The organism is Streptomyces sp. GSL17-111, assembly GCF_037911585.1.
In the GTDB taxonomy this organism is placed as follows: Bacteria; Actinomycetota; Actinomycetes; order Streptomycetales; family Streptomycetaceae; genus Streptomyces.
In genome coordinates this window covers 2,371,370-2,599,247 of sequence record NZ_JBAJNS010000001.1, presented here as the reverse complement: position 1 = coordinate 2,599,247, position 227,878 = coordinate 2,371,370, and the positions used below count along the sequence as shown (strand labels likewise).

Annotated in this window: 208 protein-coding genes, 3 rRNA genes and 1 riboswitch (2 of these 212 cut by a window edge); of the genes, 113 read left to right on the top strand and 98 right to left on the bottom strand. The window is 72.5% G+C overall.

Going from position 1 to position 227,878, the window contains the following annotated elements; translation table 11 throughout:
- From V6D49_RS11405 to V6D49_RS11375, 7 genes are all read right to left on the bottom strand, one after another.
- Positions 1-521: the beginning of an amino acid adenylation domain-containing protein gene (locus V6D49_RS11405; RefSeq protein WP_340559283.1), read on the bottom strand. 6,904 nt of this gene lie to the left of the window's left edge; 521 of the gene's 7,425 nt are visible here — the first part of the coding sequence; the start codon lies at positions 519-521; its stop codon lies beyond the left edge, outside the window.
- A gap of 23 nt (positions 522-544) precedes the next feature.
- Positions 545-6,802 carry an amino acid adenylation domain-containing protein gene (locus tag V6D49_RS11400; RefSeq protein ID WP_340559282.1) on the bottom strand — a complete coding sequence of 2,086 codons (6,258 nt, stop codon included), beginning with the start codon at positions 6,800-6,802 and terminating at the stop codon, positions 545-547.
- Positions 6,803-7,051: 249 nt separating this feature from the next.
- Positions 7,052-9,418, bottom strand: a complete 2,367-nt coding sequence (locus tag V6D49_RS11395) for a lantibiotic dehydratase (protein WP_340559281.1) — start codon at positions 9,416-9,418, stop codon at positions 7,052-7,054.
- Positions 9,419-9,428: 10 nt separating this feature from the next.
- Positions 9,429-9,725 (bottom strand): acyl carrier protein, encoded by a 297-nt coding sequence (locus V6D49_RS11390; RefSeq protein WP_340559280.1) that lies wholly within the window; start codon positions 9,723-9,725, stop codon positions 9,429-9,431.
- The gene (locus tag V6D49_RS11385; RefSeq protein ID WP_340559279.1) at positions 9,722-10,690 is read right to left on the bottom strand and encodes a threonine ammonia-lyase; all 969 of its coding nucleotides are present in this window, start codon (positions 10,688-10,690) and stop codon (positions 9,722-9,724) included. The genes V6D49_RS11390 and V6D49_RS11385 overlap by 4 nt, the downstream gene beginning before the upstream one ends.
- Entirely contained in the window at positions 10,687-12,249 is a 1,563-nt protein-coding gene (locus V6D49_RS11380; protein ID WP_340559278.1) for an amino acid adenylation domain-containing protein, read from the bottom strand. The genes V6D49_RS11385 and V6D49_RS11380 overlap by 4 nt, the downstream gene beginning before the upstream one ends.
- Entirely contained in the window at positions 12,249-14,582 is a 2,334-nt protein-coding gene (locus tag V6D49_RS11375; RefSeq protein WP_340559277.1) for a lantibiotic dehydratase, read from the bottom strand. The genes V6D49_RS11380 and V6D49_RS11375 overlap by 1 nt, the downstream gene beginning before the upstream one ends.
- Before the next feature lie 172 nt (positions 14,583-14,754).
- Here V6D49_RS11375 and V6D49_RS11370 point away from each other — a divergent pair, with 172 nt between their 5' ends.
- From V6D49_RS11370 to V6D49_RS11360, 3 genes are all read left to right on the top strand, one after another.
- Positions 14,755-14,964: an MbtH family protein gene (locus tag V6D49_RS11370; RefSeq protein ID WP_191212000.1), complete on the top strand. Its 210-nt coding sequence runs from the start codon at positions 14,755-14,757 to the stop codon at positions 14,962-14,964.
- Positions 14,965-15,351: 387 nt separating this feature from the next.
- On the top strand, positions 15,352-15,681 hold the full coding sequence (locus tag V6D49_RS11365; protein WP_340559276.1) for an alpha-amylase: 330 nt from the start codon (positions 15,352-15,354) through the stop codon (positions 15,679-15,681).
- Positions 15,682-15,984: 303 nt separating this feature from the next.
- On the top strand, positions 15,985-18,957 hold the full coding sequence (locus tag V6D49_RS11360; RefSeq protein WP_340563882.1) for an alpha-N-acetylglucosaminidase: 2,973 nt from the start codon (positions 15,985-15,987) through the stop codon (positions 18,955-18,957).
- An 18-nt stretch (positions 18,958-18,975) separates the two neighbouring features.
- On the opposite strand, the gene V6D49_RS11355 is transcribed toward V6D49_RS11360, so the two are convergent.
- A complete protein-coding gene (locus tag V6D49_RS11355; protein ID WP_340559274.1) occupies positions 18,976-19,506 on the bottom strand; it encodes an SRPBCC family protein in 531 nt (176 codons plus the stop codon).
- 170 nt (positions 19,507-19,676) lie between these two features.
- Here V6D49_RS11355 and V6D49_RS11350 point away from each other — a divergent pair, with 170 nt between their 5' ends.
- Complete coding sequence (locus tag V6D49_RS11350) at positions 19,677-21,326, top strand: MFS transporter (RefSeq protein WP_340559272.1); 1,650 nt, start codon at positions 19,677-19,679, stop codon at positions 21,324-21,326.
- Between the two features lies 1 nt (position 21,327).
- Here V6D49_RS11350 and V6D49_RS11345 read toward each other — a convergent pair whose 3' ends face one another.
- From V6D49_RS11345 to V6D49_RS11335, 3 genes are all read right to left on the bottom strand, one after another.
- The gene (locus V6D49_RS11345) at positions 21,328-21,726 is read right to left on the bottom strand and encodes an ankyrin repeat domain-containing protein (RefSeq protein WP_340559271.1); all 399 of its coding nucleotides are present in this window, start codon (positions 21,724-21,726) and stop codon (positions 21,328-21,330) included.
- Positions 21,727-21,830: 104 nt separating this feature from the next.
- Positions 21,831-22,823 carry an asparaginase gene (locus tag V6D49_RS11340; RefSeq protein ID WP_340559269.1) on the bottom strand — a complete coding sequence of 331 codons (993 nt, stop codon included), beginning with the start codon at positions 22,821-22,823 and terminating at the stop codon, positions 21,831-21,833.
- Positions 22,824-22,869: 46 nt separating this feature from the next.
- Entirely contained in the window at positions 22,870-23,505 is a 636-nt protein-coding gene (locus V6D49_RS11335) for an RsiG family protein (protein ID WP_340559267.1), read from the bottom strand.
- 118 nt (positions 23,506-23,623) lie between these two features.
- Between V6D49_RS11335 and dtd the strand changes: the two genes are divergently transcribed.
- Positions 23,624-24,049 carry a D-aminoacyl-tRNA deacylase gene (dtd, locus tag V6D49_RS11330; protein WP_340559266.1) on the top strand — a complete coding sequence of 142 codons (426 nt, stop codon included), beginning with the start codon at positions 23,624-23,626 and terminating at the stop codon, positions 24,047-24,049.
- A 25-nt stretch (positions 24,050-24,074) separates the two neighbouring features.
- Here dtd and V6D49_RS11325 read toward each other — a convergent pair whose 3' ends face one another.
- The 5 genes from V6D49_RS11325 to V6D49_RS11305 all read right to left on the bottom strand — a co-directional run bounded on the left by V6D49_RS11325 (position 24,075) and on the right by V6D49_RS11305 (position 31,062).
- The gene (locus tag V6D49_RS11325) at positions 24,075-25,013 is read right to left on the bottom strand and encodes a carbohydrate ABC transporter permease (RefSeq protein ID WP_340559265.1); all 939 of its coding nucleotides are present in this window, start codon (positions 25,011-25,013) and stop codon (positions 24,075-24,077) included.
- Positions 25,010-26,353 (bottom strand): ABC transporter permease, encoded by a 1,344-nt coding sequence (locus tag V6D49_RS11320; protein ID WP_340559263.1) that lies wholly within the window; start codon positions 26,351-26,353, stop codon positions 25,010-25,012. Before V6D49_RS11320 ends, V6D49_RS11325 begins: the two co-directional genes overlap by 4 nt.
- 13 nt (positions 26,354-26,366) lie before the next feature.
- Positions 26,367-27,734: an ABC transporter substrate-binding protein gene (locus V6D49_RS11315; protein WP_340559262.1), complete on the bottom strand. Its 1,368-nt coding sequence runs from the start codon at positions 27,732-27,734 to the stop codon at positions 26,367-26,369.
- A gap of 31 nt (positions 27,735-27,765) precedes the next feature.
- The gene (locus tag V6D49_RS11310) at positions 27,766-29,526 is read right to left on the bottom strand and encodes a glycoside hydrolase family 13 protein (RefSeq protein ID WP_340559261.1); all 1,761 of its coding nucleotides are present in this window, start codon (positions 29,524-29,526) and stop codon (positions 27,766-27,768) included.
- A 267-nt stretch (positions 29,527-29,793) separates the two neighbouring features.
- Positions 29,794-31,062 (bottom strand): ABC transporter substrate-binding protein, encoded by a 1,269-nt coding sequence (locus V6D49_RS11305; protein ID WP_340559260.1) that lies wholly within the window; start codon positions 31,060-31,062, stop codon positions 29,794-29,796.
- Positions 31,063-31,247: 185 nt separating this feature from the next.
- Between V6D49_RS11305 and V6D49_RS11300 the strand changes: the two genes are divergently transcribed.
- Genes V6D49_RS11300 through ygfZ form a run of 5 tightly spaced genes read left to right on the top strand, consistent with a single transcriptional unit; the run spans position 31,248 to position 36,442 of the window.
- Positions 31,248-31,754: a PadR family transcriptional regulator gene (locus V6D49_RS11300; RefSeq protein ID WP_340559258.1), complete on the top strand. Its 507-nt coding sequence runs from the start codon at positions 31,248-31,250 to the stop codon at positions 31,752-31,754.
- The gene (locus V6D49_RS11295) at positions 31,751-32,548 is read left to right on the top strand and encodes an ABC transporter ATP-binding protein (RefSeq protein WP_340559256.1); all 798 of its coding nucleotides are present in this window, start codon (positions 31,751-31,753) and stop codon (positions 32,546-32,548) included. The genes V6D49_RS11300 and V6D49_RS11295 overlap by 4 nt, the downstream gene beginning before the upstream one ends.
- 6 nt (positions 32,549-32,554) lie before the next feature.
- The gene (locus V6D49_RS11290; RefSeq protein ID WP_340559254.1) at positions 32,555-34,966 is read left to right on the top strand and encodes an ABC transporter permease; all 2,412 of its coding nucleotides are present in this window, start codon (positions 32,555-32,557) and stop codon (positions 34,964-34,966) included.
- A 53-nt stretch (positions 34,967-35,019) separates the two neighbouring features.
- The gene (locus tag V6D49_RS11285) at positions 35,020-35,457 is read left to right on the top strand and encodes a Fur family transcriptional regulator (protein ID WP_340559252.1); all 438 of its coding nucleotides are present in this window, start codon (positions 35,020-35,022) and stop codon (positions 35,455-35,457) included.
- 10 nt (positions 35,458-35,467) lie between these two features.
- A complete protein-coding gene (ygfZ, locus tag V6D49_RS11280; RefSeq protein ID WP_340559251.1) occupies positions 35,468-36,442 on the top strand; it encodes a CAF17-like 4Fe-4S cluster assembly/insertion protein YgfZ in 975 nt (324 codons plus the stop codon).
- Positions 36,443-36,500: 58 nt separating this feature from the next.
- Here the strand turns inward: ygfZ and V6D49_RS11275 are convergent, their stop codons facing one another.
- The 3 genes from V6D49_RS11275 to V6D49_RS11265 form a co-directional block, all read right to left on the bottom strand.
- Positions 36,501-37,520 carry an ABC transporter substrate-binding protein gene (locus V6D49_RS11275; protein ID WP_340559250.1) on the bottom strand — a complete coding sequence of 340 codons (1,020 nt, stop codon included), beginning with the start codon at positions 37,518-37,520 and terminating at the stop codon, positions 36,501-36,503.
- Between the two features lie 69 nt (positions 37,521-37,589).
- Positions 37,590-38,378, bottom strand: a complete 789-nt coding sequence (locus V6D49_RS11270; protein ID WP_340559248.1) for an ABC transporter ATP-binding protein — start codon at positions 38,376-38,378, stop codon at positions 37,590-37,592.
- A complete protein-coding gene (locus tag V6D49_RS11265) occupies positions 38,378-39,493 on the bottom strand; it encodes a FecCD family ABC transporter permease (RefSeq protein ID WP_445330504.1) in 1,116 nt (371 codons plus the stop codon). The genes V6D49_RS11270 and V6D49_RS11265 overlap by 1 nt, the downstream gene beginning before the upstream one ends.
- Positions 39,494-39,642: 149 nt before the next feature.
- A riboswitch (cobalamin riboswitch) is annotated at positions 39,643-39,717 on the bottom strand.
- A 69-nt stretch (positions 39,718-39,786) separates the two neighbouring features.
- On the opposite strand from V6D49_RS11265, the gene V6D49_RS11260 reads away from it, so the two are divergent.
- From V6D49_RS11260 to V6D49_RS11200, 13 genes are all read left to right on the top strand, one after another.
- A complete protein-coding gene (locus V6D49_RS11260; RefSeq protein WP_340559246.1) occupies positions 39,787-40,350 on the top strand; it encodes a hypothetical protein in 564 nt (187 codons plus the stop codon).
- A gap of 69 nt (positions 40,351-40,419) precedes the next feature.
- Entirely contained in the window at positions 40,420-41,166 is a 747-nt protein-coding gene (locus tag V6D49_RS11255; RefSeq protein WP_340559245.1) for an ABC transporter ATP-binding protein, read from the top strand.
- Positions 41,163-41,915 (top strand): ABC transporter permease, encoded by a 753-nt coding sequence (locus tag V6D49_RS11250; RefSeq protein WP_340559243.1) that lies wholly within the window; start codon positions 41,163-41,165, stop codon positions 41,913-41,915. Before V6D49_RS11255 ends, V6D49_RS11250 begins: the two co-directional genes overlap by 4 nt.
- Positions 41,916-41,973: 58 nt before the next feature.
- The gene (proC, locus tag V6D49_RS11245; protein ID WP_340559241.1) at positions 41,974-42,783 is read left to right on the top strand and encodes a pyrroline-5-carboxylate reductase; all 810 of its coding nucleotides are present in this window, start codon (positions 41,974-41,976) and stop codon (positions 42,781-42,783) included.
- 537 nt (positions 42,784-43,320) lie between these two features.
- Positions 43,321-44,851 (top strand): 16S ribosomal RNA (locus V6D49_RS11240).
- A 321-nt stretch (positions 44,852-45,172) separates the two neighbouring features.
- A 23S ribosomal RNA gene (locus V6D49_RS11235) occupies positions 45,173-48,298 on the top strand.
- Between the two features lie 102 nt (positions 48,299-48,400).
- Positions 48,401-48,517 (top strand): 5S ribosomal RNA (gene rrf, locus V6D49_RS11230).
- Together the 16S, 23S and 5S rRNA genes form the textbook arrangement of a ribosomal RNA operon.
- A gap of 113 nt (positions 48,518-48,630) precedes the next feature.
- On the top strand, positions 48,631-49,803 hold the full coding sequence (locus tag V6D49_RS11225) for an acetoin utilization protein AcuC (protein ID WP_340559239.1): 1,173 nt from the start codon (positions 48,631-48,633) through the stop codon (positions 49,801-49,803).
- Positions 49,804-49,896: 93 nt separating this feature from the next.
- Positions 49,897-50,721: a phosphatase gene (locus V6D49_RS11220; protein ID WP_445330636.1), complete on the top strand. Its 825-nt coding sequence runs from the start codon at positions 49,897-49,899 to the stop codon at positions 50,719-50,721.
- A gap of 127 nt (positions 50,722-50,848) precedes the next feature.
- Complete coding sequence (locus V6D49_RS11215) at positions 50,849-51,058, top strand: helix-turn-helix domain-containing protein (RefSeq protein WP_191211255.1); 210 nt, start codon at positions 50,849-50,851, stop codon at positions 51,056-51,058.
- A gap of 119 nt (positions 51,059-51,177) precedes the next feature.
- Positions 51,178-51,276 (top strand): 30S ribosomal protein bS22, encoded by a 99-nt coding sequence (locus V6D49_RS11210; protein WP_003948845.1) that lies wholly within the window; start codon positions 51,178-51,180, stop codon positions 51,274-51,276.
- Between the two features lie 172 nt (positions 51,277-51,448).
- A complete protein-coding gene (locus V6D49_RS11205; protein ID WP_340559235.1) occupies positions 51,449-52,483 on the top strand; it encodes an NAD-dependent epimerase/dehydratase family protein in 1,035 nt (344 codons plus the stop codon).
- A complete protein-coding gene (locus tag V6D49_RS11200; protein WP_340559233.1) occupies positions 52,476-53,540 on the top strand; it encodes a lysophospholipid acyltransferase family protein in 1,065 nt (354 codons plus the stop codon). Before V6D49_RS11205 ends, V6D49_RS11200 begins: the two co-directional genes overlap by 8 nt.
- A 134-nt stretch (positions 53,541-53,674) precedes the next feature.
- On the opposite strand, the gene V6D49_RS11195 is transcribed toward V6D49_RS11200, so the two are convergent.
- The 3 genes from V6D49_RS11195 to V6D49_RS11185 all read right to left on the bottom strand — a co-directional run bounded on the left by V6D49_RS11195 (position 53,675) and on the right by V6D49_RS11185 (position 57,384).
- The gene (locus tag V6D49_RS11195) at positions 53,675-54,955 is read right to left on the bottom strand and encodes a DUF5667 domain-containing protein (RefSeq protein ID WP_340559231.1); all 1,281 of its coding nucleotides are present in this window, start codon (positions 54,953-54,955) and stop codon (positions 53,675-53,677) included.
- Positions 54,956-55,275: 320 nt separating this feature from the next.
- Positions 55,276-56,070, bottom strand: a complete 795-nt coding sequence (locus V6D49_RS11190; RefSeq protein ID WP_340559229.1) for an ECF subfamily RNA polymerase sigma factor, BldN family — start codon at positions 56,068-56,070, stop codon at positions 55,276-55,278.
- Positions 56,071-56,484: 414 nt separating this feature from the next.
- Positions 56,485-57,384 carry an HAD family hydrolase gene (locus V6D49_RS11185; protein WP_340559228.1) on the bottom strand — a complete coding sequence of 300 codons (900 nt, stop codon included), beginning with the start codon at positions 57,382-57,384 and terminating at the stop codon, positions 56,485-56,487.
- An 80-nt stretch (positions 57,385-57,464) separates the two neighbouring features.
- Between V6D49_RS11185 and V6D49_RS11180 the strand changes: the two genes are divergently transcribed.
- The 6 genes from V6D49_RS11180 to hemB all read left to right on the top strand — a co-directional run bounded on the left by V6D49_RS11180 (position 57,465) and on the right by hemB (position 64,028).
- The gene (locus V6D49_RS11180) at positions 57,465-57,728 is read left to right on the top strand and encodes a glutaredoxin family protein (protein WP_340559226.1); all 264 of its coding nucleotides are present in this window, start codon (positions 57,465-57,467) and stop codon (positions 57,726-57,728) included.
- Between the two features lie 344 nt (positions 57,729-58,072).
- Entirely contained in the window at positions 58,073-58,873 is an 801-nt protein-coding gene (locus V6D49_RS11175) for a redox-sensing transcriptional repressor Rex (protein ID WP_340559224.1), read from the top strand.
- Positions 58,870-60,195 (top strand): glutamyl-tRNA reductase, encoded by a 1,326-nt coding sequence (locus V6D49_RS11170; RefSeq protein ID WP_340559222.1) that lies wholly within the window; start codon positions 58,870-58,872, stop codon positions 60,193-60,195. The genes V6D49_RS11175 and V6D49_RS11170 overlap by 4 nt, the downstream gene beginning before the upstream one ends.
- Positions 60,185-61,177: a hydroxymethylbilane synthase gene (gene hemC, locus V6D49_RS11165; RefSeq protein ID WP_340559221.1), complete on the top strand. Its 993-nt coding sequence runs from the start codon at positions 60,185-60,187 to the stop codon at positions 61,175-61,177. Before V6D49_RS11170 ends, hemC begins: the two co-directional genes overlap by 11 nt.
- A gap of 149 nt (positions 61,178-61,326) precedes the next feature.
- A complete protein-coding gene (locus tag V6D49_RS11160; protein WP_340563877.1) occupies positions 61,327-62,979 on the top strand; it encodes a bifunctional uroporphyrinogen-III C-methyltransferase/uroporphyrinogen-III synthase in 1,653 nt (550 codons plus the stop codon).
- On the top strand, positions 62,976-64,028 hold the full coding sequence (hemB, locus tag V6D49_RS11155; protein WP_340559219.1) for a porphobilinogen synthase: 1,053 nt from the start codon (positions 62,976-62,978) through the stop codon (positions 64,026-64,028). Before V6D49_RS11160 ends, hemB begins: the two co-directional genes overlap by 4 nt.
- Before the next feature lie 31 nt (positions 64,029-64,059).
- Here hemB and V6D49_RS11150 read toward each other — a convergent pair whose 3' ends face one another.
- Both V6D49_RS11150 and V6D49_RS11145 read right to left on the bottom strand, forming a co-directional pair.
- Positions 64,060-65,427: a CoA transferase gene (locus V6D49_RS11150; protein ID WP_340559217.1), complete on the bottom strand. Its 1,368-nt coding sequence runs from the start codon at positions 65,425-65,427 to the stop codon at positions 64,060-64,062.
- A 60-nt stretch (positions 65,428-65,487) separates the two neighbouring features.
- Positions 65,488-66,114, bottom strand: coding sequence for a carboxylesterase family protein (locus V6D49_RS11145; RefSeq protein WP_340559215.1), 627 nt, complete (start codon positions 66,112-66,114; stop codon positions 65,488-65,490).
- 203 nt (positions 66,115-66,317) lie between these two features.
- Here V6D49_RS11145 and lysS point away from each other — a divergent pair, with 203 nt between their 5' ends.
- The gene (gene lysS / locus V6D49_RS11140; protein ID WP_340559213.1) at positions 66,318-68,051 is read left to right on the top strand and encodes a lysine--tRNA ligase; all 1,734 of its coding nucleotides are present in this window, start codon (positions 66,318-66,320) and stop codon (positions 68,049-68,051) included.
- 39 nt (positions 68,052-68,090) lie between these two features.
- Here the strand turns inward: lysS and V6D49_RS11135 are convergent, their stop codons facing one another.
- From V6D49_RS11135 to V6D49_RS11090, 10 genes are all read right to left on the bottom strand, one after another.
- Entirely contained in the window at positions 68,091-69,326 is a 1,236-nt protein-coding gene (locus V6D49_RS11135) for a DUF2637 domain-containing protein (protein ID WP_340559211.1), read from the bottom strand.
- 96 nt (positions 69,327-69,422) lie between these two features.
- Positions 69,423-70,109: a DUF3558 domain-containing protein gene (locus V6D49_RS11130; protein WP_340559209.1), complete on the bottom strand. Its 687-nt coding sequence runs from the start codon at positions 70,107-70,109 to the stop codon at positions 69,423-69,425.
- A gap of 25 nt (positions 70,110-70,134) precedes the next feature.
- Positions 70,135-71,061, bottom strand: coding sequence for a hypothetical protein (locus V6D49_RS11125; protein WP_340559207.1), 927 nt, complete (start codon positions 71,059-71,061; stop codon positions 70,135-70,137).
- Between the two features lie 156 nt (positions 71,062-71,217).
- The gene (locus V6D49_RS11120) at positions 71,218-72,090 is read right to left on the bottom strand and encodes a hypothetical protein (protein ID WP_340559205.1); all 873 of its coding nucleotides are present in this window, start codon (positions 72,088-72,090) and stop codon (positions 71,218-71,220) included.
- Positions 72,091-72,258: 168 nt separating this feature from the next.
- On the bottom strand, positions 72,259-73,017 hold the full coding sequence (locus V6D49_RS11115) for an SDR family oxidoreductase (protein ID WP_340559203.1): 759 nt from the start codon (positions 73,015-73,017) through the stop codon (positions 72,259-72,261).
- A 110-nt stretch (positions 73,018-73,127) separates the two neighbouring features.
- Positions 73,128-75,017 (bottom strand): ABC transporter permease, encoded by a 1,890-nt coding sequence (locus tag V6D49_RS11110; RefSeq protein ID WP_340563874.1) that lies wholly within the window; start codon positions 75,015-75,017, stop codon positions 73,128-73,130.
- Between the two features lie 121 nt (positions 75,018-75,138).
- The gene (modA, locus tag V6D49_RS11105; protein ID WP_340559201.1) at positions 75,139-75,921 is read right to left on the bottom strand and encodes a molybdate ABC transporter substrate-binding protein; all 783 of its coding nucleotides are present in this window, start codon (positions 75,919-75,921) and stop codon (positions 75,139-75,141) included.
- Positions 75,922-75,953: 32 nt separating this feature from the next.
- Positions 75,954-76,349, bottom strand: a complete 396-nt coding sequence (locus V6D49_RS11100) for a TOBE domain-containing protein (protein ID WP_340559199.1) — start codon at positions 76,347-76,349, stop codon at positions 75,954-75,956.
- A 95-nt stretch (positions 76,350-76,444) separates the two neighbouring features.
- A complete protein-coding gene (locus V6D49_RS11095; protein ID WP_340559198.1) occupies positions 76,445-76,759 on the bottom strand; it encodes a MazG-like family protein in 315 nt (104 codons plus the stop codon).
- Entirely contained in the window at positions 76,756-77,586 is an 831-nt protein-coding gene (locus V6D49_RS11090; protein WP_340559196.1) for a helix-turn-helix domain-containing protein, read from the bottom strand. Before V6D49_RS11090 ends, V6D49_RS11095 begins: the two co-directional genes overlap by 4 nt.
- A 158-nt stretch (positions 77,587-77,744) precedes the next feature.
- On the opposite strand from V6D49_RS11090, the gene V6D49_RS11085 reads away from it, so the two are divergent.
- Positions 77,745-78,140, top strand: a complete 396-nt coding sequence (locus V6D49_RS11085) for a hypothetical protein (RefSeq protein WP_340559195.1) — start codon at positions 77,745-77,747, stop codon at positions 78,138-78,140.
- A gap of 77 nt (positions 78,141-78,217) precedes the next feature.
- Here the strand turns inward: V6D49_RS11085 and V6D49_RS11080 are convergent, their stop codons facing one another.
- Together V6D49_RS11080 and V6D49_RS11075 are read right to left on the bottom strand one after the other, a co-directional pair.
- Positions 78,218-79,114 (bottom strand): helix-turn-helix domain-containing protein, encoded by an 897-nt coding sequence (locus V6D49_RS11080; protein WP_340559194.1) that lies wholly within the window; start codon positions 79,112-79,114, stop codon positions 78,218-78,220.
- Positions 79,115-79,405: 291 nt separating this feature from the next.
- The gene (locus tag V6D49_RS11075; RefSeq protein ID WP_340559193.1) at positions 79,406-79,834 is read right to left on the bottom strand and encodes an ATP-binding protein; all 429 of its coding nucleotides are present in this window, start codon (positions 79,832-79,834) and stop codon (positions 79,406-79,408) included.
- 156 nt (positions 79,835-79,990) lie between these two features.
- Here V6D49_RS11075 and V6D49_RS11070 point away from each other — a divergent pair, with 156 nt between their 5' ends.
- From V6D49_RS11070 to V6D49_RS11045, 6 genes are all read left to right on the top strand, one after another.
- The gene (locus V6D49_RS11070) at positions 79,991-80,833 is read left to right on the top strand and encodes a helix-turn-helix domain-containing protein (RefSeq protein ID WP_340559192.1); all 843 of its coding nucleotides are present in this window, start codon (positions 79,991-79,993) and stop codon (positions 80,831-80,833) included.
- On the top strand, positions 80,830-81,039 hold the full coding sequence (locus tag V6D49_RS11065) for a DUF397 domain-containing protein (RefSeq protein ID WP_340559190.1): 210 nt from the start codon (positions 80,830-80,832) through the stop codon (positions 81,037-81,039). Before V6D49_RS11070 ends, V6D49_RS11065 begins: the two co-directional genes overlap by 4 nt.
- A 6-nt stretch (positions 81,040-81,045) precedes the next feature.
- Positions 81,046-81,231 (top strand): DUF397 domain-containing protein, encoded by a 186-nt coding sequence (locus V6D49_RS11060; protein ID WP_340559189.1) that lies wholly within the window; start codon positions 81,046-81,048, stop codon positions 81,229-81,231.
- A 642-nt stretch (positions 81,232-81,873) separates the two neighbouring features.
- Positions 81,874-82,551, top strand: coding sequence for a transposase family protein (locus V6D49_RS26215; protein WP_445330503.1), 678 nt, complete (start codon positions 81,874-81,876; stop codon positions 82,549-82,551).
- Positions 82,552-83,455: 904 nt separating this feature from the next.
- Entirely contained in the window at positions 83,456-84,034 is a 579-nt protein-coding gene (locus tag V6D49_RS11050) for a hypothetical protein (RefSeq protein ID WP_340559187.1), read from the top strand.
- A 92-nt stretch (positions 84,035-84,126) separates the two neighbouring features.
- Positions 84,127-84,480 carry a hypothetical protein gene (locus tag V6D49_RS11045; RefSeq protein WP_340559185.1) on the top strand — a complete coding sequence of 118 codons (354 nt, stop codon included), beginning with the start codon at positions 84,127-84,129 and terminating at the stop codon, positions 84,478-84,480.
- Here the strand turns inward: V6D49_RS11045 and V6D49_RS11040 are convergent.
- Positions 84,459-85,013 (bottom strand): hypothetical protein, encoded by a 555-nt coding sequence (locus V6D49_RS11040; protein ID WP_340559183.1) that lies wholly within the window; start codon positions 85,011-85,013, stop codon positions 84,459-84,461. The genes V6D49_RS11045 and V6D49_RS11040 overlap by 22 nt on opposite strands.
- Before the next feature lie 163 nt (positions 85,014-85,176).
- Between V6D49_RS11040 and hemL the strand changes: the two genes are divergently transcribed.
- The 6 genes from hemL (at position 85,177) to ccsB (ending at position 91,656) form a co-directional block, all read left to right on the top strand.
- Positions 85,177-86,496, top strand: a complete 1,320-nt coding sequence (gene hemL, locus V6D49_RS11035) for a glutamate-1-semialdehyde 2,1-aminomutase (protein ID WP_340559182.1) — start codon at positions 85,177-85,179, stop codon at positions 86,494-86,496.
- Positions 86,493-87,239, top strand: a complete 747-nt coding sequence (locus tag V6D49_RS11030) for a histidine phosphatase family protein (RefSeq protein WP_340559181.1) — start codon at positions 86,493-86,495, stop codon at positions 87,237-87,239. Before hemL ends, V6D49_RS11030 begins: the two co-directional genes overlap by 4 nt.
- A gap of 97 nt (positions 87,240-87,336) precedes the next feature.
- Positions 87,337-87,951: a TlpA family protein disulfide reductase gene (locus V6D49_RS11025; protein WP_340559179.1), complete on the top strand. Its 615-nt coding sequence runs from the start codon at positions 87,337-87,339 to the stop codon at positions 87,949-87,951.
- 18 nt (positions 87,952-87,969) lie between these two features.
- Complete coding sequence (locus V6D49_RS11020; RefSeq protein ID WP_340559177.1) at positions 87,970-88,734, top strand: cytochrome c biogenesis CcdA family protein; 765 nt, start codon at positions 87,970-87,972, stop codon at positions 88,732-88,734.
- Positions 88,735-88,738: 4 nt separating this feature from the next.
- Positions 88,739-90,523 (top strand): cytochrome c biogenesis protein ResB, encoded by a 1,785-nt coding sequence (gene resB / locus V6D49_RS11015; RefSeq protein ID WP_340559175.1) that lies wholly within the window; start codon positions 88,739-88,741, stop codon positions 90,521-90,523.
- Between the two features lie 5 nt (positions 90,524-90,528).
- Positions 90,529-91,656: a c-type cytochrome biogenesis protein CcsB gene (gene ccsB, locus V6D49_RS11010; protein WP_340559173.1), complete on the top strand. Its 1,128-nt coding sequence runs from the start codon at positions 90,529-90,531 to the stop codon at positions 91,654-91,656.
- A gap of 11 nt (positions 91,657-91,667) precedes the next feature.
- On the opposite strand, the gene V6D49_RS11005 is transcribed toward ccsB, so the two are convergent.
- Complete coding sequence (locus tag V6D49_RS11005) at positions 91,668-92,912, bottom strand: hypothetical protein (protein WP_340559171.1); 1,245 nt, start codon at positions 92,910-92,912, stop codon at positions 91,668-91,670.
- Positions 92,913-93,075: 163 nt separating this feature from the next.
- A complete protein-coding gene (locus V6D49_RS11000; protein WP_340559169.1) occupies positions 93,076-93,420 on the bottom strand; it encodes a PLD nuclease N-terminal domain-containing protein in 345 nt (114 codons plus the stop codon).
- Between the two features lie 141 nt (positions 93,421-93,561).
- On the opposite strand from V6D49_RS11000, the gene V6D49_RS10995 reads away from it, so the two are divergent.
- The 3 genes from V6D49_RS10995 to V6D49_RS10985 all read left to right on the top strand — a co-directional run bounded on the left by V6D49_RS10995 (position 93,562) and on the right by V6D49_RS10985 (position 96,472).
- Positions 93,562-95,007, top strand: a complete 1,446-nt coding sequence (locus tag V6D49_RS10995; RefSeq protein WP_340559167.1) for a menaquinone biosynthesis decarboxylase — start codon at positions 93,562-93,564, stop codon at positions 95,005-95,007.
- Positions 95,004-95,924, top strand: coding sequence for a menaquinone biosynthesis prenyltransferase MqnP (gene mqnP / locus V6D49_RS10990; RefSeq protein ID WP_340559165.1), 921 nt, complete (start codon positions 95,004-95,006; stop codon positions 95,922-95,924). Before V6D49_RS10995 ends, mqnP begins: the two co-directional genes overlap by 4 nt.
- Before the next feature lie 149 nt (positions 95,925-96,073).
- The gene (locus tag V6D49_RS10985; RefSeq protein ID WP_340559163.1) at positions 96,074-96,472 is read left to right on the top strand and encodes a Uma2 family endonuclease; all 399 of its coding nucleotides are present in this window, start codon (positions 96,074-96,076) and stop codon (positions 96,470-96,472) included.
- Between the two features lie 96 nt (positions 96,473-96,568).
- On the opposite strand, the gene tnpA is transcribed toward V6D49_RS10985, so the two are convergent.
- Positions 96,569-96,997, bottom strand: a complete 429-nt coding sequence (tnpA, locus tag V6D49_RS10980; protein ID WP_340559161.1) for an IS200/IS605 family transposase — start codon at positions 96,995-96,997, stop codon at positions 96,569-96,571.
- A gap of 24 nt (positions 96,998-97,021) precedes the next feature.
- Between tnpA and V6D49_RS10975 the strand changes: the two genes are divergently transcribed.
- Together V6D49_RS10975 and V6D49_RS10970 are read left to right on the top strand one after the other, a co-directional pair.
- Positions 97,022-98,266, top strand: coding sequence for an RNA-guided endonuclease InsQ/TnpB family protein (locus V6D49_RS10975; RefSeq protein ID WP_340559159.1), 1,245 nt, complete (start codon positions 97,022-97,024; stop codon positions 98,264-98,266).
- A 32-nt stretch (positions 98,267-98,298) separates the two neighbouring features.
- Positions 98,299-98,439, top strand: coding sequence for a hypothetical protein (locus V6D49_RS10970; RefSeq protein ID WP_340559157.1), 141 nt, complete (start codon positions 98,299-98,301; stop codon positions 98,437-98,439).
- Between the two features lie 28 nt (positions 98,440-98,467).
- On the opposite strand, the gene V6D49_RS10965 is transcribed toward V6D49_RS10970, so the two are convergent.
- The 11 genes from V6D49_RS10965 to V6D49_RS10915 form a co-directional block, all read right to left on the bottom strand.
- Positions 98,468-99,280, bottom strand: coding sequence for an ABC transporter ATP-binding protein (locus tag V6D49_RS10965; protein ID WP_340559155.1), 813 nt, complete (start codon positions 99,278-99,280; stop codon positions 98,468-98,470).
- Positions 99,277-100,239 (bottom strand): FecCD family ABC transporter permease, encoded by a 963-nt coding sequence (locus V6D49_RS10960; RefSeq protein ID WP_340563870.1) that lies wholly within the window; start codon positions 100,237-100,239, stop codon positions 99,277-99,279. Before V6D49_RS10960 ends, V6D49_RS10965 begins: the two co-directional genes overlap by 4 nt.
- A gap of 119 nt (positions 100,240-100,358) precedes the next feature.
- Positions 100,359-101,459: an ABC transporter substrate-binding protein gene (locus tag V6D49_RS10955; protein WP_340559153.1), complete on the bottom strand. Its 1,101-nt coding sequence runs from the start codon at positions 101,457-101,459 to the stop codon at positions 100,359-100,361.
- A 96-nt stretch (positions 101,460-101,555) separates the two neighbouring features.
- Positions 101,556-106,043 carry an amino acid adenylation domain-containing protein gene (locus V6D49_RS10950; RefSeq protein ID WP_340559151.1) on the bottom strand — a complete coding sequence of 1,496 codons (4,488 nt, stop codon included), beginning with the start codon at positions 106,041-106,043 and terminating at the stop codon, positions 101,556-101,558.
- Entirely contained in the window at positions 106,033-106,299 is a 267-nt protein-coding gene (locus V6D49_RS10945; protein WP_340559149.1) for a phosphopantetheine attachment domain protein, read from the bottom strand. Before V6D49_RS10945 ends, V6D49_RS10950 begins: the two co-directional genes overlap by 11 nt.
- A gap of 94 nt (positions 106,300-106,393) precedes the next feature.
- Entirely contained in the window at positions 106,394-107,995 is a 1,602-nt protein-coding gene (locus V6D49_RS10940; protein WP_340559146.1) for a long-chain-fatty-acid--CoA ligase, read from the bottom strand.
- Positions 107,992-108,561, bottom strand: a complete 570-nt coding sequence (gene scoD / locus V6D49_RS10935; RefSeq protein ID WP_340559144.1) for a (2E)-enoyl-ACP glycyltransferase — start codon at positions 108,559-108,561, stop codon at positions 107,992-107,994. Before scoD ends, V6D49_RS10940 begins: the two co-directional genes overlap by 4 nt.
- Positions 108,558-109,481: a (3R)-3-[(carboxymethyl)amino]fatty acid oxygenase/decarboxylase gene (gene scoE, locus V6D49_RS10930; protein WP_340559142.1), complete on the bottom strand. Its 924-nt coding sequence runs from the start codon at positions 109,479-109,481 to the stop codon at positions 108,558-108,560. Before scoE ends, scoD begins: the two co-directional genes overlap by 4 nt.
- Before the next feature lie 5 nt (positions 109,482-109,486).
- Positions 109,487-109,744 (bottom strand): acyl carrier protein, encoded by a 258-nt coding sequence (locus V6D49_RS10925; protein WP_340559141.1) that lies wholly within the window; start codon positions 109,742-109,744, stop codon positions 109,487-109,489.
- Complete coding sequence (locus V6D49_RS10920) at positions 109,741-110,859, bottom strand: beta-ketoacyl-ACP synthase III (RefSeq protein ID WP_340559139.1); 1,119 nt, start codon at positions 110,857-110,859, stop codon at positions 109,741-109,743. Before V6D49_RS10920 ends, V6D49_RS10925 begins: the two co-directional genes overlap by 4 nt.
- Before the next feature lie 134 nt (positions 110,860-110,993).
- The gene (locus V6D49_RS10915; protein WP_340559138.1) at positions 110,994-112,463 is read right to left on the bottom strand and encodes an MFS transporter; all 1,470 of its coding nucleotides are present in this window, start codon (positions 112,461-112,463) and stop codon (positions 110,994-110,996) included.
- Positions 112,464-112,968: 505 nt separating this feature from the next.
- Between V6D49_RS10915 and V6D49_RS10910 the strand changes: the two genes are divergently transcribed.
- Genes V6D49_RS10910 through V6D49_RS10900 form a run of 3 tightly spaced genes read left to right on the top strand, consistent with a single transcriptional unit; the run spans position 112,969 to position 116,116 of the window.
- Entirely contained in the window at positions 112,969-113,208 is a 240-nt protein-coding gene (locus V6D49_RS10910; RefSeq protein ID WP_340559137.1) for a hypothetical protein, read from the top strand.
- Positions 113,205-115,637, top strand: a complete 2,433-nt coding sequence (locus tag V6D49_RS10905) for a heavy metal translocating P-type ATPase (protein WP_340559135.1) — start codon at positions 113,205-113,207, stop codon at positions 115,635-115,637. Before V6D49_RS10910 ends, V6D49_RS10905 begins: the two co-directional genes overlap by 4 nt.
- On the top strand, positions 115,634-116,116 hold the full coding sequence (locus V6D49_RS10900; protein ID WP_340559133.1) for a copper chaperone PCu(A)C: 483 nt from the start codon (positions 115,634-115,636) through the stop codon (positions 116,114-116,116). The genes V6D49_RS10905 and V6D49_RS10900 overlap by 4 nt, the downstream gene beginning before the upstream one ends.
- Before the next feature lie 22 nt (positions 116,117-116,138).
- Here V6D49_RS10900 and V6D49_RS10895 read toward each other — a convergent pair whose 3' ends face one another.
- The 5 genes from V6D49_RS10895 to V6D49_RS10875 all read right to left on the bottom strand — a co-directional run bounded on the left by V6D49_RS10895 (position 116,139) and on the right by V6D49_RS10875 (position 120,500).
- Complete coding sequence (locus V6D49_RS10895; protein WP_340559131.1) at positions 116,139-116,894, bottom strand: aspartyl/asparaginyl beta-hydroxylase domain-containing protein; 756 nt, start codon at positions 116,892-116,894, stop codon at positions 116,139-116,141.
- A gap of 129 nt (positions 116,895-117,023) precedes the next feature.
- Complete coding sequence (locus tag V6D49_RS10890; protein WP_340559129.1) at positions 117,024-117,617, bottom strand: sigma-70 family RNA polymerase sigma factor; 594 nt, start codon at positions 117,615-117,617, stop codon at positions 117,024-117,026.
- Positions 117,618-117,780: 163 nt separating this feature from the next.
- Positions 117,781-118,620, bottom strand: a complete 840-nt coding sequence (locus tag V6D49_RS10885; RefSeq protein ID WP_340559127.1) for a hypothetical protein — start codon at positions 118,618-118,620, stop codon at positions 117,781-117,783.
- Positions 118,621-118,739: 119 nt separating this feature from the next.
- Entirely contained in the window at positions 118,740-119,378 is a 639-nt protein-coding gene (locus V6D49_RS10880; protein WP_340559125.1) for a rhomboid family intramembrane serine protease, read from the bottom strand.
- 27 nt (positions 119,379-119,405) lie between these two features.
- Positions 119,406-120,500: a hypothetical protein gene (locus tag V6D49_RS10875; protein WP_340559124.1), complete on the bottom strand. Its 1,095-nt coding sequence runs from the start codon at positions 120,498-120,500 to the stop codon at positions 119,406-119,408.
- 213 nt (positions 120,501-120,713) lie between these two features.
- On the opposite strand from V6D49_RS10875, the gene V6D49_RS10870 reads away from it, so the two are divergent.
- The 8 genes from V6D49_RS10870 to V6D49_RS10835 all read left to right on the top strand — a co-directional run bounded on the left by V6D49_RS10870 (position 120,714) and on the right by V6D49_RS10835 (position 126,788).
- Complete coding sequence (locus V6D49_RS10870; protein WP_340563868.1) at positions 120,714-121,409, top strand: UbiX family flavin prenyltransferase; 696 nt, start codon at positions 120,714-120,716, stop codon at positions 121,407-121,409.
- A 52-nt stretch (positions 121,410-121,461) separates the two neighbouring features.
- Positions 121,462-121,929: an Lrp/AsnC family transcriptional regulator gene (locus tag V6D49_RS10865; protein ID WP_340559123.1), complete on the top strand. Its 468-nt coding sequence runs from the start codon at positions 121,462-121,464 to the stop codon at positions 121,927-121,929.
- 155 nt (positions 121,930-122,084) lie between these two features.
- Entirely contained in the window at positions 122,085-123,251 is a 1,167-nt protein-coding gene (mqnE, locus tag V6D49_RS10860) for an aminofutalosine synthase MqnE (RefSeq protein WP_191211316.1), read from the top strand.
- 18 nt (positions 123,252-123,269) lie between these two features.
- Positions 123,270-123,788, top strand: coding sequence for a GNAT family N-acetyltransferase (locus tag V6D49_RS10855; protein ID WP_340559122.1), 519 nt, complete (start codon positions 123,270-123,272; stop codon positions 123,786-123,788).
- A gap of 98 nt (positions 123,789-123,886) precedes the next feature.
- Positions 123,887-124,201 carry a DUF4229 domain-containing protein gene (locus V6D49_RS10850; RefSeq protein ID WP_340559120.1) on the top strand — a complete coding sequence of 105 codons (315 nt, stop codon included), beginning with the start codon at positions 123,887-123,889 and terminating at the stop codon, positions 124,199-124,201.
- 336 nt (positions 124,202-124,537) lie between these two features.
- Entirely contained in the window at positions 124,538-125,908 is a 1,371-nt protein-coding gene (locus tag V6D49_RS10845) for a dicarboxylate/amino acid:cation symporter (RefSeq protein ID WP_445330502.1), read from the top strand.
- A gap of 155 nt (positions 125,909-126,063) precedes the next feature.
- The gene (locus V6D49_RS10840; RefSeq protein ID WP_340563865.1) at positions 126,064-126,450 is read left to right on the top strand and encodes a type II toxin-antitoxin system RelE/ParE family toxin; all 387 of its coding nucleotides are present in this window, start codon (positions 126,064-126,066) and stop codon (positions 126,448-126,450) included.
- Entirely contained in the window at positions 126,447-126,788 is a 342-nt protein-coding gene (locus V6D49_RS10835) for an XRE family transcriptional regulator (RefSeq protein ID WP_340559116.1), read from the top strand. The genes V6D49_RS10840 and V6D49_RS10835 overlap by 4 nt, the downstream gene beginning before the upstream one ends.
- A gap of 96 nt (positions 126,789-126,884) precedes the next feature.
- Here V6D49_RS10835 and V6D49_RS10830 read toward each other — a convergent pair whose 3' ends face one another.
- From V6D49_RS10830 to V6D49_RS10820, 3 genes are all read right to left on the bottom strand, one after another.
- Entirely contained in the window at positions 126,885-128,306 is a 1,422-nt protein-coding gene (locus tag V6D49_RS10830; protein ID WP_340559114.1) for an ATP-binding protein, read from the bottom strand.
- Positions 128,307-128,439: 133 nt separating this feature from the next.
- On the bottom strand, positions 128,440-129,618 hold the full coding sequence (locus V6D49_RS10825; protein ID WP_340559112.1) for a hypothetical protein: 1,179 nt from the start codon (positions 129,616-129,618) through the stop codon (positions 128,440-128,442).
- Positions 129,619-129,710: 92 nt separating this feature from the next.
- The gene (locus tag V6D49_RS10820) at positions 129,711-130,757 is read right to left on the bottom strand and encodes a saccharopine dehydrogenase family protein (protein ID WP_340559110.1); all 1,047 of its coding nucleotides are present in this window, start codon (positions 130,755-130,757) and stop codon (positions 129,711-129,713) included.
- 74 nt (positions 130,758-130,831) lie between these two features.
- Between V6D49_RS10820 and V6D49_RS10815 the strand changes: the two genes are divergently transcribed.
- From V6D49_RS10815 to V6D49_RS10800, 4 genes are all read left to right on the top strand, one after another.
- Entirely contained in the window at positions 130,832-131,482 is a 651-nt protein-coding gene (locus V6D49_RS10815) for a TetR/AcrR family transcriptional regulator (RefSeq protein ID WP_340559108.1), read from the top strand.
- A 49-nt stretch (positions 131,483-131,531) separates the two neighbouring features.
- On the top strand, positions 131,532-132,170 hold the full coding sequence (locus V6D49_RS10810; RefSeq protein ID WP_340559106.1) for a TetR/AcrR family transcriptional regulator: 639 nt from the start codon (positions 131,532-131,534) through the stop codon (positions 132,168-132,170).
- A gap of 201 nt (positions 132,171-132,371) precedes the next feature.
- Positions 132,372-134,363, top strand: a complete 1,992-nt coding sequence (locus tag V6D49_RS10805) for an AMP-dependent synthetase/ligase (RefSeq protein WP_340559104.1) — start codon at positions 132,372-132,374, stop codon at positions 134,361-134,363.
- A gap of 45 nt (positions 134,364-134,408) precedes the next feature.
- The gene (locus tag V6D49_RS10800) at positions 134,409-134,708 is read left to right on the top strand and encodes a hypothetical protein (protein ID WP_340559103.1); all 300 of its coding nucleotides are present in this window, start codon (positions 134,409-134,411) and stop codon (positions 134,706-134,708) included.
- 61 nt (positions 134,709-134,769) lie between these two features.
- On the opposite strand, the gene V6D49_RS10795 is transcribed toward V6D49_RS10800, so the two are convergent.
- Positions 134,770-135,186: a DUF3224 domain-containing protein gene (locus V6D49_RS10795; RefSeq protein WP_340559102.1), complete on the bottom strand. Its 417-nt coding sequence runs from the start codon at positions 135,184-135,186 to the stop codon at positions 134,770-134,772.
- Between the two features lie 109 nt (positions 135,187-135,295).
- Between V6D49_RS10795 and V6D49_RS10790 the strand changes: the two genes are divergently transcribed.
- Positions 135,296-136,309 carry a helix-turn-helix transcriptional regulator gene (locus V6D49_RS10790; RefSeq protein ID WP_340559101.1) on the top strand — a complete coding sequence of 338 codons (1,014 nt, stop codon included), beginning with the start codon at positions 135,296-135,298 and terminating at the stop codon, positions 136,307-136,309.
- Between the two features lie 10 nt (positions 136,310-136,319).
- Here the strand turns inward: V6D49_RS10790 and V6D49_RS10785 are convergent, their stop codons facing one another.
- Positions 136,320-137,144, bottom strand: a complete 825-nt coding sequence (locus V6D49_RS10785) for a hypothetical protein (protein ID WP_340559099.1) — start codon at positions 137,142-137,144, stop codon at positions 136,320-136,322.
- A 112-nt stretch (positions 137,145-137,256) separates the two neighbouring features.
- Between V6D49_RS10785 and V6D49_RS10780 the strand changes: the two genes are divergently transcribed.
- A complete protein-coding gene (locus tag V6D49_RS10780; RefSeq protein WP_340559097.1) occupies positions 137,257-137,775 on the top strand; it encodes a DinB family protein in 519 nt (172 codons plus the stop codon).
- A gap of 105 nt (positions 137,776-137,880) precedes the next feature.
- Here V6D49_RS10780 and V6D49_RS10775 read toward each other — a convergent pair whose 3' ends face one another.
- Complete coding sequence (locus V6D49_RS10775) at positions 137,881-138,435, bottom strand: peptidase inhibitor family I36 protein (RefSeq protein ID WP_340559096.1); 555 nt, start codon at positions 138,433-138,435, stop codon at positions 137,881-137,883.
- Positions 138,436-138,632: 197 nt separating this feature from the next.
- On the opposite strand from V6D49_RS10775, the gene V6D49_RS10770 reads away from it, so the two are divergent.
- Positions 138,633-139,127: a general stress protein gene (locus V6D49_RS10770; protein WP_340559094.1), complete on the top strand. Its 495-nt coding sequence runs from the start codon at positions 138,633-138,635 to the stop codon at positions 139,125-139,127.
- 70 nt (positions 139,128-139,197) lie between these two features.
- On the opposite strand, the gene V6D49_RS10765 is transcribed toward V6D49_RS10770, so the two are convergent.
- Positions 139,198-139,401: a cold-shock protein gene (locus V6D49_RS10765; RefSeq protein WP_191211329.1), complete on the bottom strand. Its 204-nt coding sequence runs from the start codon at positions 139,399-139,401 to the stop codon at positions 139,198-139,200.
- 258 nt (positions 139,402-139,659) lie between these two features.
- Between V6D49_RS10765 and V6D49_RS10760 the strand changes: the two genes are divergently transcribed.
- The 6 genes from V6D49_RS10760 (at position 139,660) to V6D49_RS10735 (ending at position 146,368) form a co-directional block, all read left to right on the top strand.
- Positions 139,660-140,541 (top strand): menaquinone biosynthetic enzyme MqnA/MqnD family protein, encoded by an 882-nt coding sequence (locus V6D49_RS10760; RefSeq protein WP_340559093.1) that lies wholly within the window; start codon positions 139,660-139,662, stop codon positions 140,539-140,541.
- Between the two features lie 58 nt (positions 140,542-140,599).
- A complete protein-coding gene (locus V6D49_RS10755) occupies positions 140,600-142,360 on the top strand; it encodes a serine/threonine-protein kinase (protein ID WP_340559091.1) in 1,761 nt (586 codons plus the stop codon).
- Between the two features lie 78 nt (positions 142,361-142,438).
- Positions 142,439-143,635, top strand: a complete 1,197-nt coding sequence (mqnC, locus tag V6D49_RS10750) for a cyclic dehypoxanthinyl futalosine synthase (protein ID WP_340559090.1) — start codon at positions 142,439-142,441, stop codon at positions 143,633-143,635.
- Positions 143,636-143,649: 14 nt separating this feature from the next.
- On the top strand, positions 143,650-144,168 hold the full coding sequence (locus V6D49_RS10745; protein WP_445330501.1) for an imidazolonepropionase-like domain-containing protein: 519 nt from the start codon (positions 143,650-143,652) through the stop codon (positions 144,166-144,168).
- 137 nt (positions 144,169-144,305) lie between these two features.
- Complete coding sequence (locus V6D49_RS10740; RefSeq protein WP_340559086.1) at positions 144,306-145,010, top strand: demethylmenaquinone methyltransferase; 705 nt, start codon at positions 144,306-144,308, stop codon at positions 145,008-145,010.
- Positions 145,011-145,075: 65 nt separating this feature from the next.
- Positions 145,076-146,368: a geranylgeranyl reductase family protein gene (locus V6D49_RS10735; RefSeq protein ID WP_340559084.1), complete on the top strand. Its 1,293-nt coding sequence runs from the start codon at positions 145,076-145,078 to the stop codon at positions 146,366-146,368.
- 74 nt (positions 146,369-146,442) lie between these two features.
- Here V6D49_RS10735 and V6D49_RS10730 read toward each other — a convergent pair whose 3' ends face one another.
- Positions 146,443-146,826, bottom strand: coding sequence for a winged helix-turn-helix transcriptional regulator (locus tag V6D49_RS10730; protein ID WP_340559082.1), 384 nt, complete (start codon positions 146,824-146,826; stop codon positions 146,443-146,445).
- Positions 146,827-146,927: 101 nt separating this feature from the next.
- Here V6D49_RS10730 and V6D49_RS10725 point away from each other — a divergent pair, with 101 nt between their 5' ends.
- Positions 146,928-147,332 carry a RidA family protein gene (locus tag V6D49_RS10725; RefSeq protein ID WP_340559081.1) on the top strand — a complete coding sequence of 135 codons (405 nt, stop codon included), beginning with the start codon at positions 146,928-146,930 and terminating at the stop codon, positions 147,330-147,332.
- A 92-nt stretch (positions 147,333-147,424) separates the two neighbouring features.
- Here V6D49_RS10725 and V6D49_RS10720 read toward each other — a convergent pair whose 3' ends face one another.
- The gene (locus V6D49_RS10720; RefSeq protein ID WP_340559079.1) at positions 147,425-148,288 is read right to left on the bottom strand and encodes a C40 family peptidase; all 864 of its coding nucleotides are present in this window, start codon (positions 148,286-148,288) and stop codon (positions 147,425-147,427) included.
- Between the two features lie 475 nt (positions 148,289-148,763).
- Between V6D49_RS10720 and V6D49_RS10715 the strand changes: the two genes are divergently transcribed.
- Entirely contained in the window at positions 148,764-148,964 is a 201-nt protein-coding gene (locus tag V6D49_RS10715) for a hypothetical protein (RefSeq protein ID WP_340559077.1), read from the top strand.
- A gap of 36 nt (positions 148,965-149,000) precedes the next feature.
- Here the strand turns inward: V6D49_RS10715 and V6D49_RS10710 are convergent, their stop codons facing one another.
- Positions 149,001-149,675: a type III effector protein gene (locus V6D49_RS10710; RefSeq protein WP_340559075.1), complete on the bottom strand. Its 675-nt coding sequence runs from the start codon at positions 149,673-149,675 to the stop codon at positions 149,001-149,003.
- 183 nt (positions 149,676-149,858) lie between these two features.
- Here V6D49_RS10710 and V6D49_RS10705 point away from each other — a divergent pair, with 183 nt between their 5' ends.
- The 3 genes from V6D49_RS10705 to V6D49_RS10695 all read left to right on the top strand — a co-directional run bounded on the left by V6D49_RS10705 (position 149,859) and on the right by V6D49_RS10695 (position 151,478).
- Positions 149,859-150,293 carry an Hsp20/alpha crystallin family protein gene (locus V6D49_RS10705; protein ID WP_340559073.1) on the top strand — a complete coding sequence of 145 codons (435 nt, stop codon included), beginning with the start codon at positions 149,859-149,861 and terminating at the stop codon, positions 150,291-150,293.
- A 103-nt stretch (positions 150,294-150,396) separates the two neighbouring features.
- Positions 150,397-150,783 (top strand): DUF2267 domain-containing protein, encoded by a 387-nt coding sequence (locus V6D49_RS10700; protein WP_340563864.1) that lies wholly within the window; start codon positions 150,397-150,399, stop codon positions 150,781-150,783.
- Positions 150,784-151,043: 260 nt separating this feature from the next.
- The gene (locus V6D49_RS10695) at positions 151,044-151,478 is read left to right on the top strand and encodes a DUF2267 domain-containing protein (RefSeq protein ID WP_340559071.1); all 435 of its coding nucleotides are present in this window, start codon (positions 151,044-151,046) and stop codon (positions 151,476-151,478) included.
- Positions 151,479-151,559: 81 nt separating this feature from the next.
- On the opposite strand, the gene V6D49_RS10690 is transcribed toward V6D49_RS10695, so the two are convergent.
- Together V6D49_RS10690 and V6D49_RS10685 are read right to left on the bottom strand one after the other, a co-directional pair.
- Entirely contained in the window at positions 151,560-152,279 is a 720-nt protein-coding gene (locus V6D49_RS10690; protein ID WP_340559069.1) for a cation transporter, read from the bottom strand.
- 2 nt (positions 152,280-152,281) lie between these two features.
- Positions 152,282-152,617: an ArsR/SmtB family transcription factor gene (locus V6D49_RS10685; RefSeq protein WP_340559067.1), complete on the bottom strand. Its 336-nt coding sequence runs from the start codon at positions 152,615-152,617 to the stop codon at positions 152,282-152,284.
- Between the two features lie 389 nt (positions 152,618-153,006).
- On the opposite strand from V6D49_RS10685, the gene V6D49_RS10680 reads away from it, so the two are divergent.
- On the top strand, positions 153,007-154,335 hold the full coding sequence (locus V6D49_RS10680) for an NADH-quinone oxidoreductase subunit D (protein WP_340559065.1): 1,329 nt from the start codon (positions 153,007-153,009) through the stop codon (positions 154,333-154,335).
- A gap of 33 nt (positions 154,336-154,368) precedes the next feature.
- Here the strand turns inward: V6D49_RS10680 and V6D49_RS10675 are convergent, their stop codons facing one another.
- Entirely contained in the window at positions 154,369-154,845 is a 477-nt protein-coding gene (locus tag V6D49_RS10675) for a VOC family protein (RefSeq protein WP_340559064.1), read from the bottom strand.
- A gap of 563 nt (positions 154,846-155,408) precedes the next feature.
- Between V6D49_RS10675 and V6D49_RS10670 the strand changes: the two genes are divergently transcribed.
- From V6D49_RS10670 to nuoN, 13 genes are all read left to right on the top strand, one after another.
- On the top strand, positions 155,409-155,768 hold the full coding sequence (locus V6D49_RS10670) for an NADH-quinone oxidoreductase subunit A (RefSeq protein WP_191211346.1): 360 nt from the start codon (positions 155,409-155,411) through the stop codon (positions 155,766-155,768).
- A gap of 44 nt (positions 155,769-155,812) precedes the next feature.
- Positions 155,813-156,367 carry a NuoB/complex I 20 kDa subunit family protein gene (locus V6D49_RS10665; RefSeq protein ID WP_191211347.1) on the top strand — a complete coding sequence of 185 codons (555 nt, stop codon included), beginning with the start codon at positions 155,813-155,815 and terminating at the stop codon, positions 156,365-156,367.
- Entirely contained in the window at positions 156,364-157,098 is a 735-nt protein-coding gene (locus V6D49_RS10660) for an NADH-quinone oxidoreductase subunit C (protein WP_340559063.1), read from the top strand. The genes V6D49_RS10665 and V6D49_RS10660 overlap by 4 nt, the downstream gene beginning before the upstream one ends.
- A 64-nt stretch (positions 157,099-157,162) precedes the next feature.
- Positions 157,163-158,032, top strand: coding sequence for an NADH-quinone oxidoreductase subunit NuoE (gene nuoE / locus V6D49_RS10655; protein ID WP_340563862.1), 870 nt, complete (start codon positions 157,163-157,165; stop codon positions 158,030-158,032).
- Positions 158,029-159,393, top strand: a complete 1,365-nt coding sequence (nuoF, locus tag V6D49_RS10650) for an NADH-quinone oxidoreductase subunit NuoF (RefSeq protein ID WP_340559062.1) — start codon at positions 158,029-158,031, stop codon at positions 159,391-159,393. Before nuoE ends, nuoF begins: the two co-directional genes overlap by 4 nt.
- Positions 159,390-161,903, top strand: a complete 2,514-nt coding sequence (locus V6D49_RS10645; protein ID WP_340559060.1) for an NADH-quinone oxidoreductase subunit G — start codon at positions 159,390-159,392, stop codon at positions 161,901-161,903. The genes nuoF and V6D49_RS10645 overlap by 4 nt, the downstream gene beginning before the upstream one ends.
- A 77-nt stretch (positions 161,904-161,980) precedes the next feature.
- A complete protein-coding gene (gene nuoH / locus V6D49_RS10640; RefSeq protein ID WP_340563859.1) occupies positions 161,981-163,333 on the top strand; it encodes an NADH-quinone oxidoreductase subunit NuoH in 1,353 nt (450 codons plus the stop codon).
- A complete protein-coding gene (nuoI, locus tag V6D49_RS10635; protein ID WP_340559059.1) occupies positions 163,326-163,985 on the top strand; it encodes an NADH-quinone oxidoreductase subunit NuoI in 660 nt (219 codons plus the stop codon). Before nuoH ends, nuoI begins: the two co-directional genes overlap by 8 nt.
- On the top strand, positions 163,982-164,821 hold the full coding sequence (locus V6D49_RS10630; RefSeq protein WP_340559058.1) for an NADH-quinone oxidoreductase subunit J: 840 nt from the start codon (positions 163,982-163,984) through the stop codon (positions 164,819-164,821). Before nuoI ends, V6D49_RS10630 begins: the two co-directional genes overlap by 4 nt.
- Positions 164,818-165,117 (top strand): NADH-quinone oxidoreductase subunit NuoK, encoded by a 300-nt coding sequence (gene nuoK / locus V6D49_RS10625; protein ID WP_191211352.1) that lies wholly within the window; start codon positions 164,818-164,820, stop codon positions 165,115-165,117. Before V6D49_RS10630 ends, nuoK begins: the two co-directional genes overlap by 4 nt.
- A 13-nt stretch (positions 165,118-165,130) precedes the next feature.
- Positions 165,131-167,077: an NADH-quinone oxidoreductase subunit L gene (gene nuoL / locus V6D49_RS10620; protein ID WP_340559056.1), complete on the top strand. Its 1,947-nt coding sequence runs from the start codon at positions 165,131-165,133 to the stop codon at positions 167,075-167,077.
- A gap of 12 nt (positions 167,078-167,089) precedes the next feature.
- Positions 167,090-168,718 (top strand): NADH-quinone oxidoreductase subunit M, encoded by a 1,629-nt coding sequence (locus tag V6D49_RS10615; RefSeq protein WP_340563856.1) that lies wholly within the window; start codon positions 167,090-167,092, stop codon positions 168,716-168,718.
- Positions 168,715-170,373, top strand: coding sequence for an NADH-quinone oxidoreductase subunit NuoN (gene nuoN / locus V6D49_RS10610; protein WP_340559054.1), 1,659 nt, complete (start codon positions 168,715-168,717; stop codon positions 170,371-170,373). The genes V6D49_RS10615 and nuoN overlap by 4 nt, the downstream gene beginning before the upstream one ends.
- Before the next feature lie 89 nt (positions 170,374-170,462).
- Here nuoN and V6D49_RS10605 read toward each other — a convergent pair whose 3' ends face one another.
- The 3 genes from V6D49_RS10605 to fahA all read right to left on the bottom strand — a co-directional run bounded on the left by V6D49_RS10605 (position 170,463) and on the right by fahA (position 172,889).
- On the bottom strand, positions 170,463-170,942 hold the full coding sequence (locus V6D49_RS10605; protein ID WP_340559053.1) for a hypothetical protein: 480 nt from the start codon (positions 170,940-170,942) through the stop codon (positions 170,463-170,465).
- A gap of 61 nt (positions 170,943-171,003) precedes the next feature.
- On the bottom strand, positions 171,004-171,525 hold the full coding sequence (locus V6D49_RS10600) for a hypothetical protein (protein WP_340559051.1): 522 nt from the start codon (positions 171,523-171,525) through the stop codon (positions 171,004-171,006).
- A 176-nt stretch (positions 171,526-171,701) separates the two neighbouring features.
- The gene (fahA, locus tag V6D49_RS10595; protein ID WP_340559049.1) at positions 171,702-172,889 is read right to left on the bottom strand and encodes a fumarylacetoacetase; all 1,188 of its coding nucleotides are present in this window, start codon (positions 172,887-172,889) and stop codon (positions 171,702-171,704) included.
- A 182-nt stretch (positions 172,890-173,071) separates the two neighbouring features.
- On the opposite strand from fahA, the gene V6D49_RS10590 reads away from it, so the two are divergent.
- Positions 173,072-174,082: a polyprenyl synthetase family protein gene (locus V6D49_RS10590; protein WP_340559048.1), complete on the top strand. Its 1,011-nt coding sequence runs from the start codon at positions 173,072-173,074 to the stop codon at positions 174,080-174,082.
- 42 nt (positions 174,083-174,124) lie between these two features.
- Here the strand turns inward: V6D49_RS10590 and V6D49_RS10585 are convergent, their stop codons facing one another.
- From V6D49_RS10585 to V6D49_RS10570, 4 genes are all read right to left on the bottom strand, one after another.
- Positions 174,125-175,162, bottom strand: a complete 1,038-nt coding sequence (locus V6D49_RS10585) for a questin oxidase family protein (protein WP_340559046.1) — start codon at positions 175,160-175,162, stop codon at positions 174,125-174,127.
- 140 nt (positions 175,163-175,302) lie between these two features.
- Entirely contained in the window at positions 175,303-176,196 is an 894-nt protein-coding gene (locus tag V6D49_RS10580; RefSeq protein WP_340559045.1) for a phosphotransferase family protein, read from the bottom strand.
- A 33-nt stretch (positions 176,197-176,229) separates the two neighbouring features.
- On the bottom strand, positions 176,230-177,471 hold the full coding sequence (locus V6D49_RS10575; RefSeq protein ID WP_340559043.1) for a helix-turn-helix transcriptional regulator: 1,242 nt from the start codon (positions 177,469-177,471) through the stop codon (positions 176,230-176,232).
- Between the two features lie 301 nt (positions 177,472-177,772).
- Positions 177,773-177,958 (bottom strand): hypothetical protein, encoded by a 186-nt coding sequence (locus tag V6D49_RS10570; RefSeq protein ID WP_340559042.1) that lies wholly within the window; start codon positions 177,956-177,958, stop codon positions 177,773-177,775.
- On the opposite strand from V6D49_RS10570, the gene V6D49_RS26210 reads away from it, so the two are divergent.
- The 6 genes from V6D49_RS26210 (at position 177,869) to V6D49_RS10545 (ending at position 186,393) form a co-directional block, all read left to right on the top strand.
- Positions 177,869-178,357, top strand: a complete 489-nt coding sequence (locus V6D49_RS26210; RefSeq protein ID WP_445330635.1) for an ATP-binding protein — start codon at positions 177,869-177,871, stop codon at positions 178,355-178,357. The genes V6D49_RS10570 and V6D49_RS26210 overlap by 90 nt on opposite strands.
- 218 nt (positions 178,358-178,575) lie before the next feature.
- Positions 178,576-178,752: an FxLD family lanthipeptide gene (locus tag V6D49_RS10565; protein WP_340559041.1), complete on the top strand. Its 177-nt coding sequence runs from the start codon at positions 178,576-178,578 to the stop codon at positions 178,750-178,752.
- Between the two features lie 247 nt (positions 178,753-178,999).
- Positions 179,000-181,933: a lantibiotic dehydratase gene (locus V6D49_RS10560; RefSeq protein WP_340559040.1), complete on the top strand. Its 2,934-nt coding sequence runs from the start codon at positions 179,000-179,002 to the stop codon at positions 181,931-181,933.
- Positions 181,930-183,150 (top strand): lanthionine synthetase C family protein, encoded by a 1,221-nt coding sequence (locus V6D49_RS10555; RefSeq protein WP_340559039.1) that lies wholly within the window; start codon positions 181,930-181,932, stop codon positions 183,148-183,150. Before V6D49_RS10560 ends, V6D49_RS10555 begins: the two co-directional genes overlap by 4 nt.
- Before the next feature lie 64 nt (positions 183,151-183,214).
- The gene (fxlM, locus tag V6D49_RS10550; protein ID WP_340559038.1) at positions 183,215-185,266 is read left to right on the top strand and encodes a methyltransferase, FxLD system; all 2,052 of its coding nucleotides are present in this window, start codon (positions 183,215-183,217) and stop codon (positions 185,264-185,266) included.
- Between the two features lie 86 nt (positions 185,267-185,352).
- Positions 185,353-186,393, top strand: coding sequence for a hypothetical protein (locus V6D49_RS10545; RefSeq protein ID WP_340559036.1), 1,041 nt, complete (start codon positions 185,353-185,355; stop codon positions 186,391-186,393).
- A 138-nt stretch (positions 186,394-186,531) separates the two neighbouring features.
- On the opposite strand, the gene V6D49_RS10540 is transcribed toward V6D49_RS10545, so the two are convergent.
- The 7 genes from V6D49_RS10540 to V6D49_RS10510 form a co-directional block, all read right to left on the bottom strand.
- The gene (locus V6D49_RS10540) at positions 186,532-190,155 is read right to left on the bottom strand and encodes an amino acid adenylation domain-containing protein (RefSeq protein WP_340559035.1); all 3,624 of its coding nucleotides are present in this window, start codon (positions 190,153-190,155) and stop codon (positions 186,532-186,534) included.
- 860 nt (positions 190,156-191,015) lie between these two features.
- Positions 191,016-191,690 (bottom strand): class I SAM-dependent DNA methyltransferase, encoded by a 675-nt coding sequence (locus V6D49_RS10535; protein ID WP_340559034.1) that lies wholly within the window; start codon positions 191,688-191,690, stop codon positions 191,016-191,018.
- 80 nt (positions 191,691-191,770) lie between these two features.
- Positions 191,771-192,253: a hypothetical protein gene (locus V6D49_RS10530; RefSeq protein WP_340559033.1), complete on the bottom strand. Its 483-nt coding sequence runs from the start codon at positions 192,251-192,253 to the stop codon at positions 191,771-191,773.
- Positions 192,254-192,382: 129 nt separating this feature from the next.
- The gene (locus tag V6D49_RS10525; RefSeq protein ID WP_340559032.1) at positions 192,383-193,213 is read right to left on the bottom strand and encodes a helix-turn-helix domain-containing protein; all 831 of its coding nucleotides are present in this window, start codon (positions 193,211-193,213) and stop codon (positions 192,383-192,385) included.
- The gene (locus V6D49_RS10520) at positions 193,210-193,734 is read right to left on the bottom strand and encodes a DUF6879 family protein (protein ID WP_340559031.1); all 525 of its coding nucleotides are present in this window, start codon (positions 193,732-193,734) and stop codon (positions 193,210-193,212) included. The genes V6D49_RS10525 and V6D49_RS10520 overlap by 4 nt, the downstream gene beginning before the upstream one ends.
- Positions 193,718-193,909, bottom strand: a complete 192-nt coding sequence (locus V6D49_RS10515; RefSeq protein WP_340559030.1) for a hypothetical protein — start codon at positions 193,907-193,909, stop codon at positions 193,718-193,720. The genes V6D49_RS10520 and V6D49_RS10515 overlap by 17 nt, the downstream gene beginning before the upstream one ends.
- 132 nt (positions 193,910-194,041) lie before the next feature.
- Complete coding sequence (locus tag V6D49_RS10510) at positions 194,042-195,076, bottom strand: 2-dehydropantoate 2-reductase (protein ID WP_340559029.1); 1,035 nt, start codon at positions 195,074-195,076, stop codon at positions 194,042-194,044.
- Positions 195,077-195,219: 143 nt separating this feature from the next.
- Here V6D49_RS10510 and V6D49_RS10505 point away from each other — a divergent pair, with 143 nt between their 5' ends.
- The 5 genes from V6D49_RS10505 to V6D49_RS10485 all read left to right on the top strand — a co-directional run bounded on the left by V6D49_RS10505 (position 195,220) and on the right by V6D49_RS10485 (position 199,670).
- Entirely contained in the window at positions 195,220-195,768 is a 549-nt protein-coding gene (locus tag V6D49_RS10505; protein ID WP_340559027.1) for a GNAT family N-acetyltransferase, read from the top strand.
- A gap of 207 nt (positions 195,769-195,975) precedes the next feature.
- Positions 195,976-197,235 (top strand): LolA family protein, encoded by a 1,260-nt coding sequence (locus tag V6D49_RS10500; RefSeq protein WP_340559025.1) that lies wholly within the window; start codon positions 195,976-195,978, stop codon positions 197,233-197,235.
- Positions 197,236-197,294: 59 nt separating this feature from the next.
- Positions 197,295-198,257: an ABC transporter ATP-binding protein gene (locus tag V6D49_RS10495; RefSeq protein ID WP_340559023.1), complete on the top strand. Its 963-nt coding sequence runs from the start codon at positions 197,295-197,297 to the stop codon at positions 198,255-198,257.
- A complete protein-coding gene (locus V6D49_RS10490; protein ID WP_340559022.1) occupies positions 198,244-199,170 on the top strand; it encodes an ABC transporter permease in 927 nt (308 codons plus the stop codon). Before V6D49_RS10495 ends, V6D49_RS10490 begins: the two co-directional genes overlap by 14 nt.
- Positions 199,171-199,310: 140 nt before the next feature.
- Entirely contained in the window at positions 199,311-199,670 is a 360-nt protein-coding gene (locus V6D49_RS10485; RefSeq protein WP_340559021.1) for an SRPBCC domain-containing protein, read from the top strand.
- Between the two features lie 126 nt (positions 199,671-199,796).
- Here the strand turns inward: V6D49_RS10485 and rarD are convergent, their stop codons facing one another.
- The 8 genes from rarD to V6D49_RS10445 form a co-directional block, all read right to left on the bottom strand.
- The gene (gene rarD, locus V6D49_RS10480) at positions 199,797-200,723 is read right to left on the bottom strand and encodes an EamA family transporter RarD (protein ID WP_445330634.1); all 927 of its coding nucleotides are present in this window, start codon (positions 200,721-200,723) and stop codon (positions 199,797-199,799) included.
- Positions 200,724-200,894: 171 nt separating this feature from the next.
- Complete coding sequence (locus V6D49_RS10475) at positions 200,895-202,556, bottom strand: cation:proton antiporter (protein WP_340559019.1); 1,662 nt, start codon at positions 202,554-202,556, stop codon at positions 200,895-200,897.
- Positions 202,547-203,494 carry a universal stress protein gene (locus V6D49_RS10470; protein WP_340559017.1) on the bottom strand — a complete coding sequence of 316 codons (948 nt, stop codon included), beginning with the start codon at positions 203,492-203,494 and terminating at the stop codon, positions 202,547-202,549. The genes V6D49_RS10475 and V6D49_RS10470 overlap by 10 nt, the downstream gene beginning before the upstream one ends.
- Before the next feature lie 168 nt (positions 203,495-203,662).
- Positions 203,663-204,760, bottom strand: coding sequence for a 2-oxoacid:ferredoxin oxidoreductase subunit beta (locus V6D49_RS10465; RefSeq protein ID WP_340559016.1), 1,098 nt, complete (start codon positions 204,758-204,760; stop codon positions 203,663-203,665).
- Positions 204,753-206,639 carry a 2-oxoacid:acceptor oxidoreductase subunit alpha gene (locus V6D49_RS10460; RefSeq protein WP_340559015.1) on the bottom strand — a complete coding sequence of 629 codons (1,887 nt, stop codon included), beginning with the start codon at positions 206,637-206,639 and terminating at the stop codon, positions 204,753-204,755. Before V6D49_RS10460 ends, V6D49_RS10465 begins: the two co-directional genes overlap by 8 nt.
- 213 nt (positions 206,640-206,852) lie before the next feature.
- Positions 206,853-207,524, bottom strand: a complete 672-nt coding sequence (locus V6D49_RS10455; RefSeq protein ID WP_340559014.1) for a response regulator transcription factor — start codon at positions 207,522-207,524, stop codon at positions 206,853-206,855.
- Between the two features lie 90 nt (positions 207,525-207,614).
- Positions 207,615-208,880: a sensor histidine kinase gene (locus V6D49_RS10450; RefSeq protein WP_340559012.1), complete on the bottom strand. Its 1,266-nt coding sequence runs from the start codon at positions 208,878-208,880 to the stop codon at positions 207,615-207,617.
- A 3-nt stretch (positions 208,881-208,883) separates the two neighbouring features.
- A complete protein-coding gene (locus V6D49_RS10445) occupies positions 208,884-210,125 on the bottom strand; it encodes a sensor histidine kinase (protein WP_340559011.1) in 1,242 nt (413 codons plus the stop codon).
- A 235-nt stretch (positions 210,126-210,360) separates the two neighbouring features.
- Here V6D49_RS10445 and V6D49_RS10440 point away from each other — a divergent pair, with 235 nt between their 5' ends.
- From V6D49_RS10440 to V6D49_RS10410, 7 genes are read left to right on the top strand one after another with little or no spacing between them, the layout of a single operon-like run.
- On the top strand, positions 210,361-210,693 hold the full coding sequence (locus V6D49_RS10440) for a hypothetical protein (RefSeq protein ID WP_340563852.1): 333 nt from the start codon (positions 210,361-210,363) through the stop codon (positions 210,691-210,693).
- A gap of 32 nt (positions 210,694-210,725) precedes the next feature.
- On the top strand, positions 210,726-211,040 hold the full coding sequence (locus V6D49_RS10435) for a pore-forming ESAT-6 family protein (RefSeq protein ID WP_445330500.1): 315 nt from the start codon (positions 210,726-210,728) through the stop codon (positions 211,038-211,040).
- A 23-nt stretch (positions 211,041-211,063) separates the two neighbouring features.
- Positions 211,064-211,441, top strand: a complete 378-nt coding sequence (locus tag V6D49_RS10430) for a DUF6507 family protein (RefSeq protein WP_340559010.1) — start codon at positions 211,064-211,066, stop codon at positions 211,439-211,441.
- A 28-nt stretch (positions 211,442-211,469) separates the two neighbouring features.
- Entirely contained in the window at positions 211,470-213,755 is a 2,286-nt protein-coding gene (locus tag V6D49_RS10425; protein ID WP_340559009.1) for a hypothetical protein, read from the top strand.
- 16 nt (positions 213,756-213,771) lie between these two features.
- Positions 213,772-214,155 carry a hypothetical protein gene (locus V6D49_RS10420; RefSeq protein ID WP_340559008.1) on the top strand — a complete coding sequence of 128 codons (384 nt, stop codon included), beginning with the start codon at positions 213,772-213,774 and terminating at the stop codon, positions 214,153-214,155.
- 37 nt (positions 214,156-214,192) lie between these two features.
- Entirely contained in the window at positions 214,193-215,470 is a 1,278-nt protein-coding gene (locus V6D49_RS10415) for an AAA family ATPase (protein WP_340563849.1), read from the top strand.
- The gene (locus V6D49_RS10410; RefSeq protein ID WP_340559007.1) at positions 215,467-216,579 is read left to right on the top strand and encodes a tetratricopeptide repeat protein; all 1,113 of its coding nucleotides are present in this window, start codon (positions 215,467-215,469) and stop codon (positions 216,577-216,579) included. Before V6D49_RS10415 ends, V6D49_RS10410 begins: the two co-directional genes overlap by 4 nt.
- A gap of 91 nt (positions 216,580-216,670) precedes the next feature.
- Here the strand turns inward: V6D49_RS10410 and V6D49_RS10405 are convergent, their stop codons facing one another.
- The 4 genes from V6D49_RS10405 to V6D49_RS10390 form a co-directional block, all read right to left on the bottom strand.
- A complete protein-coding gene (locus tag V6D49_RS10405; RefSeq protein ID WP_445330499.1) occupies positions 216,671-217,612 on the bottom strand; it encodes a carbohydrate ABC transporter permease in 942 nt (313 codons plus the stop codon).
- On the bottom strand, positions 217,609-218,772 hold the full coding sequence (locus tag V6D49_RS10400) for a carbohydrate ABC transporter permease (protein WP_445330633.1): 1,164 nt from the start codon (positions 218,770-218,772) through the stop codon (positions 217,609-217,611). Before V6D49_RS10400 ends, V6D49_RS10405 begins: the two co-directional genes overlap by 4 nt.
- Before the next feature lie 15 nt (positions 218,773-218,787).
- Positions 218,788-220,032: a sugar ABC transporter substrate-binding protein gene (locus V6D49_RS10395; protein ID WP_340559001.1), complete on the bottom strand. Its 1,245-nt coding sequence runs from the start codon at positions 220,030-220,032 to the stop codon at positions 218,788-218,790.
- A 168-nt stretch (positions 220,033-220,200) separates the two neighbouring features.
- Positions 220,201-221,277 carry a LacI family DNA-binding transcriptional regulator gene (locus V6D49_RS10390; protein WP_340558999.1) on the bottom strand — a complete coding sequence of 359 codons (1,077 nt, stop codon included), beginning with the start codon at positions 221,275-221,277 and terminating at the stop codon, positions 220,201-220,203.
- Between the two features lie 122 nt (positions 221,278-221,399).
- On the opposite strand from V6D49_RS10390, the gene V6D49_RS10385 reads away from it, so the two are divergent.
- A complete protein-coding gene (locus V6D49_RS10385) occupies positions 221,400-223,523 on the top strand; it encodes an amylo-alpha-1,6-glucosidase (RefSeq protein WP_340558998.1) in 2,124 nt (707 codons plus the stop codon).
- Between the two features lie 14 nt (positions 223,524-223,537).
- On the opposite strand, the gene V6D49_RS10380 is transcribed toward V6D49_RS10385, so the two are convergent.
- A complete protein-coding gene (locus V6D49_RS10380; RefSeq protein WP_445330498.1) occupies positions 223,538-224,296 on the bottom strand; it encodes a peptidyl-tRNA hydrolase in 759 nt (252 codons plus the stop codon).
- Here V6D49_RS10380 and V6D49_RS10375 point away from each other — a divergent pair.
- Positions 224,283-224,960 carry an AIM24 family protein gene (locus tag V6D49_RS10375; protein WP_340558996.1) on the top strand — a complete coding sequence of 226 codons (678 nt, stop codon included), beginning with the start codon at positions 224,283-224,285 and terminating at the stop codon, positions 224,958-224,960. The two genes, V6D49_RS10380 and V6D49_RS10375, sit on opposite strands and share 14 nt — an antisense overlap.
- Before the next feature lie 33 nt (positions 224,961-224,993).
- Here V6D49_RS10375 and V6D49_RS10370 read toward each other — a convergent pair whose 3' ends face one another.
- Entirely contained in the window at positions 224,994-225,974 is a 981-nt protein-coding gene (locus V6D49_RS10370; RefSeq protein ID WP_340558994.1) for a hypothetical protein, read from the bottom strand.
- 220 nt (positions 225,975-226,194) lie between these two features.
- On the opposite strand from V6D49_RS10370, the gene V6D49_RS10365 reads away from it, so the two are divergent.
- The gene (locus V6D49_RS10365) at positions 226,195-226,413 is read left to right on the top strand and encodes a DUF397 domain-containing protein (RefSeq protein ID WP_340558992.1); all 219 of its coding nucleotides are present in this window, start codon (positions 226,195-226,197) and stop codon (positions 226,411-226,413) included.
- Between the two features lie 56 nt (positions 226,414-226,469).
- On the opposite strand, the gene V6D49_RS10360 is transcribed toward V6D49_RS10365, so the two are convergent.
- On the bottom strand, positions 226,470-227,878 hold the 3' portion of the coding sequence (locus V6D49_RS10360) for an ATP-binding protein (RefSeq protein WP_340558991.1). It continues 28 nt past the right edge of the window; only the last 1,409 of its 1,437 coding nucleotides appear in the window; its start codon lies beyond the right edge, outside the window; it ends in the stop codon at positions 226,470-226,472.

Sequence of the window (227,878 nt, the reverse complement as noted above, 5' to 3'; positions counted from 1 at the left end):
TCGAAGGGGCGGACGGCCACCGCGTGGACGGCGGCGGACAGCTCCGCCTCGTCGACGGCCGCCGCCCCTCCCGCCGTCGCGGGGGCCAGGTCGACGACCTCCAGTGGCGACGGCGGCGGGGGCAGCACGCACTGGGTGGCGACGCCGTCCTCGTCGGGGAAGACGACGCGCAGCTGCTCGTGCCGGGTGACGAGGTCGGCGACGGCCGCCTCCAGTGCCGCGACGTCCAGCGGGCCGGTGAACCGCCAGGCGGCCGGCATGAGGTACTCGACGCCCTCCGGGTCGAGCCGGTGCAGGAAGTACAGCCGCTGCTGGGCCGCCGAGAGCGGGAACCGCGCCGGGCGCGGATCGAGCCGGGGGATGCCCGCCGGGGGGAGGTCGGCCGCGCCGCGCAGCCGCTGCTCCAGGAGCCGCCGGGCGGCAGGGGAGAGCGTGCGGCCCGAGGCGGCGGGCGCACCGGCGGGGGCGGCGGGTGAGGCCGGGGCGGCCGGGGACGCGGGGGAGACCGGGTACGTGGTCATGGGGGTTCCGTCCAATCCGGGGGTCAGTGGTCGGCGGTCAGGGACAGGTCGATCTCGTCGTCGCTCATCGCCGAGATGAGGTCGACGAGCTGCCGTTCGACCTCGGCGGCCAGCCGCTCGACGGTCGGGTGCTCGAACAGGTCCCGCACCTGGAGGGGGCAGTCGAAGGCGGTGCGCAGGCGGGAGGCGGCGGCGACGGCGCGCAGCGAGTGGCCGCCGAGGGCGAAGAAGTCGTCGTGCACGCCGACCTCCGGCACGCCCAGCACCTCCGCCCAGATCTGCGCGGTCACCACCTCGGTCGGGGTGCGCGGCGCCACGAACTCGGCGGCCGGGCGCGGTTCGGGCGCGGGCAGCGCGGCGGCGTCGAGCTTGCCCTGCACGGTGCGGGGCAGGGTGTCGAGCACCACGAAGGCGGCGGGCACCATGTAGCCGGGCAGCTGGGTGCGGCACCAGGCGGCCAGCTCCTCGGGGTCCCGGACCCGCCCGGCGGCGTAGCCGACCAGGGCCCGGTCGCCGCCGAGTTCGCGGACCAGGACGGCGGCGGCGTGCACGTCGGGGTGCTGCTCCAGGACGGCCTCCACCTCGCCGAGTTCGATGCGGAAGCCGCGGATCTTCACCTGGTCGTCGCGCCGCCCGAGGAAGTCCAGTTCCCCGGTGGGCAGTCGGCGGACGATGTCCCCGGTGCGGTAGAGCCGCCCGCCGCGTCCGCCGAAGGGGTCGGGGACGAAGCGCTGCGCCGTCAGCTCCGGGCGGCCCAGGTAGCCGCGCGCCAGCTCGGGCCCGCCGACGAGCAGTTCGCCGGGGACGCTGACCGGGACGAGCTCGTCGCGCTGGTCCACGACGTAGGCGCGCCGCGCGCCCCAGGGCCGTCCGATGGGCACGCGCCCGTCGACCGGGGCCGTGACGGGGTGGGAGCCGGTCGAGATGACGGTCTCGGTGGGCCCGTAGGTGTTCTGGATCGGCACCCCGGGCAGGTGGGCGAACCAGCGGTCGAGGATCGCGGCGGGCAGCGTCTCGCCGCCGGTGACGGCCAGCCGCAGGCTCGCCAGGTCGTCCGCGACGTGGTCGAGCCGGGCGACGATCTCCTCCCAGTAGGAGGGCGTGGCCTCCATGACGGTCACCCCGTGGACGCGCACCTGCTCGGCCAGCTCCTCCACCGACCACACCTCGTCCGGGCGGATGACGACGGCGGCCCCGGCGCTCAGGGCGGGCAGGATCTGCTCCAGGGAGGCGTCGAAGGAGAAGGAGGCGAGGTTCATCACCCGGTCCGCCGCCGTGATGCCGAACTCCGCGCGGGCGGTGCGGGTGTGGGCGGCGACGGCGTGGTGCTCGACGCCGACGGCCTTGGGCCGGCCGGTGGACCCGGAGGTGAAGATGGCGCAGGCCAGCTCCCTCGGGTGCGGGACGTGGCGCGGGGCGCCGGGCGCCGGGACGACGTCCTCGACGGCCAGCGGCGGCGGGCCCAGCGTGGCGGCCAGCCCGGCCGTCGGCGCGTCGGTCACCAGGTGCCGCACCCCGGCCTGCTCCACCATGTACCGCAGCCGCTCGGGCGGCAGCTGCGGGTCGAGCGGGACGTAGACGCCGCCCGCCCGCCACACGGCGGCCAGCGCCGTGACCGACCACACCCCGCGCCGCAGGCACACGCCCACCGGGGTCTCCGGGCGGACGCCGGCCTCGGTGAGGGCGAGGGCGAGCCCGCCGCTGAGGCCGTCCAGCTCGCCGTAGCTCAGGGCCTGCTCCCCGCAGACCAGCGCCACCGCGTCCGGCGCGCCCTGCGGCACGAACGGCGGCCCCTCGGCCACGTGCACCGGCCCCGCGCCCGGCTCCCCGGCCAGCTCCGCGTACTCCTCGGCCGAGAGCATCGTCAGCCGGGCGACGGGCGTGTCCGGGGCGGCGAGGGCCGAGGCCAGCACCTGGCCCACGTGCCCGGCGAAGCGGGTGACGGTGGCGGCGTCGAACAGGTCGGTGGCGTACTCGACGTTGAGGGCGAACCGGTCCGGGTAGAGCAGGAACGTGGCCGTCAGGTCGAACTTGGCGGAGCCCCACGGCAGGGCGAAGTGCGTCACGTCCAGCCCCGGCACGCGCGGGCCGCCCGTCGGGCTCTCCTGCACGTCGAACATGACCTGGAACAGCGGGTTGCGGGCCGGGTCGCGCTCCGGCCGCAGCTCCTCGACCAGCCGCTCGAAGGGGACGTCCTGGTGCTCGTGGGCCCCGAGCGCCGTCTCCTTCACCCGGCCCAGGAACTCCTCGAACGTCGGCTCCCCGGCGAGGTCGCCGCGCAGCACCACGGTGTTCACGAGCAGCCCCACCAGGCGCTCCAGCTCCACCTGCCCGCGTCCGGCCACCGGCGAGCCGACGGCCACGTCGTCCTGCCCGGACCAGCGGGCCAGCACGATCTGCACGGCGGCCAGCAGCACCACGAACCGCGTCACCCCGTGGCGGCGGGCCAGCGCCGCGACGCCGTCCGCCAGCGCGGCGGGCAGCTCCACCTCGACGGCGGCGCCCCGGCCGGACCAGCCCGCCGGACGCGGCCGGTCCGTGGGCAGCTCCAGCACCGGGACGTCGGCCAGCGTCCGCTCCCAGTACCGCAGGTGCGGCTCCAGCGCGCCGCCCGACGCCCGCTCGCGCTGCCAGAGCGCGAAGTCCCCGTACTGGACGGCGACCGGCGGCAGCCCGGCCGGCCGGCCCTCCCGGCGCGCGGCGTACAGGGCCGAGAGCTCCTCGATCAGGACGTCCTTGGACCAGCCGTCGGTCGCCACGTGGTGGAAGGCGATGACGGCGACGTGGTCGTCCCCGGCCAGCTCCCAGACACCCGCGCGCAGCATCGGCGGCGCGGCGAGGTCGAAGCGTTCGGTGGCGAACGCGACGGCCTCGGTCCGCACGGCGTCCAGCCGCTCGGCCTCGGTGCCGCCGCGCGGGCCCGGGTGCCAGGCGAGCGGCACGCCGACGCCGTCCACGACCTGCTGCACCGGGCGGCCGTCCACCTCCAGCAGGGCCGTCCGCAGCACCTCGTGCCGGGCCACGACGTCGTCGAGCGCGCCCTGCCAGGCGGCCCGGTCCAGGCCGCCGCGCAGCCGCCAGGAGAACCACAGGACGTACTCGTCGCCCACGTCCGACATCCGGTCGAGGAACCACATCCGCTCCTGCGCGAACGACAGGGGCAGCGGCCCCGAGCGGTCGACGGGCACGACGGTCGCGGTGCCCGCCTCGCGGGCGGCGGCGACCAGCGGGCCGAACGCCCGGATGCGCGGGTTCTCGAAGAGGGTGCGCAACTCCACCGCGCGGCCCAGCCGTTCGGCGATGCGTGAGACGGCCATGGTGGCCAGGAGCGAGTGACCGCCGAGGTCGAAGAACGAGTCGTCGATGCCGACCCGGTCGACGCCCAGCACCTCCTGCCAGATCTCCGCGACCACCCGCTCCGTCGCGTCGCGCGGGGCGACGAACTCGGTGCCGCCCAGCGCGCGCTCCCGGTCCGGTCGCAGCTCCGGCAGAGCGGCCCGGTCGAGCTTGCCGGACGCGCCCACCGGCAGCGTCTCCAGCGGGACGAAGTCCGAGGGCACGGCGTAGTGCGGCAGCCGTCCGGCGCAGTGGGCGCGCAGCTCCGTGGCCGGAACGGGCCCGTCGGGACCGGCCACGACGTACCCGGCCAGCACCGCGCCGCCGTGCCCGTCGGGGCGGACGGCCGCCGCCGCGGCCACGACGCCGGGGCAGGCCCGCAGCACCGCCTCCACCTCGCCCAGCTCGATGCGGAAGCCGCGCAGCTTGACCTGGTCGTCGGTGCGGCCCAGGAACTCCAGCTCCCCGGTGGGCAGTCGGCGCACGAGGTCGCCGGTGCGGTAGAGCCGTCCGCCGCCACCGGTGTACGGGTCGGGCACGAAGCGGTCCGCCGTCAGCTCCGGCCTGCCGAGGTAGCCCCGGGCCAGTTCCGGTCCGCCGATGAGGAGTTCGCCGGGCGCGCCCTCGGGGAGCAGCTCGCCGTGGGCGTCCACCACGTACGTCCGGCGGGCGCCCAGCGGGGTCCCGATGGGCGTGCGCTCCGGGTCGTCGTCGGCGGTGACGTCGTGCAGGGTCGCGGTGACCGTCGTCTCGGTGGGCCCGTAGGCGTTGCACACCCGCACCCGCGGCAGCGCGGCCCGCCAGGCGGTGAGCGCGGCGGCCGGGACCGTCTCGCCGCCGAGGACGAGCAGCCGCACCGGGGCCAGCGCGGCCGTCGTGGCGTCGTCCAGGGAGAAGGCCAGCTCGGCCCAGTAGGTGGGCGGCAGGTTCAGCACGGTCACGCCGTGCCGGGCGACGACGGCGGCCAGGGCGCCGGGCAGCCACTGCTCGTCGGGGCGCAGCACGACGGTGGCGCCGCAGCCGAGCGAGGTCAGCAGCTGGTCCAGGGAGGCGTCGAAGGAGAAGGACGAGAAGGCGAGGACGCGGTCCCGCGCGGTGATCCCGAACGCGGTGCGCACCGCGTCGACGTGCGCGGCGATGGCCCCGTGCGCCACGCCGACGGCCTTGGGCCGCCCGGTGGAGCCGGAGGTGAAGATGACGTAGGCGAGCGCGTCCGGGTCGGGGGTGTGGTGCGGGAACCCCGCGTCCGGCCGGACGGACTCGACGGTGACGAGCGGTCGCCCGAGCGCGGCGGCCCGCTCCCCGGTGGCCCCGTCCGTGACGACGTAACCGACGCCGGCCTCCTCGGCCATGAACCGCAGCCGCTCCTCGGGCAGCTGCGGGTCCAGCGGCACGTACACGCCGCCCGCCCGCCAGATCGCCGTCAGCGCGGCCACGGCGGCCGGGCCGCGCCGCAGGCACACCCCCACCGGGGTGCCCGGCGTCAGGCCCGCGTCGGTGAGCGCGCGGGCCAGGCCGCCGCCGAGCGCGTCCAGCTCGCCGTACGTCACCGTCTCCTCGCCGCAGGCCAGCGCGACGGCGTCGGGCTCGCCACGCACCGCGAAGGGCGGGGCGGGCGCCGCCGTCCGGTCCGCGCCGGCCAGGGCCACCAGCCGTGCGCGCTCGGCGCCCGGCAGCGGCGCGATCCGTCCGGCCGGTGCGCTCAGGGGCGCCTCCGGGGCGGCGACGACGGCGGTCAGCAGCTCGGTGAAGCCCTCGGTGAACCGCCGCATCGTGTCCGCGTCGAACAGGGCGGTGGCGTACTGCAGGCGCGCGGCGACGTCGCCGTTGGCGCGCAGGGACAGGTCGAGGAAGACGTCCAGCGGCGTGCCGGGCAGCGGCGTCCGGACGAGGGAGACGTCCAGGTCGGCCAGGCGCGCCGGTTCGGGCACGGTGTTGAGGAGGGTGAAGGACGCCTGGGCGAGCGGATGCCGCGAGAGGTCCCGCTCCCCGCCGACCGCCGTCACGACCCGGTCGAACGGCGCCTGGGCGTGGCTGAAGTCCTGAAGGGCGCCGGCGCGGACGCGGGCCAGCAGCTCGGCGAAGGTCGGGTCGCCGGTCAGGTCCGTGCGCAACACGACGGTGTTGACGAACGGCCCGATGACGCCCGCCGTCGCGGCCTGCCCCCGGTCGGCCAGCGTCGTGCAGACCGCGATGTCGGAGCGGCCCGAGTAGCGGGCCAGCAGCGCCTGGTAGACGGCGAGCAGCAGCATGTAGCGGGTCGCGCGGTGCTCGCGCGCCACCCGGTCGACGTCCGCCATGAGCGCGGCCGGCAACTCGAAGCGGACGACGTCGCCCGCGCCGTCCCAGAACCGCGGGCGCGGCCGGTCGGTGGGCAGCGCCAGCGGCGTCACCCCGGCGAGCCTCCCGCGCCAGTGGTCCAGCAGCCGCTCCATGCGCGGTCCCGTCAGCCGCTCCGCCTCGGCCCGGGCCACGTCGGCGTACTGGAGCTCCGGCGCCGCGACGGCCTCGCCCCGGTAGCCGGCGTCCAGTTCGCGCAGCAGCACGTCCCAGGACCAGCCGTCGACGGCGATGTGGTGGACGACGACGAGCAGCAGGTGCTCCTCGGGCCCGAGCCGGGTGAGCGTCGCCCGCAGCGGGTGCTCGGCGGCCAGGTCCAGCGGGCGGGCCAGCTCCTTGTCGAACAGCTCCTCCGCGCTGCCGGCCTCGACCCGCTCCAGCGCCACCGAGCCCGGCGGGTCCACGTGCGGCACCGGCTCCCCGTCCTCGGCGACGAACCGGGTGCGGAGCACCGCGTGCCGGTCCGCGACGCCGGTGAGCGCCCGTTCCAGCGCCGCCACGTCCAGGGCGCCGCGGATGCGCAGCGCCAGCGGGAGCAGGGAATCCGTCGAACCTCCGGCGAGCTGGTCGAGGAACCACAGCCTCCGCTGTGCGAACGACGCCACCCGGACGTCCCCGTCTCTCGTCCCGCCGTGCGCTGCGCGAACCTTCACTGTGGGCCTCCAAGCCGTGTTTTCCTCAACCCTGCTGGCGGCGGCGGTTCGTCAGTAGGGAAGAAGACGCAGCCGCACACGCAGCCCTGGGCGCAGTCCACGGGGCAGCGCACGCGACGGCGGCCCGTCCGGCCGGGTGGGCCGGAGGGCCGCCGTCTCGCGTCGCGGTGGGCGTGCGGGCGCGGGTGAGCCGCGCGGGGCTCAGGACGTGCCGCTCGCCCCCTCCCCGCCCGCAACGCTCGCCGCATCGGGTGGGGCCACGGTGTCCCCCGGGGCCCGACCGTGCTCGTCCACGGCGACGAAGCGCAGCTCGGAGGTGTACGCCCGCCCCTGGTCGTCGGTGAGCCAGCTCTGCTCCGGCGTCGGCAGCATCTCGGTGACGACGGCCCGGGCCGTCGGGTCCTTCCGGGCGGCCCGGCGCAGCGCCTTGGCCAGGATGGTGACGTAGACGGGGCTGTCGAAGTCGACGTAGAACGGCCGCGTCTCGGTGGGCAGCACGACGAACACATGGCGCGGAAGGTCCCGTTCGGCCCGCCACCGCCGGGCCCGCACGAAGCGGCGGGCCTCGTCCTTCTCCCCGGCGAAGTCCAGCTCCGCGACGGCCGGCCGCCACGTCTCGCGGGCCACCACGAGCCGGTCGACGGTGACGCGCGGGGAGTGCTCGGCCTCCTCGGGCAGCAGCCGGAACAGGTCCATGGCCAGGGTCGTCAGGACGTGCGCGAACACCTCGACGACCGGGAACCGCGCCCCGTCGGGCAGGACGGTCACCAGCGTGCCGTCGTCCTCCTCGGTGACCGCCACGTCCGCGCTGAGCACGGTCCGGGGGCGGGCCGGGTCGGCCGTGAAGTCCACCAGCGCCACGTAGTAGTCCTCGGGCCGGACCAGGGCGTTCCGGATCCGCGCCGAGAGCCGGGAGCGGTGCTCCTTGGGCAGCAGGGGCAGCAGCCGGGGGCCGGGGTGGTCGCGCCCGGTGAGGTCCAGCAACTCCTCGGCGTCCGGGTGCTGGTGGACGAAGAGGGAGGCCCCCAGGGTGTTGGCCGCGAGGTGCAACTCGCCCAGGACGAGCGTGAAGTCGCCGCGCGCCACGGCCTCCGGGCCCTCGGCCGCGACCATGACGTCCGGGCTGAGGTAGCGCGCCGCGCTCCAGCCGGGGCCGCCCGCGCCGCCGAACGCCTCGGCCGCCGGCCCGGCGACGTCCGCCAGGGAGAGCCGCACCCGGCGGGCGTCCGGCGGCGGGGCCAGGATCGCCTCCCACCGGCTGCGGAACTCCCGTCCCAGCTCCTCCGCCCGCTCCCGCGCGGCCCCGTGCAGGACCGGCATGCAGGCGAACCAGAAGGCCGCCAGGTCCACGGGCCCCTCGGCGGCCAGCCGCGCGTACACCTCGCGCGCCCGCTCCAGCACCCCGGAGGCCAGCTCGGAGGTGAGCCAGGCGGCGCTGGTGAGCAGCGGGTCGAGCGGCGCGAGCGCCGCCCGCACGGCCCGGCCCGCCGTGGCCGTCGCGGCCCGGCGGCAGTCGGAGTACACCAGGGCCCGGCACGGCGCCGTCCCGGCCGACTTCTCCCGGTGCGCCGCCGTCTCGGTCAGCGCCACGAAGCGTTCCTCCAGCTCCGTGAGCGCCGCCACCAGCGCGTCCGGCCCCTCCGCCGCGCGGACCCGGTCCCGGCCGCGCTCCAGGGCGTCCAGCGCGGCGAGCCCGCGCCGCCGGGGCCCCGGCGCACCGACGCCCTCCAGCCAGGCCCGCAGGGCGCGTTCCGGCCGGGCCCCGGCGGGCACCTCCAGCTTCCGCACCGCCAGCCGGCGCCGGACCAGGCCGTCCAGCACGGCGTGGACGTCGACGCCCGGCAGGCGCCGCCCGATCTCCGCCACCGGCCGCAGTCCGTCGCACAGCGCCAGCACGGCGGCGTCCTCGGCGGTGACGGGCTGCGCCGGGCGGCCCGGCACGGTGACCTCCGTGCCGGACAGCCGCACGAACGGCACCCGGCGCGGCGCCACCCAGGGCCACAGCTCCGGGTCGGCGGCGAGTGTCGCGGCGAGGGCGTCGATCGCCCAGCTGGCGAAGTAGACCTCCGTCGCGGCCACCAGCCCCGCGCCCGGCTCGACGGTGAGCCCGGGGGTTTCGTGGTCCCAGCGGCCCCAGCCGACGGGGCCGAAGAAGCCGATGGTGTCGTTCTTGACGCAGAAGCGCTGCCAGTAGTGGGCGACGAGCTCCTCCCGCTGCCGGGGCATCGAGCTGCGCCGGTCGACCCCCGGCGTCCAGGCGAGGAACGGCGCGACGCCCGAGGTCAGCACCGGCCGGTTCTGCCAGGCCACCGCCTCCCGGAAGGCGGGCGTGCGGGCGATGTCCTGGAGGGTGTGGGCCGTCTCGACGGCGGCGTCGGCGAACAGGGCGGCGAAGTCCGTCCAGCTCTGGCCGGACAGCTCGTCGCGCGGGCCGAACTTGTCGGCGGCGGCGGCCAGTCCGTCCGGGGCCAGCCGCAGCACGCCGTCGGCGGGGAAGCCGGGGCCGCGCAGCGCGAACTGCTCCCACAGCCGCCAGCGCCCGCCCCCGGGCACGTACGTCTCGGTCATGGCGTGCCCCTCACACCTGGGCCAGGTCGGCGTCGACGACGTCGGCGAGGTCGGCGGGCGTCGGGTAGGCGAAGACGAGCGCCACCGCCACCTCCACGCCGAGGGCGTCCTGGAGCGTCGCGGTGACGCGGAAGGCGGTCAGCGAGTCGCCGCCCCACGCGTAGAAGTCGCTGTCCTGGTCGATCTCGGGCGAGCCCAGCGCCTCGCGGTAGGCCTCGGTGACCAGGGCGGTGAGCGCCGCGCCGGTGGGACGCTCGGCCGCGTCGGTGGTGGCGGCGGCGGGGCTCAGGGGGGTGGTCGTGGTCATGGCAGGTCCTCCCGGTGGGGATAGGTGGTGGCGGCCCGCAGGGCCGTGGCGGTGTTGCCGCCGGAGACGACGGCGACGACGCGGCCGCCGTCGCGGCCCAGGCGCAGGGCCCCGGCCAGCGCGACGGCGCCGCTGGGTTCGGCCTCGACGCCGTGGCCGCGCAGCAGCCGGAGGGCGGCGAGGATGGCGCTGTCGGTCACCGCGACCAGGTCGTCGACCCGGTCGCGGATGAGGGGGTAGGTCACCGCGCCCGGTTCCTGGGCGCGCAGCCCGTCGGCGACGGTGTCGCTGGGCGCCAGCCGGACGGGTCGCCCGGCCGCCAGGGAACGGCCGTAGCGGGGCGCGGCCGTCGGCTCCACGCCGACGATCCGCACCGCGTGGTCGCGGGCGGCCAGGCAGGTGCCCGCCAGCAGCCCGCCGCCGCCGACCGGCACGCAGAGCGTGGTGGTCTCCGGCGCGTCCTCCAGGATCTCCCGGGCGACGGTGCCCTGGCCCGCGACGACGAGTTCGTGGTCCGAGGACGGCACCAGGCGGGCGTCCGTCAGCTCGGCCAGCTCCCGGGCCCGCGCCTCGCGCTCGGCCACACCGCCCGGCACCTGGACCGTCCGGCCGCCCAGCGCCCGGATCAGCGCCGCCTTGGCCGGGTCGGCCCCGGCGGCCAGCACGACGGTGACCTCGACGCCCAGCGGCGCCGCGAGCCGGGCCAGCGCGATCCCGTGGTTGCCGGAGGAGCCGGTGACGATCCGCCGGGCCCCGAGCGCCAGCACCGCGTTCGCGGCGCCTCGCAGCTTGAACGAGCCGCCGTACTGGAGGTGTTCGGCCTTCAGCCGCAACCGCCAGCCCGAGCGCCGCTTGCCGGGCACGGGCAGACCCGCCAGCAGCGGCGTGCGCAGGACCCGTCCGGCGATGCGTCCCGCGGCCTCCTCGACGGCGGCCGGGCCCGGGGAGACGAGGGTGGTGGTCATGACCGTCCCCCGCTTCCGGCCAGGGCGCGGCGGTCCGCCTTGCCGCTGCGGGTGGTGGGCAGCGCGGCCAGCCGCTCGAAGCGGCGCGGCATCAGATGCGGGGGCAGGGTGGTGGCCAGGTGGGCGCGGAGCGCGCCGTCCGTCGTGCCGGACAGGTCACCCGTCACGTGGGCGACGAGGAAGACCCGCCCGCGCTCGTCGTGCTCCGGGGTGACGACGGCGCCGGTGACGCCGGGGTGGCCCAGCAGCGCGCCCTCGACCTCGGCCGGGTCCACGCGGTGGCCGCGCAGCTTGACCTGCCGGTCGGTGCGGCCCAGGTACTCCAGCCCGTCCGGACCGGCCTGCGCCAGGTCGCCCGTGCGGTACAGCCGCGCGCCGGGCGGGCCCAGCGGGTCGGGCACGAACCGGTCGGCGGTGCGGGCGGGCAGCCCCCGGTAGCCGCGCGCGACCCCCACCCCGCCGATGAACACCTCGCCCACGGCGCCGTCCGGGACGGGGGCGAGGTCGGCGTCCAGCAGCCGCACCACCACCCCGTCGACCGGCGTGCCCACCACGTCAGCCGGGCGGTCCGGGCGGCCCGCGCCGTCCGGCCCCCCGGGCTGCTCGGCCCTTCGCGGCACGACGTGGCGGGTGGAGGTCATGGTGCACTCGGTGGGCCCGTACTGGTTGACCAGCCGGCCCTCGACGAGCTCCCGGCCGCCCGCCGCGAGGAACGGCCGCAGCGACTCCCCGCTGGAGACGACCAGCCGCACCCCGGCCAGCAGGTTCCGCGCGTCCGGCTGCCCGGCGAGGAAGGCCAGGAACGACGGCGTCACGCTGAGCAGCGTGTCGACGCCGTGGCGGCGCACGGCCGCCCCGAACGCGTCCGGCCGCATCAGCTCCGCGCGGGGCACCAGGACGAGCCGCCCGCCCGCCAGCAGCGGCGCGAACGTGTCCCGGACGGCCGCGTCGTAGCCCTGCGGCGCGGTCTGGAGCGCCACGGTGTGCGGGCCGAGGCCCTGGTCGCGGACGAGCTGGCGCAGGTAGGAGTCGGCCGACCGCCGCTCGATGAGGACGGGGCTCGGCGCGCCCGTCGAGCCGGAGGTGTGGCTGACGTAGGCGAGCGCCCGGCCGTCCACCGGCTCCGGCTCCGGTGCGTGCGTCGGCGTCGGCGTCGGGCCACCGGTGCCGGGGGCGTCCACGAGCACCGGCGCGCCGGACCCGTCCGGGTCGGGCAGCTGGCCGCGTGCGGCCAGCTCCGCCGTCGTCACCAGCAGCTCCGCGCCGCCGCTCGCCGCCAGCGCCGCCAGCCGCGCGGGCGGCTGCTCGACGTCGAGGCCGAGGAACGCCGCGCCCGCCCGGAGCACCGCCGCGGGCGCCACGACGGCGTCCACTCCGCGCGGCACCGCCACGGCGCACACCCGCTCCGGTCCCGCGCCCCGAGCGCGCAGCACGGCGGCCAGCCGCTCGATCCGCTCGGCGAGTTCGGCGTAGGTGACGTCACCGTCCGGGGTGGTGACGGCCGTCCGGCCCGGCGTGCGGGCCGCGTGGCCGAGGATGTCGTCGACGAACGTCCGCATCACGCACCCCCGTTCGCGGCGTCCGCCCGGTCCACGACCGTCTGGTCGACGGCGACGAAGCGCAGCTCGGAGGTGTACGTGCGGCCCTGGTCGTCCGGCAGCCAGGCCTGCTCCGGCGTGGGCAGCATCTCGCTGACCTTCAGCCGGGCCTCCGGGTCCTTCCGGACCAGCCTGCGCACCGCCTTGGCGAGGATGTTCAGGTACACCGGGCTGTCGAAGTCCACGTAGAACGGCCGGGGTTCGGTGGGAGAGACGACGAACACGAAACGCGGCAGGTCGTGCTCCTGCCGCCAGTGCCGGGCCCGCACGAAGCGCCGGGGCTCCGACTTCTCGTCGGCGAAGCCGAGTCCGCCCGCCCGGAAGGTCCACGTCTCCCGTGCGACGACCGTCCGGTCCAGCGTGATGCGCGGCGTGTGCTCCCCCTCGGGGCGCAGCGTGAAGCGGTCCATGACGCGCTGGGTGAGGGTGTTGGCGTAGACGTCGAGCAGATCGAAGCGGCTCCCGTCCGGCAGGACGGCGGTGAGCCGGCCCGCGTCGTCCTCCACCGCGACGTCCGCGCTGAGCACGGTGCGCGGGCGGTGCGGGTCGCCGGTGTCGTCGACCAGCGCCACGTAGTGGTCCTCCGGCCGGTCCAGCGAGGGCCGGCTGCGGGAGGACCACTTCAGCGGCAGCTCCTTGGGCAGCATCGGCAGCAGCCGGGGGCCGGGGAAGTCCCGGCTCGTCTCCGCGACGAGGGCCGCCGGCTCGGGGTGCTGGTGGACGAAGAGCGAGGCGCCCATCGTGTTGAGCGCGCAGTGCATCTCGCCCAGCACCAGATCGAACTCGCCCCGCTCGACCGCCTCCGGGCCCTCGGCCAGCACCAGCAGGTCCGGGCTGACGTAGCGCGCCAGGGACCAGCCCGCGCCGGGCTCCTCGAACTCCTCCCGCACCCGGTCCGCGAGGTCCGCCGTGGACAGCCGCACCCGGCGCACGCCCTCCGGCAGTTCCAGCACGCGCGCCCACTTCGCCCGCAGCTCGGCCTGGACGGCGTCCAGGTCCTGGTCCGCCCCCGGGTACGGCGAGGGCAGGCCGGACAGCCACAGCGTCGCCAGGTCCACCGGCCCGCGCGCCGCGAGCCGCTCGTACAGCGCGCGCAGCCGGGCGGTCGCCAGCTCCGCGAAGCGGTTGGTCATCCAGCGCGCCGAGGTCAGGCACAGCCCGAGCGGCGTGAGTTCGTCGAGCAGCGCCGTGCCGAGCGTGGCCGTCGCGGCCCGACGGCTGTCGGAGTAGACCAGGCCCCGGCAGGGCGCGGTCCGCGCCCCCTTGGCCCGCTGGCCGTCGGTGGCCGTCAGCGCGGCGAAGTCCGCCTCCAGGGCGCTGATCGCGGACGTCAGCGCCTCGGCGTCCACCCCGGCGGCCTGCACGGCGTCCCGGCCGCGCTCCAGCACGTCCAGCCGCTCCAGCGCCGCCTCCCGCACCCGGGCGTCACCGACGCGCTCCAGGATCTCCCGCAGCGCCCGCTCGGGGTGCGTGCTGCTGGGCACGTCCAGCCGCCAGTGCACCCACCGCTTGCCCTGCAACCAGCGCACGGTCTCGGCCACCTCGGCCTCGGGGCGGCCGAGTTCGGCCGCGAGGACGCCGATCGGCCGCGTCCCGTCGCAGAGCTCCAGCACGGCGTGCGCCGCGTCCGGCAGCGGCTGCGGGGCCCGTCCCGGCACCTGGACCGTGCCGTCCCCCAGCCGCGCGAACGACACGCGCCGGGGCGGTATCCACGCCAGCAGCTCCGGGTCGGCGGCGAGCGTCGCGGCGAGGGCGTCGATCGCCCAGCTGGCGAAGTACACCGTGGACGTCTCCAGGAAGCCCTCACCGGGGTCGACGGCCAGACCGCGCGTGCCCAGGTCCCAGCGGCCCCAGCCGACGGGGCCGAAGAAGCCGATCGTGTCGTTCTTGACGCAGAAGCGCTGCCAGTAGTGGGCGACGAGCTCCTCCCGCTGTCGGGGCATCGAGCTGCGGCCGGCGGCGGTCGGCGTCCAGGCGAGGAACGGCGCGATGCCGGTGCGCAGGACCGCCGGGTTCTGCCAGGCCACGGCGGCCCGGAAGCGGGGGTCGGCGGCGATCTCCTGGAGGAACCGCGCGGTGTGCACGGCACCGGCGTCGAACGCCTCGGTGAAGTGCTCCCACTCCGGGCCGTCCAGCCGGTCGCCGGGCGCGAACTTGTCCGCCGCCGGCGCCAGCCCGGGCGGTGCGGTGCGCAGGACCCCCTCGGCGGGGAAGCCGGGGCCGCGCAGCGCGAAGTGCTCCCACAGCCGCCAGCCACCGGTGGGCAGGTGCACGTGGTCCGGGACGTCCGTCATGGCGAACTCCTTCCAGGGGTTGCCCGGAACCCTGCCGCCGCCGCGCCCGCGCCACCAGGGAAGGACGGGCAGCGCCCGGCACCGTTCCTTCTGCGCGTTTGTCCCTATGTCCGCCCCGCCGGGCGGGGCACGCTGTGCCCCGACGACCGATCGAACGCGGGAGGACGAAGCCATGAGCCAGAGCGACGAGCCCGGCTACCGGGTGGTGCGGAACGACGAGGAGCAGTACTCGGTGTGGCGGCAGGACCGGGCCCTCCCGGACGGCTGGCACGCCGAGGGCACGACCGGCACCCGGCAGGAGTGCCTGGACCACATCGGCCGGGTGTGGACGGACATGCGCCCGCTGAGCCTGCGCCGCCGCATGGCGGAGAGCGGCGCATGACGTGACCGGGGCCGGGCCGGGGCGGGAGGGGGTGCCGCCCCGGCCCGCCCCCTCCCGCCGGCCGTCATCGTGAACGCGGGCGACGCGGTGACGGCGACGGGCCGCCGCCCGGCGTGGGCGCAGGTTCGACCAACGCGTTCCGGCCAATGTGTACCCGAGGGCTCCGAGCGGACCTGAGCCATGGCCGACGCCCCTCGACGGCGCCGAGGGAACGCGAGCGCGGGCTCCGTCCGGCTACGACACCCTCAGGGGATGCAATTCATTTCATTGCTTGAAGACGCCGTTTACCTGCAGGTTAACGTTGCGAACCAGCGAGTGGCTGAAATTTCTTGCAGAGATTTGCGCAAGCTTCCCAGGGTCTGGAACGTTCGGGCCATGGCACACCTCATGACGTACCTATCGCGCCCGATCGCCCTCACCGCCACGGCTGCGGCGGGCCTCATGATGACCCTGGCCGCTGCCCCGTCCGCGGCGGCCACCGAATCCCCGGCTCCCGAGTGCGTGCAGTACTACGAGAGCTGGCGCTACACCCACGTCCACAACGGCTGTGACGACACCGTCGCCGTCACGGTCGATTACACGAACGGCCAGTCCGCCCCGTGCCGCGTCCTGGAGCCCGACGCGTGGGCGACCTTCTCCGGTTACGGAACGGACGGCAACCACGTCACGGCGTTGCGGACCTGCGACCCCGACCCCGCCACCACCAGCGGCGCCTGAGCCCCGCCCGCCCTGTCCCGAAAGGCTGTGGGCGGCGGGGCGGGGGACGGCGATCGGGTGGTGCTGGGGGCGGTGCGTCGGGGTGGCGGGGTCGATGGCGGGGGGCCGGTCGTTAACGTCGCGTGCGCGGGGGCGTCACGTCGGGCGCCCAGCGTGGGGAGCGTGGTGAACGTACCGAGCGGCCCGGCCGGGCCGAGCAGACGGCTGCTGCTGGGGTCCGCCGGGGCCCTCGGCGCGGGGCTGGCCCTGACGGGCAGCAGCCCCGGCCGGGGCGAACCGTCCGGGGGTGGCGGGGGGAGCGGCATGGAGGCGGCCCGCGCGGCGCTGGAGCGGCTGCTGCCCGACCACGCCGACCAGTTCGCCCTCACTCTCCTCGACGGCCGGGAGCGGTTCACCGTCGGCGGGGGCCGGGGCGCGGTGGAGATCCGCGGGACGAGCCCGGCGGTCGCGCTCACCGGCGTCCACTGGTACCTGAAGTACACCTGCCGGGCGCACCTGAGCTGGGCCGGTTCGCAGACCGACCTGCCCGCGACGCTCCCCGCCCCGCGCCGGGCGGAGGAGCGCGCCGCCACCGTGCCGCACCGCTTCGCCCTCAACGACACGCACGACGGCTACACCGCCCCGTACGCCGACTGGCCGCGCTGGGAGCGGCTCATCGACGTCCTGGCGCTGCACGGCGTCAACGAGGTGCTCGTCACGCCGGGCACGGAGGCGGTGTACCACCGGCTGCTCCAGGAGTTCGGGTACACGGAGAGCGAGGCGCGGGCCTGGCTCCCCGCGCCGACGCACCAGCCGTGGTGGCTGCTGCAGAACATGTCCGCCTACGGAGGGCCCGTCAGCCCCGCGCTCCTGGCCGCCCGGACGGAGCTCGGCCGGCGCATCGCGGGACGGCTGCGGGAGCTGGGCATGGCGCCGGTGCTGCCCGGCTACTTCGGCACGGTGCCGCGCGGCTTCGCCACCCGGAACGCCGGGGCCCGCACCGTCCCGCAGGGCACCTGGGCGGGCCTGCCCCGCCCGGACTGGCTGGACCCGCGCACGGACGCCTTCGCCGCCGTGGCCGCCGCGTTCTACGCCCACCAGCGGGAGCTGTTCGGCGCGCCCGCGCACGTCAAGATGGACCTCCTGCACGAGGGCGGCGACGCCGGGGACGTGCCCGTCCCGGAGGCCGCGCGCGGCGTCGAGCGGGCGCTGCGCACGGCCCTGCCGGACGCGACGTGGGTGATCCTCGGCTGGCAGCACAACCCGCGCCGGGAGCTGCTGGACGGGCTGGCGCACCCGGAGCGGATGCTCGTGGTCGACGGGCTGTCCGACCTCGAACGCGTCACGGACCGGGAGGCGGACTGGGGCGGCGTCCCGTACGCCTTCGGCACGATCCCCAACTTCGGCGGCCGCACGACGCTCGGCGCGAAGACGCACCGGTGGGCGGAGCGGTTCACGCGGTGGCGGGACCGGGCGGGCAGCGCCCTGCTCGGCACCGCGTTCATGCCGGAGGCGGCCGAGCGCGACCCGGCGGCGTTCGAGCTGTTCAGCGAGCTGGCCTGGCGCGAGGAGCCGGTGGACCGGGCGGAGTGGTTCGCGGAGTACGCCGACTTCCGCTACGGCGGCCAGGACCCGGCGGCACGCGAGGCGTTCGCCGCACTGCGGGAGACGGCCTACCGGATCGACTCCCGCGACGGCCGTCCGCACGACAGCGTCTTCGCGGCCCGGCCGAGCCTCTCCGCCCGCTCCGGCACGTACTACGCCACCCACACCCCGGCCTTCGACCCGCCCGCCTTCGACGCCGCCTTCGCCGCCCTGCTGCGCGTCGCCGAGCCGCTGCGCGGGAGCGACGCCTACCGGTACGACCTGGTCGACGCCACCCGGCAGGCGGTCGCCAACCGCTCCTGGCTGCTGATCGGCCAGTTGGACCAGGCGTACGCGGCGAAGGACCGGCGGACGTTCGCCCGGCTGGCCACGCTCTGGCTGGAGCTGCTCCGGCTGGCGGACGACGTGGCCGGGGCGCACCGGAGCTTCCTCCTCGGGCCCTGGCTCGCCGACGCCCGCCGTAGCGCGGCCGATGCCGAGGAGCGGACGGAGTGGGAGCGCACCGCGCGCGTGCTGCTCACCACTTGGGCGGACCGGCCCACGGCCGACGGCGGCCGGCTCGCCGACTACGCCAACCGGGACTGGCACGGGCTCATCGCCGACGTCCACCTCGCCCGCTGGCGGCGCTACCTCGACGAGCTCCAGGACGCGCTCGCCGCCGACCGGCCGCCGAGGAGGTTCGACTGGTACGCCCACGAGGAGCCGTGGACCCGGCGGACCGACGACCACCCGCAGCGTCCCGTCCACGACGCCTACCGCACGGCCGTCCGCGCCCACGACGTGCTGGCCCGCGCGCCCTTCCAGGGCGGCGTCACCCTCGCCGCCGAGCCCCGCTCGCTGCCGCCGGGCGGGGCCGCCGAGGTGACGGCCACGTTCCGCAACGAGAACGGGCTGCGGCCCACCGGAGCCGTCGACCTGATGCTCGCCGGGCCCGCCGGTGCGGTGCCGCAGGGCGGCTCGTCCTGGCCCCGGGTCGCGCCCGGCGGGCGGGTCACGGCGCGCTGGCGGGTGCCCGCGCCGGACGGTGCGCCGCAGCGCCCCCTGGAGCCGCTGCCGTACGAGGTGACGGCCCGCTACGGGCCGCAGGGCGAGCCCCGGGCCCGCACGACCGGGCGCGGCACCCTCTTCGTCGCCGGGCCGGTGGGCGAGGGGTGGCGCACGCACACGACGAACGACGCCGTCTTCGGCCGCCTCGGCGACCGGTACGCCGTGCACGGCGGCGGCGCCGACCTGTGGCGCCGCACCGAGGAGTTCGGCACGCTGTTCCGGCCCGGCGCGCTGGGCGGGGAGGGGTCCGTACGGGTGGCCGTCACCGCGCAGCCGGACACCGGGCCGTGGGCGCGGGCGGGCGTGATCGTCCGCAACGACCTGGCCGAGGCGCGCGGCCGGGGCGGTGTGAACCTCGCCGTCACCCCCGGGCACGGCGTCGTCCTGGCCCACGACGCGGACGGCGACGGGACGTTCGACACCTACCGGCGCGTGACGGGTGTGCGGGCGCCGGTGCTGCTGCGCCTGACCCGCGTCGGGACGGTGTTCACCGGGGCGTACTCCACGGACGAGGGCGCGACGTGGCGGACGGTGGCCACGGTGGACGTCCCCGGCGCCGCGCCCCGCCAGGACGCCGGCCTGTTCATGACGGCCGCGTCCCGGACGAGGGCGACGGTGGAGTTCGCCGGCTGGTCGCTTCGCTGAGCCCCGGCCCGGGTGGCGTCAGCGCGCCTCGGCGAGCTCCTTGATGCCGGCCAGCGTCGCCTCGATGCCGCCCCGCAGGGAGGCGAGGCGGCCGGCGATGATCTCCTCCTCCTGCTCCGGCGCCTGGGCGATGAAGGAGCTCAGGCCGGAGGGGGCGGGGCCGACGCGCGCGGAGTGCCGCAGCAGGGTCCCGCCGTCGGCGGCGGACAGTTCGAAGCGCCAGTGGCACAGCGGTTCGGCGCTGGCGGCCGGGGCGGCGGGACCGAAGCGGCCGTCCGGGTCGACGACGTCCCAGGCGAAGGCGCGCTCCTCGCTCACCTCGGCGATGCGGCTGGTGGAGGTCCACTCGCCGATGTCGGGGTTCTTGTTGTGCCCGGCGAAGAGGGCGCCGGGCACGGGCGCCCGCGCTCCGTCCAGCCACTCGACCCGCTGGAGTTCGGGGCTGAACCGGGCCGGGATGCCGATGTCCGTCACGAGCGCCCACACCGTGGCGGGGGAGGCGTCGACGTGGATCTCGCTGCTCGTGGCGGGTCCGTCCGCGTACCGCATGCGTACTCCTCGTGTCGGTTCGGCCCGGCCTGTCGTGGCCGGGCAACAGGCAGAAACCACAAGGGAGTTGACGGCATTCCCACCCCCACTGCCCGGCTCCGTGAGGCGCGTCACAGGGGTGGCGAAAAACGTTTGACTTCATGTCGGGTTGAACTTCTAGGTTGACACCCATGACGCCTCACGCGACCACGGGGGAACGCGCCGGGCGGCGCGAGTGGACCGGTCTCGCCGTCCTCTCCCTGCCCACCCTGCTCCTCTCGCTCGACATGACCGTGCTCCACTTCGCGGTGCCCAAGCTCAGCGCGGACCTGGCCCCCAGCAGCACCCAGCTGCTGTGGATCGTCGACATCTACGGCTTCCTCATCGCCGGGTTCCTCATCATCATGGGCACGCTCGGCGACCGCATCGGACGGCGGCGGCTGCTCCTCACCGGGGCGGCGGCCTTCGGCGTCGCCTCGGTGCTCGCGGCGATGTCGGACAGCGCCGGCATGCTCATCGCGACGCGGGCCCTCCTGGGCCTGGCGGGGGCGACGCTGATGCCCTCGACCATGTCCCTCATCCGCAACATGTTCCACGACCCGCAGCAGCGCACGGTGGCGATCAGCGTGTGGATGTCCAGCTTCATGCTGGGTGCGGGCGCCGGGCCGCTGGTCGGCGGGGCGATGCTCGAACACTTCTGGTGGGGCTCGGTCTTCCTGCTGGGCGTGCCCGTGATGGTGCTGCTGCTGGTGGCCGGACCGTTCCTGCTGCCGGAGTTCCGCGACCCGACGGCCGGCCGGATCGACGTCGTCAGCGCCGCGCTCTCCCTCGGCACCGTGCTCTCCGTCGTGTACGGCATCAAGCAGACCGCCGAGCACGGCGTCGGCCTCGTCCCCGTCCTCGCCGCACTCGCGGGGCTGGCGCTCGGTGTGGTGTTCGTCCGTCGCCAGCGCACCCTGGCCACCCCGTTCCTGGACCTGAAGCTGTTCCACAGCCGGGGCTTCACCGTCTCGCTGACCACCGTGGCCCTGTCCATCTTCGCGATGGGCGGCGTGATCTTCTTCGTCGCCCAGTACCTCCAGATGGTGCTGGACATGTCCCCGTTCACGGCGGGTCTCTACTCGCTGCCGGGCGTGCTCGCCGGCATGGTCGGCATCCTCGCCGCCCCGGCCCTGGCGCAGCGGGTTCCGGCCGCGTACCTCATGGGCGGCGGGCTGCTGGTCGCCGCGCTGGGGGTCGGGACGCTGGCCACGATCACCCCGGAGTCCGGCGCGGGGACGGCGGTGACGGCGCTGGTCGTCCTGCACCTCGGCTTCGGTCCGATGATCGCCCTCGGCACGGACATGATCATCGCCGGGGCGCCGCCCGAGCGGGCGGGTGCGGCGTCGGCCATCTCCGAGACCGGCACCGAGATGGGCATGGCCCTGGGCATCGCGGTGCTCGGCAGCGTCGGGGCGGCCATCTACCGCGCCGAGGTCGGCGGCCTGCTCCCGGCGGGGCTGCCGCCGGAGGCGACGGACGTGGCGGGCGACACCATCGGCGGCGCGGCCGGCGCCGCCGAGCAGCTGCCGAGCGCCCTCGGTGCGGCGCTGATGGACGCCGCCGGGCAGGCGTTCGTCACCGGCCTGCGCACGACCGCGGCCGTCAGCGCCGTCATCGTGGCCGTCCTCGCCGTGGCCGCGACCGTCCTGCTGCGGGGCGTCACACCCGGTGACGGCGGCGGGCACGGCGAGCCGCCCGCCGGGGACGACGGGCCGCAGGCACGCGGGGACGGCCCGCAGGCGCACGGGGACGGCCCGCAGGTCGACCCCGCCCCGGAACCGGCGGAGGCCGGCCGGTAGGTCAGACGGCGCCGAAGAGCCGCAGCAGCTCCTCCTTGCCGAACATCCGGGCCGTCTCGACGGCACTGGGCGTCCCGGCCGTCGGGTCCGCGCCTCCGTCCAGGAGGGCGTGGACCACGTCGTCCTCCCCCTTGAAGACGGCCCCGGCCAGCGGCGTCTGCCCCCGGTCGTTCGGCTTGTCCGCGTCGGCGCCGCGCTCCAGCAGGGCCCGGACGGCCTCGGCGTGGCCGTGGTAGGCGGCCAGCATGACGAGGGAGTCGCCCTTGTCGTTGGTGAGGTTCGGCGGGACGCCCGCGTCGACGTAGGCGGCGACGGTGTCCGTCTCGCCGCGTCGCGCCAGGTCGAAGATCTTCGCGGCGAGTTGCAGGACCTCGGGGTCGTGAGCGGGCTCTTCCGTCATGGTGGACCTCCTGCGCGGGCGGTGGGCGTGATCGTTCTCCGTCACCCTATGCACGTGCCCGTCCGCCCGGCCGGTACGCCCGCCCGGCCCCGCCGCACGGTGGGTCAGAACGCCGCGCGGATCTCGCCCACGGGGACGCCGCCGCCGAGCAGCGGGTGTGCGGCGATGCGCGCCGTCACCGGCCCGGTCACGCCCATCCGCTCCAGCGCCCGGCCGAGCACCGGGCCGAGGGCGCGCACCCCGCCGTCGTCCAGCTTGAAGGCCAGCGCCCGCCCGTCCGGCAGGGCCACCGCCTGCACGGCCTCGGCGCCCATCTTGGACAGCGCCCCCGGCACCTCGCGCATCAGCCACGTGTCGTGCCGCCGCGTCCCCGCGACGTGTTCGGGGTGCGCCCGCATGGCGTCGGCGACGCGCCGTTCGGCCGTGCCGGGCGCGGCGGTGACGAGCGTGCGGAAGCCGCGCGCCAGGCCGGTGAGGGAGACGGCGAGCAGAGGGGCCCCGCAGCCGTCGACGCCGGTGGCGGCGACCGACTCGCCCGTGGCCCCCTCGACGACGTCGGCGACCAGCCGCTGCAGCGGGTGCGCCGGGTCGAGGTAGGAGTCGGCGGGCCACCCGGCGGCCCGGCAGGCCGCCAGCATCGCGGCGTGCTTGCCGGAGCAGTTCATGGTGAGCCGGGCCCGCCCCAGCCCGGCCCGCAGGTACGCCTCGGACTCGGTCGGGTCCAGCGGCAGGTCGGCCGGGCACCGCAGGTCGTCCTCACCGAACCCGTGCTCGGCGAGGACCTGCGCCGCCAGCTCCCGGTGGAAGGGCTCCCCGGAGTGGCTCGCGGCGGCCAGCGCGAGGCGCTCACCGCTCAGCGCGGCACCGGCGCGCAGGCACGCGACGGCCTGGAAGGGCTTGTTCGACGAGCGGGGGAACATGGGGGCGCTGACGTCGCCCAGCGACCACGCGACCGCACCGTCCGGGCCGAGGGCGACGAGCGCCCCCCGGTGCCGGCCCTCGGTGAAGCCGGAGCGGACGATCTCCGCGAGGACGGGCGGAACGGCCCCCGGGGCTATCGCACCGGTGGACGGGGACGGCGGCGTGGTGGACGGCATGGGGCCCCTCGGAGCTGCTGGGACGGCCCACCGCCCGGGGATCGTCTCAGGCCAGCAGGTCGTCGATGTGTGCTTCGCCCTCACGGTACCTGCGGGCGATCTCGGCGCTGCAATCGTCGGCCGTGCGCTGCACGCTCTGGCGGCGCCGCGAGACCTCGGCCTCGTAGCCGACGAGCCGGCCCATGGCCTCGCGCAGCTCGCCCTCGGTGCGGGCCGACAGGTCGGAGAGGGCCACCTCGCCGAGCATCGCCTCGGCCAGCGCCCGGTACGCCTCGCCGCGCGGCGCGCCGACCGTCACGTGCCGGGAGGAGCGCTGCCGGGAGGGGCCGTCGGCCAGGATCTGCGGCAGCCGGTCGACCAGGGGCACGGCGGCGTCCAGCCGCCCGGCCAGCTCGGCCCGGAGGATGTCGATGCGGCCCTGGAGGAGCCGGCGGACGTAGCTGAGGTCGGCCTCGTGGTGCTGCGCGGTGCGGCGCAGGGTCCGCAGCCGGGGCAGCCCCAGCCCGGCCAGGCCGTCGCCCGCACCGGGCTCCGGGGTGCCGGGCGGCACCGGCGTCTCCGGCCAGACGACTGTCTCGGGCCCGTCGAGCGGGACGCGTTGCTGCGGCGGACACGGCGGCGCTCCGCCGGCCCCGGTCCCACGGGTGGCGCCGGTGGTCCGGCCGGCTGCGGCTGTGCTCATCGTCGTCCCCTTGTCCCCGGTCCCACTCGTGCGTTGTGCACCGGTTCGTGCCCGCATCGTGTCACTTGGGAGGTACCGCGCGCAGCGCCTTGACACCCATCCGGCGCATGATGGACGCATGCGAGCAGTAGTTCAGAGGGTGAACGGCGCCCGGGTGGCGGTGGGTGGCGAGACGGTCGGGGAGATCGTCGGCGAGGGGTTGTGCGTCCTCGTCGGCGTCACACACGACGACACGTCGAAGCAGGCGGAGTGGCTGGCCCGCAAGCTGTGGGGGCTGCGCGTCCTCTCCGGGGAGAAGTCCTGCTCCGACGTGAACGCCCCGCTGCTGGTGGTGAGTCAGTTCACGTTGTACGGCGACGCGCGCAAGGGCCGCCGCCCGACGTGGCAGGCGGCGGCCCCGGGCCCGGTGGCCGAGCCGCTGGTCGACGAGGTCTGCGCCCGGCTGCGGGAGCTGGGCGCGACCGTCGCGGAGGGCCGGTTCGGCGCCGACATGAAGGTCGGACTGGTGAACGACGGCCCGTTCACGGTGCTGCTGGAGACGTGAGCCGGGCGGGCGGCGGCGCCCGTCCCTACTTCACCGAACCGGCCATCACCCCCTGCACGAAGTGGCGCTGGAAGGCGAAGAAGACGAGGACCGGCACGACGAGCGACAGGAAGGCCCCCGGCGCCAGGATGCCGATGTTGGAGCCGAACTGCCGCATCTCCGACTGGAGCGCCACCGTGAGCGGCTGGGAGGACGTGTTGGCGAACAGCAGGGCCACCAGCATGTCGTTCCACACCCACAGGAACTGGAAGATCGCCAGGCTCGCGATGGCCGGGCGGCCCAGGGGCAGCACGAGCCGGACGAAGATCCGCGCCTCGCCGCCCCCGTCGATCCGGGCGGCCTCCAGCATCTCCTTCGGGATCTCCGCGAAGTAGTTGCGCAGCAGGAAGACGGCGAACGGCAGCCCGTAGGCGACGTGGAACAGCACCACGCCCGGGATCGTGCCGTACAGCCCGAGCTGGCCGAAGAGTTCGGCGACCGGCAGGAGGCCGATCTGCACGGGCACCACCAGCAGGGCCACCACGAGCAGGAAGACGGCGTCCCGGCCGGGGAACTCCAGCCAGGCGAAGGCGTACCCGGCCAGCGCCGCCACCGCGACGACGAGGAACGTCGTCGGCACGGAGATCATCACCGTGTTCCAGAACGCCTGCACGATGCCCGAATCGGCGAGCAGTTCGCTGTAGTTGTCGAACGACAACTGGGCCGGCTCGGTCAGCGCCGTCCACCAGCCGCTGGTGGCGTTCGTCTCCTCGTCGCGCAGGGACGAGAAGAGGAGCCCGGCCAGCGGGGTGATCCACACGAGGGCGACGACGACGAGGAGCGTCTGCACCAGCCCGCCGCTGAGCCAGGACGTGAGCCGGGCCACCGGGCCCCTGCGGCGCGGGGCGCCGCCCGCCGACGCTCCGGCCAGGGCACGTGCGGGCGGGCCGGCGGGGCTCCGCTCCAGGGTGTCGTGGGCGCTCATGACTGGCTCCTGCGGAAGCGTCGGACGTTGAAGATCATGGCGGGCACCACCAGGAGCAGCAGCAGGACGGCGAGCGCGCTGCCGAGTCCCTGGTCGTTGCCGCCGCCGAAGGAGACGAGCCACATCTGCGTGGCCAGCACGTTCGCGTCTTCCTGCACGGGCCCCGGCGCGATGATGTAGACGAGGTCGAAGACCTTCATCACGTTGATCACCAGGGTCACGAAGACCACGGTGAGCACGGGGGCCAGCAGCGGGACGGTGATGCGGCGGAAGATCTGCCACTCGTTCGCGCCGTCCATCCGGGCCGCTTCCAGGGTCTCCCGGGGCAGGGCGGCGAGCCCCGCGCCGATGAGGACCATGGCGAAGCCCGTCCAGATCCACAGGTAGGCGCCGATGATGGCCGGGGTGACGAGGGCGGGGCCGAGCCAGGAGACGCCGCTCCAGGGCTCGGCGAAGTTCTCGCCGGGCAGCCGCACCGTGTAGGCGCCCGGGTCCAGCCCGGCGAAGGAGAAGGAGCCGTCGGCCGCCGTCGTCGTGCGGGCCGCGACGGCTCCGCCGCCGTCGAGGGCCTCCACGGCCATGCCCGGCAGCCCGCTCTCCCCGTCGTCGACCCGGCCCGCCTCGCCGCCGCCCCCGGGGACGAAGTCGAGGTGGACGACGCCGCGCAGCTCCTCGGCCGCGGCGGACGGTGCCCCGGCCGGTTCGGCGCCCTCGGGCAGGTCCTTCGGGGCGATGCCGACGAAGCCGAGCGTCACGGTGTCGCCGGGGCCCGCCGTCGAGCCCGTCACGTACGAGCCGCCCTCGCCCGGCTCGACGCCGTGGCCCTCGCGGGCCCGGGCCGTCGGGTAGGGGGACGGGTCGGCGAAGGCGTCGTGGACGCCGACGACGGCCGCGTTGAGGACGCCCTTGTCCGGGTCGTGCTCGTAGGCAAGGCGGAAGATGATGCCGGCGGCCAGGAACGAGACGGCCATCGGCAGGAACATCAGCAGCTTGAACGCGGTCGCCCAGCGGATCTTCTCGGTGAGGACGGCCAGCACCAGGCCGAGCCCGGTCAGCAGCGCCGGGGCGACGACGACCCAGATGGTGCTGTTCCGGATCGCCGTGAGCGTCGCGGGGTCGCGGAACATCTCGGTGTAGTTGCCGACGCCGACGAACTCGGTGCCGGAGGCGTCGAACAGGCTGCGGCCGACGGAGAAGATCACCGGATAGACGACGAGTGCGCCGAGCAGCAGCAGAGCGGGCAGCACGAACAGGCAGGCGATCATGCGCCTGCGCCGCTGGGCCCGGCGCCGCGGGGTGGCGGCGCCGGGGGCGGTCCTGCGGTGGGTCGTGGGGGACACGTCGCGGGGGTCCTCAGCTCTTGAAAGCGGCGGCTGCGGCCTTCTCCAGCTCGGCAGCCGTGGCCTCGGGGTCGGACGGGTCGCGCAGGAAGTCCTGGAGGATCTTCCACTCGCCCTTGCCGGCCGTGCCGCCGAACGCCGCGGGCGCCTGGTCGGACATGTCGAACCGGACGGTGTCACCGGCCTCCACGAGGGACTGGGCGGTCTGCCGCGTCAGGTCGTCCTGGTAGGAGGAGAGGTCCAGTTCCTTGTTCGGGGAGATGTAGCCGCCCGCCTCGGCCCAGACGGCCGCCGCCTCCGGGGAGGCCAGGAACTCCATGAGGGCCATGGCGGCCTCCTGGTTCTTGCCGTCCTTGAGGACCACGGCCGCGTCACCACCGCTGACCACGGGCGCCTCGCCGCCGTCGACGGCCGGGAACGGGAAGAAGTCCGCGTCCTCGCCGAGGGTGCGGCCGAAGTCGTTGGTCACGAGCGCGCCCACGAAGTCGCCCTCGTAGACCATGCCGGCCTCCGGCTCGGGGCCGAACACCTTCTGGACGGAGGTGGGGAAGTCGGTGCGCAGCGCGCCCGCCGCCCCGTCGGCGAGCAGGTCGTCCTCGGCGAACAGCTCGGCGAGGGTGGTCAGCGCGTCGACGACGCTCTGGTCCGTCCACGGCAGGCTGTGCTCGGCGAGCTCGTCGTACTTCTCCGGGCCCGCCTGGGACAGGTAGACGTTCTCGAACCAGTCCGTGAGGGTCCAGCCGTCCTGCCCGGCCACCGAGAAGGCGGGCAGCCCGGAGTCGGATATGGTCCCGGCCGTCTCCATCATGGCCTCGTAGGAGTCCGGCGCCTCGACGCCCGCCTGGGCGAACGCGTCGGGGCTGTACCAGACGAGCGACTTGTGCGCGGCCTTGAAGTACAGGCCGTAGTACTCCCCGTCGACCGTGCCGTAGTCCTTCCAGACGTTGGCGAAGTTCTGCGAGGCGTCCTGCTCGACGTCCGAGGACAGCGGCGTCAGCCAGCCGTTGTCGGCGAACTGGTTGAGCACGCCCACCTGCGGCACCATGACGACCTCGGGCGCGTCACCGCCCTGGATCTTGCTGCCGATGACCGTGGAGACGTTGTCGCCGGTGGACAGGAAGTCGGTCTTGGCGCCGGTCTTCTCGGAGAAGGCGTCCAGGACCTTCTGGAAGTTCTCCTGCTCGGTGCCGGTCCACACCCCGGCCACGGTGACCGTCTGGCCGCTGAACTCACCCTCGGACGCCGGGCCCGTCGTGTCGCCGTCGCCGCACGCGGCGGCGGTGAGGGCGAGGGCGAGGGCGGCGCCGGAGGCGGTCGCGGTACGGCGGACCTGACCGGCCCGTCCGGCGCGGTGGGCGGAGCGGTTCGTGGTGCGTCTCATCTCTGATGTCCCTTCGGGGGTTCAGCGGAATTCAGCGGGGTTCGGGGATGTCGGCCGCCGCCTCGGCCGGGGGACCGGCCGGGGTCTCGGTCGGGGCTTCGGCGGGCGGATCGCTCATGTACCAGGCCGCGGTCGAGCCCGGCAGGACGCCGTCCGGGCAGGCACCGCTGGCCAGCAGGGGCAGGCCGGTGACGGGCGACGGCACCGGCTCGGTGCCGAAGTTGACGGCGCACACGAGCCCGTCACCGCGGACGAAGGCCAGCACGTCCGGCGGCGTCTCCAGCCAGCGCAGCGACCCCTCGCCCAGCTGCGGCAGGCTGCGCCGCAGTTGGAGGCCGTCGCGGTAGAGGTGCCACGAGGAGCGGGTGTCGGCCAGCGCCCGGTCGGTGGCGTGCTCGGCGAAGTAGGCGGGCTGCGGCAGCCACGGGCGGGCCGTCGCCTGCCCGGGGGCGCCGGGGGTGAAGCCGAAGGGGGAGGCCTGTCCGCTCCACGGCAGCGGCACCCGGCAGCCGTCCCGGACCCGGGCGCGGCTGCCGGTGCGGCGGTAGATGGGGTCGGTGAGGACGTCGTCGGGCAGGTCCACGACCTCGGGCAGCCCCAGCTCCTCGCCCTGGTAGACGTAGGCGGCCCCCGGCAGCGCGAGCATGAGCAGGGCGGCGGCCCGGGCCCGGGCCGTGCCGAGACCCGCCGCGTCCGGATCCGCGTCCGCCGTGCCGCCGCCCGCGTACCGGGTCACGGTGCGCACCTGGTCGTGGTTGTTGAGCACCCAGGTGACGGTCGAGCCGGTGCCGGCGATGTCCCGCATGGCCTCGCCGATCGTGGCGCGGAACGCCTCGGCGTCCCAGGGCGCGCTCAGCAGGTCGAAGAAGAACGCCTGGTGCAGCTCGTCCGGCCGCACGTAGCGGGCGTGCTCCCGGGCGGTGGGCACCGACACCTCCCCGACCAGCAGCCGCTCGCGGCCGTCGCGGGCGGCGTACTCGTCGCACACCGCGCGCCACGCGCGCCACACCCGGTGCACCTCCTCCTGGTTCCAGGCCAGGGGGTTCACCGAGTCGCGGGCGCGCTCGTCGGCCGCCGGGTCGGGGGAGTCCGGCAGGTCGGGGTGCTTGTAGAGCCCGGCGGCGACGTCGATGCGGAACCCGTCGACGCCCCGGTCCAGCCAGAACCGCAGCACCGCGTCGAAGTCGTTCCCGACCTCGGGGTTGCGCCAGTTCCAGTCGGGCTGCTCGGGGGTGAACAGGTGCAGGTACCACTGGCCGGGGCTGCCGTCCGGCTCCGTGACGCGGCTCCAGGCGGGGCCGCCGAACATGGCGCGCCAGTTGTTGGGCGGCTCGTCGCCGCCCGGCCCCCGCCCGTCGGCGAAGTGGAACCGCGCGCGGGCCGCGCTGCCGGGCCCGGCGGCCAGGGCCGCACGGAAGTGCGGGTGCTCGACGGAGCAGTGGTTCGGGACGATGTCCAGCAGGACGCGGATGCCGAGCCGTCGGGCGTCGGCCACCAGCCGGTCGAACTCGCCGAGGTCCCCGTAGACCGGGTCGACGTCGCAGTAGTCGGCGACGTCGTAGCCGTGGTCGTGCTGGGGCGAGGGGTAGAAGGGGCTGAGCCAGATGCCGTCGACCCCGAGCTTCCTGAGGTAGGGCAGCCCGGAGCGGACGCCCGCGAGATCCCCGATGCCGTCGCCCGTGCTGTCCAGGAAGCTCCGGACGTAGACCTGGTAGATCACGGCGTCACGCCACCAGTGACGCTGCTGACCCAGATGGAGGAGAGGGCCGTCTCCGGCCGTTGCTGTGAGCATGTCTCCGCTGACCTCGACTTGTGCGCTGTGCGGTCCGTCGGCGCCCGCTATCGGTTATGCGCCTCGGTTATGCATGCATGTTAAGTAGCAGTGTCGAACGGGTGTCAACGCCCTACCCGCAGGTATCGTCGGAAAGTCCGCCTGGTGACGTGGAACGTGGCCTGTCCGAGACCCAGACATGCCTAACGCGTAACTAGCGCAGGGGTTGACCGCCCGGCCGGACGGGCCACCGCGGCGAGGACGTCCCTCCGGCGGAGGGGCGCCCGCTCAGCCCCGGTCGGCGATCCGGGCCAGCTCCCGGCCCAGCCGGGCGACGGCGTCCTGCGGCGACTGCCGCAGCGCCAGCGCGTCGTGCACGACGGCCTGCACGGCCAGGCTGACCTGGTCGTACCGGGCGCTCTTCGGTCGGGGCTCGGCGGCCAGCACGCTCTCGCGCAGCGCCGGCAGGTACGGGTGCTCGCGCACCAGCTCCGGATCCGCGTACAGGTCGGCGCGCACCGGCGGCAGCGACCCGTCCGTCAGCACCCGGCGCTGCACCGGCTCGCTCGTCAGGTACGCGATCAGGTCCGCCGCCGAGTCCGGATGGCGGGAGTGGCTGGAGACGGCGAGGTTGGAACCGCCCAGGACGCTCGTGCCCGGCCCGTCGGGCCCCGGCAGCGGCACGGTGCCGAACTTCCCGGCCACCTCCGAGCCCGGCGCACCGGCCAGCCCGTGCACGTACGGCCAGTTGCGCAGGAAGAGCAGCTCGCCGTTCTGGAACGCCAGCCGGGACTCCTCCTCCTTGTAGCTCAGGGCCTCCCGGGGGATCCAGCCGTCCCGCACACCGTCCGCCAGGAACGCCAGGCCCTTCGCGGCGGCGGCCGAGTCGACGGTCACCCGCGTGCCCTCGTCGTCCAGGAACGAGCCGCCCGCCGAGCGGACCACCTCCACCGCGTTCGCCGTCAGCCCCTCGTACGGCAGGAACTGCCCGGCGTAGCCGTCCAGCCCGTACTCCGGGGCGATCGTCCGCGCCTGCCGCTCCAGCTCCGCCCAGGTGCGCGGCGGCTTCTCGCCCTCCCGGTCCAGGACGTCCTTGCGGTAGTACAGCAGCCCCGCGTTCGTCACGTAGGGGACGGCGTACAGCTCGCCGCCGAACGTCGCGGTGTCCACGACCGGCGGCAGGAAGGACTTGAGCGGGAAGGCGTCGCGGTTCAACGGCGTGATCCAGCCGGCCGCCGCGAACTCCGAGGTCCAGGCCACGTCGATGTTGAGCACGTCGAAGCGGTCACTCCCCGAGCGCAGCTCGGTGATCATCTGGGCCCGCGTCTCGTCCGCCGAGTCGGGCAGCTCGACGAGGGTGACCTCCTCCCCGGGGTGCGTGCGGTTCCACCCGTCGAGGAGGGGGCCGAGGTAGTCGGTGAGGTCACCGGCCGTCGCCAGCGTCATCGGGCCGCGTTCGTCGCCCCCGCTCAGGGACGGCGCGCCGCACCCGGCGTAGGCTCCCAGCAGCACGGCACCCGCCAGGAGCCCCCTGCCTGCGGCACGCTTCCACCGCATCGGTCCTCCCGGGCCACCGGTCCCACCGGCTCCTTCGCACGGCCTTTCCCACCCATATATACCTGTTAGCCATGCGCGATACTAGACGTGCAGGAGCACGGGCCGGGGTGCCCGTCCCACACCAACGAGCACGAACGCGCACGACGAGCACGACGAACGACCGGCCGGGGAGGAGGAGACCGCCGTTGCGTCTCCCGCTCCTGGCCCTCCTCGCCCGGGGACCGGCCCACGGCTACGAGCTCAAGCAGGCCCTCGAAGCCCTGCTCGGCGCCGCGTACCCGCAGCCCAACATTGGCCAGATCTACGTCACCCTGGGCAGACTGGAGAAGGCCGGACTCATCGCGGGCGAGGACGTCGAGCAGAGCAACCGGCCGAACAAGCGGACCTACCGGCTCACCGACGCCGGACGTGAGGCCGTGGAAGCCTGGTACGAGGAGACGACCGCCGAGCCGCGGGTGAGGGACGAGTTCTTCATGAAGCTCGCACTCGCCCCGCACTCCGGCATGGCCGACCCGATCACGCTGATCAACAAGCAGCGGCGCCAGTACCTCAACACCATGCGCGACCTGTCCAAACTCGCGGCGACCGAGGAACGCGACAACCGCGTCGCCCAGCTGCTCATCGAGGGCGCCATGCTGCACCTGCAGGCTGACCTCGACTGGCTGGAGCGCTGCCAGGAGGAGCTGGAATGAGAAGGTCCCGCCCGGCGCCCGACACGCCGCCCGAGCCCGCCGAGCCCGGCGCGGAGCCGATCGTGCGCGCCGAGGGCCTCACCAAGACCCACCACGGCGAGGGCACGCCCGTACACGCGGTGCGCGGCGTCGACCTCAGCGTGGGACGCGGCGAGTTCGTCGCCGTCACCGGGCCGTCCGGCGCGGGCAAGTCCACCCTCCTGCACCTCGTCGGCGGCCTCCAGCGCCCCGACGCGGGCAGCCTGTGGATCGACGGCCGGTGCGTCGACGGCTACAACGAGGCCCGCTGGGCGGTACTGCGCCGCCGCAGCATCGGCATCGTCTTCCAGTTCTTCAACCTCATCTCCAACCTCACCGTCGCCGACAACGTCGAACTCCCCGCCCTCCTCGCCGGCACCGGGCCGAAGGCCGCCCGCGCCGCCCGCGAGGAGCTGCTGGAGGAGCTGGGGCTCACCGGCAAGGAGCACTCCATGCCCGGCGAACTCTCCGGCGGCGAACAGCAGCGCGTCGCCCTCGCCCGCGCCCTGGTCAACCACCCGGCGCTGCTCCTGGCCGACGAACCCGCCGGCAGCCTCGACAGCAAGGGCACCCGCGAGGTGCTGCGCCTGCTGTCCCGCTTCCACCAGCGCGGTCAGACGATCGTCCTCGTCACGCACGACGCCCGGGTCGCCAGCGCGGCCGACCGCGTCATCAGCTTCTTCGACGGGCGCATAGCCGACGACGCCGTCCTCGGCGCCGGGCCGCGGCGGCCCCGTCCGGGCGGCGTGGCGGGCACGCTGGAACTGAGGGACTGAGCCGCCGTGCGGGCCGTACTGCGCTGGGCACACGCCGATCTGCGGGCACACCGGGGGGAGGCGCTGTTCATCCTGCTGGCCACCGCCGGGATCACCGCCTCCCTGCTGCTGGCCGGAGCCCTGTTCAGCTACGCGGCCAACCCCTGGCAGCGGGTCTTCACCCAGTCCGAGGGCGCCCACGTCTGGCTCCACACCCGCGCCGGGACGGAACCCTCCGACGTCGCCGGGCTCGCCCGCCTGGACGGCGTCGCCGACGTCGCCGGTCCCTACCGCACCACCCGCACCAGCGCCTCGTCCCCCAGCGCCGAGGCCGCCGTGGAGCTGCGCGCCACCGGCCCGGAGCTGCCCGGCACCGCCCGCCCGCTGCTCGTCACCGGCCGCTGGCTGACCGCCGACGACGCCCCGACCGCCCCGGAGGCCGACGACGCCGCCGGGGAGCCGGACCGCGACCCCGGCGACGGCACCGAAGAGGACTCCCCGCACCCCGGCGTCGTGCTGGAGGAGTCGCTCGCCACCGCCCTCGGCGCCGCCCCCGGCGACACCGTCACCGTCCCCGACGAGAACCGGGGACGGCAGGCGCTCACCGTCGTCGGCGTCGCGGAGACCGCCGAACCCCGGTACCGCCCCGGCGAACGCGCCGGCACCGCCTGGGTCCTCCCCGGGACCCTCTCCGGCGCCGCGCCCGACGGCGTCGGGCAGACCGTCGGGCTGCGGCTGACCGACCCGGCCGACACCGACTTCCTCGTGCAGCGCGCCGTCACCGAGCTCGGCGCCGACCGCGTCGCCCAGGTCACCAAGTGGCAGCAGGCCAGAGCCGAGGCCGAGGGCGGCGACCGGCTGCTCGGCCTGCTCTTCGCCGCGTTCGGCCTCGGCGCGCTCCTGGCCGCCGGGCTCGCCGCCTACGGCGCCATCAACACGCGCGTCCGGGGCCAGCTCCGCGACATCGCCGTCGTCAAGGCCGTCGGCTTCACCCCGGCCCAGGTCGTCAGCACCTTCCTCCTCCAGCACCTCACCTACGCCGTCGTGGGCGTCACCGCCGGGACGGCCGCCATCGCCGTGCTGGGCGACCGCATCCCCGGCCGCATCGGCGAGGCCGCCGGCGTCTGGGACGACCTGCCCGGCCACACCTCCCTGCTGCTCGCCATCCCCGCCGCAGCGGTCCTGTTCATCGTCGCCGCGACCTCGCTCGCCGCCTGGCGGGCCGGCCGGGTGCCGCCCGTCCCGGCCGCCCGCGCCGCGCTGCCCGTCGGACGGCGGCTCTCCCCGCCCGCCCGCCGGGCCCTGGGCCTGCGGCTGTCGCCCGCGCTCGTCCTCGGCTGGCGCGGAGCGTTCGCCGGGGCCCCGCGCCGCCTGCGCACCCTCACCTCGGTCGCCCGGCTCGCCGTGCCGCTGCTGATGATCACCGTCGCCCTCACCGCCTGGACCACGGTCGACCGCTTCCGCACCGAACCGGCCGAGGTCGGCATGCCCGCCGCCCTCACCGCCCGGGTGACCGACCCCGGCGCGATCACCGACGCCGAGGCCCGCCGCGTCCTCGCCACCCGCCCCGACGTGGCCGCCGCGCTCCCCGGCGCCGAGGTCGCCGCGCTCGTCCCCGGCCAGACCGGTACGATCACCCTGCGCGGCCTCGGCACCACGGAGAACCCCTACCCGTTCACCGTCGCCGACGGGCGCCCGCCGACCGGCCCGGACGAGGCCGTCGCCGGGCAGGGCCTGCTCGACCTGCTGGACGTCGAGGTCGGGGACTGGGTGCGCATGACGGTCGAGGGCCGCCCGCAGATCCTCCACATCGTGGGCCGCAGCATCGAGCCCGACAGGAACGGCCGCGTCGTCTCCACCTCGCTCGACACGCTGCGGGAACGGGACCCCGGCCTGCGCCCGGCCTTCTACCAGCTCGTGCTGGACGACGGCGCCGACCCCGAGACCGTCCGCGACGCCCTCGCCCCGACGGTCGGGCCCGCCCTGGAGATCAGCGGGACGCCGTCCTTCACCGACGGCCTCGCCCCCGCGCGGGTCGTGTTCGCCGGGGTCATCGTCGTGCTGGCCCTCGTCGGACTCACCGAACTGCTGACGACGATCGGGGCGACCGTCCGGGACCGCGGCCGCGACCTGCTCGCGCTCAAGGCCATCGGGCTCACACCCCGGCAGATCAGCGGCGTCATCGTCGTCGCCACCGGCTTCACGGCGCTGGCCGCCGCCGTCCTCGGCATCACCCTCGGCGTCCTCGCCGGCCGGCTGCTCGTGGACGCGCAGGGCGCCGCCTCCGGCATCGGCGCGGGCATCGCGGCAGCGCCCCCCTTTCCCGTCCTCGCCGGCGTCGCGGCGGCGGCCGTCCTCGGCGCCGTCGCGGTCTCCGCGCTCCCCGCCGCCCGCGCCGCCCGCCGCCGGCTGGCCGACTCCCTCAGCGAGACGCTGTAGCCCGCCGCCCGACAGCGGGCCGCCCACCGGACGCGTCCTCCTACAATGGCCCCGTGGTGAGCAGCGACTGGCAGACGGATCTGCGCAAACGGGGCTACCGCCTGACCCCGCAGCGCCAGCTCGTGCTGGAGGCCGTGGACGCGCTGGAGCACGCCACCCCCGACGACATCCTCGCCGAGGTCCGCAGGACCGCCCACGGCGTGAACATCTCCACCGTCTACCGCACGCTGGAGCTCCTGGAGGAGCTCGGCCTCGTCAGCCACGCCCACCTGGGCCACGGCGCCCCCACCTACCACCTCGCCGACCGGCACCACCACATGCACCTCGTCTGCCGGGACTGCACGGCCGTCATCGAGGTCGACGTGGCCATGGCGGCGGGCTTTACCGACGAACTGCGCAGGCGCTTCGGATTCGACACCGACATGAAGCACTTCGCGATCTTCGGCCGCTGCGAGCAGTGCGGCACGTCGGAGCCGGACGGCGCGCCGTAGGCTTGCAGACATGTCCTACCTGAGCCCTCTGCTGTCCCTGCCCGGCGCGGTCGCCGGTGAAGAGCCGGACGAAGGCGTCGCCGCCCACTACGGCGACCTGTTCCGCGAGCAGCGCCACCTCGCGGACGGCGTCGGGTTCGTGGACCTCTCGCACCGGGGCGTGGTGACGGTCACCGGCGCGGACCGGCTGAGCTGGCTCCACCTGCTGCTGACCCAGCACGTCAGCGACCTGCCCCCGCACCGGGCCACGGAGGCGCTGGTCCTCTCCGCCAACGGCCACATCGAGCACGCCCTGTACCTCGTGGACGACGGCGAGACGGTGTGGGCGCACACCGAGCCGGGCGCCCAGGACGCGCTCATCGCCTACCTGGAGTCGATGAAGTTCTTCTACCGGGTCGAGGTCGCCGACCGGACGGACGCCTTCGCCGTCGTGCACCTCCCGGCCGGCTCCATCACGGCCACGCCCGACGGCGTCCTGGCCCGCGAGACGCCGCACGGCCGCGACCTCTTCCTGCCCCGCGAGCGGCTGTCCGCCTTCGCCGAGGAGCACGGCCCCCCGGCGGGCGTCCTCGCCCACGAGGCCCTGCGCATCGAGGCCCACCGCCCCCGGCACGGCCTGGAGACCGACCACCGCACCATCCCGCACGAGCTGGGCTGGCTGGAGACCGCCGTCCACCTCCAGAAGGGGTGCTACCGGGGACAGGAGACGGTGGCCCGCGTCCACAACCTCGGCCGCCCGCCGCGTCGCCTCGTCTTCCTCCACCTCGACGGCAGCGAGGTCAGGATCCCCGTGCACGGCGACCCGGTGCGGCTCGCGGCCGACGGCGCCGAGGGCCGCGCCGTGGGCTTCGTGACGAGCTCCGCCCGGCACCACGAGCTCGGCCCCATCGCGCTGGCGCTGGTGAAGCGCAACGTGCCCGCCGACGCCGAACTCCTCGCCGGTGAGCGCACGGCCGCCGCCCAGGAGCTCGTCGTCCGGCCCTGACACACCCGCGTCCGGCGCTCCGGGCCCCCGATTCCGGAGCGCCGGACGGCGCGTCGGCTCAGCCGTTCTCGCGCACGAACGCGCCCAGCGTCTCGACCGCCGCCGGGTTGCGCGGGCTCTCCACCAGGTCCACGTAGTCCAGGACGACGATCTTGTCGTTCCTGATCGCGGAGACGTTCCTCAGCGGCGGGAAGGACTTCAGGAACTCCTCCTTCTGCTCCGCCGTCACGTCCCCGTAGTCGTTGATGACGATGATCTCCGGGTCCCGCTCGACGACCGTCTCCCAGCCGACCGTCACCCACGAGTCCTCCAGGTCGGACATCACGTGGTCGCCGCCCGCCTTGGTGATGATGTCGTGCGGCCCGGCGAAGCGGCCCGACGTCAGCGGCTTGTCCCGCCCGTCGTCGTACAGGAACACCCGGGGCCGGTCCTCGCCCTTCGGCGCCTGCTCCTGGACCGCCGCGACGCGCTGCTCGAAGTCGGCGACCAGCTTCTCCGCCCGGTCCTCGACGTCGAAGATCCTCCCCAGGTTCCGCAGGTCGGTGTAGAGGGCGTCGAGCGGCGACATGACGCCGCGCGCCTTGCCCTCGCCGTTGCGGCACGACTCCGACAGCAGGTAGGAGTCGATGCCCAGCTTCTCCAGCGTGGCGGGCGTGAAGCCCTCGGCCTCGTTGAACCCGTAGTTCCAGCCCGCGAAGACGAGGTCCGCGTCGGCCCCGACGGCGATCTCCTTGCTGATCGTCTCCTTGCCCAGCCACTCCGTCTTCCCGTAGCCGTCGGCCCACGGAACACCCGACGTCTCGCCGTGCCGGTCCCGCATGACGTAGCCCGCCATGTGGTCCTCCAGCCCCAGGGCGAACATGATCTCGGTGATGCCGACGTCGTTCGTCACGACGCGCTCCGGCGCCGCGTCGAACGTCTTCTCCTCGCCGCAGTTGGTCACGGTCACCGGGTAGTGGCCGCCGTCCCCCTTGCCCTCGGCCTCACTCTTCTCGACCTGCGCACCGCAGCCGGTGACGAGGACGAGCGCGGTGAGCGCGGAGCACGCCGGAAGGACGGATCGGAGCGGATGACGCATGGAGAACTCCTTGGAAAGGTGGAAACACGGGCATGGGGAGGGCGGAAACGTCGTCGGGGCGGGAGGCCGTCAGCCCAGCCGGTCGAACAGCAGCTGCACCGAGCCCGACTCCGGGTGCGTGACGCGGTGCGCCCGCACCCCGAAGACGTCGGCCAGCAGCTGCGGCGTGAGGACGTCGGCGGGCGCACCGGAGGCGACGATCGCGCCCCGCGCGATGACGTACAGCTCGTCGCAGTACCCGGCGGCCAGGTTCAGGTCGTGCAGCGCCGTCAGCACCGTCATGCCGCCCGGCACGTCCCCGGCCGCCCGGTCCCGCACGAGCGTCAGGACCTCCAGCTGCTGGGCGATGTCCAGGTGGTTCGTCGGCTCGTCGAGCACCAGCACCTTCGGCTCCTGCGCGAGCGCCCGCGCGATGAGCACCCGCTGCTTCTCCCCGCCCGAGAGGCTCAGGAACGCCCGCTCGGCCAGGTGCGCGGCGCCCACGCGCTCCAGCGCGCGGGCGCAGTGGTCGCGGTCGGCGGCGGACGTCCGGGCCGACGCGCGCTGGTGCGGCAGCCGTCCCATCGCCACCACCTCGGCGACGGTGAACCCGAACTCGGTCACCACCTCCTGCGGCAGCGCCGCCAGCCGCCGCGCCCCCTCGCGCGGCGCCATGGCGTGCAGGTCCTCGCCGTCCAGCCGCACCGTCCCGGCGGTCGGGCGCAGCGCCCGGTAGACGCACCGCAGCAGCGTCGACTTCCCGCTCCCGTTGGGCCCGACGAGCCCCACCAGCCGTCCGCTGCCCGCCCGCAGCGTCACGTCCCGCACCAGGTGGGCCCCGGCGATCTCCACGCCCAGCCCGTCGACGTCGACCCTCATCAGGCGGCTCCGAACGTGTAGCCACGGCGCCGCATCAGCAGCAGGAACGACGGCACGCCGATCACGGCCGTCAGGACGCCCACCGGCAGCTCCACCGGCGCCAGCACCGTGCGGGACGCCACGTCCACCCACACCAGCAGCAGCGCCCCCGCCGGCGGTGCGACGGCCAGCAGCCGGCGGTGGTCGGCCCCCACCAGCATCCGCGTCGCGTGCGGCACCATCAGCCCGACGAACCCGATCGTCCCGCTGACGGCGACCAGCGCCCCCGTCACCAGCGCCGTCATCAGGAACAGCTCCCGGCGGAACCGCTCCGCGCCCACCCCGAGCGCCGCCGCCGTCTCGTCGCCCATCGCCAGCGCGTTCAACCGCCGCGCGGACAGCGCCAGATACGCCAGCCCCGCGCACACCGCGCCCGCCGCGATCGGCACCGACTGCCACGTCGCGCCGCCCAGGCTGCCCATCAGCCACATCATCGCCGAGCGCGCCGCCTCCCCCCGCTCGGCGGCGAACACCATCAGCGTCGTGATCGAGGAGAAGCCGTAGTACATCGCCGTCCCCGTCAGCACCAGCCGCAGCGGCGTCATGCCCTGCGCGCTGCGCGCCACCACGTAGACCAGCGCCATCGCCCCGAGCGCCGAGACGAACGCCGCCCCCGACAGCGCCCACACCCCGAGCATCCCGAACGCCCCGAAGATCAGCACCGCGTTGGCCCCGACGGCCGCCCCCGAGGAGATCCCCAGCACGAACGGGTCGGCCAGCGCGTTGCGCACCATGGCCTGCAACGCCACCCCGACGGCCGCCAGCCCGGCACCGACCACGGCCGCCAGCAGCGCCCTCGGCAGCCGCAGTTCCCACACGATCGTGTAGGCCGAGACGTCCTCGGCGGCGACGACGCCGCCCGTCAGCCCGGCCCGCAGCAGGTCCAGGGCCTCCCCGAACGACAGCCCCGCGGCCCCCAGGCCCACGGCGGCGGGGACGGAGCAGAGCAGCGCGAGCAGCAGTCCGCACACCAGTGCGGGCACGGGAACGCGGCGGGGCGCGGGCGGCCGGTCCGCGTCCCCGCCGGGGGGCGCGGCCGACGGCGTGCCGACCTCGGATCTGACCGGTGTGGCCACGGGCGGATCACCTTCGCCTCGGGCCGTGCGCGTATCGGGCAGGAGCTGCCCGGCCGTCCCCCGCGCGGCGACCGGCACCGCGCGCGGCGTCACCGCGCGGCTTCCCCTCGCAGTCCACGACGAGTTGACAGGAGCGTTGCGCCACCGCAGGTGATCGGGCTCGCGGAGCCGGTGACGGCTCCGCCTACCGTTGCGGGTCAGCGCCGGAATTCGACCGGCTTCCCCCGCGGAGGCGTACCGCAGCGTACCGCCTCCCGACGCCCGCCCGGCCGCCGCCCGGGATAATCGGACCCATGGACGACGCACCCCAGCGGCCCCCGGCCGACGCCGCCGCCCGCCCCGCGCGCCGCCCCGCGCCCGGCGGACCCGCGACGGACCCCGACGCGCCCCGCCCCGCGCCCCTGCCCTTCTACGGCACCACCTGGGTCGACCACAGCGGCGGCTACGCCCTGCGCCGCGCCGGCCTCGCCCTCGGCGCCCTCGGCGCGGCGGCGGCGGGCGCCCTCGTCCTCGTCCTGGCCTACCAGGGGCTCACGATCGCCGCCGTCGGCGGCCTGGTGAACCTCCTCGTCCTGGTGGCCTTCGCCCTGTGCAGCGCCCTCGCCTTCGCCCGCACCTGGTCGGGCTACGTCCGCCGCCCCGAAGGCGACGACCCCGTCGCGAGCAGCCAGGGCCTGCGGTTCATCGGGTTCCTCGGCGTGCTCCTCGCCTACGCCGCCCGCACCCTCGTCGAAGCGCCCGGCGAGAAACTGCACCGCGCCGAGTACGAGCGGGCCGTCGCCCGGCACGAACGCCGCCGCAGCACCCGCACCGGCAACCCGGCGGCGCGTCGCGGGAGCTCCCGGCGCAGGCGCTGAGGCATCCGCCGGGGTGCCGTCGGCGTTTCCCCCTTGACCCGCCGACCCCGCCCGGCGCACGTTCGGCGCATGACCGACCCCGCGCCGCCCGGCGCCGTCCACGCCCGCGACCTCACGGTGCGGCGGGGCCCCCGCACCGTCCTGAACGGCCTCGCCTTCGACGTCCGGCCCGGCACCGTCACCGGCCTGCTCGGCCCCTCCGGCGGCGGCAAGTCCACCCTCATGCGCGCCGTCGTCGGCACCCAGGCCCACGTCACCGGCACCCTCGACGTCCTCGGCCGCCCGGCGGGCCACCCCGCCCTGCGCCGCCGCGTCGGCTACGTCACCCAGGCGCCGTCCGTCTACACCGACCTCACCCCGCGCCAGAACCTCGACTACTTCGCCGCCGTCCTCGGCGTCCGCCGCACCGACCGGGCCGCGCACGTCAGCCGCACCCTGACGGACGTCGACCTCACCGACCACGCCGACGACCTCGCCCGCACGCTCTCCGGTGGCCAGCTCTCCCGCGTCTCCCTCGCCGTCGCCCTCCTCGGCCGGCCCGAACTCCTCGTCCTGGACGAACCCACCGTCGGCCTCGATCCCGTCCTGCGCCGCGACCTGTGGGACCTCTTCCACCGCCTCGCCCACGAACACGGCACGACGCTGCTCATCTCCTCCCACGTCATGGACGAGGCCGACCGCTGCGAGCGGCTGCTCCTCCTGCGCGAGGGCCGCCTCCTCGCCGACGACACCCCGGACGCCCTCCGCACCCGCACCGGAACCACCACCGTGGAGGACGCCTTCCTCCACCTCGTCGAGACCGAGGCCGCCGCATGACGTCCGCCCTGCCGTCCCCCTCCCGCGTCCTCGCCACCGCGCGCCGCGTCCTGCGCCAGCTCGCCCACGACCCCCGCACCATCGCGCTGCTGCTGCTCGTCCCCGTCCTGCTGCTGGTACTGCTCTACTACGTCTTCGACGCCGACCGCACGGCCTTCGACCCCATCGGCGCCGCGCTCCTCGGCATCTTCCCGCTGACCACGATGTTCCTCGTGACCAGCATCGCGACCCTCCGCGAACGCACCTCCGGCACGCTCGAACGCCTGCTGGCGATGCCGCTGGGCAAGGCCGACCTGATCCTCGGCTACGCCGTCGCCTTCGGCGCGCTCGCCACGGTGCAGGCGACCCTCGCCACGACCGTCGCCGTCTGGCTCCTCGACCTCGACTTCGCCGGGTCCACCTGGCTGCTGCTCCTCATCGCCCTCCTCGACGCGCTGCTCGGCACCGCGCTCGGCCTGTTCGTCTCGGCGTTCGCCAGGTCCGAGTTCCAGGCCGTCCAGTTCATGCCCGCGGTGATCTTCCCGCAGCTCCTGCTGTGCGGCCTGTTCGCCCCGCGCGACAGCATGCAGCCGGTCCTGGAGGCCGTCTCGAACGTCCTGCCCATGTCCTACGCCGTCGACGGCATGCGCGAGGTCCTCCAGCACCCCGAGGTGACGGCCGACTACGTCCGCGACGCGCTCGTCGTCGGCGGGAGCGCCGCCCTGGTCCTCGCCGTCGGCGCCGCCACCCTGCGCCGCCGGACCACCTGACGTACCAGCGGGCGGACGGCGCCGCCCCACCTCGAGCCGCTTTTGCCACGATGGAGCCATGACGCAGAAAGTCGCCGTGCTCGGCACGGGCAAGATCGGTGAAGCGCTCCTCAGCGGAATGATCCGCGGTGGCTGGTCGCCCGACGACCTGCTGGTCACCGCACGCCGTCCCGAACGGGCGGCCGAGCTGCGCCGCCGCCACGGCGTCGAGGCGGTCACCAACGCCGAGGCGGCGAAGGCCGCCGACACCCTCATCCTGACCGTCAAACCGCAGGACATGGCCGCCCTGCTCGACGAGCTGGCCCCGCACACCCCGGCCGACCGCCTGGTCATCAGCGGCGCCGCCGGCATCCCCACCGGCTTCTTCGAAGCCCGCCTTCCCGAGGGCACGCCCGTCATCCGCGTCATGACGAACACCCCCGCCCTGGTGGACGAGGCCATGTCCGTCATCTCCGCCGGCACCCACGCCAGCGAGGCGGACCTGCTTCACGCGGAGGAGATCTTCAACGGCGTCGGCAAGACCCTGCGCGTCCCCGAGAGCCAGCAGGACGCCGCCACCGCGCTGTCCGGCTCCGGCCCCGCCTACTTCTACTTCCTCGTCGAAGCGATGACGGACGCCGGGATCCTCCTCGGACTGCCCCGCGACAAGGCGCACGACCTCATCGTCCAGGCCGCCGTCGGCGCCGCCGTCATGCTCCGCGACAGCGGCGAACACCCCGTCAAGCTGCGGGAGAACGTCACGTCCCCCGCCGGTACGACGATCAACGCGATCCGCGAGCTGGAGAACCACGGCGTACGGGCGGCGCTCATCGCCGCCCTCGAAGCCGCCCGCGACCGCAGCCGAGCCCTGGCCGGCGGCCAGGGCTGACCACGCCGTTTGGACGTGGCGGGGGCGTCGTGTACAGTTCTTCGAGTTGTCAGCGGGCCGACACGGTTCCGCGAAGCAGCACCTCCGCCACGTCCGGTGGCAAACCCTACTGACGTACGACTCCCGATCGGGATGGCTTTCGGCATGCCGGAATCCCTTTCGAATCGCTCGATTTTGAGCGGTGCGGGAAATCCTCTAAAGTAGCGGTCACGCCGGAAGGCGGCCCCGCCGACAGGGGAATTCGGATGCGAATCCGGCCGGAAACGGCAAGGACGAAGATCTGATAGAGTCGGAGACACCGAAGGGAAGCGCCCGGAGGAAACCCGGAAGGGAATCCGAAGGAAGCGTCCGTTCCTTGAGAACTCAACAGCGTACCAAAAGTCAACGCCAGATATGTTGATACCCCGGTCTCGCCGGATGTTGTTTCCGGTGGGTCGAGGTTCTTTTGAGAAACACACAGCGAGGACGCTGTGCACCGTGGGGGACTATTCCTCCCCTGTTCGGTGCCGCTCTCGTGAGTGGCTCATTTATGAAGCATTCACGGAGAGTTTGATCCTGGCTCAGGACGAACGCTGGCGGCGTGCTTAACACATGCAAGTCGAACGATGAAGCCGCTTCGGTGGTGGATTAGTGGCGAACGGGTGAGTAACACGTGGGCAATCTGCCCTGCACTCTGGGACAAGCCCTGGAAACGGGGTCTAATACCGGATACGACACAGGAAGGCATCTTCTCTGTGTGGAAAGCTCCGGCGGTGCAGGATGAGCCCGCGGCCTATCAGCTTGTTGGTGGGGTGATGGCCTACCAAGGCGACGACGGGTAGCCGGCCTGAGAGGGCGACCGGCCACACTGGGACTGAGACACGGCCCAGACTCCTACGGGAGGCAGCAGTGGGGAATATTGCACAATGGGCGAAAGCCTGATGCAGCGACGCCGCGTGAGGGATGACGGCCTTCGGGTTGTAAACCTCTTTCAGCAGGGAAGAAGCGCAAGTGACGGTACCTGCAGAAGAAGCACCGGCTAACTACGTGCCAGCAGCCGCGGTAATACGTAGGGTGCGAGCGTTGTCCGGAATTATTGGGCGTAAAGAGCTCGTAGGCGGCTTGTCACGTCGGATGTGAAAGCCCGGGGCTTAACCCCGGGTCTGCATTCGATACGGGCAGGCTAGAGTTCGGTAGGGGAGATCGGAATTCCTGGTGTAGCGGTGAAATGCGCAGATATCAGGAGGAACACCGGTGGCGAAGGCGGATCTCTGGGCCGATACTGACGCTGAGGAGCGAAAGCGTGGGGAGCGAACAGGATTAGATACCCTGGTAGTCCACGCCGTAAACGTTGGGAACTAGGTGTGGGCGACATTCCACGTCGTCCGTGCCGCAGCTAACGCATTAAGTTCCCCGCCTGGGGAGTACGGCCGCAAGGCTAAAACTCAAAGGAATTGACGGGGGCCCGCACAAGCGGCGGAGCATGTGGCTTAATTCGACGCAACGCGAAGAACCTTACCAAGGCTTGACATACATCGGAAAGCCGTAGAGATACGGCCCCCCTTGTGGTCGGTGTACAGGTGGTGCATGGCTGTCGTCAGCTCGTGTCGTGAGATGTTGGGTTAAGTCCCGCAACGAGCGCAACCCTTATTCTGTGTTGCCAGCATGCCTTTCGGGGTGATGGGGACTCACAGGAGACTGCCGGGGTCAACTCGGAGGAAGGTGGGGACGACGTCAAGTCATCATGCCCCTTATGTCTTGGGCTGCACACGTGCTACAATGGCCGGTACAATGAGCTGCGATACCGTGAGGTGGAGCGAATCTCAAAAAGCCGGTCTCAGTTCGGATTGGGGTCTGCAACTCGACCCCATGAAGTCGGAGTCGCTAGTAATCGCAGATCAGCATTGCTGCGGTGAATACGTTCCCGGGCCTTGTACACACCGCCCGTCACGTCACGAAAGTCGGTAACACCCGAAGCCGGTGGCCTAACCCCCTTGTGGGGAGGGAATCGTCGAAGGTGGGACTGGCGATTGGGACGAAGTCGTAACAAGGTAGCCGTACCGGAAGGTGCGGCTGGATCACCTCCTTTCTAAGGAGCATCTTCCGCCGGTCCTCTTGGGGGCTGGTGGACAGGGCCATTACGTCAGCGAGTGTCTGACGGTGGTTAGCTCATGGGTGGAACGTTGACTATTCGGCCGGCTGTTGTCTGGTCTCTGGGTGAGTACTGCTTCGGCGTGGAAAGCTTCAGGGTCTGGGTGGTGGCTGGTTGGGTGCGCTGTTGGGTGTCTGAGGGTGCGGCCGTAAGGCTGGTTGCTCTCGGTGCCGGTCCCAGTGAACTCGGGCTTGTTGGCTTGGGGTGGTGGGTGGCTGGTTGTTGTTTGAGAACTGCACAGTGGACGCGAGCATCTGTGGCCAAGTTTTTAAGGGCGCACGGTGGATGCCTTGGCACCAGGAACCGATGAAGGACGTGGGAGGCCGCGATAGGCCCCGGGGAGCTGTCAACCGAGCTGTGATCCGGGGGTGTCCGAATGGGGAAACCCGGCAGTCGTCATGGGCTGTCACCCGCTGCTGAACGCATAGGCAGTGTGGAGGGAACGCGGGGAAGTGAAACATCTCAGTACCCGCAGGAAGAGAAAACAACCGTGATTCCGGGAGTAGTGGCGAGCGAAACTGGATCAGGCTAAACCGCAGGCGTGTGATACCCGGCAGGGGTTGCGTGTGTGGGGTTGTGGGAGTTCTCTTGATCGGTCTGCCGGCCGGTCGGCAAGTCAGAAATTGTTGGTGTAGGCGAAGGGCATGCGAAAGGCCCGGCGTAGAGGGTAAGACCCCCGTAGCTGAAACGTCAGCAACTTGCTTGAGGACCACCCAAGTAGCATGGGGCCCGAGAAATCCTGTGTGAATCTGGCGGGACCACCCGTTAAGCCTAAATATTCCCTGGTGACCGATAGTGGATAGTACCGTGAGGGAATGGTGAAAAGTACCGCGGGAGCGGAGTGAAATAGTACCTGAAACCGTGTGCCTACAAGCCGTGGGAGCGTCGCACAGGAAGGCTTGCTTTTCTGTGTCGTGACTGCGTGCCTTTTGAAGAATGAGCCTGCGAGTTTGCGGTATGTTGCGAGGTTAACCCGTGTGGGGGAGCCGTAGCGAAAGCGAGTCCTAAGAGGGCGTTTGAGTAGCGTGCCCTAGACCCGAAGCGGAGTGATCTAGCCATGGGCAGGGTGAAGCGGCTGTAAGAGGTCGTGGAGGCCCGAACCCACCAGGGTTGAAAACCTGGGGGATGACCTGTGGTTAGGGGTGAAAGGCCAATCAAACTCCGTGATAGCTGGTTCTCCCCGAAATGCATTTAGGTGCAGCGTCGTGTGTTTCTTGCCGGAGGTAGAGCACTGGATAGGCGATGGGCCTTACCGGGTTACTGACCTTAGCCAAACTCCGAATGCCGGTAAGTGAGAGCACGGCAGTGAGACTGTGGGGGATAAGCTCCATGGTCGAGAGGGAAACAGCCCAGAGCATCGACTAAGGCCCCTAAGCGTGTGCTAAGTGGGAAAGGATGTGGAGTCGCAGAGACAACCAGGAGGTTGGCTTAGAAGCAGCCATCCTTGAAAGAGTGCGTAATAGCTCACTGGTCAAGTGATTCCGCGCCGATAATGTAGCGGGGCTCAAGTACACCGCCGAAGTCGTGTCACTCCAGCATGACGGCTAACGCCGGCTGGGGTGGGTAGGGGAGCGTCGTGTGCCGGGTGAAGCAGCACTGGAAGGTAGTTGTGGACGGTTCACGAGTGAGAATGCAGGCATGAGTAGCGATACAAGAGTGGGAAACTCTTGCGCCGATTGACTAAGGGTTCCTGGGTCAAGCTGATCTGCCCAGGGTAAGTCGGGGCCTAAGGCGAGGCCGACAGGCGTAGTCGATGGATAACCGGTTGATATTCCGGTACCCGCTGTAGAGCGTCCAACACTGAATCTTCTGATGCTAAGGCCGTGAAGCCCCCTGTGCAGTTCTTTGAACTGTGTGGGTGTGGTGGAGCCGCTGACCCGAGGGGGTAGTAGGTGAGTGATGGGGTGACGCAGGAAGGTAGTCCAGCCCGGGCGGTGGTTGTCCCGGGGTAAGGGTGTAGCCCGAGAGATAGGCAAATCCGTCTCTCATGAGGGTGAGACCTGATGCCGAGCCGTTGTGGTGAAGTGGATGATCCTATGCTGTCGAGAAAAGCCTCTAGCGAGTTGTACGGCGGCCCGTACCCTAAACCGACTCAGGTGGTCAGGTAGAGAATACCGAGGCGTTCGGGTGAACTATGGTTAAGGAACTCGGCAAAATGCCCCCGTAACTTCGGGAGAAGGGGGGCCTCTTCTGGTGATGAGTCTTGCACTCTGAGCTGGGGGTGGCCGCAGAGACCAGCGAGAAGCGACTGTTTACTAAAAACACAGGTCCGTGCGAAGCCGTAAGGCGATGTATACGGACTGACGCCTGCCCGGTGCTGGAACGTTAAGGGGACCGGTTAGCTCTGTTTCGACAGGGCGAAGCTGAGAACTTAAGCGCCAGTAAACGGCGGTGGTAACTATAACCATCCTAAGGTAGCGAAATTCCTTGTCGGGTAAGTTCCGACCTGCACGAATGGCGTAACGACTTCTTGACTGTCTCAACCATAGGCCCGGTGAAATTGCAGTACGAGTAAAGATGCTCGTTTCGCGCAGCAGGACGGAAAGACCCCGGGACCTTTACTATAGCTTGATATTGGTGTTCGGTTCGGCTTGTGTAGGATAGGTGGGAGACTGTGAAGTCATCACGCTAGTGGTGGTGGAGTCGTTGTTGAAATACCACTCTGGTCGTGCTGGATGTCTAACCTGGGTCCGTGATCCGGATCAGGGACAGTGTCTGGTGGGTAGTTTAACTGGGGCGGTTGCCTCCTAAAGAGTAACGGAGGCGCCCAAAGGTTCCCTCAGCCTGGTTGGTCATCAGGTGGTGAGTGTAAGTGCACAAGGGAGCTTGACTGTGAGACTGACGGGTCGAGCAGGGACGAAAGTCGGGACTAGTGATCCGGCGGTGGCTTGTGGAAGCGCCGTCGCTCAACGGATAAAAGGTACCCCGGGGATAACAGGCTGATCTTCCCCAAGAGTCCATATCGACGGGATGGTTTGGCACCTCGATGTCGGCTCGTCGCATCCTGGGGCTGGAGTCGGTCCCAAGGGTTGGGCTGTTCGCCCATTAAAGCGGTACGCGAGCTGGGTTTAGAACGTCGTGAGACAGTTCGGTCCCTATCCGCTGTGCGCGTAGGAGTCTTGAGAAGGGCTGTCCCTAGTACGAGAGGACCGGGACGGACGGACCTCTGGTGTGCCAGTTGTTCTGCCAAGGGCATGGCTGGTTGGCTACGTTCGGAAAGGATAACCGCTGAAAGCATCTAAGCGGGAAGCCTGCTTCGAGATGAGGGCTCCCACCCACGTGATGGGTTAAGGCTCCCGGTAGACGACCGGGTTGATAGGCCGGATATGGAAGCCTAGTAATAGGTGGAGTTGACCGGTACTAATAGGCCGAGGGCTTGTCCATAGTTGCTTGCGTCCACTGTGTAGGTTCTGAGACAGCAAACTGTCGAAGCCCGCCCCCTTGTTAATGGGGGTGTGGGGTTTCCGGTTGTGTGTTTCATAGTGTTTCGGTGGTTATAGCGTTAGGGGAACGCCCGGTTACATTCCGAACCCGGAAGCTAAGCCTTTCAGCGCCGATGGTACTGCATGCGGGAGTGTGTGGGAGAGTAGGACGCCGCCGAACAAATTGTGTGGGGAAGCCCCGTTGGACCTGGTCCAACGGGGCTTTTTCGCGTTGTCCGTGTGGGCTCGCCCACAGTGCTGTTTCGCTGTACGTGCTGTCGATACGGTGGCCGTATGAGTGGCGGAGCACGTGTGATGTGGGACGAGGCGGTGACCGCCTACGACTTCGGCCCCGGACACCCGATGGACCCGGTCAGGCTGGCCCTGACGATGCGACTCGTCGAGGCGTTCGGGCTGGACCGCAGGACCGAGGTGGTGGCCGGAAAGCCGGCGGGGACGTCCTCGCTGGGGCTCGTCCACCGCGCCGACTACATCGACGCCGTGCGGCGGGTGTCGGGAGACCCGGGCGGGGCCGACGGCTCGTACGGGCTCGGCACGGAGGACGACCCGGCCTTCGCGGGAATGCACGAGGCGTCCGCCCTCATCGCGGGTCAGTCGATCGCCGGGGCCGACGCCGTATGGCGGGGGGAAGCGCTGCACGCGGTCAACTTCGCGGGCGGTCTGCACCACGCGATGCCCGGCACCGCCGCCGGCTTCTGCGTCTACAACGACGCCGCGCTCGCCGTCGCCCGACTCCTGGAGCTGGGGGCGGAGCGGGTGGCGTACGTGGACGTCGACGTCCACCACGGTGACGGCGTGCAGGCCGCCTTCTGGGACGACCCCCGGGTGCTGACCATCTCGCTGCACGAGCATCCCCGGCTCCTCTTCCCGGGCACCGGCTGGCCGGAGGAGACGGGTGGCACCGACGCGGTGGGGGCCGCGGTGAACGTGGCGCTGCCGCCCGGGACCGCGGACGGCGGTTGGCTCCGGGCCCTCCACGCCGTGGTGCCGGAGCTGCTGGCGGCCTTCCGTCCGACGGTCCTGGTGACGCAGCACGGAGCCGACACGCACATCGAGGACCCGCTCGCGCACCTGGCCGTGACGGTGGACGCCCAGCGTGCGGCGGCCGTGGCCCTGCACGACTGGGCGCACACCTACGCGGACGGCCGTTGGCTGGCGTTGGGCGGAGGGGGGTACGCCGTCGTCGACGTCGTCCCCAGGGCATGGACGCATCTGGTGGCCGTCGCGGCCGGGGCACCCATCGATCCCGCCACGCCCGTGCCGGAGGAGTGGCGACAGGCGGTGTACGCCGCGACGAGGCAGGAGGCCCCGCGTCGGATGACGGACGGGCGCGAACCCGTGTGGCGGGACTGGCACACGTCCGGGTACGACCCCGCCGACGCGTTGGACCAGGCGGTGCGCGCGACGCGTCACGCGGTGTTCCCGGCCCACGGCCTGCTGCCGTAACGCCGCGCACCCGACCCACACCGCGCACCCGACCGGCACTCCGACGGGTGACGCGCGGCCGTTCCGGTGCGTGACGCCCCGCCGGACGGCACGATGCTGCACGTGGTGAGTCAGGACGCGCTCAGGGCGCATCTCGTGGCGGCCGGGCTGGCCGGAACCGTCTCCACGACGCGGGAGCAGAGTCTCGTGCGCTACCGGCTGTTCGAGGCCGGAGATCCCCGGGCGTTGCTGGGCCTGGAGCCGGAGGGCGCGTGGGACCTGGGGCGGCTGCTGACCCTGATGGGGTCGCGCTGCGGCAACTCCCCCGATCCGCGGGTGGTCACCGGCCGGGAGACGATCGATCCGGCGCTCACCCTGTCGGCGTTGGACGTCTTCGCCGACCGGCTCGCCCGGGCGGCGTCTCTGCGGTCGCCGGTGCTGCTCGGCACCGGGCACCCCGGGGCGCTGCTCGGCTTCTACAGCGCGTTGGCGGCGGCACTGGGAGCGGCCGGCTGCCGTGTCCTGACGCCGGCTGAGGGGCGATGTATCGACTTGGCGACTCGTTTCGGCGTACGGGCGTGCACGTTGTCCTACGTACGAGGAGTGGCACTTCTCCGAGAGGGCACGACTCCGTGCGCCCCCGATGCGCCGGGTGCACACACGCACTCCCCCCTGCCGCTGCGTCTCGCGCTCGACGCGTTGGCCGCCGCCGGTGAACCGTTGCCCGGGCTGGTGATCGGGGACCACGGGTGGGCCTGCGGCGCAGGTCAGCTGGGTGTCGAGGCGATCGGGCCGGCCGACGTGAACGATCCGGCCCCTTTCGTCGGGGAGGCCGAGGGGCGGGTCGCGGTCGCCGTCCCGGTCGATGACGCTGCGCGGCCCGGCAGCTACCGGGCGCTCACGCGCTATGTACTCAATCGCGCCCGTCTGTCACAGTAGGAGGCCGATCGCTACTCCTCTTCCCCACTTGCATCACCCGCCCCTAATCTGGGGAGGAGCGCGCATGCGAGCAGGTGCATCGGAGGGGAAGCCGGTGCCCGACATGTGCGAAAGGTTCAGGTGTGACATGGCTGCTGGTGAGAAGCCTCTCAGCGAGGTCAACTTTCTGACCGTGGCGGAAGTGGCCGCGGTGATGCGCGTGTCCAAGATGACCGTGTACCGCTTGGTGCACAGCGGTCATCTGCCGGCCATCCGGGTGGGCCGTTCGTTCCGCGTCCCGGAGAACGCCGTTCACGAATACCTCCAACAGTCGTATGTGGGGGTGGAAAGCGCCTGAGACAGAAGTACGGAGACCCTCGGATTACGACCACCACTCGGTGCCGGGTAGGCTGGGGCACCGTAGGTCGTGTGGGCTCGGACGCCCCGCACCGAGTGATCAAGTGAGCGAGGGTAGTCGTGGGCTCTGTTATCAAGAAGCGGCGCAAGCGGATGGCGAAGAAGAAGCACCGCAAGCTGCTCAAGCGCACGCGTGTGCAGCGCCGCAACAAGAAGTGAGCGAGCGCCGAGCACGCAGGTCCTAGTACCGGACCCCTCCGTGGCCCCCTTTCGCAACGGCGAGCGGGGGCTGCGGCGTTTTCGCACCCGGCGACGAAGCGTGGGTCACGACGGGGAAACGTTCACCCGATACGGTGGCCATGGCTGTTGCACCCGGCTGCGAGGAGGGCACGTGGGCAGGGTCGTTCTCGTCACGGGAGCCGCCCGGCGGATCGGTGGCCGGTTCGTCCGCCGCCTCCAGCGCGAGCCCGACGTCGAGTCCGTACTCGCCGTGGACGTCGTCCCGCCCGACGAGCCGCTCGGTGACGCCGAGTTCGTCGAGGCCGACATCCGCCACCCGTCGATCGGCAAGCTCGTCGTCGGACGCGCGGTGGACACCGTGGTGCACCTCGACGTCGGGGGCGGCCCGTCGGCAGGACGGCGCAGCCGGGCCGCCGTCAAGGAGACGAACGTCATCGGCACCATGCAGCTGCTCGGGGCCTGCCAGCAGGCGCCCGCCATGCGGCGGCTGGTGGTGCGGTCCAGCACCCACGTCTACGGTGGGGCGCCCCGCGATCCGGCCGTGTGCGAGGAGACGACGGTGTCGGGCACGCTGCCCGGCGGCGGGTTCGCGAAGGACACCGTCGAGGTCGAGGGGTACGTACGGGGGTTCGCCCGGCGGCGCCCGGACATCTCCGTCACCGTGCTGCGGTTCGCCGACATCCTCGGGGCGGCCACCGACGAGGGGCTCGCCGGGTACTTCGCCCTCCCGGTGCTGCCGACCGTCCTCGGCTACGACCCGCGCCTGCAGTTCGTGCACGAGGACGACGCCCTGGACGTGCTGGCGCTGACGGCGGGGGAGCCGCGGCGCGGCACGCTGCCCGACGGGACGTTCAACATCGCGGGCGACGGTGTGCTGCTCCTCTCCCAGTGCGCCCGACGGCTCGGCCGACCCACCCTTCCCCTCGTGCTGCCCGCGCTGAACTGGGCGGGTACCGCCCTGCGCACGGTCGGCGTCACCGACTTCTCGCCGGAGTACGTCCGGCTCCTCACCTACGGGCGCGTGGTGCGCACGGCGTTGATGCGCGACATGCTGGGCTTCGAGCCCCGGTACACCACCGCTGAGGCCTTCGCCGGCTTCGCCCGGCGCCACGGGCCGGGACTGTTGCCGCCGCACACCGTCGCCCGTGCCGTCGACCGAGTCCAGGAGGCGGTCCGCCGTGACTGACGCCAAGGTCATCCCGTTCGACGACGACCGCGCGCGGCGGCGCGGGCGCGCCGCCGCCCGTCCGGCCCCCGCGTCGGCCGCCGAGCCGGCCCCGGACCGTCCCGGGCCCGGCCCGGAGGCCGTCCCGCCGCAGGGTGAGGAAGGCCCGGAGGCGTGCCCGGACGAGGGCATCGGCGGGCGGGAGCCGGAGCCCGGCGTGCTGGACCGGCTCCTCGGCGACGGGTGGGACCGGCGGGCCGCCCGGGGGCTGTCGTTCCTGCGGCGGCGGCTCACCGGTGACTACCCCGTCGACGACTTCGGCTACGACGCCGACCTCACCGAGCAGGTGCTGATGTCCCTGCTGCGCCCGGTGTACGAGAAGTACTTCCGGGTCGACGTCCGTGGCGTCGAGCATCTGCCCGAGAAGGGCGCGGCCCTGGTCGTCGCGAACCACTCCGGAACCCTCCCGTGGGACGGGCTGATGCTTCAGGTCGCCGTGCACGACCACCACCCGGCCGACCGGCACCTGCGGCTCCTCGCCGCCGATCTCGTCTTCATGCTGCCGGTCGTGGGGGAGTTGGCCCGCAAGGCCGGCCACACGCTGGCCTGTGCCCAGGACGCACAGCAACTCCTGTCCCGGGGCGAGCTGGTGGGTGTCATGCCGGAGGGCTTCAAGGGCATCGGCAAACCCTTCGCCGACCGGTACAAACTCCAGCGCTTCGGGCGGGGCGGCTTCGTGTCGACGGCCCTGCGGGCGGGCGCGCCGATCGTCCCGTGCTCCATCGTGGGGGCCGAGGAGATCTACCCGATGGTGGGCAACGCCAGGACGGTCGCGCGGCTCCTGGGCGTTCCCTACTTCCCGCTCACGCCGACGTTCCCGTGGCTGGGGCCGCTGGGTGCGGTGCCGCTGCCGACGAAGTGGACGATCCAGTTCGGTGAGCCGATTCCCACGGACGGGTACGCGCCCGAGGCGGCGGACGACCCGATGTTGATGTTCAACCTCACCGACCAGGTGCGTGAAACGATTCAGCGCACGCTCTACCACCTGTTGGTGGAGCGCCGCTCGGTGTTCTTCTAACGCGGTGTTCTTCTGACGCGGCGCGTCGTTCTGACGCGGCGCGTCGTTCTGACGCGGCGCGTTCTCGCGAGGCACGGAGCCGGGTGCGTCGCGACGGCGTGCGCACCCGACACGGGCACCCGGGCGTGCGTGGCTCAGCCCTGGTCCTCGACGTCGAGGCCGAGGCCGGGCAGCCCGCCGGGCAGGAGCGGCGGAATGGTGATGTCCGGATCCGGCAGCGGCGGTTGGTCCGTACCGGGGAGGCCGGGGCCGTCCGAGGGGAGCGGGTCGAGCAGGCCGGGCTCGCCGATGAGGCCCTCGTCGGGCGACTCGCTGTTCCCGCCGGAGTCCGAGGGGCTGGGCCGCCGCTGGCCGGAGTCGGGCGACTGCCCGTCCTCCTCGCCGGGGCTGCCGGTGGTCCCGGAGTGCGGCGCGGTCGGAGCCACGGTGTCCCGCTCCTCGCCGGTGACCTCGTCGGGGCCGGGGGTCGTGTCCCGGTTCTTCGCGTCCGGCTCGGTCGGCAGCAGGTCGGCGAGCGGGTCCACGTCCTCGCTTATGGCGTCGAAGACGGAGGTGACCTCCACGCCGACCTCGTGGAGCTGGGCGGGCAGCCGGTCCCGCAGCTGCACCCAGGTGCCGCGGTGGGACTCGGTGAACGCCGACAGCGAGCGCATCGGGTTGAGGTTGCCGTCCCGCTCGTAGAGGCCGCTGAGCAGCCGGTGGCCCTCGGCGGCGTTGACCCGCATGGCGGTGAGGGCGTTGCGGACCTCGCCGAGCGACTCGTGGTCGAGGGGGCCGCTGCGCTCGCGTTCCATGAGGCGGCGGGCCTCGTTCAGCCGGGTGGAGGCCTGGTCGAGATGGACGAGCCCGCGCTCGGAGTCGTCACCCGCCAGATCCAGCTTGAGATCCTCCATGCCCCGCTTGAGCCCGTAGAGGGTGTCGCCGGGCAGGGCGTCGGTGCTCGCGGCGGCGACGCCGCCGAAGGCACCGGCGGCGACGCCGACGGTCAGCCCGCCGGCGGCCAGGCCCTTGCTGAGCCTCGTCCGGGGGCGGAGCCGGCTCAGCGGCTGCGCCCGGTGGGCGCCCTTGCCGGAGCGGGTGCGCTGCTCGGGCACATGGGCGCCGCCCGGCGCGAACTGGTTCTCCATCGCGGCGATGAGCTGGGCCCGCTGGACCGCCTTCACCTCCGGATCCAGCTCGGGGGCGGGCAGTGAGCCGAGCCCTTCCGCGAGCGACAGCATGAGCCGCTGCTCGGCCTCCTCCGCGGGGCCGCCCTGGCCGGACGCGCGGTGGGCGCCGGGTGGGGCGATCCCGGCCTGCGGAGCCTCGGCGTGCGGGGCCTCGGCCGCGGCATCCTCCGCCGCCGACCCGGCCCGCTCGTCGAGGGCCTGGGCGAAGGCGGTGGCCCGCCGGTTCGTGGACACGGAGCCGATCACGGGCGGCACCTCCTAACGTCAGCACGTGTGACTCCCTGGACCGTACGGCAGGTTGCACAGCCCGTACCGATACACCCGAACGAGTGAAGCCGGGCGGCCGGAGCAGGGCTGCGGGGAGTCCGCACACCCCCCAACGAGCGGCAGCGCGCCGGGGTTACGGAGGAACGATGATGTGACGGAAAAGATGACGTTCGGCTCATGAGGGGTCGCTCGGAGTGAGATGCGGAGGGGGGTCCCGGAGGGGGAACGGGGGTGAGGTGCGGTGCCGCGCGCGCATGACGCGGCCGCGTGCCGCGCGGGGCGCGGCGCGCGGCCGGCGGTCAGCGGACGTCGTCGGGGAGGAGTCGGGCGAGCGTGCGCACGGCCCGGTACTGGAGGGTCTTGATCGCGCCCTCGTTCTTGCTCATGATCCGTGCCGTCTCCGCCACGGACAGCCCGTGCAGGAACCGCAGCGTGACGCACTCCTGCTGCTGCGGGTTGAGCCGGCGGACGGCGTCGAGGAGCGCGTCGTTGGACAGCCGCTCCAGAACCGAGTCCTCCGGGCTGCGCTCGACCTCGTTGGCGTCGAGCATCTCCCCGGTGGTGACCTCCAGGCGGAACCGGCTGGACTTGAAGTGGTCGGCCACCAGGTTGCGGGCGATGGTGACCAGCCAGGCGCCGAAGTCGCGGCCCTGCCAGGTGAACGTGCCGATGCGGCGCAGGGCGCGCAGGAACGTCTCGCTGGTCAGGTCCTCGGCCGTGGCGCGCCCCCCGACGCGGTAGTAGATGTAGCGGTAGACGGTGTCCGCGTACTGGTCGTAGAGCATGCCGAAGGCGTCGGCCTCGCCGTCCTGGGCCCTTTCGACCAGGTCCATCATGCGGCGGCTGTCGCTGTCCGCCGCCGGGCGGCGGGCCGTGGACGTGCCGGCGGCCCCGGTGCGGCTGCGTCTGCCGAGCGCGGCGGCGGACACGGCGCCGGTGGCCCGGTCGGCCAGCGCGTAGGCGGGGTGGGCGGGGGCGGCCCCCGCCAGGGCGGGGACGGCGTAGGCGGTGGGGACGAGTGAGCGCAGCCGGTCGGCGACCGTATCGCGCAGCCTGGCCAGGCCCGAGGCGTCAACCCCGACGTGTGGGTACACGGGACTCCCAGAGGCAGAGCTTCCATCACGTGCAGTGCGGGACCGACCGTCCGATGGTGGGACGTTTGGCACCGGATTGCGTCTGAGGAGAATAACCCTTAGTGGTGGCGACGCTACGCCTAGTTGTCGAAATCGCCGATTCGGTTCGTTTCGTTGCAGATTGGCGATCGATCATTATTCGAACACGTGCCGGTTATTGACCGTTCACGCATCAAGTGAGGTCGATTCGCGGCCGAGTTGGGCTGGCGAGGACCGCGCTGGACTACCCTGCCCCGGCTCGGGGAAGGATGGCCTGATGCGCCGTCCGGTGGTCGGTGCGGACCACCCGTACGGTGGCGGTCGGCCACCCGCTCGCGCGTGCGTCGTGCGCCGGCCCGCCGCTGGTCAGTGGGGGCGCCCGGGCCGGGAAACCGGCTAGCGGCGGCGTCGCTGGAGGGCGACGGCGGCCGCCGCGCCGCCCGCCACCGCGCCCACCCCGGCGGCCGCCGGCAGGCCCACGCGGGCCGCCTTCCGGCCGGTCCGGTAGTCGCGGAGCCGCCACCCGTTGTCGCGGGCGTGCTCGCGCAGCCGGCTGTCAGGATTGATCGCATACGGATGGCCGACGAGCGAGAGCATCGGGATGTCGTTGACCGAGTCGCTGTACGCGGCGCATCGTTCCAGGTCGAGACCTTCCACCGTGGCCAGGGCCCGCACGGCCTCGGCCTTGGCCGGTCCGTGCAGGGGCTCGCCCACCAGGCGTCCGGTGTAGACGCCGTCGACCGACTCGGCGACGGTGCCGAGCGCGCCCGTCAGGCCGAGCCGCTGCGCGATGATGGTGGCCGTCTCCACGGGCGCGGCCGTGACCAGCCACACCTTCTGGCCGGCGTCCAGGTGCGCCTGGGCCAGGGCGCGGGTGCCCGGCCAGATGCGGCCCGCCATGTACTCGTCGTAGATCTCCTCGCCGATGGCCATCAGCTCGGCGACCCGGTGTCCCTTGACGATGGACAGCGCGCTCGCCCGCACCTCGGCCATGTGCTCGGGGTTCTCCGAGCCGACGATCCGGAAGTACGTCTGCTGCCAGGCGAAGCGGGCCAGCTCCCGCGTCTCGAAGAACCTGCGCTTGTAGAGGCCGCGGCCGAAGTGGAAGAGCGCCGCACCCTGCATGACGGTGTTGTCGAGGTCGAAGAAGGCGGCGGCCCGGACGTCCCCCGCGACGGGGAACTCCGGCTCGGTGCGTTCGGTCTTGCGCGCGGCCTCGGCCGAAGCCTCGCCGGCGAGGACGCTCGCCTCGGTCGCCGCGCGCTTACGGGGGGTGAGCCATGCCAGTGCACCCATGGAGTGAGCATAGCCAGCGGAGCTGGGCGCTCCGGTTACGGCCCGGTGACCCGGTCGCGTCCGGCGGGACAATGGGGGCCATGGACACCCCACAGACACCCTCCGCCCCGAGGACCGTGACGCTGATCGGCAAGCCCGGCTGCCACCTGTGCGACGACGCGCGGGTGGTCGTCACGGCGGTGTGCCGGGAGCTCGGCGCCGTGCTGGAGGAGAAGGACATCGAGCAGGACGCCGAGCTGCACCGCAGATACTGGGAGCAGATCCCGGTGGTGCTGGTCGACGGCGCGCAGCACGACTTCTGGCGCGTCGACGCGGACCGGCTGCGCGCCGCGCTGACCCGCTGACCCGCTGACCAACCGGTCCGGTCCGGCGGCAGGCGCGCGCCCCCGCCGTCCCTCGCGGACGAAGGACGTGCGTCGGGTCTGGGCGGGGCCGGTCAGCGGTGACAGGGTGGGGGCGGAGCCTTCGTCCACCCGCAGCGGGGACGGCGAGTTGCAGGGAGGTGTCCGGGTTGGTGCGTGTGGCGCCGGTCACTTCGGGCGGACAAATCGGACACCATCTTTGTGCACGCTTTCACAAAGGCATAGCCTGTCGGGGATGGAGCGGCACCGGCGCGCCCGGCACAGAGGGCCGCTCACCTCCCCCAGCAGGCGCTGGGGGTACCCCAGGCGCAAACGGCAGGAGCACCGTGGCAACTGGCCGAAACCACCGACCGGCGACCCGGAGCCGAGGGATTCCCGAGGCCACCGTCGCCCGACTTCCGCTGTACCTGCGGGCACTGACGGCGCTGTCCGAGCGCTCGGTTCCCACGGTCTCCTCGGAGGAGCTGGCCGCCGCGGCCGGCGTCAACTCGGCCAAGCTGCGCAAGGACTTCTCCTACCTCGGCTCCTACGGGACCCGGGGTGTCGGCTACGACGTCGAGTACCTCGTCTACCAGATCTCCCGTGAGCTGGGGCTGACGCAGGACTGGCCCGTCGTCATCGTCGGTATCGGTAACCTCGGCGCCGCCCTCGCGAACTACGGCGGCTTCGCCTCCCGAGGCTTCCGTGTCGCCTCGCTCATCGACGCCGATCCGGCCATGTCCGGGAAGCTCGTGGCGGGGATCGAGGTCCAGCACACCGACCTGCTGGAGCGGATCATCGCCGACAACGGCGTCTCCATCGGCGTCATCGCCACCCCGGCCGGGGCCGCGCAGCAGGTCTGCGACCGGCTGGTGGCCGCCGGGGTGACGTCCATCCTGAACTTCGCGCCCACCGTGCTGTCCGTGCCGGACGGCGTGGACGTGCGCAAGGTGGACCTCTCCATAGAGCTGCAGATCCTCGCCTTCCACGAGCAGCGCAAGGCCGGTGAGCTGGACACCGAGGCCGCGGACACCGCCGCCCCGGCCGCTCCGCCCGCCGTCTCCGTGACGCGCCGGGCTGCCGAGGACGCGGACGACGACACCGAGGCAGGGCCGGACGGGGATGTCCCCGCCGTGATGCCGGCATGAGTCTGCTCGTCGTCGGTCTGAGCCACCGCAGCGCACCCGTCAGCGTCCTGGAGCGGGCCGCCCTCGCGCCCGCCGCCCGGGGGCCGCTGCTCGCGGACGTCGTGGGCGCCGAGCCCGCCACGGAGGCGGCGGTGCTGTCCACCTGCAACCGCCTCGAGCTGTACGCGGACGTGGACAAGTTCCACGCCGGTGTCGCCGAGCTGTCCACGCTGCTCGCACTGCACAGCGGTGTCGCGCTGGAGGAGCTGACGCCTTACCTGTACGTCCACTACGAGGACCGGGCCGTCCACCACCTGTTCTCGGTGGCCTGCGGGCTGGACTCCATGGTCGTCGGCGAGGGGCAGATCCTCGGGCAGATCAAGGACGCGCTGGCCGTCGCCCAGGAGCAGCACAGCGCGGGCAAGCTCCTGAACGACCTCTTCCAGCAGGCCCTGCGGGTCGGCAAGCGCGCGCACAGCGAGACGGGCATCGACAAGGCCGGGCAGTCGCTGGTCACCTTCGGCCTGGAGCAGCTCGCCACCGCCGAGGCCGAGGGGCTGGACGTCGAGCGGTGGGTGAAGGACAAGCGCGCGCTCGTCATCGGCGCCGGGTCCATGTCCGCCCTGGCCGCCACGACGCTGTCGCGCGCCGGTGTCACCGAACTGGTGATCGCCAACAGGACGTTGGAGCGTGCCGACCGCCTCGCCGCCTCGCTGGGCGGCCGTGCGACGACCATCACGGACGTCCCCCGCGAGCTGGCCGTCGCCGACGTGGTCGTCTCCTGCACCGGTGCGACCGGACTGGTGCTGTCCGCCGCCGTCGTCGAGGCGGCCGTCGCCGGGCGGACGTCCCCCCTGGCCCTGCTCGACCTCGCCATGCCCCGGGACGTCGACGCCGTCGTGCACCGGGTGGAGGGCGCCCGGCTGGTGGACATCGAGTCCCTGGCCGAGGCCCCCGCCGACGCGCCGATGGCCGCCGACGTGGACGCCGTGCGCGGCATCGTCGGCGACGAGGTGGCCGCCTTCGGCGCCGCCCAGCGCGCCGCGACGATCACCCCGACCGTCATCGCCCTGCGCACCATGGCGTCCGACGTGGTGGCCGGGGAGATGGCCCGCCTCGAAGGCCGGCTGCCCGGCCTGGACGAGCGCGAGCGCGCCGAGATCACGCAGACCGTGCGGCGCGTCGTCGACAAGCTGCTGCACGCGCCCACCGTGCGGGTCAAGCAGCTCGCCGGGGAGCCGGGCGGCGCCAGCTACGCCGACGCCCTGCGTGAACTCTTCGACCTTGACCCGCAGACGGTCGCCGCTGTCAGCAAGCCGAACAGGAGCGGCCATGAGAACTGAACGCCCACTGAAGCTGGGCACCCGCCGAAGCGCCCTCGCGATGGCGCAGTCGGGCCAGGTCGCCCGCGAGATCACCCGGCTCACCGGTCGGGACGTCGAACTGGTGGAGATCACCACCTACGGCGACGTCTCGCGCGAGCAGCTGGCGCAGATCGGGGGCACGGGCGTGTTCGTGTCCGCGCTGCGCGACGCGCTGCTCGCGGGCCGCATCGACCTCGCGGTGCACTCGCTCAAGGACCTGCCCACCGACCAGCCCGCCGAGCTGACGATCGCGGCGGTGCCGCCGCGCGTCGACCCGCGCGACGCCCTGATAGCCCGGGACGGCCTGACGTTCGAGCAGCTCACCGCGGAGGGCACCGACGCGGCGCCCGTCCGCGTCGGCACCGGCTCGCCGCGCCGGATGTCGCAGCTGAACGCCTGGGCCCGTACCCTGGACCACCGGATCGAGACGGTGCCGATCAGGGGCAACGTCGACACCCGGATCGGTTTCGTCCGCTCGGGGGAGCTCGACGCCGTCGTCCTGGCGGCGGCCGGCCTCACCCGCGTCGGCCGCCTTGACGAGGTGACCGAGCTGATCGACACCGACGCCGTCCTGCCTGCGCCCGGGCAGGGGGCACTGGCCGTGGAGTGCGTCACCTCCGACGCACACCTCGTCACCCAGCTCGCCGGACTCGACGACCCGCTCACGCGGGCCGCCGTGACCGCCGAGCGAACCCTCCTCGCCGACCTGGAGGCCGGTTGCAGTGCGCCTGTGGGCGCCCTGGCCGACCCCCGGGCCGACGGCGAGGTTGTCACCGAAATGCGCCTGCGTGGCGTCGTCGGCACGTTCGACGGCTCGACGCTGGTGCAGCTGTCCACCACCGGTCACGTACCGGCATCCGCCGGCGAGCAGACGGCCTGGGCCACGCGCCTGGGCCGCGAGCTGGCCGACGCGATGCTCGCCAAGGGTGCGGCCGGTCTGATGGGGGAGCGCGCACATTGAGCCCCACCACCGCCCAGAACGCGACCACGCCGAAGCCCCGGCCGTCCCGTGCCACCACGGACGCGGGCACGGCGAAAGCCGACGCGGCCACCGCGACGACGGCCCCCGCCGCCGTCGCGGGTACGGGCGCGCCGAGCGTCGCCCCGCCGGTGTCGTCCGCGCCGTCGCCCAACCGGCACCTCTACGGTGCCGACGGCCACGTGACGTTCCTCGGGGCCGGTCCCGGTGATCCGGGACTGCTCACCCTGCGCGCCGTCGAGGCCCTGGCGAACGCCGACGTCCTCGTCGCGGATCCACAGGTCCGCGACGTCGTGCGGCCGCACGCCCGGGCAGCCGTGGACACGCCCGTGCAGGCAGCGGCGGACGACTCGACCGAGACTTCCGCCACATCTGCCGGTGCAGCAGATCTTGTCATGGCGGCCGCGCGCTCCGGCAAGCGGGTGGTCCGTGCGGTGCTCGGTGACCCGGGCATGGACGCGGACGCCGCCGCCGAGATGCTGGGCTGCGCCGCCGCCGGCATCACCTTCGAGGTCGTGCCCGGCATCGCCACCGCCGTCGGTGTCCCCGCCTATGCGGGGGTCCCGCTGCGGAACGAGCACGGTACGGACGTCCGCTTCATCGACGCCCGGACCGCCGACGCCCGCTGCTGGACGGAGGTGGGCGCCTCCGACGCCACCGTCGTCATCTCCACGACGCTGGACGCGGTGACGGGCGCCGCCGCCGAGCTGGTGACCGCCGGACGCAAGCCGGACACCCCGCTCACCGTCACCGTGGCCGGGACGACGACCCGGCAGCGCACCTGGACGGCGACGCTGGGCTCGCTCCAGCAGACCCTCAAGCAGGCCAAGGTGCTGCCGGCGGCCGACGGCGGCCAGTCGGTGATAGCCGTCGTCGGCGAGGGCAGCGCGCCCGCCCGGCGCGACCAGCTGGCCTGGTTCGAGTCCAAGCCGCTGTTCGGCTGGAACGTCCTGGTGCCGCGCACCAAGGAGCAGGCCGCGTCCCTGTCGGACCAGCTCCGCTCCTACGGAGCCGTCCCGGCGGAGGTGCCGACGATCGCCGTCGAGCCGCCGCGCACGCCGCAGCAGATGGAGCGGGCCGTCAAGGGCCTGGTCACCGGGCGGTACGAGTGGATCGCGTTCACCAGCGTCAACGCGGTGAAGGCGGTGCGGGAGAAGTTCGAGGAGTACGGGCTGGACGCGCGGGCCTTCGCGGGCATCAAGGTGGCCGCCGTCGGCGACCAGACCGCCGCCGCGCTGGTGGACTTCGGCGTCAAGCCGGACCTCGTCCCCTCGGGCGAGCAGTCCGCCGCCGGACTGCTGGAGGACTGGCCGCCCTACGACCCCGTCTTCGACCCGATCGACCGCGTCTTCCTGCCGCGTGCCGACATCGCCACCGAGACGCTGGTGGCCGGGCTGATCGAGCTGGGCTGGGAGGTCGACGACGTCACCGCCTACCGGACGGTGCGCGCCTCGCCGCCGCCCGCCGAGACGCGGGAGATGATCAAGGGTGGCGGGTTCGACGCCGTCCTGTTCACCTCCTCCAGCACCGTGCGGAACCTCGTGGGCATCGCGGGCAAGCCGCACAACGTGACGGTCATCGCCTGCATCGGCCCGGCCACCGCGAAGACGGCGGAGGAGCACGGGCTGCGCGTCGACGTGCTCGCCCCCGAGCCCTCGGTGCACCGGCTGGCCGAGGCGCTCGCGGAGTTCGGCGCCCGGCGCCGGGCGGCGGCCGTCGAGGCGGGCGAACCCGTGAAGCGGCCGAGTGAGAAGCGGCCGACGAGGAGGAGAGCGCGCTCGTGAGCAGGACCCACGGTGGAGACGGCGGCCTCGGCGGCGCGGACGCGGGCGGGGGCAGCCGCTACGGCGCCTTCCCGGCGGCGCGGCCCCGGCGGCTGCGTACGACGCCGGCGATGCGGCGCATGGTCGCCGAGCACCGGCCGCACCCCGCCGACCTGATCCTCCCGGCGTTCGTCCGGGAGGGCATCGGCGAGCCGGTGCCGGTGTCCTCCATGCCCGGCGTCGTGCAGCACACCCGGGACACGCTGCGCAAGGCCGCCGTCGAGGCGGTGGAGGCGGGCGTCGGCGGGCTCATGCTGTTCGGCGTGCCCGAGCACAAGGACGCCGTCGGCTCCCAGGGCACCGACCCGGACGGCATCCTCCAGGTCGCGCTGCGGGACGTGCGGGGGGAGGTCGGGGACGACCTCGTGCTCATGTCCGACCTGTGCCTGGACGAGTACACCGACCACGGGCACTGCGGCGTCCTGGACGCGGCCGGGCGCGTGGACAACGACGCGACGCTGGAGCGGTACGCGGAGATGGCCCGTGTCCAGGCCGACGCGGGGGCGCACGTCCTCGGGCCGAGCGGCATGATGGACGGCCAGATCGGTCACGTGCGGCAGGCGCTGGACGCGGCCGGGCACACGGACGTCGCGATGTTCGCCTACACGGCCAAGTACGCGTCCGCGTTCTACGGGCCCTTCCGGGAGGCGGTCGGCTCCTCGCTGAAGGGCGACCGCAAGACCTACCAGCAGGACCCGGCGAACGGGCGGGAGGCGATGCGCGAGCTGGCGCTCGACCTCGCCGAGGGCGCCGACATGGTCATGGTCAAGCCCGGTCTGCCCTACCTGGACGTCTTGCGGGACTTCACCCGCGAGGTCGACGTCCCGGTGGGCGTCTACCAGATCTCCGGCGAGTACGCGATGGTCGAGGCCGCCGCGGCGAAGGGCTGGATCGAGCGGGAACGGGCGATCCTGGAGACGCTCACCAGCTTCCGCCGCGCCGGTGCGTCGCTGGTCCTGACCTACTGGGCCACCGAGGCCGCGCGCTGGCTCGCCGCCGGCCGCGGCTGACGTCCGCGCCGCGCGGGCCGACGTCCGGCGCTCACGCCGTCCAGGCGGGCGCGTCCGCTCCCCAGCGGGTGGGCGGGGACGTCCAGGTGCGGGGTGAGCCAGGGTAGGCGACCGGCGGCAGCGCGTGGACGAGGGCGCCGTGGGGGGACGCGGTCGTGGTCAGCCAGGGCTCGGGAGCGTAGGGGGACGCCGGACCGCCGTCCGGGGGCGCGGCCCGGAGGCCGTGCAGCAGCCAGGAGGCGGTACCCGCCAGGGACAGCCGCACGTGTCGCCCGCAGCCGTCCGTCCGCCGTGCGGTGAGCGCCCGCAGGACGGCCGCCGCGAAGAGGTACCCCGTCCCGTGGTCCAGCGCCTGGGCGGGCAGCACGCCCGGCGTCCCGTCCGGGGCCGCCTCCACGGCGGCGATGCCGGAGGCCGCCTGGACGAGGCTGTCGAAGCCCCGCCGCCCGGACCACGGACCCGTCCGGTCCCACGCGCTCAGCTGGGCCACCGTCAGCCCGGGGCGGCGCGCGAGGAGTGCGTCCGGAGCCAGGCCGTACCGGTCGAGGGAGCCGGGGCGGTACCCGGTGACCACGACGTCGGCGGCGGCGAGCAGCTCCTCGAACCGGTCGCGGTCGCCGGGGTCGCGGAGGTCGAGCAGGGCCGAGCGCTTGCCCGGCCCGGTGTCGCGGTGGGTGTCCGCGTCCTCCCGCAGCCCCGGCGGGTCGATCCGCAGCACGTCGGCGCCCAGCAGGGCCAGCGTGCGCGTCGCCACCGGGCCCGCGATGACCCGCGTCAGGTCCAGCACCCGCACGCCCTGCGCGGGGAGCGGCGCGGGCGGCAGCGGGCGCGCCGCCCGGCCTCCGGACCCGACGACGCGCTCCTCGACCAGGGGCGTACCGGCCGCCCACGGCTCCGTCGCCACGGCGACGGCCAGGCCGCCCGCCGCGTGGACGCGCTCCTGCACGGCGTGCGCGGGCCGGGTGGCCAGGGCGGCGGCCAACGCCGGCGGGTCCGTGTCCTCCGGCAGGCCCAGGGCGTCCAGCAGCCGGGCCCGGTGGTGCGGGTAGTTGGCGTGGGTGCGCACCCAGCCGTCGGCGGCGCGCCAGAAGCCGGACAGCGGGGCGAACGACGTCGGGGCCCGGCCGTCGACGCGCAGGTGCCGCTCGCTGACGAACGCGGTCGCCACGGCGCCCTCGTGCACCCGGACGGCCGGTAGCGGTCCGCCGTTGCGGCACGCCAGCAGCTCCGTGGCGGCCAGCGAGCAGACGCCGACGGTGGCGCGGGCCAGTTCGCGCACCGGGAGCCGGGCGGGCAGCACGCCGCGCACCGGGGTGTAGGTGACGCGCGCCGCCGCGTCCGGCGGTCCGCCCAGCGCCGCCCAGGCGTCCGCCGTGGCCGCGTCCCCGTCTGTCCCCATGCTGTCCTCCCGCCCGTCCGCCCGCCCTTGGTGGCCGGGGGCGGGCGCTCGGGAGTGACGCTACCGGCCCCGGGCGGCGGTGGCGCAGCCCGTCGCCGGGCGCGTGCCCGCGAAGAGGTAGGCGGAGTCGGGGGAGGTCAGGTGGGCGCACAGGTGCGCGGACGGGCCGTGGAGCGTGATGGTGTCCGGGTTGCCGCCGAACGGCACCGCGTTGCGGTGCAGCCAGTGCAGGGCGGCCTGCTGCGCCGCCAGCTCCCCGGCGGGCACGGTGACCACAACGACATTCGGAGGGTCGTCCGGCGGGTCGTCCGGCGGGGCGTCCGGCGCGGTGGACGACCCGCCCAGCCGGACGTCCACGGGGAGGTCGGCCCCCACGCTGACCCCGCGCGGCGTCGTCACCGTCAACGCCCCGCACGCGTCGGCGCACGGCGTCCGGGCCTCGGTGGCGTCCCGCACCCCGTGCCACTCCTGCGCCGGGGAGGCGTAGGGCACGTCGTGGAAGATCCGGGCGGACGCGGTGATCTCGCCGCGCAGCTCGCCCTGGTCCGTACGGACCACGGACGGGTCGGGATCCCCTCCCGACGCCCGCCCGGCCGTGGCCAGGAGCCCCGCCGCCAGTGCGGCGGAGATCGCTCCGAAGGCCATGCGCTGCGCGACACCCGCACCCGTCATCGTCATGGTGCCCATGACGATGACGCTAGGAGGTCGAACGGTGCTGGAGCAGCCGTCCACCACCCCGGTCCGGAGTGGGGGGAGCCCCACCCCGGACCGGGGGCCCGCGCGCCCCGGGGCGTCGCCGTGCGGGGTCGGGGGGAGCGTCGCCCGTCTGGGACAATGACCGCACCCACCCACGCGGGAAACCCCCACCAACCGACCAGGGAAGTAAGGACGTGCCGACCGTGGCTCAGAGCACCGAGACCGACTGGGTCTCCCGATTCGCGGACGAGGTCATCGCCGACGCGGAGCGCCACGCGCCCGGCAAACCCATCGTCTGCGCCTCGGGGCTCAGCCCCTCCGGGCCGATCCACCTGGGCAACCTCCGCGAGGTCATGACCCCGCACCTGGTCGCCGACGAGATCCGGCGCCGGGGCCACGACTGCGTGCACCTCATCTCCTGGGACGACTACGACCGCTTCCGCAAGGTCCCGGCGGGCATCGACCCGTCCTGGTCCGAGCACATCGGCAAGCCGCTCACCTCCGTCCCGGCGCCGCCCGGCAGCACCCAGCCGAACTGGGCCGAGCACTTCAAGGCGGCGATGGTCACCGCGCTGGCCGAGCTGGGCGTCGAGTTCCGCGGCGTCAGCCAGACCCAGCAGTACACCTCGGGCGTCTACCGCGAGCAGATCCTCCTCGCGATGCGGGAGCGCGGCACGATCGACGCCGTGCTCGACCGCTACCGCACGAAGGAGAAGCCGGGCGGCAAGAAGTCCGGCGGCAAGCAGCAGAAGCCCGTCGACGAGGCGGAGCTGGCTGCCGCCGAGGGCTCCGGCGCGGCCGGGGAGGACGACGGCAGCGGCACCGGCGGGGACTACTACCCGTACAAGCCGTACTGCGCCAACTGCGAGAAGGACTTCACGACCGTCGTCTCCTACGACGACGACACCACCGAGCTGACCTACACGTGCACCTGCGGGCACAAGGAGACGGTGCTGCTGCGCGAGTACGACCGCGGCAAGCTCGTGTGGAAGGTCGACTGGCCGATGCGCTGGGCCTTCGAGGGCGTGACCTTCGAGCCCTCGGGCGTCGACCACTCCTCGCCCGGCTCGTCCTACGTCGTCGGCGGCCAGATCGTCCGCGAGGTGTTCGGCGGACGTCAGCCCATCGGCCCGATGTACGCGTTCGTGGGCATCAGCGGCATGGCCAAGATGTCCAGCTCGCGCGGCGGCGTGCCGACGCCGTCCGACGCGCTGGAGATCATGGAGGCGCCCCTGCTGCGCTGGCTGTACGCGCGCCGGCGGCCGAACCAGTCCTTCAAGGTCGCCTTCGACCAGGAGATCCAGCGCACCTACGACGAGTGGGACGCGCTGGAGCGCAGGATCGCCGAGGGCACGGCCCAGCCCGCCGACGCCGCCGCCCACGCCCGCTCGGTGCGCACGGCCGCGGTTGAACTGCCCCGCACCCCGCGCCCGCTGCCGTACCGGACGCTGGCCTCGGTGGTGGACATCACCCAGGGCTCGGCCGACCAGACGCTGCGCATCCTCTCCGAGCTGGACCCCGAGCGCCCCGTCACCTCCCTGGACCAGACGCGCCCCCGGCTCGACCGCGCCGAGCGCTGGATCTCCACCCACGTCCCCGCCGACCAGCGCACCCGCGTGCGGTCCGAGCCGGACACCGAGCTCCTCGCCTCCCTCGACGACGGACAGCGCGAGGCCCTGCGGCTGCTGCTCGACGGCCTGGACACGCACTGGTCGCTGGACGGCCTGACGACGCTCGTCTACGGCGTGCCCAAGGTGCAGGCCGGGCTGGACCCGGAGGCGAAGCCGACGCCCGAACTGAAGCTGGCCCAGCGGTCGTTCTTCGCGCTGCTGTACCAGCTGCTGGTGGGCCGGGACACCGGGCCGCGACTGCCGACGCTGCTGCTGGCGGTGGGCGCCGACCGCGTCCGCACGCTCCTGTCGGCGTGAGGGAGTGACGGGGCTGACGGCCTGACGGGGTGATCGGCGTCAGCCGACGACGCCGATCTCCTCGTTGAGGCGCTCGCGGCACTCCCGCACGTAGGGGCGCAGGTACGCCTCGCTCAGCAGGCCGCCGTCCCGGTTCGTCACGCCGAAGTGCTCACCCAGCGCCCGGGACAGATCGCGGGCGGTCGGCCGGGCGCCCCGCGCGGCGAGGTCGCGGTAGGCCTGGAAGTACACGTCCTCCACGGGGACGCCGTCCGGGAGCCCGGCCGGTTCGTCGGCGGGCGCGTCGACCGGCTCGGGCGGCGCCGGGGGACGTCGGATGGGCCGCCGTCCCTGCGTCCCGGGCACGTACTCCGGCACGGGCTTGGACTCCGGCGCGGGCACGGGCTCTGCAGCGGGCGCGGGCTCGGGTTCCGGCGCTGTGGCCACCACGGGTTCCTCGGCCACGGGCTTCGGGACGGGCACGGGTGCGGCCGATGCGGTCCGCGCGGCCGGTTCCGGGGCCGGCTCCGGAACGGCGGCGGGCTCCCGCTGCTCGGGCCGCTCCTCGGGCCGCTTCTCAGCCGTGGGCTCGGTGAGCGACGCGCCGGCCGAGGGCGTCGGCGTCGCGGCGAGCGCGGCCACGGACCGGCTGAGCGGTATCCCGTAGCGGGCGAGCTTCAGCGGCATGAGGTCCTCCACGGGCGCCCGGCGCCGCCAGGCCCTGCCGTACCGGGCGCGCAGCCGCGTCCGGTACACCAGCCGCTCCTGCTCCAGCCGTATGACCTCGTCGTACGACCGCAGCTCCCAGAGCTTCATCCGCCGCCACAGCCGGAAGGTCGAGGGGAAGGCGAGGAGCCAGCGCGAGACGCGCACGCCCTCCATGTGCCGGTCCGCGGTGATGTCGGCGATGCGGCCGATGGCGTGCCGAGCCGCCTCCACGGAGACGACGAACAGCACCGGGATCACCGCGTGCATGCCGACCCCCAGCGGGTCGGGCCAGGCGGCGGCGCCGTTGAAGGCGATGGTGGCGGCCGTCAGCAGCCAGGCCGTCTGGCGCAGCAGGGGGAAGCCGATGCGCAGCCACGTCAGCAGGAGGTCCAGCGCGAGGAGGACGACGATGCCGGCGTCGATGCCGATGGGGAAGAAGGGGGCGAAGGAGCCGAAGCCCTTGCGTTCGGCGAGGTCGCGCACGGCCGCGTACGACCCGGCGAAGCCGATCGCGGCGATGACCAGGGCGCCGACCAGGACGACCCCGATGAGGACGCGGTGGGTTCGGCTGAGCTGCGTCGCGGACACCCGCGTTCTCCTCCCGCTCGGACACCTGAGCGGCGCCCAGCCTGACACACGTTGTCAAGGTCATGTCCGGCGGGAGGGGAACGTGCGGTTCCGCGCCTACTTGACGGCGGCGACGACCTGCTCGGCGGCCTTCTCCGCGCCCTTGCGGATCTCGTCGGCCTTCGGGGTGTCGGCGTCCTCGAAGCCGGCGCCGGAGTAGTCCACGACGACCACGACGTTCGCGGTGCGGGCCACGACGCGCTGGTTGCGGTAGTCGCCGCCGTCGTCGCCCTTCTCCTCGGTGTCGAAGCCGATGGTGGTGGCCTCGTCGCCGAGGTCCTTGAGGGTCTTCGCCTCGACCTTCTTGCTCGCCTTGTCCTCGGTGATCTTCTCCACCTCGGAGGCGGCGGACCGCGCGGCGCGTTCGTCGCCCGAGCCGACGTCGAGCACCGAGTCGTAGCGGCGCAGGGAGACGAACAGCGAGCGGTAGTCGTACTCGTCCAGCCCGGACCACAGGCAGCTCGTGTAGCTGTCGGTGTCCTTGCTCTTGAGGTTCTTGCCCTTCTCGTTCTCCGCCTCGGGGACGATGTCGTCGATCGTCTTCCCCGGCACCGTCTTGCAGGCGTCCGGCAGTTCGGAGAACTTCACCGGCTCCGGCTCCGGGGCCTTCTCGGCCTCGGCGGACGGCTTCTCGGCGGGCGCCTTGGCGTCGTCGTCGCCACCCCCCAGGCAGCCGGTGACGAGCAGGGCGGGCACGGCCACCAGGGCGAGTGCGCGGCGGACGGTCAGGTTGCTGTGGAACATGGTGGATTCGCTTCCCGGTCTCGGGTCAACTGTCGAGCCGCTCGGCGATCTGCTGCGCCAGGCGGCCGGCCTGCTGCTGCAGCTCCTCGCTGTCGGGCAGGCGGCGCTTGTCGGTGGACCACTGGTTGTACTGGACGGTGACGATCACGTTGCCCTTGCGGAAGACCAGCGTGATGTCGCGGTGGACGCCGGCGTCGGCGGTGACCAGCTCGTCGTCGAGGTAGGCCGCTTCGCCGACGCCCTCCAGGGGACGCGGGGCGAGGGCCGGATCGGGGGCCTCGGAACCCGGCTCACCGTCCGGGCCGGGGCCCGCCGGCGGGGTGCCGCCGGGGGCCGAGGCGGGGTCGGTCTCCTCCTCCGCCCCGGACGGCTCCCGGGACGCGTCGTCCCCGGGCGCGTCGGAGGCCGCGCCCGACGGTTCGTCCGAGCCGCCGTCGGAGGGTTCCTCCGAGCCGCCGTCGGATTCGGCGGGGTCGGACGGCTCGTCGGTGGGCGGGGCGGTGGCGGGGATGTCCGCCTCCGTCGCCCGCTGGTCGAACAGCTCGACGGCCCGGTCGTCGTCGCTGACCTCGGGGTCGTAGGAGACGACGCGCTCGAAGTCCAGGGTGAGATGGTGACTGCCGAGGGAGGTCGCGCTCTTCCACGTGCAGCCGACGCGGCGGTCGGTGTCGAACGTGACGGCCGCCTCGCCCTCCAGCGTCGCGTCGTCGGCCCCCCGGCCCGCGTCTGCGGGGAACAGTGCCGCGCGCAGGCTCTCCCGGTCGACCGACCCGCAGGGCTCCGGAAGGGTGCGGTAGCGGCCGGGCTCCACGGACGTCTCCGAGGCGTCGGACGAGCCCGACTTGCCGTCCGTCGTGCCCCCGCTCTCCCCGGCGTCGGCCGTGCAGCCCGTCAGGGCCACGGTCAGCGCCACGAGGGCTGCGGAGCCGCCCCGGTACGTCCTGCGCCGCACGTCGGCCTCCCTGCGTTCGCCTCGTCGAACTCGAAAACGTGTTGCCGCCCCGATGGGGCGGCAGAACACAATGTCTACAGCAACCCACGCGCCGACGCCCGGAATACCGGGTTCTTTGCCGTGCTTTGTCCGGATTCTGCGGTGGGTTGAGAATCGTCACGTAGGGCGTGCGACGGTGGTCTCGCCGGACGTGTCGACCGCTGGGGCAGCGTGGGCATTCCGTTGCGCCCAGCTGCCCGCGCGGTTGCTCGCAATCCGCCACCGTCGCATTTTGCAGGCCTGCACTGACCGCCCGAGTCGCTGAGCGGCCGTTTCGAGGTCGCGGCTGTTCGCAAGGATGTGGTCCTCCTGGGAGGTCCAGTTGCGCCGTCCGAGCTGCGGTGGCCGCATGCCCGGAGGCCTGACCCAACGGCGAGCCTTCATGGCCGCTGCCTTCTTTCGCTCAAGCCCCAGACAGCCGTCGTAGTAGAGGCTCTGCATCAGTGCCACTGCCGTTTCATTCGTGTACACGACATTAAAGATGTCGTCCCTGGCGTTACGACGTGGCGTTCGATGCGCTCCGGTGAGCGACGATGCGTAATGGCACAGGAAGTTGATGACCGCCTCGCTGGCCGAGGTGAGAGAAAGGAAGGGGAGCCCCGCTGCGGTGTAGCCGAGGGAACCGTCCGCATCCACGAGACCGCGCAGGTAATCGGGCTCTGAGAAGGGCACGCAGGGCGGTTTGACGATCGACGACTTGGCGCCGTATGGAAGGCCGAGGTCCTCCAAACGGCTACGCGCCTCGTAGGCGCACAGGGTCCACAAGACGGACCTGTACGCGTCGGCGAAGTTGGTGGTACGCGTGCGCTCGCGGATCGTGCTCGGATACGGCGTGAGGCGCTGGAACGCCTCAAGAATGCACCTGTCGTGGTGGCTGAGCTCGACCGAAAGCCGTCCTTTGAAGGGCGAGGTACGCGCCATGTGCCCGTCCATCTGGATGAAGCCGAACATGTAGGCGTACTCCGCGACTTCGAGATTCATGAACTCCATGGCTCCCAGTGTTGATACTGGGGATCGACTTTTCGATAGTCGTTCGATGTATTCACTCTGATGGCGGGCGCGTGAAGGGGTGACGCGCCGATATGCGCGCCGCCCACGGCGGCGCCGAGCGACGGATGAGCCGAAGCCAGGCCGCACACGGGGCGCGGCCTCGCGCCGTCAGCCCTCGCGGTGCACCTTGCGGTTGGACGCCTGGGCGCGCGGCCGCACGACGAGCAGGTCCACGTTGACGTGCGGCGGCCGGGTGACGGCCCAGCCGATCGTGTCGGCGACGTCCTCCGCGCTCAGCGGTTCGGGCACGCCCGCGTAGACGGCCGCCGCGCGGTCGGCGTCCCCCCGGAAGCGGGTCAGGGCGAACTCGTCGGTGCGGACCATGCCGGGTGCGATCTCGATGACGCGCACCGGCTCGCCGCACAGTTCGAGGCGCAGCGTCTCCGTCAGCGCGTGCGCGCCGTACTTGGCGGCCGCGTAGCCGCCCCCGCCCTCGTACACCGCGAATCCGGCGGTGGAGGAGACGACCACCACCGTGCCGCCGTCCTGTGCGTTCCGCAGCGCCGGGAGCAGGGCCTGGGTCATGTGCAGGACGCCGAGGACGTTGACCTCGTACATGGTCCGCCAGTCGGCCGGGTCGCCCTCGGCCACGGTGTCGGTGCCGAGCGCGCCGCCCGCGTTGTTGACCAGCACGTCCACGCCGCCGAGCGAGGCGGCGAAGGCGTCGACGGCCGTCCGGTCGGTGACGTCCAGCGGGTGCGCCTCGGCGGTCAGCCCGGTGTCCGTCAGCTCCTTCGCGAGCGCCTCGATCCGCTCGGCGCGGCGGGCGGTCAGCACGACCCGGTACCCGGCCTCCGCCAGCCGGCGCGCGGTCGCCGCGCCGATCCCGCTGCTGGCCCCGGTGACGACGGCGGTTCGCCCACTCATGCGCGGTCCTCTCTCGTGCCGGTCTCCCCGACCGGTCGCGTCCCTCTCCCCGCAGGCTAACGCCCGTTCCGCCGCGGGAGTCGGGGGCGTCCGGGCGTCCGGGGCGGGCGTCAGCGGGGGACGAGGGTCGTCTCGGTGGCCTTGACGCTCGTCCACACCGCGCAGCCCTCGGCCAGGCCCAGGTCGGCCGCCGCCTCGGGGGTGATCTCCGCGACGAGGTCGGGCGCCGCGTCCGAGGTGACCAGGACGCGGAGCCGGCTGCCGAGCGCGGTGATCTCGCGGACGGTTCCGGGCCACACGTTGCGCGGGCTGCCGCCCGGCCGGGCGCGGTGCACGGACACCGCCTCGGGCGGGATGATCGCGAGCGCCTCGGTGCCGGGGGCGACGGGTTCGGCGACGACGAGGTGTCCGCCGTCGTCGAGGGCGAGCCCGTCCGGTGTGCCGGTGCCGGGCCAGGCGTTGCGGCCGAGCATCCGCGCGACCCACGGCGAGCGCGGGTGGCGGCCGACCTCGGCGGGCGGCGCGTCCTGGAGGGCCCGCCCCTCGTCCAGGACCAGGACCCGGTCGGCCAGGGAGACGGCCTCGACGGGGTCGTGCGTGACCATCAGACACACCCCGCCGAAGCCGCTCAGGTGGGTGCGGAGCAGGTGCCGTACGTGGGCGCGGGTGGTCTGGTCGAGCGCGGCGAGGGGCTCGTCGAGCAGCAGGAGCCGGGGACGGGCGGCGAGCGCGCGGGCCAGCGCGACGCGTCCGGCCTGCCCGCCGGAGAGCTGGGCGGGCCTGCGGTGGGCGAGGTGGCCGACGTCGAGCCGCTCCAGCCAGACGCGGGCGGTGCGGCGCGCCTCGGCGCGGCCCGCCCCGTGCGCCCGCAGCCCGTAGGCGGTGTTGGCCAGGGCGGAGAGGTGCGGGAAGAGGGCGCCGTCCTGCGGCACCCAGGCGACGCCGCGTCGGTGCGGGGGCCGGTCGGTGACGTCGGTCCCGCCGAGTGTGAGGTGGGCGTGGGCGCGGGGGGTGAGGCCGAGGAGGGCGCGCAGCAGCGTCGTCTTCCCCGCGCCGTTGGGCCCGACGACGGCGATGGTCGTGCCGGGTTCGGCGTCCAGGACGAGCCGGGTGAACCCGGTGACGTCGGCGTGCAGGGCCCACCGTTCGCCGGGCGCGGTGGGGGGCTTCGGCGGGGTGTCCGGGGGCTGCGGTGGCCGGGGCTCGGGTTCGAGGACGGCGGCCCGGCGCCGCGCGGGCTCCGTACCGGCGGCCGTCCACCGGCCGCGCAGGGCGACGAGCACGGTCATCGCGACGGCGAGGAGCAGCAGGGACACGGACGTCGCGGCCTGCGGCTCCTCCTGGAGCAGCAGGTACACCTCCAGCGGGAGGGTGCGGGTGACGCCGGGCAGGTTGCCCGCGAAGGTGATGGTGGCGCCGAACTCGCCCAGCGCGCGGGCCCACGTCAGGGCGGCTCCGGCGGCGAGGCCGGGGGCCACCATGGGCAGGGTCACGGTGGCGAACACCCGCAGCGGGGAGGCGCCCAGGGAGGCGGCCGTCTCCTCGTAGCGGGGGCGCAGCCCGGCGAACGCCCCTTCGAGGCTGATCACCAGGAACGGCATCGAGACGAACGTCGCCGCGACGACGGCCCCGGTGGTGTGGAAGGGCAGTGTGAGCCCGAAGGTGTCCTCCAGCCAGGGCCCGAGCAGCCCGCGCCGGCCGAGGCCGAGCAGCAGCGCGACGCCGGCCACCGTGGGCGGCAGCACCATCGGCAGCAGGACCAGGGACCGGACGAACGCCTTGCCGGGGAAGGGGACGCGTGCCAGCACCCACGCCAGGGGCACCCCGAGCAGCAGGGAGAGCGCGAGGGCCCAGCCGGACACCAGCAGCGACAGCCGCACGGCGTCGACGGTGCCGGGCCGGGTGAGGTGGTCGCCCAGCTCGGCCCACTCGGTGCGGGCGAGGATGCCAAGCAGCGGCAGCAGCAGGAACGCCACGGCGACGAGCGCGGGCAGGGCCAGGGCGAGCGGGGCCCGGGGGCCGGGACGGCGCCCTCGGCGGCGGTCGGGCGCGGTCGCCGCCGGGGAGGAGTGCGGTGGCGAGGAGTTGTGCACGGGTACGGCCTTCGGGGTCGACGGCGGCTCAGGGCTGCTGGAAGCCGTACTCCGCCAGGATCCGCTGCGCCCGGGGGCCGCGCAGCCACTCCACGAAGGCGGCGGCGTCCTCGGGGTGTTCGGAGGCGTCCAGCGTGGCGGCCGGGTAGGCGGCGACGGCGTTCTGGGCGTCGGGGATCTCCACGGCGTCGACCGTGTCGGGGCTCGTGGCGGCGTCCGTGCGGTACACGAGGCCCGCGTCGGCCTCGCCGAGCGCCACCTTGCTCAGTACCGCGCGCACGTTGGGCTCCTCGGACGCCGGTTCGACGTCGACGCCCTGCCGCTCCAGCACCTCCTGCCCGTACGCCCCGACGGGGACCTCGGGCGCCGCGAGGACGACCGTCAGGTCCGCGTCGGCGAGGTCGGCCAGGGTCTCGACGCCGTGCGGGTTGCCCTCGCCGGTGACGATGACGAGCCGGTTCCCGGCGAAGGCGACGGGTTCGCCGGTCTCGCCCGCCACGTCCGCCAGGGACTCCGCGTCGGCGGTGGCGATGACGTCGGCCGGTGCGCCCTGCCGGACCTGGGCGGTGAGTTCCTGCGAGCCGGCGAAGGAGAACGTCACCGTGGTGCCGGGGTGGTCCTCCGTGTAGGCGGCTCCGGCCCGTTCGAAGGCGTCGGTGAGGGAGGAGGCCGCCAGGACCGTCAGCTCCGTCCCGTCGCCGTCCTGCCCGCCGCTGCCGGACCCGCAGGCGGCCAGCGGCAGGAGCAGTGCGGCGGCGAGGGCGGGCGCGGTGGCGCGGCGGCGGACGGCGTGGGGTGGTGCGGGAGGCATGGCGGTGCGGCTCCTCGGGCTGGTGGCGCGGCTCAGCCGCAGTCGATGTGCACGCTGGTGGACTTCACGCGGGCGGTCGCCCGGACGCCGACCTCCAGGCCGAGTTCCTCGACGGCCTCCCGGGTCAGCAGCGAGACGAGCCGGTGCGGACCGGCCTGGATCTCGACCTGGGCCGCGACGTCGCCGAGCGTGACGGCGGTGACGATGCCGGGGAAGGCGTTGCGGGCGGAGGTGTAGGGCGCCTGGTCCTCGCCGTGACTTCCCTGGCCGACCTCGACGGCGAAGGCGGCCAGGTCGCGGCCGTCGATGAGCCGGCGTCCGGAGTCGTCGCGGTGGGTCGCGACCCGTCCGGCGTCCGCCCAGCGGCGCGCTGTGTCGGGGCTGACGCCGAGGAGCCGGGCCGCCTGACCGATGGTGTAGGACTGCATGTGCGCCAACCTACGGGCCTACCAGCCGCACCTGCAACCAATTCTGGATCTTCACCCTGGCAGGTGCGACTTCGATGGGAGGAACGCACGAGAAGTCACCGCAGGGAGCGTTCCGCCACCTTCGCCACGTGCGCCGCGAAGACGCGTTCCGCCTCGGGGGTCAGGGAGCGCAGAGCGACCATCGCGGTCAGGATGACGTCGCACAGCTCGCTGCCCACGTCCTCCCAGGTGTGGCTGAAGCCCTTGCGCGGGTTCTGGCCGACCGCCCCGATCACCGCCTGGGCCACCTCCCCGGCCTCCTCACTGACCTTGAGGATGCGCAGCAGCCGCTCCTGCTCCGGCGGCACCCTGCTCTCCCGCTGCAGCCACGCCAGCAGCTCCTCGACGGTCCGCCAGGTGTCCTCGGTCATCGCCTGTCCCCCGCATCCGCTGCGTCCGCCGCGTCCGCCGCGAGCTCCCGGAACCGGCGCGCCGTGGCGTCGTCCAGCGGATGGAACGACTCGACGGCCAGCTCGGAGAGCGTGACGTCGGCGGGCGCGCCGAACGTCGCGATGGTGCTGAACATCGCCAGCTCGCCGTGCGGGCTCTCCAGCCGGACGGGGAGCACCACCGGCCCGGCCGGGCCGTCGTGCGCGGTGTCCGCCGCACCGGGCGGCCCGTGCGCGGCGACCTCGTCGTACAGCGCGCGCAGCCCGGCGTCGCCGCTCGCCCGCACCTGGCGCAGGAGGCGGCCCAGCAGGTGGCCGCGCACCTCGTCGGCGTTGACGAGGCGCGGCAGCAGGCCCTCCGGGTGGAGGGCCGTCCGGTACATGTTCGACGGCGGGCCGAGCAGGGCGGGCGGCAGGCCGGTCAGGAGCCGCCCCATCGCCGCGTTGGCGCTGACGACGTTCCACAGCCGGTCCACGACCACCGCCGGGTACGGCTCGTGCGCGGTGAGCATGACGTCGAGCGCCGACCGGACGGCGGCCATCCCGGCGGCGTCCATCCCCGACTCGTGGAAGGCGGGGGCGTACCCGGCCGCCAGCAGCAGCGTGTTCCGCTCCCGTAGCGGCACGTCCAGCGTCCCGGCGAGCCGCAGCACCATCGAGCGGCTGGGCCGCGCCCGCCCCGTCTCGACGCACGACACGTGCCGGGCGGAGGACCCGGCGTCGAGGGCGAGTTGCAGCTGGCTGAGTCTGCGCCGCTGCCGCCACTCACGCAACAACGTTCCGACCCCGGGCAGTTCAGCGGTCTCCATACACCCGAGCGTAGTCAGCGCCCAGCCCTGACCACGCCACCGGAGACCCCGCGCCTCCCGCGTCCGGCCGCCGGAGGCGCGCGTGCGGGCGCGGGGTGGGGTGGGGCGTCGTACGGTGGGGAGAGGGAGACGGCCACGCGCGACGGTGAGGAGCACCGGTGAGCAGGAGCCCTGATACCGAGGACTGCGTCAGCGTTCACCTGACGGACTGCGGCCACGAGACGGCGGGCGTCGTCTTCGAGGCCCTGCGGGAGGCCTACCCGCAGGGGTGCGACGCCGGGCCGGTGCCCGCGCGCGGCACGGCGGAGGCGGAGCACCACGTGGTGTGGTCCTCGACGGTGGACACCGCGACGCCGCGCACCGACCGGGCCGGTGCCCCGGCGGCGCTGGCGGAGGACGTCCGCGCGGAGATCCACGGCGCCGCCCACCCCGTCCGGCAGGTCAGGGACGCCCTGGCCGCCGCCTTCGCCACCGAGGACCACGGCACGGTGCCGGGGGAGCACGAGGTCGAGGTCCGCCTGCGGCTCACCGCCACGCGCCGCCCGGTCGGCTGACCCGCCCGCCTCGGGACAACGCGAGGCAGTAGGCCGCGTGACCGGCTTCGTGCAGGCGGTGCACGAAGTGTTTCCACTCACGGCCAGGGGGCGTTCACGGTGGGTGTGGGGCGGCAGTCGCGGCAGTGGCCGGGGGTGGAAGAGCGGAAGACGCGGCCGCAGTCGCCTCGGCACTCCTGGAAGGGGTGGGGTTTCGGTGGTGGGGGTGTGGTGGTGGTTCGGGGTGGGATGAGGGTGGTGAGGCGGTGTGCGAGGAGGCCTGCGGGGGTGCGGAGGGGGTGGGGGAGGTCGGTGGTGAGGGTGGTGCGGATGGTGGCGAGTGGAGTGCCGCGTTCGAGCCAGGCGGCGACGGCCGGGGTGAGGCGGCGGATGTCGCGTTCGGGGAGGAGGAGGCGGGGGTCGTCGCGGTGCAGGCTCGCCAGGAAGTCCCCGGCGGTGCGGTGTCGGCCGAGGTTCGTGGTGCGGGGTTCGGGGAGGGGTTGTGGGGCGGGGGGTGCGCGGTGGGGTGCGGGTTGGGCGGCCTGCGGAGGAGGGGCGGGGAGATCGGCGGGGGCGGGCCCGGGGACCGGGTGGGGGCGGTGGAGCGCGGAACGCCGGGGCGCGGGAGGTGGGGGTGGTGGGCTGTCGGGGCGGTGGTGGCAGACGGTGCGGGTGACGACGCGGCCGCTGGGGAGGCGGGTGCGGTGGCGGGTCAGGTAGCCGTGGGTCTCCAGTTCGCGGAGGGCGGCGGCGATGCGGGTCTCGCCCTCGGTGAAGCGGGCGGCCAGGGCCTTGATGCCGACCCGCGCGCCCTCGGGGAGTGACTGGATGTGGACGGCGAGCCCGATCGCCGTCGCGGACAGTTCGCGGTGCTGGGCGAGGTGGTTGCCGACCACGGTGAACCGTTCGGTGTGCCGTGCCCGTACGTGGGTGACGCCCGCCTGCGGAACGGCGGACGGCGTGCGGACATGGGCGCTAAGCTGCGCCTCAGCCATCGGGAAGCCTCATTCTTCCTCGGTGGTCAGGCCCTCGATCGGGATGCCAGTCCCGGATCGGGGGCCGTCGCATGTGTGTGGTTGTGTGATCGTCGCGAGCCTATGCCGGTCAACAGCCGCCCTGTCCAGCCTCTTCGGCGCTCATTCACCCGTCCGGGTGCACGGGGTGAGGGGTGGGTGGGGGGAAGTTCTTTCGCGAAGATCCTTGAAAGCGGTTGGCGTCGGGGGTTGTCGGGTCCTCGTGCGCCGGGACGCGGTTCTCCACGACCCGGTGGGCGCGGTGTGGGCGGGTCAGGACGGGAGGTCGAGTTCGGCCCAGACCGTCTTGCGCGGCGGCGGTCCGGTGCGGACGCCCCAGCGCGCGGCCAGTGCGTCCACGAGCAGCAGCCCGCGTCCCGACTCGGTGAGCCGGGCGGGCAGTTCTCGGTCCGTGGCTGGTAGCCGGTCGCCGCGCGTGTCGGTGACCTCGATGCGGAGCGTCTTGTCCGTGACGGTCAGGCCGAGGAGGAAGTCCCGGCCCCGCACGCGTCCGTGCAGGATTGCGTTGGTCGCCAGCTCCGCGACGATGTGCCCGGCCGAGTCCGTCGGCAGTCCCCAGTGCCCGAGGTGCGCCACGGTCAGGAGGCGGACCAGCCGGGCACCGCGCCGGGTGGGCGACAGCATCACGGTGAACTGGTGGACCGGGGCGGGGTTTTCGGGCGAAGTGATTTCTGCGTTCACATCACCCAGCGTGTCCGGTTCTGTCTACCCTGAACAGTGACGCAGTCCGCACGCAGGGTGATCGGTCCGGGCGGTGTCCGGTCCTGTCCGGGCCGTCCGGGGTGACCCGTTGGCGCCGGGCGCGGTTGACCACGGCACAACGGGAGTGGGGCGGTTGTGATCGACGACGAAGGTCTGCTGGACGACGGCGCGGAGGACGACTTCGGTGCGCTCATGCGCACGGTCGGCCGCCAGCTCAAGCTGTGGCGGGAGGACGCCGGCATGACCCAGGCGGAGCTGGGTGTCGCCCTCAACTACAGCGAGGAGATGATCTCGGCGGTGGAGCGCGGACGCCGTCTGCCCAAGCCGAACCTCCTGGAGCAGGCCGACGACGTCCTGGGCGCCGGCGGCAAGCTCAAGGCCCTGGCCCAGGAGGTCACCGAGGCCCGGTATCCCAAACGCGTCCGCAGCATCGCCAAGCTGGAAGCCGACTCCGTCGAGATGGGCGTCTACAGCAACCAGACGCTCCATGCCCTCTTGCAGACGGAGGAGTACACGCGAGCCATCTTCGAGATGCGGCAGCCGCTCTTTCCGCCGGACGTCATCGAGCGGAATGTCGGTGCTCGTATGGCACGGCAACAGCACATCGACGGTTCGAAGACCGAGCCGGTGATGAGCTTCGTGCAGGAGGAGGTCACGCTCCGCCGCCCCCTGCACAGTCTCGACATGCAGCGCCGCCAGCTGGAACATCTCCTGGCGGTCGGGCAGTTCCGCAACGTGCAGATTCAGATCATGCCGACGGCTCTGGGCGATCACGCGGGGCTCGGGGGCGGCTTCCGGCTCTTCAAGCTGCGAGGCGGTGGCACCGTCGGGTACTGCGAAGTCCAGCACGTCGCACGGACCGTGGTCGAACCGCAGCAAGTGCAGTCACTGGAGCTGCAATATGGGATGCTGCGAGCTCAGGCTCTCACTCCGAGGGAGTCGCTGGCCTTCATCGAGAAACTGCTGGGAGAGACGTGAGCCCCCATTCAACGACCAAGGCCGAAACCGTCCTCGAATGGCACAAAAGCAGCCACAGCAGCAATGAGCATGGCTCCGACTGCGTCGAGATCGCGAAGGCGCCTGACGCCGTGCACGTCCGGGACTCCAAGATTCAGCGCGGCCCGAGCTTCGCCGTTCCGCACGCCGCCTGGGCCGACTTCATCGCGATGGCCGTGAAGGGTTGATCGACCATGTTTGCCCATAGCGCCTGGTTCAAGAGCAGCTACAGCAGCAACGAGCACGACTCCAACTGTGTCGAGGTGGCCGGAGCGTTCGACGTGGTGCACGTGCGCGACTCGAAGAACGTCCACCGCCGACCCGTCTCCGTCTCGCATCGTACGTGGAGCGCGTTCGTGAGGTTCGCCTCCGAGCGGTGACGTGCGGACCCGCGCCCCGCCCGGCCGATGACCTCGGCCGGGCGGGGCGCGGTGCGTGGGGCCTCAGGGCCAGACGAGGCAGTAGGCCTCGTGGCCTGCTTCGTGTAGGCGGTGGATGAAGTCCTGCCACTGGTGCAGCGATTGAGGACGGCGGGGCGCTGACCTGAGGCCTCTCGGCGAAGTGTGCGTTGATCTGGGAAAACATGTCTCCCGAGTTCTCACCGGTCAACGCCGTTTCCCAGGCTCATGTGCCCCGGATGTGCCCTCGGAACTGATCGGCTGGCCACGGGGGCAGGTGCCGCGGTGTGGCTTGCGGGGCGGCAGTCCGTCGTCAGCAGCCCGTGCGAGGGCTGCGGCGAAGCTATGCACCATCCCTGGCTCAAGCTGCCTAATCGCCGCGGGCACGAGCTCCAGCGGAGAGGGCTGCGGCTTCGTCGGTTGATGGAGGCCCAGTTGAGCGACCGGTCCGTGGATCATCTGTACCAAGTGACGTTTTCTCAGCGAAATGATCTCCGCGAAGGGGTGTGAATCCCCCGTGCGTGAGCAGGCCGGTCGGGCTGGGCCCGGCCGCAGGCAGACGTAAAGCCCCTGGTAGGACAGGTCTCACCACAAGATCATGTCCGCAACACCAGAGGCTTCACGTTGGTCACCTATGTTGCCACGCTCGACGTCCCACGCCATGTCGTGGCGTACCTGTCCCGTCTGCTGGCCGCGCGCCGACGGCGACTTGGCACTCCGCGTGGCAGCCGCGCGCTCGGCCCGTTCCGCCAGGCCGTGCTGGTGCTGCGCTGGTTCCGCGAGCGCGGCTGCGTGCACTGCCTGGCCCGCGACGCCGGGGTCTCCCAGGCCACCGGCTACCGCTACCTGCACGAGGGCATCGACGTCCTCGCCGACCAGGCCCCGGACCTCCACGAGGTCCTGGAACACAGTCGGCACGACGGCATGACCCATGTGATCCTCGACGGCACGCTCATCGAAACGGACCGCCTCGCCGGCGTCCGGGACAACGGCAACGACCTCTGGTTCAGCCAGAAGGACAAGGCGTTCGGCGGGAACGTCCAGTTCCTCGCAGCACCCGACGGCACCCCGCTGTGGGTCTCCGATGCCGAGCCAGGGTCCACCCCCGACATCACCGCCGCCCGCATCCACGCTCTGCCCGCGCTGTACAAGGCGGCAGCCGACGGCCTGCCCACGCTCGCCGACAAGGGCTACCTCGGCTCCGGAATCGGCGTCCTCGTCCCGGTCCGGCGCCCGAAGGGCCGGTCCGAACAGGCCCACAGACGTCAACGGCGAAAAGCGTCTGCAAGTTATCTACCATGAGTGGCACAAATTCGGTGACGGCAACTGGGACTTCCGTCTCGAGAACATGGTAGTAGCCACTTTTGCGCTTGACGATCTTCGTACTCCATTGGACGTGCATCGAATTCCGTCAGATGCAAATGTCCAATGGGGGGCCGCCATCCTTCCTGCCTCGCAGAGCAAGGACGGATACACATACATCTACGGAGTAAACGACGCCCCAACGCATAAGAAGCTACGGATTGCCCGCGTTCCGGGAACTGATCTCTCGGATATCACGAAGTGGCAGTTTTTGGACGACCTGCAGAACGCTTGGATGTTGGGCGAATCGGAAGGCACAGATGCACTCGTCGGTGTTGCCAACGAGTTCAGTGTGTCGCGCTGGAAGGGCGCCTTCGTTCTCATCAGCCAGGACAGCACTGAGGCATTCAGCAACAAGATTCGTATGTGGTTTCGACTGCAATAATCCGGCAGGCCCTTTCGGGTCCTGGTCGGGCAACGATGAAGTCTACAGAATGCCCGAAACGGGTCCTTGGGGAGTTTACAAGGATGCCGATGTGTTCGCGTACAACGCACATGTGCATAACACGCTCACATCGGGTGATCGGTACACGTTGTCGTACAACGTGAATCATTTCGACAGTAGGGTTAGTCCTGAGGGTGCGCACTACCGCGACCCGGGCATTTACAGGCCACGATTTATTTCCTTCCGGCTTGTAGAGGGTACTGGTGCATCCGCTTCGGAGCTTAGGCTGGAGGAGTCATCCAGCAGCCCAAGCTTCAGTTCGAAGCAGCAGCCGCCTCCCTGCACAACGTGCAGGGGCATCCCCCGGTAGGGAATCCAAGCCACATGGCCCTGAATACTCGAGGAAACGTCCGCCGGCCGGTTCTTATGCGCCGCCGGCGGGCGCTTCGAATCGTTACCGTGCTTGCTTTCGCCATGACATTTTCCAGTTCTTGCTCCAGTGAAAGAGAAGAGCATACATCAAAAGGCGGGCCATTGAGTGCAGAAACTAAAGCCGGCGTGACTTCTGTTGATGCGCCTGAAAAGATGCCCTGGACTGCAACTTTCGGTTCATTCTTGCTCTGTTCCACGACAGGAACAAAGATTACTCTCGAAGAGGTCAGATACGAGACACTTGTTGAGCCGTTTAATATCTCGGTTGTGATGCGAGAAGCTCCACCAGGTTCTTCCCCGGTGTCCAGTGCCTCTGGCCCCCCATCGAGTCTCGACGGGGGAGAAGGCTTGGCGGGTGAGATTGAAGAGTTCAAGAAGGGGTGGATAATAGATCAACGCTGCGATGTCAATGCAGGTGGCTTCACGGAGTTGCTTTTCGTTGTAGAATCTGGCAAATTCGGTGGGCATATTCGTCAGGCATGGCTTGACTACGAAGCTGGTGGTAATCCGTACACCTTGAAGATCGACTGGCAGATGATTACTTGTGGAACCAAGGTGGAGCCCGTAGATGGTTTGGATCGGTGTGAGATCAAGGCCGTCCCGTAGCTGCTGTCACGGGTGCGATGATCTTGCCGCGTTTTAGGGAGTGTCCGACGGGTCTGCAGAGTGACCTTGGCAGGCTCCTAGGCTGTGGCGCTATGAAGAACCAGCTCACCCATGAGGCCAGTGCCTTCATCACTTTCCGGAACTACAAGTTCCAGGATCGGAGGTCACACGGCTACAGGTGGGTCGACATCAAGCATCTGCGGATCCCGACTGAGCCCGGCGAAGCCCAGGAACCGGCCGTTTCGGTTGCTCGGGTCGTGATGGGCACGTTGATGGCCCGGGTGTCGCGTCGGGTGGGCGCGGGGCTCCACGACTCCAGTCGAGATGGTGTTGCTCGCAAGGATGGGAACGCGCTGGTCAGTCGCGTCCTGCCCGCCCCGCCCGGCCGACGTCGTCGGCCGGGCGGGGCCTGGTGCGTGGGGCTTCAGGGCCAGACGAGGCAGTAGGCCTCGTGGCCGGCTTCGTGCAGGCGGTGGCTGAAGTCCTGCCACTGGTGCAGGAGTTGGTAGACGTTGTACGCGTCGCTGGGACCGCCTCGGTCGGGGACGGTCGACCAGATGAACGCGGCCGCGCCGACGGACTCCTCGCCGACGCCGCGCAGCGGGTCGACGACCGTCATCGGCAGTTTGACGACCGCGTAGTCGGGGTGCAGGACGACGAGCTCCAGGGGCGGGACGCGGTGCAGGGGTATGCCCTCGATGCCGGTGAGCACCATCGCGGCCATCGTCTCCGGCTTGATCCGGGTGAACATGCCGTGGCCGAGCTCGTCACCGCCGAGCTCCTCGGGGCGCATGGACAGCGGCACCCGGGCGGCCGTGGCGCCGTCGGGCGCGCCGAAGTACTTGTAGGTCACCTCCATGCGGCCCCCGCCACTGCCGAAGTCCTCGCTCTCCGCCGCCTCCCCCCGGTGCCGGCCCCGGGGAACGCGTTCCGGCTCGAGGTCTCCGGCGCCATCGCCCGGTCCGCCTCCGCGCTGCATGTCACCACCCGACTGTTCGCCGCATCATCCCCCGGACACCGTCCAGGGGCACCCCCCAGCCGCTCGCGGCGTGCGCCGCGCGACCCGATCATCGTCTCAGAGACCTCCCCCGCCCACGGCCGCCGAAACGCCCGGCCGCACACGCGCACGAGGCTCTGTCACCATGGCCTCTGTGAGCTATCCGTACCAAGCACCAGTATCGCAGTCCCTCTTCGACCGTGCGGCCGTCGTGACACCGGGAGGCGTGAACTCTCCGGTGCGCGCCTTCGGGGCCGTGGGCGGTACGCCCCGGTTCATGGTCTCCGGTTCCGGGCCGTACCTCACGGACGCCGACGGGCGGGAGTACGTCGACCTCGTCTGCTCCTGGGGGCCCATGATCCTCGGGCACCGGAACCCGGCGGTGCAGGAGGCCGTGGAGGCCGCCGTCGCCCGGGGTACGTCCTTCGGCACGCCCGGTGAGGGCGAGGTCGAGCTCGCCGAGGAGATCGTCGCCCGCATCGCGCCGGTGGAGCAGGTGCGGCTGGTGTCCTCCGGCACGGAGGCGACGATGTCCGCGATCCGGCTGGCGCGCGGCTTCACCGGCCGGGCGAAGGTGGTCAAGTTCGCCGGCTGCTACCACGGCCACGTCGACGCCCTGCTGGCCGCCGCCGGCTCCGGCGTGGCGACGTTCGCGCTGCCGGACACCCCGGGCGTGACGGGCGCGCAGGCGGGCGAGACGCTGGTGCTGCCCTACAACGACCTGGACGCCGTGCGGGAGGCGTTCGTCGCGCACCCGGGCCAGATCGCGTGCGTGATCACCGAGGCGTCGCCGGGCAACATGGGCGTCGTCCCGCCGCGCGAGGGCTTCAACGCGGGGCTGAAGGCGCTGTGCGAGGAGCACGGTGCCCTCTACGTCTCCGACGAGGTCATGACGGGTTTCCGGGTCTCGAAGGCGGGCTGGTTCGGGCTCGACGGCGTCGTGCCGGACCTGATGACGTTCGGCAAGGTCATGGGCGGCGGCTTCCCCGCCGCGGCCTTCGGCGGCCGGGCCGACGTCATGGCGGCCCTCGCCCCGGCCGGCCCCGTCTACCAGGCGGGCACGCTCTCCGGTAACCCGGTGGCGACGGCGGCGGGCGTGGCGCAGTTGCGGCAGCTCGACGACGCGGCGTACGCGCGGCTGGACGCGACGGCCGCCACGCTGCGCGGCCTGGTCACCGAAGCGCTGACGAAGGAGGGCGTCGCCCACACCGTCCAGCGCGCGGGCAGCATGTTCTCCGTGTTCTTCACCGACCGGCCGGTCACCGACTACGCCGGGGCCCGCACGCAGGACGCGTTCCGCTTCACCGCGTTCTTCCACGCCATGCTGGCCGCCGGGGTGTACCTGCCGCCGTCCGCGTTCGAGTCGTGGTTCGTCTCGACGGCGCACGACGACGCGGCCGTCGAGCGGGTCGCCGCCGCGCTTCCCGCCGCCGCGCGGGCCGCCGCCGAGGCGGTGCCGGCATGACGGCGCCGCGCCGGGGCGACGGGCCCCTCTCGCCCGACCGGGACAAGACGGTCACGGTCGTGCACCTCGTGCGGCACGGTGAGGTGGAGAACCCGAAGGGCATCCTCTACGGCCGCCTCCCCGGCTACCACCTCTCCGACCTGGGCCGCTGGATGGCCGACCGGGTCGCCGAGTCGCTGGCGGGCCACGACATCGCGCACGTCGTCGCCTCCCCGCTGGAGCGGGCGCAGGAGACGGCCGAGCCGATCGCGAAGTCGCACGGTGTGGACGTCGGGGCGGACGAGCGGCTGATCGAGGCGGGCAACTTCTTCCAGGGCAAGACGTTCGGCGTCGGCGACGGCGCTCTGCGCCGGCCCGGGAACTGGCGGCACCTGCGCAACCCCTTCAAGCCGTCCTGGGGGGAGCCGTACATCGAGCAGGTGGTGCGGATGTCGGCCGCCCTGGACGCGGCGAAGGACGCGGCCCGGGGCCGGGAGGCGGTGTGCGTCAGCCACCAGCTGCCGATCTGGACGGTGCGCAGCTTCGTCGAGCGCCGCAGGCTCTGGCACGACCCGCGCAGCCGGGAGTGCACGCTCGCGTCGCTGACGAGCTTCACCTACGTCGGCGACACGATCGTCGCCGTCGCCTACAGCGAACCGGCCCGCGACCTCGTGCCGCCGCACCTGCTCGCCGGGGCCCGTCCGGCGAAGCGCAGGGCGCCGCGCGCGGACGGTTCCGGGCGCGCCAAGGGGTTCGGCGCCTGAGCCCGGCGAAACCTCACGAACCGTGGCTGAACAGGGCGGACGTTCGGGACAAGGGGGGCGCGGGCAGGCGTTCGGATGCGCATGCGAAACTTTTCACATGAGTCTCCGCCGCGCCTCCTGGCGCCCTCCGCACCGCCGTGCCACGGCCGTCGCAGCGGCCGTCGTGGCGTCCCTGGTGTCCCTGGCCGCCTGTGGCTCCGGGGACGGGGTGAGCTCCGGTGACGCCGCCGGTTACGTCGCGGGTACCGGGCAGATCACCGAGGTGCCCGAGGGGCAGCGGGTGGCGGCGCCCGACCTGGCGGGGGAGGGCGTGGACGGCAAGGAGCTGAAGCTCTCCGACCACCGCGGCGAGGTCGTCGTGCTCAACGTGTGGGGCTCGTGGTGCCCGCCCTGCCGGGGCGAGGCGCCGAACTTCGCCAAGGTCTCCGAGGACCTGGCGGACGAGGACGTGCAGTTCCTCGGCATCAACACCCGGGACCTGGACGTCGCCAACGCGCAGGCGTTCGACCGCACCTACGGGATCGAGTACCCCAGCTTCTACGACCCGAGCGGCAAGCTGATCCTGAAGTTCCCCAAGGGCAACCTCAACCCCAAGGCCATCCCCTCCACGCTCGTCCTCGACCGGGAGGGCAGGATCGCGGTGCGCGCGCTCAAGGCGCTCACCGAGGAGGAGCTGCGGGAGATCATCGAGCCCGTCATGGCCGAGAAGTAGCCGGGGGACGCCGGCCCCATGCACGTTCTCGCCGCCGCCACCGACCCGAACCAGACGGTCGTCTCCGGAGCGCTGCTCCTCGCCCTGCCCATCGCGCTGTTCGGCGGGCTGGTGTCGTTCTTCTCGCCGTGCGTGCTGCCGCTCGTGCCCGGCTACCTCTCCTACGTCACCGGCATCGGCGGCAGCGACCTGGCCGACGCCCGGCGCGGGCGGATGCTGGGCGGCTCGGCGCTCTTCGTCCTCGGCTTCACCGCCGTCTTCGTCTCCACGGGCGCGCTGTTCGGCTACTTCGGCGACACGCTCATGGCGCACCAGGACGTGATCACGAAGGTGCTGGGCGCCCTGGTGATCGTGCTGGGGCTGTCCTTCATGGGTGTGCTGCCCTGGTTCAGCCAGCGGGAGTTCCGCCTCCACCGCAGACCCGCCGTCGGGCTGGTCGGCGCACCCGTCCTGGGCGTGCTGTTCGGGCTGGGCTGGACGCCGTGCATCGGCCCGACGCTCACCGCCGTCAACGCCCTCGCGATGCAGGAGGCCAGTGCCCTGCGGGGGGCGGTGCTGATGGTGGCGTTCTGCCTGGGGCTGGGGCTGCCGTTCATCCTGGCCGCCGTCGCCTTCCGCAAGGCGCTCGGGGCGTTCGCCTGGGTCAAGCGGCACTACGCGCTGGTCATGCGGATCGGCGGTGGCATGCTGGTCGCCGTCGGACTGCTGCTGGTCACGGGGATCTGGAACGAGATCGTCTACGAGCTGCAGGTGTGGTCGTCCGGCTTCACCGTGGGGATCTGAGGGCATGAGCGATATCGACACCTCCCGCGCCGAGACCGCCACCGGCACCGGGCCCGACGTGGGCGAGGCCGACCGGGACGCCGACGAGCGGGCCGCCGGGGCGCAGCTGTCCACCACGCCGAGCGAGGACGCGCCCGCGGCCGCCGGCATCGGCGTGCTCGGCTGGCTGCGCTGGTTCTGGCGCCAGCTCACTTCGATGCGGGTCGCGCTGCTGCTGCTCCTGCTGCTGGCCCTGGCCGCCGTGCCGGGCTCGGTGATCCCGCAGAACGGTGTGGACCAGCTGCAGGTCGACCTGTTCAAGGAGGACAACCCCGGGCTGTCGGCCGTCTACGAGAAGCTTCAGCTCTTCGACGTCTTCAGCTCGGTGTGGTTCTCGGCGATCTACCTGCTGCTGTTCGTCTCGCTGATCGGCTGCATCGTCCCGCGCAGCTGGCAGTTCGTCGGCCAGCTGCGGGCGCGTCCGCCGCGGGCGCCGCACCGGCTGGACCGGATGCCCGCGTACGCGACCTGGCGGACCGACGCCGCGCCGGACGACGTCCTGGCCGCCGCGCACCGGACGCTGCGGAGTGGCCGCTTCCGCGTCGCCGAGGGGGACGGCGCCGTCTCCGCCGAGAAGGGCTACCTGCGGGAGGCGGGCAACCTCCTCTTCCACCTGGCGCTCATCGTCATGCTGGTGGCCTTCGCCGTCGGACAGCTGTGGAGCGTCGAGGGCGGCAAGCTGATCGTCAAGGGCGACGGCTTCGCCAACACCCTCACCCAGTACGACGACATCTCCGCCGGCGGTCTCTACGACTTCGAGGACCTCGACGACTTCGGCTTCACCCTCGACGACTTCCACGCGACGTTCGAGCCGTCCGGCCCGCAGAAGGGCACCCCCCGCGACTTCCGGGCGGACGTCACCTACTGGGACGGCGCCGAGGGGGCGGAGCGCGAGGACTCCATCGAGGTCAACGACCCGCTGGAGATCGGCGACTCCAAGGTCTACCTCATCGGTCACGGCTACGCGCCCGTCGTCACGCTCACCGACGGCCAGGGGGACCTCGCCTACCGGGGACCCGTGCCGTTCCTGCCGCAGGACATCAACGGCACGGCGACCGGCGTCATCAAGATCCCCGACTACCGGGACGGGGAGGGCGAGCCGGAGCAGCTCGGATTCGTCGGCCGGTTCACCCCCACCTACGGGCTGAACGCCGAGCTCGGCCCGCACTCCACGTTCCCGGCGCTGAACTACCCGGTGCTGGCCCTGTCCGCCTACCACGGTGACCTGGGCGTGGACGCCGGCCTGCCGCAGAACGTCTACAAGCTCGACCAGCGCAAGATGGAGCCGTTCACCGGCGCGGACGGCGACATCCTGCGCAAGTCGCTGCGCCCCGGTGAGTCCTGGGAGCTGCCGGACGGCGCCGGGACGCTGACGTTCGAGCGCGTCGAGCGCTGGGCCTCGTTCAACATCGCCCAGAAGCCCGCGAGCGGCTGGGCGCTTGCCGGATCGCTCGCCGCCATCGCCGGGCTCGCGGGCTCGCTGTTCATCCAGCGCCGCCGCGTGTGGGTCCGGGCCCGGCGGGACGGCGACGGGCACACCGTCGTCGAGCTGGCCGGGCTGGGCCGCAGCGAGTCCGCGCGGCTGCCCGAGGAGCTGGACCGGTTCGTGGCCACCCTGACGGCCGACGCCGCCCCCGCCGCTGACGCCGCCCCCGATCCCGCCGACCGCGCCGCGTCCGGCGCCGACGGCAACGACCCCTCGCCGGACGGCGGCTCCGCCGTCGGCGCCGACCCCCGCCGAAGGAGCTGACCGACGTGAACCTCGCCGCGGCGAACAACCAGTCACTGGCCGACTTCAGCACCGTGCTCATCTACTCGGCGATGGCGGTCTACGTCCTCGCCTTCCTCGGCCACATCGCCGAGTGGACCTTCGGGTCGCGCAGCAAGGTGGCCCGCACGGCCTCCGCGCTGAGCCCGCGCCGCCGGTCCGTCGTCGCCCCGGAGGTCCGGGCGAAGGCGGCGGCGGGCGCCGCCGGGGCCACGGGCGCCGCCGGGGCGGAGCAGGCCGGTGGCACCGCCGTCCTGGACCGGCCCAAGGTCGTCACCCGCTCGGCCAGTACCCGTGCCGACGTGCCCGACGGGCCCGGCGCGGCGGCCGGCGACACCCAGGGCGACCTGTACGGGACGATCGCCCTCGCCCTCACCATCCTGGCGTTCCTCGTCCACGCCGCCGGCGTCGTCACGCGCGGGCTGTCCGTGCAGCGTGTGCCGTGGGCGAACATGTACGAGTTCTCCACGACGTTCTCCATGGTCGCCGTCGCCGCCTACCTGGGCCTCGTGGTCGCCAAGAAGAACGTGCGCTGGATCGGGCTCCCGCTGGTCACCACCGTCCTGCTCGACCTCGGTCTGGCCACCACCGTCCTGTACGCCGAGAGCGACCAGCTGCCGCCCGCGCTGGACTCGTACTGGCTGGTCATCCACGTCTCGCTCGCCATCCTCTGCGGCGCGCTCCTCTACCTGGGCACGGTCGGCACCGTCCTGTACCTCTTCCGCGACCGCTACGAGGTCAAGCTGGAGGCCGGCCGGCAGCCCGGCGCGTTCGCCACCTCCGTCCTGGAGCGGCTGCCCTCGGCTGCCTCGCTGGACAAGTTCGCGTACCGCATCAACGCGGCCGTCTTCCCCTTCTGGACGTTCACGATCGTGGCCGGCGCCATCTGGGCCGAGAGCGCCTGGGGCCGGTACTGGGGCTGGGACCCGAAGGAGGTCTGGTCCTTCATCACCTGGGCCGCCTACGCCTGCTACCTGCACGCGCGGGCGACGGCGGGCTGGAAGGGGCGCAAGGCCGCCTACCTCGCCCTGGCCGCCTTCTCCTGCTACCTGTTCAACTACTACGGCGTGAACTTCCTCTTCAGCGGCCAGCACTCCTACGCCGGCGTCGACTGAGCCGGCCGGCGTCAGGCCAGGTAGGCGCGCCACCCGTCGGCCGGGGCCCGGCCGACGGGCAGGGCGCGGAGCTTGGCCAGGACGGCGGGGTCCTGGGCGTCCAGCCAGTCCACGAGCTGGCGGAACGACACCAGCCGCGCGTCCGGGTAGCTGCCGTCCGTCATCCGCTTGAGCGACTCCTCGACGGCGTCCATGTAGATGCCGCCGTTCCACTCCTCGAAGTGGTTGCCTATGAAGAGCGGGGCCCGGTTCGTCTCGTAGGCGCGCAGGAAGCCCTGGACGTAGGTCTCCGTCGCCTGCTCGCGCCAGGCCGGGTACTCGGCGGGCGGGCCCTTCGTCGTCCCGCCCGACTGGTTGACGAGGATGTTGTAGTCCATGGACAGCACCTCGAAGTCGCGCCCGGGGAAGGGCAGCGACTGCAACGGCAGGTCCCACACGCCCTGCCGCTTCTGCGGCCACTGCTGCAGCCCGCCGGGGGAGCTGGAGTCATAGCGCCAGCCCAGCTCGGCCGCCGCCGGGAGCAGGTTCTCCTGGCCCAGCAGGCAGGGCGTCCGCGCCCCGATCAGCTCCTTGCCGTAGTCGAACGGCAGCGGCTCCAGGTCCGTGAACCCGGTGTTCGTCCGCCACTGCGCGACGAACGCGTGGGCCTGCTCGATCTCCGAACGCCACTCCTGCGGCGTCCAGTGCTCGACGGAGCCCTCGCCGCCGCAGAAGTGCCCGTTGAAGTGCGTGCCGATCTCGTGGCCCTCCAGCCAGGCTTCCCGCAGGTTCTCAAGCGTCCGCCGGATGTTGGCGTCCTTGAGGTAGCCGATGTCGGAGGCGCCGACCGGGTTGTTCGGCGGGCGGTACCTGGCCTGCTTGGACTCGGGGAGGAGGTAGAGGCCGGAGAGGAAGAACGTCATCGCCGCCTCGTGCTCCCGGGCCAGCTTCCGGAACCGGGGGAACAGCCCGTTGCCGACCTCCCCGGCGCCGTCCCACGAGAAGACGACGAACTGCGGCGGCTTCTCGCCGGGCTCCAGCGGGGTGGGGGCGGGCGGCTGGTTCGGCTGGGGCCCGGTGTCGGCGGTGGAGCCGTCACCGATCGGCTTCGGCTCCGGGGTGTCGGTGCTCTTGCCCGGCCCCTCGCCGTCGGCCGTGGACGTCGGGCCGGGGTCGTCCCGCTGGAACGGTCCGGCGCAACCGGCCAGCCCCGTCGCGAGGGACGCCGTCGCGGCGGCTCCCAGCCCCAGCAGCGTCCGTCGCTCCATGCCTGCCATGCCTCTCCTCGGGTGCGGATGCGTTATCGCCAAGGAGGGAGTCTGCGTCCGGCCGGTTCCTTCCGGCCAGGGATTTGCCCAGTATTTTGCGTGCTTCCGCCGGGCAGGCGGGCGGGCGTCACCCGGGGTGGTGCGGGGCGTCACCGAGGGTGCGCGGTGCGGGTCAGCGCGCGGGCGGTGGGTCCTCCGGCCCGGCGTCCTTCGGCGCCGGACCCTCGTCCGGGCCGGGCTTGCCGTCGCGCTCGTCGAGCGACTTCAGGAAGTGCGGGTTGTCGTCGGGCGCCACCCAGCGGCGCTCCTCGGAGCGGACCGCGCCGTAGGGCGCGTTGCGGCGCGGGCGCCCGGCGATGAACCACGCGATCGGGCCCAGCGGCGTGAACAGCAGGATGATGAGGATCCACGCCACCTTCGGCAGCTTCCGCACGTCCCGTTCGGGAGTGTTGAGGCACTCCACGAAGGCGTAGATCCACACCGCGAGAAGCAGCAGGACCGGCAGAACCTTCAGCATGTGGACAGCCCCCAGAGCAGGTGACCCCGCGCGAGTTCCGCGCGGGCGAGCGCGGCGTACGGCACCAGCCTACGGCGCCCGGGCCGCCGCCGTACGCGCCCCGGCGTCGACGAGTATCCGGCATGCCGGATACTGGGACGTATGGCTTTCGACGATCTCCGTTCGCTGCTGCGGGCGCTGGAACGTGACGGTGACCTCAAGCGCGTCAAGGCGGAAGTCGATCCTCACCTGGAAGTGGGCGAGATCACCGACCGCGTCAACAAGGCGGGCGGTCCGGCGCTGCTGTTCGAGAACGTCAAGGGCTCGACGATGCCGCTGGCCATGAACGTCTTCGGCACCGACCGGCGGCTGCTCAAGGCGCTCGGCCTCGGCTCGTACCAGGAGATCGGCGAGCGGATCGGCGGACTGCTGAAGCCGGAGCTCCCGCAGGGCTTCGTCGGCTTCCGGGAGGCGTTCGGGAAGCTCGCCGGGATGACGCACGTCCCGCCGCGCAAGGTCAAGGACGCGCCGGTGCAGGACGTCGTCCGCATGGGTGACGACGTCAACCTGGACGAACTGCCCGCGCTGTTCACCTGGCCCGAGGACGGCGGCTCCTTCTTCAACCTGGGCCTGACCCACACGAAGGACCCCGTCAGCGGGGTGCGCAACCTCGGCCTCTACCGGCTCCAGCGCCACGACCGCCGCACCATCGGCATGCACTGGCAGATCCACAAGGACAGCCGCAACCACTATCAGGTGGCCGCCCGGCGCGGCGAGCGGCTTCCCGTCGCCATCGCCTTCGGCTGCCCGCCCGCCGTCACCTACGCCTCCACCGCGCCGCTGCCCGGTGACATCGACGAGTACCTCTTCGCCGGTTTCGTGTCGGGCAAGCGCGTCGAGATGGTGGACTGCAAGACCGTGCCGCTCCAGGTCCCCGCCCAGGCCGAGGTCGTCCTGGAGGGCTGGCTGGAGCCGGGGAAGATGCTCCCCGAGGGCCCCTTCGGGGACCACACCGGCTTCTACACGCCGCAGGAGGACTTCCCGGCGCTGACGATCGACTGCGTCACCTCGCGCAAGCGCCCGCTGCTCCAGTCGATCGTCGTCGGCCGCCCCCCGACGGAGGACGGCCCCCTCGGCCGGGCCACCGAGCGCTTCTTCCTCCCGCTGCTCAAGGTGATCATCCCGGACATCGTCGACTACCACCTGCCCGAGGCGGGCGGCTTCCACAACTGCGCCATCGTCTCGATCGACAAGAAGTACCCCAAGCACGCGCAGAAGGTCATGCACGCCGTCTGGGGCGCGCACATGATGTCGCTGACCAAGCTGATCATCGTCGTCGACTCCGACTGCGACGTCCACGACCTGCACGAGGTCGCCTGGCGCGCCCTCGGCAACACCGACTACGCCCGCGACCTCAGCGTCGTCGAGGGCCCGGTCGACCACCTGGACCACGCCTCCTACCAGCAGTTCTGGGGTGGCAAGGCGGGCATCGACGCCACCGCGAAGTGGCCGGAGGAGGGTTACACGCGCGGCTGGCCCGAGATGGTCACCTCCGACCCGGAGACCGCCGCGAAGGTCGACCGGCGCTGGCGGGAGTACGGGCTGTGAGCGCCGCGGGGGCCGTGACGGGGCCGCCGCCCACCCCGGCACCGTCCGGCCGCGTCCGGGCGTTCCTGCGCCTGGTGATGGTCGAGCACTCGATCTTCGCGCTGCCGTTCGCCTACATCGCCGCACTCACCGCGATGTACCGGAACGGCGGCTCGGTGCAGTGGTGGACGCTGCTGCTGGTCACCGTCGCCATGGTGACCCTGCGGACCTTCGCCATGGCGGCCAACCGCATCATCGACCGTGAGATCGACGCCCGGAACCCGCGCACCGCCTCCCGCGAACTGGTGACGGGCGCCGTCTCCGTGCGCACCGCCTGGACGGGCGCCCTCATCGCGCTCGCCCTCTTCCTCGGCGCGGCGGCGCTGCTCAACCCGCTCTGCCTCGCGCTCGCCCCGCTGGCCGTCGTCCCGATGGTCGTCTACCCGTACGGCAAACGCTTCACCACCTACCCGCACGCCATCCTGGGGCTCGCCCAGGCGATCGGCCCCATCGGCGCCTGGCTCGCCGTCACCGGCGCCTGGTCCTGGGACGCGGTGCTCCTCGGCCTCGCCGTCGGAGTCTGGATCGGCGGTTTCGACCTGATCTTCGGCTGCCAGGACGTCGCCGCCGACCGGGCGGAGGGCGTCCGCTCCGTGCCCGCCCGCTTCGGCATCGCCGCCGCCCTGTACGCCTCCCGCGCCAGCCACGTCGTCACCCTGGCCCTGCTTGTCTGGTACGCGCTGGCCACGGACGCGGGCGGGTTCTTCTGGGCGGGCCTCCTGATCGTCGCGGTCGCCTTCGTCTACGAGCACAGCATTGTGCGCCCCGGCGACCTCTCCCGCCTCAACCGCGCCTTCTTCACGGTGAACGGTTTCATCGGCATCGCGCTCTTCGTCTGCGCCCTCACCGACCTGGCGCTCCGGGGCCTCACCCTCTGACCCCTCTGAACTCTCTGAACCCTCTCTCTGACGGAGGGGCGCCGCCGCACGTCACCCGTTCGGGTGTGGCATCCCCGGTCCCGGCCGCTGCGGTACGGGGACCTTCGTAGCCTCGGCTCGTACCATGAGGGCAGGGAAGGGAGACCTCCGTGACGATCTCGGATTCGGAACGCCTGCGCTCGCAGCTCAGCCGCCTGGAGGACATGTTCCCGGGCTACAAGACCGAGATTGTCGAGGGCAACATCATGATGAGCCCGCTGCGTCCGTTCCACAATCAGCCGATCATGCCGTTGTGGAACGACCTGGAGCTCCGGCTCCCGGCCGAATGGGCCGTCATCAGCGACGTCACCGTGCCGATCAACGCCGAGTTCGAGTTCTGCCCGGATCTCGCGGTCGTGCCCACGCCCGCCCGTGACGAGAACCGCAGCGCCTACGGGCCCGATCTCGTGGAGTTCGCCGCCGAGGTCGTGTCGCCGTCGAGCGTGCGCAACGACTACGAGATCAAGAACGTGCAGTACGCCCGAGCGGGCATCCCGGTCTACCTCTGATCTTGGCCAGTGCTCCGCCCTTCAGGGCGGGGGTGAAGGCCATCTTTGACGCGCAGGCGCGAAGCGCCGGAGTTCGCTGCGCCTTTGCCATGACGGTCAGACAGGCCGCTTCTGGTTCTCGATGTACTGCTTGACCACGGTCAGCGGTGCGCCGCCGCAGCTTCCGGCGAAGTAGGAGCCGGACCAGAAGTGTCCGCCCCACAGGTACCGCCGGACGTGGCTGTCGTACTCCTTGCGCAGCATCCGGGCGGATACCCCCTTGAGGGAGTTGACCAGCTTGGAGAGCTGGACCTTGGGCGGGTAATGCACCAGGAGGTGCACGTGGTCGTCCTCGCCGTAGAACTGCTTCAGCTCGGCCTCGAAGTCCGCGCACACCTCGCGCATGATCTCCTCGCACCGCGTCAGCATGGCGCCAGTCATGGCCTTGCGCCGGTACTTCGTGACAAAAACCAAATGCACATGAAGGTTGTAGACGACGTGACGACCCGTGCGCACATCGGGATCGGGGTTCCATCGTGGTGACATAAACCAAAGGGTATAGTGATCGGCGTGCAGCTTCGGTACAGCTTCCGCGTGTACCCGAGCGCCGGTCAGCGTACGGCGTTGGCGAGGGCGTTCGGGTGTGCTCGGGTGGTTTTCAACGACGCCCTTCGGGCTCGTGAGACCGCCCGCGCCGCCGGGTTGCCGTTCGTCCCCTCCGGCGAGTTGTCCAAGCAGCTCACCGCCTCGAAGAAGACTCCCGAGCGGGCATGGCTCGCCGAGGTGTCGTCGGTCGTGTTGCAGCAGTCCCTGCGGGACCTGGACACCGCCTACAAGAACTTCTTCGACGGCCTCAAGGGCAAGCGGCCGAAGATGGGGCCGCCCCGGTTCAAGTCCCGCAAGGACACCCGACAGTCGGTCCGGTTCACCGCGAACGCCGGGTGGAAGATCACGACCGGCGGGAAGCTCCGGCTCCCCAAGGTCGGCGACGTGCCGGTCAGGTGGTCACGCTCCGTGCCGTCCGTGCCGTCCACGGTGACCGTGGTCAAGGACAGTGCCGGCCGGTACTTCGCCTCGTTCGTGGTCGGGACCGAGACCGAGACGCTGCTCGCCACGGATAGCGTGGCCGGCATCGACCTGGGGCTGACCCACTTCGCGATTCTGTCGGACGGCACGAAGATCGACAGTCCCCGCTTCCTGCGCCGGGCCGAGAAGAAGCTCAAGAAGGCGCAGCAGGATCTCAGCCGCAAGGCGAAGGGGTCGAAGAACCGGGCGAAGGCCCGGATCAAGGCTGCACGTGCCCACGCGCGGACCGCCGATGCGCGGCGCGAGTTCCACCACCAGCTCTCCACGAAGATCATCCGCGAGAACCAAGCGGTTGCAGTGGAAGACCTGGCGGTCAAGGGCCTCGCCCGCACCCGCATGGCCAAGTCCGTACATGACGCCGGATGGTCGGCGTTCACCACGATGCTGGAGTACAAGGCCGCCCTGTATGGGCGCACCTTCCACCGCATCGGCCGCTTCGAGCCCACGTCTCAGGTGTGCTCGCAGTGCGGCGTCAAGGACGGCCCCAAGCCCCTGCACATCCGAACGTGGACATGCGGGGCTTGCGGGACACACCTTGACCGGGACATCAACGCGGCGGTCAACGTCGCGAAGGCGGCCGGACTGGCCGTGTCAGCCTGCGGAGCGCGGGTAAGACCGGGACTCGTCCCGGCACAGCGCGAAGAAACAGGAACCCACCCGAAGACGAGCCGGGCATCCGGCAGCCAGGCGGGAATCTCCGTCCTTCAGGGCGGAGAGGATGTCAACTGATCTTCGACCCGTACCAGGCGCACTGCGTCACCATGTGGAACCCCGGGTCGGACGGATACCGGGGACGGGACACGTTCCCCTACGGCGGGACGGTGTCGGTGGAGACGCCGGTCGGCAAGCTGAGCTTCGACACGGCGGCCCTCCCCGTCGACCGGGGCACCGCCGGCCGGTAGCGGGAGGCGCACGCGGCGGGGACCGCGCTCAGGCGCTGAGTCCGTCCCGGACGGGTGCGGGGGCCGGGGCGCCGAGGGGGTCGGCGGCGTAGGTGACGCGGATGACGCCGTCGTCGTGCCGGCGGACGGTCGCCGCGACGCCGAACACGTCGGCCAGCAGCGCGGTGGTGAGGGTCTCCAGCACCGGCCCGGAGGCGACCACGGTGCCCTCGTGCAGGACGACGACCCGGTCGCACAGCCGCACGGCGAGGTCGAGGTCGTGCAGGACGGCGAGGGTGGTGACGCCCGTCGAGCGGACCAGCTCCAGCAGCTCGAAGCGGGCGCGGATGTCGAGGTGGTTGGTCAGCTCGTCCAGGACGAGCAGCCGGGGGCGCTGGACGAGGGCGCGGGCGAGCAGCACGCGTTGCCGTTCTCCCCCGGAGAGCGAGGCGAACTCGCGCTCGGCGAGGTGTCCGGCGGTGCAGGCGGCGAGGGCTTCGCGGACGGCGCGGTGGTCGCCCGCGTCGTCCCGGCCGAACAGCCCGTGGTGCGGGGTGCGGCCCATGGCGACGACCTCGCTCACGCTGAGCCCGACGGGGTTGCCGGTGCCGTCCTGGAGGACGGCCGCCGTGCGGCAGGCGGCCTGGCGGGCGCTGAGCCGCCACACGTCGTCGCCGCAGACGCGGACGGCGCCGCGCTCGGGGCGCAGCGAGCGGTACACGGCGCGCAGCACGGTGGACTTGCCGCTGCCGTTGGGGCCGACGAGTCCGACGACCTCGCGGTCCGCCGCGTCGAGGGTCACGTCGTGCAGCACGGGTCGGCCGCCGAGGGCGACGCACAGGTCCTCCACCGTCAGTTTCACGCGGCGTCCAGGGAGGTGTTGCGGCGCAGCAGCCACAGGAAGAAGGGGGCGCCGAAGAACGCGGTGAAGATGCCGATGGGCAGTTCGTTGGGCCGGTCCACGGTGCGCGAGAGGAGGTCGACGGCGACGAGGTAGCCCGCGCCGGTGACGGCGGCGAGGGGCAGCAGCCTGCGGTGGTCCCCGCCGCAGCTCAGCCGGACGAGGTGCGGGACGACGAGCCCGACGAAGCCGATGCCGCCGGCCACCGCGATCACGGTGCCGGTGAGCAGCGCGGCGAGGACCAGCAGCACGGCGCGCAGCCGGTGGACGTCGACGCCGAGCGCCGTGGCCGACTCGTCGCCCATGAGCAGGGCGTTGAGCCGCCGGGCCAGGAGCACGAGCACGGCCGTCGTCGTGAGGATCACGGTGGCGGCGACGGGGAGTTGCTGCCAGCTCGCCCCGGAGACGCTGCCGAGCATCCAGAACATGACGGACCGCAGCTCGCCCGGGGTGGCCCGGAGCTGGAGGTAGCTGGTGGCGGCGAGGAAGAGGTAGCCGATCGCCACCCCGGAGAGCACGAGTCGGGTGGGGGCGAGCCGTCCGGCGCGGCGGCCGAGGAGGAAGGCGAGGGCGGCGGAGAGCACGGCGCCCAGGAAGGCGGCCGAGGAGACGCCGATCCAGCCGACGGTGAGGGGCAGGAAGGACAGGGCCAGGACGGCCCCGAAAGCGGCGCCGGAGGAGACGCCGAGGACGTACGGGTCGGCGATGGGGTTGGCCACGACGGCCTGGAGCACCACCCCGGCGACGGCGAGCCCGGTGCCCGCGAGGGCGGCGAGCAGGACGCGGGGGACCCGGAAGTCCCAGATGATCTGGGTGTGGGTGGGGTCGGTGCCGGTGCCGCCGGTGAGCTGGGCGAGGACGATGCGCCAGGTCTCGTCCGGCGGCACGGAGACGGAGCCGACGCCCACGGCGATCAGCATGAGGGCGAGCAGGGCGAGGGTGAGCCCGAGCAGGAGGACGGGCAGGGGCGGGGTGGGTCGGGCCCTCGGGGTGGCGGGGGCCGTGGGCGGGCGGCGGGCCGTCGGGGCGGTGGCCCTGGTCATCGGACGGCTTCGGGGTGCAGCAGGGCCGCGACGCGTTCGACGGCGAGGTGGTTGGAGGGCCCGAGGTAGAGGGAGTCGGACAGGACGGTGTACCGGTCGTCGCGGGCCGCCGGCCACTGCGGGAAGGTGTCGAGCAGCTCGCGGGCGTAGGCGTCGGCGTCGTCACCGGGCTGCCAGGCGACGACGACGACGGCGTCCACCGGCTTCGCGGCGAGCTGCTCGGGGCTGAGGTCGGCGAACATCGTGGCGGAGGCGTCGGCGAAGGCGTTGCGGCCCCCGGCCTTGGCGAGGACGTCGTTCCAGATGCCGCGCGCGGCGACGGAGCTGTACTGGTTGGCGCCCATGCTCATGTTGGCGAAGATGACCAAAACGTCGGGCGTGTCCGCCGCGCTCCCGCCCTGCTTCCCCCCGGCCTCGCGCACGGCCCGGGCGGTCTTCCGGATGTGCCGTTCGGAGGCTTCGATGCGCTGTTCGGCCCGGTCGCGGACGTCGAAGACGGCGCCGAGGTCGCGGAGGAGGGCGTAGCTGTCCTCGATGGTCGGCGGGTCCTTCACGGCCGCGCGTTCGTCGCAACCCGTGCGCGGAACGTAGGTGTTCGCCCCGGCCTCGGCCAGCTCCTCGCGGGTGGCGAAACCGTTCTCCGAGCGGAAGCCGAAGCCGGTGGTGGAGAGCACCAGATCCGGCGCGAGGTCGAGCATCGACTCCCGGGGGAAGTCGTGCAGTTCGTTGCGGCGGACGTCGCCGGTCGGCAGCCCGTCGATGGCCTCGGCCCGGCCCTCCACCTCCGAGCGGCCGTAGCTCTGGGCGTTGGCGACGATGCGGTCCTCCAGGCCGAGGTCGAGCAGCGTCGAGACCTCGGCCACCGAGGCACCGTTCATCACCACCACGCGTTCGGGGGCCTCGGTGAAGGTCTGCTCGACGCCGCAGACGTCCAGGGTCACCGGGTAGCCCTCGCCCTCCCACGCGTCCCGGTCGCCGACGGCGGCCGGCCCGGCCGAACCGGTCGTGGTGCTGTCGGCCGGGGCGCAGGCCACCGCGCCGAGGCAGGCGGTGGCGAGCACCGTGCCCAGGGCGAGGGCGGTGCGGAACGAGGGCATGGCGACTCCAACGCACGGCGGGGGACGACGTCCTTCCGTGCAGTAGTCGGACGGCGGGCGCCCCGGGTTCCCGGTGAACGCCCGCCGTCCGTCACGTCACCCGCGCTCGGCCGGTGCGGGCAGCGCACCGGTGGCCACGCAGTGGTCGAGGTAGCGGAAGACCAGTTCGCGGTCCGGGGCCGGGCACGTCAGCCCGCTGCCGGCCAGCGCCGCCGCGGCCCGCTCGGCGCGCACGGTGCCGATGTCGAGCGTCTCGGGGCCCGCGCCGCCGCCGGTGTCCGGGGCCTCCCAGGAGTCGAAGAAGGACAGCGTGGTGGCGGCCACGCCCTCCCGTGTGGCCGAACGGGCGGTCAGCTCGGCGTGCCAGCGGGCGATCGGCACCGAGCGCACGGGGTAGCCGTAGGCGCGCAGCGACGCGTACAGCTCGCTGAGCCGGACGGGCGGCGCGGGGGCGTGGTTGAGGACGCCGCCGGGCGGCTCGGGCGCGAGCATCACCCGGACCAGGGCCCGGGCGACGTAGTCCACGGGTGTCCACACCTCCCGCTCGAACAGCTCGGGCAGGACGCCGTGCGGCACGCCGGTGCGCAGCACCGCCCACAGCACGTCCTGCGGGTTGACGTACCCGCTGCGGGCTTCGCCCGTGACCCGCCCGAGCCGGTGCACGGTCACCGGCAGCCCCTGCTCGGCGGCCCCCCGGGCGAGCTGCTCGGCGACCCACTTGGACTGCTGGTAGCCCGTGACCAGGCCCGGGTGCGAGGGAAGGTGGTCCTCGGGCACCTCGGCGGCCGCCGCCCGGGGCGGGGCGACGGACAGCGTCGAGACCAGGTGGAACGGGACGCCCCGGGTGGCGGCCAGCGTGAGCAGGTCGCGGGTGGCCACCACGTTGGGGGAGCGCAGGGAGGCGTACTCGCGCATGACGCTGACCATGGCCCCGTTGTGGCAGACCAGGTCGACGCCCGCGGCGAGGTCGGCCCAGGCGGCCTCGTCCAGCCCGAGCCGGGGCCGGGCGAGGTCGGCCGGGAGCGGCACGATGCGCTTCGCCGCCTCCGGCTCGGGCGTCAGGCGCTGGGCCGCCAGCGCCTCCTCCAGCCGCCGTCCGGCCGCCTCGGCGTCCGGGGCACGCACCGGGCAGACGACCTCCGCCGTGGTGCGGCGCAGGAGTTCGGCCAGGAGCTGGGCGCCGACGAAGCCGGTGGCGCCGGTGAGCAGGACCCGCCCGGGGCCCTCCGCACCCGTGTCCGGGCGGGACGGCACCGGGCCGGGCAGGCGCAGGACGGCGTCCTCGAGCGCCTGAGCGGGCGGCCCGGCAGCCGTCGTCCCCGCCCCGCCGGGGTTCGGGGCGGCGGCGTCCGCTCCCGCGTCCGGGCCGGTGCCGGCGGTGTCGGCGGCGTCGAGGGCGTCGAGGGCGGCGGCGAGCCCGGCGGCGGTGGGGTGCTGGAAGAGCGTCGCCACCCGCACGTCCCGGCCCAGCCGTACCGTCAGCCGGTTCGCGGCCTGGATGGCCTGGAGCGACTGGCCGCCCGCGTCGAAGAAGTCGTCGTGCGCGGTCAGCCGCCGTCCGCCGAGGGCCTGTTGCCACACCTCCAGGATGCCGCCGACGGTCTCGCCGAGGGGCTCCGGCTCCGCCGACGGCTCCGGGTCGGCCGACGGCTCCGGGTCGGACGGGCCGGACGGGCCGGACGCGTCGGGCGGGGTGAGGGCCCGGCGGTCGATCTTCCCGGTGCCGGTGCGGGGCAGCCGTGCGGCCGGGACGAACAGCGCGGGCACCAGGGTGGCGGGCAGCACCGCCCGGGCGTGGGCCCGCAGCTCCGCCTCGTCCGGGGCCGGGGCCTCGGTGACGACGTGGGCGACCAGCCGCTTGGTGCCGTCGGGCAGCTCCTGCCCCACGACGGCGGCCTCCCGCACCCGGGGGTGGCCGAGCAGGGCCGACTCCACCTCGGCGGGCTGCACCCGGTGGCCGCTGAGCTTGAACTCGTCGTCCGCCCGGCCCAGGAAGCGCAGCAGGCCGTCCGCGCCGAACGCGACGAGGTCCCCGGTGCGGTAGGCGCGCGGGCCGCCCGGCAGTTCGGTCAGCGGGGCGAAGGCGGCGGCCTGCTGTTCGGGGCGGCCGAGGTAGCCGAGGGCCAGCGAGTCGCCCAGCAGGTACAGTTCGCCGCCCGCCTCGGGGCCGGAGTCGCCCGGGGTCACGACGGCCACGGTGGTTCCCGGCAGGGGCAGGCCGATCGGCACCTCGCCGCGCGGGAGTTCCGGGTCACCGAGGTCGGCCACGGTGGCCACCACGGTGGCCTCGGTGGGCCCGTAGGTGTTGAGCAGCCGGACCGAGTCGCCGACCGTGTCCCGCCAGCGGTCCACCCGCTCCGGGTACGCGCTCTCGCCCCCGATGACGACGGTGTGCAGACTCGCGGGCAGCGTGACGGCACGGCCCGCGACGGCGTAGGCGAGTTCGTTCCAGTAGGCGGTCGGCAGGTCGAGGACGGTGACCCGGTGTGCGGCACAGGCCCGCAGCAGGGCGTCGACGGACTCGGTCATCTCCGCGGTGCGCAGGACGAGCGTCGCCCCCGCGCACAGGGTGACGAACAGCTCCTCGACGCTCGCGTCGAAGTGCAGCGGGGCGAACTGGAGCACCCGGTCCTCGGTGGTGATGCCGTAGCGCTCCGTCGCCGCCGCGACGAACCGGGCCAGCGAACGGTGGCCGACGCGCACGCCCTTGGGGGTGCCGGTGGAGCCGGAGGTGAAGATGACGTAGGCCGCCTCCCCGTGCTCCGGCTCCGGCTCGGCACCGGGCTGCGGATCGGCGCCCGGCTCGGCACGGGGCTCGGGCTCGTCGAGCAGCAGGAGCCGGACGCCCGGCGGCACCCGGTCGGCGTGGGCGCGGAGGGTGACGACGAGGGCCGGTTCGGCGTCGTCGAGCAGGGCCGTGGTGCGGGCCGCCGGGGCCGCGACGTCCAGCGGGCAGTAGGCGGCCCCGGCGGCGAACGCGGCGAGGACGGCGGTGACCGCCGCGGCCCCGCGTGGCAGCAGCACCGCCACGAGCGCCCCGGTCCGCACGCCGTGCCGGGCCATGCGTCCGGCCAGGGCCTGGGCGTCCCGGTCCAGTTCGGCGTAGCTGAGGACGCGGTCGCCGTCCACCAGCGCGGGCCGGGGGCCGTCCTCGGCGACCCGGGCGGCGAACAGCTCCGGCACGCTGCGGACGGCGTCGGGCAGCGGGCCGCCGCGCAGGACGGTGACCCGGCGGCCGGGGGCGGGGCGCGGCGCCCGCCCGGCGACGCTGCCGGGGCCGGGGCCGACGAGGTCATCGGCCGTGCCGTTGCGCAGCAGGTCGAGCAGCTCCCCCGCCCGGTCGGCGAGTTCGGTCTCCGCGTACAGCTCGGGGTGGGCGTCGAACGCGAGGCGCAGACCGCCCTCGCCCCGGTCGTAGACGTTGACGGAGAAGTCGTCCACCGGCCCGGCGGTGAGGTTGTGCGCGGTGCTGGTCGCCTTCCCGAAGGTCAGCGCGTAGTCGAAGGGCATGAGGTTGACGCCCGGCCCGGACAGCCGCCGCTGGGCGCCGATCAGTCGGGTGTCCCGGCGCAGTTGCTCGTAGCGGTAGCGCTGGTGCCGGGTGGCGGCGCGCAGTTCGGCCGCGGCACGCTCCGCGAGCTCGCGAAGCGTGTCGCCGGGTCCGACGGGCAGCCGCAGCGGGAGGATGTTGCGGACCATGCAGGGCACCCGCAGGCTGACGGAGCCGAGCCGGGCGGCGGCCGGGACGCTGAGCACGACCTCCGGCGCACCGGTGTGCCGGTGCAGCGCCGCCGCCGTGCCGGCCAGGACGAGGTCGGGCCAGGTGACGCCGAGTTCTCCGGCGAGCGCGCGCAACCGGGCGGAGTCCCCGGGGCCGAGGTCGGCGACGTGGCGGCGGAAGCCGCGGGCGGGCAGGGCGGTCCGGCCGCCCGCCGCGAAGGTGGGCACGGACGGCCGGTCGGCGAACCGTTCCGTCCAGTACCGGCGGTCGCGGGTGTGCCGCTCCGAGGTGAGGTAGGCGCGTTCCTCGGCCAGCACCGACTCCAGGGTGCCGAAGGTGCGTTCGGCCGGTTCCGTCCCCGCGTCGAGCGCCGTGTAGACCTCGGCGACGCGGCGGGCGACGAGCGAGAGCCCGTAGCCGTCCAGGGCGATGTGGTGCACCCGGTGGTACCAGAGGTGCTGCTCGGGACCGGTGCGGAACAGGGCGTGGGCGAAGACGGGTTCGGCGCTCAGGTCGACGCGGCGGTCGAGGTCGGCGGCCATCCGGGTGTGCGCGGCGGCGTGCGGGTCGGGCGTGCCGGTGAGGTCCGCGTACTCCACCGTCGCGGGCCCGTCGTCCAGCAGGTGCTGGCGCGGGACGCCGTCCGTGACGCTGAACCGGACCCGCAGGGCGTCGCTCTCCGCCACGGTGCGGCGGACCGCCGCCTCGAAGCGGGCCGGGTCGAGGGGGCCGTCGATGACGAGGTACTCGGCGGTGTTGAAGGCGGCGCTGTCGGGGTCGAGCTGCTGGGCGGCCCAGATGCCCCACTGGGCGGCCAGCAGGGGCAGCCCGGGCGTCGTGGCGGCGGCGGGGTCAGCGGCCATCGGGCACCGTCCGCGTCATCCGCTGCACCAGCAGCTCCCACCACTCCTGGAACGAGCCGCGCTCGGCCAGGTCGATGTAGCCGACCTCGACGCCCGCGGCCCGCCAGCGCTCGGCGAGGGTGCTGACGCGCAGCGAGTCCAGCCCCGCGTCGACCGGTCCCTCGCCGAGGTCGACCTCGGCGGGGCTCTGGTGGAGGAACTCCGCCAGATCGGCCCGGAAGGAGGCCTCGGTGACGGCCTCGACTCGTTCGTTCATCGTCCTCTCCTGGGGTGCGTTTCGGGGGCGGGCGGACGGCCGCGCGGCACGCGGCACGCCGCCCGCCCGGCCGGGCCCGGCACGGGGTGCGGGGTCAGTTGACCTTGCGGTCGCGGCCCGCCCACAGCCGGTCGCGCAGCTCGCGGCGGAGGATCTTTCCGCTGGGGTTGCGCGGCACGTGCGCGATCTCCTCGTAGGCGGCGGGGAGTTTGAAGGCGGCGAGCCGTTCGCTCAGGAAGCGGTGCAGCTCGCGGCGCGTCGGCGGGGTGCCGGGCGCCGGGACCCAGCACGCGTGCACGCGCTCGCCCCAGTGCTCGTCCGGCGCGCCGACGACGACGGCGTCGGCCACGCCCGGGTGCTTCTCCAGGGCGTCCTCGATCTCGGCCGGGTAGACGTTCTCCCCGGCGACGATGATCGTGTCCTTGATGCGGTCCTGGATGAAGACGTAGCCCGCGTCGTCCACGTAGCCCGCGTCCCCGGTGTGGACCCAGCCGTCGACGAGGGTCTCGGCCGTGCGCTCGGGCAGGCCGAAGTACTCGACCATCCGGGCCGGGGTGGCCAGGCAGACCTCCCCGACCCGCCCGGCCGGGAGTTCGGCCCCCTTCTCGTCGACGACCTTGACCCGCACGCCCGGGTAGGGGCGGCCGGCCGCCCGCATCCGGGGCTGCCCGGGGCGGTGGTCGGCCGGCGGCAGGCACACGGCCGTGTTGCCGGTCTCGGTCAGGCCGTAGATCTGGGCGAACTCGGCGCCGAACACGGCGAGGCTGCGTTCGAGCAGGTCCTCGGTGATCGGTGAGCCGCCGTAGACGATCTTCCGCAGGCCGGTGAAGTCCGCGGGGTCGACGCGGGATTCGGTGAGCAGCAGTCGCAGCATGGACGGGACGACGCAGGCCGTCGTCACCCCGTGCTCGCGCAGGGTGTGCGCGGCGTCCCGGGCGGTGAACGTGGGCAGGGCGACGACGGTGGCGCCGCTGGCCAGGTTCTGGGTGGCCCACCACAACCCGCCGACGTGGAAGCCGGGGATGCCGACGAGGCTCACGTCCTCCGGCCGCCAGTCGATCCAGTCGACGTCCGCCTCCGCCATGGCGGTGCGGACGGCGGCGAAGGAGCGGTGGGCCAGGACGACGCCCTTGGGCAGCCCGGTGGTGCCGCTGGTGTAGAGCTGGACGACGGGGGTGTCCGCCGTGGGCTCGACGAGGCCCGCCCCCTCGGCCGTGCCCTCGGGACCCGCCGTCTCCGCCGCCGACGCGTCCGCCGGTTCGTCGGCCGACTTCCAGCGGGCGTACGCGTCCTGCCGGTCGTCGCCGAGCAGCACGTGCCGGGGCGGCCGGGCGGCGTCGTCCACCTGCCGCAGCAGGTCCTCGAAGGCGGTCTCCAGGAACACCAGCGCCGAGCCCGAGTCGGCGAGGATGTGGGTGACCTCGGTGGCGGTGAGCCGCCAGTTGAGCGGCACCAGGACGGTGCCGCTCAGGGCGCAGCCGTAGAGGATCTCGTAGTAGCGCTCGGACTCCTTGCCCAGGTAGGCCACCCGGTCCCCGGGGCGCAGGCCCGCCGCCCGCAGCCGTCGGGCCACCCGGTCCCCGGCGGCGAGGAGTTCGGCGTAGGTGAGGGTGTGCGGGCCGCAGCGGACGGCCGGGTGCCCGGGGCGCTGCTCGGCCTGGGCGCGCAGCGACTCGACCAGCGTGGGGAGCGTCATGCGCCCTCCGCCCCGGCGAGGCCGACGAGGGCGAGCTGGACGCCGCCGTCGCAGCGTCCCCCCGCCGCGTCGGCGTAGCGGAACGTGGTGTCGGCCAGCAGCAGCGGCGGGGCGTCGGCGGCCCGCCGGGGGCGGGTGAATCCGGTGAACTCCATGGAGCCGGTGAAGTCGCGCGGGTCGACCGGGCGTCGGAAGTTGCTGCGGAAGCGCACGATGAGGATGTCGGGGAGCTGGTGGCGCCAGTAGTCCTCCAGCGTCCAGTCGGCGAGCTCGGGCAGCAGCCGCTCCTTCACCGACTTGGCGACCGCGTAGTACATCATCTGGTTGTAGGCGATGTTGACCTCGACGGCGTTGAGGTGCCCGGTGTCGTCGATGTAGCAGGACTCCGGGATGGTGAAGGTGCCGTGGACGGCGACCCGGCCGTCGACGGAGCGGGTGACCTCGGCCGTCCTCAGGTAGGCGCAGCCCGGCTTGTACGGCCGCAGCACGCGGGTGAGCAGCGGGCCGTCGGTGGCGTGGGACGTGACCGTGCCGGGGGTGGGGTCCTGGACGCGGACGCCGGTCATCGCGGGCCCACCTCCGGCCCGGCCTGCTCCTCGGGGACGCGCAGCCCCTCGTAGAGCGGCTTCTCGTCGTGCACGGTGACGCGGTAGGAGGCGGTGGGCTCGGGGGTGCTGGTGTGCAGGGCGCGGTGGATGAGGCTGCGGTTGTCCCAGACGAGCAGGTCGCCCTTCTCGAAGCTCTGCAGGTGGATGTTCTCGTGCCGGTACGTGTCGTCCCGCTGCCCGGTGGCCTCGTAGAGGCGGTCCAGCAGCAGGTCGTCGAGCGGCTTGCCGTCCTCGTCCTCGATGCCGACGGTGAAGCCCTCGCTGAGGTAGAGCACCGTCTCGCCGGTCATGGGGTGGGTGAAGGTGGTCGGGTGCGTCACCGGGGGCGACTTGCGCTCGACCTCGTCGATGATCTCGGACAGCGGCCGGTACACGTCGTGCGGGCGGATCTTGAAGTACTTGCGCACACTGTGGACGCAGCGGGTCCCGGCGATCTCCTGCCGCAGGTCCTCGGGCAGCCGCTCGTAGGCGCGGCCCATGTCGATGAAGTACGTGCCGCGGTTGCGCTGCGGTATGACCTGCGGGTAGATGAGCGTGAGCCCGAACGGGTCCGGCATGAACATGTAGTCGGCGTGCCAGAACTTTCCGGTCTTGGGGACGCCGACCTGCTTGCCGTCCTCCGGCACGTTGGAGGAGACGAACACCTCGGGCACCTCGGGGTGCTGGTACATCTCCTCGTAGTACGTCTCCGGGCGGCCGAGGCGGCGGCCGAGGTCCAGGAAGTCGCGAGGGGAGAGGTCCTGCTGCTTGAGCACGACGATCTTGTGCCGGTAGACGGCCTCCTTGAGCCGCGCGACGTCGTCCTCGCTCGCGGTGCGGTGGTCGAAGTCGTCGGCCCGGGCGCCGAGCAGGGCGTCGGTGTGGACGGTGATCTCCATGGTGGTCACTGCTCCTTCGTGCGGTGGGCGAGTTTGTCGTCGACGAGCCGGGCGGTGCTGCGCAGGCTGAACTCCTCGGTGATCTCGGTGTCGTCCACCGGGACCTCGAAGTCGCTCTCGATGCGCATGCTGATCTCGGTCAGCGTCAGGGAGTCGAGACCGAGCGCCCGGTAGGTGGCGTCGGGGTCGGCGTCGGCCAGCTCCGGGTCGAGGGCCTGCACGACGGCGATCAGCCGGTCGAGCGTGGTCGTCGTGTCGTTCACGGGTGCTGCTCCTTCGGGGTGGAGGTCCCCGGTGTGCCGGGGTGGGGGGTCTGGGGGTCCGCGGGGTCGGCAGGGTCCGCGGGGCGGACGGCCGGGGGCAGGGTGGGCCAGCGCAGGACGCACGAGCCCCAGGTCAGCCCGCCGCCGAAGGCGGTGAGCAGGACGCCGTCGCCCGGCGTGAGCCGGCCGTCGGCCGCCGCGTCGCACAGGGCCAGCGGGACGGAGGCGGCGCCGGTGTTGCCGAGGTGCCCGATGTTGGTCACCAGGCGCTCCTCGGGCAGTCCGAGGTGCTCGACGACGGACCGCAGGATGCGCAGGTTGGCCTGGTGCGGGACGACGTGGTCGACGGCGTCGGGCTTCCAGTCCGCCGCGTCGAGCACGGCCCGGGCCGAGCCGCTCATGCGGACGACGGCGTGCCGGTAGACGGCCCGGCCGTGCATCTCGAAGAAACGTTCCGTCCTGACCGGCGCACCGTCGTCCCCGGCCGAGCGCTGCCGGGAGCCGCCCGCCCGGACGGTGATGAGGTCCTCCCCGGTGCCGTCGCTGCCCAGGTCGAACGGCCCGAGGGCGCCGAGCTCCTCGGGGGAACCGGAGCGCAGCAGCACGGCCCCGGCGCCGTCGCCGAAGATGACGGCGTTCGTGCGGTCCTCGGGATCGACGATGGTCGAGTAGGCGTCGGCGCCGATCACCAGCACCCGGCGGGCGGCTCCGGTCGCCAGCAGCCCGGAGGCCGTGGCGAGCCCGTAGAGGAAGCCGGTGCACACGGCCGCCACGTCGAACGCGGGCACCCCGGCCAGGCCGAGCCGGGCCGCCACCACGGGCGCCGTCGCCGGGCAGGGCCGGTCCGGCGTCGTCGTCGCCACCAGGACGGCGTCGGGCGGCGCGCCCCCGGCCGAGCGCATGGCCCGCCGTCCCGCCTCGACGGCCAGGTCGGAGGTGGCCTGCCCGGGTTCGATGTGCCGCCGGTGGCGGATGCCGGTGCGTTCGGTGATCCAGGCGTCCGTCGTGTCGAGACGTGCGGACAGCTCCGCGTTGTCGACGATCCTGGGGGGCACCCAGCCGCCCAGGCCGCAGAGCACCGCGGCGGAGGGGGCCGACGGGGAGGTTCTGGCCATGGAAGGGCAACTCCTTCTCGCCTGAGAGGGAAACCGTGCGGCGCGGGTCAGGGCCGCCACGGCGGAATCGGCTTCGGGGGGGGAATCGGGAGGTGATCGAGGGGTGAAGGCCGGGGGAGCGAGGGTCCGCGCGCTCAGCTCCGCAGGGTCGGGGCCGTCTTCCGCAGCCCCCTGCCACGGGCGGCGTAGGCCAGGGCGGCGGCCAGCAGCGTCCCGGCGATGACGAACACGGTCGTGCGCAGCCCGTCGGCGCCGGCCGCCGTCGAGGCGTCGCCGACGGCCCCCGACGTCCCGGCGTTGGCGACGGCGACGAGGACGGCCAGGCCCAGCGCACCGCCGAGCTGGAGCGCGGTGGACGCCGTCCCGGAGGCCACGCCCTGGTCGCCCGGCTCGATCCCGTCGGCCGCGACGATCCACAGCGCCGTCCACACCGCGCCCTGGGCCAGACTGAGCAGGGTGAGGCCGGGGAGCAGAACGGGATAGCCGCCGTCCTCGCTCATGGCGACGGCGAGCAGCGCCGTGCCGAGCGCGCCCGCGGCCAGCCCGTGCCGCAGCGTGGCGGCGGCCCCCAGCCGTCCCACCGCCCACTCGCCGCCCCGGGCCCCGACGGCCACCACCAGGGCGGGCCACAGGAAGGCCGCGCCGGTGGCCAACGGGTCCAATCCGGCGACGCGTTGGAGGTAGAGCGTGAGGAAGTAGGGCAGCGCGCTGAACGTCGCGCCGAAGACCAGCGCCGTGGGCACGGCCGTCCGGACGCCGGGGGCGCGCAGCAGCCGTGGCGGGGTGAGCGGGTCCCGGCAGCTCCGCTCCCGCCGGACGTAGGCCGCCAGCAGCAGCAGGGCCAGCGCACCGGCCGTGAGCACCTCCACGCTGCCCCACCCCGCCTGCGGCCCGCGCACGACGGTGTAGACGAGGAGCGTGGCGCCGCCCGTCACGGCCACGGCGCCGGGGGCGTCGAACCGTCGGCCGGGCTCCCGCGCGGGGTCGGCCGGGAAGAGCAGCAGCGCGCCCGCCGCGATGGCCAGGGCGGGCGGGATGTTGGCGTAGAAGACGGCGGCCCAGCCGAAGGCGTCCACGAGCACCCCGCCGGCCAGCGAGCCGGCGCACAGCCCGAAGGCGCCCATGGCGCCCCACACGGCGAGCGCCCGGTTGCGCGCGGGGCCCTCGGCGAACAGCGTGCTGATGAGCGAGAGCGTGGCGGGGAAGAGGAGGGCGCCGCCCAGCCCCTGGGCCGCGCGGGCGGCGACGATGACGCCCGGCTCGTCGGTGGCTCCGCCGGCCAGTGAGGACACCGCGTACAGCAGTGCCGCCGTCACGAACATGCGGCGCCTGCCCAGCAGATCGGCGGCGCGTCCGCCGAACAGCAGGAAGCCGCCGGTGACGACGACGTAGGCGCTCACGACCCACTGGAGGTCGTGCTCGGAGAAGCCGGCCGCCGTGCCGATGCTCGGCAGGGCGACGTGCACGATGTTGAAGTCGACGGCGATGACGAACTGCGCGGCGGCGAGCACCGCCAGTTGTGCCGGTCCCCGTCCGCCGGTCGCCCGCCCGGCCGGCCGGTCCGCGCCGGACGGCACGGGACGCGTGCCTTCCCCTCGTTCCATCGTGCTCTCCCCCTGAACACACAATGCCGCGGAAATGCGGTGACATGAATCACGCTGACGGTGTCGCCGCATCTCCGTTGAAGCTCTCGCTCCGGTGGCTCCACTTTCACCCGACGTCTGTTCGAGGGCAAACAGGTCACACACTTTCGGACAGGGTGGAATTCATCTTGCGCGCAGAGGTGCCCCAAGGGTATTCGCAGATGTGCGTTCGGCGATTTCCGGCCGCATGTGCCACCGCCGGGAACTGGGGTGGAGCCCTCCGCGGTCGTCGGGAATGGCCGAAACCCGGGTGGCGTCCTCGCGGGGTATTGAGAGGAGGTCGGATGGCGGAGCGGAAAAGTTCCCGGGCTCTCGGTGAAGAGTACGCGAATGGCGGTAAGCCGTTCCCTCCCGGGTTTATCCAGGAAGGTTTCGGAACGGTTCGGGGCGCCCCGCGTATTAGCCTGGCGCAGCCCCTGAACCGTCGTCAGCGCCGTCCACGGCCCGCACCGAGGGAGCCGTCGTCATGCCCCCACCGCCCGGCCCCACCGGGGAGCGCCCGGGGAGCGCCCCCGCGACCGTCCGCCCCGCCCCGGCCGCCCGTTCCGCCTGGTACGGGACGGCCGCGTTCCTGCTGCTGCTCGCCGCCGTCTTCGCCGCCTCCTACGCGGTGGGCACCGCGGCCGGGCCCGTCGCCCCCGGGCTGCACAGCCCCGACGCCCCGGGCCAGGACGGCACCGGGCACGGGGGAGGCGGGCACGGATGAGCACGCTTTCGCCCGTTGAGGAGGAACCGGACCGGCCCCTCGTCACCGAGCTGGCCGTCGGCGGCATGACCTGCGCCGCCTGCGTCGGCCGCGTCGAGCGCAAGCTCACCCGGCTGGACGGGGTCGCCTCGGCCGCCGTCAACCTCGCGACCGGCCGGGCGCACGTCGGCCACGCCCCCGGGATCACGGTGGACCGCCTCGTCGAGACCGTGGAGCAGGCCGGCTACACCGCCCGCCGCGTCGCCCCGCCCGGTGGCGGGCCCGCCGGAGCGCCACAGCCCGACGCCCCCGGCGCGGACGGCCCCGGCAGGGACGGCTCCGGTAGGGACGGCTCCGGCATGGACGGTTCCGAGGACGCCGCCGACCTGGGACGTCTCCTGACGACCGCCTACCTGGCCGTACCGGTGATCTTCCTGTCGATGGTGCCCGCCGCCCAGTTCGACGCCTGGCAGTGGCTGTGCTTCGCGCTCTCCACCCCGGTCGTGCTGTGGAGCGCCCTGCCCTTCCACCGACGCGCGGTACGCGGCCTGCGGCACGGCACGGCCACCATGGACACCCTGGTCTCCCTCGGGGTGACCGCCTCCTACGCCTGGTCCTGCTACGCGCTCTTCCTCGGCGGCGCCGGAGAACCCGGCATGCGCATGGACTTCTCGCCCTTCCCCCGGGTCGACACCGGCACCCCGCACGTGTATCTGGAGGCCGCCGTCGCCGTCACGCTGTTCGTGCTGGCGGGGCGGTGGCTGGAGGGCCGGGCCCGGTCCGGCTCGGGGGCCGCCCTGCGGGCCCTGGCGGAACTGGGCGCCCACGACGTCGAGTTGTACGACACGGCTGGCGGCACCGGGACGGGCGTCCGGGTCCCCGTCGCCGCACTCGGCGTCGGGCAGCACTTCCTCGTCCGGCCCGGCGAGAAGGTCGCCACGGACGGCGAGGTGGTCTCCGGCCGCTCCACGCTCGACCTCTCCCTGGTCACCGGGGAGAGCGCGCCCGTCGAGGCCGGGCCCGGCACCCGGGTGGTCGGTGCCGCCGTCAACTCCTCGGGGCTGCTCGTCGTCCGGGCGACGGCGGTGGGCGCCGACACCCAACTCGCCCGCATCACCCGGCTGGTCACGGACGCGCAGGCCCGCAAGGCGCGGGCGCAGCGGCTGGCCGACGCCGTCTCGATGGTCTTCGTGCCCGCCGTCCTCGCCGTCGCGGTCGCCACCTGCGGGTTCTGGCTCGGGGCCGGAGCCGACGCCTCGGCCGCCGCCACGGCCGCCGCGTCCGTCCTCGTCGTCGCCTGCCCCTGCGCCCTCGGCCTCGCCATCCCCACCGCGTTCCTCGCCGCCACCGGCCGCGGCGCCCAGCTCGGCGTGCTGGTGCGTGGCCCGGAGGCGCTGGAACGGCTGCGCCGGGTGGACGTCATGCTCTTTGACAAGACCGGCACCCTCACCACCGGCCGCATGACCCTGCACGAGACGACGGTGCTGGGCGCGCCCGACGGAGGCGAGGGCCCTGGTGACGCCGAGGGTCCGGGTGCGGCGGAGGTGCTCCGGGCCGCCGCGGCGGTCGAGGCGGGCTCCGAGCACCCGGTCGGACGCGCCGTCGTGGCCGCCGCCGAGCGCCTCGAACCCTCCGAAGCACCCGCCCGCGCCACGGACTTCCGGGCCGAGGCGGGCGTCGGCGTCACCGGCCGCGTCGCCGGACGGACGGTCGCCGTGCGACGTCCCCGGGCGGACGGCACCCTGCCCGAACCCCTCGCCGCCGCGCTGCGCCGCGCGGACGCCGCCGGACGCACCGCCGTCGTCGTGGAGTTCGACGCGCGTCCCGTGGCCGTGCTGGCCCTCGGCGACACCCTGCGCCCCGACGTCTACCGCACCCTGGACACCCTCCGGCGTCAGGGCATCGAGCCGGTGCTCGTCTCCGGCGACTCCCGCGCGGCGGCCGGGGCGGCGGCCCGGGAGGCCGGCATCCGCACCGTCCACGCCGAGGTCACCCCCGAGGGCAAGGCGGCCAAGGTCGCCGAACTGCGCGGCCAGGGCCGCCGGGTGGCCATGGTGGGCGACGGGGTCAACGACGCCGCCGCGCTCGCCGCGGCCGACCTCGGCATCGCCATGGGCAGCGGCACCGACGCCGCCATCGGCGCCGCCGACTTCACCCTCGTGCAGGGCGGGCTGCGCGGCATCACCGACGCCGTGCGGCTCACCCGGCGCACGCTCGGCACCATCCGGGTCAACCTGCTGTGGGCCTTCGGCTACAACGTCGTCACCGTGCCACTGGCCGCGACCGGCTGGTTGACCCCGATGTTCGCGGGACTCGCCATGTCGGCCAGCTCCCTGCTCGTCGTCGGCAACAGCCTGCGGCTGCGCGGTTTCCGGCCGGCGCCGACGGCAGCACCCCGCACCGGGCCGCCGACGGGGTCCGGCCGTCCCGTGAGGAGCCGTCTCGCATGAGCGCCGTCCGTACCGCGCTGACCGCCCTCGGCGCCGCCGCCGTCACCCTGCTCCTGCTCACCCTCTACACCGCCACCGGGGCCGCCGGTGAGGGCCGCCCGGCGATCGCCGTCGTCGACGGCATGGTCCTGGAGCCCACCAACGACCTCCAGGGTTCGGCCTACTTCACGCTGCGCAACACCGGCGAGGGGGCCGACCGGCTGCTGTCCGTGTCCTCGCCCGACCTCCCCGACGGCGTCATGCTCAGCCGCGTCGTCGTCCGGGACGGGGCCGGCTCGATGCGCCCGCTGGACTCGATGCCCGTGCCTGCGGGGGCGGAGGTCCGCATGGACCCCTGGGAGGGGAACATCATGGTGAACCGGCCACCCGGGCTGGAGCCCGGGCAGCCGGTCCGGTTCGTCCTCCGGTTCGCCGTCAGCGGCGAGGTGGAGGCCGTGGCCACGACCGTGACGATCGCGGAGTTCAACTCCCGCTCATGAGGCCCCGCTTATGAAGCCCTGCTCATGAGCTCTCGCCCATGAGCTTGCGGACCTCGGTGACCAGGACGGTCAGCGCGCGCCGTTCGCACACGGTGGTCTCCGGGTGCCACAGGTCCATCAGCAGGCAGGTCCGGGGCGCGGTGCCGTGGTTCCACGCCTCGTGCTCGAAGGAGTAGTCGAACAACAGGCACCTGCCCTGTTCCCAGGCGCGGGTCTCCTCCGCGACCCGGATGCCGCAGCCCTCCGGGATGTCCACGGCCAGGTGGAGGTTGATGGTGAAGTTCCACAGGTCGCAGTGCGGGGCGATGGCCGCCCCCGGGAGCAGGGTGGAGAAGTGGCACTCCAGCAGCGGTGAGAGCAGCCCCGGCTCGATGGCGTGCTCCCGCAGGATCCGCGCCGTCGTCGGCACGGCGTCCTCCGAGGACGGCACCGTGGCGCCGTCCCGGAAGAGGTAGAGGGCCTGCCAGTCGGTCTGCCGCTGGAGGTAGTGCTCGTAGTCGCCGAACATGGCGCGGCGGTCGGCCCACGCCGTGGCCAACTCCGCGCTGATCGCGCCGTGGTGCGTCTCCAGCGCGTCGACCAGCGGCTTGATCTCCGGGTGTTCGTACGGGTCGTGCCAGGGCCGGGGCGATATGCCCGGCAGCACCCAGCGGGCCTTCTCCTGGAGCGGCTGGCGCTCGGTCCCGCCCGGCTCCAGCATGCGCTCGACCCGGTCCAGGGCGCCGGGGCCGTACTCCTGGGTCAGGGCCGCGAAGGCGGCTTCGATCTCCGGTGTCATGTGTGCTTCACCTTTCCGGTTCGCTGTGCGTTCTCGTGTGGGTTCTCGTGTGCGCTCGGTGGGGGCGTCCCGGGGGCGTGGCGTGTGCGCCACGCCCCCGGGACGCCGTCCTTCCGGGGGCCGCGCCTCCTACGCGGCCTTGATCGAGGCGGTCATCTCGCGCCGGGCGCGGGACACACGGGAGCGGACGGTGCCCACCGGGCACCGCACGAGCTCCGCCGTGTCCGCGTAGGACAGCCCGACGAGCTGGGTGAGGACGAACGCCTGCCGCCGTGGCGGGTCCAGCGCGTCCATCAGGTCCCGCAGGGCCACCAGCTCCTCGAAGCCGTTGTCGTCCTCGCCCTGCGTCCGCTCGACGGCCGCCTGCCAGTCGTCGACGTCGGCGATGCGCGGCCGGGAGGAGGCCCTGCGCCGCTGGTCGACGACCACCCGGCGGGCGATCGTCAGCAGCCAGGTCCGGGCGCAGGAGCGGCCCGCGAAGCCGTGGAGGCTCTGCAGGGCGCGGACGAACGTCTCCTGGGCCAGGTCGTCGGCGGCGTGGACGTCCCCGCTCAGGTGGGCGACGAAGCGCCAGACGTCCCAGTGGGTCGCGCGGACGAAACGTTCGGCCGCGACCCGGTCACCCCGCTGCGCGGCGAGCGCCCAGCGGGTCACCTTCTCGTCGTGGGAGGTTCCCGGACGCGCCACGGCGCGTCCGGGAACGGGTTCGTGCACGGAGTGCATCCCTGTTCCTTCGTTCCCAAGGGGGGCCGCGCTGGGGCAGCCCGGCCCCGGTGGACCGGCCCCTCCCGGGGCCGGGGTGACGTGGGCGCGTCCGTCGTCGAAGGCTGCGGTGAGCGGCCTGGCCGTGGGCACGGCGAGGCACGGCCGGGCGGTGCGGCGGTGGTCAGCCGACCGCGAGCACCTGGCCGGTCCTCAGGGGTGCGGGTGGCGTCCCGTCGACGTCGACGACGGCGGCGGGACGGGGTGGCGGGCCTCTCCGGGAGAGGGTGTGCCGCAGGTGCCGCTCCTCGCGGGGGAGGGCGGTGTCGGTGCCGCCGGGGATCGCGGGGACGTCGGGGAAGCGGACGCGGGCCCGGCGCGGGGGGCTGAGCAGCGGCTCGAAGAGGGCCGCGATCAGCGCGCGGCCGATACGGAAGGCCGCCGTCTCGCCGCGCCACAGCCACCACCCGGTGATCGTCGCGGCGAGGAGGTGGGCCACGGTCATACCGGCCGAGCCGTGGGTGAGCAGGGACCAGGGGTCGAGGCCGGGGAGGTCCTGCCCGGCGGCCGTGCCGGGGTGCCCGGGGGTGCCGTGGGCCATCGCCCCGGCCATGCCGTCACCGCAGGTGCCGTGCCCGCCGAGGGCCGGATGGCCGTGCAACCCGCCGGGCCAGGCCGGACCGGCGTGCCCGGCCGTGGCGGCGTGCCCGCCGGATCCCGCGTGCCCGCCGGACCCCGCGTGCCCCGCGGGGTGCGCCGTGGCCGGGCCGGTGAGCGCCTGCACGAGGGAGAACGCCATGTGCAGCAGCGTCTGGACGAGGACCGAGGAGCCGATGACGGCCAGCGGGCCGTGCTCGCGGCGGGCCGGCGCGAGGCAGAGGGCGGCGGTGATGAGGAAGGCCGTGATCGGCGCCCATAACGGCAGCGTGTGGGACATCAGCACGTGGCCGATGGCCGCCGGAAGGACGCACACCGCTGAGAACACCCCGGCGCGGAGTGCGGGCGGTGCCGGCGGGCGGGCCATGCCCCTGATTGTGCCAGCCGTCCCTTTCGCCGCTCCACGAGGTGTCCAGGGGGTGGACCGTGCCGAGGCACCCGATTCGGCTCCCCGGCCGGGCTCTTCGAGGGGTCGGGCCGGAGCCGTCAACTCCAGGGGCTCGGCCCGGCGCCGTAGGGGGCCGGGCGGCGGCGGGGCGGTGTGCGGCGCAGCCAGAAGGCGGCGATCACCCCACCGATCAGGCCGAAGAGGTGGCCCTGCCAGGACACGCCGGACGAGGTGGGGAGGACGCCCCACAGGATCGAGCCGTAGAGCAGCAGCACGGTGATGCCGACGGTGATGTCGAGCGCGTCGCGTTCGACGAAGCCGCGCACGAGGAGGTAGCCGAAGAGGCCGAAGACGACGCCGGAGGCGCCGGCGGTGTTGGTGCCGTCGGGAGCCGTCAGCCACACGCCGAGCCCGCTGGTGACGATGATGACGAGGACGACGCCGACGAACCGGCCCAGGCCGCGCACGGCGGCCAGGAAACCGAAGATCACCAGGGGCAGGGTGTTCGCGGCGACGTGGTCCCAGCCGAAGTGCAGGAAGGCGGCGGGGAAGATGTCGGCGAGTTCGTCCGTCTCCCGGGGCTGGATGCCGTACTCGCTCACGATGAGCCCGCTGGAGCCGTCCAGGGCGGTCAGGAACCACAGCAGCGCGGCCCAGGAGAGCATGAACGTTCCCGCGGTGACCGCCCGCGAGCGGCGCGACGGGTAGGTGCCCGTCCCGCGCGGTCCGTACGACATGCAGACCCCCATCCGCCCGGGCGTGGTTTACAGATCCAGCGTACGCAAAGTGTGCAACAGCGAGGAGAGCTCCGGCTCGCGGAGGGTGACGAACGTCAGCGCGGCGAGCAGGTCCTGGGGGTGGAGCTGCGCGACGGAGGGCGCCGCGACGTAGGCGACCTCGCCGGGGGCGAAGTCCAGGCGCAGCGGCAGGGTCGCCGCGTCCGGGCCGCCGGGGTTGTGGCGGTCGAGCCGGCCCAGGTCGACGGTGAGCGACGACAGCGCGCCGTGCCGGATCGCCAGGTCGAGCCGGACGGGGCGGTCGGGGGCGTCCGTGAGCGGGGTGAGGTCCGGCTCGCCCAGGTAGTAGCGCAGCGGGTCGAGCGCGGTGGCCAGGGTGCGTCCGGCCGCGCGTGCCGGGAGGGTGACGGTGACGTGCTCGGCGCCGTCCCGCTCACCGTCGGCCCGCACCGAGCCGTGGGTGGTGAGGGTGTCGCGCACGGCGTCCGCGAGCTGGTGCTGGAGCTCCGCCGTCGTGAGGACGGACGTGGAGCGGGCCAGCCGTTCGGCGGGTGTGTCGGCGCCGCCGCCGAGTACCTCGGCGAACTCGCCGAACGCGGCGGAGTCGACCTGCACCCAGTCGCCGCGCAGGGCGGACTGCGCGACGTGCAGGGAGGACGGCAGTTCGTCGGTGAGCCGCTCCAGCTCGGGCACGTGCCGCAGGACCGGCCCCCGGTGACCGACCTCCGCCGCGAGGGCCGCGAGCCCCACCCGTACGTAGAGCTTGTGGTTGACGGACTTGACGCCGAGGACGTCCCGGCCGCCGAAGCTCACGGCCGCCGCCGTGTCCACCCGGTCCGACCGGCCCAGGTCGCGCAGCGGCTTGTCCGCCTTGACGGCGAGGGCCACCTCCAGGTCGGAGAGCAGGCGGGCCTGCTCGCGCAGCCGTCGCTCGCCGGTGCCGGCGCCGGTCCGCTGCCGGAGGTAGGCGAAGACCTCCTCCGGGGTGCCCTCCAGCCGCGCGGTGACGGAGACGGCCTCGTCGGCGCCGAGGCGGTCGACGGCGGCCTTCATGCGGACGGCGGTGGTCAGCTTCTCGGTGGCCGTGCACGCCAGGGCTCCGGCCAGCAGGCCCGTGCACACGAACAGGGCGACGAGGGCGGTGAGCGCCCGGCCGCGAGGGCGGGGGCGCGTTCCGGTGCGAGCGGTGATGGCGGACTCCCGGGCGGCTCGGCGAACACGTGGTGCGTCGGCTGGTTCGCCCCATTGTGACCGTCGGCACCCGGTCGCCCCGTCGGGGCACCCCGTCGGGGCGCCCCGACGGCGCGGCGCCCCAGCCCGTAGGCTCGACGTGTGATCGACGCCGAGCCACGCCGCCCCTGGATCGTCGGAGTCTCCGGTGCTTCGGGGACGCCGTACGCCGCCGCCGTCCTGCGGGCCCTGATCGCCGCCGGCGAGCCGGTGGACCTGGTGGTCAGCCGGGCCGCCCGGCTGACCGTGCTGGACGAGACGGGCCATCCGTTCCGGGACGCCCACTGGCGCGAGGACCTGCGGCGCTGGCTGTCCCGGGGCGCGGACGGTGCACCCGACGCCTTCCCCGACGCGCTGCCCGACGACGCCCCCGAGGGGCTCGTGCGGCACTGGCCCGCCGGTGACCTGGCCGCCGGACCGTCCTCCGGGTCCTACCCGGCCCGGGGCATGCTGATCATCCCGGCCTCGACGGCGTGCGTCGCCGGGGTGGCGCTCGGGCTGTCCAAGGACCTGCTCCAGCGGGTGGCGAGCGTGACGCTGAAGGAGCGGCGCCCGCTGGTCGTCGCCGTCCGCGAGACGCCGCTGAACGGGCCGACGCTCCAGCAGCTCGTCGCGCTGGACCGGGCGGGGGCCGTCGTCCTGCCCGCCTCGCCCGCCTTCTACGCCGGTGCGCGGCACATCCAGGACCTCGTGGACTTCGTGGCGGGGCGGGCGCTGGACGCGGCGGGGGTGCCGCACCGGCTGTACCAGCGGTGGCGGGGCGGGCTGGGTAGCGCAGGTACACCGCCCTCCATGGCTTAGATTCTGATACCGAAGAGAGCTCGTGCGGGACAACTGAAGGGCGAGGCGACGCATGGACGCCGTGGACAGACAGCTCATCCAGGCGCTGCGGGAGAACGGCAGGGCCTCCTACGCCGAGCTGGGCCGGCTGGTGGGCCTGTCGGGACCGAGCGTGACGGACCGGATCAACCGGCTGGAGGCGGCCGGGGTGATCACCGGCTACCGCGCCACCGTCGACGCCCCGAGCCTCGGCCTCGGCGTCACGGCCCTCATCGGCATCCAGCTCTCCGACGCCACCGACCACGACGACGTCGCCCACCGGCTGCGCGATCTGGAGGAGATCGAGGACTGCTGGTTCATCGCGGGTGACGACTCCTTCATGCTGAAGGTGCGGGCCACGGACGTCGACGGCCTGGAGCGGACCATCCGCCGGCTGTCGGGCACCCAGGGCGTCTCCCGCACCCGCACGACGATCGTGCTGTCGACGAAGTGGGAGAACCGCGTCGGCGAGCTGCCGGGCGGCGAGGCCCTCGGGGCCTGAGGGCGGGCGCGGCACGTTCCCCGGGTCGGGGCACGTCGTGCCGTCGTGCGGCACCACCCCGCCCGGCTTGCCCCGGTTGGGGGTGGCGTACGCTCGGGATGCTGCGAGCTGAAGGCGCGAGCGGAGGCCCGCGCAGATCCGAGGAGGCGCGACGCATGGACGCTGGGCTCAAGCGCGAGCTGGAGGAGAAGGTCCGCGCGGGCGAACGGCTGACCCGTGAGGACGGCATCGCCCTCTACGCGTCCGACGACCTGGCCTGGCTCGGCGGCCTGGCCCACGAGGTCCGCACCCGCAAGAACGGTGACGTCGTCCACTTCAACGTCAACCGTCACCTCAACATGACGAACGTGTGCACCGCGTCCTGCGCGTACTGCTCCTTCCAGCGCAAGCCGGGGGAGAAGGACGCCTACACGATGCGCATCGAGGAGGCCGTCAAGCTCGCCAAGGAGATGGAGGGCGACAACCTCACCGAGCTGCACATCGTCAACGGCCTCCACCCCACGCTCCCGTGGCGCTACTACCCGCGTTCGCTGCGGGCGCTGAAGGAGGCGCTGCCGGAGTCGGTGTCCCTCAAGGCGTTCACCGCGACGGAGATCCACCACTTCGAGACCATCTCCGGGATGGACGCGAGCGAGATCCTGGACGAGCTCATCGACGCCGGTCTGGAGTCGCTGACCGGCGGTGGCGCGGAGATCTTCGACTGGGAGGTCCGGCAGCACATCGTGGACCACGCCACCCACTGGGAGGACTGGTCGCGCATCCACCGCCTCGCGCACAGCAAGGGCCTCAAGACGCCCAGCACGATGCTCTACGGGCACATCGAGGAGCCGCGCCACCGCGTCGACCACGTGCTGCGGCTGCGTGAGCTCCAGGACGAGACCGGCGGTTTCCAGGTCTTCATCCCGCTGCGCTACCAGCACGACTTCGTGGACATGAAGGACGGCAAGATCCGCAACCGCCTCCAGGCCCGGACCACGATGGCCACCGGTGCCGAGGCGCTGAAGACGTTCGCCGTCTCCCGGCTGCTGTTCGACAACGTGCCGCACGTGAAGGTGTTCTGGGTCATGCACGGCGTGCAGACGGCGCAGCTCGCCCTCCAGCACGGCGCGGACGACATGGACGGCTCGGTGGTCGAGTACAAGATCACCCACGACGCCGACGACTTCGGCACCCCGGACAAGCTCACCCGCGAGGACCTGCTGGAGCTCATCCGGGACGCCGGCTTCCGTCCCGTCGAGCGCAACACCCGCTACGAGATCGTCCGCGAGTACCCGGGCCCGGAGGCCGGCCGCCGGGAGACGCCGCAGCCCATGCGGCTCTGAGACACGGCGGCGGACACCATGCGCTACGTGCTCGACCCCGGCATGGACCGGGCGACGGTCGACGGCACCTGCCGGCTGTGGGCGGACGTCGTCAACGCCGGTGGGGCGGTCGGCTTCGTCCCGCCGGTGACGGCCGAGGACGTCCGGCCGGAGCTTCTCAAGCACCTCACCGCCATGTCCGAGGGGCGCACCCGACTCCTGGCCGGGTTCGACGCGGCGGGTGAGGTGAAGGCCACCGCCTTCTTCACGCTGAACACCCACCGTCTGATGCGACACTGGGTGTGGCTGTACTCCGTGATGGTGCACCCGGACCTCCAGGGCACCGGCACGGGCCGGGCGCTCATGGCGTCGGCCGAGGAGGCCGCCCGCGCCATCGACGGCGTCCGGGGCATCCGGCTCACCTGCCGTGGCGGCATGGGCCTGGAGCACTTCTACGCGGCGTGCGGCTACAAGGAGGTCGGGCGGGTGCCGGAGGCGATCAGGGTCGGTGACGACGACTACCGCGACGACATCACGATGTGGCTCCCCCTGACGTGACGACGCCCGCAGAGCCGACAGCACCGGCAGAGCCCGTAGAACCGGCAGGACCCGCAGGCCCCCGGGCCCCGGGCCCGCAGGACGAGAAAGAGACCACCGTGACCAGCACTCCGACCACGACCCCCCGGGCGACGCTCCGCTACACCCTGCTGCGGCTGGGTCTCTTCGCCGCGAGCTTCGCCGTGTTGGCTGTGCTCGCCTACGTCGGCGTGATCCCGGAGGGGATCGGCAAGTCGAACCCGCTGTGGCTGGTGGCGCTGGCGATCGTCGTCTCCGCGCCGCTCAGCTTCGTCCTCCTGCGGCGTCAGCGGGACGAGATGGCCGAGCAGATCGCGCCGCGCGTCGAGAAGGTCTCCGGCAACGTCAAGGCACGGCTCGCGGCCAACCGCGACCAGGAGGACGGCGTCGCGTAACGCTCGTCACAGCACGGTCGGCACCCCTTCGGGAATCACCCACGCCCGGAGGGGTGTTGTCGTCTCACGTCACCGGCTCCCAAAGGAAGGCTTTGAGGGGCCATAAGTCCCAGTGTTAGCGTGAGGTCCATGACGAACGCAGCCCCGACGCGCCCCGCCCTGCGGAGCGCCGCCCTCGTGGCCCGGCTGCACGTCGACCTCTGCCGCTGTCGGACGACGGCCTGTCGCCCCTGACCGCAGGTCTGGCGACATCCCCGCGTCCGGACGACAATCCCGGACGCCCCTCCTTCGTGTCTCTCGTGCTGTAGCTCCCACGACCCTTACCGGAGTGTGTCCGTGTCCCCCACGCCGTCCTCGGCCGAGCCGTCGGCGACCCCGCCGGTCCGGCCGTCCGCCGCCTCTCCCCTCCGCCGCCTGCCGAAGGTGCCCTTCTGGGCGCAGATCCTCGCCGGTCTCGTCCTCGGCGTGCTGCTGGGCTGGCTCGCCCGCAGCGCCGACGTCGACTGGCTCGGCACCGGCCTGGAGAAGGTCGGTGACCTCTTCGTCCAGCTGCTGAAGCTGGCCGTCGCCCCGCTGGTCTTCTTCGCGATCGCGATATCGATCACCAACCTGCGCAACGTCTCGAACGCCGCCCGGCTGGCGGGCCGTACGCTGCTGTGGTTCCTCGCGACGTCGCTGATCGCCGTCTCGATCGGGCTGGCCATCGGCCTGCTCACCGACCCAGGCGCCGGCACCGGCTTCACGCCCGAGGACGGCGAGCGCCCGGAGAGCTCCGGCTCGTGGCTGGACTTCCTCACCGGCATCGTCCCCACGGACGTCATCACGCCGTTCACCGAACTCAACGTCCTGCAGATCGTGTTCATGGCCGCCGTCACCGGCGTCGCCGCCCTGAAGCTCGGTGCGAAGGCCGAACCGCTGCTGGCCTTCGGCGAGTCGGTGCTAGCCCTGCTCCAGAAGGCGCTGTGGTGGGTCATCCGCCTCGCCCCGCTGGGCACCCTCGGCCTCATCGGCAACGCCATCAACCAGTACGGCTGGGACCTGATCGGCCAGTACGCCACGTTCACCGCCGACGTCTACATCGGCTGCGCGCTGGTCATGTTCGGCGTCTACCCGCTGCTGCTGGCCCTCGCCGCCCGCGTCAGCCCCGTGCAGTTCTTCCGGGGCGCGTGGCCCGCGATCCAGCTCGCCTTCGTCTCCCGCTCCTCGGTGGGCACCATGCCGGTGACGCAGAAGGTCGTCGAGCGCCTCGGCGTGCCGAAGGAGTACGCGAGCTTCAGCGTCCCGTTCGGGGCCACGACCAAGATGGACGGGTGCGCCGCGATCTACCCGGCCCTGGCCGCGATCTTCATCGCCGAGATCTTCGGCGTGAGCCTCGGCCTCCAGGACTACCTGCTGATCGTCTTCGTCTCGGTCATCGGCTCCGCCGCGACGGCGGGCCTCACCGGCGCGACGGTCATGACCACGCTCACCCTCTCCACGCTCGGCCTGCCCCTGGAGGGCGTCGGCCTGCTGCTGGCCATCGACCCGGTGCTGGACATGATGCGGACCGCCACGAACGTCACCGGCCAGGCCGTCGTCCCCGTCATCGTCGCCGCTCGCGAGAAGCTCCTGGACCGGGAGAAGTACGACGCGGCCACGTCGTTCAACCTGGACGACTGGGACAACGGTGAGGACGCCGCTCGCCCGGTGGTCGCCACCGTGTCGTAGTCGCCCCGCCTCCCCGGACGACTCCGCAGCCCCGCCGGTCCCGCGCCGTCGGGGCTCGGTCGTCCCGGCGGAGTGGTACGGGCCGGGAGCCGCGTTACTGATTCGTGGTGAGGCATGAGCGATGAGTGGCGAACAGGGTTAATGCTTGCATTAACATGCGGGTCGTGGCTCAATGGGAAGTGATCCTCGTCGCGGAGGTCGCGGCGTGGTTCGAGGCACTGGCTCAGGCTGACTGGACCAGTGCTGAACAGGTGGAAGACGCGGTTGATCTGCTGGCGGCGACGGGGCCGACGCTCGGCCGTCCGCTGGTGGACCGGATCAAGGGAGCGGAACAGCATCATCTGAAGGAACTCAGGCCGGGATCTGGCGGCGGTAGTGAGATCCGGATCCTGTTCGCGTTCGATCCTGTTCGCCGTGCGGTGCTCCTGGTCGCGGGGGACAAGGCCGGCGACTGGCGTGGCTGGTACGACAGCAATATCCCTCTCGCGGAGAAGCGCTATCGGGCACACCTCAATGATCTGGAGACCAGGGAGTACGAATGAGTGACGCGGTCAGCTGGGAGGACGCGAAGCGGGCGGCCCATGAACGACGCAGGGCCGCCGGGCTGCCGGTGCGCACGCCTGCGGAGAAGCAGGCGGCGATGGGCCGGCTGGTGTCCGAGGTGCGGGCGTACAAGCTCGCGGAGATCCGGCGGGAGCAGTCGCTGACCCAGCGCGCGGTCGCGGCGTCGATGGGGGTCTCCGCTCCTCGCGTGTCGGCGATCGAGCATGGGATGCTCGACCGCGCCGAGCTGGCGACTCTGCGCTCCTATGTAGAGGCTTTGGGCGGGCATCTGCGCGTGGTGGCGGATTTCGGCGACGCGGAGTACACGGTCGCCTGACCGCACCATACCTACCTGTGGTCCGGTCGCGAACGTCACCGGCCAGGCCGTCATCCCCGTCCACTCGGCGGGGGCCCAGCCATGCGAGGGGCCGGGTCAGCCCCAGGCCGCGATGAGGTCGCTCGGCCCGAGGTGGACGACGCCGTCGGCGGTGCAGCCGCTGCGTGCCACGGCGAGCAGGGGCGTGGTGTCGTCGGCACCGGGGAGCTGGGAGCGGTGCGTTCTGAGACGTGCGAGGTCGCGATCGTCGAAGGGCTTGTTCTCCAGCCACTTGATCGAGCCGACGGCGGTGATCCGTCTGGCGATGGGCGAGCGGTCCGCGCCGACGATGTCGATCTCGGGGTCGTTGGTCCGTGTCCAGTAGCCGCCGATGACGTCGGTGCCGTGGGGCAGGTGATCCTCGGCGAGGAGCCACACCGCTTCTCGCAGGACGGGCTCGACCGCCCGTCCCCGCCAGGAGGTCCAGCTGTCACGCAGGGCGCTGAGGACCCGGTCCCCGCGTCCCCGCTCGATCGTGGGGATGCGGGGACCGATGAACGACAGGTAGAAGCGCAGGTAGGGGTCGGCGACACGGTAGCGGGTCTCGCGGCTGGGCCGGGTCGAGAGCGGATGGTCGGCGGTGACGATTCGGCGGGAGACCAGCAGCTCCAGCGCCCGGGTCAGTGAGCCGGGGTTCAGGTCACCGGCCGCGCGTCCGATGAGACTGAACGTGCGCTCCCCGTGTCCGATGGCTCCCAGCACCGTCCGTGCCTGGGCCTCGGTGGGGAACTCCGCCGCCAGCGTCCGCTCACCACTGACGAGGAGGGCCGACGTCGGCCGGCGCAGGGCCTCCTCCAGGTATCCCCACAGGCCCGCGCCCACGGGCCACTCCTCCAGGATCAGCGGGAGTCCGCCGCTGACCAGGTACGCGTCGAAGGCCTCTGCCGGCGGCAGGTCGAGCATGGTCCCGACCTCGGCCGGGTTGAGGGGCGGCACGACCATCTCCGTCCCCCGCTGGTAGAACGGACGTCCGTACGTGTTGAGTTGCTCCATCATGGCCAGGTCGGAGCCGACGAGAATCAACAGCACGGGCAGCTTGGACAGGGTCCGGTCGAATGCCTTCTGGAGGGCGCCCTCGAAGGTGGGGTCCTCGCGTACGAGGTACGGCATCTCGTCGAGAACCACGACACTCGGCGTGTCGGTGGGGAGGACCGAGGCCAGCAGGGTCAGGGCCGCGTCCCAGGTCTGTGGCGCGGTGACGTCCGCGACCCGGGAGGACTCGGGAAGCGCGGACGCGGCCAGCTCGGCGGTGAAGCCCGCCAGGTCCTCGTGCTTCGAGCCGCCGACGGCGGTGAAGAACACATGCGGAAGGCCCGACCGCTCCAGGAACTCCTCGACCAGCCGTGACTTGCCGACCCGCCTGCGTCCCCTGATCAGCACAGCGCGACCGCGCCTCCCGCCGCGCCCGCCGGTTCGCACCGGCGTCAGTACGTCGGCGAGGGCCTTGAGCTCGGCTCGGCGTCCCACGAAACCATCCACAGCGGCTCACCTCCACAGCGATGCAACCGTGAAACTTGCATTGATGCAACTTGCTTTGGTGCAAGCTGCCCGCCGACGCCCCGCCCGGGGAGTGCCTGGGGTGGGGCGTTCGGCGGGGTGTCCGGGGCCAAGGTCAGATGCGGCTGACGACTCCGCACTCCTCGCCCAGGCCGTCCTCGGCGAGGGAGTCGCTCCGGTCGTACGGGTCCGCGGTCGGGCCGGTGGGCGCGGGGTCGCCCAGGCGCTCGGAGTCGAACGTGGGGTGCAGCAGTCCGTCGTAGACCGAGCAGGAGCTGTTGCCCACCTCCATGTTGTATTCCAGGAGCCAGAGGGTGCCTTCGGTGCCCTCCCAGTGCGCGGGATCAGCGACCTCCGCGTGGATCTCCCTGCGGACCAGCGTCCGCGTCACCTCGCCGGGCACATCGGCGTTCTCCACCGCGTAGACGAACGAGTAGTCACTCTCGATGACCGCCTTGCCGTCCGCGTCCCCTGCGGTCACCTCCATCCGGCCGCGCACCCGGACGTCCTCAAGCAGATTCACCTCGTCGGTGTCGAACCGGGAGAACAGCCACAGGGGGTCCAACTCCCTGCTGGGTGACGCCAGTGCCTCCCGCGTCTCCTCGACCAGTTCCCAGCCGAGCGGGTCCAGCATCCCGACGGCCTCCGTCGGCTCGCCGCCCGCCAGCACGCCCGGGTCGAGATTGGCCGCGACGAGGAACTCCTTCAGCAACCGCGCCGAGTCCGCCACCTGATCCGCCGACACGCCGTTGACCGCCTCGGCCTCGGGCAGTTCGATGGCGTCGGCCCCGGACTCCCAGCGCTGCGCGGGCGATCCGTTGAACGGCTCCTTGAGCGTCGGCCGGTCGGGGAACACCTCGTCCGCCGGTGCGGTGCTCGGCGCGGCCGTCTCGGCGGGCAGGGGAGCGGCCTCCTCGCCGCGCCCGAGGTCGAGGCTCGGGGCGGCGTCGTCCAGGTAGGTCACCAGGCCGGCGCTCACCGCGAACAGCGCCACGAATCCGGCGATCCACCGGCCGGAGCGGTTCCGCCTCGGCCGCCAGGCCGGGCCCGTGCGCCAGCCGTCCGGCTGCCACGGCTCGGGCTCCTTCGGCCTCCGTTCCCACCACCGCTTCGGCTGTCGCCGAGCCGCCTCCGCGTCCAACTCCCGCAGCCGGGCCGTCACCATCCGGGCCCGTGCCGAGGGCTCCTTGGGCACGTCCGCGACGTCTCCACCCGCCTGCTGGAACCGCAGCCAGTCCGCGTCCGATATCGACGGTTCTCTCTCCGGCTCCCCGGCCCCTGACGCCTGCTCCACTCTGACAACCCACCTGGAACGATCTTGCAACGAACCCGCGAGACGCTAGCAACGCCACACATCTGTTCGGGCACGCGCACATCACGCTTGCGTCATGATCGCCGCGACACGGTGCTGCGGAGGGGGTGGAGGACGACGCCGTCCGGGGCCAGGCGTTCGGGCAGGTCCGCCAGCGCGGGCAGCTGCTCGAGGTGACGGACGCCGGTGGGCAGCCGCCCGGCGAGCACCTCCCGGGTGGTGTGCGCCGCGACCAGTCCGCTGACGCGGCCCTGGCCCCGGCCGGTGAGGGCGAGGGCCGCGTGGCGTCCGTCCCGCCAGGCGTCGGCGCGGACGGCGAAGGCGTCGCCCCCGAGGTGGGTCCGCAGCAGCATCGACGTCAGGGCCCGGCGCAGTGCGGGGTGCCGGGCGGCCGGACGCAGGGCGAACAGGAGGCCGGTGCTGAGGCGCGAGTCCAGACACAGCCGGGTGGTGACCTCCGGCACGCCGAGCGTCCCGGGCAGCGTGTGCTGGTCGGAGAAGGGGAACGGACGGGCCGTCCGCCGCCCGTGGCCGGGGAGCGCGACGCGGCGCGGACGGGCGTCGCCGGGCGGTTCGGTCAGCGCCTCGACGGTCCACCGCACCGCGTCGGCGCCGTGCCGCTCGCCCGAGCCGAGCAGCACCGTCAGCTCCAGCCGGTCAGCTCCGCCGAGGGCGTGGTGCGCGCGACCGGCGAGGAGGTTCGTCAGGCCCGGGGCCAGGCCCACGCTGAGCACGGCGGTGGCTCCGGCGGCGTCGGCGAGGCCGTCCAGCCCGGTGGTCCGGCGCATCAGGTCCGGCTCGGCGTTCACGTCCACGAGGTGGATGCCGCGCTCCAGGCACGCCGTGGCGGGCCCGGTGTCCGGCGGCTGGACGCACAGCACGACGGCCGCGAGGTCGCCGAGCCCGTCCAGGGCCCGGCGGAATCCCTCGGCGTCGGTCACGTCCGCCCGGACGCCGGGCACGCCGGGGCCGTGGGGCGCGCCGGGCGCGCCGTGGCCGCCGGGGCTGCGTCCGGCGGTCACCACGCGGCCCGGGAACCAGCGTTCCAGCGTGCCGCGCACGACCGAGCCGACGGCTCCCCGGCCGCCCACGACGAGTACCCGTCCATTCGCTGTAGTCACACTCCAACGAGTATCACTGTAGTGTGACTACAGTCAAAGACCGCAGCCCTGCCCGAACCGCCGAGGGAGCCGCCGTGACCGCCGCCCCGACCCGCGCCGAGAAGACCCGGCAGACGCGTCGGCGCATGCTGGACGCCGCCGCCGGACTGTTCTGCGAGCGCGGCTGGACGGCCACGACGGTGCAGGACGTCGCCCGGGCCGCCGGGGTCGGCGTGCAGACCGTCTACTTCACGTTCGGCACCAAACGGGCCCTGCTCGCCGAGGTGCTGGACACGGCGATCGCCGGTGACGCGGACCCCGTCGCCACGCTCGACCGGCCCTGGGCCCGGGCGGTCCTCGACGCCCCCGGCGCGCGGGAGCAGCTCGCGCGCCAGGCGGCCGGGGCGCGCGCCGTGCTGGAGCGGGCCGCGCCCGTGCTGGACGTCGTCCGGGGCGCGGCGGCCGCCGACGCCGAGATGGCCGAGCTGTGGCGCACCAACCAGCGGCAGCGGCACACCGTCCAACTCCGCTTCGCCGAGGCCCTGGTCCGCAAGGCCGGCGGCCCCCTGCGCGACGGCCTGCGCGACGGCCTGCGCGACGGTCACAACGCGGCCTCGGCCGCAGACGTCGCCCTGGCCCTCCTCGGCCCGGAGACCTACGGGCTGCTGGTCACCACGCAGGGCTGGACGCCCTCCCGTTGGGAGCACTGGGCCGCCGACACCCTCACGCGCCAACTCCTCCCGTAACCGCCGGCCGTCACTCCTCGGTCATGCGTCCGCACTACGCTGCGGACGCATGACCGAGGGCCTCCGCGAGCGCAAGAAGCGCCAGACCCGCCAGTGCATCGCCGACGCGGCGGCGTCGCTCTTCGCCGCCCGGGGATTCGACGCCGTCACCATCGCCGAGATCGCCGAGGCGGCGGAGGTCTCGGTCAACACCGTCTACAACCACTTCGCGGCCAAGGAGGACCTCGTCCTCCCGCCGGAGGAGACGACGGCGCAGCACCTCGCGGACGTCGTGCGGCGGCGGGGGCCCGGGGAGTCCGCGGCGCGCGCCGTGCTGGCGCACCTGCGGAACGAGGTCGGGGACGCGGACCGCAGGCGAGCCCTGACCGACGGCTTCGGCCGCACGTACCGGGCGATGCGCTCCACGCCCGCGCTGACCGCCCGGCTGGAGAGGCTGCGGCGGCGGATGACCGACGTCCTCGCCGCCGAGTTGAGGGCCGGGGCCGGCGCGGCACCGGACGACCCGATGCCCCGCCTGGTCGCCACGCAGATCGCCGCCTTCCACTCCCTCGTGCACACCGAGATCGGGGAGCGCGTCGCCGCCGGGCAGGGGGCGGGGGAGATCACCACGGCGGTGCACGCCCTCCTGGACGCCGTCGAGGAGTTGGGCGGCGAGCGCTTCCTCGGCTACGCCGCGCGCCCGGCCTGACGCGCCCGGTCTGACCCCCTCGCGCGGCGGCGTCCGGTGGGCGGGCGGCGGGAGCCGGGGAGCGGTGGTGCGGTGAAGGTCACGGTCGAAAGGTGTGCCGACTCGGTACGCCCTCTGGCCGGAAGCGGTCGCCGTACGGCAACCTACGGGTGGGTAACTTTTATCGAATCCTTGTCAACGCACGCGTCGGCGGAGGGCCGCATGTCCGCACAGAACAGCGCCGCCGCACAGTCGGCCGCCGCCCGCACGGCGGTCTCCGGGGTGGCGGAGTCGGCCCCGCAGCGCCCCCAGGGCCCGCCCGTGCTCGTCCCGCCGCTACTGCGCCGGGCCCGGGACGGCGTCGTCCGGCAGGCCGAGGTGCCGCCGATCGTGACGTTCCCCCGGCAGGGATCGCTCGCGGACATCCCGTTCACCAACGCGGCCGAGGACCCCGACGCCGTCGTGCTGGCCCGCCGCCGTCCGGGCGGCGGCTGGGACGACGTGACGTGCGCCGAGTTCGCCGACCAGGTCCGGGCCGTGGCGCGCGGCCTCATCGCCTCCGGTATGCGGCCCGGCGACCGGCTCGCCATCATGGCCCCCACCTGCTACGAGTGGACGCTGCTCGACTTCGCCGCCTGGGCGGTCGGCCTGATCACCGTCCCGGTCTACCCGACGTCCTCCGCCGCGCAGGTCCGCTGGATCCTCCAGGACGCCGGCGTGACGGGCATCGCCGTCCAGGACGTCGAGGGGGCGCGGCTCGTCAGCGGCATCCGGGGCGCGCTGCCGTGGCTGCGGCACCTGTGGCAGTTCAACAACGGCGCGCTCGACCAGCTCGCCGCCGCCGGCCAGCCCCTCCCCGACGCCCTGGTCGCCGAGCGCCGCTCGGCCCTCGGCCCCGACAACGTCGCCACGCTCATCTACACCTCCGGCACCACCGGGCGTCCCAAGGGCTGCGTGCTCACGCACGGCAACTTCATGAGCGAGACGGACAACGCCGTCGAGCTGCTGCACCCCGTCTTCCAGTCGGTCAGCTCCGAACCGGCGTCCACGATCCTCTTCCTCCCTCTCGCGCACGTCTTCGGCCGCATGGTCGCGATCGGCTGCCTGCGGGCCCGCGTCCGCCTCGGCCACGCGCCCAGCACCGACACCGACGCCCTGATCGCCGACTTCGCCTCGTTCCGGCCGACGTTCCTCCTCGCGATCCCCTACGTCCTGGAGAAGATCCACAACCGGGCCCGCGCCACCGCCGAGGAGATGCGCCGGGGCTCCTCCTTCGACCGGGCCGAGAAGGTCGCCGTCCGCTACGGGGAGACCGCCACCGCAGCCCTCACCGGCGCCGGTCGCGGCCCCGGCCTCGGCCTGCGGGCCGCCCGGGGCCTCTACGACGCGCTGGTCTACCGCCGCATCCGGGCCGCGCTCGGCGGCCACGTGCGCTACGTCATCTCCGGCGGATCGCCCCTCGGCCGCCGGCTCACCGCCTTCTTCGCCGGCGCCGGCATCGAGGTCTACGAGGGGTACGGGCTCACCGAGACGACGGCGGCCGTCACCTGCACACCGCCGCTCAAGCCCAAGCTCGGCACCGTCGGCTGGCCGATGCCCGGCACGGCCGTGCGCATCGCCCCCGACGGGGAGATCCTGCTCAAGGGCGGCAGCGTCTTCGGCGGGTACTGGGACGCCGAACGGCAGTCCGTGATCCCCGAGACGGACGCGCAGGGCTGGCTGGCGACCGGGGACGTCGGCGCCCTCGACGACGAGGGGTACCTCACCATCACCGGCCGCAAGAAGGACCTCATCATCACCTCGGGCGGCAAGAACATCGCGCCCGCCCCGCTGGAGGACTGGCTGCGCGCCCACCCGCTGATCAGCCAGTGCCTCGTCATCGGCGACAACCGGAACTACCTCACGGCGCTCGTCACCCTCGAACGGGAGGGCCTCGCCCACTGGCGGCGCATGCACGGCAAGGAGGGCCTGCCCATGCGCGAACTCGTCCGCGACGGCGACCTGCGGCACAACATCCAGCAGGCCGTCAACGAGGCCAACCAGCTCGTGTCGCACGCCGAGGCCATCCGCCGCTTCACGGTCCTGCCCGGCGACTTCACCGAGGCCGACGGGCACCTGACGCCCAGCCTCAAGCTCCGGCGCGACGCGATCGTGCGCGACTTCCACCGCGAGATCGAAGCGCTCTACGGACCGACGCACCCGGATGCGACATAACAGGACATCTCGCTAGCCTGGGAGGACGACCCAGGGAGTCCAGCGATGAGCACAGCCACCCACCGGCCGCACGACGCGCATCCTCACCGGCACGGCGCCACCTGCGGTCACCAGAGCGTCGAGCACGGCGACCACGTCGACTACGTGCACGACGGCCACCTGCACCGCGCGCACGACGGGCACTGGGACGAGTGCGAGCCCACGGCCCACGTGCGGCACCCCGCCCACGAGCACCGGCACGGGGACCTGTGCGGGCACGAGGCCGTCCCGCACGGCGACCACGTCGACTACCTCCACGACGGCCACCGCCACGCCGCCCACGAGGACCACTGGGACGACCACTGAGCCACAGGCCCGGCCCCGACGCGCGTCTCCCGTGGGCCCGCGGGCGGCCTCCGCGTCCTCCTCAGTCCCACTCGTGGTCGAAGGTGTAGGCCACCGACGTCTCGCCGTGCCGGTGGGTGAAGCCGCCGCTGCCGCGCAGGCCGGTGAGGGCCCCGGTGCCCGAGCCCGCGAGGACGTCGAAGGTGCAGCGCAGAACGCCGTCCGCCCCGAACGACCCGCGCTGCACGAGTGCGAACGACCCGTCGCGTCCCTCGACGCTGCCCGACAGCACCTCGATACCGGTGAACGTCCCGGCGGTCTCCGTCAGGTAGGCGATGCTGTAGGACGCGCGGGTGCCGACGGCCTCGATCCCGCCGGTGAACGTGTTGGTGACCGTGGCGTGGTGGAGCCCGGGTGCGCCGGGCCCGGCGTCGGGGGAGACCGGGCGGAGCGGGGTCTCGGTCCAGTCGGCGGCGGTGAAGTGGCCGGTGCTCTGCATCGTCGTGCGTCCTCTCGCAGGGGTGTGACGGCCACGCTAGGAGCCGTACATGACACCTCCTGTCAGGTACGGCCATCAGGTTGTCGGATGCGCCCGCGACAATGACGCCATGCGCGCCGACCGCCTGCTCTCCCTCCTCCTGCTGCTCCAGAACCGGGGCCGCATGACGGCTCCGGAGCTGGCCGCCGAGCTGGAGGTGTCCGTGCGCACGGTCTACCGGGACATCGAGGCGCTGGCGGCGTCGGGCGTCCCGGTGGTGGCGGAGCGCGGCCCCGAGGGCGGCTACCGGCTCGTGGAGGGCTACCGCACGCGTCTGACGGGGCTCAACGAGGCCGAGGCGCAGGCCCTCTTCCTCGTCGGCACCCCGGGCCCCGCCCGCGACCTGGGGCTCGGTGCGGTCCTGGCCACGGCCGAGTTGAAGCTCCGCGCGGCCCTCCCGCCCGGTCTGGCCGAGCGCAGCCGACGCGTCCAGGACCGCTTCCACCTCGACGCCCCGACCTGGTTCCGGGACGCCGACCCGACGCCGTTCCTCGCCGCCGTCGCCGGTGCCGTCTGGGAGCGGCGGGTGCTGCGCGCGCACTACCGGGCCTGGCGCGGTGACCGCCACCGCACGCTGCGGCCGCTCGGACTCGTCCTCAAGGGCGGCATCTGGTACGTCGTGGCGCTGTCGGAGGACGACGACGCTCCCCGGACGTACCGGGTCTCCCGCTTCGCGGCCGTGCACGTCGTCGACGACGTCTTCGAGCGCCCGGCCGGATTCGACCTGGCCGTGTACTGGGGGGAGGCGACGGCGCGCCTGGAGGCCGCGCAGTACCGGAGCACCGCCCGGGTACGGCTCTCTCCCCGGGCCCGCAAGCTGCTCCCCGTGCAGTTCGGCACCGCCGGCACCCGGGCGCTGGCGACCGCCGGCCCGCCGGACGCCGACGGCTGGACCGAGGTCGACCTGCCCGTCGAGACGCGGGCCGTCGCCGTCGGTGACCTGCTGCGCCTCGGGGCGGAGGCCGAGGTCCTCCACCCGCCGGAGCTGCGCGAGGCCGTCGCCCGGACCGCCCTGGCGGCGGCCGTCCGACATGGCGCCACGTCCGCGCACGCCGACGACGCCACCGGTTCCCACCGGCCCTGAGCGGTGTTTCTCAGCGGTGTCGGGGGTCCGTGGGGGGAGTGCCGAGCAGGCCCAGTGCGCGTCGCCTGCGGTGACCGCCCGCGACGGCGAGCACGGCCGAGGCGGTGAGGACCGTCCCCGTCCCCGCCGCGCCCCAGCGGGTGAGCTCCAGCTCCCGGGCGGGATTCCGGGACGGCTTCACCCGGCCGAGCGGGTCGGCGTACACGCGGACCCGGTCGCCGACGTCCAGGGCGCCGCAGCCGATGGTGCCCACGGCGCGGTCCGTGCCCGCCTCGTCGAGGGCGCACCGTCGACCGCCCTTGGAGGGTGACGTCGCCGTCACCTCCGCCGTCACCCGCGTTCCGCGATCCAGCAGGACCTGGCTCGCGTACGCGCTGTGCGGCAGGGCGAGGACGCCGATGCCGCTCAGCGTCAGCAGGACGACGCAGTACGCCCGCGCGCCGTACGTCATCAGCTCCAGCAGGAGGGCCAGCCAGAGCACCGCGGCCAGGACGAGCAGCGGCCACAGGAAGGTGCCGGCCCACACCGACACGACGGCCGCCGCCACCCCGACACCGCCGAGCAGCAGCGCGGCGGTGACGTAGACCGCCGTCGCCCCGGCCCAGGAGAGGGCGGGCACCGCGTACGTCAGCCGGGTGCTGAGGAAGTGCGGGGCCCACGGCCGCCCCCGCGTGGTGGCGTGGAGCTGCCGCAGCCGTGCGCGGTAGTCCTCCGCCGGGCCGTGCTGCCACGTCGGGCCGTGCTGCCACGTCGGGCCGTGCTGCCACGTCGGGACGCCCGGTGGCGGCGCGGCGTCCGTACCGGCGTACCCGCCGGGCCGGTGGTGTTCCCTCATGATGCCCCCGTTCCCCGCCGCCCCCCTGGTCACGGCGGTGTCCGACCGTAACACCGGGAGGTGGCGCGAAAACCGTTCGACGCCGGTCGGCCGCCCGGTGAGTATGTGCCGGATGACGAACGCCATCCCCGCGCGCACCGACCGCCCGACGAGTTGGGACGAGCGGGCGACCCTGACGACGATGCTCGACTACGCCCGCGCCACGGCCGTCGCCAAGTGCGCCGGTGCCTCCCCGGTCACCGTGACGGCCGCCCCGCTGCCTGGCTCCCCGCTGATGTCCCTCGCGGGCGTCCTCAGCCACCTGCGCTGGGTGGAGTACTGGTGGCTGCGGGTGGTCTTCCTCGGTGAGCCCGACGAGGCGCCGTGGACGGAGGACGACCCGGACCGCGAGATGCGTCTCGGCGCCCGGACGCCGCTCGCCGAGCTGATCGCCGACTACGAGGAGCAGAGCGCCCGGCACCGGGACCTCGTCGAGGCCTACGACCTGGACACCACCGCCCGCCGCACGGGCCGTGACGGCAGCGCGGTCACGTTGCGCTGGATCCTGCTGCACCTCGTCGAGGAGACGGCCCGCCACAACGGGCACCTGGACATCCTCCGCGAACTCGCCGACGGCACCCGGGGTTCCTGAGGGCCCGGCCCGCGCGAGGGGGCGGGACGGTCGTGTGACCGCCCCGCCCCCTCGGCGCCCGGTGCGCGGTGCCTCGCGCGGTGCCCGCGCTGGGCCGGGAGGACGTCAGCCGTGGACCATGTAGGCGCGGTCGTTGTAGATGCCGAGGTAGGCGGTGTAGGCGGGGGCCTCGATCCAGAGCTGGCGCTGGTCGTCGGACATGCGCAGGGTGCCGAAGTCGCCGGAGCTCTGGTTGTTGCGCCAGGAGCTGGTCCGGTTCTCGAAGCCGTAGTCGTAGAGGTTGTGCCAGTACTCGTCGTTGAAGATGAGCCGGCGGCCGCCGCCGTTCGCGTGCTCGTACAGGCACAGCCAGCCGTTGGCGCAGGCCGGGACGGCCGCGTTGCGCCGGGCGGCGGGGTCGGCGGAGCGCTCGTAGCCGAGGGCGCCGTCGGCCTCGGCGGCCTCGCCGTAGCAGCGGACGTTCTCGGGGGTGTGGACGACGCAGGTGTGGGCGTCCAGCCAGCCGTCCCGGGCGAGGTCGATCGACTGCCCCGCGTAGTCGGCGGTCGCGCCGGGGGCGGGGGCGGGGGCGGCGGTGGCGGACGGTGCGGCGGTCAGGAGTCCGGCCAGGACGGCCGAGGCGCCGACGATGCGGGCGGCGCGCGAACGGGAGGTGCGCATCTGAGTCCTTCGGGTGATCCCCGGACGGGGACGAATCGGTCGCCGCCATCGTGCCCAACGTGACGGTGTGATCACGCTGTGACGCCGTCATGTGCACTCGTGTGGGCGGCGCGCGGGGTGGCGGAGCGGCGTTCACCCGGCGCGCGACGGGGCACTCGGGGGCGGTGACGCGCATCGTCGACGAGAGGTGGTCACCGATGTCCGCAACGGACCCGGGTGCCCCGAGCCCGGTCAGCATGGCGTGGAACACCGTGGCGAGCTACGACTCCTACGCCGACGCCCAGGCGGCCGTGGACCGGCTGTCGGACGAGAAGTTCCCCGTCGAGTACCTGGACATCATCGGAACGAACCTGCGCACCGTCGAACGGGTCACGGGCCGGTTCACCAAGGGCAGCGCGGCGGCCGCGGGTGCGGCCAGCGGCGCCTGGTTCGGCCTGTTCATCGGACTCCTCGTCGGGCTCTTCACGACGGGGCCGGTGTGGCTGGGCCTGATCCTCGGCGGTGTGCTGATCGGTGCGCTGTGGGGCGCGGTGTTCGGCTTCGCGTCGCACGCGGCGACCGGCGGACGGCGGGACTTCGCCTCGCGGCAGAGTCTGGTGGCGTCCCGCTACGACGTCGTCGCCCGGGGCGGTCACGCCGAGGAGGCGCGCCAAGCCCTCCAGCACGCGGAAAGCGCCGAGCAGCAGGGCTGAGGCGTACCAGGGGCGCACAAGGCAGGAGCCCCCGCCGGGGCGGGGGCTCCTTGGTGGTGCTGTTCGCGAATCAGGCCGGGGTCACGTTCTCCGCCTGCGGGCCCTTGGGGCCCTGCGTGACGTCGAAGGTGACGGTCTGGTTCTCCTCAAGCGACCGGAAGCCGGCCGCGTTGATGGCGGTGTAGTGGACGAAGACATCGGGGCCCCCGCCGTCCTGGGCGATGAAGCCGAAGCCCTTCTCGGCGTTGAACCACTTGACGGTTCCGGTAGCCATAAGCCCTCCCTGGGCCTATAAGGGTTGCCCTGCTCCAGAACCTGCAAGATGTCTTGAAGTCTGAATACGACGAAAGCCCGCGGTCACATGCTCCGCAGGCTTTGTACTGCAAGGAAACCAAACTGCAACTCGCTTGGAGCGTAGCACGCTCGGTGCGGGTGCGGTAGTGCTTCATGATCCGTGGCGTCGTGCCTGGTCGAGGGGTCGGCGGGACGGGTCCGTGCGGTGCGTCGGGGGGTCGGGCGTACCCTCCGCAGTGTGAGCGCGCACCGGAGATTTCCCCCCTCCCGGCCCCGGGTGGGGCACATCCAGTTTCTGAACTGCCTGCCCCTCTACTGGGGCCTCGCCCGGACGGGGAGCCTTCTCGACCTCGAGTTGACGAAGGACACCCCCGAAAGGCTGAGTGAACAGCTCGTGAACGGGGACCTGGATATCGCCCCCGTCACCCTGGTGGAATTCCTGCGGCACAGCGAGGACCTCACGGCCCTGTCCGATATCGCCGTCGGCTGCGACGGACCGGTGATGTCCTGCGTCATCGTGTCCAAGGGCGGGCTGGCGGAGCTGGACGGCGAGCGGGTCGCCCTCGGGTCGACGTCGCGGACCTCGGTGCGGCTGGCGCAGCTCCTGCTGGCCGAGCGCCACGGCATCACCCCGGAGTACTTCACCTGCCCGCCCGACCTGGGGCAGATGATGCACGAGGCGCAGGCGGCGGTGCTGATCGGTGACGCGGCGCTGCGCGCGTCGCTGCACTACGCCCCCCGGCTCGGGCTCCAGGTCCACGACCTGGGGCAGATGTGGAAGGAGTGGACGGGGCTGCCGTTCGTCTTCGCCGTCTGGGCCGCCCGGCGCGACTACCTGGCCCGCGAGCCGGAGGCCGTCCGCGAGGTGCACCGGGCGTTCCTCGCCTCGCGTGACCTGTCGCTGGAGGAGGTCGGAAAGGTCGCGGAGCAGGCGGCGCGCTGGGAGACGTTCGACGCCGACCTCCTCGCCCGCTACTTCACCACCCTCGACTTCCGACTGGGTCCCGAGCAGCTGGCCGGGATCGCGGAGTTCGCCCGGCGGACCGGCCCGGACACGGGCTACCCGGCCGACGTCGCCGTGGAACTGCTGCCCGCACCGACCGGTACGCGACAGGGCTGACCGGCCGAGCCCCCGGTGTCCTACCCTTACGGCGCGTGGCACACAGGGGGGATGGGGCATGGAGGCGCTGAGCGCGGAGGACCCACGGGTCATCGGGAACTACCGGCTGCTGCGCCGCCTCGGCGCGGGCGGCATGGGGCGGGTCTATCTGGGGCGCAGCGGCGGCGGCCGCACGGTCGCGGTGAAGGTGGTGCACGGCCACTTCGCCAACGACCACCAGTTCCGCGCCCGCTTCCGCCGGGAGATCGAGGCCGCCCGGCGGGTCGGCGGTCAGTGGACGGCCCCCGTGCTGGACGCCGATCCGGACGCGCCGACCCCCTGGGTGGCGACCGGCTACGTCGCGGGCCCCGACCTCCAGCACGCCGTCTCCCGGCACGGCCCGCTCCCCGAGCGCGCGGTGCGGGCCCTGGGCGCGGGCCTGGCGGAGGCGCTGTCCGCCGTCCACGGCATCGGGCTGCTCCACCGGGACGTCAAGCCGTCCAACGTCCTGCTCACCCTCGACGGCCCCCGGCTCATCGACTTCGGCATCGCCCGCGCCACGGACGCCACCGCCTCCCTGACGGCCACCGGCATGTCCGTCGGCTCGCCCGGCTACATGTCGCCGGAACAGGTGCAGGGGCAGGACGTGGGCAGCGCGAGCGACGTCTTCTCGCTCGGCGCCGTCCTCGCCTTCGCCGCGACCGGCCGGCCGCCCTTCCCCGGTGACGGCGCGGCCGTCCTGCTCTACAAGGTGGTGCACGAGGAGCCGGAACTGCACGGCCTCCAGGGTGAGCTGTGGCACCTCGTCACCGCCTGCCTGGCCAAGGACCCGGCCGAGCGCCCCGCCGTCGCCGAGGTCGTCCGCTACCTGGCGGGGCGGGAGGGTGCCGCCGCCCTGGTCGCCGGTGGCTGGCTTCCCGGCCCGGTCGTGGAGGGTGTCAGCCGTCGCGCGGTGGCCCTGCTGGAGCTGGAGGACGAGGCGACGGAGGGCGCGAACGGTCCGGACGGGCCCTCGACGCCGCCGGGCCCGTCCACCCCGCCGCCCGGCCCGTCCACCCCGCCGCCGGGCCCGTCCACCCCGGCGCCGGGTGGCCCGTCGACGCCGCCCGGGTCGTGGCCGGGCGGTCAGGCCGGGCACGGGCCAGTCGGGCCGCAGCCCTACGCCGTCGCCCCGCAGTACCCCCGGCCCCCGCAGCACCACCAGGCCGCCCCGCAGCACCACCAGGCGGCTCCCCTCCACCAGGCGCCCACCGGAAGCGCGCTGCCGCACCCGCGCACCGACACCTCCGGCGGCGGCGTCGTCCAGCGCGCCCTGTTCCTGGCGGCGGCCGGCATCGTGCTGGCCGTCCTCGTGACGCTCGCCGTCGTGCTCCTGCCCGACGACGAGAGCGGCCGGGCGTCGGCCGGAACCTCGGCCGGGACGACGGCCGGAACGACGGCGGGTACCGGCGGCGGCGACGACGGCCCGGCCGAGGACGCCGTCCCCGAGGCGTTCGTCGGCACCTGGACCGGCACGGTGACCACCGACAGCGGCCTGGACGCCGGCGAGCTCACCGTCGTCGTCAAGGAGGGGCACGTGGGCAGCGAGGTCGCGGAGCTCACCACGCGCTACCTGGGCCAGGAGTGCACGGGCGTGGGCACCGTGGAGTCCGTCGGCGCCGAGCGGCTGGAGCTGTCGGAGCGGGCCGTGGAGAACCCGACGGTGCTCGGCGTCCCCCTGTGCAGCGCGAGCGACGCCTTCACCCTCACCCTCCGGGACGGGGGCGGGACGCTGCGCTTCCGGGCCGAGGACGCGGCGGCGGGCAACCCGAGCGCCGACCTCGCCCGCAGCGGCGGCTGACCGCCCGGCCGCCGGGCCCGCCGGTGCGCTGGCGTACGCTGGGCGCGTCGTACGCACCTGCCGGAAGGGGCCGCCCCGGTGACCGAGAACGCCGACCTCACGTCCGTCCTCGACCGCGCCGCTCAGGGCGGCCGGATCACCGCCGAGGAGGCGCTGGAGCTCTACCGGCACGCTCCGCTGCACGCGCTCGGCCGGGCGGCCGACGCCGTCCGCCGCCGCCGCTACGCGGGTACGGAGCACATCGCGACGTACATCATCGAGCGGAACATCAACTACACCAACGCCTGCGTCACGGCGTGCAAGTTCTGCGCCTTCTACGCGCCGCCCAAGAGCGACAAGGTGTGGACGCGCGACCTGGACGACATCCTGCGCCGCTGCGCGGAGACGGTGGAGCTGGGCGGCACCCAGATCATGTTCCAGGGCGGCCACCACCCCGACTACGGCGTCGAGTACTACGAGGAGCACTTCTCCGCGATCAAGAAGGCGTTCCCGCAGCTCGTCATCCACTCCCTCGGTGCCTCCGAGGTCGAGCACATGTCGCGGATCTCCGGTGTCACCCCGGAGGAGGCCATCGAACGCATCCACGCCGCCGGGCTGGACTCGTTCGCGGGCGCCGGGGCCGAGCTGCTGCCCGAGCGGGCGCGCAACGCCATCGCGCCGCTGAAGGAGTCCGGCGAACGCTGGCTGGAGATCATGGAGATCGCCCACCGCCTCGGCGTCGAGTCGACGTCGACGATGCTCATGGGCACCGGCGAGACCAACGCCGAGCGCATCGAGCACCTGCGGATGATCCGGGACGTACAGGACCGCACCGGCGGCTTCCGCGCCTTCATCCCGTACACCTACCAGCCGCAGAACAACGTACTGAAGGGCCGCACGCAGGCCACCCTCTTCGAGTACCTGCGCCTGATCGCCGTGGCCCGGCTGTTCCTGGACAACGTCGCCCACATCCAGGGCTCGTGGCTGACGGTCGGCAAGGACGTGGGCCAGCTCTCGCTGCACTACGGCGCCGACGACCTCGGCTCGGTCATGCTGGAGGAGAACGTCGTCTCCTCGGCGGGCGCCAAGCACCGCTCCAACCTCACCGAGCTGCTGCACCTCATCCGGGCGGCGGGCCGCGTCCCCGCGCAGCGCTCGACGACGTACGAGCACCTGTTGGTCAACGACGACCCCGCGAACGACCCGGCCGACGACCGCGTCGTCTCGCACCTGTCGTCCACCGCCATCGCGGGCGGCACGGCGCACCCCGAGCTCAAGCTGATCGACGCCGGCTGAGCGCCGGGCCCACCGTGCTGACGCTCCACGTGCCGGAGACCGGCGACGCCGTCCTCGTCGCGGACGGGACGCTCGCCGCCGTCGGCCCGGCGGCGGAGCTGGCCGCGGCCCATCCCGGAGCCCGGGAGCGCCGCTGGGCCGGTGTCATCGGCCCGGGCCGCTGCGAACCCGACGCGGCCCGCCTGCTGGAGGCCGCCTACCACCCCGATCCCCGGGAGGCGGCCGAGCTGGGCACCGCGCCGCTGACCGGCCCGGCGCTCGCCGCGCTCGGGCCCCTGGACGCCGCCCGGTGGGGCGGCAGCGCCCGGCGCGGCCTCCAGCGGCTGCTGGCGCAGGGGGTGACGGCCCTCGTCGGCCCGTTCGACCGGGCGCCGGTCCGGACGGCGGTCCGCCGCTCGGGCCTGCCCGTCCTGCCGGAACCCGTGGCGCCGAGGCTGACGGTCGGCGGCCCCGCGCACTTCACGGTGAGCGCGCCGGACGGCACCTGCCGCGCCGCCGTCCTGGCCGGCCGCATCGTGTACCGCGGCCGCTGAGGAACGCCGGCCGCCCGTCCGCCCGTCCGCTCAGAACGCCGCCCGGCCGCCCGCCCGTCCCGCCGCCGACGGCGCGCCCACCGGGCCTGCGGCACCCCCGGCGCCGGGCCGGGCCGGGGAGGGTGAACAATGGCCGTGTGACGCGCGCCAGCCTGGAGAAGCAGCCCCACGACGTCGCCGCGATGTTCGACCGGGTCGCGGCCAAGTACGACCTCACCAACGACGTCATCTCGCTGGGCCAGGCCCGGCTGTGGCGCCGTGCCGTGGCGCAGGCGGTGGCCGCGCGCCCGGGCGAGCGGGTGCTCGACCTCGCCGCCGGGACGGGAACGTCCTCCCTGCCGTTCTCGCGGGCCGGCGCCTACACCGTCCCCTGCGACTTCAGCACCGGCATGTTGGGCGAGGGCAGGCAGCGCCGCCCCTGGCTGCCGTTCACGGCGGGCGACGCCACCCGGCTGCCGTTCCGTGACGGCGCCTTCGACGCCGTCACCATCTCCTTCGGCCTGCGCAACGTGCAGGACACCCAGGCCGCGCTGGGCGAGATGCTCCGGGTGACGCGGCCCGGCGGCCGGATCGTCGTGTGCGAGTTCAGCCAGCCCGTCCTGGGGCCGCTGCGCACCCTCTACACCGAGTACCTGATGAAGGCGCTGCCGCCGATCGCCCGGACGGTGTGCTCCAACCCGGACGCGTACGTGTACCTCGCCGAGTCCATCCGCTCCTGGCCCGACCAGCCCCAGCTGGCCCGGCGGTTGCAGCGGGCGGGCTGGTCCGGCGTCGCGTGGCGCAACCTGACCGGCGGCATCGTCGCCCTGCACCGGGGAACGAGGCCGGGCACCACGCCCTGACCCCGAAGCGGCCGGGCGCGCCGCATAGACTTCCCGCACCAGTGCCCTCATCCCCGGGAGTCCTCGTGGCGGAACCGCAGTCGAAGCCGGCCTCGGAGCACCAGGCCGATGTGATCGTCGTCGGGGCGGGGCCCGCCGGGTCCACGACCGCGTACCATCTGGCCCGTTCGGGGCTCGACGTCCTGCTGCTGGAGAAGACGGCGTTCCCGCGCGAGAAGGTCTGCGGCGACGGCCTCACCCCGCGCGCCGTCAAGCAGCTCGTCGCCATGGGGATCGACATCTCCGAGGAGGCCGGCTGGCTGCGCAACAAGGGCCTGCGCATCATCGCGGGCGGCCAGCGCCTCCAGCTCGACTGGCCGGACCTGGCGAGCTACCCCGACTACGGACTCGTCCGCAAGCGCGACGACTTCGACGAGCAGCTGGCCCGGCAGGCCGAGAAGGCCGGGGCGCGGCTGTACGAGCGCTGCAACGTCGGTGACCCGATCCTGGACGCCGCCGGGCGCATCACCGGCGTCGAGGCCAAGCTCGGCGAGGACCGGCGGCCCGCCGTCTTCCGCGCGCCGGTCGTCGTCGCCGCCGACGGCAACTCCACCCGGCTGTCGCTGAAGATGGGCCTGCACCGTCGTGAGGACCGCCCGATGGGCGTCGCGGTGCGCACGTACTTCACCTCGCCCCGGCACGACGACGACTACCTGGAGTCGTGGCTGGAGCTGTGGGACCGCCGGGGCGCCGAGGACCGCCTGCTCCCCGGCTACGGCTGGATCTTCGGCATGGGCGACGGCACGTCCAACGTCGGCCTCGGCATCCTCAACAGCTCCAGCGCCTTCCGCGAGCTGGACTGGCGCGAGGTGCTGAAGGCGTGGTGCGCCTCCATGCCCGAGGAGTGGGGCTACACCCCCGAGAACATGACGACGCCCATCCGGGGCGCCGCCCTGCCCATGGCCTTCAACCGCAAGCCGCACTACACGCGCGGCCTGCTGCTCGTCGGCGACGCGGGCGGCCTGGTGAACCCGTTCAACGGCGAGGGCATCGCGTACGCCATGGAGTCCGGGGCGATGGCGGCCGACGTCGTCGTGCAGGCGCAGTCCCGGCAGACCGCGCTCCAGCGCGAGCGGGCCCTGCGGCACTACCCCAAGGTGCTCGCCGACACCTACGGCGGCTACTACACGCTCGGCCGGGCCTTCGTGAAGCTCATCGGCAACCCGAAGGTCATGAAGCTCGCCGCCGAACGCGGCCTGTCGCACCCGCTGCTGATGCGCTTCACCCTCAAGCTGCTGGCCAACCTGACCGACCCCACCGGCGGCGACGCGATGGACCGCGTCATCAACGGCCTCTCCAGGGTCGCCCCCCGCGCCTGAGCGCGCCCGCCCCGCACACCGGTAAGCGGCGGCCTCCCCGTGCCGTCGCCGGGTGGCCGCCGCTTCGGCGTCCGTCAGCCCTCGAAGCGGCGGCGCGCGTCCTCGATGTGCCCGAGGTGCCGCTGGGTCCAGTCGCACAGGGCGTCCACGGTGGCACGCAGCGCCCGGCCCGGCTCGGTGAGGGTGTACTCGACCCGAGGGGGAACGGTGGGGTGCACCGTCCGGTCGACGAGGCCGTTGCGCTCCAGCATGCGCAGGTTCTGGGTGAGCATCTTGTGGCTGACGCCCGCCACCTCGTCCCGCACCTCGCTGAAGCGCAGCGTGCGCTCACCGAGCGCTTCGATGATCAGGAGCGCCCACTTGTTGGCGACGTCCGAGAAGATCTCCCGGGCGAGTGAGTCGGCGCGCCTCAGGTCCGCGTCCTCGGGCAGGTCCTGGCGCTGCTGCGTGGTCACCATGAGGTTCCTCCGTCACCTGAAAGTGCGTTCTTCCAGGTCGACGGTAACTCTCCTAGGGTTTCTCAGTAACCAATGGAGAGCACTACAGAAGGGCGTGGCACATGGCCACCACGATCGACGCCTTCCACCGCAACGTCCCGGCGGAGAGCGGTTTCGGCTACGCGCAGGCCGTCAGGTCCGGCGCTCTCATCCACGCCTCGGGACAGTTCTCGTACGACGACGCGGGTGAGTTCGTCCACGCGGACGACTTCGCCGCCCAACTCGCGCAGACCTACGTCAACATGGACGCGATCCTGGAACACTACGGGGCCACCCGGAACCAGATCGTCTCCCAGACCGTGTACGTCGTCGGTCTGCGGCAGAACGGCGCGGCGCTGATGGCGGGGAACCCGGCGTACTACGGCGACCACCGCCCCGCCAACACCGTCCTCGGTGTCACGGAGCTGGCCTTCGCAGGTCAGTTCGTCGAGATCGGTTTCGTCGTCGACACGACGCTGCCGGCCTGAGCGGTCGCGTGGGCCGGACGAGCCGGGAACCTCTCGGGAGACCGGCTCGGGCAGGGAGGCGCACACGGGGTGCCTCCCTGCCCGGTGGTGGATCAGAGGACGCGGACCGCTCCGGTCGGCATGTCCCAGCTCATGTCCCGCTCGACGACGCCCGTCGAGGAGTTCTGGGCGCCGACGAACTTGCCGTCGCCGACGTAGATGGCGACGTGGTAGGCGCTGCCCGCGCTGCCCCAGTACAGGATGTCCCCGGGCTGCACCTGGCTCAGCGGGACCTGCGTACCGGTCACGGACTGGTCCTGCGAGATCCGCGGCAGGTCGATGCCGACCTGGCGGAACGCGGCACCGGTGAGGCCGGAGCAGTCGTAGGCGCTCGGGCCGGTGGCGCCCATGACGTAGGCCTTGCCCACCTGGGCGCGGGCGAAGTTGACGACGGCGGCGGCGCTGCCGGTGGCGTTCGACGGCGCGGGCGCGGGCGCGCTCGTCGTACTGGGGGCGTCGGGGCGCTCACTGCTGCGGGACGCCGTACGCCGCTCCTCGGCGCGCTCGGCCGCCGCGCGCTCGGCCTCCTCGGCCTCGGCGGCCTCCTCGGCGGCCTTCTTGGCCGCCGCCTTGCGCTTCGCCTCGGCCTTGGCCTCGGCCTTCTCCCTGGTCTCCGCCGCCGCCTTCCTGGCGCCTGCGGCCGCCTGCTCCTTCGCCGCTTCCACGTCGTACTGGATGGCGATGGTCTGCGTGGCGTGGGCGGCCTCCGCGGCGCCCGCGCTGAGGACACCGCTCAGCGTCGGCATCTCGACCGTGCTGTCGGCCGCGGACGCCTGGCTCGCGGCGGACGTCGGCGAGGCCGCACCGGTCACCGCGAGGGTCGTGAAGACGCCACCGGCAACACCCGAGCGGATCAGCGTGTTCCGAGAGGAACGCCGGGGTTTCCGGTGGCTTCGTATGTGAGCGTTCGAGGACATGAGGAAAGGGCTACCAGGCGTCCGACGTTCCGCTCAAGCGTCGTGTTCTGCACCACAGGTCCCGAGGCGACGCCCGTTTCGCGGCATTTGATCCGGCGTCAGGGGTCTGCGGGAGGCCGCTTCATGTCCGACTACGGGTCCACGACCACGCAGTTGTCCGCTTTGTCGGCAGCCGGTGCGGGCCTAGCATGTCTCAGCCCGATAACGCCAATATGACGGTTGTCGCCGAGCAGGTTTAGTGACCCAGATCACAGGGTGGGGCGCGGTGGCCTTGCCTCCAACTGCACCAAACGGACAATGCGTCGAATCCCGTCAAGCGGCACACTTCGTGCGCGTGTGGGCAGTCCTGACGTCGCGTCAGTGCCGCTCCGCCCGCCGGGCGCCACGCGAACCGGTACCTGTGGACGACGTCCCGGCGCAATCCTCGGACTTTCGAAGGACTCCGGGGCTCCACGGCGATGCCTACGCTCCTCGCATGAAGAAGACCCTCGGCCTGGTGGCCGTCGTCCTCGTCGTCGGCGGCGCCAGCGGGCTGCTGCACGAATGGCTCGGATGGTGGCGGCTGTTCGGTTTCCTCCGCTTCCTTGAGCCGGACGGCTACGAGGTCCACGCCGACGTGGTGCTCATCGCCCTCGGTCTCGTCGCCGGTGCCGCCTCCGAGCGCCTTCCGTCATAGGTCTGGAGTGACGGCCCCGCACGGGGGCCGTGAACCTCAGCCGGTGGGGCGCCGTCCGTCGCTGTCCTGGCGGAGCCGGTCGACCCGGTCGGTGAGGGCGTCGACGCGGGCGGCGAGCTCGGGGTGGCGGTCCTGGAGGAGGGCCCCGGCGTCGGTGAGCGGCGCGACGAGACGTGCCGCGTCGTCCTCGGCCAACGCGTCGGCGAGGCGGGTCACGGGGGAGTGCGGCCGGGCGGGCAGATCGGTGAGGGCGGTGACCTGCCCGGCGAGTTGCCGCAGCTCGGCGGCGTTCGCGCGGGCCCACGTCGTGACGGTGCGGTTCGCGGCCCGTCGGTCGCGGGTGGCCTGCACCCGCTCCTCGCCGGTGCTGCCCGCCGCGCCGGGGCGGACGCGCAGGTAGCGGCGCTCGGCGGCCTGCCTGCTGGCGACGCCGAGCGGGCGGGCCAGGTCGGCCCAGCTGGCCCCGGCGTCGCGGGCCGCCTCGATGAGCCCGGCCTCCCATCCGGCGAGCTGCGTGCGCAGCTCGCGCAGCAGGAGCAGGGCGGCCAGCGCCTGTTCGGAGCTCGTCAACCCCGCGTCGTGCCCCTCGCCGGGTCGGTGCGCGTGCGCCGTGCGCAGTGTGGCGTCGATCGTGCTCAGCGCTTCCACGGCGGCCGGGAAGGAGGTGGGTGCGCGGCGCTGGTGCGGGGCGTGTTCGTCGGCAGGTCTCATCGGAACCCCTGGTGCGTCGTCGGTGTCATCCGGTGGACGGCATCGTAGGCGGTCATCCACCGGGTGACAGGGTGCGATGTCATCCATCGGATGACGTCGTGAGTTGTCATCATTCGGATGACATGGTACAAGAGAAAGCAAGAACAGCGCATTGGCACTCACGTGGCGATGGAGGTGCAGACGATGTTGATGCGCACCGACCCCTTCCGCGAGCTCGACCGGCTCACCCAGCAGTTCATCGGTACCGCCGGGACGTGGTCCCGCCCGTCGGTGGTCCCCATGGACGCCTACCGGGAGGGGGACGAATACGTGATCGCGCTCGACCTTCCCGGCGTCTCCGCCGAGGCGATCGACATCGACGTCGAGCGGAACATGCTGACGGTCAAGGCCGAGCGCCGCCCCGCCGTCAACGGCGACGACGTCCAGATGGAGCTGTCGGAGCGGACGTTCGGGGTGTTCTCGCGCCAGGTCGTCCTCGCGGACACGCTGGACACCGAGCGCATCAAGGCGGACTACGACGCCGGCGTGCTGACCGTACGCATCCCGATCGCCGAGCGGGCCAAGCCCCGCAAGATCACCATCGGTGAGGGATCCGGGCGCAAGCAGATCAGCGGCTGAGCCGGCGACGTCGACCGGTGGCGGGAGCGCGGGGTCCCTCCCCGACGGTGCTTGACGGGTCCCGACCCTCCCGCCGCCGCCCCGAGGAGGTGGCGTGGTGGTGATGCGAGTGGAGGCGTTCCTCGACCAGGTGCGGGAACGCGGTGAGTACGGCACACGTGAGGAGGCCGACCGGGCGTCCCGCACCGTCCTGGCCCTGCTCGGGGCGCACCTGGTCGGCGAGGTCCGGTCCGAGTTGGCCGCCCGGCTCCCGGAGACCTTCTCGATCATTCTGCTCAATCCGCTCCAGGCGTCGGAGCCGCTGTCGGCGGAGCGGTTCGTCCGCGCCACGGCGGCGTGGATCGAGGGAGCCACCGAGAAGACGGCGGCCTGGGACGTCGGCGCCGTCCTCAGCGTGGCCGCCGACGCGGCGGGGGAGGAGCTGACCCGCCGCATCCTGCTGCAGCTCCCGCCCGGCTACGACGTCCTCCTCGGACGCCCACAGCGCTAGGGCGTGTTTCGAAAGTCCCGTCTGGCTGGGGGCGTCTGGCACGCACGCTCGCGGCGTTGTCGGTCGTCAGCGCAGCCCGCTGCGCTTTCCTCCCTCCGCCTTGCGATCGCACGCACCAGACGCCCCCAGCCCCGCCCTTCGGGCGGACGACGCTACTTTCGAAACACGCCCTAGCCGTACCGGCCCGTCCTCCGGACGGGCCGGCGTCCGGGCCCGAGACGACCCATCGACCAGAACGACCAGAGAGGAACGAGTCACCGATGCTCACCCAGCGGCAGCCGTCCGGTACGGAACGGGCCGTCACCTACGCCCAGCTCCTGGAGCACGTGCGGTACGAGGGGGCGTACCCGACGCGCGAGCGGGCCGAGGAGGTCCTGCGCGCCGTGCTGTCCGCGTTGGGCCGGCAGCTCTCCGGTGACATCCGGGACGACCTGGCCGCCTGCCTGCCCCGTGCGGCGGGCCGCGTCCTGAGCGGGGAGATACCCGACACCGTGCCCCTGACGGGTTCGTCCTTCGTGTACGACCTCGCCACCCGCACCGGTGGCACCCCGGCGACGACGCGTTGGGACGCCGGCACCGTCCTCGCCGCCGTCGGCCGCCTCGCCGGGGACGACCTGCTGGACCGCGTCCTCGCCCGCCTGCCGCGCGGCTACGCCCTCCTCTTCGGCCGCGCCGAACTGACCACCGCAGCCTGACCCGGCCGTCACCACGGCGGCGCCACCGGTGCGGCCTTCGGCGGACTGGCTATCGGTGGTGGTGGGGGTCCGCCGGGGTGGTCAGCAGCAGCCGCGTCCGGGGCGGCCGTCACACGCGTCGGACTCGGCACCGGCCGCCGGCGCGGTAGCCCCGGCGGGGGCCGCGCAGCAGCCCTTGCCCCGCCAGGCGTCGCGGCCTTCCCTGACCGCGACGGCGGCGATGACGAGGGCGGCGACGGGGTCGGCCCAGGACCAGCCGAAGGCGGCGTTGAGGATCAGGCCGAGCAGCAGCACGGCGGACAGATAGGTGCACAGAAGCGTCTGCTGGGAGTCGGCGACCGCGGAGGCGGAGCCGAGTTCGCGGCCTGCCCTGCGCTGCGCCGCGGACAGGAACGGCATGATCGCGAGCGACAGGGCCGCGATGACGATGCCGAGGACCGACCGTTCCGCCTCCTCGGTGCCGGCCAGTGCGCGGACGGCGGCGACGGTGACGTACGCGGCGAGCGCGAAGAACGACACCGCGATGATCCGCAGGGCGCGCTGCTCGCGCGCCTCGCGGACGGCGTGGTCGCGGGCGGAGAACTGCCAGGCGACCGCGGCGGCGGAGGAGACCTCGATGATCGAGTCGAGTCCGAAGCCGATCAGTGCGGTGGAGGAGGCGATCGTGCCGGCGGTGATCGCGACGACCGCCTCGACCACGTTGTAGGTGAGGGTCGCGGCGACCAGCAGCCGTATCCGCCTGGTGAGTGCCTCGCGGCGGCTCGGCGAGGGACCGAGGGATATCGCTGTCTCAGCGATCATGGTCAGCAGCAGCCCTTCGCCTCGGCGTCGGTGCACGTCCGGTCGGTCTCGACGGCCACCACGGCGGCGCGCAGGTCGTCCAGCGCGTGGCCGAGACGTACGTCCGCGAGCTCGTAGCGGGTGCGGCGCCCGTCCGGAACGGTGACGACCAGGCCGCAGTCGCGCAGGCACGCCAGGTGGTTCGACAACCGGCTCCGCGAGACGTCGAGCGCGTCGGCGAGGTCGGCCGGGTAGGCAGGGGCTTCGCGCAGGGCGAGCAGGATGCGGCAGCGGATCGGGTCGGCGAGCGCGCGGCCGAACCGGGCCAGCACCTCGATGTCGGAGGCAACAGTCAGCACATGCAGGACAGTACGCGTTGTCCTGAATTCAGGAAAGTATGAACTGTTGGGAGCTGTGAGGGGTGTCGGCTAGCACGTCGGGGTGTCCATTGCGAATTTGGATGGCCGGGTCATTCTTTGCTAGGCGGGTGCCCCCGGAGCTGCACGGGGAGGCGCGTGCATGACTCCCCGTGCGCGTTCGCAGGCTTTGCGTGTGCTGATCCTGGCGGTGGTGATCACCGGTGCGGCGTGCGGGTGTTGAGGATCACAAAGACGGGGTCGGCCCCGTGTCGCATGTCACAGAGGCCGGGGCATAGGATGCAGGCACTCGGACTTGTGAACTGCCTCACAATCGCACGAGCGGACAGGCTAGTCATCCCGGACCCTGATCAGCGGAGGTCGTACAGCTGATGAGCACCTCAACGTCACACGCACCTGGCCGCGAAACCACCGAGGGGACGGTCTACACGGTCACGGGCGGGGACTGGGACGACGTCGTCCAGGGCGTCCAGAAGAACGACGACGAGCGGATCGTCGTCAACATGGGTCCCCAGCACCCGTCCACTCACGGCGTGCTCCGCCTGATCCTGGAGATCGACGGCGAGACCGTCACCGAGTGCCGCTGCGGCGTCGGCTACCTCCACACCGGGATCGAGAAGAACCTCGAGTACCGCACGTGGACCCAGGGGTCGACGTACGTGACGCGCATGGACTACCTGACCTCGTTCCACAACGAGGCCGCCTACTGCATGTCCGTGGAGAAGCTGCTCGGCATCGAGGACCAGATCCCGGACCGGGCGACGATCATCCGCGTCCTGCTCATGGAGCTCAACCGGATCAGCTCCCACCTCATCGCCATCGCCACCGGCGGCATGGAGCTGGGCGCCACCACGGTGGCGGTCTTCGGCTTCCGCGACCGGGAGATGATCCTCGACCTCTTCGAGCAGATCACCGGCCTGCGGATGAACCACGCCTTCATCCGGCCCGGCGGGCTGGCGCAGGACCTGCCGCCCGGCTCGGTCGACGCCATCCGCGAGACGGTGAAGACCCTCCGCAAGAACTCCGGCGAGTTCGACACCCTCGCGACCAACAGCCCGGTCTTCAAGGCGCGGTTGCAGGACATCGCCTACCTGGACCTCGCGGGCTGCATGGCGCTCGGGCTCACCGGCCCGGTGCTGCGCTCCACGGGCCTGCCGCACGACCTGCGCAAGACCGCGCCCTACTGCGGCTACGAGACGTACGACTTCGACGTCCCGACCACCGACACCTGCGACGCCTACGGGCGGTTCCTCATCCGGCTCGAGGAGATGCGGCAGTCGCTGCGGATCGTCGAGCAGTGCCTGGACCGGCTGGAGCCGGGCCCGGTGATGGTGGGCGACAAGAAGATCGCCTGGCCCGCCCAGCTCGCGCTCGGCCCCGACGGCCTCGGCAACTCCCTCGACCACATCCGGCAGATCATGGGCACCTCCATGGAGTCCCTGATCCACCACTTCAAGCTGGTCACCGAGGGGTTCCGGGTACCGCCGGGCCAGGCGTACATCGCGGTGGAGTCGCCGAAGGGCGAGCTCGGCGTGCACACCGTGAGCGACGGCGGTACCCGGCCCTACCGGGTGCACTTCCGCGACCCGTCCTTCGCCAACATGCAGGCCATCGCCGCGATGGTCGAGGGCGGCCAGATCGCCGACGTCATCGTGACGATCGCCTCCGTCGACCCCGTGCTGGGCGGCGTCGACCGCTGAGCCCGCGCCGGGAGGCCGCGGCCGACGTCCGGTTCAGGCCGTACCGTCGGCCGCGGCCTCCAGCGCGGCGACGTCGAGCTTCTTCATGCCCAGCATCGCCGTCATCGCGCGGTCGGCCCGCGCGCGGTCCGGGTCGGCCAGCAGCTCCTCCAGCCGGCGCGGTACGACCTGCCAGGACAGCCCGTAGCGGTCCTTGAGCCACCCGCAGGGCCCTTCCTCCCCGCCCTCGGACAGCTTCGTCCAGTAGTGGTCGACCTCTTCCTGGTCGGCGCAGTCGATCGAGAGCGAGATCGCCTCGTCGAAGGTGAACTCGGGGCCGCCGTTGAGGGCGACGTACCGCTGGCCGTCCAGTTCGAAGTCGACGGTGAGCACGGTGCCGGCCGGCCGCGGACCGGCCTCGCCGTAGTAGGCGACGTCGGTGATCCGGGAGTTCGGGAAGACCGAGCAGTAGAACTCGGCGGCCTCCTTGCCCTGGGTGTCGAACCACAGGTTGGGGGTGATGCGCGGCATGGGTGTTCTCCTTCCGTACGGTCCGGGACGGCCGGTGGCGGTCCCACACCGGTACTGACGCCGGACGCCCCGGAAACTCATCGCGCCGCCCGACGCCCCGGGCGGCGCGATGAGTCTCCGGGGCGGTGGGTTGTGCGTGCGTGCACAAGGGAGTCGTGCCGTCACGGAACGGCACCCCGCCCGTCTCTCGCGCCTCGGTCGGGTCCGCGTCGCTAGCACGGGACGCTGTCCATTGCGAATTTGCATGGACGGCACATGTTTTGCTAGCTCAAACTCTTTCAACCTGCGGCGAAGCCTGCAAAAATTACCTGCAGTGACCGTTCACGGGCTTCGCGTGCGAACACGGACCGTGGGTCCAACCGCTGATCGATCACCGGGTGTTGAAGATCACAAAGTCAGTCCTGTACCCCGTGTCGCATGTCACAGAGGCAGAGGCATAGGATGCACCCACTCGGGCTTGTGAACTGCCTCACAATTGCACGATCTCTGCAACCCCTCGGGGTGGGGAGCGGGCCCGCAGCGGACCCCAGCTAGTCATCGGCGACTGGAAGGAGCGAGGTGCGGTGAACGCCTACGTGCCCATCCTCGTGCTCGGAGCCCTAGGCGCGGCCTTCGCGGTGTTCTCCGTGGTGATGGCCTCGATCATCGGACCCAAGCGCTACAACCGCGCCAAGCTGGAGGCGTACGAGTGCGGCATCGAGCCCACTCCCATGCCGGCCACCGGCGGGCGCTTCCCGGTGAAGTACTACATCACCGCGATGCTCTTCATCGTCTTCGACGTCGAGATCGTCTTCCTCTACCCCTGGGCCGTCCACTTCGACGCCCTCGGGATGTTCGGCCTCGTCCAGATGCTGATCTTCGTCGGCCTCATCGGCGTCGCCTACGCCTACGACTGGCGCCGGGGAGGTCTGGAGTGGGACTGACCAGCACACATCTCGGGCCGGCGGACAACGGATAGGGGATCGGTATGGGAATCGAGGAGAAGCTGCCGAGCGGCTTCCTGCTCAGCACCGTCGAGAAGGCAGCGGGGCTCGCCCGCAAGTCCTCGGTGTTTCCGGCGACGTTCGGGCTCGCCTGCTGCGCGTTCGAGATGATGACCGCGGGCGCCGGCCGGTACGACCTGGCCCGCTTCGGCATGGAGGTCTTCCGCGCCTCGCCGCGCCAGGCGGACCTCATGATCGTCGCCGGCCGGGTGAGTCAGAAGATGGCCCCCGTCCTGCGGCACGTCTACGACCAGATGCCGAACCCCAAGTGGGTCATCTCGATGGGCGTGTGCGCCTCTTCGGGCGGGATGTTCAACAACTACGCCATCGTGCAGGGCGTCGACCACATCGTGCCGGTCGACATCTACCTGCCCGGCTGCCCGCCGCGCCCCGAGATGCTGATGGACGCCATCCTCAAGCTGCACGAGAAGATCCGGGACGAGAAGCTCGGCGTCAACCGCGAGCAGGCGGCCCGTGAGGCGGAGGAAGCAGCTCTCAAGGCGCTCCCGACGATCGAGATGAAGGGTCTCCTGCGGTGACCGACGACCAGCACCCCGAGGACGCCGGCGCCAACGGCGCCTCCGTACCCGCCGCCCGCACCGACGCCGGTGACGTCATCGGCGTCCGGCGCGGCATGTTCGGGCCCAGCGCCGGGGGCGACACCTCCGGTTACGGCGGCCTGGTGCGCACCGTGCGGCTGCCCGGCGCGGCCACCCGCCCCTACGGCTCCTACTTCGACGAGATCGCCGACGAGCTCGAGGGCGCCCTGGACGAGCAGGGCCTCGTGCCGTCGAACGTCATCACCAAGACCGTCGTCGACCGGGACGAACTGACCTTCCACATCGAGCGCGAGTACCTCAAGGAGGTCTGCCGCATCCTGCGTGACGACCCGGCGCTGCGGTTCGAGCAGTGCAGCGGCGTCAGCGGGGTGCACTACCCGGGGGACCAGGGCCGCGAGCTGCACGCCGTCTACCACCTGCGCTCGCTCACGCACGCCAGCCGGGTCGTGCGGCTGGAGGTCAGCGTGCCGGACGGCGACCCCCACGTGCCGTCCGTCGTGGAGATCTACCCGACGAACGACTGGCACGAGCGCGAGACCTACGACTTCTTCGGCATCGTCTTCGACGGCCACCCCGCGCTGACGCGGATCATGATGCCGGACGACTGGCAGGGCCACCCGCAGCGCAAGGACTACCCCCTCGGTGGCATTCCCGTCGAGTACAAGGGCGCCCAGATCCCGGCGCCCGACCAGCGGAGGTCGTACAGCTGATGAGCAACATTCCGCAGGCCACTGAGATGGGAGGTGTCGACCGGTGAGCGACGTCAGCCTGGGCATGCCGCAGTTGCCCGCCCCGGACTACCCCGCCGACGTGCGCGCCCGGCTCGCCGCCGACGCCGAGGAGATCGTCGGACGGTATCCGGACAGCCGCAGCGCGCTGCTGCCGCTGCTGCACCTGGTGCAGTCCGAGGAAGGCCACGTGACCCGGACGGGGATGCGGTTCTGCGCCGAGACGCTCGGCCTGACCACCGCCGAGGTCACCGCCGTCGCGACGTTCTACTCCATGTACCGGCGCAGGCCGGGCGGGGAGTACCAGGTCGGCGTGTGCACCAACACCCTGTGCGCCGTCCTCGGCGGTGACGCCATCTTCGCCGCTCTCCAGGACCACCTGGGCGTCGGCAACGGGGAGACGACGGAGGACGGCGCCGTCACGCTCGAACACATCGAGTGCAACGCCGCCTGCGACTTCGCGCCGGTGCTGATGGTGAACTGGGAGTTCTTCGACAACCAGACCGTCGAGTCCGCCAAGCGCCTCGTCGACGAGCTGCGGGCCGGTGCCGAGGTGCGGCCGACGCGGGGTGCGCCGCTGTGCACCTTCAAGCAGACGTCCCGCATCCTGGCCGGCTTCCCGGACGAGCGCCCCGGCGCCACGGAGGCCACCGGCGGCGCGGGCCCCGCCTCACTGGCCGGACTCCGGCTGGCGAAGGGCGAGACGCCCGCGGGCCGCGTCGTCGGACCGCGCGCCGAGCCGGCACCGCCGAAGAGCGCCGCCGGTCCCGGCGGCACCCACCCCAGCTCGCACGACGCGCCCGAGCGGACGGCCGCCTCCGACCCGGCCCACCCCACCGGTCCCGTCCCGGGCCGGCCGGACCCGGCGGGCGCACCCGACGACCGGCGTGACGACCAGCGCGAGGAGGGGCGATGACGACCACGGAATCCGCCGAGAAGCTGCTCTCGCCCGTCCTGTCCGCCTTCTGGGACGAGCCGGAGTCCTGGACGCTGGACACCTACCGGCGGCACGACGGCTACCAGGGACTGCGCAAGGCCCTGGCCATGGACCCGGACGAGCTGATCGCCTACGTCAAGGACGCGGGGCTGCGCGGCCGGGGCGGCGCGGGCTTCCCCACCGGCATGAAGTGGCAGTTCATCCCGCAGGGCGACGGCAAGCCGCACTACCTCGTCGTCAACGCCGACGAGTCGGAGCCGGGCACCTGCAAGGACATCCCGCTGCTCTTCGCCAACCCGCACTCCCTCATCGAGGGCATCGTGATCGCCTGCCACGCGATCCGCTCGCACCACGCGTTCATCTACCTGCGCGGTGAAGTGGTGCCCGTGCTGCGGCGGTTGCACCACGCCGTCGCGGAGGCGTACGCCGCCGGATACCTCGGCAAGGACGCGCTCGGGCCCGGCAAGGACCTCGAACTCACCGTGCACGCGGGCGCCGGCGCCTACATCTGCGGTGAGGAGACGGCGCTGCTGGACTCCCTGGAGGGACGCCGGGGCCAGCCCCGGCTGCGGCCGCCCTTCCCGGCCGTGGCGGGCCTGTACGCCTGCCCCACCGTGGTGAACAACGTCGAGTCCATCGCCTCGGTTCCCGCGATCCTCGCCAAGGGCAAGGAGTGGTTCCGCTCGATGGGCAGCGAGAAGTCCCCGGGCTTCACGCTGTACTCGCTCTCCGGCCACGTCGCGAACCCCGGGCAGTACGAGGCGCCGCTGGGCGTCACCCTGCGCCAGCTGCTCGACCTGAGCGGCGGCATGCGCCCGGGCCACCGGCTGAAGTTCTGGACGCCGGGCGGTTCGTCGACGCCGCTGCTGACCGACGAGCACCTGGACGTGCCGCTCGACTACGAGGGCGTCGGCGCGGCGGGTTCCATGCTCGGCACCAAGGCGCTCCAGTGCTTCGACGAGACGACGTGCGTCGTGCGCGCCGTCACCCGCTGGACGGAGTTCTACGCGCACGAGTCCTGCGGCAAGTGCACACCCTGCCGCGAGGGCACGTACTGGCTGGTCCAGCTGATGCGCGACATCGAGGCGGGCAAGGCCGACATGGCCGACCTCGACAAGATCGCGGACATCGCCGACAACATCAACGGCAAGTCCTTCTGCGCCCTCGGCGACGGCGCGGCCAGCCCGATCTTCTCCTCCCTGCAGTTCTTCCGCGAGGAGTACGAGCAGCACATCACCGGCCGCGGCTGCCCCTTCGACCCCGCCCGGTCCACGGTGTGGGCCGACGGCACGGGTGCCGACGGCGACGACGACAACGCACACCTGGAGGTGAACGCGTGACCGTGACCACCGACGCCAAGACCTCCGGGGGCGGCGAGGCCGAGCGCCCGCCGGAGGAGATGGTGAGCCTGACGATCGACGGTGCCGAGATCAGCGTGCCGAAGGGCACCCTGGTCATCCGGGCCGCCGAACTGCTGGGCATCGAGATCCCGCGCTTCTGCGACCACCCCCTGCTCGACCCGGCGGGCGCCTGCCGCCAGTGCATCGTCGAGGTGGAGGGCCAGCGCAAGCCGATGGCCTCGTGCACCATCACCTGCACCGACGGCATGGTCGTCGCCACGCAGCTGACCTCGCCCGTCGCGGAGAAGGCGCAGCGCGGGGTGATGGAGCTGCTGCTCATCAACCACCCGCTGGACTGCCCGGTCTGCGACAAGGGCGGCGAGTGCCCGCTGCAGAACCAGGCGATGTCCACCGGCAGCGCCGAGAGCCGGTTCGAGGGCCGCAAGCGCACCTTCGAGAAGCCGGTGCCGATCTCCACACAGGTGCTGCTGGACCGGGAACGCTGCGTGCTGTGCGCCCGCTGCACCCGCTTCTCGAACCAGATCGCCGGCGACCCGATGATCGAGCTGCTGGAGCGCGGCGCCCTCCAGCAGGTCGGCACCGGCGAGGGCGACCCCTTCCAGTCGTACTTCTCCGGCAACACCATCCAGATCTGCCCGGTGGGCGCGCTGACGTCGGCCGCCTACCGGTTCCGCTCCCGCCCGTTCGACCTCATCTCCTCGCCCAGCGTGTGCGAGCACTGCGCGGGCGGCTGCGCGACGCGCACCGACCACCGGCGCGGCAAGGTCATGCGCCGTCTGGCCCAGGACGACCCGGAGGTCAACGAGGAGTGGATGTGCGACAAGGGCCGCTTCGCGTTCCGCTACGCCCAGCGCCCGGACCGCCTCACCCACCCGCTGGTGCGCAACGCCGAGACCGGTGAGCTGGAGCCGACGGACTGGCCCGCCGCGCTCCGGGCGGCGGCCGAGGGGCTCGCCGGGGCGCGCGGCCGGGCCGGCGTGCTGACCGGCGGCCGGCTCACGGTGGAGGACGCCTACGCCTACGCCAAGTTCGCCCGCGTCGCCCTCGGCACGAACGACGTCGACTTCCGGGCCCGCGTCCACAGCGCCGAGGAGGCCGAGTTCCTGGCCGCCCGGGTGGCCGGGCGCGGGGTGAGCCTGGAGGGCGCGGGCGTCACCCACCGGGGCCTGGAGGCCGCACCCGCCGTGCTGCTGGTCGGGCTGGAGGCGGAGGAGGAGGCGCCCGGCGTCTTCCTGCGGCTGCGCAAGGCGCACCGCACGAAGGGCCAGCGCCTCTACGCCGTCGCCTCGCACGCGACGCGGGGCCTGACGAAGGCCGGCGGCACGCTGCTGCCCGCCGCTCCGGGCACCGAGACGGAGTGGCTGGACGCGCTGGCGGGCGGCGTCGGCCTGGACGAGACGGGGCAGCGCGCGGCCGAGGCGCTGCGCGCGGAGGGCGCCGTCATCCTCGTGGGCGAGCGGCTGGCGGCCGTGCCCGGTGCGCTGACCGCCGTCGTGCGGACCGCGACGGCCACGGGCGCCCGGTTGGCGTGGATTCCGCGCCGGGCGGGTGAGCGCGGTGCGGTCGAGGTCGGGGCCCTGCCGGGGCTGCTGCCCGGCGGCCGTCCGGCGACGGACCCGCGCGCCCGGGAGGAGACGGCCGCCGTGTGGGGCGTCGCCGAACTGCCCCGCGCCGTCGGCCGCGACACCGGGCAGATCGTCGAGGCCGCCGCCAACGGCGAGCTGGCCGCGCTGGTGGTCGGCGGCGTGGAGGTCACCGACCTGCCGGACCCGGCCCGCGCGGTCGAGGCGCTGGACGCGGTCGGCTTCCTGGTCAGCCTGGAGCAGCGGCCCAGCGACGTCACGGACCGGGCGGACGTCGTCCTGCCGGTCTCCGCCGTCGCGGAGAAGTCCGGGGCGTTCCTGAACTGGGAGGGCCGGACGCGTCCGTTCGAGGCCGCGATCAAGCCGGACCAGATGACGCGCCGCTTCGTCTTCCCCGACGCCCGGGCGCTGACGATGCTGGCCGACGCCCTCGACGTCCACCTGGGCCTGCCGGACGTCCGCACCGCGCGCGCGGAACTGGACCGGCTCGGCGCCTGGGAGGGCGACCGGGCCGCCGACCCCGCCGCGTCCGGCAGCCCGCTGCCCGCCGCGGCGGCCGGGGAGGCCGTGCTCGCCGGGCACCGGATGCTGCTCGACCAGGGCCGGATGCAGGAGGGCGACGAGGCGCTGGCCGGCACCCGGCACCCGGCGCCGGCCCGGCTCTCCGCCGCCACCGCGCGGGAGGCCGGGGTCGCCGACGGCGACCTGCTCGCCGTCACCGGGCCGATCGGGACGGTGACGCTGCCGGTCGCGGTCACGCCGATGCCGGACCGGGTCGTGTGGCTCCCGCTCAACTCCACCGGCGGCGGGCTCGCCCGGGACACCGGGGCGCTGCCCGGTGAGCTGGTGCAGATCGCCGCGGCCGAGGGCGCCGCCCCCACCGAGGCACCGGAGGTGCAGTCGTGACCGCAGTCGTGGCCGCCGTCCTGCCGGAGCGGACGGGCGCGAGCAGCCCGTCCGTGCTGGCCGTCGAGGACCTGTCGATGTTCGGGCAGGACCCGCTGTGGCTGATCGCGCTCAAGGCGGTGTTCTGCTTCGCGTTCCTCATGCTGACGGTGCTGATCTCCATCGTCATGGAGCGCAAGGTCATCGCCTGGATGCAGCGGCGCATCGGGCCGAACCGGCACGGCCCGTGGGGCATGCTCCAGTCGCTCGCCGACGGCGTGAAGCTCATGCTGAAGGAGGACGTGATCGTCAAGGGGGCGGACAAGTTCGTCTACGTCCTCGCCCCCGTCCTCGCCACGATCCCCGCGTTCATGGCGTTCGCGGTGATCCCCTTCGGTCCGGCCGGGAACGAGGTGTCGATCTTCGGCACCCGGACGACGATGCAGCTGACGGACCTGCCCGTCGCCATCCTCTTCATCCTCGCCACCGCCTCCATCGCCGCCTACGGCACCGTGCTCGCGGGCTGGTCGTCCGGCTCGACGTACCCGCTGCTCGGCGGCGTGCGCGCCACGGCGCAGATCATCAGCTACGAGGTCGCGATGGGCCTCAGCTTCGCCGCCGTCTTCCTCTACTCCGGGTCGATGTCGACGTCGACGATCGTCGGGGCGCAGGCCGACACCTGGTTCGCGGTGCTGCTGCCGGTGTCGTTCGTCATCTACGCCGTGTCCATGGTGGGCGAGGCGCACCGGCACCCGTTCGACATGCCGGAGTCCGAGGGCGACCTGGTGGCGGGCTTCAGCACCGAGTACTCGTCGATCAAGTTCGCGCTGTTCATGCTCTCCGAGTACATCCACATGGTCACCGTCTCGGCGCTGGCCGTCACCCTGTTCCTGGGCGGCTGGCGGGCCCCGGCGCCGATCTCCACCGTGTGGGAGGGCGCCAACCACGGCTGGTGGCCGATGCTGTGGTTCTCCGTCAAGCTGCTGGCGCTGATGTTCTGCTTCGTCTGGCTGCGCGGCACGCTGCCCCGCGTCCGCTACGACCAGTTCATGAAGCTGGGCTGGAAGGTCCTCATCCCGGTCTCGCTGGTGTGGCTGATGCTCGTGGCCACCGTCCGGGCCCTGCGCAACGAGGGCTACGACTTCGGCGAGATCGTCCTGTGGGTCTCCGGCGGCATCATCGCGCTGCTGCTCGTGTCGTTCGTGGTGGACGTCTTCCGCGATCGGGGCGCCCGCGAGGCGGAGGCGGTGGCGGCCCGCGAGGCGGCCAAGCAGCGGTCCGATTTCGATCCCATGGCCGGCGGCTACCCGGTGCCGCCGCTGCCCGGCCAGTCCCTGCCACCCGTCCCGCGACGCCCCTCGCGCTGGGAGCGGGAGACCGCCTCCGTCGGAGCGGGCGCGCCGGAGGCGGGCGGGGCCGACAGCGAGAGCAAGGAGTCCGACGATGCCTAACCCCCTGGGCCCCGTGGCCGGCTTCGGCGTGACCTTCAAGGCCATGTTCAAGAAGCGGCTCACCGAGCAGTACCCGGAGTACAAGAAGCCCACCGCGCCCCGCTTCCACGGCCGCCACCAGCTCAACCGCCACCCCGACGGGCTGGAGAAGTGCATCGGCTGCGAGCTGTGCGCCTGGGCCTGTCCGGCGGACGCGATCTACGTGGAGGGCGCGGACAACACCGAGGAGGAGCGCTACTCGCCCGGTGAGCGCTACGGCCGCGTCTACCAGATCAACTACCTGCGCTGCATCCTGTGCGGGCTGTGCGTGGAGGCGTGCCCGACGCGGGCGCTCACCATGACGAACGAGTACGAACTCGCCGACCGCACCCGTGAGTCGCTCATCTACACCAAGGAGGAGCTGCTCGTCGGGCTGACGGAGGGCATGGTCGACTCGCCGCACGCGATCTTCCCCGGCATGACGGAGAAGGACTACTACCGGGGCCTGGTCACCGAGGCCGCGCCCGGCACCCTCCAGCAGGAGATCCACGACACGGGCATCCCGCAGTCGTCGGCGGACACCTTCGGACCGGACGAGCCCGCCTCCGCCGGCGCCTCGCCGGACGCCACGACGGCTCCCGGCGAGTCCACCGAGGGGGTGAAGCACCAGTGAGCACCGCAGCGACCGCAGCGAGTCTGCTCGCGGCCGACACCTCCACCGGCGAGGCCGTCCAGTTCTACGTGCTCGGCGTCCTCGCCGTCGCGGGCGCGCTCGGCACCGTCCTGCTGCGCCGGGCGGTGCACTCCGCGCTCTGCCTGGCCGGGACGATGGTGATCCTGGCGCTCTTCTACCTCGCCAACGGCGCCTACTTCCTCGGCGTCGTGCAGATCGTCGTCTACACCGGCGCGGTCATGATGCTGTTCCTGTTCGTGCTCATGCTCGTCGGCCGCACCACGGCCGACTCGCTGAAGGAGACGATCAAGGGGCAGCGCTGGCTGGCCCTGGGCTGCGCGCTCGGGCTGGCCATGCTGGTGATCGGCGGCATCGGCCAGGCCACGCTCGGCTCGGAGGCGTTCGTCGGCATCGGCGCCGCCAACGCCGAGTTCGGCGGCAACGTCCCGGGCATCGCCGAGCGGCTGTTCACCGAGTACGTCGTCGCCTTCGAGGTCACCGGCGCGCTGCTGACGATCGCGGCCGTCGGCGCCACCCTGCTCACCCACCGCGAGCGCACCGAGAAGGCCAGGACGCAGCGGGAGCAGGCGATCGAGCGGGTGCGGCTGAACCAGCACGTGCCCCCGCTGCCCGCCCCCGGCGTCTACGCCCGGCACAACTCCGTGGACCGTCCGGGCCTGCTGCCGGACGGGACACCGTCCGAGCTGACGGTCAACGAGACGCTGCGCGAGCGCGGCCAGCTCCGCGAGGTGGGTCAGGACCAGCTGGCCGAGGTGGCCGCCATCGACAAGCGCACCGCCGACCACCACGGCCGGGGCGAGGAGGCCCGTCAGTGAATCCCGTCAACTACCTCTATCTGGCAGCGCTGTTGTTCACGATCGGCGCCACCGGCGTCCTGATCCGGCGCAACGCCATCATCGTGTTCATGTCCATCGAGCTGATGCTGAACGCGGCCAACCTCACGCTCGTCGCCTTCTCCCGCATGCACGGCAACCTCGACGGTCAGATCATGGCGTTCTTCGTCATGGTCGTCGCCGCCGCGGAGGTCGTCGTGGGTCTGGCGATCATCGTGATGCTCTACCGCTCCCGTCACTCGGCCTCGGTCGACGACGCCAGCCTGATGAAGCTGTAAGGGGTACGTACCAGTGGATTCCTTGATCGGACTGCTCGTCGCGGCGCCCCTGCTCGGCGCGGCCGTCCTGCTGTGCGGCGGGCGAAGGCTGGACCGCACCGGGCACTGGCTCGGCACCGCGCTCGCGGCGACGTCCTTCGTCATCGGCGCGGTGCTGTTCTTCGACATGCTGGGCCGGGAGGGCGAGGACCGGGCGCTGCACCAGCACCTGTTCAGCTGGGTTCCGGTGCAGGGCTTCCAGGCGGACGTCGCCTTCCAGCTCGACCAGCTGTCCATGACGTTCGTGCTGCTGATCACCGGGGTCGGATCACTGATCCACCTGTACTCGATCGGCTACATGGAGCACGACGAGCGTCGCCGCCGCTTCTTCGGCTACCTGAACCTGTTCCTCGCGGCGATGCTGCTGCTCGTCCTCGCCGACAACTACCTGCTGCTGTACGTCGGCTGGGAGGGCGTGGGCCTCGCCTCGTTCCTGCTCATCGGCTTCTGGCAGCACAAGCCGAGCGCGGCGACGGCGGCCAAGAAGGCCTTCATCGTCAACCGCGTCGGCGACATGGGCCTGTCCATCGCGATCTTCCTGATGTTCACCACGTTCGGGACGTTCGCCTTCGGCCCGGTGCTGGAGAACGCCGACCGGGCCGGTGAGGGCACGCTCACCGGCATCGGGCTGATGCTGCTCCTCGCGGCCTGCGGCAAGTCGGCCCAGGTGCCGCTCCAGTCCTGGCTGGGCGACGCGATGGAGGGCCCGACGCCCGTCTCCGCGCTGATCCACGCGGCGACGATGGTCACGGCCGGCGTCTACCTCATCACCCGCTCCGGGGCGATCTTCGACGCGGCGCCGACCGCGCAGACCGTCGTCGTCACCGTCGGCGCGGTCACGCTGCTGTTCGGTGCGATCGTCGGTTGCGCGAAGGACGACATCAAGAAGGCGCTCGCCGGTTCGACCATGTCGCAGATCGGCTACATGGTGCTGGCGGCCGGGCTGGGCCCGATCGGCTACGCCTTCGCGATCATGCACCTGGTCACCCACGGCTTCTTCAAGGCCGGGCTGTTCCTCGGGGCCGGCTCCGTCATGCACGGCATGAACGACGAGGTCGACATGCGCAAGTACGGCGGCCTGCGCCGCTACATGCCGGTCACCTTCGTCACCTTCGGCCTCGGCTACCTGGCCATCATCGGCTTCCCGGGCCTGTCGGGCTTCTTCTCCAAGGACCTCATCATCGAGGCCGCCTTCTCGGCCGGCGGGGTGCAGGGCTGGGTGCTCGGCGGCGCGACGCTGCTGGGCGCGGGGCTCACCGCCTACTACATGACGCGCGTGATGATCCTGACGTTCTTCGGCGAGCCGCGCTGGAAGAACCGGCCGACGGCCTCGCCCGCCTCCCCGGACGTCGAGCCGGTGGCGCAGGAGCGCGGGGAGCACGCGGAACCGCACCCGCACGAGTCGCCGCGGTCGATGACGATCCCGATGATCGTCCTGGCCTTCGGCTCGGTCTTCGCGGGCGGCCTGTTCAACTGGGGCGAGGCGTTCGTCCACTGGCTGGAGCCGGTGACGTCCTTCGAGCACCCGCACCCGCCCATCCCCATCCCGGTGATCACGGCCGCGACCGTCACCATGATGCTCGTCGGCGTCGGTATCGCCTGGGCGCAGTACGGACGCCGTCCGGTGCCGGTCGTCGCTCCGCGCGGCTCGCTGCTCACCCGGGCGGCCCGCCGCGACCTGCTCCAGGACGACTTCAACCACGCCGTGTTCGTGAGCGGCGGGCAGCACCTGACCCGCAGCCTGGTCTACGTCGACCACACGGTCGTGGACGGTGCGGTGAACGGGACGGCAGCGGCCTTCGGCGGGCTGTCGGGCCGGATGCGCAAGCTGCAGAACGGCTACGCCCGCAGCTACGCGGTGTCGATGTTCGGCGGTGCGGCCGTGCTGGTCGCAGCCACCCTGCTGATGAGGGCGGTCTGATCCATGTCTGATATGTCATTCCCGCTGGTGACGGCCACAGCCGTGCTGCCCGCCGTGGGCGCGGTCGCCACGGCCGCCGTGCCCGCCGCCCGGCGGACCGCCGCGAAGTGGCTCGCGCTCGCCGTCTCGCTCGGCACCCTGGTGCTGGCGGGCTGGGTGCTGGCCGCCTTCGAGCCGGGCGGCGAGCGCTACCAGCTCACCGAGTCCTACGCGTGGATCGCCGACTTCGGCGTGCGCTACGAGGTCGGTGTGGACGGCATCGCCGCCGCCCTCATCGCCCTCACCGCGCTGCTGATCCCGTTCATCATCGCGGCCGGCTGGCACGACGCCGAGCCCGAGGACGGGGCGGACGGGGCGGACGGGGCGGACGGCACGGGCCGGCGATGGCGTCCCACGCAGGGCTTCTTCGCCCTCATCCTCATGGTCGAGGCGATGGTGATCATCTCCTTCGCCGCGACCGACGTGTTCGTCTTCTACATCTTCTTCGAAGCCATGCTCATCCCGATGTACTTCCTCATCGGCGGCTTCGGGGACCGGGCGCACGCGGCCGGTGAGGCGGAGGGCGCCAAGCAGCGCTCCTACGCCGCCGTCAAGTTCCTCCTCTACAACCTCGCCGGCGGCCTCATCATGCTGGCCGCCGTCATCGGCCTCTACGTCGTGACGGCCGACCAGCTCCCGGCGGGCACGTTCTCCCTCCAGCAGATCGCCGAGGCCCGCGCCTCCGGCGAGCTGGAGATGGCGACGAACACCGAACGGCTCCTGTTCCTCGGCTTCTTCCTCGCCTTCGCCGTCAAGGCGCCGCTGTGGCCGCTGCACACCTGGCTGCCGAACGCCATGGGGGAGTCCACCGCGCCGGTGGCGGTGCTCATCACCGCCGTCGTCGACAAGGTCGGCACCTTCGCGATGCTGCGCTTCTGCCTCGGCCTCTTCCCCGAGGCCAGCGCCTGGGCGACGCCCGTCGTCATCGTGCTGGCGCTGGTCAGCATCGTCTACGGGGCGCTGCTCGCCGTCGGCCAGCGGGACATCAAGCGGCTGGTGGCGTACGCGTCCATCTCCCACTTCGGCTTCATCATCCTCGGCATCTTCGCGATGACGAGCCAGGGCCAGAGCGGCGCGACGCTGTACATGGTCTTCCACGGCATCTCCACCGCCGCGCTGATGCTGGTCGCGGGGTTCCTCATCTCCCGGCGCGGCTCCCGGCTCATCGCCGACTACGGCGGGGTGCAGAAGGTGGCGCCGGTGCTGGCGGGCACGTTCCTGATCGGCGGGCTCGCCACCCTCTCGCTGCCCGGGCTGGCGCCGTTCGTCAGCGAGTTCCTCGTCCTCGTGGGCACGTTCAGCCGCTACCCGGCGGCCGGCATCGTGGCGACGGCGGGCATCGTCCTGGCCGCGATCTACGTTCTGCTGCTCTACCAGCGCACGATGACCGGCCCGGTCGACAAGCCGGAGATCGCGAAGATGCCGGACCTGCGGCCCCGCGAACTCGCCGTGGTGGCCCCGCTGATCGCCCTGCTGATCTTCCTCGGCGTCTTCCCGAAGCCGCTGACCGACATCGTCAACCCGGCGGTCGAGCACACGCTCTCGGACGTGCGTGAGACCGACCCGGAGCCGGAACTGCCCGCAGTGGAGGCCACGGAATGAGCGCGACCACCCTTTCCGGCGCGGCCGCCGCCGAGCCCGTCCACAGCCTGTGGACGGTCGCGGCCGAGGCGCCCTCGATCGAGTACGCCCAGCTGTCACCGACGCTGATCGTCCTCGGCGCCGCCGTCGTCGGCATCCTCGTCGAGGCGTTCGCACCGCGGCGCGCCCGCTACGGGGTCCAGGTGGCGCTGGCCTCCCTCGGCTTCGCCGGGGCCTTCGCCGCCGTGCTGGCGCTCGCCATGGGCGGGTACGCCACCGACAAGGCGGCCGTCGCCGGGGCCGGGGCCGTCGCGGTCGACGGCCCGGCGCTGTTCCTCCAGGGCGTCATCCTGCTGGTGGCGCTGGTGGCCGTCTTCACCTTCGCCGAACGCCGGCTGGAGCCCCGGGGCGGCGGCGGTCCCGTCGACTCCTTCGCCGCCCAGCCCGCCGCCGTCCCCGGCGGTGAGGGCGAGAAGGCCGCCGTCAAGGCGGGCTGGACGACGACGGAGATCTTCCCGCTGCTGCTCTTCGCGGTGGGCGGCATGCTGCTCTTCCCCGCCGCCAACGACCTGCTGACGCTGTTCATCGCGCTGGAGGTCTTCTCCCTCCCGCTGTACCTGCTGTGCGCGCTCGCCCGGCGCCGCCGGCTCCTCTCCCAGGAGGCGGCCGTCAAGTACTTCCTGCTGGGCGCGTTCTCCTCGGCGTTCCTGATCTTCGGCATCGCCCTGCTCTACGGCTACGCGGGCACCGTCTCCTACGCGGGCATCGCCGAGGTCGTCGAGGGCACGGTGCCCAGCCCCAGCGCGGCGCTGGCGGCCAGCATGTCCAGCGACGCGCTGCTGCTCATCGGCGGCGCGATGGTCGTCATGGGCCTGCTGTTCAAGGTCGGCGCGGTGCCGTTCCACATGTGGACGCCGGACGTCTACCAGGGCGCGCCGACACCCGTCACCGGCTTCATGGCGGCGGCGACGAAGGTGGCCGCCTTCGGCGCGCTGCTGCGCCTGCTCTACGTCGTCCTGCCCGGCCTGCGCTGGGACTGGGAGCCCGTCCTGTGGGGCGTGGCGATCGTCTCGATGCTGCTCGGCGCGGTCGTCGCCATCACCCAGACGGACGTCAAGCGGCTGCTGGCCTACTCGTCCATCGCGCACGCCGGGTTCATCCTCGCGGGGGTCGTCGCGACCTCGCCGGAGGGCGTCTCCTCCGTCCTCTTCTACCTGCTGGCCTACTCCTTCGTGACGCTGGGCGCGTTCTCCGTCGTGACGCTCGTGCGGGACGCGGGCGGCGAGGCGACGCACCTGTCCAAGTGGGCCGGGCTCGGGCGCCGTTCCCCGCTGGTGGCCGCCGTGTTCGCGGTGTTCCTGCTGGCCTTCGCGGGCATCCCGCTGACCTCCGGGTTCGCCGGGAAGTTCGCCGTGTTCAAGGCGGCGGCGGAGGGCGGCGCGGGCGCGCTCGTCGTCGTCGGCGTCATCGCCTCGGCCATCGCGGCCTTCTTCTACGTGCGCGTCATCGTCCTGATGTTCTTCTCCGAGCCCAGCCCGGAGGGCCCGACGGTGGCCATCCCCAGCGCGTTCACCACGGTCGCCATCGGCGTCGGCGTGGCCGTCACCCTCGTCCTCGGGGTGGCCCCGCAGTACTTCCTGGACCTCGCGGGTCAGGCGGGCGTCTTCGTCCGGTAGCGGGCGCGTCCGCCCCGGACACCACACGGCGGGAGCCGGGCACCACCCTGAGCGGTGGGTGCCCGGCTCCCGCCGTCGTGCGTGGCCCGTCAGCCCTGCGGCAGCAGGTCCTCCAGGCTGCCGAGGTCGGTCGGCATGTCCTTGGGCGCCTCGGCGACCCGGACGTAGGTGTCGGTGACGCCGCCGTTCCAGGCGACCTCCAGCTCCTCGCTGTCGACGTTCTCCACCGTGCCGCTGGCCCGGTCCTCCCCGCTGCCGTCGGGGCAGGTGAGGTCGAGCGTCGGCTTGTCGCCGTCCATCATCCGGCCGGTGCAGTTCGTGCCGCCGCGCACCAGGCTCACGCCGTCCGCGACGACCGTCAGCACGAACTCCTCACCGTCCGCCTCCGTGCTCCACACGCCCTGCACGGAGCCCGGCTGCTTCCCCGTCTCCGGGTCGGCGCCCGGGTTCTGCGTCTCCTCGGCGGCCGGCTTCTGGTCGCCGTCGTCGCCGCTGCCGCAGCCGCCGAGCACCAGCGTCGCGGCCAGGGCCGCCGCTGCCGCCGCCGTCATCCGGAGGGACGTGCGCATTGCTTCTCCTCGGTGAGCGTGGGAATGGCGTCAAGCTAGCAGGACCCGCCGCCGGGGAGCGTCAGCTCTCGGTCTCGGGCAGGTCGGGCAGGTCCGTCGGCATCTCGGAGGGGAACTCGGAGGGCAGCTCGGGCGTCTCGGCGATCTCCGGCGGCCTGCCGAAGGCGTACTCCTCGCCGCTCGCCCACTCGATCGTCAGCTCGCCGTCCGTCAGCCCCGTGACGGTCCCGCTGGTGAACTCCGTGCCGTCGCCCTCGCAGACCAGGCTCATCGTCATGGGGCTCGCGTCGGCGTCGATGGTGCCGGTGCAGGCGGTCTCGGCCGAGACCGTGATGCTCTCCTCGAAGACGCCGAGGATGATCGGCTTGTCGGCGTCCGCGACGGTGATCCAGCCGCCCTGGAGGGCGTCGAGGCCGACGTCCCCGCCCGCCGCGTCCTGCGACGCCTCCGGCGTGCCGGACGCCGTCGGCTCCGGCTCGCTGTTCCCGCCGTCGTCGTCGCTGCCGCCGCCGCAGCCCGTCATGAGCAGAGCCGACGCCGCCACGGCGGCGAACGTGCTCGCGATCCGCGCCCTGGTGCGCACGGTGCCTCCCCTTGCTTCGGTGATGCCTTCGGTGGTGCTCGTCAGTGCTCGGTGGTGCCTCGGTCGCGCCGTCAGCCGGTCCGGGACCCGGGGCACGGTGGTGGTCGCACCGCCCCCGGAGCCCGGACGTCGGCCGCTTCGGAAAATCGGCCAACAGTACCAATGCCGCCGGTCGCTCAGCCCTTCACGATGCGGCCGGCGACCTCGCCGAGCCCCACGCGCCCGCCGTCCGGGCCCGGCGCCCACGCGGTGAGCACGACCTCGTCCCCGTCCTCCAGGAACGTCCGCGTGCCGTCGGGCAGTTCGAGGGGGTTCTCGCCGGACCAGGTCAGCTCCAGCAGACAGCCGCGCTGGTGCTTCTCCGGGCCGCTGACCGTGCCGGAGGCGAACAGGTCACCGGGGCGCAGGGAGGCCCCGTTGACCGTCATGTGGGCCAGCTGCTGCGCCGCCGTCCAGTACATGGCGGAGAACGGCGGCTCGGCGATCACGTGGCCGTTGAGCGTGACGGTGATGCGCAGGTCGAAGCCGGCCGGGTCGTCGGCGTCGTCCTTCAGGTAGTCCAGCAGCGGGTGGGTGCGCTCCGGCGGCGCGACGCGCGCGGCGTCCAGCGCCTCCAGCGGCGTGATCCACGCCGACACCGACGTGGCGAAGGACTTGCCGAGGAACGGGCCGAGCGGCACGTACTCCCAGGCCTGGACGTCCCGCGCCGACCAGTCGTTCAGCAGGCACACGCCGAAGACGTGGTCGCGGAACGCCGACTGCGGCACCGGCTCGCCCAGCCGCGAGGGCGCACCGACGACGAAGCCGACCTCCGCCTCGATGTCCAGCCGCTGCGACGGCCCGAACACCGGCCCGTCCGGCGTCCGGCGCTGCCCCTGCGGGCGCGCCACGGGCGTCCCGGAGACGACGACGGTCCCCGCCCGGCCGTGGTAGCCGATCGGCAGGTGCTTCCAGTTCGGCGTCAGCGGCTCGCTGTCCGGCCGGAACATCTTCCCGACGTTCGTCGCGTGGTGCTCGCTGGCGTAGAAGTCGACGTAGTCGGCGACCTCGAACGGCAGGTGCAGGGTGACGTCGGCCAGCGGGACGGCCGTCAGCTCCGCCCGGCCCTCCCGCAGCCACGTCCGCAGATCGGTGCGCACGGCCGTCCACACGGCGCGGCCCGCCGCGAGCAGCGGGTTCAGGGTGGGAGCGGCGAGCAGGTCGGCGTGCGGGGAGCCCAGGGCCGCCGCCGCGGCGCCCAGATCCAGCACGGTGTCGCCGAGGCGCACGCCGATCCGGCGCCGCTCGGGGGCGTCGGCCGTCGTGAAGACGCCGTAGGGCAGATTGTCCGGCCCGTAGAGGTCCGCTGGGGTGTCAGCTGGCATGGAGGATGCCCTCGCCTTCGAGGTCGTCGCCGGTCAGGACCGGGCACAGGCTATCGACCGACGTGCCTCACGTGATCCTTATGTGACCGGATACGCTTCCGGTGAGAACGCGACGCAGACGTGTACCCCGCAGTAACCCGCGGTGACCAGGTGAAAGATCGTCCGCAGACAGGAGAACCCCCGTGACCGTCGTCGGGCCCTTCGGGCTGAGCGTGCGGGACAAGGCTCTGGAAGCCGATGTCCAGGCCGGGTTGTCCGCCGTCGAGCACGGCCTGATCGCGGCCACGAAGAGCGACGTTCCCCTGGTCACCGACGCCGCCCAGCACCTCGTCCGGGCCGGCGGCAAGCGCTTCCGTCCGCTGCTCACCCTCCTCGCCGCCCAGTTCGGCGACCCGCACGCCCCCGGCGTCGTCCCCTCCGCCGTCGTCGTCGAGCTGACCCACCTCGCGACGCTCTACCACGACGACGTCATGGACGAGGCCGAGGTCCGCCGGGGCGTCCCCAGCGCCAACGCCAACTGGGACAACTCCGTCGCCGTCCTCACCGGGGACTTCCTCTTCGCCCGCGCCTCCCACGTCCTCGCCGACCTCGGCCCCGAGGCCGTCCGCATCCAGGCCGAGGCCTTCGAGCGGCTCGTCACCGGCCAGATCCTGGAGACGGCGGGCCCCCGCCCGGAGCAGGACCCCATCGACCACTACCTCGACGTCCTCGCGGGCAAGACCGGCTCCCTCATCGCCGTCTCCGCCCGCTTCGGCGGCCTGATGAGCGGCGCCGACGAGCGCACGGTCTCCGTCCTCACCCAGTTCGGCGAGCGCATCGGCGTCGCCTTCCAGCTCGCCGACGACGTCCTGGACATCGCCAGCGACGGCCACGAGTCCGGCAAGACGCCCGGCACCGACCTGCGCGAGGGCGTCGCCACCCTGCCCGTCCTCCACCTGCGGGCCCGGGCCGCGAGCGGCGGCTCCGCCGAGGACCGCGCCCTGGCCGAGCTGCTCGCGGGCGACCTCGACGACGACGCCCGGCACGCCGAGGCCCTCGCCGGGCTGCGCGCCCACCCCGCGCTCCAGGAGGCCCGCGCCTACACCGTCCGCTGCGCGGAGCAGGCCCGCGAGACGCTGGGCCCGCTCCCCGACTGCGCCGCCAAGGACGCCCTCTCGGCGCTCTGCGACGCCGTCGTGCACCGCGCGGGCTGACCGGGGCCCGCGCGGGCGTCTCCGGGCCCTACAGCGGACGTCCTACAGCGGATCGATCAGCTCCGTGGCCCGGAGCGTGGCGCTGCGGGCCACCACGTCCTCCGGATGCCGCGCCGCGACGTCCAGCACCGTGTCGGCCAGCTTGATCGCGTGCTCGTCCCCGTGCGCCGCCGCCCGGGCGAACAGCTCCTCGGCGCTCGCCGACCCCGGATGCGCCGCGCCCGCCGGACCCAGCGGACGGTAGGCGGCCGTCACCGCCGCCGACGCCGACCAGGCCGCCGCCAGCCCCGGCTCCCACAGCTCGCGCGGCAGGTCCGGCAGCGTCCGCAGCACGGCGTTCGGCGCCGTCGCGGCGTGCACCAGCATCACGGCGCTGCCGTGCGCGTGCGTGGCGTAGTACCGCACGGCGGCGTCCACCAGCTCCGTCAGCCGCCCCGGCACCGCGTCGGGGCCGCTGACGTCGCGGGCCGTCGGCCAGTCCGGCAGCTCCGTCAGCTGGTCGATCCGGTGGACGATGCCGCGACTCTGGTCCGCCACCGGCGGCACCGCCCGCAGCGCCTCGGCGGCGGCGTACGGCGAGGACACCAGCGCCAGGTCGGCGGGCAGCGGCTGGTACCGGGCGGCCCAGTACCCCAGGCCGTGCGCCAGCTCCCGCAGCCGGGGCGCGTTCTCCTCCGCCCGCAACCCCACGACGGCGTGCCCGACCCGGATCACCGGATGCGTCGCCCCCGCCGCGATGCCCGGCAGCAGCCGGGGCCACCACGTCGCCAGCACCGCCCGCCACGGCTCGCGGGGATCCGTCACGAGGAGCCGTTCGAAGTGGTCCAGCCAGTCGCCCAGCCGGCGCGGGTCACCCAGGGCGTCCACCCAGGCGTCGTCCCGGACGGCGTCACCGGACGCGGGCCGGTCCTCCAGCCGCGTCGTGTACCGGTCCAGCCAGCGGTGGACGCCGCCGCCCTCGCCCCGCCGCACCAGCGCCTCGACGGCCATCGGGCCGTGGTTGCTCAGCCAGTCGTCGAACTCCGGCCCCGTCGTGTGCAGGCGCTCCAGCGCCTCGTCCAGAACTCCCGTGGTGTCCATGAGGAAACGCTACGCGTAGGTAGCGCCCCAGGAAACGGCACCGTGAACGCGCGCCCCGTCAGCCCCGGACGGCGAAGCCCAGGAACGCCACCCACGACGTCGGACCGACAGTGCCAAGCTGGAGGCGCCGAGCGCGGCCTTCACAGAATGTTCCATCGCATTCGGCGGTCGTTGCGGCCCAGGCAGTCGATGCGGCGCTGGACTTCGGAGCGGCTTCCCGGGGCGTGGCGTACCTTCCGGGCATTGGTGGTGATCATGCGCAGTTCTCGGATCGCTGCGAGGACGGGGTAGCCGTCCCACCGGGTGATGTCCCAGCCGTAGGCTTCGGCGAACGCCTGGTAGTGGGCGTGGCCGTGGCCAAAACGTCGGCAGTGCACCTCGACGGTGACGGCATCCCATTCGGGTTGGCCGTGGGCAACGGTGTCCCAGTCGCACAGGACCGCTCCCGTTGGGGTGTGGAGGGCGTTGCGGTGCTGTGGGTCGCCTTGGATGACGCCTGGTGGGTGGGCCCACGTGACGTGGGTGAGGTCGCGTTCGAGGCGATCGGCATGGGTGGAGAGGCGGCGGATAGCGGTGGGGGGAAGCCAGGTGATGGCGGCCAGGGAGCGGCGTATAGAGGCGAGGTTGTCGTGCGGCGGCAGCTTCTGCGGGGGCGCGGGGAGGGTGTGGAGGGCGCGCAGGGGCCGGGCGAGGTGCTGGGCCGGGACGGGGTGGTCGGGTTGGGGGAGGTAGGTCCAGAAGGTCAGGCTCTGGTTGTCGACGACGATTGGCTGGTCGACGGGGTGGAGGGGCACGGTGGGGAAGTTACGGGCGCTCAGCCATCGGACGAAGTCGACGGTGCGCTGGACGTCATGACTGGAGGTGCCTTTGCGGGCGACCTTGACGACGACTTGTTCGGCTTCCAGGAGGACGACGGCGTTGGTCTGGCCGCGCAGGAGCCGGGCGCTGTGGTTGTCCAGTCCGGCGGCCGTGCAGCCGCGGGCGAGGATGCTGTGGAGCTCTTGGGGCTCGAACCCACCGGGCGAGTCGCTCATGGGGGTGAGCCTGACCGACGCCGGTGGGTTGTGTCATCTCAGGGCGGGCAGGGCGAGGACGTCGGTGAGGTCGCGGACGGCCGCGGTGCTTCGGCTGTTGGTGGGTAGGGCGGTGATGACCTCGCGGGCGCGTTCCTCGACGATGGAGGTGCGGTGTTCGGCCTCGATGCGCAGGTAGGTGGCGGCGGCCAGTCGACATGCCTCGGTGGTGTCGCGGTCGCGGGCGAGGCAGATCGCTGTTTCGAGGCGGAGGAGGGCGGGGTCGATGCCGGCGTCCTCGGGGTAGAGGCGTAGGGCTGCTTCCTGTGCCTGGCGGGCGGGGCGGAGTTTGCCGAGTGCGGTGAGGGTGCCGCTCTCGTAGAGGTGGAAGCGGCGCAGGGGGAAATCCCAGGCGCTGGTGGAGGTGGTGGCCGCGTCCGTCTGGCTGTAGACGTCCCGGGCACGGTGGAGGGCGGCGAGGGCGTCCTGGATGTCTCCGTGCTTGGCCAGTGCCCGGGCTTCGGCCATGGACGCGAAGGCTGCAGTGGTGGTGGGGGTGGCGCGGCAGATGTAGCGGGCTTCCTGGGCCAGGCGGATGGCGGTGGTGGTGGGGCCGTAGTAGTAGGGGAGCATGGCGGCCTGGACACGTACACGAGCGCGGAGTTCGCGGTTGCCGGTGTCGTCTGCGGCGGTGCGGGCGGTTGCATACCAGGCTTGGGAGCGGGTGAGCTGGCCCAGCTTCATCAGGGCGTCCGCGATCAGGGTCGTGAGGACAGCGGTCAGCTCGGACAGCCGCAGTTGCATGAGGGCCGGCTGGCGCTGCCGGGCCAGTTCGCTGACCTCGTCCAGATGATGGAGGAGGGTGTCGATCATGGGCTGGGGCGGGGTGTAGACGTACTGCTCCAATGCCCAGTGGATCTGTTCGTCCAGCATGTCCATCTGCGTGGAGGTGACGGAACCGGCGGCCAGAGTGCGGTCGACGCTGCGACGGGCCGTGTCGACCCGGCAGCCCAGGGGATCGGCGTCCGCGCCGGGGCAGGGCTGAACCGCCGCTGACCGACTCGTCGCAGCGGGCACATTCCCGTAGCCGAGGTCTCCGGGGGCGCACTGGTAGAGCCTGGCCAGTAGTTCGATGGTGGAGATGCGAGGCCGGTGCTGCCCGGTCTCCCAGGCGCTGAGCTGCATGGCGTCGGGACGTGGGCCGTCGCCGCTGTTCTCGGCGAGCTGAAAAAGTGCGTCAGCGGCCTGCTTGAGCGTCAGCGCGCGGGCCAGCCGGAACGCGCGCAGGGGTGACACTGCACAGTGGGTGGTGATGGTGGCCGCTATCTCGTGAATCGCTGCGCCGCGTTCATGACCTGCTTCGCGCAGCCGTTTTGCGCAGGATCGGCCATGGGTGCCCGCCATGTGGACCTCCTCGACCGTTCATCTTAGTGACGGAACTTGAGCATTGGGTGAGTCTTGTGACTTCGTCACTACTGCCAAGTTGGGCGCAGTGACGAAGTCACTAGTTCGTGAAATGTGCTGGTTGTCGGCCACCTGGCGCCGCGTCATCGTGTTGGCCATCACACGGTGGACTTCGCGGAGGTGGACCATGGCGTCACTGGATTGGCGATGGACGGTCGAGCTGCGCCGGGAGCCAGCGGCGGTGCCGCAAGCCCGTCGTCTGGCGCGTGAGCAACTCGTCGTTTGGCGTGTGCCGGGCGCGGACGACCTCGGTGAGCGGGTTGCGCTGGCCGTCAGTGAGCTCGTCGGCAACGCCGTGCTCCACGGTGCCGGGGATCATCTTGGGCTCGCTCTCGGCTACGACGGTTGTTTGGTCAGGGTCGAGGTCACCGACGCGTCGAGTCAGCGCGCCGAATTGAAGGCACCGTCGGATACGGACGAGGGCGGGCGGGGTCTGCTGTTGGTCGAGGCCCTGTCCTACTCGTGGGGTACCAGCGGGGACGGCCGGTGCACCTGGTGCACGCTCCCGGTCGCCAGGGTCTGCTACCGCTCCTCGCCACCGGCTACGCCCCCGCCCGCATCGCCACCGTCCTCCGCCGCCTCCGAACCGGCGTCCGCCACGACGGCCGGACTCTCCTGGCCGCCTTCCGGGCCACCAACCCCACTCCTGCCACACCCGTGCCCACTACCTCGGCCTCAGGAGAACGCTGCTGGGGCAAGACACCGGGCGTCCGCGTGAACGGATACGGGAACGTGGCCGTTTATCGACTCCCACGAGCGCGCTGCCGCTGCGAGCCTGGGCCCGCTGAGCGGCGGCGGATCCCCCGCTCTCGCCCAGTTCGTCCTTGAATTCACCTAAGGGCTTCGTCCGGTGATTTTCCTGCCCCTGGCCCGGTACCCAGCCCGAGCGCCAGGTCCTCGCAAGACAACCGCAATGCCTACCCGGAGGTACACATCATGGCACCGAAGACCACGACCCTGGAGACGCCGTCTACTCAGACCGCTTCTGCTGGCGACGACTTCGACCTGGACGTGACCGTGGTCGAAGTCTTCGACCCGGCACACCTGGTCAGCATGACCGATGACAACTGCGGTTCGACCTGCTCGAAGTCGACCTGCATCAGCGCCGCCTGATTTCCCTCTCACTGGTGGCCGGGCTCAGTACCTCGGCGGGGTGGCCCGGCCACCCCCGTCGCTTCCCGGAGTCCCCATGCCACCTGTTGACGATGGCCCTGCGACCTTCGAGGCTTCTAACGCAGTACTGATCCGACTTACCCATCACACCCTCACGCCTCCCCCGCTGCCTGACACGCCGGTCAGCGGACAGGATGGTGTAGCCGTGTGGGTGCGCTGGCTGCGTCACGTCTGGGCCATACCACAGGTGGCCGAGGCGATCGGGCATGCCAGCGAGTCGCTCGCTGAGCAGGTCCGTCTCCTGATCGCCACGGAGCATCCGGGGGAGCGGGAGACGCGCCGCACGACGCTTTCCATCGTGCGCTACGTGGCCCGGATGACTGGGCGCCCGACCCCGGCGGGACTGTTCGCGGCCGTCGCCCCCGCGACCTTCGGAGACCGCCCCAGGCTGCGCTGCGGCAAGGAGCACCGCGCGGTGGCTCGAGCCGATTCCGCTTGGCTCGCCCGGGCCATCGAGTGGTTGGAGCAACAGCCCGACGTGCTTAACCGGCTGCTGGTCCAGGTCAACTCCACTGCCACCGTGTGCGATGACCGCCTCCTGGTGCCCTACCAGCCGCACGTCACCGACCGCGGCACCGGCGCCGCAGCCGTCTCCCTGCGCTACACGCCGCCTGTTCGGATGGCGCTCGGCGCAGCCAGGCAACCGGTGCGCTTCGAGGCGCTGGCTCAGGCCGTTCAGGGCCACTACCCCGGAACGCACCCGCAGAAGGTGACTGCGCTGCTGACCGAGCTCGTCGCGCGCCGTGCTTTGATCACCGGCCTCCATGCCCCCAGTACGTCGGTGGACGCGCTGGAACACCTGCTCGCCGCGCTGGAGGTCCCCAACGTCCCTGCCTGGGCGGGCGCTGAGAGCTTGAGCGAGATCCGCGCCCTGCTGGTCCGGCATGAGGGGGCTGTGCCGGATGAGGCGCGGATCCTCCGTGCGCAGGCTGCAGAGCGGATGCGGGCACTCGTGCCCGCCGGGCGGCATCCGGTGGCCGTTGATGTGGTCGCGGACGCCGAGGCCGTGCTGCCTGCGGCCGTGGCCCACGAGGCCGAACGCGCAGCTCGGCTCCTCGCTCGCCTGAGCCTCGCCCCTCAAGGCACTGCGGCGATGGGCGAGTACCACGAACGGTTCTACCGGCGGTACGGGCCCGGAAGCCTTGTACCGCTACTAGAGGTGGTCTCCGGCAGCGGCATCGGATGGCCAGCGGGCTACCCCGGTGCCGGCGACCTGCCGATGCAGCGGGGCGATGCCCACCGCGACGGATGCCTCATGGCACTGGCCCAGCGTGCGGCCGTCGACGGCCACCGGGAAGTGCGACTGGATGGGGCTCTATTGGAGGAACTCGAGCACCGGGCGGTCGGGGGACTGCGACTCCCCCCGCACCTGGAGCTCTGCGTCCGCCTAGACGCCACCGGTGCAGCGGAGCTGGAGCGTGGGGACTTCCGTCTCACGGTCCTGTCGGCCTCCCGTGCTGTCGGCGTGGTCACCGGCCGCTTCCTGCGCCTGCTGCCTGCCGAACAGCGCAAGGCCGCGCTTGAGAACCTGGCATGCTTACCCACGGCGGACGCTGGCACGCTCCCGGCTCAGCTCTCTTTCCCGCCCCTGGACCCCGCTTCTGCGCACGTGACCCGCACGGAGCAGGTGCTGCCCACCGTCATCAGCCTGGGCGAGCACCGCCTTGCCAGCGCCCACGTGCTGACGGCCGAGGACCTGGCAGTCGGCTGCGACGGCCATCGCCTGTACCTGGCGGTCCCGGCGACTAGGCGTCGCGTTGAGGCGTGGGGCCTGCACGCGTTGAACCTGCTCAAGCACACACCGCCGCTGGCCCGTCTGATCACCGAGCTATCCCTTGCGCAGTGTGCGCAGGTCACCGAATTCGACTGGGGTGTCGTCGGCGCGCTGCCGTTCCTGCCACGGCTGCGGCACGGTCGCGTCGTGCTGTCCCCGGCCAGATGGCGCCTGAGCACCCATGAACTGCCGAAAGCTAAAGCCGCATTCGAGCATTGGAGCACCGCCCTGACCGACTGGTGCCACCGCTGGAAAGCTCCCGCCCGGCTCCAGCTCACACAAGGAGACTGGCGGCTGCCCCTGGACCTTGGCTCGGTGGCGCACCGGACCCTGCTGCGTGAGCACATGGCGAGGCATCAGCACGCCTTGCTGACGGAGGCACCGCCGGAGCGGGCGGACGGATGGTGCGAGGGCCGCGCCCACGAACTCGTCATCCCCCTGAGCTCCACCAACCGCACCCGCTGGCCGGACCCGCCCCGTCCCTCCCCTGCCATGCTGGTGGACCACCACCGCCCACAGCTCCCCGGCACCACCGGCACGCTGGCGGCCACCATCCTCGCGGACAGCGACCTCCACGACCACATCCTTGCCCGGCACCTTCCGCAGCTCCTGGCGCGCCTGAGCGACTCCGCCCCGCCACGGTGGTGGTTCCTCCGACACCAGGACGAACGCGAGCCCGCCCTGCGTCTGTTCATCACGACGGCCCATGGGCAGACCTACGCCTCCGCCACACGCCAGGTCGGCGCCTGGGCGCATGAACTACGCTCGCGTGCCCTGCTGCGCAGCCTCACATTCACCCCGGCCGTGCCGCAGACCGGCCGGTTCGGCACCGGTTCCGCGCTGACGGCCGCTGAGGACGTCCTGGCTGCCGACACCGCCACCGTCCTCGCCCAACTCCGCCGCAGCGTCCTACCCGATCGGCGGGCCATGACCGCCGCACACTTCACCGCGATGGCCTGCGCCTTCACCGGAAGCCCCGCATCCGGGACACGGTGGCTCATCGACCACGCCCCCGCCGCCGCACCGCCGGGCGTGCCCCGCCCCGTGCACGCCGAGGCCCTGCGTCTGGCCAACCCCGAGGACGACTTCGCCGCGCTGCGCCGATCTCCCGGCGGCCCGGCCAACACTCAGGCCTGGATCACCCGCCACAGTGCGCTGGCCGCCTACCGCTCCCACTTCCCCGGCCCGGAAACCGACGGAATCAGCCCGGACGCCGCCCTCGATGCCCTGCTGCACTCCCACTTCCTGCGCGCGTATGGCATCCGGCCGACCGACAAGGCGATGTGCCTCCACCTTGCCCGCGCCGCCGCCATGGCCTGGGCCGCCCGGAGGGGACGGGTGCGGTGACGCCCCAGGACGCGGTCACCGTGGCCGACGAGCTATCCGAGCCCGCCGTACACCGCCCGACCGGGGAGAAGTGGTGGCGGCAGTCTCTCGCACACGGCGCGCCCGGCATTGCCCTGCTGCACATCGAGCTCGCTGCCCGCGGTATCCGCCCATGGGCCCGAGCCCACACCTGGCTTTCCTACGCCGCTTCCGCACCGGTGACCTCCGGCGGAAGTTCCGGCGCCTTCTACGGAGCCCCCGCAGTCGCCTACGCCCTCGCTACATCCGCTGCTGTCCGGCCCGGCTCCTACCAACGAGCCCTGACAACCCTGCATGCCCGCATCGGCGCCGACATTCAGCACCGTCTGCGGGAGGCTGGCAGCCGCATCGACTGCGGCCGCACCCCGCTCCTCGCCGAGTTCGACACCCTCCGGGGGCTTGCCGGGCTGGGCGCCTACCTGCTGCGCCACGACCCCGGCAGCCCCGAGCTGCGGGAGCTGCTGAGCTACCTCGTACGCCTGGCGCAGCCCCTGGCCGACCAGGGTGAACAGGTGCCCGGCTGGTGGACGAAGACCGCGCCGACCGGCCGTGTCGATCCGGCCGAGTTCCCCGGCGGACACGCGAATCTCGGACTGGCCCACGGGATCGGCGGGCCCCTCGCCCTCCTGTCCATCTGTGCGCTACGGGAGGTCACCGTTCCTCGCCACACCGAGGCGATCAACGCGATCTGCCGCTGGACGGACCGGTGGCGCACCGACTCCCCGCACGGAGCCCGCTGGCCGTACATGGTCACCTGGCGCGAGTTGGCCGCCGGCCCGCCGACGGTCGTGCACAGCGGCGCCCAGCGCCGCCCTTCCTGGTGTTACGGCACTGCCGGGGCCGCGCGGGTGCAGCAGCTCGCTGCCGCGGCGACCGGCGACACCGCCCGCCAGCGGATGGCCGAGGCAGCGCTGATCGGCGCCCTCACCGACCCGGCGCAGCTCACCGCCACGGTCGACGCGACGCTGTGCCATGGACACGCGGGTCTGGCCGCCATCGCCACCCGTGCCGCCGAACTGGCCGACCCGCCAGCCGCTGACCAGCTTCGTGCCCTGGCCGCCGATCGCCTCGCCGCTACCGAACCGAGCTCTGACTGCGGCCCCGGTCTGCTGGAAGGCACCGCGGGGAGCGCCTTGGCTGCGCTGGCGGCCGCTGGCCCCCCAGCGACCGCATGGGACACCTGCCTGCTCATCACCTGAACCGAGACGAACTTCCCGACAGGAGGCACCAATGCCCCGGCAGAGATGGCCCTGGCGCCAACACATGCTTCACCTTCCCGACTCCCCAGCAGCCGAGTCCACCGCCCGCACGCACCTCGCGCCCACCCTGAACCGGCTCCAGGACGACGGGCTGATCAACCGCTGGTGGTACATCCGCAAGGTCCCCGGCTGGCGGCTGCGCTACCAGGCCGACGAAGCCGGAGCAGCAGCCGTCCGAGACCTGCTGACCGGCATGGCAAATGACCACCACCTCATCCGGTGGCGGGACGGCATTTACGAGCCCGAGACTCTCGCCTTCGGCGGCCCGACCGGCATGGACATCGCGCACACCCTCTTCCACGCTGACAGCCGCCACCTTCTGACCTTTCAGACCGGGTTGGGACGGCGCGAGACGGCCGTACTTCTGTTCGGCGCCCTGCTGCGCGCGGCCGGTCAAGACTGGTTCGAGCAGGGCGACGCCTGGGCCAAGGTCACCGAACTACGCCCACCCCGCACCGCCCACGCCTTGGGCACCGAGCGACGAGATCGCCTGGAACAGGCCGTCCGCCGCCTGATGACCACCGATCCGGCCAGTGCCCCCGAAACCGTGCTGCCGGGTGCCTGGACAAGCGCGTTCACCACAGCAGGGCAACACCTCGCCTCGCTTGCCCGCCGCGGTGGGCTTCACCGCGGAATACGCGCCATCCTCGCCCACCACTTCATCTTCCACGGCAACCGAGCGGGCCTGTCCGGCGCCGACCAGGCCACCCTGGCAGCCCTCGCGACCAGCATCGTCTTCCACTCCGACACCCGACCGGATACCGCCGGTTCCGCACTCGACGCCCGTAAGGTCCGCGCCATGACTTCCGCCCTCAGCACCACCCCGACCGCCCCTTCCCCCGAGGAACTGCGCAACCAGCTCACCGACACCTTGGTCAAGGACGACACCATCCGCACCAGGCAGGTCGAGGACGCGATCCGCACCGTTCCCCGGCATCTGTTCGTACCCGGCGTGCCGCTGACGGAGGCGTACGCCGACGACGCCGTCTACACCAAGACGGACGGCTCCGGGACCTCGATCAGCGCCGCTTCCCAGCCTCGCATCGTCGCCCTGATGCTTGAACAGCTTCACATCGCCCCCGCCCAGCGCATTCTGGAACTCGGCGCCGGCACCGGCTACAACGCCGCTCTCATGGGCCACCTGACCGGCCCCGAAGGGCAGGTCACCACCATCGACGTTGACGACGACCTCGTCGACAGCGCCGCCCAGCACCTGACCGCCGCCGACGCCACCAACGTCGACGTGGTCCTGGCCGACGGTGTGCTCGGTCACCCCGACGGAGCCCCCTACGACCGGGTGATCGCCACGGTCGGCGCCTGGGAGGTACCCGTCTCCTGGCTGGAGCAGCTCGCCCCCACCGGCCGCCTCGTCGTCCCCTTGCGCCTGGCAGGAGCCGCCTCCCGCAGCATCACTTTCGAGCGCGAAGGCGACGGCTGGGTCAGCCGCGACAGTCACATGGCGGTGTTCATGCCCCTGCGCGGCATCGGCGATGACGCCCGCCGCATCATCGACCTCACCGGCGACGGCCGTGTGACGCTTCAGGCCCACAAGGACAACCAGCACGCCACCGACGCGCGGGCCCTGTTGGGCGTCCTGGAACACCCCGCGTACGAGGAGTGGACCGGCGTCCACTTCGTGCCGATGGAATCCTTCGAGTGGCTGGACCTGTGGCTGGCCTGCTGCCTGGACAACCCCCTGATGCGGATGAACGTCGAACCGGCCGCGAAGGAGAGCGGACTCGTACGGCCGATGTTCCCTGCCGTCGCGATGTCCACCACAGCGGCAGACGGCAGCCTGGCCTACCTCACCATCCGCCGCGCCGCCCCAACTCCCGACGGCGGTCGACGCTTCGAGGTCGGCGTCATCGGCCACGGCCCGACCGGACAGCAGCTCGCCGAACACGTCTCCCGCGAGATCACCGCCTGGGACAGCACCTTCCGCAACCGCACCGTCCGCTTCGCTCTCCCCGACACGAGCCCGGCGCCCGCCCAAAAGGCCACCGGACGGTTCGTCCTCGACCGCCCCCACCGGCCCCTCACCATCACCTGGCAGTGACAACGGTGGACCCCACCGGACCGACAGCACGCCGCTTCCCCCTCGTCCCGCGCCCGCGCCCCATCTGCCTCCCCCTGGAACAGCGCGTGGCACAACTGTGCCACCGAGCGGAAGCCGCCGAACGGAACCACGACCCCGCCGAAGCTGCGGCCGTGCACAACCTGGCTGCTCTTCTGGCCTCGGACTGCGGCTTGCCCGACCTGGCCCGCCAGTGGTGCCATCGCCAGGCTGACGTGTACCTGCGCGCCTGCCCCTTGGGTCCGCAGGCCGCCCGCCACGCCCTCGAACCTCTGGTCAACCTCGCCCGACTCCACATCCGCGCTGATGACGGCGAGTGCGCCTACCGACTCATCCACACACTCTTCGAGGCCGTCTCCACCCGCACCAACACAGTCATCGACGGCCTCGCCGTCCCAGCCGCCGACCTCACCACCTCACCGCAAGCCCACAGCGAGGTACGTCGCTGGCTGTGGTCCACCCTGCTCGCCACCGGCGCCCGCGCACTCGCCGTCACCGGACGCTGGGACGACGCCCGCAACAGCCTGCTCCAGTACAAGGGCATAGGCCTGCGCATGCTCGATGGCCGGCAAGTCGACGTCCTCGCCCACGCCACCGCTGGCGACCTCGACGGCGCCCGTGCGCTATGCGACACCACCGCCCCAGGAGAGCCGTGGGAAGCCGTGGTGACCGCCTGCCTCAGCCGCCTGTGCGGCGCCCCAACGCCAACCAGCACGTTGGTGGAGCAGTACCGCTCCCTCTTGGAAGGACAACCACGGTCTACCAACGGTGATCACACTCTCTCGGTGTTCCTCACCCGCCTCGGCCTGACGCTGCTGGACCTCACGCGGAGCGGAGGGGCGACGCCGACCGTCGTGGTCTCCCAGGTGACGAGGTGCCGCGACGGGTATGCGGCCCGCGACCTTCTCGAGCACGACGGCGGCACGGCCGCACTCAGCAACGCCCAGCACGCAGCACTGTCCGACCTCGTACAGGCATGCGCCCTCGGCGTGCCGGAGAAGGCCCAGCCCCTCCTTCCCTGCCTCGAAGCCGCGCTCATCACCAGCGAAGCAGTCATTGCTCGGTCCGTTCGGCCAGCCCGTCGGAACATTGAGCCGCAAAAACTGTAGGCCTACTGCTGAGTACCACCCGCGGTGCCGTGGGGCCGTCTTGTACAGCGCCCCCAGGCCGTCGGTTTGCTCGCTCCGCAGGTACTCAAGCGCGTCGGCGCAGACGAACCGCACGCCCAGCGGCCTCCACCCCGTTCCTCACGCGCCACTCGTTGAACTCTGCCAGTCACTGAGTCGTCCGACGAGCCAGACGAACGGCTGTGTATGGCCGGCGAGCACGCACGTGCCCGCGATCACGCTCTCGAGCAGCCTCCCCACGTCCCGTGAGCACAGTGCGGCTGTTGCCTCGTCGTCGACCAGGCGAAGCGAACAGGCAGGCGTCGTTGCGGCGGTGCTGTCCGGTTCTCGGGTGACCCCGTGTTCGTTGATCCGGATGACCAGATCCTCTTCCTCTCCCGGCAGTGCGATCGTGACCACGAGATGTGGCGCCGGTGCGGGGAGCTCGGCCGAGGCGGATTCCAGATACGTCGTGAACGCGTCAGCCCAGCCCGCGACGTCGCATCGTGTGGACTCCTCGCCTCCTTCCTCTCGCAGGTCCATGTCGTCGTGCGACGTGGGGACCGTCGCGGCTTCCGCCTCGGCGTCGATCAGGGCCTGCAGCGTCACGTCGACGTCCGCCCGGGTATGGGACGCCGAGCAGATGAACCTCAGGCGGCCTCGCCCGCGCTCGACGATCGGGTAGGTCACGGCAGCGGCGTGGACGCCCCGCCGGAAAAGCCCTCGGGCTATCGCATGCAGCTTCTCGCCGTCGGAGAAGAAGGGGGTGACGATCAGGCCGTCCCCGGTGCCGAGTTCGTAGCCGGCGTCCGAGAAGCGCTTCCGCATGTAGTGCGCGGTGTCCCACAGCCTGGCCCGCAGCGCGTCGCCCGCGGCGACCCTGCGCAGGGCGGCAAGAGCCGCCGCCACGTCGGCAGGTGAGATGTTCGCCTGGAAGACATACGACCTCGCCGACGCCCTCAGCAACGCGATGTGCTGCTCCCGGGCGGCGACCACGCCGCCGATGCTCCCGAGGGCCTTGCTCAGCGTCGTGAGGACGAAGTCGACCTGCTCGGTGACGCCTTCTGCGGCGCACAGTCCGGCGCCCCGCTCTCCGTACAGCCCGAACGAGTGGGCCTCGTCCACGAGGACGAGCGCGCCGGACTCCTTCGCGGCGGACACGATGCCCCGCAGCGGCGCCGCCCCCTCGCCCATGCTGTACACGCTCTCGAGCACCACCAGCGTCGTACGGTAGGGCGAGGACTCCTCCTTGAGGACCGCCCGCAGGTCGGCCGTGTCGTTGTGCCGGAACGTTCGCACCCTCGCGCCGCTCAGGCGGGCGCCGTCCACCAGGGAGGCGTGGCAGAGCTGGTCCATGACCACGACGTCCTGATCGCCCACGACTCCGGCGACGGCTCCGAGGCTCGCGGTGAACCCGGTGGGGAACAGGCAGGCGGCCGACTTGCCCACCATGGCCGCGAATTCCTCCTCGAACTCCGTGTGGAGGCCGGTCTGCCCCGAGCCCGCCGCCGATATCCCCATCCCGGTACCGAACCGGCGCAGCGCACTGCGTGCCTCCTCGATGACCTCCTCGTCGCGGTTGAGTCCGAGGTAGAGGTTGGTGGTCCAGATCAGCGCCTCGTGCTCCTCGCCCGTCACCGGGTCGGCGACGACTCCCCGCTCGGCGCTTCCCGTGCGGACGACCTTCCCGTACGGGTCCAGCCCCGAGCGCGCCAGGAGGCTGCGGAAGTGCTGTACGAGGGCGCCCCGGTCGGTCGCGGACCAGGCCGGCGCCTTGGCGGCGAAGGCCGGCGGGTGCCCGGACCGGACCTGGTCCTGGAACACGTCGAGTCGATCCGCGGCCCCGACGCCCTGCGGGTGCCCGCGCGCCTCGGCGCCTCCGGAAGCACGGCCCAGCACCGCCAGCAGCCCGTCGACGGCCTCGTTGGGCGTCATCGCCTCGACCAGGGTGGATGACGGCAGGTCAGTGGCCAGCCTCCGCGACAGGCGCACCGTGAGCTCCGTGACGTCCAGCGAATCGAGGCCCAGCGCGGCCAGTGGCTCGTCCGGCCGGAAGCAATCGGGGCCGGGGGCGCCGAGGAGCAGCGCCGCCTCCTCCATCACCATGGCGAGCAGTGCCGAGCGCCGTTCCTCGCGCGGCGCGGGCAGCGCACCGCGTCCGGTCGGCGGGGCGGCCGGACCATCGCCTGCCTTCCCTTCGGGAGCCGCCCCGTCTCCGTGGCGCACGGGGGCGGGGAGCCGAAGCCGGTCGACCTTGCCGTTGGGCAGTTTCGGCAGCTCGGCCTTCAGCACGACGTGGTGCGGGATCATGTACTTCGGCAGGCGGTCGGCCAGCCGGGAGCGCACGGTCGATGCGGTCACCGACTCCTGTCCGCTCACCGCGTACGCCGTCAGGAGGCTCTTGCCTTCGCCTGTGATGGCGACGACGGCAGCCTCGTCCACGCCGGGCACCGAGGCCAGCACGGCCTCGATCTCGTCGAGTTCGATCCGGTGGCCCCGGATCTTGACCTGCCGGTCGGCGCGGCCGAGGAACTCGAGTTCCCCTGTCTGCGTCCACCGGCACAGGTCGCCGGTGCGATAGATCCGCTGCTCCGGGAGCGGCCCGTCCGGCGCGAGGGCGGGGAAGCTCTGCCGGGTGCGCTCGTCGTCATGGAGGTACCCCCTGGCCAGCTGGTCGCCGGCGAGAGCCAGTTCTCCCGCCGTGCCCGGCGGCACCGGCTGCAGGGACTCGTCCAGCACGTACGCCCGCGCGCCCGGGACCGGGCTGCCGATGGTGATCGGCCCGCTTCCCGCCTCGGCGGCGGTGACGAACACGGTGGCCTCGGTCGGGCCGTAGACGTTCACGACCCGCAACGCACGAGGATCAGCGTGCAACCGATCCACCAGGGAACGCGACAAGACCTCACCACCCAGCACCACACACCGCAACCCGCCGGGCAGCGGCCCGGCCGCGAGCAGAGCCCGCATCGCGGACGGCACCATGATGGCCGTGCGCACTCGGTGCGCTGCGGGCAGCTCGCGCAGGGTGAGCACGTTCTCGGCCAGGACGACCGTGCCACCGAGGACGAGCGTCCCCAGAATCTCCATCACCGAGGGGTCGAAGCAGACCGAGGCCGCGGCCAGGACGCCCGCCAGGTCCTCGTCGTCCAGCAGCCGCCGCATCGACGCGGCCATCGCCACCACGCTGCGGTGCTCGACCGCCACGCCCTTGGGCTTCCCGGTCGACCCGGAGGTGTAGATGACGTACGCGAGATCACCGGCCGAGCAGGCCGTCGGCGCCGTCGCCGGGCGGTTCGGCACCGCGTCGAGGTGCACGCGATCGGGGGCAGCCGAGCACAGCGCCGCCGTACCGGCGTCGACGACCACCGACGCCACCCGGGAATGCTCGATGATGTAGCGCACCCGTTCGGCCGGGTAGGCGGGGTCCATGGGCACATAGGCGCAGCCTGCCCGCAGTACTCCCAGCATGGTGGCGACCATCTCCCACGTCCGGTCGAGGCACACGCCGACGAGCGACCCCGGCGCCACACCCCGGGCTGCCAGCTCCCCGGCGATCACCTCCGCCCGGGCCCGCAGCCGCGCGTAGTCGACGTCGACCGCCCCGTCCACGAGGGCGACCCGGCTCCCCTGGCGGGCCGCCCGGGCCTCGAACAGCCCCCAGACGGTCTCATCCGGGCCGCCGCCGCCCGCAGCGGGTGCACTCGCGTCCCTGCGGTCCGGGCCGCCCGCCTTCCCGTAAGCGGCCGCGTGTTCGGCGTGATGCATCTACTGCTCCCAACAAATGGCGGTGTTGATGCTTCGTCGAGCATCCTGGGAAAGGGACTGCTGCACGTAGAGGTGACGGTCCGGTCTCATGCCGCGAGGGCCGAGGGCATCGGTGGGCATCGAGCAGCGCGTTCGCGCGGTAGGCCACCGTGACCACTGAGCCGGTCACGGCTGACGAAGCCGGCGGTAGTGGTGTCGGCGCGAGAGCTTGAGCACCCGGCACGCCAGCGCCCCGAGGCCCGTCGACGGGAAGCTCCTTCACGAGGGGGTGGAGCCCTTTCCCGGCAGGTTCGCCTGCGAGAGGTGGTCGGCCGCTCAGCGCAGGACCCCGTTTCCCCGCTCCAGCAGTGTCACGCGCCTCCTCCGCTTGCGGTTCTCCGCCGACTCCGGCCTGGTGACGCCGGGCCTCTCGCCCTCCTCACCAGCGGCCTTGCGCACCCACGTCGACAGCGTCACCTCATGGACGCCGAAGTCCTAGACGGCCTGCGCGAGCGTCACCACCTTCACGCGGTCGCGGGCCACGCGGACGACCCCGTCCCGGAACTCTTGGGGGCGGGGAACGGGCACGGCCACATCCTTCCAGGCCGCCCGACGGACAAGCCAGAGCAGACGTCACCCGATCACGCAGCAGTCCTCGCCGTCGAGTTGCCTCGCTGCTCGACGCCGAGGCCGTTCCGTGTGACGCTCCGGGCCCACACTGCCATCAAGCCGAGGCAGTCCAACGGAGCCACAGCCCACCGAAGCTGCGGCGGTACACATCGAGCCGAAATCCCGGCCTCGGGCTGGGGCCTATCCGGCCTGGCCCGCCTCTGTACGTTCCGTGCTTCGCCGACGGCCTGGTGGCCGGGCGGGCTGTCTGGTCAGCGAGCCGTTTGGGGCGTGGTCGCGCGGGCGATGAGTGTTCCGATGTGGTCGCGCTCCGGTGCTGCCAGGACGTGCACGTCGATGTCCTGGAACCCGGCGCGGCGCAGCAGGTTTCCCCACTTCCGAGGCGTGTAGCTGTACCGGTACGTGTACAGGGCCCTGCCCGCGAATCCGCCCTTGTACATGCCCTGCGGGCCGTACGCGCCGGGGATGGCCGGAGGGTGCGAGAAGGCAAGGACGCCTCCGGGGTTCAGCCGCTCGGCGATCAGGGGCAGGAGTCGGGCGGGGTCGGCGAACCACACTGCCCCGAAGATCGAGTACACGGCGTCGTAGGTCTCGGTCGTGCTCCGCAGGTACTCCAGCGCGTCGGCGCAGACGAAACGGGCGCCCAGCGGCCCCCACCTCTCGCTGGTGTGCGCGACCATGACGGGAGAGAGGTCCACGCCCGTCGCCCGCACTCCTCGCTGGGCGAGATGGGCGAGGGCCCGTCCCGTACCGCAGCCGAGCTCCAAGGCGGTCGCGGGGGCGCCGAGCAGGTCGGGACCGGGCCCGTGACCGACGTACTGCGTCCAGCGGAAGACGGGCTCGGCGTCGAACACCTTGTCCTTGGTGCTCTCGGCGAAGGCGTCCCACAGCTCGCGTTCGCTGTCGAGATCGTGTCGTGCGGGCAACGGAACTTTCCTCCGCGTCGAAAAGTGACTGACCGACCCTCGCCCCAGCCGCGTGCTGGGGCGAGGACGCCGGCCGTGCGTCAGTGGCTGTCGGGGACCTTGTCGTCACATGGCGAGCAGTCGGACGCGTCCACCTCCCACAACTCGTCATCCACGGCAAATCCATTGCGGCGCACGAGCTCGGCGGTGCGCAGTACGGTGCCATCCTTGCGGCGTTCGATCAGGGGGGCGTGGTGCTTGTACAGCCCGCCGTTGTACTGCGCACACAAAGCGAAGTACAACGGCGTGTCCAGGATGAGCTGGTGCACACCGATGTCCACGGTGTAGCCCACGCCCATGTCGACGCCCGGCTTCTCCATGGCGGTGATCAGGTACGCGATGCCTTGTCCCAGGATGCGCTCGGCCAGGCTGCGTACCGCAACGCTGTCTCGCAGCAGGAGAGCTACTTCCCGCTCCCAGAGGTCGGGAACTGCCACATCCTCGACCAGATGCGGGACACGCTCCTGTACTGCGTTGAGAATGACGCGTGGATCGCGAGTTCGAGTGTGGATTGCTGTGCTCATGCCGGATCTCCTCGTGTCACGGGGGAGGGGTAACCGCATTTTTCGGTCGAGCCGGGTGGGTCCGTCTCACGGGTATGAGACTGGCCGGGGCGACGTGAGTCCGATTTTCCCTGAGCCGCGCCGAGTTTTCTATCCGATTTCTTGTTCCCGCAAGAATTCGTTCCGAGTGTGCTCCAGTAGCTCTCGCATCTCTTCACCCGCGATAGCTTTTCTCTCGAAGCCTGCGAATTTGTCCACGTAGAGATTGACGTCACGTGGGTCAGTGGCGACGATCTCTGCGTGAATCGTTTCCACAGTGACCAGGGTGTCATCGCGGATGACAAAAGCGTGGCTGGCGATGTCATCTTGCTGGATTTGCAGGGGAACTATACGAATATCGATGTGAGCCAGCCGTGAAAGCGAACTGATACGGTCAAGCTGTGCGGCCATCATGGGAGGCGACACAATCCTCCAGTGGAGGACGGTTTCCGTGATGATGAACCGCAGCAACTTCGTTTGGTCGTAGAGAACGGCCTGCCGTTCGATGCGGGAATTAACCGTGCGTGTGAGCGAGTCAGTGCTGAGGCAATGGCGTTGCAGAATGGAGCGGATGTACTCCGGAGTCTGAAGGAGGCCTGGTACAAGCGAGGGCTGGAACAATCGCAGCGTTGACATTTGAGATTCCAGAGCCCTAGCGGCTTCTTGGCCCTTGTGCAATCCACTGCGTTTGAGCAGGCGCCACGCTGTTGCTTCGGTCGCGGATGCGCGGGCTGCCTCCGTGTACTCGGCCTTGACTTCATCCGAGACCCCGATCGCGGTCAGGATACGTTCCACGTCGGTTGCGCTTGGGGCGAGCCTTGCGTTCTCGATCTTCGACAGTTTCGAGGGAGACATGAGGGCACGGCGCGCCACTGCTTTGGCCTCCCTGCCGGACGTGAGGCGCAGGGTCCGCAGGGCGGCGCCGATTTGTGCTCTGTTCACGATCCGTGCGTGGCCCACCATTCCGTAAAAGGTTGTGCGTGCGCGAGTGCTGTGTCGCGGAACCGTGCGAAGTCTGTAGCTCTCTCTGCGGGCAGAATCTCTGCGCCTTCATACCCTCCACTCGAGTCGTAATGCATGACTGCGACATGCGCGGAGTCGAAGATCCAGAAGTCCGGGACGCCCTCAAGTGGATTCGGTTGGTCGGTGATGTCGAGGATGGCAAATTCCTCGCCGCCCGACATGTTTTTTCGGTATCCCCAGCCGAGTTCGAACCTCAGGTACTCGGTGAGCGGGCGGGACAGCACGTGGACCCTGTGAACGCGTTTACCCATCTCGGTGTGCGAGCGCAGTTCATCGATCCAGGCCGCGTTGTAGTCCTCCGGTTGTGGGCTTCCGGCAAGGAACGCGCGATAGGCGTCGATATTTCCGGACCGACTGTAGTCGTTCAGTGTCTCCAGTCGAAACGCGTCGCGCTCAAAGGTGTCGAAGAGATCAGCGAGGGCTCTAGACGAGGTGGTCACGCACGGCCTTTCGAAGGAGCTCCGCCGGGATCTCGACCACGGTTTCGTGGACTGGAATCCGCAGTCCGTGATCGGTCGGCGTCTCACCCTGAATCAGGAAGGTGCCGCGATCCGTGGCGTAGATGGTCGGACAGTCCTTGATGTCGCACGTACTGACCAGTTTGGTCACCTTCATGGACTGCGTTCCCCTCTGTCACCTGCTGGCAGCGTGCCGTGTCCGTGTCGATGCTCCCGAGCCCTGCCAAGCAGGTCAAGCGTGCTCGGTTGACGGAACGGGAAACGCGGGTCGCACTCGGAGCACTGTCGTTCAGCGTTCGGCGGGACGGCCGGGCGTCGCGTCCGGGGTGCGGGAGAGGGCGTGGAGGAGGGCGGGGCCGGTCCAGGGGTGGTGGGGGCCGGGCTGTTCGGCGGCGTGGACGAGGGCGGCGAGGCGGGCGTTGGCCGGGGCGGGGAGGCCGTGGCGTCGGGCCATCGCGACGACCTCGCCCTGGAGTGCGTCGACCTCGGTGGCGCGTCCGCGCTCCAGGTCCTCCCACATCGAGGAGCGGGCGTGGGCGTCGACGGCGAGGCTCGCGGCGGCCACCCGGCGGAAGAGGGCGTCCGGCAGGCGCAGCACCCAGGGCGTGAGGCGGGCCGGGACGGGGCCCAGGCGGGCCGGACGGATGCCTGCGGCGGCGAACGCCGCCAGCGCCTCCTCCTGGCACCGGGCGAGGCACAGCCGGTAGGCGCGCTGCCCGAGTTGTTCGCGCAGGGGGAGGCCGGAGAGGGCGTTCACGGCGTTGTTGAGGTTCATCAGCAGCTTGGCGTGCTGGACGCGCGGCATGTCCGCGCGCGGCTGGACGTCGAGCCCGGCCGCCCGCAGCGCCGCGACCAGCGGACGCGCGGCCGGGTGGGCGTCGAGCATCAGCGCCCCGGTGGTGCCCTGGTGGAACGTGCCGGGCTCGGTGTGGACGACGTTGTACGGCACCATCCCGGCGAGCACGACGGCCTGCGGCAGGGCGTCCCGCAGCAGGCGCGCGTTGTGCAGTCCGTTCTGGAAGCTGACGACGGTGGTGTCCGGGCGCAGCCGTCCGGCCAGTTCGCGGGCGGCCGCGGCCGTCGCGGCGGACTTGACGGTGACCAGGACGCAGTCGGCTCCGGCCAGCGCGTCGGGGTCGGTGGTGCGGGTGAGCAGCTCCGGCGGGATGCGGGTGCGGGGGCGGCCCGCGCCGCTGAGGGTCAGCCCGTCGGCCAGGCCGTCGAGGACGGACGGGCGGCCGACCAGCGTCACGTCCGCGTGCCGCGCCAGGTGTCCGCCCAGGTGGCAGCCGATGCTGCCGGCGCCGAGTACCGCAACTCTCACCGTGTCCCCTTCCGGAGTTACCCGACGGTACCGGCGGTTGGGCCGGTGGCCCAGCCCCCGGGCGTCGCGGGCCCAACGCCCGGCGGAGCCGCACCGGCGAAAAGCGTTTGCGGACCGCCCGTGGCCCCGGATAGGAAGCTCGCATGCTCAAAGGCGGCAAGGTCGGGCTGCGGGCCCGGCACGACGAGGACATCCCGATCCTGCGGGCCGAGCTCTACAACGACGTGGTGAACGCCGCGCGGTCCGAGGGCGGGCCGTGGCGGCCGGTGAAGCCCGGCACGAAGGACCCGCGTCTCGTGGTGGACGAGGCGCAGGAGGGGAGCGTCTCGTTCTCCGTGGTGGAGCTGGCGGGCGGCACGCTGGTGGGCACCGCGAACCTGTGGGGCATCGACCCGCACAACCGGTCGGCGCACATCGGGCTGGGGCTGCTGCCGTCCGCCCGGGGCCAGGGCTACGGCACGGACGTGGTGGGGGCGCTGTGCCACTACGGGTTCGTGGTGCGCAGCCTGCAGCGGCTGCAGATCGAGACGCTGGCGGACAACGTCGCCATGCTGCGCGCGGCCGAGCGCAACGGTTTCGTCCGCGAGGGCGTGCTGCGCTCCTCGGCCTGGGTCATGGGCGCGTTTCTGGACGAGGTGCTGCTCGGCCTGCTGGAGCGGGACTACCGCGGGGACGGCACCGGCACGCCCTGACCCGGCCCGGCGCGACCCCTAAGGGACGGGTGCGACCTGCCGGTGCGGACGTCATCCCCGGGGTGTAGCGGGGTTGGCCCTGTCGGGTGACGCCGGAATCGCCCCGATCTGATGGGCTGGTCATACCACCCCGCACCGTTACGGGTGACAATGGCGGCGGAGGACACCAGGGGGTGGACGCCGCCCACGTACGGAGGTAGCGCACTTATGGCACACCGGCCCAGCACGTCGCGCAACAAGGCGATGCGGTACGCGGTACCCGTCGCGGTGGCGGCCGTCGCGGCGGCGGGTGTCGGCCTGGTTCCGGCCCTCGCCGACAGCGGCGACCCGGACCTGCCGGACATCACGGCGCAGGAACTCATCACGAAGATCGCGGAATCCGACGTCGAACAGCTCTCCGGCACCGTCGAGCTCAGCTCCGACCTGGGCATTCCCGGGCTGGACGCCGCGTCCGACGGCGGCGGCCTCTTCGGCGGCCACTCCGGGGGCCCCGAGGAGAAGGGCGAGGACGGTGAGGGAGGCCGGGCCGAGGACGAGACGGGCTCACCGGCCGACCCGGCGGGGAAGCTGACCGGGCTCCTCGCGGGCGACCACACCCTGCGGGTCGCCCTGGACGGCCCCGAGCGGCAGCGCGTCTCCCTGGTGGAGGACGCCGCCGAGTACAGCCTGATCCGCAACGAGGGCGAGCTGTGGGCGTACGACAGCGCCAGCGACACCGCCTTCCACGCCGAGCTGCCCGAAGCCCCGGAGGGCGGCAAGGAGCACGGCATGGGCGGCCCCGGCTCGCTCACCCCGCAGGAGGCGGCCGAGCAGGCGCTCGCGGCCGTCGACGGCTCGACGTCCGTCACGGTGGACGGCACCACGAGCGTCGCCGGGCGGGACGCCTACGTGCTGGCCATCGCCCCGAAGGACGCGCCGGACTCCACGGTCGACGCCGTCCGCATCGCCGTGGACGCCGAGAACGGCACGCCGCTGCGCGTCACCCTGGACGCGAAGGGCACGGGCGCCCCCGTCGTCGAGGCGGGCTACACGAAGGTCGACTTCGCGAAGCCGTCCGCCGACCTGTTCGACTTCACGCCGCCGAAGGGCACCGACGTCACCGAGGCGGAGGAGTCGGCCGAGAAGCACGGGCGCGGTCTGAACGGCCTGCCCGAGGGCCTGGACGGGCTCCCCGGCCTGCCGGGTGCCGACGGCGCCGAGGGCCTGGGCGAGGGCGCGGAGGTCATCGGTGAGGGCTGGGACGCCGTCGTCAAGGTCGAGGCGCCCGAGGGCCTCGCGGGCGGCGAGCTGAACTCCCCGGAGGCGCAGCCGCTGCTGGACGCGTTCTCGGAGCAGGTCAGCGGTGAGTTCGGCGAGGGGCGGCTGTTCAGCACCACGCTGGTCAACGCGCTGATCACCGAGGACGGCAGCGTCTACGTCGGGGCCGTCACCAAGGACGGGCTGCTGAAGGCCGCCGGGACGGACTGACCACCCACGCGCACGACCGCCCCCGCGCACGACCGCGACGGGGACGACGAGGGAGACACATGGACGCGCCGCCGACCGCCGGGGAACCGGCAGTGGAGGCCCGCGGGCTGAGCAAACGGTTCCGCGGCGGTCAGCTCGCCGTCGACGGCCTGGACCTGCGCGTGCCGCGCGGCAGCGTCTTCGGCTTCCTCGGCCCGAACGGCTCCGGGAAGACGACCACCATCCGGATGCTGCTCGGGCTCGTCACGCCCACCGACGGCAGCGCCGCCCTGCTCGGCCGGCCCATGCCGGCCGACGCGCGGCGGGTGCTGCCGAAGGTGGGCGCCCTCATCGAGGGCCCGGCGCTGTACGGGTTCCTCTCCGGCCGGGACAACCTGGCCCGGTTCGACGCCGCCGACCCCACCGCCGACCCGGCCACGCGCCGCGCCCGCATCGACGCCGCGCTGGACCGCGTCGGCCTGGGGGCGGCGGCCCGCAAACACGCCCGGACGTACTCGCTGGGCATGAAGCAGCGCCTCGGCCTGGCCGTCGCGCTCCTCCAGCCCCGGGAGCTGCTGATCCTGGACGAGCCGACGAACGGCCTGGACCCGCAGGGCATGCGGGAGATGCGCACCCTCGTCCGCGAGCTGGCGGGGGACGGCACGACCGTCTTCCTCTCCTCGCACCTGCTGGACGAGGTCGAGCAGGTCTGCACGCACACCGCCGTCATGGCGCGGGGACGGCTGCTCACCCAGGGCCCGGTCGCCGAGCTGGCCGCCGGGGTGCGGGGGCGTCTGGTGGTCACCACCCCGGACGCGGGCGACGCCGCCTCGGTGCTGAAGGAGCACGGCGTGACGGCGCTGAGCACGGAGGGGGACCGCGTCACCGGTGACCCGCCCGCCGAGCCGGGCACCGACCTGGCCGACCTCAACGCCGCCCTCGTCCACGCGGGCGTCCGCGTGCGCTCCTTCGGCGTGGAGAACGGCTCACTGGAGGACGCCTTCGTGGCACTGACCGGGGAGGGCTTCGATGTCGCCGGCTGACGGGGTGGTGAGCGCCGAACGCACGGAGGCCGCCGCGAGCGGACCACAGCCGGCCGTCCGGCGCCCGTCCCCGCTGTGGACGCTCTCCCTCTTCCGCAGCGAGCTCACGGTGACGCTGCGCCGCTGGCGCACGCTCGCCCTGCTGGGCATCCTCGCGGTGCTGCCGGTGCTCATCGGCATCGCCGTGAAGATCGAGACCGGCGGCGGGGACGGCGGCGGCGGTGGCGGCGACGGCGGCGAGGGCCCGGCGTTCATCAACCAGATCACCAACAACGGCCTGTTCCTGGTGTTCACCGCGCTCGCGGCCACCCTCCCGTTCTTCCTGCCGATGACGGTCGGCGTCGTGGCGGGGGACGCGGTGGCGGGCGAGGCGAGCGCGGGCACCCTGCGCTACCTGCTCGTCGCCCCCGCCGGACGCACCCGGCTGCTGCTGGCGAAGTTCGCCGCGCTGCTGGTCTTCTGCCTCCTGGCGACGCTCGTCGTGGCGCTCTCGGCGGTGCTGGTGGGCGCGGCGCTGTTCCCACTCGGGGACATCACCCTGCTGTCGGGCGTCACCGTCCCGCTCTCCGAGGGGCTGCTGCGCGCCCTGGCCATCGCGGTGGCCGTGGCCGTCTCGCTGGTCGGGCTCGCGGCGCTCGGCCTGTTCGTCTCGACGCTCACCAACAGCGGCATCGCCGCCATGTCCGCGACGGTGGGGCTGCTGATCACGGTGCAGATCGTCGGGGCGATCCCGCAGCTCGACGTCGTCCACCCGTTCCTGTTCCCTTACCACTGGATGTCCTTCGCGGACCTGCTGCGGGCGCCCGTCCCCTGGGGCGACATCCTGGCCAACGCCGGGCTCCAGGGGGTCTACGCCGCTGTCTTCGGCTCGGCCGCCTGGGCCCGCTTCACCACCCGCGACATCACCTCCTGAGGGCTCCTCGAACGCTGCTCGACGGCCCCTGGGCGCGCCCCGCGCCCAGGGGCCGTTGTCAGTGGTGACCGCTAACTTTGTAGGTGTCGGAGGGTGCCGGAGGGGGAGCCGGCACACGCTCGCGAGCGAGGAGGCGAGTCATGCCCGCAGGACTCACACAGGGCGCCGGCTGGGAGGTGGGGGTGTCGCGGACGATCCCGCTGCCGCCCGCCACCGTGTGGGATCTCATCAGCAGTGAGGAGGGGCTGGCCCTGTGGCCGGGGCCGGGTGCGCGGCTGGCACCCGAGAAGGGCACGCAGTACACGACGACGGAGGGGACGACCGGCGAAGTGCGCAGTTACCGCCCAGGAGACCGCATCAGGCTCACCTACCGCCCGCATGGGGACGACCACCACACGACGTTCCAGCTCGACATATCCGCTGCACCGAGGGGGAAGGCGGTGCTCCGCTCCGGCCGGGAGGGGCTGCGCGGCGCCGAGGAGTGCCCGGCCGCCGCGTGAGCGGTGGCGTGTACCCCGGCGGCGGGTGACGGACCGGGTGGCCGCCGCGCCCGGCTGAGCCGGGGTCGTGGCCCCGGCGCGTCCGGGCTTCGGGCGCGCCGGGGCGGCCGGGGCCGGGGCCGGGCGTCAGGACGTCGGGCCGACGGGGGCCTGCGGGAGGTCGGCGGGGGTGACGCCGCCGGCGGGGGACGGCCGGCGCCGCCGGGCCTCCCGCAGGGCGGTCCGGTTGCGCCGGGCGGCGCGCAGGGCGTCGAAGGTCAGCACGCACAGCGCCACCCACACCAGGAGGAACCCGGCCCAGCGCTCGGGCGGCATCCGCTCGTCGAAGGCGAGCAGGCCCAGCAGGAACATGAAGGTCGGCGCGAGGTACTGGAGCAGGCCGATGGTGGAGAGCGGCACCCGCATCGCCGCCGCGCCGAAGAGGATCAGTGGCAGGGCCGTCGCCAGCCCGGCACCGGCGAGCAGCAGGGCGTGCGGCAGGCCCTCGGTGGTGAACGTCGACTCGCCGCGCCCGCCGAGGAACAGCAGGAAGCCGAGGGCGGGAAGGAACTGCAGCAGGGAGTCGGCGGTGAAGCCCTCCAGGCCGTCGAGCCTGGTCTGCTTCTTCACGAGGCTGTAGGTCGCGAAGGTGACGGCCAGCGTCAGGGAGATCCAGGGCACCTCACCGTAGGCGACGGTCATGACGGCCACGGCCGCCGCGCCGATGCCGACGGCCGTCCACTGCAACGGCCTCAGCCGCTCGCGCAGGACGACGACGCCGATCGCGATGGTGACGAGGGGGTTGATGAAGTAGCCGAGGGAGGCCTCCAGCACGCGCTCCTCGGTGACGGCCCAGATGAACAGGTACCAGTTGACCGATATCAGCGTGGCCGAGACGGCGACGAGCCCGAGCCGCTTGGGCCTGCGGAACAGCGCGCCGATCCACGCCCAGCGGCGCAGGGCCAGCAGGATCAGGGCCGCCGTCGGCAGCGACCACACCATGCGGTGCGCCATCACCTCGGCGGCGGAGGTCGACTGGAGCAGGTGCCAGTACAGGGGCAGGAGCCCCCACATGCCGTACGCGGCGAACCCGTACAGGAGTCCGGTGCGGGTCTCGCTCGTGGACGACAACGACGACAACGACGACAACCCACGCCTCCTCCGTCAAGGTGCTGCTCACGACGAAGGTAACGCCCGGCACACCTGCTTGTCATTCCCGTAAGGGCGCGACGCTCATGACGCCCGTCACGTCCGCTCGTCGGGTCCCGTCGGGTCGCGTCCGGCCCGCAGGAGGCGGTCGATCACCTCGACCGTGGCGGTGGCGGCCATGGGGTACGGCTTCAGCACGAGGTCGGCTCCCGCGCCGTCGAGTTGCTCGGCGTCGCGCGAGGAGTGGGCGGTGAGGACCACGGTGCCCCGGTAGCCGTGGTGCCGCAGGCCGTGGACGAGGGCCCTGCCGACCGCCGGAACGGGAACGGTGCTGATCACGCAGCGGGCGCGGGAGAGCGGCAGCGACTCCAGGAGGTGGATGTCCTCCGCGCTGCCGAACACCGCCGTGACGCCCTCCCGATCGCCGTCGGCCACCCTGCGCGGATCGTAGTCCACGGCCAGCACCCGGTGGCCGGACCGACCGAGCCGGGCGGCGATGGCTCCGCCGAAGCGGCCCAGGCCGTAGAGGATGACGTCGGCCTCCTGCTCGTCCCCCTCGAGCTCCCGCTGCCGACCGCCCGTCCGGTCCAGCACGGACAGCCGGCGTTCGAGGCGCGCGTAGATCCGCTGCGAGTAGAGGATCAGGTACGTGGAGCCGCCGATGGTGATCAGCCCGACGACCGTGATGAGGCTGACCGTGGCCTCCGTGATGTGGCCGAGGCTGAGGCCGAGGGCGGCGAGGATGAGGGAGAACTCGGAGATCTGCGCCACCGTGAGCCCGGCCAGGAACCCCACCCGGACCGGATAGCGCATCGCGGCCATGATCAGGACGACGATCAACGGGTTGCCGACGAGGACGAAGAGGGAGAGCACCGCCGCGTCGGCGAGCTGCTGCGAAGCGTCCGTGAACTCCAGACGAGCTCCCAGCTCAAGGAAGAAGAACAGCAGCAGGAAGTCCCGCAGGCTGACCAGCCGGGCACCGAGCGCGTCCCGGTACGGTGTCGTCGCCAGCGAGACACCCGCGAGGAACGCCCCGACCTCGGTGCTGAACCCCAGCCAGTCGCTCACCGTGGCCACGGAGACCGCGTAGGCCACGCCGAACAGGACGAGCAGCTCCTGCGACCGGGCCACCTGGTGCAGCAGCCGCGGCAGCACGTAACGCATGGCCGCGACCACACCGGCCAGCAGCCCCAGACCCTTGGCGAGAACCAGGGCGACGTGCACGGGCAGGTTGTCGCTCCCCTGCTGGCCGAACGCCGTCAGGGCGATCATCACCAGCACCACGACGATGTCCTGGACGATGAGGAAGCCGACCGCGATGCGTCCGTGGAGCTGCTCCAGCTCCCGCTTGTCCGACAGCAGCTTCACGATGATGATCGTGGACGAGAAGGTGAGCGCCACGGCCACGTACAGGGCCGTCACCGTGTCCATGCCCAGCCCGAGGGCGATCAGATAGCCGACGACCGAGGTGAACAGGACCTGACCGAGCCCCGTGGCCAGGGCGATCGGCCCGGTGGTCCGGATCAGGTGCACGTCCAGGCGCAGCCCCACGAGGAACAGCAGGATCGCGATGCCCATACGGGCCAGCAACTCGATCGTGCCGTCCGCCTCCACCCAGCCGAAGCCGGTCGGGCCGACCAGGATGCCCACGCCGATGAACGCGACGATCAGGGGTTGCCGCAGACGCACGGCCAGCAGTCCGATGACCGCCGAGAACGCCAGGATCACGGCGAAGAGCGCGAAACCGTTCAACTCCATGACGGCGGTCCGTTCCTCCCGGGCCGTGGACGCCCTCCGGCGGCGTGCGCGTCCCGACGGCCGACGGGCAAGGACGAGGGTGCGGCGCCGGTCACCCGGTGCCCCCGAACGACCAGGACGTCACACGGCGCCCGCCGCATCACGTGCTGCGCGACGCTCCCGAGGAGCGCGTGAGCGAGCTTCGACCGCGCTCCCGTGCCCACCACGACGAGGTCGGCCGCGTAGCGATCGGCCAGCTCGGGGACGGCCTCGGTGGGCCGCCCCGACGAGATGAGCGGACGCGTCCCTTCCGCCAGAGGCAGGGCGGCCATCAGGCGCTCGATGCGCGGCCGGACGTCCGCGAGGCAGACATCCAGCAAGCGGGCCAGTTCCTCCTCGCTCGCCCCGTGCATCCGCAGCATGTGCTCGCCCGGGACCACGGCGGTGTGCACCGCGCGATGCTCCGCGCCGGGACTCAGCGCGATTCCGTACCGTGCCGCCGCGAAGGAGAGCGCGTCGGTGTCCACCGCGAGCAGGACGTTGCGGTAGTCATCCACGGGCGGCTCCCTGACCACGAGGACCGGAACGCCGCTCGACCGGGAGAGGTTCTCCGGAGTCGTGCCGAGCAGCGGGTCGGCCAGCCGGTCCTTGCCGTGCGCGCCGACGACGAGGAGCCCGGCGCCGCGCCGCTCGACCTCCCGCACGAGTGCCGGACCGACCTTGCCGCGCCGCACCGCCACCGCCGTCCGCGCGCCGCCCGGGTACCCGCTGACGTCGCGCCTCAGCCGGGACCGCACGTGCTTCGACAGGTCGGCGTCGGCGCCGTGCGGCACGACGCACACCGAGGTGACGGGGGCGCCGTGCAGCAGCCCCAGCCGGACGGCCCGGCCCACGGCGCGGTTCCCGCCCTCGGACAGGTCGGTGGCCGCCAGCACGCCACGGAGCCATGCCGCGCCCATAAGCACCACCGAACCCGTGCCTCTGCCGACCTCCCGACTTCCAACATGACCCAGAGCCGTGCGGACCGCCAGCCGACGGCACGACGCGACAGGGCATGGCGCGTCCGCACGCGCGGCGGCCCGTACCCCGGGGCCGGGGTACGGGCCGCCGCGCGGTGGTGCGGAGGGTCAGCCGACGACCGTCCAGGTGTCCTTGCCGTGCAGCAGCGAGGTCAGGTCGCCCTTGCCGTTCTGCTCGACGGCCTGCTCCAGCTGGTCGGCCATGAGCGTGTCGTACACCGGCCGCTGAACGCTGCGCAGGACGCCGATCGGCGTGTGGTGCAGCGTGTCCGGGTCGGCCAGCCGCGACAGCGCGAAGGCCGTCGCGGGCGAGGCGTCGTGGGCGTCGTGGACGAGCACGCCGTCCGTGCCGTGCGTGGTGACGTCCACGATCCGCAGCTCGCCGGTGGCGGCGTCGCGGACGACGCCCTGGGAGCCGAGGCCGTCCTCCGCCGGGGTGCCGAACCGGATCGGCTGCCCGTGCTCCAGCCGGATCACCGCCTCGACCGCCTGCTGCTTGTCCTTGAGCACCTCGAAGGCGCCGTCGTTGAAGATGTTGCAGTTCTGGTAGATCTCCACCAGCGCCGTGCCCGGGTGCTCGGCGGCCTGACGCAGGACCTCGGTCAGGTGCTGGCGGTCGGAGTCCACCGTGCGGGCCACGAAGGACGCCTCGGCGCCGATCGCCAGGGAGACGGGGTTGAAGGGCGCGTCGAGCGAGCCCATCGGCGTCGACTTGGTGATCTTGCCGGCCTCCGACGTCGGGCTGTACTGGCCCTTGGTGAGACCGTAGATCCGGTTGTTGAACAGCAGGATCTTCAGGTTGACGTTGCGCCGCAGGGCGTGGATCAGGTGGTTGCCGCCGATGGACAGGGCGTCGCCGTCACCGGTGACGACCCACACCGACAGGTCGCGGCGGCTGGTGGCCAGGCCCGTCGCGATGGACGGGGCGCGGCCGTGGATCGAGTGCATCCCGTAGGTGTTCATGTAGTACGGGAAGCGCGAGGAGCAGCCGATGCCGGAGATGAAGACGATGTTCTCCTTCGCCAGCCCGAGCTGGGGGAGGAACCCCTGCACGGCGGCGAGGACGGCGTAGTCACCGCAGCCCGGGCACCAGCGGACCTCCTGGTCGGACTTGAAGTCCTTGGCGGTCTGCTTGGCGTCGGCCGTGGGCACCAGCGACAGCGCGTGTGACGCGGACGCCGGGCCCCCCGTGAGGACGTCAGCCATGGTCGATGGCCTCCTTGATGACGGTGGCGAGCTGCTCGGCCTTGAAGGGGAGGCCGCGGACCTGGGTGAAGGGCTGGGCGTCGACGAGGTACGTGGCGCGCAGCAGCATGGCGAGCTGCCCGAGGTTCATCTCGGGCACGATCACCTTGTCGTACGACCTGAGGACCGTGCCGAGGTTCCCCGGGAACGGGTTCAGGTGCCGCAGATGGGCCTGCGCGACGGCGCCGCCCTCCCGCCGCACCCGGCGCACCGCCGCGGTGATCGGCCCGTACGTGGAGCCCCAGCCGAGGATGAGCACCCGCGCCGCGCCGTCCCGGTCGTCGACCTCCAGGTCGGGGACGTCGACGCCGTCGACCTTGGCCTGCCGGGTGCGGACCATGAAGTCGTGGTTGGCGGGGTCGTAGGAGATGTTCCCCGAGCCGTCCTGCTTCTCGATGCCGCCGATGCGGTGCTCCAGACCCGGCGTGCCGGGGACGGCCCACGGCCGGGCGAGCGTCCGCTCGTCGCGCTTGTAGGGCCAGAACACCTCGGTGCCGTCGTCCAGCGTGTGGTTCGCGCTCGTGGCGAACTGGGTGCGCAGGTCGGGCAGTTCGTCGGCCTCCGGGATACGCCACGGCTCGGAGCCGTTGGCCAGGTAGCCGTCGGAGAGGAGGAAGACGGGGGTGCGGTAGGTGAGTGCGATGCGCGCCGCGTCGAGCGCCGCCGTGAAGCAGTCGGCCGGGGTGGCCGGGGCCACGATCGGCACCGGCGCCTCGCCGTTGCGGCCGTACATGGCCTGCAGCAGGTCGGCCTGCTCGGTCTTGGTGGGCAGGCCCGTCGAGGGGCCGCCGCGCTGGATGTCGACGATCAGCAGCGGCAGTTCCAGGGAGACCGCGAGCCCGATCGTCTCGGACTTCAGCGCCACGCCGGGGCCGGACGTCGTCGTCACCGCGAGCGCACCGCCGAAGGCGGCACCGAGCGCGGCGCCGATGCCGGCGATCTCGTCCTCGGCCTGGAACGTCCGCACGCCGAAGTTCTTGTGCTTGCTCAACTCGTGCAGGATGTCCGAGGCCGGGGTGATCGGGTACGAGCCCAGGTACAGCGGGAGGTCCGCCTGCTGAGACGCAGCGATCAGTCCGTAAGACAGTGCGAGGTTCCCGGAGATGTTCCGGTAGGTGCCGGCGGGGAACGCCTGCGCCGCCGGGGCCACTTCGTAGGAGACGGCGAAGTCCTCGGTCGTCTCGCCGAAGTTCCAGCCCGCCCGGAAGGCCGCGACGTTGGCCTCGGCGATCTCCGGCTTCTTGGCGAACTTCGTCCGCAGGAACCGCTCGGTGCCCTCGGTGGGCCGGTGGTACATCCACGACAGCAGGCCGAGGGCGAACATGTTCTTCGACCGCCCGGCCTCCTTGCGGCCCAGGTCGAAGCCCTTGAGCGCCTCCACCGTCAGCGTCGTGAGCGGCACCGGGTGGACGGAGTAGCCGTCCAGCGAGCCGTCCTCCAGGGGGCTCGCGGCGTACCCGACCTTGGCCATGGCGCGCTTGGTGAACTCGTCGGTGTTGACGATGATCTCCGCGCCGCGCGGCAGGTCGGCGATGTTCGCCTTGAGCGCGGCCGGGTTCATCGCCACCAGGACGTTCGGCGCGTCGCCGGGCGTCAGGATGTCGTGGTCGGCGAAGTGGAGCTGGAAGGACGAGACGCCGGGCAGCGTCCCGGCGGGTGCGCGGATCTCGGCCGGGAAGTTCGGCAGCGTGGAGAGGTCGTTGCCGAACGACGCCGTCTCCGAGGTGAAGCGGTCCCCCGTGAGCTGCATGCCGTCGCCGGAGTCCCCCGCGAACCGGATGACGACCCGGTCCAAACGCCGTACTTCCTTGGCGTTCTCATGGCTGACCTGACTGGTCACGTGCTAGGACCTCCCTCGGGCCGGCGGGCTCACCGCCCATCGTACGTGCGCGTTAGGTTGACCTTCGTAAGGTTGACCGCATGGTGGACACGATAATGAGACACCGCGCCACCCGCACGCGACGGTGTGCCGTCAACCCCCCGAAGGGGCTCGTCGTACGAACTGCCAGCCTGACCGGCGGGCATTGAGCCTGGCTTCATTGTGGGCGGAGACCTACGACCGGAGATAGGTGAGGACCGCGAGCACTCGACGGTGATCTCCGTCACTCGGCGCCAGGCCCAGCTTCATGAAGATGTTGCCGACGTGCTTCTCCACCGCCCCGTCGCTCACCACGAGCTGCCGCGCGACGGCCGCGTTCGTGCGCCCCTCGGCCATCAGCCCCAGCACCTCCCGCTCCCGGGGTGTCAGCCCGGCCAGGACGTCCTGCTTGCGGCTGCGGCCCAGCAGCTGCGCCACGACCTCCGGATCCAGCGCCGTGCCGCCCTCCGCCACCCGGGTGACCGCGTCCACGAAGTCGCTCACCTCCGCCACCCGGTCCTTGAGCAGATACCCCACCCCGCGCGTCGAGCCGGCCAGCAGCTCGGTCGCGTACTGCTCCTCCACGTACTGCGACAGGACGAGCACCCCCAGCTCGGGGAACTCCTCCCGCAGCTCCACCGACGCCCGCAGCCCCTCGTCCGTGTGCGTCGGCGGCATCCGCACGTCCGCCACCACCACGTCCGGCAGCCCCTGCGCACCGGCCAGCGCGCGCACCGTCCGGCGCAGCGCCTCGCCGTCCGCCACCCCGGCGACCACCTCGTGGCCGCGGTCGGTCAGCAGCCGCGTCAGCCCCTCGCGCAGCAGCACCGAGTCCTCGGCGATCACCACGCGCACGCTCTTCCCCATCGTTCCCTGCCCCTCGCCCCTGGCCGTTCCTGCCTCGTACCGCCGTCGCCAGCATTCCAGAACGACGGCCCCGGCCCGTACCGCCCGGCCTCACTCCCGCCAGGGGAGTTCGGCGGTGATGGTGGTGGGGCCTCCGTGGGGGGAGTGGATGTGGAGGAGTCCGTCGACGGAGTGGAGGCGTTCGGTGAGTCCGGTGAGTCCGGTGCCGTGGGTGGTGGTGGCGCCGCCGTGGCCGTTGTCGGTGGTGTGGAGGAGGAGGCGGTCGTCGGTGCGCCAGATGTCGATGTGGGCGTGGGTGGCGTTGCTGTGTTTGGAGATGTTCTGGAGGAGTTCGCTGAGGGTGAAGTAGGCGATGGCTTCGATGGCGGGTGCGGGGCGGTGGGGGAGGTCGGTGTGAACGGTGGTGGGGACGGTGCAGCGGGTGGTGAGGTGGGTCAGGGCGGGGCCGAGTCCTCGGTCGGTGAGGATGGCGGGGTGGATGCCGCGTGCGAGGTCGCGGAGTTCCTGGAGGGCGAGTTTCACTTCGCCGTGGGCTTCGTCGACCATGCGGGCGGCGGTGTCGGGGTCGTGGGCGAGTTTTTCCTTGGCGAGGCCGAGGTCCATGGCGAGGGCGACGAGGCGGGCCTGGGCGCCGTCGTGCAGGTCGCGTTCGATGCGCCGCAGGTCCGCGCTGGCCGCGTCCGTCACCACCGCACGCCCCTCCTCCAGCTCCCACACCCGCTCCACCAGCCGCGTCGGGCCGAGCAGCCCGGCGACCAGGAAGCGGTCGACGGCCGTCAGGGCCCGCAGCCACCACGGGACGAGCAGCACGACCAGCGCCCCGACGGCGCTGAAGGCGGCCAGCTCCGGCGGTGAGTCGACGTAGATCGGCTCGCCCGAGGCGTTCTCGCCGAGCTGGGTGCCCGGCTCGGGCAGCGACCAGCTCCACAGCGGGTACGTCAGCATCCCCCAGCCGACCGACCACAGGGCCAGCCCGGCGCTGAAGGAGAAGACGGCCCACGGGAAGTGGACGAGCCCGTACAGCACGTGCCGCCAGCTCGCGCCGTCCTTGAGGACGGCCACGGTCCGGGCCGCCGGTCCGCTCCTGCCGCGCGGCGTCCGCACCGGCCCGGGCGCCGGCACGTCCAGGCCCAGCAGGACGCGGGCCCGGGCCCGTTCCACGGCGCCGAACGCCCGCGCGCACAGCAGCGTCACGGCCAGCAGCGGGACGCCGACGAACGTCACCAGCAGCCCCGCGCTCGTCGCGACCAGGGTGACGAGGGTGGAGAAGACGACGACGGCCACGGGCAGGCTCGTCAGGACGTGGCCGAGCTCCCGCCAGGCCCGCGCGGAGAAGGGGGCGCGCAGAACGTGCATGGGTCAGCCTTTCGGGGCGTCGGTGCGGCCGGGGTCCGGTTCGGCTGCCGGGCCGGGGTCCGGGCCGGGGTCCGGGTCGCGCCAGGGGAGTTCGGCGGTGATGGTGGTGGGGCCTCCGTGGGGGGAGTGGATGTGGAGGAGTCCGTCGACGGAGTGGAGGCGTTCGGTGAGGCCGGTGAGTCCGGTGCCGTGGGTGGTGGTGGCGCCGCCGTGGCCGTTGTCGGTGGTGTGGAGGAGGAGGCGGTCGTCGGTGCGCCAGATGTCGATGTGGGCGTGGGTGGCGTTGCTGTGTTTGGAGATGTTCTGGAGGAGTTCGCTGAGGGTGAAGTAGGCGATGGCTTCGATGGCGGGTGCGGGGCGGTGGGGGAGGTCGGTGTGGACGGTGGTGGGGACGGTGCAGCGGGTGGTGAGGTGGGTGAGGGCGGGGCCGAGTCCTCGGTCGGTGAGGATGGCGGGGTGGATGCCGCGTGCGAGGTCGCGGAGTTCCTGGAGGGCGAGTTTCACTTCGCCGTGGGCTTCGTCGACCATGCGGGCGGCGGTGTCGGGGTCGTGGGCGAGTTTTTCCTTGGCGAGGCCGAGGTCCATGGCGAGGGCGACGAGGCGGGCCTGGGCGCCGTCGTGCAGGTCGCGTTCGATGCGCCGCAGGTCCGCGCTCGCGGCGTCCGACACCACCGCACGCCCCTCCTCCAACTGCGCGATCCGGCGCTCCAGTTCGTCGGAGGGCGCCAGCAGCCCCCGCACCAGCACCCGGTCCACGTTCGTCAGCCCCCGCGCCAGCCACGGCAGGATCGGCCAGGCGACGAAGAGCGAGACGAAGGCCACCGCGAACGTCGCCACGCCCCACGGCAGCCGGACCGTCGCGTACAGCGCGTGCCGCCAGCCCACCGGGTCCTTGAGCGCCGCCCACAGCCACGGGAAGAACCCGCCGTGCGTACGGTGCCGGATCGGCGTGGGCTCCGGGACGTCGACGTCCAGCAGCAGCCGGGCCCGTCCCCGTTCGAACTTGCCCAGCTGCCGGCAGCCCACGAGCCCGGCCGCCAGCACCGGGAGCCCGACCACGGTCACCGCGAGCAGCGCGCCGGTGTACAGCCACACGGCCACGTAGACGAAGCCCACGAGATCCACCGGCAGGTTGGACAGCAGATGGGCGACCTCACGCCACGTCTGCGCGCTCAGCGGCGCACGCGGCGGCGGCAGTGCGCGCTCGGCGTCGCGTCCCGGCGGAGGATCGGTGCTCACGGTCATGCGCCCCAGCCTGCCGCGCGCGCCGACCGGGCCGCCATGGGGTTCCTCAGTCACCCGGGGTGGGGTTTTCCCCACCGCCGCTCGCGCCGGGGAGGGCTTTCGCGTCGGGGACGGTGAAACCGTCACGGCCCCCGGAGACGTCTGGAGGAGTGTCGGAGGCGCACGCTAGCCTTTTGCGGGACGGGTGACGTCACGGGGAACGGTCCACAGAAGCGGGAGGGGAGTGCTCATGGGCCTGAAGTTCGACATGGGGAACCAGACGTTGGCGACGCTGACGAAGCAGTCGCGCGGATCGTCGACGGACATGGGGTCGCTGATCAAGCAGCTGATCGCGGCGGCCGAGCCCTTGGAGGGCCGGTTCAACGGCGCGGGGAAGCGGGCGTTCGACCTGTTCAAGGCGAACTCGGACGAGATCACGGCCTCGTTGAACGGGTCGCTGTCGGCGATCCTCGGTGGTCAGCAGGGCATGGACCAGGCGTTCATGTCGGGTGAGCAGGAGTCGGCGGACAACGCGCGGCAGTCGATGGCCTCGGCGAACTTCGACGCGGCACGCTTCGGTGGCCGCTGAACATCGCGGTGCCGTGATCTGGGAAGGGGCTGATGGTGGTGGCTGGTGAGGACCGGCGGAGTTACGACACGGGTGCTTCCTCGGAGGTGCAGGGAAGTCTGGCGGGGGTGATCGGCCAGCTGGAGAAGGTGATCAGCGACCGTGACCGCCAGGTGAAGGCGGCCATGGCCGATTTCCAGGCCGACGGGGTCTCGGAGCAGTACCACGGCGCCGAGCAGCGGTGGAACAACGCGGCGAACGAGGTCCGGGCGATCGTGGCGCTGCTGCGGGGCACGTTGGAGAAGAACGACGGGACGGCTTCGCAGGCGTTGCAGCGGGCGAAGGCGGCGGTTGACGGCATCGGCTGACCGGCCGTGCGGGGGAGTGGACGATGACGGGCTGGGATCTGTCGGTTCCCGGGATCAACGGTGTCCTGAAGGACGTCATGGAGATCGCCGGTGACCTCGAGGGCCAGGTCGAGAAGTACGGGGAGCACCTGGAGTCCGCGGCCGGGTACGCGGGGACGTTGGCGATGCCCGGTGAGCCGGTGCCGGAAGCGGGGCTGATCGGCGCCGCGCTGGCGGAGTTCGCCGAGGCCACGCAGGAGGACCTGATGTTCGTGGCCGCACGGGCGGGCAAGTCGCTCCAGGGCGCCTCCGATGCGACGAGTGCGTACCTGACGGGGGATCTGGACATGGCGGCGGCGGCACAGGCCGAGGCGCTCAAGGCCCCCGAGCTCGACCTCCCCGGCCAGGGCCAGGGCGAGTAGACCGGGGATCGTAGGGGGAGTTCGGGCGATGGCTGACATGGTGGATCCGTCGGGGGTGCCGTCGTTCACCGGTGATTTCGGGTTGCTGGAGGAGGAAGCGGCCGCGTTGAAGGAGGACGCGGGCAAGATCCGGGACACCGGTTCGGGTGTGCATGCGACCTTTCAGGGGTTGTCGGCGTTCTACACGGCGCCGGAGGCGGATCAGTTGTTCGGCTCGACGCGGCCGGTCTCGGATCGGGCGGATGACTTCGCCGATGATCTGGAGAAGGTGGCGGGGGCGTTGGTCGGGTTCGCCGAGGAGGCGCGTCCGATCGTGGCGAGGCTGGAGCGGTTGAAGGGGGAGGCGCAGTCGTTCGTCGACTCGGTCAAGGACGATGACGAGTGGACGTACGACGAGGAGAAGATCGAGACGAACAACGCGTTGGTGGGGGATATCTCCGCGGCGGTGGCGGAGTTCTGGGCGGCGGAGCGGTCGGCGGCGAACAAGATCACGGCGTTGGTGAACGGGACCCAGTGGGTGGCGGGTGACGGGTCGGACGGCGCGAACATGTACGGCCTGAGCGTGGAGGACATGCGGCAGGCGGGGGAGACGCCGTGGGGGAAGATGGCCGAGGAGGACCACCACTGGTATGAGGTGGGGCACTGGGTCAAGAGTTATGTGTGGGACGGGTTCATCGTCGATGGGATCTGGGGCACCCTGACGGGTTTGGGTGGTCTGGTGGGGTTGCGGGGGTGGGAGACGTTCAAGGACTCCTGGAAGGGTCTGGGCCAGCTGGCCACCGGCATCCTGATCATCGGCTCCCCGTTGCTGGCGGCGGCGACGTACGCGGTGGCGCCGGAGGGGGCGCGGACGTGGATGCGGGAGAGCCTGAACACGACCAAGGAGGTGGGCAAGTCGCTGGTGGCGTGGGACGAGTGGGGTGAGAACCCGGGCCGGGCGGCGGGGTTGGTGACGTTCAACGTCCTGACCACGGTGGCCACGTTGGGTACGGGGACGGCGGTGCGGGGTGCGAGCGCTTCGGGGACGGCGGCGCGGGTGATGAACGCGGCCGGGCGGGCCGGCCGCATCGTCGACCCGATGACCTACATCGGCAACGGCTTGAACGCGACCTTCCGCGGCCTGCCCAGACTCACCGACGTCACCTCCGGCCTCGCCGACCTCAGCGCGGTACGCGCCGTCGAACTCCCCGACGGGACGATGCGCCTCCCCGACGGCACCACCTTCGCCCCCGACGCCCCCACCCTCCCCGACCTGCCCCCCGGCAGCACCGCCGTCGAACTCCCGGACGGGTCGGTGGTCACCCCGGACGGCACCGCCCTCCGACCCGACGGAACGGTCACCGTCCCGCACACCCAGGACACCCCTCCGGCCACGGTTCTGCCGGACGCCGTTCCGGCCGGTGCCGTGCCCGACGGCGCGCCCACCGGTGCCGTGCTCGAAGGCCTCCCGGAGTCTGCTCGCCCGGACAGCGTCCCCGCCGGTGCCGTGCCCGACGGGCCGGATGCGACTGGAGCCGAAGTTCCCGGCGGTGCCGTCGACGACGCCGCCGTTGATCCTGACGCCGTGCGTACGTCCGATGAGGCCCCGACCAGCACCACCGATGACGCGGTGGCACCGGCATCACCCGACGATACCGGTGTCCCCGGGCCCCGCACGGACGGAGAGGACACCAGTCCTACGGGGCTCGATGACGAGCCTGCGCGGTCGGGTCAGGACGCCACGAGCCCAGGCCACGAACCAGATGTCACCGCCCGCGAGGACGAGTCCTCGGACATGGGCACACGGCGGGAGCAGGCGGAGCGGACCGCGACGGACTCGAGAGTCCCCGCGCCCCCGAAGGAGCCTGCGGACCTCATTCTGGATTCGGGGGACCATGTCTATTTCAGCCCCGAGACCACGACGATCGGTTACGACACCAACACGATGCTCAATCGTGAACTCATCGCGCCGCAGCCGGGCGTCCACGACATCATCATCCACGGCTCTCCCTCGGGGTATTTCCTGCCGGGTCACCGGAATGCTGCCGGCGAGAACTTCAACCTGGGCGAAGTGCATCCGACGCACATCGCCGACGCCGTGCGGAACAACCCGAACTACGATGGAGGCCCGATACGGTTGGTCTCGTGCCATTCGGGTCGGGTGAACGTCGCGGGTGAGATTCCCGCCGCTCAGGAGGTCGCGAACCAGTTGGGGGTTACGGTCACCGCGCCGACGCAGGCGGTCGGAGTCTTCCCCAGGCTGCCGCCCGGTCAGGTGCCCAAGGTGTTCGATGACGGATACTGGCGGACGTTCCTTCCTCTCGTTCGTTCGTGAACAGGAAAGTAGCAAGATGAAGATTCTCGGTTTGTACAAGGAGTTCTGGTCCGAGAAGGCCGGGGTCAGCGAGCGCAGTGTTCGGGAGGATGTGAGAGGTGCGCCCTCCGCCGAGGCGGAGAAGGTGCATGCCTACCTCAGAGACGGCTACGTGCTTCTTGCGACGATGGGTGCCACGCAGGATGTGCTGGGGTCGGACGAAAGTATTCTCGGTGGTGACTCCCTGTACACCGATGGGACGTGGGTGTGGCGCGGTGACCTTCGTTTCTACGTTCGCCGGTACCACCTCGCACTCCCTGAGGAATTCCTCGACTCGGTGAGGGAGTCCGCCTACGTGGTACCACCTGTTCCGGACGACCGGTTGGTGGAACTTACGTACGCGATCCAGGAAATTGTCTGATCCGTAGCGTGTCCGGCTGTCTGGAGAAGTTGAGTTCCTGGTGGAAGAGTCGCCGTTGATCCGAAGCCTTCGGGGTGCTGTGGCCGCCGCGCCGGAGGACGTGCCGCTGCGCCTGCACCTCGCCGAGATGCTGTTGGCCGCCGGGGACGGCAGTGCGGCCGTGGCCGAGGTGGCCGTCGCGTTGCAGCACGCGCCGGACGACCCGGAGGCCCGCGCCCTCATGGCGCGTGCGGTCGGCGGCACCTCGGTGCCGACTCCAAGCCTCGCCGAGCCTTCGCCACCCGAAGCCGCCGGGGGGTTCGACTGGAGCAGGGCGGAGGACGAGGTCGCCGATGTCGTGCCGCCCCGTTTTGTCACCGGCTCCGCCGACGAACAGGGCGCACCCCTCCGGGCCGACGGCGGTGAGGGTGGCGGCGGCGCGAACGACGCCGAGGTCTGGGACGTCGAGGCGCCGGGCACGGTCCGGTTGGCTGACGTCGGCGGAATGCGAGAGGTCAAGGACCGCTTGGAGGCTGCCTTCCTCGCGCCGATGCGCAACCCCGAGTTGCGCAGCCTCTACGGCAAGAGTCTGCGCGGCGGCCTGCTCCTCTACGGCCCGCCCGGCTGCGGCAAGACGTTCATGGCGCGCGCGATCGCGGGCGAGCTGGGGGCCGGTTTCGTCAACGTCTCCCTCAGCGATGTGCTGGACATGTGGCTCGGCTCCTCCGAACGGAACCTGCGGGACATCTTCGCGGCTGCCCGACGGAACGCGCCCTGCGTGGTCTTCCTGGACGAGTTGGACGCGCTGGGTGCGAAGCGCAGCCGTGTCCAGCACGGCGGTATGCGCAACACCGTCAACCAGCTCCTCACCGAGCTTGACGGCGTCTCGGGTGGCAACGAGGGCGTTTTCGTCCTGGCGGCGACGAACCATCCCTGGGACGTCGACACCGCCCTGCGTCGCCCCGGCCGCCTCGACCGTACGCTGCTCGTGCTGCCGCCTGACGAGCCCGCCCGCGAGGCGATTCTGCGGTACCACCTCCGGGACCGTCCGATCGCCGGTGTGGACCTGACGAAACTCGCCCGTCGCACGGACGGTTTCTCGGGCGCCGACCTGTCCCACCTGTGTGAGACCGCTTCCGAACGCGCACTCCTGGACTCCGTCCGTACGGGCGAGCCCCGGATGATCGGCATGCCGGACCTGCTCGGGGCGGCGAAGGAGCTCCGACCGTCCACGGAGGCCTGGTTCGCCGCCGCCCGCAACGTCGCCCTGTACGCGAACGAGGGCGGGACCTACGACGATCTCCTCGCCCACCTGAAGCGGCGCAGGCTCCTGTGACACCCGACGCACCGAACGCGCTCGCCAGGGAGCATGAGCGCGCCCAGACGCTCGTGGAGGTCGGCAGACTTGACGAAGCGGCCGTGCTTCTCGGCCGTCTCGTCGCCGAGAGCCCCGACTCCGCATCCCTCTGGTTCGAACTGTCCCGGTGCCGACTTGAGCAGCGGGACCTGGCAGCCGGCCTCTCGGCAGCCCAGGAGGCGGTGACGGCGGATCCGCAGTACGCGGCGGGCTACTACGTCCTCAGCAAAGCGCTGTGTGAACTCCGCCAGTACCCGGCGGCGGTGGTCGCGGCTCGGGAGGGTGTGCGACTGGCTCCGGAGGCTGCCATGTCACACATCATGCTGGCCCGGGCGCTACGAAGGTTCTCAGACGGGCTGGACGACGCACTCGTCGCCGCTCGGCACGCCGTCGAGGCGGAGCCGGACTCGTACCTGGCGCACTTCGAACTGGGGATGGTCTTCGCGGCCCGCAGGGACGGGCCTGAGGCGCTCCGCGCCATGCGGGAGGCCGTCCGCATCGACCCGCACAACCCGGGAGCGCGCGCCAACCTCGCCGTGCTTGAGCGGGGCGAACGTCAGAAGAACGTCATCGAGTTCACCGGCGAGCAGATGCGAACCCTGGCCGAGGACCCGCAGAACGTGGTGCTGCTGCACAACATCAACGCCAACCTGCACCGTCTCCTGCGCCGCGCCCGCTGGATCTCTCTGGTCTGCCTTCTTCTCGCTGTCCTCGCCGCTCGTGTCTTCGTCACCGGGGACGACGCGACGGCGCTGCCCGCACCGCTGGGCACCCGGCTCTACGCGCTGGCGGTCGTGGCGTCGCTCGTCTCCGTGTGCTGGTGGCTGACGTTCCGGCGGCTGCCGTCAGGCGCCTGGCACAGCGTGCGCCGGCTCTGCCGACGCTCCCGCCTTGTCCGCAGCGCGCCACTCGCGGCGGCCTGGTGCCTGCTCGGCGCCGCGCTCCTCCTCGTCGTCCCCTGGACCGACCGCACGGTGCTTCAGCTGATCACTCACCTCGCCTGGGTGCCGACCGTGGTGGCCGCCTACGTGGACCATTCCGTGCGGAAGCTCAAGGACCCCTTCACTCTGTACGCGACCGTGCGGTGAGCCGGCCCGAGCGCGCCGCAGTGCAGGATGAGCGCCCGCTTCGTGTCCCCGGGGCAACGGAGCTCTGGGACTCACGCTGGCCGTTCGGTGTCTATTCCTTGACGGCTCCGGCGTTGGCGTCCTGCACGAAGTAGCGCTGGAAGCAGAAGAAGAGGGCCGCGACGGGCAGGGTGGACAGCAGTGCGGCCGCCAGTTTCAGCGGGTACTGCGTGCCGCCGCCGAGGCCGCCGGAGACGAGGCGGGCGAGGCCGGTGGTGAGGGTCTCGTACTGGCTGGACTGGGTGGCCACCAGGAAGTGGGTGAACTCGTTCCACGAGCCCTGGAAGGAGAGGATCGTGAGGGTGATCAGGGCGGGGCGGGCCATCGGCAGGACCACCGACCAGAAGATGCGGAAGACGCCCGCGCCGTCGACGCGTGCGGCCTCCTCGACCTCGCGGGGGATCGACTCGAAGAACTGCTTCATGATGAAGATCCCCGCTGCGTCGACCAGCAGCGGCAGGATCATGCCGGTGTAGGTGTCGAAGAGCCCGAAGGTGTTGAGCACCAGGAAGCGCGGGATCAGCAGGGCGATGCCGGGCACCGCCATGACGGCGAGGATGAAGCCGAACAGCAGGGTGCGGCCGGGGAAGCGCAGACGGGCCAGGGCGTAGCCGGCCATCGAGTCGAACAGTACGCGCCCGACGGTGACGATGACGGCGATGAACGCCGAGTTGCCCAGCCAGCGCAGGAAGGGCACGCCGTCCGCCGCTTGGCCAAGGCCGAACAGGCGCTCGTAGGCGGCGGTCGTGGGCGTGGTGGGGATCAGCCCGAGTGGGTGGGCGGCGGCGTCCGGGTCGGTCTTGAAGCCGGTCACCAGCTGGATCACGAACGGCATGAGGTACAGGAGTCCGACCGCGGCCACCGCCGTGTATCCGAGGATCCGCAGCGGCACCGGGAACCGGCCGAGCACGGGGAGGCCTTGCGACCGTGCGGACCTGGCGGTCACGGTGCGTGCGGGTCTGGTGGTCGTCGATCGTGCGGACTTGGTGGTCATCGTTTCCTCGTGGGGCGGGCGGTGCGCTCGCGGAGCGCGTAGCGCTGCAGGCCGGTCATGGTGAGGATCAGCGCGAGCAGCAGGAAGGCGATGGCCGCGCCCTGACCGAAGTCGGCGTCGCCGAAGGCGCTGGAGTAGGACAGGAAGGCCGGCGTGAGGGTGGTGTTGCCGGGGGCGCCCTGGCTCATGACGTACACCTGGTCGAAGACCTGCCAGGTGCCGATCAGGCCCAGAGTGAGGACGAGGAAGAGGACGGGCCGCAGGGCGGGCAGCGTGACGTGACGCAGCATCTGGAAGCGGCCGACGCCCTCGATGGCGGCCGATTCCTCCAGTTCGCGGGGGACGTTCTGGAGGGCCGCGAGGAAGATCAGCATGAAGGTGCCGGAGGTCGTCCACACGGCGAGCAGGATGATCGTGCACATGGCGACGGACGGTCCGGACAGCCATTCGAACCAGGACAGTCCCATGAAGGAGCGGTCGGCCAAGGCACCCGAGGGACGGTCGGGGTCGACGACGCCCAGGCCGCCGAGCAGGACGGAAAGGACTCCGCGTGGGTCGTTGAACCAGTTCGGGCCCTTCACCCCGAGCCAGGACAGCAGGGTGTTGACGGCGCCGCTGCCCTGGAACAGGAACAGGAAGATGGTGGAGACCGCGATCGAGCTGGTCACCGAGGGGAAGAAGAACGTGGTGCGCAGGGCGCCTCGGCCGCGCAGCATCCGCTGGTTGACGATGAGCGCCAGGCCCAGGGCGACGACCGTCTGCAGCGGCACGGTCAGCAGCACGTAGTAGAAGTTGTTGCGCAGCGAGGTCGCGAAGAGGGTGCGGTCGAGGCCGTCCTGGGTGAGCAGGGTCCGGTAGTTGTCGAGTCCGACGAACGTCGCCTGGCCGCTGAAGGGATTGGACTGGCCGTCCCAGTCGAGCAGGCTCACCCACAGCGCCATCAGGGTCGGCAGGACCAGGAACAGGCCGAGGACGATCACCATGGGGCTGACGAACAGCCAGCCCCAGGCCCCTTCGGAGCGGCGCCCCACACGCGGGGCGGGCTTGGTGCGGGACGCCGCTGCCGGGCCGGGCCCGCCGGGCGCGTCAGGCGCGCCCGGCGAGTCGGCCGTCCGGGAGCCGCCGCCGGCCACCGCGGATGTGGTGCCACGGGGAGACATGGGGGGCATGGCGGATCATTCGCCCTTCGCCAGCGCCTGCTCGCCGTTGCGCTGGAGGTCGGCGAGGATCTCTTCCGGGTCGGCCGTGGCCAGTCCCGCGAGGTCGGTGTTGAACTGGGTGAGGACCTTGTCGAAGCCGGCGATGGTCACCGGGCCCTGCGCGTAGGCGCCTGCGTCGACCCACGCCGTGGCGGCGGGATTCTGCTCGGCGTACTCGGTCTGTGCGCTGGTACGGGAGGGCATCACGCCGAAGGCCTCGGCGTTCTTCAGCTGCTGCGTGCTGCTCGTGAGGTGCGTGACGAGGTCCACGGCCGCCGCCCGGTGGCTGCTGTCCTCGGCCACGCCCCAGCACTGGCTGAAGGCGAGGGTGCCCTGGCCGGACGGGCCGGCGGGCAGCGGGACCACCGTGTACTCCACGTCGGGGTAGTCGGCCTTCATGCCGCCGGTGAGCCAGTTGCCCTCGATGGTCATCGCGGCCCTGCCCTTACCGAGGGCCTCGCCGCCCCAGTTGGTGTCGACCTGGCTGGCGTACTTCATGGAGCCGGACTTCAGCAGCGACTGCACGTACGTGAGCGCTTCGACGTTCTGCGGACTGTCGGCGGTCATCTTCGTCTGGTCGGCATTGGTGATCCAGCCGCCGGCCTCCTTCATGAAGACGCCGAGACGTGCCCACTCGCCGTTGGTGACCAGCCCGGTGACCTCGCCCTCGGTGAGCTTCGCGGCGACCGTCCTCAGCTGGGCCCAGGTGGTCGGATAGTCCTCCTCGGTCAGCCCGGCCTCGGTCCACAGGTCGGTGTTGATCGCGAGGGCGAGGGTGGAGGTGTCCTTGGGCAGACACACCAGCTTCCCGTCGTGGGTGAAGGAGGCGCGCAACTGCTCGGAGAAGTCGTCCACGTCCTCGACCTGGTCGCCGTAGGCGTGCAGGGAGCCGCTGTCGGCGTAGTTGGCGAACTGGTCGGAGTTGACGTAGAAGACGTCCGGCGGCTTGTTCCCGGCGAAGGACTGGGCGAGCTGCTGGTTGATGTCCTTGGCGACGTCCACGGTCACCGTGTGGCCGGACTCCTTCGCGTACGCCGCCGCCGCGTCCTTGACGGCCTTCGTCTCCGCGTCGCCCGAGCTGGCGATCAGCACGGTCAGATGCTGCTGGGCGCTGGAGTCCTGCTCTGTCTTCGTCTCGCTGTCGAAGCCCGACGAGCAGCCGGTGGCGGCTATCAGCGCCGCGCTGGTGACGAGGGCCGCGGCGGCCGTGCGATGGACCATGGGAATCCTCCGAGGGGTTGGGGGTGTGACGTGCGGCTCCACCCGGTCGGCGCGAGGGGGCGGGATCAGAGCGGGGAAGGAGAGGGAACGCCCGGCGGAAAGAGGTGCCCTGCCAGGTGACGATGAGGCGGAGAGCCGTCGGCGGCGACAACGGGGGCGAGCAGGGCGCTACGTGGTCACGTCGGCCTCCGCCGTGGCGCCTGCGCCCGGCGCGCAGACGCTGTCGCGCGTGATCAGCGACGGCTCCAGCAGCAGGCGCTCCGGCGCCGCGTCGGGAGCTGCGATGCGTGCCAGCAGCAGCCGTACGCATTCCCGTCCGACGTCCTCCAGGGGCTGCGCGACCGAGGTCAGGCCGGGGGAGAGGAGCTCGGCGGTCGGCGAGTCGTCGAAGCCGACCACGGCGACGTCCCGGCCGGGAGCGGCACCGCGCTCGCGCAGGGTCTGGTAGCAGCCGAGCGCCAGCATGTCGCTGGCCGCGACCACGGCGGTCGCGCCCGCGTCCAGGAGCGGTTTCACGGCGGTGCGGGCCGCGTCGATGTCGTTCACGCTCTGCGCCCGCCGCCCGCGCACCGGCAGTCCGTGTCGGCGCATGGCCCGCTGCCAGCCCTCGGCGCGGTCGTCGCCGGCGGCGGAGGAGCCGCGTTCCCAGCCGAGGAAGGCGATCCTGCGGTGGCCGAGGGAGACCAGGTGTTCGACGGCGGCGTCCGTGCCGGAGGCGCCGTCGACGTCGACCCAGTCGCCGATCTGCCGCCCCGACCACTTCCGGCCGAAGCCGACGAACGGCACACCGCGCTTGGCGAGCCACGCCTGGCGCGGGTCGTGATGCTCGGTGCCGCTGAGGACGAAGCCGTCGACCACGTGCTGGTCGAGCAGTTCCTCGTACCCTTCCAGGCTCGGACCGCCGGGCGGGGCGGCGAACAGCAGGATCCGGTAGCCGGCCTCGTCGGCGGCCTGCGAGAGGGCGTGCAGGAACCGGTCCAGGACCGCCGAGCTCGCCGGGGCGGGCTGGATGCCGTAGCCGATCAGCCTGCTCGAACGGGTGCGCAGCGTCTGCGCCGCACGGCTGGGGCGGTAGCCCATCTCGTCGATCGTGCGGCGGACCCGCTCCAGGGTCTCGGGCCGCAGCATGTCCGGCGAGTTGATCGCGTTCGACACGGTCTGCGAGGAGACCCCGGCCCGGCGGGCGACCATCGCAAGGGTCACCGGACCACCTTTGGCCGGGGGGCTGTTGCTGGAGCGGGGCATGCGGCTCTCCGACGTGGCGAGGAGATAAGGGTTGCGCTTTAGCGTTCCAATAAGCGTTGTGTTGGCTCTGACGACTGACTTAGTGTCGTTTTAACGATCCAACGCTGAGAGGTTCTACGTCCTTGGACACCACTGTCAAGCCCCAGGACATCAACGGTCCGTTCACGGCCGCCTCCTCCGCGACCGGCGGCCTGCAGCCGTTCCTGCATGACGCGGTCGTCACCCTGCACGCGCCCAGCCTCGTGATCTCACGGGCGGACGGGCAGCTCAGCGGGGCTGCGGACGGCTTCTACCACGGCGACCGCAGGGCACTCTCCCAACTGACCGTCACGGCCGAGGACATCGCCCTGGCCCCGGTCCAGGGCGGGCTGCGCGGCGCGGACCGCGCCGGCTTCCGGGCTGTCCTGCGAGGGCTCGGCGAGGTCACACCGGACCCGGCCGTCACCCTGCACCGCCGCCGCAGCACGTCCGACGGCCGCCTCGAGGAGATCCTCGACGTCACCAACGCGGGCGGCGAGCACGTCCGCTTCCGGCTGACGGTCGGCGCCGGCACGGACCTCGCCACCATGGACCAGGTCAAGTCGGGCCACGTGGCACCGGAGGCACCGGCGGACGTCGCCGACGGGAACAGCAGCGAACTCGCCTGGTCCGGCGACGACTTCGCCGTACGCCTGACGGCCGAGCCCGCGCCGGACGTGCTCCGGGTGCCGACGGGCGAGCTGTCGTACGACGTCGACCTGGGGCCCGGCGCCTCGTGGAGCGTGACGCTGACCTGCACGGCGGCACACACCGGCGGCGACCAGTTCCCGGCCCCGCCCGTGCGACAACCGCCGTGGGCCGTCCCCACGTTGCGCAGCGCGGACCGCCGCCTCGACCAGTGGCTTCAGCAGTCCCTGGCCGACCTGGACCGGCTGCGCCTGACCGACCCCCGATCACCCGACCCGGACCGCCCGGACCAGTTCCTGGCCGCCGGCGCACCCTGGTTCCTCACCCTCTTCGGCCGCGACGCGCTCTGGGCCGCACGCATGCTCCTCCCGCTCGGCACCGACCTCGCCGCCGGAACCCTACGCACCCTCGCCCGCCGTCAGGGCGCCGTCACCGACCCGGCCACGGAGGAACAGCCCGGCAAGATCCTCCACGAGGTGCGCCGCGCCACCCTCCGGATCGCCGACCGGCTCTCCCTCCCGCCGGTGTACTACGGCACGGTCGACGCCACCCCCCTGTGGATCACCCTGCTCCACGACGCCTGGCGCTGGGGCATGGCCCCGACCCGGGTCGAGGAACTCCTGCCGCACGCCGAGGCGGCCCTCGCCTGGATGCGCGAGGCGGCAGCCGCCGACGGGTTCCTCAAGTACGTCGACCAGACCGGCCACGGCCTGTCCAACCAGGGTTGGAAGGACTCCGACGACGCCATCCGCTACAGCGACGGCCGCCGTGCCCACGCACCGATCGCCCTGTGCGAGGTGCAGGCGTACGCCTACGAGGCGGCCCGCGCCGGAGCGGCCCTGCTGCGCGCGTTCGGACGTCCGGGAGCGGACGACTGGGAGTGCTGGGCGGACCGACTCGCCACCCGCTTCCGCGAGCGCTTCTGGGTGACGGACGCGAAGGGCCCGTACCCCGCGGTCGCGCTGGACGGCGACGGCCGGCCGGTCGACTCCGTCACCTCCGGCTTCGGCCACCTCCTGGGCACCGGCCTGCTGGACCCGCAGGAGAGCGCACTGCTGGCCGCCCGCCTCACCGGTCCCGACCTCGACGCGGGACACGGCCTGCGCACACTGAGCAGCGAAGCGGTGGGCTACAACCCCTTCGGCTACCACGTCGGCTCGATCTGGCCGCACGACACCGCCATCGCCGTCCACGGCCTGACGAAGGCGGGCTTCCCGGACGCCGCGGCGTCGCTGGCGGACGGACTGCTCGCGGCATCGGCGGCATTCGACGCCCGGCTGCCCGAACTCCTCGCGGGCCACGGCGCCGAGGCGGGCCCCGGCCCCGCGCCCTATCCGGCGTCCTGCCGCCCCCAGGCCTGGGCGGCCACCGCCTCGGTCCTCGTACTCCGGGCGGCACTCGGTCTGGAAGCCGACGTCCCGGCCGGCACGCTCACCGTGGCCCCCACCTTCGCCCGGAACTACGGTCCGCTGACCGTGGGCGGGCTCCGGGTGGGCGGGGACCGGTTGGACGTCACCGTGGCAGCGGACGGGGCGGTCCAGGTGACCACGCCCGGGACGCTGGCCGTACACCGTGACTGACCGGTGCGCCGGGCTTACGGGCGCAGGGCGGGGTGGTCGGAGACGACGGTGGGGGAGCCGGGGGCGATCTCGGTGAACCCGGCGTCGCGGACGACGGGGAGTCCGGCCGTGACGAGGGTGGGCCAGCCGGCCGGGCCGGCGGTGCGGACGGCGAGAGGGAAACCGGCGGCGTGCCAGGCGGCGCGGTCGGCCGGGGAGAGGCGGAGCCAGGCGAGGTGCGCGCCGTGGCCGGCCTGGGCCATGGCCTTCCCGGCGGACATCTCCAGCTCCGGGTTGAGCCACAGGACGGGGGTCCCGTCGTCGGGCGGCGGGGGGACGGGCTCCGGGTCGTCGAGATCGGTCCCGGAGACCTGGAGCTTGGCCAGCTCCTTCGGCCAGCCGTCGAGCGGCACCGGCGGGTAGACGCGCACCTCGGCGCGGTCCCCGGTGACGGTGATCCCCGGCAGCGCGCCGGCCCGGCGCCACTCCGCGCCGCGCGCCCGCCGGACGACCTTGCGGATGCGGCCGTCCTGCCAGGCGCGGACGGGCTCGGCCCATGCGCCGTCGCCGGTGGACCGCTCGTCGCCGAGCAGCGCGAGCACGGCCCGTGCGGCGGTCTCCAGGGCGTCGGTACGGGCCGGCGGTGCGGCCTTCTCGATGCGGACCACCAGCGGCAGCACGAACTGCGGTGCCGCGTCACGCTCACTGATCACCGCGCCAGGGTAGCCCGACCTCCGCGCACCGCCTGGTGTGAGCCGGGGCGCCGGGAAGGATGCCGGTATGAAGAGTGACATTTTCGCCAGTGAGAACATGGCGCAGCAGGCCACCGCCCCGGGCATGACCCTCCAGAACTCCAAGTCGGTCAAGTACGCGGTCAACGGGGAGATGTACGCCCGGCAGGGCTCGATGATCGCCTTCCGGGGCAACCTCCAGTTCGAGCGCAAGGGCCAGGGCGTCGGGGGGATGTTCAAGCGTGCGGTCACCGGCGAGGGGCTGCCCCTGATGGTCGTGCGCGGGCAGGGGGAGGCGTGGTTCGCCCAGGAGGCCGCGAACTGCTTCATCATCGACCTCGAACAGGGCGACGGGCTGAGCGTCAACGGCCGCAACGTGCTGTGCTTCGACGCGAGCCTGTCCTACGAGATCACCATGACGAAGGGCGTCGGCATCGTCGGCGGCGGTCTCTTCAGCAGCACGTTCAGCGGCTACGGCCGGCTGGGCGTGATCTGCGAGGGCACCCCCATCGTCATCCCCGTGAGCCCGCAGCTCCCGGTGTTCGTCGACACCGACGCCGTCGTCGGCTGGAGTCGGGGGCTGCACACCTCGCTGAACCGCTCGCAGTCCTTCGGCTCGATGATCCGCGGCGGTTCCGGCGAGGCGGTGCAACTCCGTCTGGACGGCGAGGGCTTCGTCATCGTCCGGCCCAGCGAGGCCACGCCGCACAAGCCGACGCAGAACTGAGGCGCACGCCACCCGCTGTCCGCCGCCCGCCGCTCAGCCCGGGGGCGTCGACGTCCTCGCCGCCCGGAGCGCCGCTCGCCAGCCGTGGCCCTGCCGGATGAGGTCGGTGGGGCCTTCCGGGCGGACGGGCGGCGGGGCGTCGGCGGGCGCGGTGTGGGGCGGTGGCTCGGGCGGACGTGCCGGGGCCAGGTCGCGGACGTCCGGCAGCGGCGGCAGGTAGCGCGTCAGCCGGGCGCGGACGTACGCGGCGGGGTGGTGGACGCCCTCCGGTGGCGGCCCCTGGACGATGGCGGCCCGGATGGCGTCGGAGCGGCGCCCTCGGAGGAGGTACTGGCCCGCCAGGTGGGCGAGTTGGGCGACGTCGGCGGCGGGCAGGGCGAAGCGCGGGTCCGCCCGGCCGATGAGCGTCAGCGTGCGCGCGGCCTGTTCGGCGTACCGGGCGAGGGGGCCGGTGAGCGCAGCGATGCCGTCGGGGAGGGGGAGGGGGGTCTGGTTCCTCGCCGTCTTGTCTCCCCGGAGGGGACGCCGCCGGGTGGGCCGGGCGGCGGGCGTACCGGCGGCCGGTGCGGTGGCCTTCGGACGTGCGGCGGTGCGGGGGCCGTACCACTCGGCTGCGTTGAGGATGCGGACGCCGAGCCGCCGCGAGCGGTCGGTGTCCTTGCCGAGGCGCGCGGCCTCCTCGGCCGCCTCCCAGCCCGCCGCCACCGCCTCGGGCGTCCGCAACGGGGCGAGGGAGGCCAGGCGTTGGTCGCGGATGTGGCCCTCGCGGTTCTGCCGCTTCCGGGCGTGCCAGTGCCCGTGCGCGCGCAGCGCCTTGCGGGCGGCGTTCGTCTTGTCCTTGCCCATGCGCAGGGTGCGGGCGACGGCGTCGCTGTTGCGGGCGTTGCGCGGCGGCAGCTTGACCATGGCCTGGAGCAGCCGCACGGCGGCGTCGGTGAGGGTGACGTCGTCGATGAGCGCGTCGGGCGTTTGCAGGAAGGGAGCGCGCGGGGGCGCGTTACGATCGCTGGGCATCGTCGGTGGGCCTTATCCACTCGTCGGTGTAGGCCCTCGCGAGGTGTTGGTAGCACCACGTGAGGGCCGCTTCGTCACGGGGACGAAGCAGTTCCTCACCCAACGTACACCGCCTCGCGACCGGTTGAACGCGTTCGGGGTGCAAGGCCTTCCGGGCGGGTACGGTCCGGGCGGAGGAGTCCGGCGATCGCGTCGGGCCGACGTGAGTGAGGTGTGCCTCATGGAGTACCGCCCCGACACCCTGTGCGTGCCCGCATGGTTCACGTCCTCCTACAGCCAGGAGAACGGCAACAACTGTGTCGGGGTCGCCGACTTCGCGCGGCAGGGAGCTGTCGGCATCCGGGATTCCAAGGACGTCGCCCGTCCCGCGCTGTGCGTGGGGGCCGCCGGATTCACCGCGTTCGTGCGGGCGGTGAGTGACGGCACCCTGCACGGCTGACCGTCACCTGAGCCGATGCGTGCGGTGGCCGGGCACCCGGCCACCGCACGCGGACCTCAGGCCCGCCATGCCCGAACGAGGTCCTCCGGGCCCCAGGACGCGGCCAGCGGGAGGGTGCTGTCCACACCCGCGCGGGAGACGGCCACCAGCGGGGTGTCCGGAGTGGCGCCGGGGACGGCGGGCGCGTCGCGGAGAAGGGCTTCGTACTCGCGGCGTCCGAAGGGCTGCGCGTCGAGCCACTTCACCGAGCCGACGAAGTGCACCGCGCCCGCGACCGGGGAGCGGTCGGCGCCGACGAGGTCGATCTCCGGGTTGTTCCGGCGGTTCCACCAGCCGCCGACGGCTTCGGTGTCCGGCCAACTGTCGTCCGGCAGCATCCGCAGCAGGGATTCCCTGATCAACGGTTCGACCGCCCGATCGCGCCAGGTCGTCCAGGACCTCAGGACGCGTCGCAGTGCCACGTCGCCCCGGCCGCGTTCGACGAGCGGCAGCGCGCGGTGGAGGAAGGCGAGCCAGAAGCGTAGGTAGGGGTCGGCGACGCGGTACCGCTTGTTCTTGGTGTCGGGTGTGTGGCCCAGCGGTTGTTCGATGGTGATGATGCGTTTGGCCTGCAGCGTTTTGAGAACGGGGGAGAGGGTGCCGGCCGCGAGCGGGCTGTCGCCCCCGGCCTGGGTGGCGATCGCGGTGAAGGTCCGTTCGCCGCTGCCGATGGCCTCCAACACGGCGCGCGAGCGCGTCGTCTCGGGGAACTCGCCCAGAAGCGTCAGCTCCCCGGCGGCCAGGAGCGGGGACAGCGGCTGCGTGAACGCCTCCCGGAGGAAGTCCTCGTGGGTCTGTCCGGGCCGCCAGGACTGGACGATCTCCGGGAAGCCGCCCGTGATGAGGAGCGCGTCGACCGAACCGGCCGCGTCGAGGCCCGTCCTCGTCTGGACGTCGGCGAGGTTCAACGGATGCACGGTCATCTTCGCGGCACGCCCGAAGAAGGGGCGCCCGTAGGTCTGCAGCGCCTCCATGACCGACATGTCGCTGCCGACGAGCAGCAGGAGGACCGGTTTGGCGGACAGGTGCCGGTCCCACGCGGTTTGCAGGGCACCCTCGAACTCCGGGTCCTGCTCGACGAGCCACGGAACCTCGTCGATCACCGCGACGCTGGGCACGTCGTCGGGGACGGCGAGGGCCAGGGAGCGCAGGGCGCTGTTCCAGTCCCCGGCCTCCAGACCGGCGACGAGCGGCGCTCCGGGGAGCGACGAACGCTCCAGGCACCGGAGGAAGTCGGTGCGCTCGGCAGCGGGGTTGCGGCCGCGACTGGCCTGGAACACCACGTACGGCAGCTCCGAGCGGTCACAGAACTCCTGAGCGAGCCGGGACTTCCCGACGCGACGCCGACCGGTCATGATCAGGGCTTTGCCCCGGGTGGCGCCCGTGCCGCTGGCGACGGCCTGTGCCTGGCTGCTGAGCAGGCCCA

Bases quoted from the DNA above. Each gene is read 5' to 3' on its own strand.
- V6D49_RS10420 (WP_340559008.1), top strand. From the start codon at position 213,772: ATGAAGATTCTCGGTTTGTACAAGGAGTTCTGGTCCGAGAAGGCCGGG.
- V6D49_RS10880 (WP_340559125.1), bottom strand. From the start codon at position 119,378: ATGTCGTACGGACCGCGCGGGACGGGCACCTACCCGTCGCGCCGCTCG.
- V6D49_RS11060 (WP_340559189.1), top strand. From the start codon at position 81,046: ATGTTTGCCCATAGCGCCTGGTTCAAGAGCAGCTACAGCAGCAACGAG.
- V6D49_RS10715 (WP_340559077.1), top strand. From the start codon at position 148,764: ATGAAGAAGACCCTCGGCCTGGTGGCCGTCGTCCTCGTCGTCGGCGGC.
- V6D49_RS11395 (WP_340559281.1), bottom strand. From the start codon at position 9,418: ATGACCGAGACGTACGTGCCCGGGGGCGGGCGCTGGCGGCTGTGGGAG.
- V6D49_RS10665 (WP_191211347.1), top strand. From the start codon at position 155,813: ATGGGAATCGAGGAGAAGCTGCCGAGCGGCTTCCTGCTCAGCACCGTC.
- V6D49_RS11020 (WP_340559177.1), top strand. From the start codon at position 87,970: ATGCACGTTCTCGCCGCCGCCACCGACCCGAACCAGACGGTCGTCTCC.
- V6D49_RS11080 (WP_340559194.1), bottom strand. From the start codon at position 79,114: ATGGCTGAGGCGCAGCTTAGCGCCCATGTCCGCACGCCGTCCGCCGTT.
- V6D49_RS10580 (WP_340559045.1), bottom strand. From the start codon at position 176,196: ATGAGCGACTCGCCCGGTGGGTTCGAGCCCCAAGAGCTCCACAGCATC.
- V6D49_RS11045 (WP_340559185.1), top strand. From the start codon at position 84,127: ATGAAGAACCAGCTCACCCATGAGGCCAGTGCCTTCATCACTTTCCGG.
- tnpA (WP_340559161.1), bottom strand. From the start codon at position 96,997: ATGTCACCACGATGGAACCCCGATCCCGATGTGCGCACGGGTCGTCAC.
- V6D49_RS11325 (WP_340559265.1), bottom strand. From the start codon at position 25,013: ATGAGCGCCCACGACACCCTGGAGCGGAGCCCCGCCGGCCCGCCCGCA.
- V6D49_RS11130 (WP_340559209.1), bottom strand. From the start codon at position 70,109: ATGTTCCACAGCAACCTGACCGTCCGCCGCGCACTCGCCCTGGTGGCC.
- V6D49_RS11390 (WP_340559280.1), bottom strand. From the start codon at position 9,725: ATGACCACGACCACCCCCCTGAGCCCCGCCGCCGCCACCACCGACGCG.
- V6D49_RS10675 (WP_340559064.1), bottom strand. From the start codon at position 154,845: ATGCCGCGCATCACCCCCAACCTGTGGTTCGACACCCAGGGCAAGGAG.
- V6D49_RS11365 (WP_340559276.1), top strand. From the start codon at position 15,352: ATGACGTACCTATCGCGCCCGATCGCCCTCACCGCCACGGCTGCGGCG.
- V6D49_RS11310 (WP_340559261.1), bottom strand. From the start codon at position 29,526: ATGCTCACAGCAACGGCCGGAGACGGCCCTCTCCTCCATCTGGGTCAG.
- V6D49_RS11025 (WP_340559179.1), top strand. From the start codon at position 87,337: ATGAGTCTCCGCCGCGCCTCCTGGCGCCCTCCGCACCGCCGTGCCACG.
- V6D49_RS11220 (WP_445330636.1), top strand. From the start codon at position 49,897: ATGCTGCACGTGGTGAGTCAGGACGCGCTCAGGGCGCATCTCGTGGCG.
- V6D49_RS11270 (WP_340559248.1), bottom strand. From the start codon at position 38,378: ATGAGGGTCGACGTCGACGGGCTGGGCGTGGAGATCGCCGGGGCCCAC.
- hemL (WP_340559182.1), top strand. From the start codon at position 85,177: ATGGCCTCTGTGAGCTATCCGTACCAAGCACCAGTATCGCAGTCCCTC.
- V6D49_RS10435 (WP_445330500.1), top strand. From the start codon at position 210,726: ATGGTGGTGGCTGGTGAGGACCGGCGGAGTTACGACACGGGTGCTTCC.
- V6D49_RS11170 (WP_340559222.1), top strand. From the start codon at position 58,870: ATGAGTCTGCTCGTCGTCGGTCTGAGCCACCGCAGCGCACCCGTCAGC.
- V6D49_RS10450 (WP_340559012.1), bottom strand. From the start codon at position 208,880: ATGCACGTTCTGCGCGCCCCCTTCTCCGCGCGGGCCTGGCGGGAGCTC.
- V6D49_RS10710 (WP_340559075.1), bottom strand. From the start codon at position 149,675: ATGAGACCTGCCGACGAACACGCCCCGCACCAGCGCCGCGCACCCACC.
- rarD (WP_445330634.1), bottom strand. From the start codon at position 200,723: ATGTGGGGGCTCCTGCCCCTGTACTGGCACCTGCTCCAGTCGACCTCC.
- V6D49_RS10565 (WP_340559041.1), top strand. From the start codon at position 178,576: ATGGCACCGAAGACCACGACCCTGGAGACGCCGTCTACTCAGACCGCT.
- V6D49_RS11375 (WP_340559277.1), bottom strand. From the start codon at position 14,582: ATGACGGACGTCCCGGACCACGTGCACCTGCCCACCGGTGGCTGGCGG.
- V6D49_RS10705 (WP_340559073.1), top strand. From the start codon at position 149,859: ATGTTGATGCGCACCGACCCCTTCCGCGAGCTCGACCGGCTCACCCAG.
- V6D49_RS10365 (WP_340558992.1), top strand. From the start codon at position 226,195: ATGGAGTACCGCCCCGACACCCTGTGCGTGCCCGCATGGTTCACGTCC.
- V6D49_RS10795 (WP_340559102.1), bottom strand. From the start codon at position 135,186: ATGCAGAGCACCGGCCACTTCACCGCCGCCGACTGGACCGAGACCCCG.
- V6D49_RS10505 (WP_340559027.1), top strand. From the start codon at position 195,220: ATGCTCAAAGGCGGCAAGGTCGGGCTGCGGGCCCGGCACGACGAGGAC.
- V6D49_RS10400 (WP_445330633.1), bottom strand. From the start codon at position 218,772: ATGTCTCCCCGTGGCACCACATCCGCGGTGGCCGGCGGCGGCTCCCGG.
- V6D49_RS11040 (WP_340559183.1), bottom strand. From the start codon at position 85,013: ATGCAGCGCGGAGGCGGACCGGGCGATGGCGCCGGAGACCTCGAGCCG.
- V6D49_RS11120 (WP_340559205.1), bottom strand. From the start codon at position 72,090: ATGGAGTTCATGAATCTCGAAGTCGCGGAGTACGCCTACATGTTCGGC.
- V6D49_RS10445 (WP_340559011.1), bottom strand. From the start codon at position 210,125: ATGACCGTGAGCACCGATCCTCCGCCGGGACGCGACGCCGAGCGCGCA.
- V6D49_RS10405 (WP_445330499.1), bottom strand. From the start codon at position 217,612: ATGACCACCAAGTCCGCACGATCGACGACCACCAGACCCGCACGCACC.
- V6D49_RS10390 (WP_340558999.1), bottom strand. From the start codon at position 221,277: ATGCCCCGCTCCAGCAACAGCCCCCCGGCCAAAGGTGGTCCGGTGACC.
- modA (WP_340559201.1), bottom strand. From the start codon at position 75,921: ATGCCTCCCGCACCACCCCACGCCGTCCGCCGCCGCGCCACCGCGCCC.
- V6D49_RS10835 (WP_340559116.1), top strand. From the start codon at position 126,447: ATGAGTGACGCGGTCAGCTGGGAGGACGCGAAGCGGGCGGCCCATGAA.
- V6D49_RS11090 (WP_340559196.1), bottom strand. From the start codon at position 77,586: ATGGAGACCGCTGAACTGCCCGGGGTCGGAACGTTGTTGCGTGAGTGG.
- V6D49_RS10895 (WP_340559131.1), bottom strand. From the start codon at position 116,894: ATGACACCGGAGATCGAAGCCGCCTTCGCGGCCCTGACCCAGGAGTAC.
- V6D49_RS10380 (WP_445330498.1), bottom strand. From the start codon at position 224,296: ATGTCACTCTTCATACCGGCATCCTTCCCGGCGCCCCGGCTCACACCA.
- V6D49_RS10395 (WP_340559001.1), bottom strand. From the start codon at position 220,032: ATGGTCCATCGCACGGCCGCCGCGGCCCTCGTCACCAGCGCGGCGCTG.
- V6D49_RS11255 (WP_340559245.1), top strand. From the start codon at position 40,420: ATGACCGACCCCGCGCCGCCCGGCGCCGTCCACGCCCGCGACCTCACG.
- nuoI (WP_340559059.1), top strand. From the start codon at position 163,326: ATGCCTAACCCCCTGGGCCCCGTGGCCGGCTTCGGCGTGACCTTCAAG.
- V6D49_RS10940 (WP_340559146.1), bottom strand. From the start codon at position 107,995: ATGACGCTCCCCACGCTGGTCGAGTCGCTGCGCGCCCAGGCCGAGCAG.
- V6D49_RS10960 (WP_340563870.1), bottom strand. From the start codon at position 100,239: ATGCTGATCGCCGTGGGCGTCGGCTCCGTCTCCGTGCCGCCGGACGAG.
- V6D49_RS10695 (WP_340559071.1), top strand. From the start codon at position 151,044: ATGCTCACCCAGCGGCAGCCGTCCGGTACGGAACGGGCCGTCACCTAC.
- fahA (WP_340559049.1), bottom strand. From the start codon at position 172,889: ATGCCAGCTGACACCCCAGCGGACCTCTACGGGCCGGACAATCTGCCC.
- mqnE (WP_191211316.1), top strand. From the start codon at position 122,085: ATGGACGCTGGGCTCAAGCGCGAGCTGGAGGAGAAGGTCCGCGCGGGC.
- V6D49_RS11150 (WP_340559217.1), bottom strand. From the start codon at position 65,427: ATGGGGACAGACGGGGACGCGGCCACGGCGGACGCCTGGGCGGCGCTG.
- ygfZ (WP_340559251.1), top strand. From the start codon at position 35,468: ATGTCCTACCTGAGCCCTCTGCTGTCCCTGCCCGGCGCGGTCGCCGGT.
- V6D49_RS11005 (WP_340559171.1), bottom strand. From the start codon at position 92,912: ATGGCAGGCATGGAGCGACGGACGCTGCTGGGGCTGGGAGCCGCCGCG.
- V6D49_RS10605 (WP_340559053.1), bottom strand. From the start codon at position 170,942: ATGCGCACGTCCCTCCGGATGACGGCGGCGGCAGCGGCGGCCCTGGCC.
- V6D49_RS10915 (WP_340559138.1), bottom strand. From the start codon at position 112,463: ATGGAACGAGGGGAAGGCACGCGTCCCGTGCCGTCCGGCGCGGACCGG.
- nuoN (WP_340559054.1), top strand. From the start codon at position 168,715: ATGAGCGCGACCACCCTTTCCGGCGCGGCCGCCGCCGAGCCCGTCCAC.
- V6D49_RS10370 (WP_340558994.1), bottom strand. From the start codon at position 225,974: ATGCCCAGCGATCGTAACGCGCCCCCGCGCGCTCCCTTCCTGCAAACG.
- V6D49_RS10375 (WP_340558996.1), top strand. From the start codon at position 224,283: ATGAAGAGTGACATTTTCGCCAGTGAGAACATGGCGCAGCAGGCCACC.
- V6D49_RS10725 (WP_340559081.1), top strand. From the start codon at position 146,928: ATGGCCACCACGATCGACGCCTTCCACCGCAACGTCCCGGCGGAGAGC.
- nuoE (WP_340563862.1), top strand. From the start codon at position 157,163: ATGCCGCAGTTGCCCGCCCCGGACTACCCCGCCGACGTGCGCGCCCGG.
- V6D49_RS10680 (WP_340559065.1), top strand. From the start codon at position 153,007: ATGAGCACCTCAACGTCACACGCACCTGGCCGCGAAACCACCGAGGGG.
- V6D49_RS11185 (WP_340559228.1), bottom strand. From the start codon at position 57,384: ATGGGTGCACTGGCATGGCTCACCCCCCGTAAGCGCGCGGCGACCGAG.
- V6D49_RS10730 (WP_340559082.1), bottom strand. From the start codon at position 146,826: ATGGTGACCACGCAGCAGCGCCAGGACCTGCCCGAGGACGCGGACCTG.
- V6D49_RS10840 (WP_340563865.1), top strand. From the start codon at position 126,064: ATGCGGGTCGTGGCTCAATGGGAAGTGATCCTCGTCGCGGAGGTCGCG.
- V6D49_RS10775 (WP_340559096.1), bottom strand. From the start codon at position 138,435: ATGCGCACCTCCCGTTCGCGCGCCGCCCGCATCGTCGGCGCCTCGGCC.
- V6D49_RS10910 (WP_340559137.1), top strand. From the start codon at position 112,969: ATGCCCCCACCGCCCGGCCCCACCGGGGAGCGCCCGGGGAGCGCCCCC.
- scoE (WP_340559142.1), bottom strand. From the start codon at position 109,481: ATGGAGATCACCGTCCACACCGACGCCCTGCTCGGCGCCCGGGCCGAC.
- V6D49_RS11360 (WP_340563882.1), top strand. From the start codon at position 15,985: ATGGAGGCGGCCCGCGCGGCGCTGGAGCGGCTGCTGCCCGACCACGCC.
- V6D49_RS10500 (WP_340559025.1), top strand. From the start codon at position 195,976: ATGGCACACCGGCCCAGCACGTCGCGCAACAAGGCGATGCGGTACGCG.
- V6D49_RS10855 (WP_340559122.1), top strand. From the start codon at position 123,270: ATGCGCTACGTGCTCGACCCCGGCATGGACCGGGCGACGGTCGACGGC.
- V6D49_RS10540 (WP_340559035.1), bottom strand. From the start codon at position 190,155: ATGCATCACGCCGAACACGCGGCCGCTTACGGGAAGGCGGGCGGCCCG.
- V6D49_RS11260 (WP_340559246.1), top strand. From the start codon at position 39,787: ATGGACGACGCACCCCAGCGGCCCCCGGCCGACGCCGCCGCCCGCCCC.
- V6D49_RS11000 (WP_340559169.1), bottom strand. From the start codon at position 93,420: ATGCTGAAGGTTCTGCCGGTCCTGCTGCTTCTCGCGGTGTGGATCTAC.
- V6D49_RS10530 (WP_340559033.1), bottom strand. From the start codon at position 192,253: ATGAGCACAGCAATCCACACTCGAACTCGCGATCCACGCGTCATTCTC.
- V6D49_RS10430 (WP_340559010.1), top strand. From the start codon at position 211,064: ATGACGGGCTGGGATCTGTCGGTTCCCGGGATCAACGGTGTCCTGAAG.
- V6D49_RS11030 (WP_340559181.1), top strand. From the start codon at position 86,493: ATGACGGCGCCGCGCCGGGGCGACGGGCCCCTCTCGCCCGACCGGGAC.
- nuoF (WP_340559062.1), top strand. From the start codon at position 158,029: ATGACGACCACGGAATCCGCCGAGAAGCTGCTCTCGCCCGTCCTGTCC.
- V6D49_RS11100 (WP_340559199.1), bottom strand. From the start codon at position 76,349: ATGCAGTCCTACACCATCGGTCAGGCGGCCCGGCTCCTCGGCGTCAGC.
- V6D49_RS10765 (WP_191211329.1), bottom strand. From the start codon at position 139,401: ATGGCTACCGGAACCGTCAAGTGGTTCAACGCCGAGAAGGGCTTCGGC.
- V6D49_RS10955 (WP_340559153.1), bottom strand. From the start codon at position 101,459: ATGCCCTCGTTCCGCACCGCCCTCGCCCTGGGCACGGTGCTCGCCACC.
- V6D49_RS10490 (WP_340559022.1), top strand. From the start codon at position 198,244: ATGTCGCCGGCTGACGGGGTGGTGAGCGCCGAACGCACGGAGGCCGCC.
- V6D49_RS11315 (WP_340559262.1), bottom strand. From the start codon at position 27,734: ATGAGACGCACCACGAACCGCTCCGCCCACCGCGCCGGACGGGCCGGT.
- V6D49_RS11215 (WP_191211255.1), top strand. From the start codon at position 50,849: ATGGCTGCTGGTGAGAAGCCTCTCAGCGAGGTCAACTTTCTGACCGTG.
- V6D49_RS11370 (WP_191212000.1), top strand. From the start codon at position 14,755: ATGAGCCAGAGCGACGAGCCCGGCTACCGGGTGGTGCGGAACGACGAG.
- V6D49_RS10800 (WP_340559103.1), top strand. From the start codon at position 134,409: ATGAGCACAGCCACCCACCGGCCGCACGACGCGCATCCTCACCGGCAC.
- V6D49_RS10475 (WP_340559019.1), bottom strand. From the start codon at position 202,556: ATGGAGTTGAACGGTTTCGCGCTCTTCGCCGTGATCCTGGCGTTCTCG.
- V6D49_RS10615 (WP_340563856.1), top strand. From the start codon at position 167,090: ATGTCATTCCCGCTGGTGACGGCCACAGCCGTGCTGCCCGCCGTGGGC.
- V6D49_RS10470 (WP_340559017.1), bottom strand. From the start codon at position 203,494: ATGGGCGCGGCATGGCTCCGTGGCGTGCTGGCGGCCACCGACCTGTCC.
- V6D49_RS11355 (WP_340559274.1), bottom strand. From the start codon at position 19,506: ATGCGGTACGCGGACGGACCCGCCACGAGCAGCGAGATCCACGTCGAC.
- V6D49_RS11305 (WP_340559260.1), bottom strand. From the start codon at position 31,062: ATGCGGTGGAAGCGTGCCGCAGGCAGGGGGCTCCTGGCGGGTGCCGTG.
- V6D49_RS10920 (WP_340559139.1), bottom strand. From the start codon at position 110,859: ATGGCCAGAACCTCCCCGTCGGCCCCCTCCGCCGCGGTGCTCTGCGGC.
- proC (WP_340559241.1), top strand. From the start codon at position 41,974: ATGACGCAGAAAGTCGCCGTGCTCGGCACGGGCAAGATCGGTGAAGCG.
- V6D49_RS10585 (WP_340559046.1), bottom strand. From the start codon at position 175,162: ATGGACACCACGGGAGTTCTGGACGAGGCGCTGGAGCGCCTGCACACG.
- V6D49_RS10810 (WP_340559106.1), top strand. From the start codon at position 131,532: ATGACCGAGGGCCTCCGCGAGCGCAAGAAGCGCCAGACCCGCCAGTGC.
- V6D49_RS10950 (WP_340559151.1), bottom strand. From the start codon at position 106,043: ATGGCCGCTGACCCCGCCGCCGCCACGACGCCCGGGCTGCCCCTGCTG.
- fxlM (WP_340559038.1), top strand. From the start codon at position 183,215: ATGCTTCACCTTCCCGACTCCCCAGCAGCCGAGTCCACCGCCCGCACG.
- V6D49_RS10720 (WP_340559079.1), bottom strand. From the start codon at position 148,288: ATGTCCTCGAACGCTCACATACGAAGCCACCGGAAACCCCGGCGTTCC.
- resB (WP_340559175.1), top strand. From the start codon at position 88,739: ATGAGCGATATCGACACCTCCCGCGCCGAGACCGCCACCGGCACCGGG.
- V6D49_RS10455 (WP_340559014.1), bottom strand. From the start codon at position 207,524: ATGGGGAAGAGCGTGCGCGTGGTGATCGCCGAGGACTCGGTGCTGCTG.
- V6D49_RS11350 (WP_340559272.1), top strand. From the start codon at position 19,677: ATGACGCCTCACGCGACCACGGGGGAACGCGCCGGGCGGCGCGAGTGG.
- V6D49_RS10485 (WP_340559021.1), top strand. From the start codon at position 199,311: ATGCCCGCAGGACTCACACAGGGCGCCGGCTGGGAGGTGGGGGTGTCG.
- V6D49_RS10785 (WP_340559099.1), bottom strand. From the start codon at position 137,144: ATGAGGGAACACCACCGGCCCGGCGGGTACGCCGGTACGGACGCCGCG.
- V6D49_RS10865 (WP_340559123.1), top strand. From the start codon at position 121,462: ATGGACGCCGTGGACAGACAGCTCATCCAGGCGCTGCGGGAGAACGGC.
- V6D49_RS10780 (WP_340559097.1), top strand. From the start codon at position 137,257: ATGACGAACGCCATCCCCGCGCGCACCGACCGCCCGACGAGTTGGGAC.
- V6D49_RS10995 (WP_340559167.1), top strand. From the start codon at position 93,562: ATGGCTTTCGACGATCTCCGTTCGCTGCTGCGGGCGCTGGAACGTGAC.
- dtd (WP_340559266.1), top strand. From the start codon at position 23,624: ATGCGAGCAGTAGTTCAGAGGGTGAACGGCGCCCGGGTGGCGGTGGGT.
- V6D49_RS10425 (WP_340559009.1), top strand. From the start codon at position 211,470: ATGGCTGACATGGTGGATCCGTCGGGGGTGCCGTCGTTCACCGGTGAT.
- V6D49_RS10790 (WP_340559101.1), top strand. From the start codon at position 135,296: ATGCGCGCCGACCGCCTGCTCTCCCTCCTCCTGCTGCTCCAGAACCGG.
- V6D49_RS10900 (WP_340559133.1), top strand. From the start codon at position 115,634: ATGAGCGCCGTCCGTACCGCGCTGACCGCCCTCGGCGCCGCCGCCGTC.
- V6D49_RS10945 (WP_340559149.1), bottom strand. From the start codon at position 106,299: ATGAACGAACGAGTCGAGGCCGTCACCGAGGCCTCCTTCCGGGCCGAT.
- V6D49_RS10885 (WP_340559127.1), bottom strand. From the start codon at position 118,620: ATGGCCCGCCCGCCGGCACCGCCCGCACTCCGCGCCGGGGTGTTCTCA.
- nuoH (WP_340563859.1), top strand. From the start codon at position 161,981: ATGTTCGGGCAGGACCCGCTGTGGCTGATCGCGCTCAAGGCGGTGTTC.
- hemC (WP_340559221.1), top strand. From the start codon at position 60,185: ATGAGAACTGAACGCCCACTGAAGCTGGGCACCCGCCGAAGCGCCCTC.
- V6D49_RS11275 (WP_340559250.1), bottom strand. From the start codon at position 37,520: ATGCGTCATCCGCTCCGATCCGTCCTTCCGGCGTGCTCCGCGCTCACC.
- V6D49_RS10970 (WP_340559157.1), top strand. From the start codon at position 98,299: ATGTGGAACCCCGGGTCGGACGGATACCGGGGACGGGACACGTTCCCC.
- V6D49_RS11145 (WP_340559215.1), bottom strand. From the start codon at position 66,114: ATGGGCACCATGACGATGACGGGTGCGGGTGTCGCGCAGCGCATGGCC.
- V6D49_RS10905 (WP_340559135.1), top strand. From the start codon at position 113,205: ATGAGCACGCTTTCGCCCGTTGAGGAGGAACCGGACCGGCCCCTCGTC.
- V6D49_RS11180 (WP_340559226.1), top strand. From the start codon at position 57,465: ATGGACACCCCACAGACACCCTCCGCCCCGAGGACCGTGACGCTGATC.
- V6D49_RS10495 (WP_340559023.1), top strand. From the start codon at position 197,295: ATGGACGCGCCGCCGACCGCCGGGGAACCGGCAGTGGAGGCCCGCGGG.
- V6D49_RS10805 (WP_340559104.1), top strand. From the start codon at position 132,372: ATGTCCGCACAGAACAGCGCCGCCGCACAGTCGGCCGCCGCCCGCACG.
- V6D49_RS10755 (WP_340559091.1), top strand. From the start codon at position 140,600: ATGGAGGCGCTGAGCGCGGAGGACCCACGGGTCATCGGGAACTACCGG.
- V6D49_RS10700 (WP_340563864.1), top strand. From the start codon at position 150,397: ATGCGAGTGGAGGCGTTCCTCGACCAGGTGCGGGAACGCGGTGAGTAC.
- V6D49_RS11345 (WP_340559271.1), bottom strand. From the start codon at position 21,726: ATGACGGAAGAGCCCGCTCACGACCCCGAGGTCCTGCAACTCGCCGCG.
- V6D49_RS10515 (WP_340559030.1), bottom strand. From the start codon at position 193,909: ATGAAGGTGACCAAACTGGTCAGTACGTGCGACATCAAGGACTGTCCG.
- V6D49_RS10465 (WP_340559016.1), bottom strand. From the start codon at position 204,760: ATGGCTGACGTCCTCACGGGGGGCCCGGCGTCCGCGTCACACGCGCTG.
- V6D49_RS11340 (WP_340559269.1), bottom strand. From the start codon at position 22,823: ATGCCGTCCACCACGCCGCCGTCCCCGTCCACCGGTGCGATAGCCCCG.
- V6D49_RS11385 (WP_340559279.1), bottom strand. From the start codon at position 10,690: ATGACCACCACCCTCGTCTCCCCGGGCCCGGCCGCCGTCGAGGAGGCC.
- V6D49_RS11115 (WP_340559203.1), bottom strand. From the start codon at position 73,017: ATGAGTGGGCGAACCGCCGTCGTCACCGGGGCCAGCAGCGGGATCGGC.
- V6D49_RS11250 (WP_340559243.1), top strand. From the start codon at position 41,163: ATGACGTCCGCCCTGCCGTCCCCCTCCCGCGTCCTCGCCACCGCGCGC.
- V6D49_RS11380 (WP_340559278.1), bottom strand. From the start codon at position 12,249: ATGCGGACGTTCGTCGACGACATCCTCGGCCACGCGGCCCGCACGCCG.
- V6D49_RS10570 (WP_340559042.1), bottom strand. From the start codon at position 177,958: ATGATCCCCGGCACCGTGGAGCACGGCGTTGCCGACGAGCTCACTGAC.
- V6D49_RS10890 (WP_340559129.1), bottom strand. From the start codon at position 117,617: ATGCACTCCGTGCACGAACCCGTTCCCGGACGCGCCGTGGCGCGTCCG.
- V6D49_RS11295 (WP_340559256.1), top strand. From the start codon at position 31,751: ATGAGAAGGTCCCGCCCGGCGCCCGACACGCCGCCCGAGCCCGCCGAG.
- V6D49_RS10770 (WP_340559094.1), top strand. From the start codon at position 138,633: ATGTCCGCAACGGACCCGGGTGCCCCGAGCCCGGTCAGCATGGCGTGG.
- V6D49_RS11095 (WP_340559198.1), bottom strand. From the start codon at position 76,759: ATGACCGAGGACACCTGGCGGACCGTCGAGGAGCTGCTGGCGTGGCTG.
- V6D49_RS10690 (WP_340559069.1), bottom strand. From the start codon at position 152,279: ATGATCGCTGAGACAGCGATATCCCTCGGTCCCTCGCCGAGCCGCCGC.
- V6D49_RS11335 (WP_340559267.1), bottom strand. From the start codon at position 23,505: ATGAGCACAGCCGCAGCCGGCCGGACCACCGGCGCCACCCGTGGGACC.
- V6D49_RS11225 (WP_340559239.1), top strand. From the start codon at position 48,631: ATGAGTGGCGGAGCACGTGTGATGTGGGACGAGGCGGTGACCGCCTAC.
- scoD (WP_340559144.1), bottom strand. From the start codon at position 108,561: ATGACCGGCGTCCGCGTCCAGGACCCCACCCCCGGCACGGTCACGTCC.